The sequence below is a fragment of the Nocardia vaccinii NBRC 15922 genome (assembly GCF_001613305.1).
In the GTDB taxonomy this organism is placed as follows: Bacteria; Actinomycetota; Actinomycetes; order Mycobacteriales; family Mycobacteriaceae; genus Nocardia; species Nocardia vaccinii.
The window spans coordinates 1-192082 of sequence record NZ_BDCC01000037.1; the positions used below are offsets into that span (position 1 = coordinate 1).

General features: G+C 68.0%; 156 protein-coding genes and 3 pseudogenes. 75 read left to right on the forward strand and 84 right to left on the reverse strand.

Annotated features, from left to right (window positions below):
- Positions 1-254 (forward strand): CGNR zinc finger domain-containing protein (locus NV1_RS24240; protein WP_169813391.1); only part of this gene is annotated, 254 nt, incomplete at its 5' end.
- 24 nt (positions 255-278) lie between these two features.
- Here the strand turns inward: NV1_RS24240 and NV1_RS24245 are convergent.
- The 5 genes from NV1_RS24245 to NV1_RS24265 form a co-directional block, all read right to left on the reverse strand.
- Positions 279-1523 (reverse strand): cytochrome P450, encoded by a 1245-nt coding sequence (locus tag NV1_RS24245; RefSeq protein WP_067896005.1) that lies wholly within the window; start codon positions 1521-1523, stop codon positions 279-281.
- Positions 1524-1773: 250 nt separating this feature from the next.
- The gene (locus NV1_RS24250; protein WP_067895605.1) at positions 1774-2349 is read right to left on the reverse strand and encodes a TetR/AcrR family transcriptional regulator; all 576 of its coding nucleotides are present in this window, start codon (positions 2347-2349) and stop codon (positions 1774-1776) included.
- A gap of 19 nt (positions 2350-2368) precedes the next feature.
- Positions 2369-2917: a Cif family virulence factor gene (locus NV1_RS24255; RefSeq protein WP_157117321.1), complete on the reverse strand. Its 549-nt coding sequence runs from the start codon at positions 2915-2917 to the stop codon at positions 2369-2371.
- A 38-nt stretch (positions 2918-2955) separates the two neighbouring features.
- Entirely contained in the window at positions 2956-3732 is a 777-nt protein-coding gene (locus NV1_RS24260) for an SDR family oxidoreductase (RefSeq protein WP_067895611.1), read from the reverse strand.
- A gap of 1 nt (position 3733) precedes the next feature.
- Complete coding sequence (locus NV1_RS24265) at positions 3734-4939, reverse strand: cytochrome P450 (protein ID WP_067895614.1); 1206 nt, start codon at positions 4937-4939, stop codon at positions 3734-3736.
- 265 nt (positions 4940-5204) lie between these two features.
- On the opposite strand from NV1_RS24265, the gene NV1_RS24270 reads away from it, so the two are divergent.
- From NV1_RS24270 to NV1_RS24285, 4 genes are all read left to right on the forward strand, one after another.
- Complete coding sequence (locus NV1_RS24270; RefSeq protein ID WP_067895617.1) at positions 5205-6674, forward strand: aldehyde dehydrogenase; 1470 nt, start codon at positions 5205-5207, stop codon at positions 6672-6674.
- A 135-nt stretch (positions 6675-6809) separates the two neighbouring features.
- Positions 6810-7679 (forward strand): SDR family NAD(P)-dependent oxidoreductase, encoded by an 870-nt coding sequence (locus tag NV1_RS24275; RefSeq protein WP_067895620.1) that lies wholly within the window; start codon positions 6810-6812, stop codon positions 7677-7679.
- Between the two features lie 165 nt (positions 7680-7844).
- Positions 7845-8099 (forward strand): hypothetical protein, encoded by a 255-nt coding sequence (locus tag NV1_RS24280; RefSeq protein WP_067895623.1) that lies wholly within the window; start codon positions 7845-7847, stop codon positions 8097-8099.
- A 55-nt stretch (positions 8100-8154) separates the two neighbouring features.
- A complete protein-coding gene (locus NV1_RS24285; protein ID WP_067895626.1) occupies positions 8155-8301 on the forward strand; it encodes a DUF1059 domain-containing protein in 147 nt (48 codons plus the stop codon).
- Between the two features lie 404 nt (positions 8302-8705).
- Here the strand turns inward: NV1_RS24285 and NV1_RS24290 are convergent, their stop codons facing one another.
- Complete coding sequence (locus tag NV1_RS24290; protein WP_245713892.1) at positions 8706-10085, reverse strand: NAD(P)/FAD-dependent oxidoreductase; 1380 nt, start codon at positions 10083-10085, stop codon at positions 8706-8708.
- A gap of 159 nt (positions 10086-10244) precedes the next feature.
- Here NV1_RS24290 and NV1_RS24295 point away from each other — a divergent pair, with 159 nt between their 5' ends.
- The 8 genes from NV1_RS24295 to NV1_RS24330 all read left to right on the forward strand — a co-directional run bounded on the left by NV1_RS24295 (position 10245) and on the right by NV1_RS24330 (position 16864).
- Entirely contained in the window at positions 10245-10892 is a 648-nt protein-coding gene (locus tag NV1_RS24295) for a TetR/AcrR family transcriptional regulator (protein ID WP_067895634.1), read from the forward strand.
- A 454-nt stretch (positions 10893-11346) separates the two neighbouring features.
- Positions 11347-11589, forward strand: a complete 243-nt coding sequence (locus NV1_RS24300; RefSeq protein WP_067896008.1) for a hypothetical protein — start codon at positions 11347-11349, stop codon at positions 11587-11589.
- An 85-nt stretch (positions 11590-11674) separates the two neighbouring features.
- Positions 11675-13015, forward strand: coding sequence for a cytochrome P450 (locus NV1_RS24305; protein WP_067895636.1), 1341 nt, complete (start codon positions 11675-11677; stop codon positions 13013-13015).
- A 47-nt stretch (positions 13016-13062) separates the two neighbouring features.
- Positions 13063-13671 (forward strand): TetR/AcrR family transcriptional regulator, encoded by a 609-nt coding sequence (locus NV1_RS24310; protein WP_245713893.1) that lies wholly within the window; start codon positions 13063-13065, stop codon positions 13669-13671.
- Between the two features lie 372 nt (positions 13672-14043).
- Positions 14044-14478 (forward strand): hypothetical protein, encoded by a 435-nt coding sequence (locus NV1_RS24315; RefSeq protein ID WP_067895639.1) that lies wholly within the window; start codon positions 14044-14046, stop codon positions 14476-14478.
- Between the two features lie 92 nt (positions 14479-14570).
- Complete coding sequence (locus NV1_RS24320; protein WP_067895642.1) at positions 14571-15227, forward strand: maleylpyruvate isomerase N-terminal domain-containing protein; 657 nt, start codon at positions 14571-14573, stop codon at positions 15225-15227.
- A gap of 127 nt (positions 15228-15354) precedes the next feature.
- The gene (locus NV1_RS24325; protein WP_067895644.1) at positions 15355-16173 is read left to right on the forward strand and encodes an SGNH/GDSL hydrolase family protein; all 819 of its coding nucleotides are present in this window, start codon (positions 15355-15357) and stop codon (positions 16171-16173) included.
- A 10-nt stretch (positions 16174-16183) separates the two neighbouring features.
- Positions 16184-16864 (forward strand): CPBP family intramembrane glutamic endopeptidase, encoded by a 681-nt coding sequence (locus tag NV1_RS24330; protein WP_067895647.1) that lies wholly within the window; start codon positions 16184-16186, stop codon positions 16862-16864.
- A 31-nt stretch (positions 16865-16895) separates the two neighbouring features.
- On the opposite strand, the gene NV1_RS24335 is transcribed toward NV1_RS24330, so the two are convergent.
- The 7 genes from NV1_RS24335 to NV1_RS24365 all read right to left on the reverse strand — a co-directional run bounded on the left by NV1_RS24335 (position 16896) and on the right by NV1_RS24365 (position 26083).
- On the reverse strand, positions 16896-17357 hold the full coding sequence (locus NV1_RS24335) for a hypothetical protein (protein ID WP_157117323.1): 462 nt from the start codon (positions 17355-17357) through the stop codon (positions 16896-16898).
- Positions 17358-17501: 144 nt separating this feature from the next.
- Positions 17502-18830 (reverse strand): SAM-dependent methyltransferase, encoded by a 1329-nt coding sequence (locus NV1_RS24340; protein ID WP_245713894.1) that lies wholly within the window; start codon positions 18828-18830, stop codon positions 17502-17504.
- An 82-nt stretch (positions 18831-18912) separates the two neighbouring features.
- Positions 18913-20178, reverse strand: a complete 1266-nt coding sequence (locus tag NV1_RS24345) for a PucR family transcriptional regulator (protein WP_084525727.1) — start codon at positions 20176-20178, stop codon at positions 18913-18915.
- A gap of 268 nt (positions 20179-20446) precedes the next feature.
- On the reverse strand, positions 20447-21409 hold the full coding sequence (locus NV1_RS24350) for a glucosyl-3-phosphoglycerate synthase (protein WP_067895654.1): 963 nt from the start codon (positions 21407-21409) through the stop codon (positions 20447-20449).
- Positions 21410-21444: 35 nt separating this feature from the next.
- Entirely contained in the window at positions 21445-23016 is a 1572-nt protein-coding gene (locus NV1_RS24355) for a glycosyltransferase family 39 protein (RefSeq protein ID WP_169813392.1), read from the reverse strand.
- Complete coding sequence (locus tag NV1_RS24360; RefSeq protein WP_067895657.1) at positions 23013-24662, reverse strand: MFS transporter; 1650 nt, start codon at positions 24660-24662, stop codon at positions 23013-23015. The genes NV1_RS24355 and NV1_RS24360 overlap by 4 nt, the downstream gene beginning before the upstream one ends.
- A 2-nt stretch (positions 24663-24664) precedes the next feature.
- The gene (locus tag NV1_RS24365) at positions 24665-26083 is read right to left on the reverse strand and encodes a condensation domain-containing protein (RefSeq protein WP_067895659.1); all 1419 of its coding nucleotides are present in this window, start codon (positions 26081-26083) and stop codon (positions 24665-24667) included.
- A 295-nt stretch (positions 26084-26378) separates the two neighbouring features.
- Here NV1_RS24365 and NV1_RS24370 point away from each other — a divergent pair, with 295 nt between their 5' ends.
- Complete coding sequence (locus NV1_RS24370; protein ID WP_067896023.1) at positions 26379-27398, forward strand: alpha/beta hydrolase; 1020 nt, start codon at positions 26379-26381, stop codon at positions 27396-27398.
- A 33-nt stretch (positions 27399-27431) separates the two neighbouring features.
- On the opposite strand, the gene NV1_RS24375 is transcribed toward NV1_RS24370, so the two are convergent.
- Both NV1_RS24375 and NV1_RS24380 read right to left on the reverse strand, forming a co-directional pair.
- Positions 27432-27959 (reverse strand): P-loop nucleotide/nucleoside kinase family protein, encoded by a 528-nt coding sequence (locus NV1_RS24375; RefSeq protein WP_084525729.1) that lies wholly within the window; start codon positions 27957-27959, stop codon positions 27432-27434.
- Between the two features lie 62 nt (positions 27960-28021).
- Entirely contained in the window at positions 28022-28984 is a 963-nt protein-coding gene (locus NV1_RS24380) for an NADP-dependent oxidoreductase (RefSeq protein ID WP_067896028.1), read from the reverse strand.
- A gap of 70 nt (positions 28985-29054) precedes the next feature.
- Here NV1_RS24380 and NV1_RS24385 point away from each other — a divergent pair, with 70 nt between their 5' ends.
- Positions 29055-30065 (forward strand): GlxA family transcriptional regulator, encoded by a 1011-nt coding sequence (locus NV1_RS24385; RefSeq protein ID WP_067895662.1) that lies wholly within the window; start codon positions 29055-29057, stop codon positions 30063-30065.
- 115 nt (positions 30066-30180) lie between these two features.
- On the opposite strand, the gene NV1_RS24390 is transcribed toward NV1_RS24385, so the two are convergent.
- A complete protein-coding gene (locus NV1_RS24390) occupies positions 30181-30798 on the reverse strand; it encodes a TetR/AcrR family transcriptional regulator (protein ID WP_067895665.1) in 618 nt (205 codons plus the stop codon).
- 166 nt (positions 30799-30964) lie between these two features.
- On the opposite strand from NV1_RS24390, the gene NV1_RS24395 reads away from it, so the two are divergent.
- The 5 genes from NV1_RS24395 to NV1_RS24415 all read left to right on the forward strand — a co-directional run bounded on the left by NV1_RS24395 (position 30965) and on the right by NV1_RS24415 (position 37802).
- A complete protein-coding gene (locus NV1_RS24395; protein ID WP_067895668.1) occupies positions 30965-31969 on the forward strand; it encodes an aromatic ring-hydroxylating dioxygenase subunit alpha in 1005 nt (334 codons plus the stop codon).
- 49 nt (positions 31970-32018) lie between these two features.
- Positions 32019-33068 carry an NAD(P)H-dependent amine dehydrogenase family protein gene (locus NV1_RS24400; RefSeq protein ID WP_067896031.1) on the forward strand — a complete coding sequence of 350 codons (1050 nt, stop codon included), beginning with the start codon at positions 32019-32021 and terminating at the stop codon, positions 33066-33068.
- A 189-nt stretch (positions 33069-33257) separates the two neighbouring features.
- Positions 33258-34769 (forward strand): aldehyde dehydrogenase family protein, encoded by a 1512-nt coding sequence (locus NV1_RS24405; RefSeq protein ID WP_067895670.1) that lies wholly within the window; start codon positions 33258-33260, stop codon positions 34767-34769.
- Between the two features lie 26 nt (positions 34770-34795).
- A complete protein-coding gene (locus tag NV1_RS24410) occupies positions 34796-35905 on the forward strand; it encodes an NDMA-dependent alcohol dehydrogenase (protein ID WP_067895680.1) in 1110 nt (369 codons plus the stop codon).
- 244 nt (positions 35906-36149) lie between these two features.
- Entirely contained in the window at positions 36150-37802 is a 1653-nt protein-coding gene (locus tag NV1_RS24415; protein ID WP_067895687.1) for a sigma-54-dependent Fis family transcriptional regulator, read from the forward strand.
- Between the two features lie 183 nt (positions 37803-37985).
- On the opposite strand, the gene NV1_RS24420 is transcribed toward NV1_RS24415, so the two are convergent.
- Positions 37986-40112, reverse strand: coding sequence for an AMP-binding protein (locus NV1_RS24420; RefSeq protein WP_067895690.1), 2127 nt, complete (start codon positions 40110-40112; stop codon positions 37986-37988).
- Positions 40113-40400: 288 nt separating this feature from the next.
- Between NV1_RS24420 and NV1_RS24425 the strand changes: the two genes are divergently transcribed.
- Positions 40401-41477 carry an alpha/beta hydrolase gene (locus tag NV1_RS24425; RefSeq protein ID WP_245713895.1) on the forward strand — a complete coding sequence of 359 codons (1077 nt, stop codon included), beginning with the start codon at positions 40401-40403 and terminating at the stop codon, positions 41475-41477.
- Here NV1_RS24425 and NV1_RS24430 read toward each other — a convergent pair.
- Complete coding sequence (locus NV1_RS24430; RefSeq protein WP_245713896.1) at positions 41455-42909, reverse strand: MFS transporter; 1455 nt, start codon at positions 42907-42909, stop codon at positions 41455-41457. The genes NV1_RS24425 and NV1_RS24430 overlap by 23 nt on opposite strands.
- A 225-nt stretch (positions 42910-43134) precedes the next feature.
- Here NV1_RS24430 and NV1_RS24435 point away from each other — a divergent pair, with 225 nt between their 5' ends.
- Positions 43135-44592, forward strand: coding sequence for a lipase family protein (locus tag NV1_RS24435; RefSeq protein WP_067895695.1), 1458 nt, complete (start codon positions 43135-43137; stop codon positions 44590-44592).
- Here the strand turns inward: NV1_RS24435 and NV1_RS24440 are convergent.
- The 3 genes from NV1_RS24440 to NV1_RS24450 form a co-directional block, all read right to left on the reverse strand.
- A complete protein-coding gene (locus NV1_RS24440) occupies positions 44531-45214 on the reverse strand; it encodes a hypothetical protein (protein WP_067895698.1) in 684 nt (227 codons plus the stop codon). The two genes, NV1_RS24435 and NV1_RS24440, sit on opposite strands and share 62 nt — an antisense overlap.
- A 24-nt stretch (positions 45215-45238) precedes the next feature.
- Positions 45239-46636 carry a condensation domain-containing protein gene (locus NV1_RS24445; protein ID WP_067895702.1) on the reverse strand — a complete coding sequence of 466 codons (1398 nt, stop codon included), beginning with the start codon at positions 46634-46636 and terminating at the stop codon, positions 45239-45241.
- A 113-nt stretch (positions 46637-46749) separates the two neighbouring features.
- On the reverse strand, positions 46750-53190 hold the full coding sequence (locus NV1_RS24450; protein ID WP_067895705.1) for a type I polyketide synthase: 6441 nt from the start codon (positions 53188-53190) through the stop codon (positions 46750-46752).
- A gap of 419 nt (positions 53191-53609) precedes the next feature.
- Between NV1_RS24450 and NV1_RS24455 the strand changes: the two genes are divergently transcribed.
- The 10 genes and pseudogenes from NV1_RS24455 to NV1_RS45890 form a co-directional block, all read left to right on the forward strand.
- On the forward strand, positions 53610-55820 hold the full coding sequence (locus NV1_RS24455; protein ID WP_067895708.1) for an MMPL family transporter: 2211 nt from the start codon (positions 53610-53612) through the stop codon (positions 55818-55820).
- A 247-nt stretch (positions 55821-56067) separates the two neighbouring features.
- Complete coding sequence (locus tag NV1_RS24460; RefSeq protein WP_067895710.1) at positions 56068-56664, forward strand: TetR/AcrR family transcriptional regulator; 597 nt, start codon at positions 56068-56070, stop codon at positions 56662-56664.
- Positions 56665-56770: 106 nt separating this feature from the next.
- Positions 56771-57979 carry a cytochrome P450 gene (locus tag NV1_RS24465; protein ID WP_067895715.1) on the forward strand — a complete coding sequence of 403 codons (1209 nt, stop codon included), beginning with the start codon at positions 56771-56773 and terminating at the stop codon, positions 57977-57979.
- A 10-nt stretch (positions 57980-57989) separates the two neighbouring features.
- On the forward strand, positions 57990-58217 hold the full coding sequence (locus tag NV1_RS24470) for a ferredoxin (RefSeq protein ID WP_067895718.1): 228 nt from the start codon (positions 57990-57992) through the stop codon (positions 58215-58217).
- A 907-nt stretch (positions 58218-59124) separates the two neighbouring features.
- The gene (locus tag NV1_RS24475) at positions 59125-60183 is read left to right on the forward strand and encodes a L,D-transpeptidase (protein ID WP_373864651.1); all 1059 of its coding nucleotides are present in this window, start codon (positions 59125-59127) and stop codon (positions 60181-60183) included.
- A 197-nt stretch (positions 60184-60380) separates the two neighbouring features.
- Entirely contained in the window at positions 60381-62519 is a 2139-nt protein-coding gene (locus NV1_RS24480) for an acyltransferase family protein (RefSeq protein WP_067895721.1), read from the forward strand.
- A gap of 593 nt (positions 62520-63112) precedes the next feature.
- Entirely contained in the window at positions 63113-64078 is a 966-nt protein-coding gene (locus tag NV1_RS24485) for a DUF5996 family protein (protein WP_067895724.1), read from the forward strand.
- Between the two features lie 228 nt (positions 64079-64306).
- The gene (locus NV1_RS46615) at positions 64307-64459 is read left to right on the forward strand and encodes a hypothetical protein (RefSeq protein ID WP_157117328.1); all 153 of its coding nucleotides are present in this window, start codon (positions 64307-64309) and stop codon (positions 64457-64459) included.
- A 111-nt stretch (positions 64460-64570) separates the two neighbouring features.
- Positions 64571-65077, forward strand: a complete 507-nt coding sequence (locus tag NV1_RS24490; protein WP_067895726.1) for a dihydrofolate reductase — start codon at positions 64571-64573, stop codon at positions 65075-65077.
- A 664-nt stretch (positions 65078-65741) separates the two neighbouring features.
- Positions 65742-65943: pseudogene (locus NV1_RS45890) on the forward strand (transposase); the annotation flags it as partial.
- Between the two features lie 363 nt (positions 65944-66306).
- Here the strand turns inward: NV1_RS45890 and NV1_RS24495 are convergent.
- Together NV1_RS24495 and NV1_RS24500 are read right to left on the reverse strand one after the other, a co-directional pair.
- On the reverse strand, positions 66307-67803 hold the full coding sequence (locus NV1_RS24495) for a beta strand repeat-containing protein (RefSeq protein WP_169813393.1): 1497 nt from the start codon (positions 67801-67803) through the stop codon (positions 66307-66309).
- Between the two features lie 171 nt (positions 67804-67974).
- Positions 67975-68718 carry an IPT/TIG domain-containing protein gene (locus NV1_RS24500; protein WP_067895731.1) on the reverse strand — a complete coding sequence of 248 codons (744 nt, stop codon included), beginning with the start codon at positions 68716-68718 and terminating at the stop codon, positions 67975-67977.
- Positions 68719-69404: 686 nt separating this feature from the next.
- Between NV1_RS24500 and NV1_RS45895 the strand changes: the two are divergent.
- Positions 69405-69720, forward strand: a pseudogene (locus tag NV1_RS45895) (IS1380 family transposase); the annotation flags it as partial.
- Positions 69721-69801: 81 nt separating this feature from the next.
- Here NV1_RS45895 and NV1_RS42405 read toward each other — a convergent pair.
- From NV1_RS42405 to NV1_RS24520, 3 genes are all read right to left on the reverse strand, one after another.
- Entirely contained in the window at positions 69802-72045 is a 2244-nt protein-coding gene (locus NV1_RS42405) for a DUF8320 family protein (RefSeq protein WP_157117332.1), read from the reverse strand.
- 1073 nt (positions 72046-73118) lie between these two features.
- A complete protein-coding gene (locus NV1_RS24515; protein WP_067895737.1) occupies positions 73119-73580 on the reverse strand; it encodes a cupin domain-containing protein in 462 nt (153 codons plus the stop codon).
- Positions 73581-73589: 9 nt separating this feature from the next.
- The gene (locus NV1_RS24520; RefSeq protein ID WP_067895740.1) at positions 73590-74369 is read right to left on the reverse strand and encodes an alpha/beta fold hydrolase; all 780 of its coding nucleotides are present in this window, start codon (positions 74367-74369) and stop codon (positions 73590-73592) included.
- A gap of 121 nt (positions 74370-74490) precedes the next feature.
- Between NV1_RS24520 and NV1_RS24525 the strand changes: the two genes are divergently transcribed.
- From NV1_RS24525 to NV1_RS24540, 4 genes are all read left to right on the forward strand, one after another.
- Complete coding sequence (locus NV1_RS24525) at positions 74491-75093, forward strand: TetR/AcrR family transcriptional regulator (protein ID WP_067896048.1); 603 nt, start codon at positions 74491-74493, stop codon at positions 75091-75093.
- Between the two features lie 455 nt (positions 75094-75548).
- On the forward strand, positions 75549-77234 hold the full coding sequence (locus NV1_RS24530; RefSeq protein WP_067895743.1) for a hydrogenase maturation protein: 1686 nt from the start codon (positions 75549-75551) through the stop codon (positions 77232-77234).
- Positions 77235-77310: 76 nt separating this feature from the next.
- On the forward strand, positions 77311-78168 hold the full coding sequence (locus NV1_RS24535) for an MHYT domain-containing protein (protein WP_245713897.1): 858 nt from the start codon (positions 77311-77313) through the stop codon (positions 78166-78168).
- Between the two features lie 124 nt (positions 78169-78292).
- Complete coding sequence (locus NV1_RS24540; protein ID WP_067895746.1) at positions 78293-79267, forward strand: LLM class F420-dependent oxidoreductase; 975 nt, start codon at positions 78293-78295, stop codon at positions 79265-79267.
- A gap of 73 nt (positions 79268-79340) precedes the next feature.
- Here NV1_RS24540 and NV1_RS24545 read toward each other — a convergent pair whose 3' ends face one another.
- Positions 79341-80081 carry an SCO6745 family protein gene (locus tag NV1_RS24545; protein ID WP_067895749.1) on the reverse strand — a complete coding sequence of 247 codons (741 nt, stop codon included), beginning with the start codon at positions 80079-80081 and terminating at the stop codon, positions 79341-79343.
- A 407-nt stretch (positions 80082-80488) separates the two neighbouring features.
- Between NV1_RS24545 and NV1_RS24550 the strand changes: the two genes are divergently transcribed.
- Complete coding sequence (locus NV1_RS24550; protein ID WP_067895752.1) at positions 80489-81199, forward strand: metal-dependent hydrolase; 711 nt, start codon at positions 80489-80491, stop codon at positions 81197-81199.
- On the opposite strand, the gene NV1_RS24555 is transcribed toward NV1_RS24550, so the two are convergent.
- Positions 81137-82009, reverse strand: a complete 873-nt coding sequence (locus NV1_RS24555; protein WP_067895755.1) for a helix-turn-helix transcriptional regulator — start codon at positions 82007-82009, stop codon at positions 81137-81139. The genes NV1_RS24550 and NV1_RS24555 overlap by 63 nt on opposite strands.
- A gap of 207 nt (positions 82010-82216) precedes the next feature.
- Here NV1_RS24555 and NV1_RS24560 point away from each other — a divergent pair, with 207 nt between their 5' ends.
- Together NV1_RS24560 and NV1_RS24565 are read left to right on the forward strand one after the other, a co-directional pair.
- Positions 82217-82948: an SDR family oxidoreductase gene (locus tag NV1_RS24560; protein WP_067895758.1), complete on the forward strand. Its 732-nt coding sequence runs from the start codon at positions 82217-82219 to the stop codon at positions 82946-82948.
- Between the two features lie 244 nt (positions 82949-83192).
- A complete protein-coding gene (locus NV1_RS24565; RefSeq protein ID WP_067895761.1) occupies positions 83193-83687 on the forward strand; it encodes a phosphoribosyltransferase in 495 nt (164 codons plus the stop codon).
- A 47-nt stretch (positions 83688-83734) separates the two neighbouring features.
- On the opposite strand, the gene NV1_RS24570 is transcribed toward NV1_RS24565, so the two are convergent.
- A complete protein-coding gene (locus NV1_RS24570) occupies positions 83735-84226 on the reverse strand; it encodes a peptidylprolyl isomerase (protein ID WP_067895764.1) in 492 nt (163 codons plus the stop codon).
- 45 nt (positions 84227-84271) lie between these two features.
- A complete protein-coding gene (gene gloA2, locus NV1_RS24575) occupies positions 84272-84658 on the reverse strand; it encodes an SMU1112c/YaeR family gloxylase I-like metalloprotein (RefSeq protein WP_067895767.1) in 387 nt (128 codons plus the stop codon).
- Positions 84659-84736: 78 nt separating this feature from the next.
- Between gloA2 and NV1_RS24580 the strand changes: the two genes are divergently transcribed.
- The 8 genes from NV1_RS24580 to NV1_RS24615 all read left to right on the forward strand — a co-directional run bounded on the left by NV1_RS24580 (position 84737) and on the right by NV1_RS24615 (position 92387).
- Positions 84737-85186 (forward strand): helix-turn-helix transcriptional regulator, encoded by a 450-nt coding sequence (locus NV1_RS24580; RefSeq protein WP_067895772.1) that lies wholly within the window; start codon positions 84737-84739, stop codon positions 85184-85186.
- A gap of 5 nt (positions 85187-85191) precedes the next feature.
- On the forward strand, positions 85192-85602 hold the full coding sequence (locus tag NV1_RS24585) for a VOC family protein (RefSeq protein ID WP_067895775.1): 411 nt from the start codon (positions 85192-85194) through the stop codon (positions 85600-85602).
- A gap of 195 nt (positions 85603-85797) precedes the next feature.
- On the forward strand, positions 85798-88197 hold the full coding sequence (locus NV1_RS24590; protein WP_067896055.1) for an ATP-binding cassette domain-containing protein: 2400 nt from the start codon (positions 85798-85800) through the stop codon (positions 88195-88197).
- A 99-nt stretch (positions 88198-88296) separates the two neighbouring features.
- Complete coding sequence (locus NV1_RS24595) at positions 88297-88797, forward strand: GtrA family protein (protein WP_084525746.1); 501 nt, start codon at positions 88297-88299, stop codon at positions 88795-88797.
- A 160-nt stretch (positions 88798-88957) separates the two neighbouring features.
- Positions 88958-89731 carry an SGNH/GDSL hydrolase family protein gene (locus NV1_RS24600; RefSeq protein WP_067895783.1) on the forward strand — a complete coding sequence of 258 codons (774 nt, stop codon included), beginning with the start codon at positions 88958-88960 and terminating at the stop codon, positions 89729-89731.
- A gap of 23 nt (positions 89732-89754) precedes the next feature.
- A complete protein-coding gene (locus NV1_RS24605; RefSeq protein ID WP_067895786.1) occupies positions 89755-90321 on the forward strand; it encodes a hypothetical protein in 567 nt (188 codons plus the stop codon).
- A 364-nt stretch (positions 90322-90685) separates the two neighbouring features.
- Positions 90686-91204 (forward strand): copper chaperone PCu(A)C, encoded by a 519-nt coding sequence (locus tag NV1_RS24610; protein ID WP_067895789.1) that lies wholly within the window; start codon positions 90686-90688, stop codon positions 91202-91204.
- Positions 91197-92387 carry a Dyp-type peroxidase gene (locus tag NV1_RS24615; RefSeq protein ID WP_067895794.1) on the forward strand — a complete coding sequence of 397 codons (1191 nt, stop codon included), beginning with the start codon at positions 91197-91199 and terminating at the stop codon, positions 92385-92387. The genes NV1_RS24610 and NV1_RS24615 overlap by 8 nt, the downstream gene beginning before the upstream one ends.
- A gap of 71 nt (positions 92388-92458) precedes the next feature.
- Here the strand turns inward: NV1_RS24615 and NV1_RS24620 are convergent, their stop codons facing one another.
- Positions 92459-92809, reverse strand: coding sequence for a hypothetical protein (locus NV1_RS24620; protein ID WP_067895801.1), 351 nt, complete (start codon positions 92807-92809; stop codon positions 92459-92461).
- A gap of 202 nt (positions 92810-93011) precedes the next feature.
- Here NV1_RS24620 and NV1_RS24625 point away from each other — a divergent pair, with 202 nt between their 5' ends.
- From NV1_RS24625 to NV1_RS24635, 3 genes are all read left to right on the forward strand, one after another.
- Entirely contained in the window at positions 93012-93488 is a 477-nt protein-coding gene (locus NV1_RS24625) for a hypothetical protein (protein WP_067895812.1), read from the forward strand.
- Positions 93489-93719: 231 nt separating this feature from the next.
- A complete protein-coding gene (locus tag NV1_RS24630) occupies positions 93720-94706 on the forward strand; it encodes a glycosyltransferase family 9 protein (RefSeq protein WP_067895816.1) in 987 nt (328 codons plus the stop codon).
- 89 nt (positions 94707-94795) lie between these two features.
- Positions 94796-95821, forward strand: a complete 1026-nt coding sequence (locus NV1_RS24635) for a hypothetical protein (protein ID WP_067895819.1) — start codon at positions 94796-94798, stop codon at positions 95819-95821.
- Between the two features lie 5 nt (positions 95822-95826).
- On the opposite strand, the gene NV1_RS24640 is transcribed toward NV1_RS24635, so the two are convergent.
- Positions 95827-96153: a hypothetical protein gene (locus NV1_RS24640; RefSeq protein WP_067895822.1), complete on the reverse strand. Its 327-nt coding sequence runs from the start codon at positions 96151-96153 to the stop codon at positions 95827-95829.
- A 196-nt stretch (positions 96154-96349) separates the two neighbouring features.
- Between NV1_RS24640 and NV1_RS24645 the strand changes: the two genes are divergently transcribed.
- Positions 96350-96685, forward strand: coding sequence for an RNA polymerase-binding protein RbpA (locus NV1_RS24645; RefSeq protein WP_030517018.1), 336 nt, complete (start codon positions 96350-96352; stop codon positions 96683-96685).
- Between the two features lie 210 nt (positions 96686-96895).
- Here the strand turns inward: NV1_RS24645 and NV1_RS24650 are convergent, their stop codons facing one another.
- The 9 genes from NV1_RS24650 to NV1_RS24695 all read right to left on the reverse strand — a co-directional run bounded on the left by NV1_RS24650 (position 96896) and on the right by NV1_RS24695 (position 119609).
- Positions 96896-97675 (reverse strand): ABC transporter permease, encoded by a 780-nt coding sequence (locus tag NV1_RS24650; RefSeq protein WP_067896058.1) that lies wholly within the window; start codon positions 97673-97675, stop codon positions 96896-96898.
- Positions 97676-97767: 92 nt separating this feature from the next.
- Entirely contained in the window at positions 97768-98760 is a 993-nt protein-coding gene (locus NV1_RS24655) for an ATP-binding cassette domain-containing protein (protein ID WP_067895825.1), read from the reverse strand.
- A complete protein-coding gene (locus NV1_RS24660; RefSeq protein ID WP_084525736.1) occupies positions 98757-112454 on the reverse strand; it encodes a non-ribosomal peptide synthetase in 13698 nt (4565 codons plus the stop codon). Before NV1_RS24660 ends, NV1_RS24655 begins: the two co-directional genes overlap by 4 nt.
- 277 nt (positions 112455-112731) lie before the next feature.
- Complete coding sequence (gene lnt / locus NV1_RS24665) at positions 112732-114336, reverse strand: apolipoprotein N-acyltransferase (protein ID WP_067896065.1); 1605 nt, start codon at positions 114334-114336, stop codon at positions 112732-112734.
- A gap of 70 nt (positions 114337-114406) precedes the next feature.
- Positions 114407-116005 (reverse strand): amidohydrolase, encoded by a 1599-nt coding sequence (locus tag NV1_RS24670; protein ID WP_067895829.1) that lies wholly within the window; start codon positions 116003-116005, stop codon positions 114407-114409.
- A 273-nt stretch (positions 116006-116278) separates the two neighbouring features.
- On the reverse strand, positions 116279-116761 hold the full coding sequence (locus NV1_RS24680) for an FxsA family protein (RefSeq protein ID WP_067895835.1): 483 nt from the start codon (positions 116759-116761) through the stop codon (positions 116279-116281).
- Positions 116762-116847: 86 nt separating this feature from the next.
- Entirely contained in the window at positions 116848-117507 is a 660-nt protein-coding gene (locus tag NV1_RS24685; protein ID WP_067895837.1) for a response regulator, read from the reverse strand.
- Positions 117508-117588: 81 nt separating this feature from the next.
- Positions 117589-118800 carry a sensor histidine kinase gene (locus tag NV1_RS24690; RefSeq protein ID WP_067895840.1) on the reverse strand — a complete coding sequence of 404 codons (1212 nt, stop codon included), beginning with the start codon at positions 118798-118800 and terminating at the stop codon, positions 117589-117591.
- Positions 118801-118826: 26 nt separating this feature from the next.
- Positions 118827-119609: a TetR/AcrR family transcriptional regulator gene (locus tag NV1_RS24695; protein ID WP_245713898.1), complete on the reverse strand. Its 783-nt coding sequence runs from the start codon at positions 119607-119609 to the stop codon at positions 118827-118829.
- Positions 119610-119697: 88 nt separating this feature from the next.
- Here NV1_RS24695 and NV1_RS24700 point away from each other — a divergent pair, with 88 nt between their 5' ends.
- The 5 genes from NV1_RS24700 to NV1_RS24720 all read left to right on the forward strand — a co-directional run bounded on the left by NV1_RS24700 (position 119698) and on the right by NV1_RS24720 (position 125806).
- Positions 119698-121224 carry a TldD/PmbA family protein gene (locus tag NV1_RS24700; protein ID WP_373864649.1) on the forward strand — a complete coding sequence of 509 codons (1527 nt, stop codon included), beginning with the start codon at positions 119698-119700 and terminating at the stop codon, positions 121222-121224.
- Between the two features lie 2 nt (positions 121225-121226).
- On the forward strand, positions 121227-122615 hold the full coding sequence (locus NV1_RS24705; RefSeq protein WP_067895844.1) for a metallopeptidase TldD-related protein: 1389 nt from the start codon (positions 121227-121229) through the stop codon (positions 122613-122615).
- A gap of 110 nt (positions 122616-122725) precedes the next feature.
- Entirely contained in the window at positions 122726-123142 is a 417-nt protein-coding gene (locus NV1_RS24710; protein WP_067895846.1) for a hypothetical protein, read from the forward strand.
- Positions 123143-123254: 112 nt separating this feature from the next.
- Positions 123255-125024 (forward strand): hypothetical protein, encoded by a 1770-nt coding sequence (locus NV1_RS46445; RefSeq protein ID WP_067895849.1) that lies wholly within the window; start codon positions 123255-123257, stop codon positions 125022-125024.
- A complete protein-coding gene (locus tag NV1_RS24720; protein WP_067895852.1) occupies positions 125024-125806 on the forward strand; it encodes an ESX secretion-associated protein EspG in 783 nt (260 codons plus the stop codon). The genes NV1_RS46445 and NV1_RS24720 overlap by 1 nt, the downstream gene beginning before the upstream one ends.
- A gap of 231 nt (positions 125807-126037) precedes the next feature.
- Here NV1_RS24720 and NV1_RS24725 read toward each other — a convergent pair whose 3' ends face one another.
- On the reverse strand, positions 126038-126517 hold the full coding sequence (locus NV1_RS24725) for a nitroreductase/quinone reductase family protein (protein ID WP_084525740.1): 480 nt from the start codon (positions 126515-126517) through the stop codon (positions 126038-126040).
- A gap of 98 nt (positions 126518-126615) precedes the next feature.
- Between NV1_RS24725 and NV1_RS24730 the strand changes: the two genes are divergently transcribed.
- The gene (locus NV1_RS24730; protein ID WP_169813394.1) at positions 126616-127227 is read left to right on the forward strand and encodes a TetR/AcrR family transcriptional regulator; all 612 of its coding nucleotides are present in this window, start codon (positions 126616-126618) and stop codon (positions 127225-127227) included.
- Here NV1_RS24730 and NV1_RS24735 read toward each other — a convergent pair.
- From NV1_RS24735 to NV1_RS24745, 3 genes are all read right to left on the reverse strand, one after another.
- Positions 127207-128295 (reverse strand): amidohydrolase family protein, encoded by a 1089-nt coding sequence (locus tag NV1_RS24735; RefSeq protein ID WP_218027206.1) that lies wholly within the window; start codon positions 128293-128295, stop codon positions 127207-127209. The two genes, NV1_RS24730 and NV1_RS24735, sit on opposite strands and share 21 nt — an antisense overlap.
- 34 nt (positions 128296-128329) lie before the next feature.
- On the reverse strand, positions 128330-129076 hold the full coding sequence (locus NV1_RS24740) for an SDR family NAD(P)-dependent oxidoreductase (RefSeq protein ID WP_067895865.1): 747 nt from the start codon (positions 129074-129076) through the stop codon (positions 128330-128332).
- A gap of 248 nt (positions 129077-129324) precedes the next feature.
- Positions 129325-129642: a hypothetical protein gene (locus NV1_RS24745; RefSeq protein ID WP_067895869.1), complete on the reverse strand. Its 318-nt coding sequence runs from the start codon at positions 129640-129642 to the stop codon at positions 129325-129327.
- Between the two features lie 70 nt (positions 129643-129712).
- Between NV1_RS24745 and NV1_RS24750 the strand changes: the two genes are divergently transcribed.
- Positions 129713-130615 carry a LysR family transcriptional regulator gene (locus tag NV1_RS24750; protein ID WP_067895872.1) on the forward strand — a complete coding sequence of 301 codons (903 nt, stop codon included), beginning with the start codon at positions 129713-129715 and terminating at the stop codon, positions 130613-130615.
- Between the two features lie 168 nt (positions 130616-130783).
- Here the strand turns inward: NV1_RS24750 and NV1_RS24755 are convergent, their stop codons facing one another.
- Positions 130784-131047 carry a helix-turn-helix transcriptional regulator gene (locus NV1_RS24755; RefSeq protein ID WP_067895875.1) on the reverse strand — a complete coding sequence of 88 codons (264 nt, stop codon included), beginning with the start codon at positions 131045-131047 and terminating at the stop codon, positions 130784-130786.
- Positions 131048-131148: 101 nt separating this feature from the next.
- Between NV1_RS24755 and map the strand changes: the two genes are divergently transcribed.
- Together map and NV1_RS24765 are read left to right on the forward strand one after the other, a co-directional pair.
- Entirely contained in the window at positions 131149-131916 is a 768-nt protein-coding gene (gene map, locus NV1_RS24760) for a type I methionyl aminopeptidase (protein ID WP_067895878.1), read from the forward strand.
- 170 nt (positions 131917-132086) lie between these two features.
- Positions 132087-132470, forward strand: a complete 384-nt coding sequence (locus NV1_RS24765; RefSeq protein WP_067895881.1) for a PPOX class F420-dependent oxidoreductase — start codon at positions 132087-132089, stop codon at positions 132468-132470.
- 26 nt (positions 132471-132496) lie between these two features.
- Here NV1_RS24765 and NV1_RS24770 read toward each other — a convergent pair whose 3' ends face one another.
- The gene (locus NV1_RS24770) at positions 132497-132886 is read right to left on the reverse strand and encodes a PPOX class F420-dependent oxidoreductase (protein ID WP_067895884.1); all 390 of its coding nucleotides are present in this window, start codon (positions 132884-132886) and stop codon (positions 132497-132499) included.
- A gap of 77 nt (positions 132887-132963) precedes the next feature.
- Positions 132964-136575 (reverse strand): cobaltochelatase subunit CobN, encoded by a 3612-nt coding sequence (cobN, locus tag NV1_RS24775; protein ID WP_067895887.1) that lies wholly within the window; start codon positions 136573-136575, stop codon positions 132964-132966.
- Positions 136576-136857: 282 nt separating this feature from the next.
- Between cobN and NV1_RS24780 the strand changes: the two genes are divergently transcribed.
- The 5 genes from NV1_RS24780 to NV1_RS24800 all read left to right on the forward strand — a co-directional run bounded on the left by NV1_RS24780 (position 136858) and on the right by NV1_RS24800 (position 141314).
- Positions 136858-137112: a hypothetical protein gene (locus tag NV1_RS24780; protein ID WP_067895890.1), complete on the forward strand. Its 255-nt coding sequence runs from the start codon at positions 136858-136860 to the stop codon at positions 137110-137112.
- Positions 137113-137199: 87 nt separating this feature from the next.
- The gene (cobG, locus tag NV1_RS24785; RefSeq protein WP_067895892.1) at positions 137200-138393 is read left to right on the forward strand and encodes a precorrin-3B synthase; all 1194 of its coding nucleotides are present in this window, start codon (positions 137200-137202) and stop codon (positions 138391-138393) included.
- Between the two features lie 84 nt (positions 138394-138477).
- The gene (locus NV1_RS24790; protein ID WP_067895895.1) at positions 138478-139113 is read left to right on the forward strand and encodes a precorrin-8X methylmutase; all 636 of its coding nucleotides are present in this window, start codon (positions 138478-138480) and stop codon (positions 139111-139113) included.
- Positions 139110-140690 (forward strand): precorrin-2 C(20)-methyltransferase, encoded by a 1581-nt coding sequence (locus tag NV1_RS24795; protein ID WP_067895898.1) that lies wholly within the window; start codon positions 139110-139112, stop codon positions 140688-140690. The genes NV1_RS24790 and NV1_RS24795 overlap by 4 nt, the downstream gene beginning before the upstream one ends.
- A gap of 69 nt (positions 140691-140759) precedes the next feature.
- Complete coding sequence (locus NV1_RS24800) at positions 140760-141314, forward strand: PadR family transcriptional regulator (RefSeq protein ID WP_067895901.1); 555 nt, start codon at positions 140760-140762, stop codon at positions 141312-141314.
- Here the strand turns inward: NV1_RS24800 and NV1_RS24805 are convergent.
- The 3 genes from NV1_RS24805 to dprE2 are packed head-to-tail and all read right to left on the reverse strand — an operon-like array spanning position 141311 to position 144085.
- Entirely contained in the window at positions 141311-142081 is a 771-nt protein-coding gene (locus tag NV1_RS24805; protein WP_067895905.1) for a cobalt-precorrin-6A reductase, read from the reverse strand. The genes NV1_RS24800 and NV1_RS24805 overlap by 4 nt on opposite strands.
- Positions 142074-143327 (reverse strand): precorrin-6y C5,15-methyltransferase (decarboxylating) subunit CbiE, encoded by a 1254-nt coding sequence (gene cbiE, locus NV1_RS24810; RefSeq protein WP_245713899.1) that lies wholly within the window; start codon positions 143325-143327, stop codon positions 142074-142076. The genes NV1_RS24805 and cbiE overlap by 8 nt, the downstream gene beginning before the upstream one ends.
- Positions 143324-144085, reverse strand: coding sequence for a decaprenylphospho-beta-D-erythro-pentofuranosid-2-ulose 2-reductase (gene dprE2, locus NV1_RS24815; RefSeq protein WP_157117336.1), 762 nt, complete (start codon positions 144083-144085; stop codon positions 143324-143326). Before dprE2 ends, cbiE begins: the two co-directional genes overlap by 4 nt.
- A 101-nt stretch (positions 144086-144186) precedes the next feature.
- On the opposite strand from dprE2, the gene NV1_RS24820 reads away from it, so the two are divergent.
- Positions 144187-144594 carry a PPOX class F420-dependent oxidoreductase gene (locus NV1_RS24820; RefSeq protein WP_067895908.1) on the forward strand — a complete coding sequence of 136 codons (408 nt, stop codon included), beginning with the start codon at positions 144187-144189 and terminating at the stop codon, positions 144592-144594.
- Positions 144595-144598: 4 nt separating this feature from the next.
- On the opposite strand, the gene NV1_RS24825 is transcribed toward NV1_RS24820, so the two are convergent.
- Positions 144599-145726: a M24 family metallopeptidase gene (locus NV1_RS24825; RefSeq protein ID WP_067895911.1), complete on the reverse strand. Its 1128-nt coding sequence runs from the start codon at positions 145724-145726 to the stop codon at positions 144599-144601.
- A gap of 98 nt (positions 145727-145824) precedes the next feature.
- On the opposite strand from NV1_RS24825, the gene NV1_RS24830 reads away from it, so the two are divergent.
- Positions 145825-146793 (forward strand): 5'-3' exonuclease, encoded by a 969-nt coding sequence (locus NV1_RS24830; RefSeq protein ID WP_067895915.1) that lies wholly within the window; start codon positions 145825-145827, stop codon positions 146791-146793.
- A 610-nt stretch (positions 146794-147403) separates the two neighbouring features.
- Here NV1_RS24830 and NV1_RS24835 read toward each other — a convergent pair.
- The 16 genes and pseudogenes from NV1_RS24835 to NV1_RS47230 form a co-directional block, all read right to left on the reverse strand.
- Positions 147404-148195 carry an IS5 family transposase gene (locus NV1_RS24835; RefSeq protein WP_067896077.1) on the reverse strand — a complete coding sequence of 264 codons (792 nt, stop codon included), beginning with the start codon at positions 148193-148195 and terminating at the stop codon, positions 147404-147406.
- 285 nt (positions 148196-148480) lie between these two features.
- Complete coding sequence (locus NV1_RS24840; protein ID WP_067895917.1) at positions 148481-149200, reverse strand: DUF4333 domain-containing protein; 720 nt, start codon at positions 149198-149200, stop codon at positions 148481-148483.
- A 185-nt stretch (positions 149201-149385) separates the two neighbouring features.
- The gene (locus tag NV1_RS24845; protein ID WP_067895921.1) at positions 149386-152079 is read right to left on the reverse strand and encodes a DEAD/DEAH box helicase; all 2694 of its coding nucleotides are present in this window, start codon (positions 152077-152079) and stop codon (positions 149386-149388) included.
- A 3-nt stretch (positions 152080-152082) separates the two neighbouring features.
- Positions 152083-153072 carry a twin-arginine translocase subunit TatC gene (tatC, locus tag NV1_RS24850; RefSeq protein ID WP_067895924.1) on the reverse strand — a complete coding sequence of 330 codons (990 nt, stop codon included), beginning with the start codon at positions 153070-153072 and terminating at the stop codon, positions 152083-152085.
- Between the two features lie 105 nt (positions 153073-153177).
- Positions 153178-153444: a Sec-independent protein translocase subunit TatA gene (gene tatA, locus NV1_RS24855; RefSeq protein WP_067895928.1), complete on the reverse strand. Its 267-nt coding sequence runs from the start codon at positions 153442-153444 to the stop codon at positions 153178-153180.
- Positions 153445-153506: 62 nt separating this feature from the next.
- On the reverse strand, positions 153507-154562 hold the full coding sequence (locus tag NV1_RS24860; protein WP_067895930.1) for a 2-dehydropantoate 2-reductase: 1056 nt from the start codon (positions 154560-154562) through the stop codon (positions 153507-153509).
- A complete protein-coding gene (locus NV1_RS24865; protein ID WP_245713900.1) occupies positions 154559-155587 on the reverse strand; it encodes a helix-turn-helix transcriptional regulator in 1029 nt (342 codons plus the stop codon). The genes NV1_RS24860 and NV1_RS24865 overlap by 4 nt, the downstream gene beginning before the upstream one ends.
- Positions 155584-156579: a helix-turn-helix transcriptional regulator gene (locus NV1_RS24870; protein ID WP_084525741.1), complete on the reverse strand. Its 996-nt coding sequence runs from the start codon at positions 156577-156579 to the stop codon at positions 155584-155586. The genes NV1_RS24865 and NV1_RS24870 overlap by 4 nt, the downstream gene beginning before the upstream one ends.
- A gap of 313 nt (positions 156580-156892) precedes the next feature.
- On the reverse strand, positions 156893-158251 hold the full coding sequence (gene pafA, locus NV1_RS24875) for a Pup--protein ligase (RefSeq protein WP_218008796.1): 1359 nt from the start codon (positions 158249-158251) through the stop codon (positions 156893-156895).
- Between the two features lie 184 nt (positions 158252-158435).
- Positions 158436-159227 (reverse strand): proteasome subunit alpha, encoded by a 792-nt coding sequence (gene prcA, locus NV1_RS24880; RefSeq protein ID WP_067895932.1) that lies wholly within the window; start codon positions 159225-159227, stop codon positions 158436-158438.
- A gap of 73 nt (positions 159228-159300) precedes the next feature.
- Positions 159301-160140 (reverse strand): proteasome subunit beta, encoded by an 840-nt coding sequence (prcB, locus tag NV1_RS24885; RefSeq protein WP_067895940.1) that lies wholly within the window; start codon positions 160138-160140, stop codon positions 159301-159303.
- Between the two features lie 14 nt (positions 160141-160154).
- Positions 160155-160349 (reverse strand): ubiquitin-like protein Pup, encoded by a 195-nt coding sequence (locus tag NV1_RS24890; protein WP_040823079.1) that lies wholly within the window; start codon positions 160347-160349, stop codon positions 160155-160157.
- A 176-nt stretch (positions 160350-160525) separates the two neighbouring features.
- On the reverse strand, positions 160526-162025 hold the full coding sequence (dop, locus tag NV1_RS24895) for a depupylase/deamidase Dop (RefSeq protein ID WP_067895943.1): 1500 nt from the start codon (positions 162023-162025) through the stop codon (positions 160526-160528).
- Between the two features lie 229 nt (positions 162026-162254).
- The gene (locus NV1_RS24900) at positions 162255-162992 is read right to left on the reverse strand and encodes a TetR/AcrR family transcriptional regulator (RefSeq protein WP_084525742.1); all 738 of its coding nucleotides are present in this window, start codon (positions 162990-162992) and stop codon (positions 162255-162257) included.
- A gap of 61 nt (positions 162993-163053) precedes the next feature.
- Positions 163054-163419, reverse strand: coding sequence for an arsenate reductase family protein (locus NV1_RS24905; RefSeq protein ID WP_157117339.1), 366 nt, complete (start codon positions 163417-163419; stop codon positions 163054-163056).
- 889 nt (positions 163420-164308) lie between these two features.
- Positions 164309-165709 (reverse strand): annotated as a pseudogene (locus NV1_RS47230) (DEAD/DEAH box helicase); the annotation flags it as partial.
- A gap of 306 nt (positions 165710-166015) precedes the next feature.
- Here NV1_RS47230 and NV1_RS24915 point away from each other — a divergent pair.
- A complete protein-coding gene (locus NV1_RS24915) occupies positions 166016-166627 on the forward strand; it encodes a TetR/AcrR family transcriptional regulator (protein ID WP_067895945.1) in 612 nt (203 codons plus the stop codon).
- Between the two features lie 109 nt (positions 166628-166736).
- Complete coding sequence (locus tag NV1_RS24920) at positions 166737-168308, forward strand: FAD-dependent monooxygenase (RefSeq protein ID WP_067895949.1); 1572 nt, start codon at positions 166737-166739, stop codon at positions 168306-168308.
- 231 nt (positions 168309-168539) lie between these two features.
- On the opposite strand, the gene NV1_RS24925 is transcribed toward NV1_RS24920, so the two are convergent.
- From NV1_RS24925 to NV1_RS24940, 4 genes are all read right to left on the reverse strand, one after another.
- Positions 168540-168920 (reverse strand): nitroreductase family deazaflavin-dependent oxidoreductase, encoded by a 381-nt coding sequence (locus NV1_RS24925; protein ID WP_067895952.1) that lies wholly within the window; start codon positions 168918-168920, stop codon positions 168540-168542.
- Positions 168921-169023: 103 nt separating this feature from the next.
- Positions 169024-169938, reverse strand: a complete 915-nt coding sequence (locus tag NV1_RS24930; RefSeq protein WP_084525743.1) for a 5-oxoprolinase subunit C family protein — start codon at positions 169936-169938, stop codon at positions 169024-169026.
- Positions 169935-170600, reverse strand: coding sequence for a 5-oxoprolinase subunit B family protein (locus NV1_RS24935; protein WP_067895955.1), 666 nt, complete (start codon positions 170598-170600; stop codon positions 169935-169937). The genes NV1_RS24930 and NV1_RS24935 overlap by 4 nt, the downstream gene beginning before the upstream one ends.
- Positions 170597-171346: a LamB/YcsF family protein gene (locus NV1_RS24940; protein WP_067896093.1), complete on the reverse strand. Its 750-nt coding sequence runs from the start codon at positions 171344-171346 to the stop codon at positions 170597-170599. Before NV1_RS24940 ends, NV1_RS24935 begins: the two co-directional genes overlap by 4 nt.
- 169 nt (positions 171347-171515) lie before the next feature.
- Here NV1_RS24940 and NV1_RS24945 point away from each other — a divergent pair, with 169 nt between their 5' ends.
- Positions 171516-172037 (forward strand): NUDIX hydrolase, encoded by a 522-nt coding sequence (locus tag NV1_RS24945; RefSeq protein WP_067896095.1) that lies wholly within the window; start codon positions 171516-171518, stop codon positions 172035-172037.
- 1 nt (position 172038) lies between these two features.
- Here the strand turns inward: NV1_RS24945 and NV1_RS24950 are convergent, their stop codons facing one another.
- Positions 172039-173343: an aspartate aminotransferase family protein gene (locus tag NV1_RS24950; protein WP_067895958.1), complete on the reverse strand. Its 1305-nt coding sequence runs from the start codon at positions 173341-173343 to the stop codon at positions 172039-172041.
- A 271-nt stretch (positions 173344-173614) separates the two neighbouring features.
- On the opposite strand from NV1_RS24950, the gene NV1_RS24955 reads away from it, so the two are divergent.
- A complete protein-coding gene (locus NV1_RS24955) occupies positions 173615-174340 on the forward strand; it encodes a peptidylprolyl isomerase (RefSeq protein ID WP_067895961.1) in 726 nt (241 codons plus the stop codon).
- Positions 174341-174620: 280 nt separating this feature from the next.
- Here NV1_RS24955 and arc read toward each other — a convergent pair whose 3' ends face one another.
- A complete protein-coding gene (arc, locus tag NV1_RS24960; protein WP_067895965.1) occupies positions 174621-176381 on the reverse strand; it encodes a proteasome ATPase in 1761 nt (586 codons plus the stop codon).
- Positions 176382-176853: 472 nt separating this feature from the next.
- Between arc and NV1_RS24965 the strand changes: the two genes are divergently transcribed.
- Positions 176854-177252, forward strand: a complete 399-nt coding sequence (locus NV1_RS24965) for an MTB12 C-terminal domain-containing protein (protein ID WP_157117341.1) — start codon at positions 176854-176856, stop codon at positions 177250-177252.
- A 28-nt stretch (positions 177253-177280) separates the two neighbouring features.
- On the opposite strand, the gene NV1_RS24970 is transcribed toward NV1_RS24965, so the two are convergent.
- Positions 177281-178114 (reverse strand): tRNA (adenine-N1)-methyltransferase, encoded by an 834-nt coding sequence (locus tag NV1_RS24970; RefSeq protein ID WP_067895971.1) that lies wholly within the window; start codon positions 178112-178114, stop codon positions 177281-177283.
- A 71-nt stretch (positions 178115-178185) separates the two neighbouring features.
- On the opposite strand from NV1_RS24970, the gene NV1_RS24975 reads away from it, so the two are divergent.
- Positions 178186-179040, forward strand: coding sequence for a RecB family exonuclease (locus NV1_RS24975; RefSeq protein WP_067895974.1), 855 nt, complete (start codon positions 178186-178188; stop codon positions 179038-179040).
- Positions 179041-179046: 6 nt separating this feature from the next.
- Here NV1_RS24975 and hisG read toward each other — a convergent pair whose 3' ends face one another.
- The 9 genes from hisG to metH all read right to left on the reverse strand — a co-directional run bounded on the left by hisG (position 179047) and on the right by metH (position 190969).
- Positions 179047-179895, reverse strand: a complete 849-nt coding sequence (hisG, locus tag NV1_RS24980) for an ATP phosphoribosyltransferase (RefSeq protein WP_067895977.1) — start codon at positions 179893-179895, stop codon at positions 179047-179049.
- A 71-nt stretch (positions 179896-179966) separates the two neighbouring features.
- A complete protein-coding gene (locus NV1_RS24985) occupies positions 179967-180248 on the reverse strand; it encodes a phosphoribosyl-ATP diphosphatase (RefSeq protein WP_174557476.1) in 282 nt (93 codons plus the stop codon).
- A complete protein-coding gene (locus NV1_RS24990) occupies positions 180245-180847 on the reverse strand; it encodes a GNAT family N-acetyltransferase (RefSeq protein ID WP_067895983.1) in 603 nt (200 codons plus the stop codon). The genes NV1_RS24985 and NV1_RS24990 overlap by 4 nt, the downstream gene beginning before the upstream one ends.
- A 105-nt stretch (positions 180848-180952) precedes the next feature.
- Positions 180953-182800, reverse strand: coding sequence for a choline/carnitine O-acyltransferase (locus NV1_RS24995; protein ID WP_067895986.1), 1848 nt, complete (start codon positions 182798-182800; stop codon positions 180953-180955).
- 96 nt (positions 182801-182896) lie between these two features.
- Complete coding sequence (locus NV1_RS25000; RefSeq protein WP_067895990.1) at positions 182897-183736, reverse strand: class I SAM-dependent methyltransferase; 840 nt, start codon at positions 183734-183736, stop codon at positions 182897-182899.
- Positions 183737-183748: 12 nt separating this feature from the next.
- Positions 183749-184639 (reverse strand): HalD/BesD family halogenase, encoded by an 891-nt coding sequence (locus NV1_RS25005; protein ID WP_067895993.1) that lies wholly within the window; start codon positions 184637-184639, stop codon positions 183749-183751.
- Positions 184640-184896: 257 nt separating this feature from the next.
- Positions 184897-185559 carry an HAD family hydrolase gene (locus tag NV1_RS25010; RefSeq protein ID WP_281181893.1) on the reverse strand — a complete coding sequence of 221 codons (663 nt, stop codon included), beginning with the start codon at positions 185557-185559 and terminating at the stop codon, positions 184897-184899.
- A gap of 173 nt (positions 185560-185732) precedes the next feature.
- Entirely contained in the window at positions 185733-187316 is a 1584-nt protein-coding gene (locus tag NV1_RS25015) for a serine/threonine-protein kinase (protein ID WP_067895996.1), read from the reverse strand.
- A 74-nt stretch (positions 187317-187390) separates the two neighbouring features.
- Positions 187391-190969 (reverse strand): methionine synthase, encoded by a 3579-nt coding sequence (gene metH, locus NV1_RS25020; RefSeq protein WP_067895999.1) that lies wholly within the window; start codon positions 190967-190969, stop codon positions 187391-187393.
- A 205-nt stretch (positions 190970-191174) separates the two neighbouring features.
- Between metH and NV1_RS25025 the strand changes: the two genes are divergently transcribed.
- Positions 191175-192062, forward strand: coding sequence for a PAC2 family protein (locus NV1_RS25025; protein WP_067896002.1), 888 nt, complete (start codon positions 191175-191177; stop codon positions 192060-192062).
- Positions 192063-192082 lie beyond the last annotated feature (20 nt).

The following is a 192082-nucleotide window of genomic DNA, read 5'->3' on the forward strand; positions in this document are numbered from 1 at the left end:
GCCAGTGGCGGCTCGGCTCGCCTACCTGCGTGGAAGATGCCCTGGGCGTGATCGCCGCCGACGCCATCAGCATCATCGCGGGCGAGCGAGACGGAAAACTGGCCCTGTGCGCGTCGCCGACCTGCCGAGCCGCCTTCTTCGACACCAGCCAGAGCCGGACCCGCAAATGGTGTGACATGAACACCTGCGGAAATCGTCAGAAGAAGGCGCGCTTCAACGCCAACCAGCGCAGGAAAACCGTTGCGGCAGAGTAATATTCACCGAGGCCGTTTCGCCGTTCAGGCGTACTTGACTTCCCAGTGCTTGATGCCGTTGATCCAGCCCGAGCGCAGCCGCTCGGGCTCGGCGAGCTGACTCAGGTCCGGCATGGCATCGGCCAGGGCGTTGAACATGAGGTCGATCTCGAGCCGGGCGAGGTTCGCCCCGACGCAGTAGTGCGCCCCGGTACCACCGAAGGCCAGATGCGGATTGGGGTCGCGCAGGATGTCGAAGCGGAACGGCTCGTCGAACGCGTCCTCGTCGAAATTCGCTGAGCTGTAGAACAATCCGACCCGCTGACCCTTGCGGATCTGCCGGCCGCCGAGTTCGGTGTCCGCGGTGGCGGTGCGCTGGAACACCGTCACCGGCGTGGCCCACCGGACGATCTCGTCCGGCGCGGTGCGCGGGCGCTCCCGGCGGTACAGCTCCCACTGGTCGGGGTTGTCCACGAACGCCTTCATACCGTGGGTGATGGCGTTGCGGGTGGTCTCGTTGCCGGCCACCGCGAGCAGGATGACGAAGAACCCGAATTCGTCCGATCCCAGCCCCTCACCGTCCATGTCGGCGTGCACGAGCTGACTGACGATATCGTCCAGGGCGTTCGCGCGGCGCTGCTCGGCCATGTTCCAGGCGTATCCGAGGATTTCCATCGAGGCGTTCGACGCGGAATCGGTATTGCTGGTGTCGCCGTATTCCGGATCGTCGTAGTTGAGCATCTGATTGGACCATTCGAACACCTTGCGGCGGTCTTCCTGCGGCACGCCCAGCAGTTCGGCGATGGCCTGCAACGGCAGCTCACAGGCGACCTGCTCGACGAAGTCGCCGCGGCCCTCCTGCTTGGCGGCGTGCACGATCGCCGCGGCGCGCTCGGTCAGCGCGGCACGCAGGCTCTCCACCGCGCGCGGGGTGAATCCCTTGGAGATGATCCGGCGGATCTTGGTGTGCTTGGGCGGATCCATATTCACCAGCAGCGCGCCGGTCAGCTCGATCTGGTCGACGGTGATTTCACCGGGCAACCGGATGATCGCGCCCTTCTGCTGCGATGAGAACAGATCGGACCTGCGCGAGATCTCCTTGATGTCCTCGTGCCTGCTCACCACCCAGTAGCCGCCGTCGCGGAAGCCGCCGGACTGCTCGTCGGCCTGGGCGTTCCACCAGACGGGTGCGGTGCGGCGGAGCTCGGCGAACTCCCTGACCGGATTTCTGGTCTCCCACAGCGCGGGATCGGTGAAATCGAATCCTGCGGGTAGCGAGGGCGCGGACACTGCTGCCTCCTGGAAGGTCGACGTCGTCGTGGACCGGATATCGGCCGCGTCGGGGCTGGCCACCGCGGCACTGATCTATACCGCCCGAAGCGGTGGGAATGCATGTCCAGACACATGGTGGACATGTGTCTGGACGCTACTACGGAAACCGCTCCACGACAAGGTCGGATCCGGACGGATTTCGGTGCGCACAGCCGAACGCGGCGCTCGCCGGCCGGGCGGGCGCCGCGTCGACGACTTCGCCGCCGGATCAGCCGAGCAGTCGGCGCGCACAGGCCTCCAGCAGGTCGGCCACCTGCTCATAGGACAGGTGCCCCATACCACCGTGCAGCAACGCGCCCGAATAGAGCACCTCGAGGATCGCGATGGTTTCGCGTTCGCCCGGCCCCAGCGCCTCGCCCAGACGCCTGCGGATCTCGGCCCCGATGCACACCCGCAGATGCTTCACATCCGGATCCGCACCCAGCAGCGCGCTGCTCACCGCACCGGCCAGCGCGGGCTCGTCGGCCACCAGCATCGAGACCTGCCGCAACACCGCTACCACGTGCGCCACCCGATCCCCGCCGCCCACCCGCATCGGCGGCGCGGCGGCCAGACGCCGCCAGAACACCTCCGAGATCAGGTGTTCCTTGGAGGAGAAATAGGTGTAGGCGGTGGCCGTGCCGACCCCGGCCGTCGCGGCGACCAGCCGGATGGTCGTGCCCGGATATCCCTCCCGGGACAACACCTCGACCGCCGACGCGGTCAGGCGATCGACGGTGTCGGCTTGTTTCTCGGTCAGCCGCCGGCGGGTCGCTTCCCGATTGGTGGACACTTGTTCGGACATGCGTCTTGACTATACGCGTTCACCACAGCGGAACGGGTGCTTCGCCGATCTTGTACCAGCCCGGCAGCGGTCCCGAGCCGGTGCGCTCGATGCGCCTGCGCATGCCGTCCGACAGCGCGTCGGCGGTGATCATCTCCATGAACAGCGCGCTGACATTGCCGAAGTCGAAGAAGTCCCGCTGCCAGGACCACTGGAAGTTGCCGCCGTAGCGGAACCAGCTGCCGCCGATGCCCTCCGGCGAGTAGTTCCGGCCGTCGGGGCGGGTCGCATCGCTGATCTGCTTCCACAGCCCGATGACGGTGCCGCTGCGATCGTCGACGACGAATTCCTGATACGGATAGGTCCATCCCTCCAAGCCGTCCATCTCGAGGCCGATGGCGATATCGCGGATCTCCTCCCGGCCGACCGCCATGAATTCCTGTTTGGGGCCGTAGTTCCAGCCGTAGGTGGCGTCCTCGGTGTAGTACTCGGCCAGCGGACGCCAATCGCCCGCGGCTTCGCAGTCCTTGTTGGCCTGTTCCCAGCGGGTGACCATCTCGTCGAGTTCGGCGCGATCGAATTGCGGCACGGCAGTGGACCTTTCGTGGAGGGAGATCATGAATGTGTTTACGAACGTTTCGGCGCTTCGGGTTGCACCTCGACCAGGATCAGCTGACTGCCCCGGGGCGTGCCGACGACCGAGCCGATCGCCGCGGCCATATCCGAGGGGCGCAGCAGGTACGGGTGCCGGGCGAAGCCCCAGGCCACCCAGTCCTCGATCAGCGGCCCGACGACCTCGGCCTCGGCATTCATCCCCATCCCGGTGCGAGTGGGTCCGGGGCGCACCAGGCTCACCCGGACGCCGGTGCCCTCGAGTTCCATCCGCATCTGCTCGGCCATGCCCTCGAGACCGGCCTTGGCCGCGTTGTAGGCGCCCATGCGCGGGCGGGGCGAATGCGCGCAGTCGGAGCTGATCAGCACAAAATCCCCACGGCCCCTTGCGATCATATCGGGAACCACCCGGCGGGCGAGGCGATGCGGGCCGACCAGATGGATGTCGACCTGCCGGGCGAAGTCCGCGGTACTCATCTCGTGCACCAGCGCGAATTCCACATCACCCGCACCGGAGACGACCACCTCCGCCGGACCCAATGCCGCCTCGGCGGCCGAGACGAACGCATCGACGGACCCGTCATCGGTGACGTCCAACCGGTGCGCGACGGCCGCACCGCCCGCGGCGCGGATCTTCTCGGCCAATTGCTCGCACGCGTCCACCCGGCGCGCGCCCAGTGCGACCGGATACCCTTGCCCGGCAAGTAATTCCGCGGTGGCGGCGCCGATGCCCGAGGACGCTCCGGCGATCAGTACGGGCCGCCGATCCGGATTGGGTTCGAAACGCGGCATCTCAGGCAACCTCCACCTGGATGGGCAGGTGGGCGAAGCCGCGCACGTTGGTGGAGTGCACCCGCTCGATTCCGGTCTCGGCCAGGCCGTACCCGCGCACCCGCGCGCCGAACTCGCGCAGCGCGATGGTCGCCTCCAGCCGGGCCAGATGCGCGCCGAGGCAAAAGTGCACGCCCGCACCGAAACTGGCGAGATTGCCCTTGTCGGCGCGATCGATGCGGTAGGTGTCGCCGTCGTCGAACACCTCGGAGTCCCGGTTGGCCGAGCCGATGAGCAGCAACACCTTCGCACCCTCGGGGATGGTCCGTCCGTACATCTCGATATCGGTTGCGGCACTGCGGGCCACGAGCTGACTCGAGGTGTCGTAGCGCAGCGTCTCCTCGACCCAGTCCGGGACCAGTTCGGGCTCCGCCCGAACCTTGGCGTATTCGGCCGGATCGCGCCCGGCCCAGTACAGCGCGTTACCGAGCAGTTTGGTGGTGGTCTCGTTCCCGGCGACGACCATCAGGAACATGAACCCGATGATCTCCTCGGCCGACAGGCGGTCACCGTCGATCTCGGCGTCGAGCAGCGCGGAGGTCAGATCGTCGGACGGATTCGACCGCCGCGCCTCGACCATTTCGCTGTAATAGGTGATCAGCGACAGCGCCGCCTCGATCGCGGGTACAGGGACGTCGAGCACGCCCTCGTCCCGGTGCACCACCAGATCCGCGAGCCGGCGAACCTCGGCGCGATCGGATTCGGGGACGCCCATGAGTTCGGAGATCACGTCCATGGGCAGTTTTCCGGCGAAATCCTCGATCCAGTCGAAACTTCCGCGATCGAGCGCCGGTTCCAGATGCTCCAGGGTCAGCTCGCGGATGCGGGCATCCATCTCGGTGACGCGCCGGGGCGTGAACCCCTTGTAGACCAGGCGGCGCATGCGCACGTGCCGAGGATCGTCCATGGCCAGGAACGACATGGTCTTGTGCGCGTGCGGCCCCCACGCGGCCGGATCCAGCGACACTCCCATAGCGCTCGACAGCCGCACATTGTCCCGGAATCCGGTGATGACGTCCGCATGCCGGGACAGCGCCCAGAATCCCAGATCCGGGTTGTGGTACAACGGCGCATCGGCGCGCAGGCGCTCGTAGGTCGGGTACGGGTCGTCGTGGAACCGGTAGTCGTACGGATCGAACGTGAACGGCTCCAGGGAGGCCGAAGTCATCACGTGTACCTCGAATTCGTGAACGCGCGCCTTCGGGACCGGAACTCGGTCCGGATTCCGAAAGACACATAGCTGGACATGTGTCTGGACGGTATCATCGACACCAGCTCGCCACAACGGGCAGCCCTGCGTTCGACTACCGCTCGATCCTGGAGACTCCTGTGAATTACCCGAGCACATGGGGTTTTCCGCGCGCTCCTTGCATCCGGTCGGTGAACCGAATTATATTCCGAACACCTGTCCAGACATGCATCGGAGATGACAGATGAACGGTCTCGTCCCAGCGGACGGCACTCCCCTGCTGATCGGCGGCAAACTGGTCCCCGGCGGGTCGGGCGTCTTCGCGACGATCAATCCCGCCACCGAAGAGGTACTCGGCCACGCCGCCGACGCCTCGCCCGAGGACATGGATGCGGCCATCGCCGCGGCCCGGGCAGCGTTCGACGACACCGACTGGTCCCGCGATCACGCGTTCCGCGCCCACTGCGTCCGCCAGCTGCGCGACGCCATGCGGGCCCATATCGAAGAGCTGCGCGAGATCACCATCGCCGAGGTCGGCGCGCCGGTCATGCTCACCAGCGGCCCACAGCTCGAGGGGCCGGTGGGCGATCTGTCCTTCGCCGCCGACCTGGCCGAAAGTTTCAGCTGGACAACAGATCTCGGCATCGGCGAGACGATGGGCATTTCCAGCCGCCGCACCATCCGCCGCGAGGCGGTGGGCGTCGTCGGGGCGATCACGCCGTGGAACTTCCCGCACCAGATCAACCTCGCCAAGATCGGCCCAGCCCTCGCGGCAGGCAACACCGTCGTACTCAAGCCCGCACCCGATACCCCGTGGTGCGCCGCGGTGCTCGGCAAGCTGGTCGTCGAGCACACCGACATTCCGGCCGGCGTGCTCAATATCGTGACCTCACAGGATCATTCGCTCGGCGCGCGCCTGGTGGAGGATCCCCGGGTGGACATGATCACGTTCACCGGATCCACCGATACCGGGCGGGCGGTGATGTCCGGGGCAGCGGCGACGCTCAAGCGCACCTTCCTCGAACTCGGCGGCAAATCCGCCTCGATCGTCCTCGACGATGCCGATATCGCGGGCGCGGCGAGCTTCACCGCCTTCTCGGTCGCGGTGCACGCGGGCCAGGGCTGCGCCCTGACCACACGGCTGGTGGTACCGCGGGCGTCCTACGACGACGCGGTCGCCGCCGCGGCCAAGGCCATGGCCGGGCTCGGCGCGGGTGATCCGACCAACCCCGGAACCATTTGTGGCCCATTGATTTCCGCCCGTCAGCGCGAGCGGGTACAAGGCTATCTGGACAGTGCGCTGCGCGAGGGCGGGCGCTTCGCGACCGGTGGCGGACGGCCGGCGGATCGCGACCGCGGTTTCTTCATCGAGCCGACTGTCATCGCCGGGCTGGACAATACCGCGACCGTCGCGCAGGAGGAGATCTTCGGGCCGGTGCTGGTCGTGATCGCGCACGACGGCGACCAGGACGCCGTGCGCATCGCGAACGAATCCCCGTACGGCCTGTCCGGGGCGATCTGGGGCACCGACCAGGAGCGCATCGAGCGAGCGGTCGCGGGTGTGCGGACCGGTACGCTCGGCGTCAACGGCGGCCAGTGGTACAACGCCGATGCCCCGTTCGGCGGTTACAAGCAGTCCGGTATCGGCCGGGAAATGGGCGTGGCCGGTTTCGAGGAATATCTCGAGACCAAACTCGTCGCCACGCCCGCCTGAGAGGTTTCGGTCCGAGGCCGGAACCGGTTCGCCGGTTCCGGTGTTCGGCGCTCGCGGGTCGCGCGGGAGGCCCGTACATCCTTGTCCCGCACCGAGGTTCGGCCGGATAGCGGCCGAGACGGCGAGGAGCCGGATATGACCGATACAGCTCTGCTCGCGGGTCGCGGCGCGGTCGTCGTAGGCGGCGGCAGCGGCGTGGGGCGGGCGGTCGCCGAACTGCTCGCCGCGCACGGCGCTGGCCTCGTGGTGAACTCGCGCACCGAGGAGTCGGTGCGCGAGGTCACCGAGACCATCGTCGGCGCGGGCGGGCGAGCGGTGGGAATCGCCGGTTCGGCGGCCGACGAGCAGATCGCCGGAAGTCTCATCACCACGTGCGCCGAGACGTACGGCGGCATCGACATCCTGATCAACTGCGCCGGGATCGCCGAACCGCGCCGATCCTCGATTCTCGATGTGAGCGGCGAGGATTGGCGCACGCTGCTCGATTCGCACCTGTCCACGGTGTTCCACACCTGCCGCGCCGCCGCACCGCTCATGGCCGCGCGCGGCGGCGGTTCGATCGTCAACACCGGATCGTTCGCCTACCTCGGCGATTACGGCGGCACCGGCTATCCGGCCGGTAAGGGTGCGGTGACCAGTCTGAGCCTGGCCATGGCCGCCGAGTTGAAGCAGTCCGGCGTCCGGGTCAACGTCGTCTGCCCCGGGGCGAAGACGCGGCTGTCGACGGGCCCGGACTACGAGGAGCACATTCGCGACCTGCACCGGCGCGGTCTGCTCGACGAGGTCACCATGCAGGGCTCGCTCGACGCGCCGCCGCCGGAATACGCCGCAGCGCTGTATCTGTTCCTCGCCGCCGGCGCGGTCAGCGGCGAGATCTTCATCGCCGCAGGCGGTTTCGTCGGCACCTTCGCTCGCCCGGCGATGGCCGCGATCGGCTATCGCGACCATGTGCGGGAGCCGCCCTGGTCCGTCACGGAACTGAGCTCGCTGTTCGAGGGCAGGTGACGGGCCGCCCAAGCTCATGCCCGTCCCGAGCACAGAGGTGCACCGTCGCAGGTCCGCCCGCATTCCGGAGTCCAGACCGAGGCGTTGCGAGTGACGGGTCGGACACTCCCGGCAGGTTGTCCGCAACATGTGTCCGGACAAGTATTCAGACACTTGTACGGTCCCGTGTACGAAGCAGATACCCGCACTTGCTCCGAGGACGGGCTTGCCGATGCCCCGGGGCTCACCGCCCAGGCCGAAGCACAGATTCGCCTGCGGGCCCGGGCGGCGCTGGCGTCCGACGCGGATCCGGCGGCCGTCGAGCGCCTAGCGGCCCTATACACGGGCGCGATACTCAGCGCCGCTGCGGGATACGCGAACCTGACCGATGGGGCCCGGTCGATCGACGATGTGGCGCGTCGCATACTGAATCGGCACTGAGATCGACGGCGCCGTCCCTCGCGGGCGGTACCGCATCGCGAAAGGAAGCGATTCCATGAAGACACGACTCAACTGCCCGTGCGGGGAGTACATCCGCGGCACGGACGAAGACGATCTGGTCGAGAAGACGCAATCGCATCTCGCCGAGAAGCACCCCGACCACAACTACAGCCGCGACGAGATCCTCTTCATCGCCTACTGATTCAGCACCGTACGGTGTCCGGCCTCTGCCGGGCCGCCCCCAGGGACGACCCGGCAGGCAGTGCCACCATTACTTGCCGACACGTCCCTTCCGTCGTTCGCGACGATGGTGGCGGTCCGCGCCGCACTCGGCGACTCGTCATGCTACGCCAGAACCGTTCCAGCACAGCCGCATTCGACATAGGGCTGACGCGATACGATACGTCACGAGCGGCCGCACGATCATCATGGGCCGACGCACCCGGGACGCGCTGCCCGCCCCTGGAATCGATCAGGCGTCTGCCGGATCACACACATCCGGGCAGCCTCCCGGCAAAGTCGTGGTCTCGGCCGCACCGCCTGCCCGCGGCCGCGAAGCTCCGCGGCGCAGCCGACGACGGCATGCCCGAGACGGTTCCGCCCGGACTACGAATGCATCTCGGCCGGAACGGGTTTCGTGGGCGTGCCAGGCAGCGGTGGCAGGCCCGCACGGTATGCGCGGCTACGCTCGCACCGCTCGGTGAGCGAATCTCGGGCCTCCAGGGCGATCGCGCCGAGCGCGGCCGACCGATCGCCGGTATGGCGCAGAGCCGCGGCGGCGAGCAGGAGCCTGCGGGCCGGATCGATCATGTGACGTGGGGCGCGCACCCGTGAGATCGTCTCCATCACCGCGACGGCCAGCGCGGGGTCGGACGCGGCCTCCCGATACAGCTCGGTCTCCAGCGGGTTCATCTCGGTGCCGCGCGCGAGGCGGTTGGTGTACTGGTAGATCTCCAGGCAGTCCGTCTCGCGGCGCAGCTCCCACTCGGTCAGGCGCCGGTCCAGAGCGACCGGATCGTCCAGTACGGCGGCGGTGGATTCGCCGAGCAGTCTGCCGTATCGCAGGGCGTCGCGAATTCCCTGCGCGGTCACCGGATCCTTGAAATGACCGGCGTCGCCGGGCAGCGCCCATCCGGGCCCGGAGGATCGCCGGAAATAGGAGGTGATGTCCACCGCCGAGCGAACTCGGCCGCGCAGCGTACATCCGGCCAATCGTGTTGCCAGACCGGGGATTCCGGCAATCATCTCGCGGTAGGACTGTTCGGCGCGGCCGACGCCGCGCGGTGCGGTCCGCACCGGCGGCTGGACCAGGCACAGCACCAGGCCGTCGTCGCACGGGAACGCGGTGCCCAGCAACTGCCCGGCTCGCCACTGCGCGGCGATCGAACGGTCCTGTTCCCGCGTGTCCTCCCAGTAGCCGTAGCAGCAGGCCCGCCCGCTGGCCGAGCACCGATACGGCGACCTCGCGCCGACCTGTTCGGCGACGGTGCTGCGCCGACCGTCCGCACCCACGACGAGACGAGCGCGGATCTCGTGCGCGGTTCCGTCGCGATCGTGATACCGCACACCGCGGGCGCGCCCGTTCTCCCACAGGAGTTCATCGACCCGGGCCCGTTCCCGCAATTCGGCGCCCGCCGCACGGGCCGTATCCACCAGTGCCGCATCCAATCCCACGCGACGCACGCACATCGAGTAATCGATGCCGCCGTACGCGGTGAACGGCGCGGCCACGGTATGTCCGGCGCCCACCGCCATCCCGGTGGTCAGCCGCGGCGCGCCCAGGGCGCGGACCCGCTCGAGCGCGCCGAGCTGCCGCAGCTCGAACACCCCGGAGGACCACAGCAGGTGGGTGGACAGCGTATCGGAGGGAAAAGAGGAACTGTCCAGGCCGATCACCCGACGGCCGGCGCGGGCGAACGCGATGGCGGCGGCCGTTCCGGCACAACGGGTTCCGACGATCACGACGTCGGTCTGTTCTGCGCCCACGACGCCTCCCAGCATTACGGGACACTATGTTCGGACACTATGTCCTATAAAGGAGGATGAGAGGTCGGCGCAATGATGTCAAGCAGCCCGGAATCGACACCACCGCCGATCTCTGCGGCACAATGGCCGCATGTTCGCACCACTCGGAATCGACCGCCGATGCCCTCGCTGACCCGGACCTCCCGGGCGCGCGGGCAGCGTGACGGGCATCGGGAGGCCATCGAACACCGCGTGCTGGCCGCGGTCGACCGGCTGCTGTCCGACGGGACCGCATTCACCGAGATCGCCGTCCAGCGCATCGCCGGCGAGGCGGATATGGCGCGGTCCACCTTCTACCGGTATTTTCCGGACAAGAGCCGGCTGCTGATCCGCATGGCCGAACTCGCCACCGACGATCTGTTCGGCACCGCCGAGCGCTGGTGGTCCCAGGACCACTCCGAGGGCCAGCCGGGCGTGTGCGCGGCGATGCGCGCGATGATCGCCGGCGCTCGCGCCCACGGCCATCTGCTCCAGGCGCTCATCGAGGTCGCCGCCTACGACCGGGAGGTCGGAGCGTACTGGCAGGGACGGGTCGCCCGCTTCATCGCCGTGGTGTGCGATCGGCTGGTCCAGGAAAAGGAGCGCGGCCGCATCGACGCCTCGATCGACCCCGCCTCGACCGCGATCGTCCTGACCGCCATGGTCGAACGCTCCATCCAGTACGCGTTCTTCGCCACTCCCGCGCCCGATGACGACGTCCTGGCCCGCACCCTCGGCCGCACGATCTGGCTGACCGTCTACGGCGAGCGCGCCACGCCATCGGGCTGAGTCACCCGTCCACGGCGCTCGCTCACGCCCCGCGGATCGCCCATCGGGCAGCACGTGCCGTGCCGGCCTGGCCTTCGGCCGACAGCGCGCCCCCGGCCGGCCGTTCGAATTCGGTCGCCCTATCGCTCGGCAACGCGCAATTGCCCTGCCCCACAGAGCCATAGCCGGACCCGGCGCGTTCGCGCCCCGGCGGCGGATGTGCACATGCGGTTGAACAACCGTCGCATCCGGCGACGCTCGCGATTCCCTGTTGGGGCAGGGCATTTCGAGGCCGCACACCCCACTCGTGATGTCAGCGTGCACCAAGTTGCAGCACTGAATGCTGTGACCTGCCAGAACAGAGTACTGAAACCTGTTCACCACGGGCCGGCGAACTTACCGTGGAATGCGTCGCCGTCGCTTCGAGGATCCGTCGTCCGGGTCGTTCGGGAGCGCGATGCAAAGGAGCATGCAGATGACGGGCACGACATATCCCGCCGACGGCAACTGCACGTGCAGTGACCGACCGACCCGCCGGGTCATCGTATATTTCGAGAATCCGGGCGCCACAGGTGATCTCGTTCTCGAATACGCGGCAACATATGCCGAGGCGTGCGAATTCGCCTCCGCGGCGGTGCGCAGCGGCCTGGCCATCACGGTGGATCGCAAGATCCGGCCCGACCTGCGCCCGCTTCCCTGCCGCCGGCTCTGGCGCTGATCGGGGCCGCACCCCTTGCCACGCCACGGTACGTTGGCGTACCGTGCACCTGGTACACAGACGTACCACGGTGGGAGGATCGCGGATGACCACAGTGAGACTGCCCGGCGGACCGAACTCCCCGGGCACCGTGCAGATCCTGGAGATCCTGGCCGGGCGCACGCGCGCATGGCGGCGCCTGCACGATCGCTACGGCTCGGCATTCACCGTCACCACCCCGCGCCTGGGGCGCACGGTCGTGCTGTCCGATCCGGCCGAGGTGAAGGCGCTGTTCACCGCCGGTCCGGAGGTCGCGGACAATGTCGATGTGAACCTCGGCGAGGTCCTCGGACCGGGCTCGCTGTTCTCGCTCAGCGGCGACGCACACCGCAGACAACGCAAACTGCTCACCCCGCCGTTCCACGGCCGCCGGTTGGCGGTGTACGAGCAGCTGATCGAGCGGGAGGCGGTCGCGGAGATGGCCTCGTGGCCGTCGGGCCGCGAATTCCCGACAATGGATTCGATGATGCGGATCACGCTCAACGTGATCCTGCGCGCAGCCTTCGGCGCGGACGGCGCGGAATTCGACGAACTGCGCGAGGTACTGCCCCGCATCGTACTGCTCGGTTCGGCGCTGGTCGCCTTGCCGATACCGCGAAACTTCCTGGGACGCTTGGGCCCCTGGGCGCGGTTCGCGGCGCATCGCCGTCGCTACGACCGGATCGTGGACCGTCTGATCGATCGCGCCGAAGCCACCGGACTCGACGGTCGCGACGATGTGTTGGCGATGATGCTGCAGTCCCGCTACGACGACGGCACGGCGATGACCCGCGGCGAGATCGCCGACGAGTTGCTCACCCTGCTCACCGCCGGGCACGAGACCACCGCGACGACCCTTGCCTGGACCGTCGAGCGGCTGCGTCGCCATCCGGATGTGTTGCGCCGCTTGGTATCCGAGGTGGATGCGGGCGGTTCGGAACTGCGCGAGGCGACCCTGCTCGAGGTGCAGCGAGTGCGGCCGGTGATCGATGTGACCCCACGTCAGATCCGCGTCGACTCACTGCGGTTGGGGCGATGGACTCTGCCCGCGGGGCAGAACGTGCTGATCAACATTCGGCTGATGCACGACAACGAGGAGCTGTTTCCCCGGGCGCGAACCTTCGATCCGGATCGGTTCCTCGACGCGCGGCCCGGCACGTTCAGCTGGATTCCGTTCGGCGGCGGCGCGCGCCGCTGCATCGGGGCGGCCTTCGCCACGTTGGAGATGAACGTCGTATTGCGCACGCTGCTGCGGGATTTCACGCTCGAAACCACCGATGCGGCCGATGAACGCCCGCACTTCCGCGGGGTGGCGCTGGCTCCCGGTCGCAAGGGTCGCGCGGTGGTCCACCGCCGCGCCATCGGTACGCCGGTCACCACAGTCGCACAGGCCGAGGCCACCGCCTGAGCACCGAGTCGCGGACGAAGGCGCGGGCGGACACTACGCTCGGTACGGTGACCGACGCCGAGCCCGCATCCAGCCCCGCCTTCGCGGCCGAGCCGGGATTTCGGCGACGCCTGCTCGACGGCATGGCCGAGACGGTGCGCAAGCACGGCTACCGGGAGGCCACCGTCGCCGACGTGGTCCGCGAAGCCCGCACCTCACGCCGGACCTTCTACGAACATTTCAGCAGTAAACAGGACTGTTTCATCGAACTGCTGGCCGAACGCAACAGCGATACGATCCGGCAGATCTATGCGGCGGTCGACCCGTCGGCGCCCTGGCGCACGCAGGTCCGGCAGGCGATCGAGGCGTGGATCGCCGCCTCCCAGCACGATCCGTCCATCACCCTGGCCTGGATTCGCGATATCCCCGCCCTGGGCGACGATGCCCGCGAACTACATCGCGCGACCGGTGAGGCGTTCGTCGCGCTGATCCGAAACCTCACCGCCACACCGCGATTCCAATCTGCCGAACTGCACCCGCCCTCGCGGGCGATGGCGACGATTCTGTACGGCGGCTACCGCGAACTCATCGCCTCCACCGTCGAAGCGGGCGGCGACATCTCCGAAATCGTCGACGTCGCAGTGGAAACCGCGATCGCACTCATCGGACCGCGCTGAGACCGTGTCGGATCGACTTACACACAACGCTCTACCGCATCTCCCCGGTGTCGCAGCATGACGACCGGGAGCTCGCGTCGATCCAGGTCTCTGCCAGCGGTATAAGTGCACTCGGGTGCACGGTCGGTAAGTCGATCGACTTCCCGTCCCGCCGGGCGTGGTGGCGAAATACGCTGCACCGCAAACGCTGTCGCCATCAGTTGGCAGCCCGTGCAGCAGTGGGAAATAGCGTTGGCGGCCCGGTCGATGTCCAGGTAGCATTCGCGCCCAGCTTGTTTCGGATCGAATTCTCGGATCGCGCACGGCCGGTTCGCCGCGTGCGAGGGTAGGGGTAATAAAATGACGAATCCTGGTGCGCTGCAAGGTGTTCCCATGCCAGCCCAGGCCTGGGCGGCACAGCAGCAGCCGACGTTGTACTGCGCGCACTGCGGCGCGACTCCGGCCGCGGCGGTGGATATCCGCGGGCATCGCGGCTTCATCGTCTTCATGCAGTTCCTTCGGATGTCCGGGCCGTTCTGCCGCGACTGCGGACTGGCCACCTACCGGCGGATGACCCTGGAGAGCGTCTGGCTGGGCTGGTGGGGTCCGATGTCGATGTTCATCAACCCGCTGACGATGCTGTTCAATCTGTTCGCTTACAACAGCATCGCCAAGCTCGCGCCGCCGGTTCCGGGTATGCCGGGCCGCCCGCTCGATCCGGGCAAACCGCTGTTCCAGCGGCCTGCGGCGCTGGGATTCCTGCTCCCGATCGCCGCGGTGACCCTGATCCTGACCGCCATTGTGATCAGCTCGGTCAGTCCGACGTAGCGCCGGCGCCCGACACCCCCGGCCCGGAATCTCCCGTTCGCCGGGTTCGCAAACGCCTCGCACCGCAGGCCCCGCACTGCTAGCTTGCGGCCGTGGATCTCTTCTCACGATCGTGGGCGGCCCTGCGCGCCACCGTCGCCGAACTGCACGACGAGGATTTCGCACTGCCGTCCGGATGCACCGGATGGCTGGTGCGAGATCTGGTGTGCCACTTGCTCATCGGCGCTCAGGACATTCTGATCACACTGGTGACACCCGCCGAGGGCGAACCGACGCGCACGGCACTGTCCTACTGGGACATCGACACGGAGACACCCACCGGCGACCATCCGCTCGATGCGCTGATCGTCCGGCTGGCCGCGGCCTACCAGGAACCGCAACTGCTCAAACTCCATTTCGACGACGTCGGATCGGCCGCCGGCCGCGCGGCCGAACTCGCCGATCCGGACCGGTGCGTCGCAACCCGCGGCGAAGTGCTCACCACCGCCGACTATCTCGACGCCTATGTGCTGGAGTGGACCCTGCATCACCTCGACCTGGTCGCGCAGCTGCCGGGCGAGCCCGAGCCACCGGCCGACCTGCTGGCCCACGCACGCCGGATGCTCGAGCGGATCGCCGGAGCGACATTCCCGTCCGCACTGCCGGATCGGGAAGCCCTGCTGATCGGCACCGGACGCCGCGCGCCCAGTGACGGCGAACGCGCCGAACTGGGCGAGATGGCCGGGAGGCTACCCTTCGTCCTGGGCTGAGTGAACAGCCGACCAACCAGCGGGACAGGTACTGCCCGTTGGTGTATCTATTGAATGTTCCCGTCCCTGAACACCCGGATCGCTCGGCGCCGAGCCCCGCGCGTCGCACCGATCCCGGAGGCCGAGCATGACCAGGTCGAGTCCCTCTCGAACACCGCAGTTCACCCGCTACGTAGCGCTCGGCGATTCGCAGACCGAGGGGGTCGGCGATCCCGACGGCAGCGGCGGGCTACTCGGCTGGGCGGACCGCCTCGCCCAGGTGCTCGCCCGGCTGTACCCGAGCCTCGACTACGCCAACCTGGCTGTTCGTGGCCGGTGCGCGGGTCAGATCCGGGCGGAACAGCTCACTCCGGCCCTGGCGATGAAGCCCGATCTGGTGTCCGTCGTCGCCGGGATGAACGATCTACTGCGGCCGCGATTCGACCGCGACGCCGTACTCGCCGAAATCGAGAGCATGTTCGCGGCGTTCGCCGTCATCGGCGCGCGGGTGGTCACCTTCACCTTCCCCGATATCGGCGCGGTCGCCCCGCTGGTGCGGCCGCTGTCCGGGCGCGTCCGGGAGATGAATGCCGCGCTGCGCACCGTCGCGGCGCGGCATCGGGTGACGGTGATCGACTTCGAACCGGTGCCCGCCACCACCGACCGGCGGGTGTGGACCGATGATCGGTTGCACCTGAATCCGCTGGGCCACGAACTCGTCAGCCGCGCGGTCGCCGACGGTCTCGGGCTCCCGGGCGCGGACGGCACCTGGCGCACCGCGCTGCCGCTGGATCCGAATCCGCGGCGCCCGGCCGTACTCGGCGACGAACTACGGTGGGCCACACGCCATCTCATCCCCTGGGTGGGCCGCCGCATCCGCGGCGTCTCCTCGGGCAACCGGGTCGCTGCCAAACGGCCCGAGTTGCTTCCGGTGACCTGGCCCCGAGCGACGAATTTCGCGAAATGACGGTGCGCGCATGAGAATTCGACGATGGCGGCGGGTGTATCTGGCGACCGAGTACGCGGCGTTGTTCTTCGGCGGCACCACCGCCTACAACGCGCTGCTGCGCGGTAGGCCGCCGATTCCGGCACTGCTCGCGCTGGCCACCGGGGCGGCGATCTATCTGCGACGCTCCCCCGGATTCGATCGGACATCGCTGTGGCGCAGCGACGCGTTCGGCGAACAGGCGCGTTCGATGGCGGTATCGGCGGGCGCGAACGCCCTCGCGCTCACCGCGGCGACCACCGTGCTGCGGCGGGAGCATCTGTTCGATCTGCCGCGGCGCAATCCCTGGTTGTGGCTCGCGGTGCTGATGCTGTATCCGGCGCTGAGCGTCTACCCGCAGGAACTGGTGTTCCGGTCGTTCCTGTTCCACCGGTACGCCCCGGTCTTCGGGGAGGGTCCGGGCCTGGTCGCCGCGAGTGCGGCGGCATTCGGGTACGTGCACATCATCTTCGGCAACTGGTTCTCCGTCGCCGCAAGCGGTGTGGGCGGCTGGTTGTTCGCGACGCGCTACCTGCGGAGCCGGTCGCTGTTCACCGCGTCGGTGGAGCATTCGCTGTACGGAATTCTGATCTTCACCATCGGCCTGGGCAGGTACTTCTATCACGGCGCGGTGCCGCAGGCCGCCACCCGCCGCGTTCCCGGAACCGCCTGAAGAAGCGGAAGCCTTTGCGTCCCCAGCGAATTCAGGAGACGAACCGGGCGTCGGCAACCACCACATCCGCGGAGCTGAGGTACCACCCGTTCCAGGTATCGGCGACGTCGAGTTGAATGGCGTGTCCGCTCGCGGGGCCCGCGGTGATGAGCCACACGCCGTTGCCGTAGCCGGTCGCCGTGCTGACGCTGCCGTCGGACCAGCTCAACCGGGCCGAGGTGGGGGCGGTGGTGACGTTCCACGGGATACTCACCGCGAACACGCCGCCGCGAATCCCCGGCAGCAGCGGGCCGGCGCAGTCGCTCAGGGTGACCTCGCGCTGAATACTCTGTCCGGCGCTGCCGGTGCCGGGAATCATCCGGCCCGTCATCACGCCGCCCCGCGCACAACCTCCGTTCGCCCCGGACACGGGGGCGCTGTGGCCCGGTGCCGCACCGAGTATCGGTACGGCGCATGTCAGCGCCGCGACCAGCACGGTTCCTCGAACGGACACGACATCACCTCGCTGTGACGAAAACAGTATTGCGATCGGGCCGCCCACCTGATCCCGAAGCGAACGCCGCCGACTTGCCCAGCAGTGTAGCCATCCGGATCCGATCTCGACCGCGTTCGGCGCATCCGATGCCCCGGCCGCCGCTCAGCCCCAGGCGCGTCGGGTGGCGGGCATTCCCGAATCGCCCCGGCTGCCGGGCACCACACCCAGCACCTGGTGCAGACCCAGAGTGCCGTCCTCGAAGCCCAGCGCCGATGCCGCCATGTACAATCGCCAGATCCGGGCGCGGCCCGCACCGGCGAGTTCGACCGCACGATCCCATTCCTGTTCCAGACCGGCGACCCAGCGCCGCAGGGTCAGCGCGTAGTGCTCGCGCATTCCCTCCACGTCGCGGACCTCGAATCCGGCGCGTTCCATGGCCAGCACGACCCGGCCGACATCGATCAGCTCACCGTCCGGGAACACGTACCGCCCGACGAAGGACCGGCCGGTCATCACCGAACCGCCGATCGCGGAGATGGCATGGTTGAGCAGGCGGCCCCGCGGCCGCAACAGCGCGTGCATCGTGGTGAAATACTCCGCGGCGCGCTTGGATCCGACGTGCTCGAACATGCCGATCGAGGAGATCGCGTCGAAGCGTTCGCCGCGCAGGTCCCGGTAGTCCGCCGTCCGGATCTCGACCAGATCGGAAAGACCTTCGGCGGCAACGCGTTTGCGCGCGAGTTCGGCCTGCTCGTGGCTCAGCGTCACCCCGACCACGTGCGCGCCGTAGGTCGCGGCCGCGTGCATGGCCATCGAGCCCCAGCCGCATCCCACGTCCAACAGGCGCATCCCGGGCGCCGCGTCCAGCCCCAGCTTGCGGCAGACGAGATCGTGTTTGGCGCGCTGGGCGTCGGCCAGGGACATGGTGTCATCGGGCTGCTCCCCCGCACCGGCGAACCGCGCACAGGAGTACGTCATACTCGGCCCGAGCACCAGGCGGTAGAACTCGTTGCCCACGTCGTAGTGATGGCTGATCGCGGCGGCGTCACGGCGGCGGGTGTGCCGCCCGCCGAACCGGGTACGCATTTCCTCCGCCGGCGGTTCGGGCGGACGGCCCAGCGCGCCGAGCCGGCGTGCCGCGCCGATCGCCTGATAGACCGCCCCGGCCCCGAGACCGATTCCCGCGCCCGGAGTGCGCGGGGACGAGGACCGCAGCGCGCGCATCATCGCGAAGATGTCACCGTCGAGATCCGCTGCGCCGGAGACGAACGCGCGGCCCAGGCCCAATTGCCCGGGCGCCCAGACCAGATGGCTGATCGCCTCCTTCGAACGCACCCGCAGAGTGCCGTGGGACGTGCCGGCCGGCCGGATCGAACTGCCGTCCCAGAATTCGAACGCGACGCCGGGTTCCGGCCCGAAGGCGGCACGAAGCAGCGGGCGAAGTGTGTCGGCGACGGATTGCTGATCGGCCATCTGATCACTGTTGCCCATGAGATCACTATGGCGCGCGATGCGGGAGGTGAATGACAACGACTCGGTGTCAATCCGCCGAGCTCTGTTCAGCCGGCCCTGTTCAGCCGGCCCTGTTCAGCGATGTTCCGGTCTGCTCACCGTTCACGATGCGCGCGACCAGGCTGGAGCGCAGATACCACGAATCCCTCGCCGTCTCCGGATCCAGTCCGGTCAGCTCCGTAATATGCACGAGCCGACGACGCAGCGTCCCGACCGAGACGCCGAGTCGGCGGGCGACCGCGTCCTGGGTTCCGGGTGAGCCCAGGAAAGCGCGCAGAGTGTCCAGCAGAGCCGGATCACCGCGCAGCGGATCCAGCACCGACCGGATCCGCCGGTTGGCCCGGCCCGGACGCGACACCTGGTATTCGCAGGCCAGATCCCGGAATCGGTGCAGGCCCGGTCCGCGGCCCAGATGTACCGCCAGATCCAGTAATTCGTGGGCCAGATCCGCGGCCTGCGGGATCGCGGCCTGTTCGGCCTCGACGAACGTCGCCGTCACCGGCGCACCGGCGACCTGCGCGAGCCGATCGATCCGCTCGCCCACCCACTCTTCGACCGCGGCGGGGTCGGTTTCGGTGGCCGGGGCCTCGGCGGGGATCAGGATCGTGCCGCCGTCGACGCTCAGCAGCGACAGCGGACGGGGGCGGCAGCCGGCGAGTTCGGCCTGGATGCGACGCAGTTTGCGGCGAGCGACCACGCGAGCGTCGAGCAGCGGGTCGCTCTCCTGCGGGTGCGCGCCGATCGCGACGGCGACGACCAGATACGAATTCGACAGTCCCGCAGCGGATCCGGCGGTGCGTGTGCCGACGGCGCGGCCGGCCAGCAGGCCCGAGGCCAGGGTCGCGGCGGCGACGCGGCCCTCGGTGGTCATCGCGCGAACCTCGGCGGCGTATGCACGGGCGACCGCGGCCGAGAGGGTGCGCAGCACATCGATCAGACCGGCGCCCGCCGCGCGCACGATCCGCCCGTCCGACCAGGCGCCGCCGCGGGCCCAATACTGCAGGACCGAGGAAACCGCCGCGTGGACGGCTCGATGCAGGATCGCGATCGGCAGATCCCGCTGGGCCCAGCGGCGGGCGATCGATTCGATTCGATCGGCCACCGGCTCCGCATCGGCGCCGTCGGGCGTCCCGGTCAGTTCGTGCACACTGCACCGCACGAGTTCGAGCAGGTCCGCCCGGAGCCGCCCATCGATCCTGTCCGCGACGGCGGTCAGGTCCAGTCCGTCCACCACGGACCGCGCCAGGTCGGCCGGACGCGCCGGCTGCAGCGCGGTCCGCACGGGCGCTCGATCCGAATACATCGCGCTCGTCCTCATGCGGGTCATGACAATTCCTCATCGGCTCGGGAGCGGAAAGGAGCGCAGGATCGGTTTCCATCGCCGATTGCCGACTCTACCGAGACCAGCGGACATCGCGAATGTTCGAAGTACACAATGCCGGTCGCGCTGATTGTGTACTTCCACTGAAGTCGGTCCGATCGCTTTCAACCCAGAAAAACCGCTGGTAGATGACGATAACGACATTCTCGCGATATTTCCCGAGGGAATGTTTTCCGAATTCGTCGCGTCGGGTGATTTCAGCGTGCGGAACGATTCACGCGATACCCCGCCGCGATTCCAGTGCGGACCATTCGGTGTCCGCGGTGGCCGGTGGATCGAGAGCCGGGCGCATCGGCGGCCGGTCGGCGAAACTGGGCTCGGTGACCGTACGACGCCAGCCGGTGCCGTGCGGAATGAACTGTGGCAGACCGCTACCCGAGTCCTCGAGGCCCAGGCGGTCCAGCAATGTCGCGATGACCTGGCGGCTCATCGCGGCCAATTCGTCGTTCGGGCGATTGCGGTGCAGCCGGGTACCCAGGTCGACCTGGCCGATGGCCTCGATGCCGTACCGCGCGAAACAGTCCAGCAGAATACCGATTTCGACGCCGTAACCGGGGGCGAACGGGATTCCGGTGAGCAATTCGCGGGTGGCGGCGTACTCGCCGCCGAGCGGCTGCACGATCTCGGCGAGTTCGGGTGCGAGCGCGGCCAGCAGCGGCCGGGCGACCAGCTGGGTGACCCGGCCGCCACCATCGGCATCGGCGCGTCCCTCGGTGCGCAGCGGCCGCCGGTAGAAACCCTTCACCAGGTGCAGGCCGCGATCGAACAGCAGCGGCGCGAGCAGGGACGGCACGAACATCGGGCTGGGCGAGATGAGATCGGAGTCGACGAACACGATCAGGTCGCCCCGCGCCACCGCCAGCGAACGCCACAGTACCTCCCCCTTGCCGGGTCGCGGCGACAGCTGAGGGAACGCCTGCTCGCGGGTGTACACGGTGGCGCCGGCACCGCGCGCGGCCGCGATGGTGCCGTCGGTGGAACCCGAGTCGATCACGAGCAATTCGTCGACCAACCCTTCCACGTGCGGGCGGATCGAGGCGATCACCCCGGCGACGGTGGCCTCCTCGTCGAGTGCGGGCAGGACCACCGACACCCGGCGGCCCTGTTTGCGCTCGACGAGTTCCGGAATGGACCAGCGGCGATCGAACCAGGTGGAGCCGGTGTGAGAGACAGGCATGAGGCAGCTTCTTTCTGGTGGCGCGCGGGCGACGGTCAGAGTCCCGGATCCAGGACTAGGGTGGTCAGGCTCGGCCACAGCACGGACCAGGGCTGCCGCGGATGCCGGCAACGCCATACCGTGACCCCGTGATCGATCCCCGGAAAGCCGAGCGGGTCGTCGATCCACGCGACCGGAACGGCGAATTCGAAGACGTTGTGTGGCAGCGTTTCCGACACACCGGCACTGACGTAGAGCACGATGCGCGCGGCCTCCCCCGGGCTGCCGAAGTACGCGTATCCGCGATCCGCGCTGTATACCGGTGGATGATCGGGCGGACCGAGTTCATCGAGAGCCGCTGCCTGCCAATAGGTCTGGGTGAGAATCACGACGCCGGCGCGGTCGCCGGGCGGCAGGGCGCGGTACGCCGCGTCCACGCCACCGATCAGCCGGGACCAGCCGCTGGTTCCGAACGTTCGCATGCGCGTGGATAATTCGGCCTGCGAGCGGACCGGCCGATCGACCCGGGTGAGCGGCAGCGGCAGCACCGACACCACCGTCAGGGAGATCGCGACCGATACCGCGACCACCGCGGCCCCGGCCATCCGAGCCGCGCGATGCCGCACGTCCGGGATCGCCGCGGCCCCCGCGGCGAACAACGCCGGGAACAATCCCGCAACGTAGTAGGGCCGCCCGCCGCTGACGGTCACGAATACGACCTCCACGATCGCGGCGATGCCGATCCAGCGATGGGCGCGCAAAGCGCTGTGCCGCAGCAGAACCCACCAGCCGAGCAGCGCCAGCAGCCCGCCCAGCAGTCCGGTCAGCACCGCCCACTGCACCGGCAGTCCCGGTACACCGCCGGTCGCGGCGCGCTGTTCGGCGCGGATCACCGCGCCCATCGTCAGTTGCGGCCAGCCGTGCCGCTGTTGCCAGAACAGGCCCGGCAGCGCCGTCATCGCCACCACCGGTACCGACCACCACAGCGCCGGACGCGACAGCAGTTCGCGCGGTCCGGCCACCGCCACCCCCACGATGATCCCGGTGCACAGCACCACGGCCAGTAGTTTCACCTCGAGATCCACGGCGATCACGGCGGCGACGGCCACCAGCAGCCGGTCCCGGCGCAGCCGGGTCCAGCGAGCCAGCAGCCACAGCGCGGCCGCACTCAGCGCGCTGTCCAGCGCGAAGGTGGACAGGGTCGCGGCCTGCGTGATCAGGTAGGGACACGTCGCACCGGCCAGCGCGGCAAGCACCTGCGCGCGGCGGCGACCGCCCATTTCCCGGGCGAACGCCCCGGCCACGAGCACCCCCGCGACGGCGGCCAGGATCGACGGAATACGCAGTGTCACAACAGATCCTGGCACCAGGGTCCAGGCGGCTCGGGCCAGCAGCGGGATCAGCGGCCCCTGATCGGCATAGCTCGGAGCAAGATGATCGCCGGCGGCCAGGAAGTACAGTTCGTCGCCGAAGTACTCGTAACGTCCCGACCGCACCAGCAGGATCAACCCGGTGACGACCGCTATGGCGATGACCGGCGGTGCCGCGAACCGAACCGCACCGGCGGACGAATCCTGTTCCGCGGCAAGGCTGTCGCCCCGATCGGCGCGGTCGAAGATCGCGGTCACGGCTGGGCTCCCGGCCGCCGCGGAAGCGCCAGCGTGAGTATCGTGAGCACGCCCGCGACCGCCGCGACGATCCACAGCACCGTCACGCACGCCCGCAGGAACGTCGGCGCGGTAGCCGCCGTCGCCACGGCCGCGTCGAGAGCCTGGCCCGCACAGCCGTGCGCAGGCAGCACATGCGACGGCGAGGCGAAGGCGGCATGTGCGCAGTCGCCGAAGCGCCGGACCGTCTCGGTTCGATCACCCGGCTCCGCCGAGCGCTCGGACAGGTGTTGCGCCAGAATCGCTTTCGCACCGTCCACTCCGGAGCCGACGGCGATGCGGGCGAAGAACACGCTGCCCAGCACAGCCGCGCCGATCGCGCTGCCGAGCTGCTGAACGGTCGGAGCGAGCCCGGAGGCGCTTCCCGTCGGGCCCTGCCCCAGCCCGGCCACCATCACCGCGGGCAGCGGCGCCGCGAACCAGCCCATCCCGGCCCCGGCCAGCAGCACCGGTTCGCTCAGCGCGTGCGTGTCCACGCCGCCGGATGCGGGATGTACGGTCAACGCCATCTGCGCGACGCCCAGCGCGAACAGGCCGATGCCTGCGGTCAATGCCCGAGAACCCAAGCGCGCCATGAGGATCGGCGAGGTCAGCGCCGCGACGAGGGCGCCGAGCGCGAACGGCAGCAGCAGCCGTGCGGTCTGCCACGCCGACCAACCCAGACCGGTCTGCGCGGTCATCGATACCGTGAACAGCAATGCCGCGAACAACCCGTAGAACACCAGCAGCAGAACCGATCCCACGCCGAAGCCGCGATCGCGGAACACCTCCGCGGAGATCAGCGGCGTCCCGCCGCGCACGGTCACCCACCGCTGCCGCCAGCCGAATCCGGCCAGCACCAACACACCCGCCGCCAGCAGGACCGACGCACCGGGCGGCCAGCCCGAATCACGGCCCGTGGACAGCGGATACAGCACCGCGGCGACGCCCACCGTCGACAGGACCGCGCCCAGCGCGTCCACCCGCACCGGCCGTTCGGCTCGCCCGATGTCCAGATAGCGCGCGGCCAGGGCCAGGGCGATCAGACCCAGCGGCAGATTCAGCAGGAAGATCGACCGCCAGCCCAGTCCGCCCGGATTCAGCGCGACGATCAGTCCGCCCAGCACCGGCCCGGACAGGCCGGCCAGGCCCGCGACCGCACCGTAGACACCGAAAACCAGCGGCCGCCGCCGCACCGGGAACACCGCGGCCACGATCGCGATCGTCTGCGCGGAGACCGCCGCGGCGCCCAGCCCCTGCGCCAGCCGGCCCGCCACCAGTTCGATCGGGAGCCGGGCCAGACCACAGCCCAGCGAGGCCGTGGTGAAGATCGCCATGCCGATCAGGAACAGCCGCCGCCGCCCGAACCGATCGCCCAGCTGGGACGCGGTCAGCAGTGTGCACGCGAACGCCAGCCCGTAGACGGTGACCACCAACAGCTGCATCGAGCCGGTGGCCGCCAGATCGCGGGCCAGCACCGGAAGTGCGGTGTTGACGATGGTCAGGTCCAACATCTGCATGAACACCGCGAGCAGGCAGGCCGCCAGGGCCGCCCACGCGCGCCGACCCGAGACGGGCGGATCCGCGGTGTCGCGGCCCGCCCGAACCGGTATGCCCCGAATCGCCATGGTCAGGCGTCGACCCGCAGGGCGTAGTCACCGGCGCCGGCCACCGCGGCGGTGATCTCGGTGAGCGTCTTGACGTACCGTCCGACCGATTCGCCGGCGTCCTCGGTGTCGGGAAAGACCAGGCTCAACGTGGTGACGTCCGGGAACCGGTTGATCCAGACGTACACCTCGCTCGCCGCGGCGCGGTTGCCGAACAGACCGCCGTTGATCCGGTCGAACATCTCCACCCCGGCGATCTTGCGCACGTCGACGTAGGACAGCATCATCGCCGCCCAGCCCGGCCGCACGCGGAGGCCCAGCTCCGGCGGGGCCAGTTCCAGCACCCGGTGCGGGGAGACATCGGTGAGCTCCTTGGCCCGATCGGCGGCCTCCTGTGCGACGGCGGCCAGGTCGGTGAACCGCGACTCGGGCGGCACGTCGAAGGCGATCGGCAGCAGATTCGTGTAGTAACCCACCGCGCCGGCCTCGCCCGGGGTGCTGCGGGTGTTGGCCGGGCTGAGGATGAAATGCCAGTCATTACCGGTCAATTCGACCTCGGTGAGCGCGAGCGCCGCGAACAGCCCACCGAGGAACCGGCCGCCGCTGTGCTCACAGGCTTGTTCGAAACGCAGCGCGTCGGCCTCGGTGAACAGCGGCAGTGTCAGCACCGCGCCGCGGACATATCCCTGCGTGTTCGCGGCGCCCAGATACAACGGAAAGGTCGGCATCTGTCCGCCGTTGCGCTGCAACAACTCCAGCCAGGTTGTGACCAGCGGGGATTGCCCGGTGAGTTCGGCGTTGTAGGCGCGTTCGCGGGCACAGTAGGCCAGATGTCCGGCCACCGGCGCGAGCGCGGGCTCGGTGCCGGACAGTTCCGCGCCGTAGAGCATCAGCAGGTCCACACACGTCAGCGCCTGCGCGACGCCGTCGGTGTGCAGATGGTCGACCGCGGCGTAGACGGTGAACGCCTGCTCCTGCTCGATGATCCCGAAGCTGAAGCAATTCCAGTGCAGCGCATCGGGTGTGGTGTCCTGTACGTGTCGGCGGATCGCATCGCTGTCGGCGAAATCGCCGTACTCGGTCGGCACGAGTTCGAGTATGGCCGCGTCGACGACGTGCCGCACCACCCGTTCGTCCGCTTCCACGGTGAACCAGCTGGCGAACGATTCGTGCCGGCGCACGAAGGCGGTGACCGCGCGAGTCATCGCATCGATGTCCGGACTGCCCGGAATGTCGTAGGCGATCATGCACAGCCGCGACGCGCGGTGGCCCGCGGCTGCGGTGCGGCGGGTCGTACGCAGATATTCCTGTTGCTGGTACGAGGGCGGGATCGGGTGCTCCGGCGCGTCCCGCATCACGGCCAGCGCCGTCGCCGGAACGCTCCAGCTGGTGACCCGGCCCGGCTGTGGGTGCCAGTCGTCGAAGAAACCGAAATTGACCACGAGTGCCCTCGATTCACAGCGTCAGGAGGTGTCGCCGCCCGATTTCCGGGCGGCACCAGGCCAGTCAACGACAGCCGTATGAACCCGGACCACACGTCGGAGGCAATGTTGTGACGATTGACAGCACCCGGCGCCGGAGGCGGCATCTGTTTCCAATCATCGCCGATAGGGATTGCCGCCCTTCATGATTCATCCCTACCGTTGCCACGAACAGGCCAACGGAACCTCCGGGGAGGAGCAGGTGGGCAAACATTCCGCACCACGCAGGTCACGGTTGCGCGGCCGACAGGCGACGATGCTCGCGCCCGTGGTGGCGCTGGCCGCGGGTTGGGCCGGCACGGCCGGCGCGGATCCGGTTGCGCCGGCCTCGATTCCGGCGCTCACCACCGCCGCACGGCCCGCCGTGGACGGCTCCCATCTGGTGAACCTCACCCCGGATGCGGGCCGGATGGTGAACATGCGGGTGTACTCGGCGGCGATGAATTCGGTGATCACGGTGAAAGTGCTTCGCGCCCCGGATCATTCGAAGCCCGCGCCGGTACTTTATCTGCTCAACGGGGCGAACGGAGGCGTCGACGATTCGAGCTGGACCGAGCAGACCGATATCGCCGATTTCTTCGCCGACAAACAGGTCACCGTCGCGATCCCGCTGGGCGGGCGCGGGAGTTACTTCACCGATTGGCGCTCCGACGATCCCGTTCTGGGAAAGCAGCGGTGGAGCACCTTCCTCACCCGGGAGTTGCCGCCGATCGTGAACTCCACGTTCGACGGCACCGGCAAGAATGCGCTGGCCGGGATCTCGATGGCCGGGACGTCGGTATTCCAGCTCGCCCTGGATCAACCCGGTCTGTATCAGGCGATCGGCGCGTACAGCGGTTGCGCGCAGACCAGCAATCCGCTCGGCGAGGCGTATGTCACCGCCGTGGTCGGCCGCTGGGCCGGTAACGTGACGAATATGTGGGGCCCGCCGGGCGACCCGGCCTGGGCTGCCAACGACCCGTACATTCACGCGGATCGCCTGCGCGGCACGGCAATCTACGTCTCCTCGGGCACCGGTCTCCCCGGTCCGCTGGACACCTTGAACGGCCCCGGAATCCACGACAATCCCGGCAAACTCGCCTCCCAGCTCACCAGCGGCGCCATCCTCGAGGCCGCCACCAACCAGTGCACGCACCGCATGCACGACCGCCTCGCCCGACTCCACATCCCGGCAACCTTCGACTTCCGCCGGGTAGGCACCCACTCCTGGGGCTATTGGCAAGAGGACCTGCACAACTCCTGGCCCCTGTTCGGCCGAGCCCTGCAAACAGCATAGCCCGTATCGAAACCCGCACCCCCACAGAAGAATTCAGTAGCAGACAGACGATCGGACCCGTTCGGCGAGCAGTGCGCAGTCGACCGGGCCCGAGGTGTCGACCGAAATCGTGGCGGCAGCCAGACCGAGCGGTTCGGCCTGCGCCGCCCAGGCATCCCAGTCGCGGACCAGGTGCTCCCGGTCCCGATACAGGCCGGGACGGTCGCGACTCTCGTAGCGCACCCGGGCAATCTCGGCAGGCACATCGCACCAGATTTCGACGGCGCGGGCGGCACCTGCCGCGGCGAGACCGGAGCGAGCCGAGGCTCGATCACGCGGCGCGAACCACCACGAATCGATCACGACGTCATTCGACATCGCTGGTGCCAGTGCCCATACCGTGTCCATGGCGATGCCGCCCAGCGCCGAGAGGGCACCGGCTCCGTCGACGCTCGCCGCGAGAGCCTCCTTCACGGCGTCTTTCGACAGGAACCGGGCACCGAGCTCACGAGCCAGCGCTCGCCCCAGGGTCGACTTGCCCGATCCGGGCAGGCCGTTCACCATCACCAGCAGTTCGGGCATTCGCCCATCCTGCCCGCTCGTCAGGGGTACGTGTCGCGGAGTCGTCGAGCCCACCGCGTCCGTCAGGGCACGGTGAGCACGAGTTTGCCGACGGTGCGGCCGGTGTCGCCGAGGGCGTGCGCAGCCGCGGCCTCGGCGAGCGGGAAGGTTCCCGCGATCGTCGGCCGCAGCGTTCCCTCGTCCACCATCCGGGCCAGTTCGGACATCCCGGCGTGGTCGGCCTCGACCAGCATGTTCACCGCTCGCACGCCGGCCTCGGCCGCCGCTTCCCGGATGCGTTCGGGATCCGCGCCCACCAGCGAGATCACGATACCGCCCGGCCGTAGGGTGCGGATCGAGGCGAGTGCGTTCTCGGTGCCGAGCGGGTCGATCGCCACATCGACCTCCCGCACCGCCGCGGCGACATCGGTTGTGCGGTAATCGATCACCTCGTCCACACCGATCCCGCGCAGGAATTCGTGATTGGCCGCACTAGCGGTCCCGATGACGTACGCCCCGCGGGCCTTGGCGATCTGCACCGCGAAGTGGCCTACCCCGCCGGCTGCGGCATGTACCAGAACACGCTGTCCCGCTTGCACATTCGCGGTATCCACCAGGGCCTGCCAGGCAGTCAGCGCGGCGAGCGGCACCGCGGCGGCCCGCACGTGGTCCAGAGCGCGCGGCTTGTGGGCGAAGGCGCGGGCCGGGCCGGTGACGTATTCGGCCGCGGCACCATGGCCGTGCGGATAGGGCAGCATGCCGAACACCTCGTCACCGGGCGCGAACAGCGTGACGCCTCGCGCGACCGCCACCACAACACCCGAGACGTCCCAGCCCAGGACGAACGGCGGGCCGGGCAGAAACATCCCGGGCAGGGCGCGATGTTTCCAATCGGTCGGATTCAGGGCGGTCGCATGGACCCGCACCAGGATCTCGCTCGGCCCCGGCCGCGGTACGGGACGTTCGATCTCGTGCAGCACCTCGGGGCCACCCAGGGTGTCCTGGCCGATCGCGCGCATCGTGGCGGGGATATCCGTTGTCGTCATGACGTTCAGCCTGCCGCCGCTCGCCCCGGGAGAAAATGGCACAATTGCCAATATTCGATATGATCGCGCCATGACGAGTTCGGCGCCACATCGCGTGGCCGTCCTGACACTGGACGGCGTGTACCCGTTCGAACTGGGCATCGCGAACCGGGTATTCGGCTCCGCCGACGGCCGCTACGAGGTGCTGACCTGTTCGGTGGACGGACATCCGGTCCGCACCGAGGGCGATTTCTCGATCGCCGTCACACATCACGCCGGCGTCCTGCGCACCGCCGACACCGTGGTGATCCCGCCCTGTCACATCGGCCTGGCCGGCTGCCCGGACGAGCCCGACGAGGTCTCGATACTCGCACTGCCGCAACAGGTCTCGGATGCGCTCGAGCTGATCCGCCCGAACGCCCGGACCGTGTCCATCTGCACGGCGGCCTTCGTCCTGGCCGCCGCGGGACGTCTCGACGACCGCCCCGCCACGACGCACTGGAATCTGGCCGACATCTTCCGCCGCGCGTTCCCACGGGTCCGCCTCGACCCGGACGTGCTCTACGTCGACGACGGCGACATCCTCACCTCGGCGGGCGCCAGCGCGGGAATCGACCTGTGCCTGCACTTGATTCGCAAGGACCACGGCAGCGAGGTGGCGAACACTGTCGCGCGCCGGTGCGTGGTGCCGCCGTGGCGGGAGGGCGGTCAGGCGCAGTACATCGAACAGCCGGTGCCCGCACAGACCTCCGCGGGCACGGCCGCGGCCCGGCACTGGGCCCTGGAGAATCTGCATCTGCCCCTGACCATGTCGGATCTGGCCGAGCGGGCGCGCATGAGCGGGCGCACCTTCGCCCGCAGGTTCCGCGACGAGGTCGGCACGAGCCCCGGCCGCTGGCTCATCCAGCAGCGCGTCTTCCGCGCTCGGGAACTGTTGGAGAGCACCGATCTGCCCGTCGACCGGATCGCCGCGGAGGTCGGCTTCGCCACGGGAACCTCACTGCGCCAACACCTGCACGACGCGATCGGCGTCGCACCACTGACCTACCGCCGCACCTTCCGCACCCGCGCCGAGGCCCCGCCGGTCACGGCAGCACACTGAGTTCGGCCGTTCCACCCGGCTGCCGATACCGTCGCACGATCTTCCGCACTGCTCGGAAACATTTCCAGCCCAGCGCATTTCAGGCGATCGATCCCGGTCGTGACGATCGAGGCGATCAGCTCTCCAGGTAGGCGACGATGGCGTTCACCAGGCCGCGGCGCGCCTCGTCCAGATCGGAATAGCTGCCCAGCTGCTGCTCCGAGACGATTCCGCGCATCGCGCCGGGAATGAGCGTCGCGATCTCGCGGATGCGCGCGGGGTCGATGTTCAGATCGGCGAAGGCGTTCTGACAAGCGTTCTGCCACAACGGTTGCCAGGATGCGAGCTCGGTCGCCGTGCGCGGGTACAGACGTTCCAGTTCGGCGTGATCCCTCGGCAGCGCCGCACGCAACGTCTCGATCGCGCGAGCATCGGTCGAACTCAGACCCGCGTACATCCCCTCCACGATCTCGGTGACCCGCTCACGCAGGCCGGCCCCGGTCCCGATCCGCACCGGCAGATCTCCCCTGCGCTCGGCCGTGCGGTGCAGCACCGCGGCCCACAGTCCATCGATATCACCGAACTGGTACTTGACCGCGCCCCAGGTCGCGCCGATCTCCTTGGCGATCCGATTCCCCGAGGCCGCGCCCGGATCACCGGAGGCCAGTGCCCGCAGCGCGGCCTCGAGCATGCTCTCGCGAGTCGCCAGCCCCCGTTTGTTGCTGCGCCTGCCCGTCGCGCCCGCCTCGGTCATTGCACGAACTCTAGCCATCGCCCTTCCTCACCGGCCGCGAGATCCCGCACGGCCTGCCGAAACCGTTGAGCCGAACTATCGTTCACGTTTGACAGACCCCTCTTGTATAGTTTCACAGAGGGTTCTACTATAAACCTCCGTACAGCCCCGGCCGAGAGGATTCGTCATGGCCAGACCACCCCTATCGATGAAGCCGACGGGATGGTTCCAGGTTGCGTGGTCCGCGGAGGTGGGCGTCGGCGACGTGCACCGGATGAAGTACTTCGACACCGAGATGATCTCGTGGCGATCCACGGACGGCCGGGTCGCGGTGATGGACGCCTACTGCGAACATCTCGGCGCGCACCTGGGATTCGGCGGCCACGTCGAAGGCGATCGAATCGTGTGCCCGTTCCACGGCTGGGAGTGGAATCACGAGGGCCGCAACGTCTGCGTCCCCTACGAGAATCATCCGAACAAGGGCCGCCGGATCCGCAGCTACCCGGTCGTCGAGCGCAACGAATCGATCTGGATCTGGCACGATATCCACGGTCGCGCACCGCATTTCGAGGTTCCGGACGTATTCACCGGCTTCGACGACGGCAGCGGCGCCGCGGACTACTATCCGGCGTATCCGCAGTCCACGCTGTTCCGGCAGAGCCTGGAACTGCACCCGCAGTACATCATGGAGAACGGCGTCGACTTCGCCCACTTCAAATACGTGCACAAGGTGCCGATCACCCCGACCTTCACCCGCCAGGACTTCGACCTGCCGGTCTCCTATGTGGACTTCACCATCGCCTTCGACGACACCGCCGCCGCGGACATCCGCAGTGGCGTCCAGGCGATCAACGCCGGACTCGGTGCCGCGGTGACCAAGAGCTGGGGCATGATCGACAACCGCACCCTCTCGGCGGTCACCCCGGTCGACGAGAACACCTGCGACGTGCGGTTCTCGGTGTGGATCGGCCGGCCCGAAGGGCAGGAGCACCCCAAGGCCGCCGAGCGGGCCCAGCGCCTCGCCCAGGGCGTCATCGACCAGTTCGAGGCCGATATCCACATCTGGTCGCATCAGCGTTATTCCGATCCACCCGCGCTGTCGCAGAAGGAATTCGACGGATTCCGCGCGCTGCGGCAGTGGGCCGAACAGTTCTACCCGACGACGGAAGGTCGTGTCCCCCTTGAGCACTGACGAAAAGATCCGCGTATTCCAGGTTGCCACAGGCAATGTCGGCACCGAGATGATCAAGCGCATCACCGACCGGCCCGACCTGGAATTGATCGGGTTGCACTGTTACACACCGGAGAAGGTCGGCCGCGACGCCGGTGAGATCGCCGGGTTGGCGCCCCTCGGTGTGCGGGCTACCGGCACCGTCGAGGAGATCATCGCCGCCCGGCCCGATGTGATGACCTTCCACGGCGTGTTTCCGGACGAGACCCTCTACGAGCAGGTACTCGAGGCGGGCATCGATATCGTCACCACGGCCGACTGGATCACGGGGCACCACCGCGACCAGAACCACCCGCATCCCTCGGGGCGCAAGGTCAGCGAGGTCCTGCAATCCGCTTGTGAGCGTGGCGGTTCCACGTTCTACGGGACGGGTATGAATCCGGGCCTGTGCCAGATCCTCGGGGTGACGCACTCCTGCGACGTCGCGGATATCGAGAACGTCACCGTCATCGAGTCGGTGGACGTGTCCTGCCATCATTCGGCGGCGACCTGGATCGAGGTGGGCTACGGCAACCCCGTCGACGACCCCTCGCTCCCGGCCTCGCTGGAGAAGTTCACCCGGGTGTTCGCCGATTCGGTCTACCTGATGGCCGACTGCTTCGGACTGGAGCTGGACGAGGTCACCTTCGACTACGAGCTCGGCGCGTGCACCCGGGACGTGGATCTGGGCTGGTACCAGCTGCCGAAAGGCTCACTCGGCGGGAACTACATCAAGTATCGGGGCATCGTGGACGGGCAGCCCCGGATCGAATCGCACCTCGAATGGCAGATGACCCCGCACACCGACCCGAAATGGGATGTGAAGGGCTGTTACATCACCCACATCACCGGCGATCCCAGCATCTACAGCAAGCACATGATCTTCCCCAAGGCCGGCGTCGACCTGTCCGATCCGGCCGCGTTCGCCTCGATCGGCATGACCGTCACCGGACTGCCCGCACTCAACGCCATCCGCTCGGTGGTCGCCGCCCCGCCGGGCATCCTCACCAGCGCCGATCTGCCGCTGCGCGGATTCGCGGGGCGCTTCAAGCAGGACGGACCGCTCGCCGCCGCCGACTGAGCGCTCGGCGACGTACCGGTCACCGACGCCACCCCCGGCCCACACGCGCAGACCGGGCTCCAGCTGGCACCGCTGCCGAATTCCGGTCCACGACCACCGCGAAACCCTGTTCAGTTTCTGTACATCTCGGCCGTCGCCGTCCGACGCAGTATGGCCTGTGTCACATCACGATGTACTCAGGAGGTTTCGATGACGGTGGTCTCCGATTACCCGATCCGCGCCGACATCCGCTCGTTCCTGTCCGGTCGCAAACAGTTGCTGATCGACGGCGAGTGGGTCGACGCGGTGTCGGGCAGAACGTTCCCGACCCACAACCCCGCCGACGGCGAGGTGCTGGCCGAGGTGGCGCACGGGGAGGCCGCCGACGTGGATCGCGCGGTGCGCGCGGCCCGTACTGCCTTCGACGAGGGCCCGTGGCAGTGGATGAGACCCAACGAGCGCGAGCGGTTGCTGTGGCGCGTCGGGGATATCCTGACCGAGCGCGCACAGGAATTCGGCGAACTGGAATCGCTTGACAACGGCAAATCCGCCGGGGTCGCCACGGCGGTCGACGTCGCATGGGCGGCGGATGTGTTCCGGTACTTCGCGGGCTGGGCCACCAAGGTCGAGGGCTCCACGGTGAACGTGTCGATGCCGTTCACCCCGCCGGGCAGCCAGTTCCACGCGTACACCCTGCGTGAGCCGGTCGGGGTCTGCGGGTTGATCGTCCCGTGGAACTTCCCGCTGCTGATGGCCTCCTGGAAACTCGCTTCGGCACTGGCGGCCGGGAACACCGTGGTGCTCAAACCCGCCGAACAGACCCCGCTCACCGCGCTACTGCTGGGAGAGGTGTTCCAGGAGGCGGGATTCCCCGCCGGTGTGGTCAACATCGTCACCGGATTCGGCGACGCCGGGGCGGCGCTGTCCGCGCACGACGCGGTGGACAAGGTCGCGTTCACCGGATCCACCGAGGTCGGCAAGCTGGTCGTCGACGCGGCCCGGGGCAACCTCAAGAAGGTGTCGCTCGAGCTGGGCGGCAAGAGCCCCAATATCGTCTTCGCGGACGCGGATTTCGAGTCCGCGGTCGCCGGATCGCTCGACGCGTGGCTGTTCAACCACGGCCAGTGCTGCGTCGCCGGGACGCGACTGTTCGTGGAGGACAAGATCTTCGGCGAGTTCACCGAGGCGGTCGCCGAGGCCGCGGCGGCGGTGAAGATCGGGCCGGGCCTGGATCCGGCCACCCAACTCGGACCGCTGGTATCCCAGGAACAGTTCGACCGGGTCACCGGCTACCTCGAGGCCGGGACCGCCGCCGGAGCACGCGCGCTGACCGGCGGAAAGCGTTTCGGCGACAGGGGATATTTCGTCGAACCGACCGTATTCGTCGATGTGCGACCGGATTTCAGCATCGTACGGGAGGAGATCTTCGGACCGGTGGTCGCGGCCCTGCCGTTCGACGCCGAGGAGGGCATCGCACCCGCGGTGCGCGCGGCCAACGACTCCGATTACGGCCTGGCCGCGGGGATCTGGACTCGGGACATCTCCCGGGCGCATCGGGTGGCCCGGCAACTGAAGGCCGGATCGGTCTGGATCAACCAGTACAACGGCTTCGACACCGCACTGCCGTTCGGCGGCTACAAGCAATCCGGCTGGGGGCGCGAGATGGGTTCGGCCGCAATGGATCTGTATCTGCAGACCAAGGCCGTCAACATCGCACTCTGACCGAAACTCATTGCTGGAGAAGAACCATGAAAACCACAGCAGCAGTCCTCCTGGAAGCCGGAAAGCCGTTCGAGCTGATGGAACTGGACCTGGATGGTCCCGGTCCCGGCGAGGTGCTCATCCGGTACACCGCCGCGGGTCTGTGCCATTCGGATCTCCATCTGACCGACGGCGATCTGCCGCCGCGCTATCCGATCGTCGGCGGCCACGAGGGCTCGGGCGTCATCGAGGAGGTCGGCCCGGGCGTCACGAAGGTCGTCCCGGGCGATCACGTGGTGTGCAGCTTCATCCCGAACTGCGGCACCTGTCGCTACTGCTCTACCGGCAGACAGAACCTCTGCGATATGGGCGCCACCATCCTGGACGGTTGCATGCCCGACGGCACCTTCCGGTTCCATTCCGGCGGAACGGATTTCGGCGCGATGTGCATGCTCGGCACATTCGCCGAGCGGGCGACGGTCTCGCAGCATTCGGTGGTGAAGATCGACCCGTGGCTACCACTGGACACCGCGGTCGTGGTCGGCTGCGGTGTGCCGTCCGGCTGGGGAAGCGCCACCAACGCCGGTCACGTCCGCGTCGGCGACGTCACCGTCGTGTACGGGATCGGCGGCCTGGGCATCAACGCGGTGCAGGGCGCGGTGCACGCCGGGGCCAAGTACGTGGTCGTGGTCGACCCGATCGCGTTCAAGCGGGATACCGCGCTGAAAATGGGTGCGACACATGCCTTCGCGAGTGCGGAGGAGGCGGCGGCAAAGGTCACCGAGCTGTCCTGGGGACAGGGCGCGGATCAGGCGATCATCACCGTCGGCACGGTCACCGAGGAGGTCGTCTCCGCGGCGTTCGACATCGTCGGCAAGGGCGGCACCGTGGTGATCACCGGACTGGCCGATCCGGCCAAGGCCACCGTGCACGTCTCCGGCGCCATGCTGACGCTGAACGGGAAGACCATCACCGGCAGCCTGTTCGGCTCCTGCAACCCGCAGTACGACATCGTCAAGCTGCTGCGCCTCTACGACGCGGGCCAGCTGAAGCTCGACGAGCTCATCACCACCCGGTACCGGCTCGAGGATGTCAACCAGGGTTATCAGGATCTGCGCGACGGCAAGAACATCCGCGGGATCATCGTGCACGCCTGAGCGGCGGCACGGCACAACGGATCTCACCCGGACGCCCGATCCTCGTCGTCCGCGCTGAGCTCCGAGGCGCTCCCGGCCGGTGCGGTGTTCAGATCCTGAACACCGCACCGGGTGTCCGGTCACGGATAATTCCCGGAACCACGGAAAGTGACGTAGCACATATCAGCGTTGATATCCTTGCCTGATCTGCGAAAACGATCGGGCAGCCGACGCGATGTGTCTCGCGGAACGCAAGGGAGCAGGCATGAGGGCGCGGCAATCCGGACAGCTATGCACGCCCGTGCCACGGTCGGAGATCGAGCTGTCCTGGAAGCGATCCCGACTCTGCGGAGTCGCACCGGAATTCGACGGATTCACCGATCTGCCCGCACAGGAGTTCGATCCGCGCAGTCAACTGTTCGACGCGGCCTCGGCGGTGCTGGACCAGATGTCGGCCGCGCTGACCGGCACCGCGTACAGTCTGCTGCTGGCCGACCGCGACTGTCGGCTCGTCTATCGCTGGTTCGACAATCCGCGCGTCGAGTCGACCCTGGACACCCTCGGCATCCGTGGCGGGGTGAGTATGGCCGAGGAGGCGGTCGGCACCAATGCCCTGGGCACGGCGCTGGAGACCCGGCAGGGCATCGTGGTGGACGGCGCCGAGCACTATGTCGAACGGTTCAAGACATTCACCTGTTACGGCCACCCGATCTGGCATCCGGTCACCCGGCGGCTCGAGGGCGTCCTGGACATCACCAGCGCCGGTTCCCGCGCCGACCCGCTGCTGGCCCCGTTCCTCACGCGCGCGGCGAACGATATCGAACAGCGTCTGCTCGACAAGGCCAAGGCGTCCGAACGAGTGCTGCTCACCGCATTCCAGGCGGTCTCGCGACAGCGGCGCGCGATCGCGGCCATCGGCGACGACATGGTGCTCACCAACCGTGCCGCGCTGGATCTGCTCGGCCCGCCCGATTACGCGGTGCTGCGGATGCTGGCCGAGGAAGCCTCCTCCCGGCCGCGCACTGTGGACATCGCCGTATCCTCCGGCGCGCGGATGCGGGTCGGGCTCGCCCGGGTTCCCGGTGCGGGCACCGGCACCCTGTTCCACCTCGACCCGGTCGACGAGCGGCCCGCGGTGTCCAGGGCCACGCCGAGGGCGCCGGTCGCGCACGCCGCCGTGCGCCCCGATCCGGTTCTGGTCACCGGGGACCGCGGCACCGGGCGCAGCACCGAGGCCAGGCGACTGGCCCGCGCGGATGAGGTCGAATTCCACAATTGCGCCGAAATCGCCTGCAGCGGTACCCAACCGTGGGTGCGGCGGCTGTTGTCTCGGCTCGACTCTCCCATCGGGACCGTCTGTGTGGAGAACGTCAACCTCCTGCCGGATCCGATCGCCGACATCCTCGCCGAGGCGCTGGACTCCCGGGATCGGCCGCGCCTGATCCTGACCTCGCTGCCGGCGGACACCCTCACCGGCGGCCCCGCCACCCTGGCCGCGATGTGTCCCGACCGCGTGGAATTGAGACCACTGCGCAATCAGGCTGCCGACCTGGCCGCCATCACCACTCGCATGCTGCGCGAACTGGATCCGGCCGCGGACATCCGCCTGCTGCCCAGTGTGCTCGAACTCCTGGGCGCACAGCCGTGGCCGGGAAATCTGCACGAGCTCCGGGCCGTGCTCGCTCACGTGTTGCAGCACCGCCGCCGCGGCGACGTCACCGTCAACGATCTGCCCGAGCGGTATCGGGTGGCCTCCCGCGCCCGCCGCCTGTCCGCCCGCGAACGCGCCGAACGGGACGTCATCGTGGAGGCATTACGCCGCCACGACGGCAACAAGCTCAGGGCCGCAAACGAACTCGGCATCAGCCGCACCACCCTGTACGCGCGATTACGAGCGCTGCGCATCATCGAACGCTGAGCGCTGCGGGTGCGGGCTGCGGGTCACGATTGCGCACGACGCATCGGACGGTCTCGGGATGCGTTGTCGCACGAGCGAACCGAGATCCGGCCGCGTCGGCGCGGTCAGGGCCGTCACACCTGCTGCACCGCCCGCGACCAGCACGGACAACCGAGGAGGCCCATATGAGAACCGTTGCGGCGGTCAGGGGCCTCCGTCCGGGAGACCGTCGGCGAAAACAGGTGAGCCGGGGAGGTATTCACCCGAGAGCAGGCGCTTGATGACCTTGCCGGTTTCTCCGCGCGGTAGTGATTCGAGGAAGGTGACGTCGCGGGGCACCGAGAATCTGCTGAGGCGGTTGCGGATGTAGCTGCGGATCATGTCCGAATCCAGGCCGGAATCCTCGCGTTTGACCACGTACGCGGCCAGGCGCTGGCCGAATTCGCGATCGGGCACCCCGACCACCGCCACGTCGGTGATCTGCGGCAGGTACGACAGCGCCTCCTCCACCGGGCGCGGGAAGACGTTCTCGCCGCCGGAGATGATCATCTCGTCACCGCGCCCGGCGATGAACAAGCGGCCCGCGGCGTCCAGGTAACCCAGATCGCCGGTGTCCAGGAGCCCGTCGGCCTCCTCGGGCGGCGCGTAGTTGACGTACCCGTCGAACAACATGCGGTTGCCGACGAAGATCCGGCCGGTCGCGCCGATCGGCACCGGGCGCCGATCGGCGTCCAGCACAGCGATTCTCGTGCCCAGCGGCGGGCGGCCCGCACTGGTCGGCGAGATGCGCAGATCCTCTGGAGTGGCGATCGTCGCCCAGGACACCTCGGTCGATCCGTAGACGTTGTACAGGCTCGCGCCGAACACCTCGGCGAACCGCAGCACGGTCGCCGCGGCCAGCGGCGCACCACAACTGGCGACCACCCGCAGGCTCGAGGTGTCGTACCGGGCCCGCTCGGCGACCGGCAGATCCAGGATGCGCTGCACCATGGTCGGCACGAGTATCAGTGTGCTGGCGCGGTTCTCGGCGACCAGCCGCAGGCATTCACGGGCGTCGAACTCCTCCTGCAGCACCACGGTCGCACGCAGCGCGGTACTCAGTTGCAGTGCGGCCAGGCCCCAGGTGTGGAACAGCGGCGCGGGAATCACCATGGTCTCGTTCATCTGCCACGGAATCCGGGACAGCAGTGCGGCCACGGTGCCGAAGCCCTTCGGATGCGGCCGCCGCGCCCCCTTGGGCGCACCGCTGGTTCCGGAGGTCAGCACGATCAACCGGCCGGGGCTCTGCGGACGACGAAATTCGGTGTGCCCGAGCGCGATCAGCTCCTCGATCGTGGTGCGTGACGGATCGGCCGGTGGGCGATCCGGTTCGGCCGCAGCGTAATCGGTGCGGTAGCGGTGTACATCGGAGTTGAGGTAGCGGATCAGCGGGTCCAGGTAGTCGTCCACGAACAGCGTGGTCAACCGATGCCGCTGCACGGTCTCCTCCAGCTGCCGGGGCGACAGGCCGGCGTTGAGCAGCACCACGTCGACGCCGAGTTTGCCTGCGGCGACCATGGTTTCGACCGCACCGGCGTGATTGCGGGCCAGCAGTCCCACCGCGTCGCGTGCGGTGAGCCCGAGCTTCGCGGACATCGCGCCCGCCAGCGCCTGGGTTCGCTCGTGGATCTCGGTGAAACTGCGCGCACCGTTGCGGTCGAGGATCGCCGCACCGCCGGGTTCTCGGGCCGCGGCCGCGGCGTACCCGCCACCCAGGGTGAACCCCCAGGTCGCCAGCGAACCGATCTGCCGTGCACCGTGATCGGGCCGGTACGTGCGCACCACACCGGAGGCGACCATCTGCCGGATCACCGCGGCCCGGAACGACAGCGCCGAATCCTGGCCGTTGACCACGATCGAGGTCGCCGACCCGCGCACCAGCTGCACCAGCCGCCCGAGCCCGTCGTGGGTCCAGGCTTCGAGCTGTGCGTTGTCCAGGGCGGCGACCGCGGGATGTACGCGGCCGGCTGCGAAATAGGTCACGGTCACCCGCACGTCGTCGTCGCGCTGGCGCAGCCGAACCGCGGCGAAGCTGCCCACGGCCGCGCAGCGCAATTCGAACCGCCGCCCGTGCCCGCCGTCGAGCAGGCCGACCGTCAGGGTGCGCACCTCGGTGTGCGGACCGCCGATCCGCACCAGCCACTGCGGCAGACCGGCGATCGCCTCCACGGGATCGCAGGCGCCGATTCCGGCGAACAGTCGGGCATAGGTGGCGGGTTCGGTGAGCAGCTGCCACACTGTTTCCCGGGCGACCGGGATATCCGCGGTCACCTCCACGATATCGGTGACCAAGGTCGTACTCCTCGTTCAGGCGTGCAGACCCATGTTGCCGAATATTCACCTCCGCATCGAGCGATCACCATCGCCTCCGGAGAATTCACAGCACCCGCCGGGCGCGGTCCGGTTCCTTCACAGTGGCGTTGCGGCGAACCTGTTCCGCACGAACGGCCGATTGTGCTCCGCCCCAACGCGTTCGGTCCCGGATTGGCGGAAAACCCAGGGAGCGGGCGAAAACCTTGTTCCGCGGCCGGCGGGCTCCTAGCGTCGCTGCCATCGTGTCCGGCAGTGGGGAGGCGTCAGGTGCATCATCCGACCGGGCTTCGCCACGCACACCGATTCCGCCTCGTCACGGTGTGCGCGGCGGCGGCGCTGGTATGTGGCCACACAGCGGCCCCCACCGGCGCCGCCCCCGCCGACGCGATCACCGCCGCATCGGCGCACGCCCGGCCCGGCCCGGACGGATCACATCTGGTGACCGCCGCCGGCCGGGGACGGGTGGTGGAGCTGACCGTCTACTCCGCCGCCATGCGCCGCTCGATCTCGGTGGAAGTGCTTCCCGCACCGGATATCTCGCGCCGCGCACCGGTGCTGTACCTGCTCAACGGCATCGACGGCGGCGGCAGTCCGAGCGGCTGGAGCGGCGGCGGCAACTGGCTCACCCGCACCGATGCGGCGCGATTCTTCGCGGACAAGCAGGTGACCGTCGTGATGCCGGTCGGCGGGGCGGGTAGTTTCTTCGCCGACTGGCGCGCGGACGATCCGGTGCACGGCCGCCAGCGCTGGACCACCTTCCTGACCCGCGAACTGCCGCCGATCATCGATTCGGCGTTCGGCGGATCGGGCGCGAGCGCCATCGCCGGCCTGTCCATGGCGGGTGTATCGGTGTTCCAGCTGGCTCTGGCCGCGCCGGAACTGTATCGCGGCGTGGGGTCGTTCAGCGGATGTGTGCGTACCAGCGATCCGCTCGGGCAGCTCATGGTCGACACCATCGTCACCGCGACCGGTGGCGACAGCCTGAACATGTGGGGCCCGCCCACCGATCCGGCCTGGCGGGCGAACGACCCGTACCTGCACGCGGACCGGCTGCGCGGGCTTGCGCTGTACATCGCGTCCGGGAACGGCCTGCCCGGACCGCTGGACACCCTCGACGGGCCGGGTATCGGGCACGATCCGATGAAGCTGGCCGATCAGATCCTGGTCGGCGGCATCCTGGACACGCTGGCCGGACGGTGCACCCAAGAGTTACGAGATCGGTTACGGCAGTTGCGGATTCCCGCGACGGTCGTGCTCCGGCCGGACGGCACCCACTCGTGGGGCTATTGGCAGCAGGATCTGCACGACGCCTGGCCGGCGCTCAGCGCGGCGCTGGACCGGTGAGATCGGCCGGGGCCGCATCGTGCCGCGGCGGTTCGGGCAGCAGCAGCGTCACCCCGGCCAGTCCCGCGGCCACCACCGCGATCGCGGCGAACATCGCGACACTTCCGCCCAGGGTGTGCGCGCGGAAGAACACCGTGCTCAACACCGCCAGGCCGACCGCGTTGCCGATCTGTTCGAGGGTGGGCAGCAGCCCCGAGGTCTCCCCCATCTGCCCCTGATCCAGTCCCGCGAGCATCACCGGCTGCAACTGCAGCCCGAACACCCCCACGCCCAGACCCGAGACGAAGACCGGAACCACCGTCAACGCCACGCTGATCACACCGCCGGTCAGGACCAGGTACACCGCGGCCACCGCCATACATCCCGCGTACAGAGCGATCCCACCGGCCAATGACCGAATGCCCCAGCGTCGCACCAACAGTGGTGCGGCCAGCGCACCCGCACCGGCGCCCAGCGCGAATACCGTCATCGCGATGCCGGTGCGCAGCGCCGAGAAATGCAATTCGTCCTGCAGGGTGATGGAGGCGGCGAAGACGAACGCGGTGAACATGCCGAAGAATCCGGTCACCAGGATCGAGCCGACGGCGAATCCGCGGTTGGCGAACAGATCCGGGCGCATCAGCGGCCCACGGCCTCGGCGAATCAGAACGCGTTGGTACACGAGGAATCCCGCGCCCAGCGCGATCGCCGCGAGGAGGATGCCCACCGACCACGCCCGCCACCCGCGCTGCTGGACGTCGGCCAGTGCGTACAGCAGCGCCAGCAGGCTCGCCGCCGACAGCGCCACACCGCCCAGATCCAAACGCTCACCGTCGGATTCGGAGCCAACCCGCAAGAAGCGCGCCGCGAGTGCGAAGGCCACGATGCCCAGCGGCAGATTGATCAGGAACACCCAATGCCAGCCCAGGTCCCAGAGATTCAGCGTCAGCAGGATACCGCCCAGAATGGGACCGACCATCCCCGCCCCGCCCGCGGCCAGCCCGTACAGCGCGAACACCTGTGGGTGGCGGCTACGCGGGAAGGCGGCCGCCAGGATCGCCAGGGTCTGCGCGGCCATCGCACCTCCGGCGATACCCTGCACGACCCGTGCTTCCACCAATTCGGTTGCCCCGGTCGACATTCCGCACCAGATCGAGGCCACCGTGAACGCCGCCACGGCCACCAGGAACACCCTGCGGCGCCCCCACAGCGCACCGAGTCGGGCCGCGGTGAGCAAGGTGCAGGCGAACGCCAGGGAGTATCCCGAGATCACCAGCAATTGCGCCGACGGCGAGGCGGCCAGATCGCGGGTGATGTCCGGCAGTGCGGTGTTCACGATGGTCACATCGATCATCTGCATGAACACCGAGATCAGGCAGGCGGCGAAGGTCAGCCAGGCGGTCAGTTCACCCCGCGTCGCGACTGTGGGATTGCGAATACCGATACCGGCCACTGTGCACACCTCGATCACCGATTGCCCCCGACGAATCCGGTGGAGCGTATCGGCGTGCTCACCGCATTCGAGCGAACAACGGACCGGACCTTGGCACCCCACAAAACCGCGGACCCGATACTGTGAACCCGCATCGAATTCACGCGCCCACCGGCCGCTCCGCGCGGCCGTTCCTACCGTGTTCGTGGTCGGGTGGTTCCCTGTTTCGGACGAATGACGAGAATTGTGAAACCTCTGCGCACGATTGTGATCACCGCGTTGGCCGGATGTCTGCTGACCACGCCGATTCCCGGCGTCGTCTCGGCCGACCCCGGCGGCGCGGCACCCAGCGGTCCACAGCAGTGGATCGACAACACGGTTCCCGCACCGAATCTCCCGGCGTCGGCGCCGCCGAACGCCCGGCTGTCACCGCAGCTGGCGGCGCTGTGGCGGGCCGTGCAGTCCCCGCCGGCCGGTGATCCGATCTTCGATGCCTGGCCCTCGGACCTGCACGGGCTGCATCCGGGCGACATCATCTCCGCGCGGGATGTGACCGCGACCTCGGCTCCACTCGCGGCGGTGCCCATCCAGCGAGCGCTGCTGCTGAAGTTCCGGACCACCGACGGTAACGGCCAACCCTCCTTCGGCACTGCCACATTGGTGATTCCGGCCGCGGCCTGGACCGGTCCCGGGGGCCGCCCGGTGGTGGTGAACGCGCTGCCGATCAACTCCCTCGGGCTGCGCTGCACGCCGAGTTATGCGATGGCGCACGGCCCGCACGCGAAATTCAGTATCGGAGACCTGATTCCGCCGACGACATGGTGGGGCCTGTCTCGCGGGTACGCGGTGCTGATCCCCGACCACGAGGGCCCCCGAATGGCCTACGCGGACCCGAATGTGGCCGGGCATATCGTGCTGGACGCGATTCGCGCCGTGCGCGCGCGGGACCCGAAGCAGTTCTCCCACAGTCGAGTCGCGATCGCCGGCTACTCCGGCGGGGCGATCGCCTCGTATTCCGCGGCGATGCTGCAGCACGAGTACGCACCGGAGCTGAACGGTGTGCTGGCGGGTGTCACCACCGGTGGTCTGGTCACCGACTACCGGAACATCGCGCACAAGTTCAACGGCAATATGGCCTCGGGGATCCTGCTGGTGGTGGCGTTGGCCGCCGCGCGGGAACACCCCGAACTGCTGCGGTATCTCAATCATCCGGGCCAGTGGGCCGCGACCTCGCCGGTGAAGGACACCTGCGGGGACAGCAACGGGCCGCTCGGGGTGACCGGCGTCCCGATCCAGATCGCCACCACCATCGCCGATCCGCTGAACAGCCCAGTGGCGCAACAGATCTTCGCCGAATGGGATCTGCGCGGACGAACATCCGGCGCACCGATGTACATCTACCACGCGGTGTGGGACATCTGGATTCCGGCGAAGGATTCGCAGGATCTGTTCGCGGCCCAGTGTTCTCGCGGTGTGCGGGCGGTGCTTCGCACGGTGCCCGGTGAGCACGCGATCGGCATGTTCGCCGGATTCATCGGTGCGATCCAGTGGCTGGACGACCGGCTGCGGGGACGTGCGGCGCCGAGCGAATGCCCGGCCGGGGCCGCCACGTCGATGGCCCACCCCACGTCGGCGACAACCGCTAGGCAGACAACTCCAGCACTGCCCGCGGATCCCAGGGCATCGGCCCGACCGGAAAGCTGAGCCGCACCAGCCGATGCGGTTCGGCGGCCTCGAAATGCGCCACCGCAGGCGGCAGGAATCCGCCGATCACCTTGTCCACCATCATGTTCAGCTGTGGCAGCCGCGGACGTAACCGCACCTGCCGGCAGCGCATGCGCCCGGCCGGGACCTCGATGGTCACGCACTGTTCGATCCGCGCGGACAGCGGCAAGTGGACCGAGTAGGCCAGCCACAGATCCACCGATTCCTCCACCCCTTCGGTGAAGTCCAAGCCGCGCAACAGGATCAGCCCGCCCAGCAGCGGCATCACATTCGCCGGGAACGGCACGATCATCCCGCCGAACTGCAGGTGCTCCACGCCGAGGAACCGGCCCTCCTCACGGGAGACGACGACTCCGCCGGATCGCGATTCGGCACAGTAACTTTCGGCGTGCAGGCCCTCGTCGACCCGGCGGAATCGCTGACGTACCGTCATCTCGAAATCCCCGGTGCCCGTGCGGGCCTCGATAAGCGAGGAGTAGCCGTCCGGCTCGCGGGTGGTCACCCCGATCAGGTCGAGCTGTCCGGGCCGGTCCTCGACGATGACGGTGTAGGCGGTCCGCTCGCCGTCCGGGATGCCCGGGTCACGAAAGACCGTCCGCACCTTGCACTCCTGTCGGGTCGATGCTCAAGCCGCGTCCCCGGCGACCTCGGCGAATACCCCGGCCATCGCGGTGATGTAGCGGTCCACCGATTCGTGCGCCACGGGCGTGTCCGGATAGATGACGCTCAGCGTGGTGTGCTCGGTAAAACGGTTGATCCACATCAGAACCTCCTCCGAGGCCGCCCGGTTCGCGTACACACCGCAGTCGGCCATGTCGAAATACTCGCTGCCGGACAGCTCGCGGGTGTCCACATAGGAGATCATCGGATGTCCCGAACCGGGTCCGGCCTTGATCTCCGGATCGGAACGCAACAGGGCCAGCACCCGGTGCAGGGCGGTGGGCGCGAGCAGCAGCCCGTCGTCGTAGGCGCGCTGCGCCAGCGGCACCATGCGGGTGAACGGCGTTTTCGCGCCGACCGGGAAGGCCACCGGCACCAGGTTCACGTACCAGCCCACCGATGCGCGCTCGGCCGCCGAGACGCGAGTACTGATCGGGGTCATGCCGAAGTAGTAGTCGCCGCCGGTCAATTCGCGTTCGGCCATCGCCGCCGCGGCGAAGATGCCACCGGCGAACTCGGCCCCCTGATCGCCGCACACCCGGTCGAACCGTGCGGCCGCGGCCTCGTCCATCAGGGTGACGGTGCGGTGCGCGCTGCGGTTGTAGCCGTCCAGGCGTTTGCCCAGATCCAATGGGAAGGAGGGCAATCGGCCGCCGTTGCCGCGCAACAGCTGTCCCCAGCGACGCACGCCCGGCGAATTCAGCGTGAGCTGTTCGGTGTACGCGCGCTCGCGGGCGCAGTAGTCCAGGTAGCTGGCGGGTTCGGTGAGCATGCCGGTGTTCTGCCACACCTGCGCGACATACAGCATGGCCAGTTCGAATCCCGCGATGTACTGGCCGAATCCGTCGGTGTGCAGATGGTCCGCGGCCAGGTACACGGTGGTGGATTCGGCGCGCTCTATGGCGCCGAAGGTGAAGCAGTCCCAACTGAACGGGCCCGGGGTCGTCTTCTCCACGTGATCGCGGATGCTCTCCGCATCGTAGATCTCGCCGTGATCGACCGGGACGAATTCGACCGCACCGGCGGGCACCAGATGCCGCCGGACCGTCCCGCCGGGCCCGAGGGCGAACCAGGTGCGAAACGTGTCGTGCCGCAACAGGAATGCGTTCACCACCCGGGTCATCGCCTCGCGATCGAGGTCCCCGGCAGGGATCTCGGCGGTCACCACGCACAGTCCCGAATACCGGAAACCCGCCTCGCGGTGCCGATCCGCGAGACGCAGGTATTCCTCCTGCTGATGTGCGGGCGGGACCGGATGTTCCGGCGCCCGCGCGGCCCGCTCGAGCGCCTGCGGCGAGGCCACCCAACTGGTGAGGCGGCCGGGAGCCGGTTCCCACTCATCGATCAGACCGAAGCCGACCACGACATCTCCTCACTTCCCGGTGTGCGCCGGCGCACGGCCCTCCTCGCGGATGCTCGGTCGGGCCGTGCACCGGCGCACAGTCTCGATGGGCTGGTTCACAAGTGCCCGAGTGGCTACGCCCCGACCTCGGAACTCGCCAGGACCAGCGGCGAAGCCACGGGTGCGCCGCCGTTCGCCGCAGACGCTCGATCGGATCCCGCGCCGGCCGGAACAGGTTGCGGTGCTTCGGTTTCCGATGCCGATGTGGCCGAGGCCAGAATCAGCTCGGCCACCTTCGGACCGGCCTGCTCCAGGCTGAACGAGCGACCCATCTGCAGGGACATCAGATCGATGCCCAGCGTCTTGGTCACCCGCGCGCCCAGTTCGACCGCCATCAGTGAATCCAGACCCAGTTCCGGCACCGGGACGGTCATATCGATCGACTCCACCGGAACGCCCATCACCACGGCGAGTTCCCCGGCCATCTTGCGGGCGATGAACGGTCCGCGCTTGACCTCCTCCATCTCGGCCAGCTCGTCCCGCAACCGGGCCAGCTCCGAGGTGTCCTTGGCCGAGGCCTGAGCCAGCGCGATGGTGCGACCGGTCCGGGCCAGCTGCGGGAAGGTGCCGGTGAGTTTGGCCCAGTCGGTCGGAATGATGGCCGCCCGGGTCGCGCCCAGGCGCAGGGTCTGCTCCAGATAGGCGGTGGCATCCGCCATATCGATGACGCCGAATCCGACCAGATCGAGATATTTCACCGCGGTCTCGTCCGCGGCCATACCGCCGGTCGCACCGGACAGGTGACCCCAGCCGACGCACAGCGCCCGCTCGCCCGCACGGGACCACTTCTCGGCCAGCGACTCGACCGCGACATTGGCCGCGCAGTAGTTGTACTGACCGTAGATCCCGTACATCGAACCGCCGGAGGAACACAGTACGAACATGTCCAGCGTGATACCGGCGTCCGCGACCGCCTGATGCACCACCTGCGCGCCGTGCACCTTCGGCCGGTACACCCGGTCGAGCTGATCGCGTTCCATCAGCGCGATGCGGTTGTCGGCCACCGCACCCGCCGCGTGGAACACCCCGCGCAGCGGATGTCCGGCGGTGTGCGCACGAGCCACCATCGCCGCGACGGCCTCGGCGTCGGTGATATCGAGCTTGCACTCGAGCACGTCGACCCCGATGGTGCGCCACGCCTCGAGCTGCCGCCGCACTTCCTCGGTGGCCGCACCGCTACGTCCGGCCAGCAGCAGTCGCCGCGCACCACGCATGACCAGCCAGCGGCCGATGGCCATACCGAAACCGCCGAAACCGCCGGTGACCAGATAGGTTGCCGCACCATCGATTTCGAGCTCCGGTAGATGCGGCCGGACCGGCGGTTCCGGATCGTCGATGCGCAGGGCGATCCGGGTGGTGCGGGTCGAGCGGATGGTCTCCTCGAACGCCTTGGCCACATCGCGGGTATCGAACATGGTGTACTCGAGCGGCTGGTACACCCCCTCCAACACCCGCTGGTAGACCCGCTGCAGCAGGGCGGTGAGCCGTTCGGGACGCACCGCGACCAGCCGGTCCAGATCCATCGAGTAATAGGCGACGTTCTTGTCGAAGTTGCTCATCTCGAGCAGCCCGCCGGTGTAGATATCGGCCTTGCCGACCTCCACGATCCGCCCGAATTCGGCCACGGCGTTGAAGTTCTGCCGCAGGATCTCCCCGGGGGCGCTGCTGAGCACCACGTCCGCGCCGACGCCGCCGGTGATCCCGAGCACGTCGTCGACGAAGTTCAGCGACCGCGAGTTCACCGCGTAATCCGCTCCGAGGGTCAGGATGTGCGCGCGGCGCTCGTCGGTGCTCGCGGTACCGATGATGCGGGCCCCCCGCGCCTTGGCCACCTGGATCGCGGCGGTGCCGACACCACCGGCCGCGCCGTGGATCAGCACCGTCTCCCCCGGCTCGAGCCGGGCCAGATCGTGCAACGCGTATTCGGCGGTGCCGAAAGCGATTGTGCTGGTGCAATATCCGGGATCAGTGTCCGGCGGCAGCGGGATGGTCAGCGATCGGTCGGCGATGGCGAACCGCCGCATCATGCCCTTCGCCGCGATCGCCACCAGATCGCCGACGGCCAGATCGGTGACGCCCGCACCCAGCCGGGTGATCGTCCCGACGCCCTCCATACCCGGCACGGTGCCGAAATAGGTCGGCGCGAGTTCGCGTTCGCCGAGCAGACCGATGACCTTCAGCGGATCCTTGTAGTTCAGGCCGATGACCTGCACCCGGACCTCCACCTGACCGGGACCCGGTGCGGGGCGGGGACATTCGCGCCACGCCAGCGCGGACAGCACCCGCGAGCGCGGCAGTTCCAGGGCGAAGTTGGCCTCCGGATCGGTGAGCGGCCGATCGGTGTCCAGGTCCTCGATCCGTTCGGGCAGTGGTTTGACCACCACCGGAACCCAGCGCGCACCCCCGCGCAACAGCACCTCGTCGGAGTTGTCGAGCGAGAATGCCCCGGGCACAGCCAGTTCCGCGACCAGATCGGCGACCGGTGTGCCGGGTTCGGTGTCGATCAACCGCCAGCGCAGCGCGGTCTGCTCGTTGAGCAGCACTCGGCGCGCACCGGCGAGTGCGGCCTGCGCCGGCTCCGGCGGGGTCGGGGTGTCCGGCAGTGCGAAGGCCCGCTCGGTCACCAGGGTGGCATGACAGGCCCCGTCGCCGAAGACCGACTGCGGTGTCCCGTCCGTGGATTCCGGATTCGCGAAATCGTATACGGCGACGGCGATTCGCTTGAGGGTCCACAGCTCCGTGACATCATCCGGCTGTTCGGGCCCGGCGACCAGGACGACGTGCAGCCGCTGGGTGCCCTCGTCCCGTCCGGCCTGCAGCAGCTCGAGCAGTTCCGGCTCCAGTTCTGGTCCGGGCGAATCCACTTGGTACAGACGTGATCCCGGGATCACGCTCGCTAGTTCGGTTGCGCGCGAGCTTTTTCCGAGCGCGACGATCAGCGTGGTGGCCGATCCGGCGTCGGCCAGGGCGGCCGGGTCGATCGGATCGCGCTGCTCCATGGTGTCGGCGTAGTAGAAGTCGACCATCCGGTGCAGCGGATCGTCCCCGGGACGCAGGGCGCCGATCTGCAGGCCGGTCAGACGCATCACCAGATTCTGGTCGGCGTCGAGCAGATCCACGTCCGCGCGCAGCCGCGCCTTCGGATCGCGCCGGGCCACCACGGTGATGCGTTCGGGCAGCGGGGCGAGCAACCGCACCGCGTTCACCCCGACCGGGACCATGGTGCCCTCGTTGATCCGCTCGTCGGCGAACAGCAGAGCCGCGCTCTGCATGGCCGCGTCCACCACCGCCGGGTGCGCCAGATGTCCCGAGCCCTCGGCGATACTGCCGTCCACGGTCGCCACCGCGACATCCTCGCCGACTCGCACGTCCACCACGCGCCGGAAGGCCGGGCCGTACTGCAGACCCGCGGCATCCAGACCGGAGTAGAACATCTCCGGATCGATGTCGACCCCGACCTCGATGCCGGGCACCCGGGCGAAGGTCTGCTCGTGGCTGCCGGTCAGCAGGCGGCCGTGCGCGTGCACGGTCCACGCCTGTCCGGTCGCGCCGCGCGATCGGATCAGGAAGCGCCCGCTGGCCTCCTCCACGCTCAACGCCACCAGCGGCACGTCCGGTGCGCCCATGATCAACGGAGCGACGAACCGGACCTGTTCCAGGCCAACACGTTTGACGCCCAGTCTGGTGGCCGCGGCACTGAGCGCGGCGTCCAGGTAGGCCGCGCCGGGCATGATCTTCACCCCGTTGACGACGTGGTCGGCCAGCCACGGCAGCAACTCGCCGCCGACCTGCAACAGCCAGTCCGGGCGGCCCTCCAGATCCGGATCGCCCAGCATGGCGTATCCGTCGGGAGTGCCGAGGCGCGCCTGCTCGAAAAGCGGGAGCGCCGAATGCAATCGGGTGCGCTGCCAGGGATAGCGCGGTAGCGGCAGATGCGGTGTGGCCGGGCGGTCCGCCGGGAACAGCGTGTCCACCGCGAGCACCCCCGCGGCGTACAGGCCGATCAGGGAGCGCCGGATACTCTCCGAATCCGCTTGGGTGCGATCGAGTGTCGGCACGGTGGTGCCGTTGACGTCCGCGCCCAGCAGCGTCTCGCGAATGTTGCCCGAGAGCACCGGATGCGGGCCGACCTCGAGGAACACCCGACTGTCCGCGGCGATCAGGGCGGCGATCGCGTCGCGGAACAGCACCGGCCGGCGCACGTTGGCGCACCAGTACTCCGCATCCCAGTCGCCGTCGGTGACCCGTACCCCAGTGACCGTGGAGTACAGCGGCACGATCGGCGGCTGCGGTTTCAGCTCGGCCAGTTCGGTGCGCAGCTCGGCCAGGATCGGATCCATCAGCACGCTGTGATACGGCACCTCCACCCGCAGCCGCCGCGCGAAAACACCTTCCCCGGTGAGTTTTTCGGCGATCTCGTCCAGCCGTTCCACATCACCGGACAGGGTCAGCGAGCTTGCGCTGTTGATCGCCGCGATATCCACCCGCGCGTCGTCGCCGACCAGTTCGCGGGCCTGATCGGGGCTCAGGCCGACCGCGAGCATGCCGCCGGTTCCGGCGGTGGTCGCCTGCAACCGGGCCCGGTGGTACGCGACCCGCACGGCCTCGGGCAGGGTCAGCATCCCGGTGACGTACGCCGCGGACACCTCGCCGACGCTGTGGCCGACCACCGCGGCGGGCGTGATGCCGTACTCGGCGAGCTCACGTACCAGCGCGACCTGGACCAGGAAGTTCGCGGGCTGAGCCACCTCGGTGCGGGTGACGCGCGACTCGTCCTCGGGCCGCTGCAACTCCTCGATGATCGACCAGCCCGACAGCGCCCGGAACTCCGCATCGATGCGCTGCGCGGTCTCGGCGAAAACCCCGCCGGCGGCGAGCAGTTCGCGTCCCATCCGCCAGTGCTGCGGGCCCATGCCGGAGAAGACGAAGACCGGTTCGGCCACCCGCGAGAGGATCGTGCGCGCCGCGTCGCGGCCCTCGCCCCCGGCGAACTGGCGCAGCTGGGAGATCAGCTCGGTGGTGTCGCCGTCGACCAGGACGCCGGTGCGGTGGGGATGGTGCGCCAGCCGGGTCCAGGCCGCCTCGGCCAGATGGTCCGGATCAGCGCCCGCGGCAAGCAGATCGGCGAATCGGCCCGCCTGTGCGCGGGCCGCGGCGGTGCCGCGCGCGGAGATGGGGAGGATGCCGAAGTGCTTGTGCTCGCGGCTCGCGCTCGCCATCGGTTCGCGGTACTCCTGCAGGATCGCGTGCGCGTTGGTCCCTCCGTAGCCGAATCCGTTGACCGCGATGGTCATCGGCACACCACCGGGTGCGAGCTGCTCGGCCTCGAGCTGGACGCTCAGGCCCAGTTCCTCGAATGGGATATCCGGATTCGGTTTTTCCAGCCAGCCCTGCGGCGGAATCGTGCGGTGCGCGATCGCCAGCGCCGCCTTGATCACACTCGCCACACCGGCCGCGGCCTCGGTATGTCCGATGGTGGATTTCACCGATCCGACACCCAGGGTGCCGGTGCGTCCGGCCGGTGCGCCGAAAACCCTTCCCAGCGCCCGCAATTCGACCGGATCACCGACCAGGGTCCCGGTGCCGTGCGCTTCGACGTAGGTGATCTCGTCCGGCTTCAGGCCCGCGCGCGTGCACACCCGACGCGCCAGGGACTCCTGGGATTCCGCGCTGGGCACGGTGATCGCGGTGGTGCGCCCGTCCTGGTTCGCACCTGTGGCCTTGACCAGCGAATAGATCCGGTCGCCGTCGCGGACCGCGTCCTCGAGCCGCTTGAGCACCACCATGCCCGCGCCCTCGCCGCGGCCGTACCCGTCTGCGGAGGCGTCGAAGGATTTGCAGCGGCCGTCGGTGGCCAGGAATCCGCCCTTGCACATCAGCACGAACGTCTCGGGCTGCAGCATCACGTTGACGCCACCGGCCAACGCCACCTCGCAGTCGCCGTTCTCCAGCGCCTGACAGGCCAGATGGAAGGCCACCAGCGAGGAGGAGCACGCGGTGTCGACCGTCAGCGCGGGCCCGGTGAGGTTGAGCGCGTAGGCGATTCGGTTGGACAGCATGGTGTATGAGGCGCTGGCCGGGGTGTGCATGTCGGTGTGGAACAGCGCCGGGCCGACCACGCCGATCACCGACTGGTCGACCACGAATCCGCCGACGTACACCCCGACCGGCGCGCCGGTCGCCCGCCCGGCCACACCCGCGTCGTCCAGAGCCTCCCAGGTCACCTCGAGCAGCAGCCGCTGCTGTGGATCCAGGACCGTCGCCTCGCGCGGGGAAATACCGAAGAAGTCCGGGTCGAATTCCCAGGGGTCGATCGTCATGAACGCCCCCCGCTTGGTGTAGGCGCGACCCGGCGTGCGCGGTTCGGGATCGTAGTATCGTCGGTAATCCCAGCGGTCGGCCGGAATCTCCACCACTCCGTCCCGTTTGTCGACCACGAAATCCCAGAACGTGTCGGGCGAGTCGATCCCGCCCGCGAATCGACAACCGATACCGACAATTGCAATATCAGACACGCAGTTTCCTCCCGAGCTCGGGATATGTCATCGCCGCCCAATTCGGCGATCCGTGTAATTCAGCACCCCGTACAGTTGACAGGCCCGGCTCAGTGTATCGACGCATAACGAGACGAACAGTCCCGCGAGCACATTTTGTGCCGTCCTCGGACACGCCCTGCCCGCGACTGTGACATTGCCCAGGACGCGCTGGTGAGCGGCATGGCCGCCCAGCCAAAGGCGTATCGCACGACTGGATCGAGCCACAATGCGGCACTCGGTATCGCTCACAATACGGACAGCGTGTCATTGTGTCGTTTCGGAATACCCGACCTATCATCGATGAATTCGCACATGCGCGGATAGGATCCCATCGGCGTTCGGCGTGCATACCGGTCGCCACGCATATACCGATATTCGACGCGGCAGGGAGGCGGCCTTTGTTCGCCGATTTCACACGCTGGGCGGACGTGGTCGTTCGACGGCGGTTCACGGTGATCGTGGTACTGCTGGCCGGGCTGTTGGCACTGGGCGTCTACGGAATGGATCTGCACGATCGGCTCAGCGCCGACGGCTGGGACGATCCCGGTTCGCAGTCCATCCGCGAGGCTCGTATCAAGGATGAGACGTTCGGGCGCAACCACATTGCCGATGTGCTGGTGCTCTACCACGCGCCGTCCGGACGCACCGTCGACGATCCGGTGTTCTCCCGGACCGTGGTGAACAGCCTGAACAGTCTGCCGCAACGCTTTCCGGAGCAGATCGCCAAGGTCAACGGAACCTACTGGCACACCTCGACGGGGCTGTCGCTGCCGGATGTCTTCGGCTCAGCGGATCGTCGATATGCCTTCGCCTCCATCGCGATCCGCGGCAGCGACAACACCGAGGTGATGCGCAACTACCGGCGCGTCGCGGGGGCGTTCACCATTCCGGGCATCGATATGCAGGTCGCGGGCGGGCAGCCGGTCGCCGGGGCGCTCAACGACACCATGGCGCACGATCAGATGCGGATGGAACTGTTCGCCATCCCCGCGGTCGCGGTGCTGCTGTTCTTCGTCTTCGGCGGGGTGGTCGCCGCGGCGCTGCCACTGATCGCGGGCGGGCTCACGGTGATCGGCGCATGGGGCATCATCCGGGCGATCACCACCGTCACGGACGTGAATTCCTTCGTCTCCCCGGTGGTTTCGATGATCGGCCTGGGGCTGGCGATCGACTACGGACTGTTCATCGTGAGCCGATTCCGCGAGGAACTCGCCGACGGGCACGACGTACCGGCGGCGGTGCGGCGCACGGTGGCCAGCGCCGGACGTACCGTGATGTCCTCGGCGACCATCGTGGTGGCCGCGTCGGCGGCCATTCTGCTGTTCCCGCAAGGCTTTCTGCGCTCGTTCGCCTATGGCGCGATGATCACCGTCGCACTGGCCGCACTCACCGCGGTCACCCTGTTGCCCGCCATGCTCGCGGTGCTGGGCCGGCGTATCGACCTGTTCGGGTTCCGCCGGTTCCAACGCACCCGCGGCACCGCCGAGGATCCGGACAACCGCTGGGGGCGGCTGGCCGGGTGGGTGATGAAAAGACCGCTGGCCGTCGGGATTCCGATCGTCGCCATCCTGGTGCTGTTGATCGCCCCGGTGCGCGACATCACGTTCGGCGGGATCAGCGAGCGGTTCCTGCCGCCGGACAACCAGACCCGCCTCGCGCAGGAACACTTCGACCGGATCTTCCCGCTGCGTCAGACCGGCCCGGTCTCCCTGGTCCTGATCACCAACGACACCGGGGAGGTGCCCGGCGTAATCGAAACCGCCGATCGCGCGCCGGGTCTGGCCGCGCCGTTCCCGAAACCGGTGCAGGGCAACTCGAATCCGAACGTCTTCACCACCGACACCGTGCTGCTGGATCCGCATCACCCCGACCCGGCCATCGACTACCTGCGTTCGATGCCGTTGCCCAGGGGCACAACGGTTCTGGTGGGTGGTACGCCCGCCGAACAGCGCGACAGCGTCGACGCGCTGCTGCATCGGCTGCCCTGGATGATCGCCCTGGTCTTCGTCCTGACCACCGCGCTGATGTTCGCCACCTTCGGTTCGATCGTGCTGCCGCTGCAGGCCGCTGCCCTCAACCTGCTCGGTCTCGGGTCCACCCTGGGCATCTTGACCTGGATATTCGTCGACGGACACGGCTCGCGCGCAATGAATTTCACCCCACAGCCGATCATGGCGCTGGTTCTGGTGCTGATCGTCTCGGTGATCTACGGGCTGTCCACCGATTACGAGATATTCCTGCTGGCCCGCGTCGTCGAGGCGCGCCGGGCGGGCGCGTCCACCGTCGAGGCGGTCCGCTCCGGGATCGCGCACACCGGCCGGATCATCACCGCCGCGGCGCTGATCCTGCTCGTGGTCACCGGCGCGTTCGCACTCTCGGATCTGGTCATGATGCAGTACATCGCGTACGGCATGGTCGCGGCTCTGTTCATCGACGCGACTATTCTGCGCATGCTGCTCGTCCCCGCGACGATGCGCCTGTTCGGCGATATCTCCTGGTGGTCCCCGCGGCTGCGCACCCGCACACGCCGCCGGCCGCCCGGCGGCCCGGAACCCGCCGAGCCGGATGCCGAGGCAACCCCGGAGGTTGTCCATTCCGCCGCCCCGTGATCCGGGCCGAATCTCTGCCCACGGACGGCCGCTTCCGTCACATCAGGCTGTCACGTGAATCCCGCTGCCGCCCAATGAAGCACACCGCTCGCCGGGAAACAGGTATTCCGGACCGCCGCATCCGATGAGCAACCCGGGCGAATCCGGCGACACGGTTCGACCGGTCGGCCGCGATGGCTCCCCACCGTGTGCGCCCTCCCACCGAGGCGTTGCCCGTACTCTGCTGGGACGATCACCGGGAGGGTGGATGTCCGAGGAGAACGCACCGGCCGGACGCCGACGCGATTCGGCCGCGACCCGCGCGGCACTGCTGAGCGCCGCTCAGGAATTGTTCGCCGAGCGCGGATTCGAGCGCGCCACGGTGCGCGATATCGCCGCACGCGCCGGAGTGAACCAAGCGCTGCTGTTCCGCTACTTCGGCACCAAGGACGAACTGTTCCGCGCCTCGATCACCGATCGCGGCCGCCGCGTGCTCGCCGAGGGGCCCGACGACGCGCTGCTGGGCCGCATGCTCGAGCGCATGCTGCAACCGGGCGAGACTGCCGCCCAGGGATATTGGTTGCAGGCCGCGCTGCGTTCGAGCGGGCACGACGAGGGCACCGCGGCGATCCGCGCGCAGCTGGGCCAGGAATACGTGCGCGCGCTGTCCACCCTGACCGACGAATCCGATGCGGAGCTGCGCGCGGATCTGCTGCTGGCGTGGTTGCTGGGCATCGGGCTGATGCGTTCGGTGCATCAGCGCGATCCGCTGGCCGGGGCCGATCCCGACGCGGTTGCCGGTCATGTGCTGCGGGCCGCGCGAGTGCTGCTCGAGCGCATGGATGTGAATTTCCCACCGCGATAACGATATTCATCCGTTGACGGGCCCCGGGGACCACCTTACGATGCTTCTGTAAGCAACTGCTTACATCGCTTGCACGCCGTGAGCGACGTGGGGGAAGGGAGTTCACATGAGCGTCGACTCGCCGGTACGCGACTACCCCTTCGGTGATCCGGTCCGGCTCGAGATCCATCCGCTCTTCGAGCAGTTGCGCCGGGACGAACCGATCAGCCGGGTGCACCTGCCCTACGGTGGCGACGGCTGGCTTGTCACCCGGTACGAGGACGTCAAATTCGTACTGGCCGACCCGCGGTTCAGCCGCGCGGTCACCGTGGACCGGGAGGACATCCCGCGCGCGGTTCCCCAACCCTCCCGGGCCAATTCGCTGCTGAGCATGGATCCGCCCGAGCACAGCCGCCTGCGCAAACTCGTCGCCAAGGCGTTCACCAGCCGCCGGGTGGATCTGCTGCGCCCGCGCGCCCAGCAGATCGTCGATCAGCGCCTCGACGAGCTCGAACGCACCGGCGCACCCGCGGATCTGGTGGCGAATCTGGCTCTGCCGCTTCCGGTTACGGTGATCTGCGAAATGCTGGGCGTGCCACCGGAAGATCAGCACCGGTTCCGCGACTTCTCCGACGCGATTCTGTCCACCACCGCCTACACCGCCGAGGAGATCACCTCGGCCCGCACCGGACTCGAGACCTACCTGGCCGAGGTCGTCGCCGAGCGCCGCGCCGCGCCGGACACCGGCGACGATCTGATGGGTGCGCTGGTCGCCGCCCGCGACAACGACGACCGGCTCACCGAGGAGGAGCTGGTCCAACTCGGCATCACGCTGCTCATCGCCGGGCACGAGACCACCGCCAACCAGATCGCCAACTTCACCTATCTGTTGTTGTCCACGCCCGGCCAGTGGGAGGCGCTGCGCGCGGATCCGGATCTGGTGCCTGATGCGGTCGAGGAACTGCTGCGCTACGTGCAGCTCGGTTCCGGTGGCGCCTTCGCCCGGGTGGCCACGGAGGATGTCGAGGTGGGTGACACCATCGTCCGCGCCGGTGACGCGGTATTCGTCAACACCCAGTCCGCCAATCGCGACGAAACGATCTTCCACGACCCGGCCGAACTCGATCTGACCCGGCGACACAATCCGCACATCGCCTTCGGGCACGGCGTACACCACTGCCTCGGCGCGCAACTGGCGCGGGTCGAGTTGCAGGTCGCGCTCGGCTCCCTGCTGCACCGGTTCCCGCGGCTGCGCCTGGCCGTCCCGGCCGAGGAGGTCCCGTGGAAGACCGGCCTACTGGTGCGCGGGCCCGTCGCGCTGCCGGTGACGTGGTAGGAGTGCGCGAATGAGCGATCAGTGGCGTATCTCGGTGGACCGCGAGACCTGTATCGGCTCGGGGATGTGCACGGGCACGGCCGCGGCGCATTTCACCCTCGTGAACGGCTATTCGAGTCCGGTCGCCGAATCGGCCGATCCGGACGAGAGCATTCTCGATGCCGCGGAATCCTGTCCGGTCGAGGCGATTCTGGTGCGTGCGGCCGATTCCGGAAAGGTGCTGGCACCCGAACAGTGAGTCGAAACGGGTCGCGGCGAGCGATCGCCGCGGCCCGGCCCGCACCGCGGCGAAGGTCTCGCTCCGCTGTGCGAATCCTGTGAGGGAGAGCCCTTTTCGCGATCGTGCGGCAGGATCGAAGCATGCGAAAATGTTGTAACGATCGCACCCTGTCCTCGCCGACCGGGGGCGGACGGGCGCAGAGGCGCGGAGGTGGACGTGGAATACTGACCCGGGTGCGGGCACGATGAGCCAGACCCACGATCCCGAACACACCAGCGGATCGCAGCCCGCCCAGGAACCGACCACTAGCGACATACCGGCCACCGCTAACACGGGGATCGGTGAGGACGAACAGAACACCGTGACCGAATCGACCCCCGGCGAACCGACCGAAGCCAACCCACCATCCGGCAAGGACAGCCGACCCGGAACACCACCGGCCGCATCCGACGCACCCCGGGACGCCTCCGCCACCTCAGGCAGCGCCGCGTCCGAAGACGCTGGCACGCAAGACGATACGAACAAGGCGTCCGATTCCGGCAAGACCGCCGCCGGCGCGGAGGCCACGACCACCCCGCGTGACGCCGACGCGGCCACAGTCGCGATTCCGAGCGCCGACGCGGCCGCGACCACCGCGATCCCGGCCGCGGCATCGCCGAGCGCACCCGCCACTCCCGGACCCGCCGACGCGCCGACGACGATTCTGTCGTCGTCGACGCCCGTCGCACCGCCCACCAAGGTCGGACCGGCCGCGCCCGGTACCTCGACGCCCGGCCCCGGACGCGCGACGTGGCTCCTGGTCGCCGCGGCCGTGGTGATCGTCGTGATCGCCGTCGGCGCGGTCTTCCTGGGCCGGTCCGGGAGCGATCACGGCAGTGGCGGGAGCGCCGCCGAGAGCACCACGCCCACGGTCCCGGCCGCGACGATCAACGTTCCGGCCGCCGCGAACCCGATCAATCCGAGCGTCCCGATCACCGTTTCGGCGACGGGCGGCCACCTCACGTCGGTCACGGCGACCACTCCGGACGGCAAACCGCTCGCCGGCACCATGGCCCCCGACGGCCTGAGTTGGACCAGCACAGATTCGCTGGCCTTCTCCAGCGCTTACACGATCACCGCCGACGCGGTGAACTCCGCTGGTGCGCACACCAAGCAGAACTTCACCGTCAACACGATGTCCACGGACAACATCAGCACCGCCTACGCGAACGTCGTGCCCGCACCGGATGTGGTCGCCAATACGGGTATCGGTGTCGGACAGCCGATGGTGTTCCAGTTCACCAAGCCGGTGACCAACAAGGCCGAGGTGCAGAAGCATCTGCACGTCACCGTCACCCCGGCGCAACCCGGCGCGTGGTACTGGGTCGACGACAAGGATGTGCACTACCGCGGCCCGAACTACTGGCTGCCGGGCACCAAGATCCACATCGAGGCCGATGTGGTCGGCCTCGACCTCGGCAACGGTGTATTGGGGGCGGAGAACAACAGCGCCGACTACACCGTGCACGACGCCTGGGTCGCCAAGGCCGACGGCAACACCGACCAGCTCACCATCTTCCAGAACGGCAAACAGGTCAACCAGATGCCGATGAGCCTGGGCTCGCCCGGCTTCCCCTCGCACGAAGGCCCGCACGTCATCTCCGACAAGCAGCCCTCGATCGTGATGGACTCGTGCACCTACGGCACCTGCGCCGGACAGCCCGGTTACTACCGCGAGACCGTGGCGCTCGACGAACGCATATCCAACGACGGCGAATTCGTGCATTCCGCGCCGTGGTCGGTCGGGCAGCAGGGCAGCAGCAACGTCTCGCACGGATGTGTGAACCTCTCGCCCGACAACGCCCAGTGGTTCTACGACCGCTTCGGCATCGGCGACGTCGTCGAGATCACCAACTCCGGCGGTCCCGCCCTGCCGGTGTGGGACACCTACGGCGACTGGGAGGTCCCGTGGCAGACCTGGCAGGCCGGTAACGCCGGCAGTTAGCAGGTCCGACCCGCCGTCGCGGCCGCGTCCGCCGGCCGCGACGGCGGGACACGTTCGGAATGTCCGGATTGGACCCCCGTTACCGGACGTGATAAGAGAATTCATGTGCCGGATTCCTCGTTGACACGTTCCGTTTCACTGGCCCGACCGATACCGGATGCGAATTACGCACTGGCACAACGGCTTTGCATTCAGTGATGGGGAGGACGAAACAGTCGGTCGAATCCGGCCGACAGCAGAGCTCATCCGCCGCCCGTCCCGCGGCCGCATACCGCCTGGATCTCGACGGTCTGCGCGGTGTGGCCATCGCGCTGGTGGTGCTCTTCCACATCTGGTTCGGGCGGGTGTCCGGCGGTGTGGATATCTTCCTGGTCCTGTCGGGTTTCTTCTTCACCGATCTGCTGGTGCGGCAGATCGAATCCGGCGGCGCGGTGCGCGTGCTGTTCACCGTGCGGCGCACGCTGCGCCGACTGCTTCCGGCACTGGTCGTGGTGCTCGCGGCCGTGGTGCTCGCGGTGGTGACGCTGCGCCCGATCACCCAGTGGGCCGATCTGGCCGATCAGACGCTGGCCTCGGCGTTCTATTACCAGAATTGGCATCTGGCGCTCGCGTCCTCGGATTATCTGGCCGCCGACCCATCGGTGAGCCCGCTGCAGCATCTGTGGTCGATGTCGGTGCAGGGGCAGTTCTATCTGGCCATCACGCTGGCGCTGGCCGTGGTGGCCTGGTCGCTGCGCAAGCTGGGACGTCCCGGGCAGGTGCGCCCGGCACTGCTCGTGCTGCTGGGCGTGCTCACGGTGGCGTCGTTCGTCTACGCGATGGTCGGGGAGAACGCCCAGCAGAGCTGGAACTACTACGATTCGTTCGCCCGAGCCTGGGAGCTGCTGGCCGGTGGGCTGCTGGCGATCGCCGCACCGTGGCTGACCATGCCCCGGATCATGCGCGCACCACTGGCGGTCGCCGGGCTGGTCATCGTTGCGATCTGCGGGGAGCTGGTGTTCGGCGCGGCCGTCTTCCCCGGCCCCGCGGCGCTGATCCCGGTCGGCGCGGCGGTGGCGCTCATCCTCGCGGGTAACAATCTCGAACCCGCCGCCCGGCCGCTACCGCTGCGCTGGCTGGCCACGCGCCCGGCCGTGGAGCTGGGCGCGATGGCCTATTCGCTGTACCTGTGGCACTGGCCGTTCCTGATCTTCTACCTCTCCGAGCGTGGCAGGCCGATGGCCGGCCCCATCGGGGGCCTGGGCGTCATCGGGGTGTCGCTGGTGCTCGCGTACGCGACCCGGCACCTGGTCGAGGAACCGCTGCGGATGCGTTCGGCGCGGGCGATCGCGGCCGAACAGGCCCAGCGGGTCGAGCAGGCGGTTCCCGTCCCCGCGATCCCGATGCGTTTCCGGCGACCCGTCGGCGCACTGGTCGCGGTGATCGGCGTTCTGGGAATCGGCGCGAGCGCATCCTGGCACCTGGCGATGGGCGCGAACGGGCCCAAACCACCGGCATGGCTGGATCCGGCGCAGTATCCGGGCGCGGAGGCGCTGGCCGCGGGCGCGCCGGTCCCGCAGACGCGGATGCGACCCACGGTTCTGGAAGCGCCCGCGGATCTGCCCTATCCGACCACCGACGGCTGCATCGCGGACTGGTCGACGACCGACCTGATCACCTGCGACTACGGCGACCGCAACGCCCAGCGCACCCTCGCGGTGGTCGGCAGCTCCCACGCCGAGCACTGGATTCCGGCTTTGCAGATCCTCGGCCGCGAGCACGGCTTCCGGGTGCGGGTGATGCTGAAGATGGGCTGCCCGCTGACCGTCTCGGACGATATCTCCTACAAGGGCGAGACGATTCCGGACTGCCGCGACTGGTCCCGTCAGGTGATCGACCGGCTGGGACAAGAACGTCCGGACTGGGTGTTCACCACCGGCACCCGCCCCCTGGACGGCCCCGGTGACGAAACCCCGCAGGACTATCTGGACGTCTGGTCCCAACTGGCCGATCGCAATCTGAACGTCGTCGCCATCCGCGACACGCCCTGGCTGCGCCACGACGGCATCCGCTACCGCGCATCGGACTGCCTGGCCGAAGGCGGCGACAGCACCAGCTGCGGGCTGCCCCGCGACTACGCCCTGAACCCGGTGAACCCCGAAGCCGAGCCCGCCGCGAGATTCCCGAACGTCTTCCCCCTGGATATGACCGATGCCGTCTGCGCGGCGGACACCTGCCCGGTCTCCGCAGGCAATATCCTCATCTATCACGACGAACATCACCTGACCGCGAACTACTCGCGATCCCTGGCGCCCGCGCTGGGCCGGGCGATGCGACCGATCCTGAAATGGTGGTGAGCGCACCGGGTTTCGCCAGTTGCACACCGCGAGTGACTGATTCATGCGGATGCGTGCGTGCTGCTTTCGAAGCGCAGTTGGCGAAATCGGTTATGCCGCAGCACATCATGAGGGACAGCTGAGCGGACGCCGACGAAAACGCTTGGCTGCTAACCTCGTTCGCGTCACGCTCCCCAATGTCGTACCACAAGAATCCGCGACGCCGCGTCAGGTGACGGGGGCGAGGCTGGGGCGCGCGGCCCCGGGCGGGGCGATCGCGGTCGCGGCCAGGCGGGCGGCCGCGCCGGCCAGCAGGGTCGCACGAGGGCCTGCGGATCGGTGATCCAGCCGCTGATCACGCTGTCGCCGGGAGTGCCGACGCGGCAAATGGACGGAGCGGGCTGTTGCCGATGCATTGCTGTCGGCTGGGCGGCGGTGCGAGCTATGGTATGTGATACCCGAAGCCCACGATCGGCAATAAAAACATGCAGGCCAGGTGGACATTCTTCAACGGCGGTGGTTATCGCGTCGCGATGAAAGTTCACTCGCTGAGGTCATAGCGTTCCACCGATTCCGGACCTGAATCGAAACCGAGGACGAGGGGAATCACTGATATGTCGGAGACGACGACTTCCACCACGGCGTGGCCGCGGCTGCGAGTGGCGGACTGGACCGATACCCGCGAAACCCTGCACATGTGGATACAGGTGGTAGGCAAGATCCGGCTCGCACACGCACCCTTGCTGAATCACTGGTGGCAGGTAACCCTCTATGTGAGCCCGCGCGGGCTGACGACTTCTTCGATCCCCTACGCCGATCGGCTCTTCGATATCGAATTCGACTTCGTCGCGCACCGACTGGTGATCCGGTCCGACAACGGCGACACTCGCAGCGTGCCGCTCGCGCCGAAATCGGTGGCACAGTTCTACACCGAAACCATGCAAGCCCTCGAGGAGCTGGGGCTAGAGACTCGAATTCAGGGCCGCCCCAATGAAGTCGATCCGTCGATTCCGTTCGCCGAGGACACCCGGCACACCTCCTACGATCCACAATCCGTGCAGACGTTCTGGCGGCAGCTCGTGCACGCCAACCGGCTACTCAACGAGTTCCGTTCCGCCTTCACCGGAAAATCCAGTCCGGTGCATTTCTATTGGGGTGCAATGGATCTGGCCTGCACCCGCTTTTCGGGACGAACCGCGCCCGAACACGGCGGCGGTGCACCACACTGTGCCGATTGGGTAATGGTGGAGGGCTATTCCCACGAGCTGAGCAGCTGCGGATTCTGGCCCGGCGGCGGCGCGGAAGGCGCGTTCTACGCTTACTCCTATCCCGAACCCGAGGGCTACCGTGAACGTCGGCTGCATGTGCCCGGCGCAGCCTACGACTCCGACCTGGGCGAATTCGTCCTACCCTATGAAACGGTGCGTACCGCGGAGGATCCGAACGCGCTGGTGGCCGAATTCCTGCGCGAAACATATGAGGCCGCAGCCGAACTCGGCCATTGGGACCGAAACATGCTCGAATGCGATCCGCAGCGGTGGTCCCGGAAGCGAGCTGCGGCGCCCTGGTCACTGCGCTGAGCCAATGGCAACAGCTCCTGTGGCGGACCGATCAGTCGGACACGAAGTCGGGTCCATAGGCCACCCTCGATGCCACTCCCGACCGCGACGAAACTCTGCAGGACTATCTGGACGTGTGGTCCCGGCTGACCGATCGCGGCCTGACCGTGGTGGCCACCCGCGGCACACCGTGGCGGTAAACCCGAGACCGAGCCCGCCGCGAGATTCCCGAACGTCTTCCCCCTGGATATGACCGACGCGGTCTGCGCGGCGAACACCTGCCCGGTCTCCGCAGGCAATATCCTCATCTATCACGACGAACATCACCTGACCGCGAACTACTCGCGATCCCTGGCGCCCGCGCTGGGCCGGGCGATGCGACCGATCCGGAAGTGGTGGTGAGCGCGCAACCACCAGGACCGGCGCGATTCGCGCATCACCGGGGTGACCGGCCGGACGATCGACGAGGCAGTCAGCAGAGGTAATCCAGTCGAGCGAAGGTGGTGACCGCGTATGACCGAGCACAGCAAGCGCACGATCGGGCTCATCTGGTCTCAGACCCCCGACCGCGTCATCGGCGCGGACGGCAGCATCCCGTGGCAGATCCCCGAGGATGTACAGCACTTCCAGGACGTCACGAGCGGCCGCACCATCATCATGGGTCGCCGCACCTGGGACGCGCTCCCCGAAGAAGCACATGCCGAATCCGACCGCCGCACGATAGTCATCACTCGCAATCCCGATTGGTTCGCCCCGGACGCCGAACGCGCGGGCTCGGTCGACGAAGCCCTCGCGATCACCGACCCCGAAGAAGTCTGGATCCTCGGCGGCGCTGAAATCTTCGCCGCCACAATTGAATTCGCAACAGTTATTGTAGTCACCGAAGTAGACGCCAAAGTCACCGGCGACGCCTACGCCCCCGAAATCCCCCCGCAGTTCGTACTCGCCTTCACCACCGGACGCACCCGCTCGATCAACGACGAGAACAGCTTCCAGTTCCGCAGTTACGCAAGGAAATAGATCCCCGCGAGCTGGCCGCTCAGCCCGCGGCGACCGGCATCTGCCATCGTGTCACGTTCGTGGCAGACATCTGTTCCGTGAGCTCCTTACAGGTGACGAACTCGCTGGACGGTGGCGCGAGGCAAAGGCCATCGTCCTGAGATCGGAACCCGATACAGTCCGGCACGGATCTCGAAATACAGTGTCTCGCCCCATCATCGGGGAATCAATTCGCTGTGCACGCTACGGTCACCCGAGAGCTTCGGTGCCCGTGTCGGCTACCGCCTCGTGATCGCGGCAGGATCAGGCACCTCGGCCGTCATCGCCTTCGATCCAGCCCACGTCGAGAACCAGCCCGAACGCATCAGCGCCAAGTTTGACTTGGCATCGATTACTCCACCGCGATTGTGGCGGGCCGGAACGACGAATCGCATGCCTTCGTGCTGCCCTCCTTGAACGACGGCTCTTCAATCCTGTCAACTCGGTGCCCACACCCCGCGGTGAACCTCGAACACCAGAGCGGTCACAGCGCCGTTCAATTAGCGTCCGTGATAGTGGGCCATCCACTACCGGTCAGCCTGCGGGCTGACACGGAATTCGTGGCCTGCGATGAACTGACCTGCCCCACCGGTTGGGTTCCGTCTCGGGTTGCTGAGTGACAGTCTTACCGAAAAGGCTGCCTCGCGTGCCACGCGCTTGTCCCACCGAATTCCGGACCCGAGCCATCGCTCTGGTCCGGGCAGGCAAACCGGCCGAACAAACCGCAGTCGAGCTCGGTCCATCCGGTCACGTTGTCGAAATGGTTGCGCCAGGATGCCATCGACCACGGACTGCGACCAGGCAAACCATCGGCGGAGTCGGCGGAATTGCGTGCGGCTCGCTGTCGGTCATGATCACCCCGATCGGCCGGGCGAGGTCGATGAATTGCCCTAGCCGGTCCGGCGCCGGCAACGTAGTCGCGGTGCGGCCAGGGACGACGGGTGATTTCTGCGGTTGGTGAACAGGTCGGTCACGATGATCAGGTCATCGACGTGGCAGCGGTCAAAGCGATGAATGCGGCCGCGAGGGCGGCACTCCCAACCTATCCGGGTAACCGTGCCCCAGCCGGAGGTCGTCCATATGGTGGTGACCCGAAAACACCATGCCCACAGGCGCATTCACAACTTGCACGGACCGGCGACCCTGCCCGTTGTCACCGAAATTGGGGACAGCCGGATTTCGGACAGTCTCCATGGCCGCGGGCCGAAGGATCAGATGGTGGGTGGGGCGACTCGGGTGTAGGTCGCTGCTGTGCTGATGCCGCCTGGGGTGGTGACGGTGACATTGGCAGGTCCGCCAGCTCCCGCAGGGGCGATAGCGACGATCTGGCTGTTGGAGACGACGGTGAACGCCGCGGGTGTGGTGCCGAATAGCACTGTGGTGGTCTGGGCGAGGTTGGTGCCGGTGATGGTGACGGTGTTGCCGCCGGTGGTAGGTCCTTGGTTCGGGCTCAGTCCCGTGATGGTAGGTGCCATCAAGTAGGTATAGGGGACTGCGTTGCTGACTCCACCCGGTGTGGTGGCGGTAATCTGCACGGTGCCTGTCCCGGCGGGTGCTGTGGCGGTGATCTGGGTGGCCGAGACCACGGTGAACGACGTTGCGGCGGTGGTACCGAACATCACCGTTGTGGCAGCGGTGAGATTCATGCCGGTCAGGGTGACGGTGTTCGCGCCCGCGAGCGGACCCGAGGTCGGGGCGGCCTCGGCGAGGGCAGGGATGTTGAGGTAGAAGTAGCTGCTGAGCAGGGTGCTGGCGCCGCCCGGGGTGACGACCGTGACACCGACGGCCCCGGCACCCCCTACCGGGACCACTGCCGTGATCCGAGTGGCCGACACCACGGTGAACGACACCGCCGCGGTGGTGCCGAAGGTGACTCTGGTGGCATTGGTGAGATTCGTGCCGGTCAGGGTGACTGCATTTCCGCCCGAGGTGGGTCCCTGGTTCGGACTGACACTGATCAAGGAGGGCACTGGGACGTAGGTGTAGCCGACATCGTTGCTGACCCCACCCGCGGTCGTGACGGTGATCTGCACCGTCCCCGTCCCGGCAGGGGCTGTAGCGGTGATCTGGGTAGCCGAGACCGCGGTGAACGACCCGGCGGCGGTGGTGCCGAAGGTCACTGCCGTGGCACCGGCCAGGTTCGTGCCGGTCAAGGTGACCGTGGTGCCACCGGCCGGCGGGCCTGAATTCGGGCTCACACCGGTCAAAGACGGAACCGGGACGTAGGTGTAGCCGACACCGTTGCTGACCCCACCCGCCGTCGTGACGGTGATCTGCACCGTCCCCGTCCCGGCAGGGGCTGCAGCGGTGATCTGAGTAGCCGAGACCACGGTGAACGACCCGGCGGCGGTGGTGCCGAAGGTGACCGCGGTGGCGCCGGTGAGGTTGGTGCCGGTCAGGGTGACCGTGTTTGCGCCCGAGGTGGGTCCTTGGCCTGGACTCACGCTGGTCAGGGACGGTGTTCCGGAGTAGGTGTAGGCGGCCCCGTTGCTGGTTCCGGCCGAAGTGGTGACGGTGACCTGCACCGTGCCGGTGCCGGCAGGGGCGATGGCGGTGATCTGGGTGGTGGAGGCGATGGTGAATGTGGTTGCGGTGCCGCCGAATCGTACCGTTGCAGGTCCGGTGAACCCGGTACCGGTGATGGTGACGCTGTTACCCCCTGCGGCGGGGCCTGCAGTCGGGGACAAGGAAGTAATGGTCGGGGACATGAACATCTCCTTGGACAGCGTGCCACAACCCGATCTGGTCGGGGGACCGAGCATTCGGCGCAGGGGATGGCGGTGGGACGGGTGCCGGCCCCGGGCAGAAAGACGGGAGCTTGTCTACCCGAGGACGGCGTGGGGTCATCGGATGGCCGCTGATTTACGACCCGGACGACGTCAGATCCCAGGTGCGGCGACGTAGGTGAAGGCGCCGGTATCGGTCACGCTGCCCCCGCTGGTCGTAACCACGACATCGGCGGCGCCAGCGGTTCCCGCTGGGGTGACCGCGGAGATCTCGGTATCGGAGATGACCGAGAATGGCGCCGTGGCACCACCAACTGTGACCGATTGTGTGGTTGTGAGATTGGTGCCGGTGATGGTCACTGCGGTACCGCCGGAAGTCGGACCAGAAGTCGGGGACACCGAGGTGACGGTAGGTGCATCGACATAGGTGTACGACAGGCCGTTGTTGGTTCCGCCCGCAGTGATGACACTGACGCCCACCGACCCGGCCGCCGTGCCTGCGGGTACGACCACGGTCAATGTGGTGTCGTTGACCACTGTCGGGGCAGCAGAGTTGGCGCCGAAGCTCACCGAAGTGGCGGTCGACAGACCGGTTCCGGCGATAGTCACCGTGTTACCGCCCGCGGTCACACCGGAGACCGGAGACAGGGTGGCCTTGAACGGTGCTCCGACGTAGAAGAATGACAAGGGACTGCTGGTCCCTCCCGGAGTGGCCACGGTCACACCGACCGCGCCGGCCCCCGACGGAGATGTCACCGTGACTGATGTGGCCGTGTTGGCGGTGATCGTGGCCAACTTGGAACCAAAATGCACCGCGGTGGCGCCGCTGAGATTCGTGCCGGTGATGGTGACGGTGGTCCCGCCTCCGGTCGACCCCTGATTCGGTGAAATAGGCATGGCAAAGCCTCCTGCTCGAATGCTCTATCCGGGTGATGATGCCGGATTGCGTTGGCGGCCCGCCCTTTCCATTAGTGACCTCGAACCGGTTGCCTGACAACGTCTTTGCTGGTTCGGTTCTGTTCGTTTTCCGGATCGCTTTCTGCCGCAGGGAAGAGGTTGGCTCGACAGTCGGTGTCGCGGCGCCGCGGTTGGGGCAACCGCCCGAACGCAAGATCATGATGCTCGAACCTGGGTGCTGTGGTTGGTTTTCAGCGGTGCTGGCTAACCGGCCCTAACGATGTGCAGCACCGGTGCCGCGGTAGAGGTGGGTCTGTTCGGCCAGCGGGCTGGTGCCGAGGCCGTAGCCGCCGGTAATGTCAGCAAGTTTCCAGATGTCGGCGATCGCATCGGAAACCTATGCGGCCCAGCACTATCCAAATACGGTTCTGGTGGTGTCGACAACTGACCAGTTGCGTAAGTGGTTGTGGGCCATGGCCCGGAGTCTCCACCTACCTCGACACGCGCGGGAATCTGAGACGGACGATAACGGACGACAGATGCATTGCCGGGCAGCCCATCTCGGAGCACTACTGGAAGTAGCGAGCCACAACCCAACCTTGGCAACCACGCGTTAGCAGAAGAAACGATCAGCGCAAGAGTAAAGGGAGACCACCATGCCTCTTATCACGCCCTGTCCCCCACTGGGATTGTCGAAAGCCCTGTCCCCGTGGCACAAACCCCTCGCGGTCCATAATCCCGGCAAGATCGCGATGGATCTGGCGATCTCGGTCGCGGTCGGTGGTGACTGTGCCGGGGATATCTCGGTGATGCGGGCAGAACCAGGTGTGTTCGCTGACCTCGGATCCGACAGTGTCGCGGCCGATCACCACGCTGGCCGCTGATGCGCCGAAAGCATTGGCCGCCATCGCTTCTGCTCGTGTCCAGGCGCGGGTGCGTGCGTGGAAGCCAGCCGCCGGTGACGCCCCCGATCACGACATCGACGCCAACAATCGGCTGGTGTGAACCGCCCCGGTGAGTCCGGAGACCTGACAACCGACGAGCTCGACAGACATCTGGGTTGAGCCCGCGCCAGCCGGTCGCTCAGCCCGCGGCGACCGGTTCGGTGGTAGCCGAAGGCACACCCGCCGCGTCGATCTCCACCCGGCGGTAGGTGTCCGGCTCGACGATGACGATCGTGGCGGCGCAGCCGCGGCCCGGCGGCAGGACCCGGACCGTTACACGGCCCTGAGTCACCGAATCCAGGTACGACACAGCGGTTTCCACGATCGCGGCACGCAACTCGCGGTCCTCGGGGCCCGGTCCGGCGTCATCGAGCAGGGTCAGCCGCACGCCCCGGGTGCGGGCCGCGCGCGCGGCGCGAACCAGTGCCGGATCGGCCAGGCCGGGCGCGCGCAGCCGATCGCGCAATTCGGCCTCGAGCAAACGACATTCGCGCACCTGCTGCGGACTCAGCGTGTTACCCGCGGCCAGGTATTCGAGCATCGGGCGGGCGGTGCGCGACAGATAGGCCATCTGACTGCGGCGTTCGCGGCTCTGTGCCGCCGCGCGGGCCTCCGCTCCGGCATGCCGGGCGATATCCGCGCGGGCCCCGTGATAGGAGCGCAGCATGGGCCGCATGTAGAGGGTGAACGCGGCCGCGGCCAGGACGGTCGCCCCGGCGACGGCCGTGCCGTTCAGCGCGGCCCCCTGCGAACCGCCCCCGAGTTCGTAGGCGACGCCGGCCGCGAGCAGCGCGACGCAGGTCGCCGCGACCCGGCCCCGAATCGCAAGCAGCGCAAGCACATACGAGTAGGCGACGATGACCCAGACGGCGTGGTGCGCCGCGCGCGGGCCCAGGTTGACGATGAACGCGGCCAGCGGACCCACCGCGACCACCGACCAGGTCGCCGCCGCGGGCAGCGGGTCGTCCCGGGGTATCAGCACCACCGCACCGGCCGCGGCGACCAGGCCGAAGCCGCTGTAGGCCACGACGGGATCACCGCCGCGCACATACCCGAGCAGCAGCATGCCCACCGCCCAGCACAACAGCGCCATCATCACGACTCCGGACAGGCCCCGCACGCCGATCAGCGCGGGCGGGCGGGGCTCTCGCGGATCGGTGTGGGTCCATCGCAGCGTCACCGTCGTCCCGCCGCCAGGCGACGACTCGATCTCCGCTTTTCCGCCTCGCAGGCACCGCATTCGCCACAGAATGCTCTGGCGAACGCCCAGCCGTTCCACGCTCACCCGCTCGACATCGAATCCGGCTCCGTTGTCGATGATTCGCACGACAATCCCGCCTTCGTCCACCGCGATCCGCACCACCCGGGCGACCGCGCGTCCGTCGGGCGCGGCATGCCGCAGGCTGTTGCGCGCCGCCTCACCCAGCGCACCGGCCAGCGCGGTGGTCACCTCGCGCGGTATACGCAGCGCGCGGGCCCGGTTCGCGAGGTCGATCGTCACGGATATGCCGTGCTCCGCCGCCTCCGCGCGCAGCACCTCGATCGCCTCCCGCACTCCGTCGGTGTCCTCGACGCGGTGTTCATGGGGGCTGGTGTCGAGCTGGCGCAGGGTACGCCGGGCCGAGCGCCGCAACCGCTCGGCACTGCCGTCGCGGGCGGCATCGAGCAGGGTGGCCAGGACGTTGTCGTGGATCAGCCCGGCGAACCGGGTGCGTTCCCGGTCGGTGGCCTCGGCGCCCGCGGCCACGGTCGCCTGCCGCACCACTATCGCGGTCACAGCGTCCAACTCGATCGCCGCGGCCAGCAGACGCGCCGCGGTCCAGGTCAAGAACCCCTGCACACCCCAGGTACGCACGAGATCCTCGGCGACGGCGTGGATTCCGGTGCCGCCGGACACGTATGCGTCGATGACGGCGGCGATCACCCCCGACACCAGCAGATAGACCGGCCACCACCGCCGCCAGGCCAGTACGCCCGCCACCGCGGTCGCCGCCACCAGCGGTGGAATCCAGGTGCCGGACGGACCGAAACAGCTGTAGCGCCCGGCGATCGGCAACGTCAACAGCGCGGCGAGCATCACGATCGCGAGCCAGCCCGCGAGCAGGCCGACTGCCCGGCCCCCGACCGTCAGCGACGCCGCGACCAGCCCGGTTCCGGTGATCAGCAGCCCAGCCACCACTGCCGGGGTCCACCACGCCTGCACCATCCGGTCCTGGGCGATTATCACCTGCGTATGGGTCACCACCCACAGCACCACACCCACCCCTGCGGCGAATCCGAGCGCCCGCCGCGCCCGCGCCTCGGCCTGTCCCCCGCGAACCATCTCGCCCCGAACCAGGAGATCCCGAACAGCAGCACCCCACTGCCTCGGATTCCATCCCACGCCCCCATCATCGCCCATGCGCCTGCGTTCGCGCATCGGTCAACCCGTCCGGACCCATGCCCCCTGCTCGGCGAGAACTCCATCCGAGGGATCCCCGGCCCCTGTATTTCGGCATCGCACCTCGGTGGAGTCCGGACGCCGACACAACATATCATCCGCGTGAGACAAATCGTCGGCGACGGCGATTCCGGCCGTCCCACGAACACGAATTAATGTGTCGCACAGAGATATTGTGCCGGAGGTGCCGACTCTCACCGCCCCGGCAACAATCGTGGCGGGGACACCGGGAATCCGCTGTGCCGGGCGCAGCGCACTGCCACCGACGGCGACCAGGCCGAGTTCGACCTCCGGGATGCCGAAAGTCGAATCCTGCGCGGTATTTCCGCCGTGGTCGGAGAACGGCTACTCGGCCCGGAAAACTCGGCCACGCGGGTTTGCGTGAATTCCTCTGCAGGAGCCGACAACCCGGGGCGGAATAAAGATCCATCGACGTATCACGTATCGGCTGGATTACAACGCTCCCACCACATGCAGGTGAATGCCGGCAACGTGTGCAGGTGAACATCGACGTCGCCTGTTTTCCGAAGATGTTGGAACCAGCGAATTTCGACACCACGTCGGGGGTTGTGTTGCAAGGATCTGTGCTGCCGACAAGGGCGCAGAGGAGTTGGACGTGTCGTCGCGTCGGTCGAAGGTGAAGCTGTATGCCGCTATCCGGCGTTGCGGCCGGGCGGGGATGTCGAGCCGTGTTGCGCCGGGCCGGTTCGCGCCGGACGCCCGGAACCGGCTCCGCGACGACACATCTTGCGCCGCACAGGACCTCTGCTCGCGGTGACGTCCAGCCCGAGGCGGCGAGACCCCGACCGTCCCGCCGCTCGCGAACCTCGCCCAGACCGGTATGCGGGCGGCGATTCCGATGACCGGATCGCAATCAGGGAGTATCCGACGGCCCACGCTCCGGGCGGGACGATTCCGAGTTCCGTACGAACAGAGTTGAAATATGCGGCGCCGCACAGCTTTACAACATCAGCCGAATCCACTCCGGAAGCCTCTCGGCGACACCAGGTTCGGGCTCAGTGCCGATGATCCTCGACCGGTGTGGTCGCGTAACGCGCCATCACCTCGACGACGTTCTCCGGGGTCATCGGCTCGCCCGCTTCGATCATGGCGCGCAGGTCGCGGAAGTACTGCACGTACAGGTCGGGGGTGAAGGTGTTCAGCATGACCGCGGGTTCGTCGAAGGGGTTGGCGAAGGTGTGCGGTGCGCCGGGCGGGACCATGACCAGGGTGCGCGCGGGCACATCGTGGTCGGTGGCGCCGACGGTGAAGCGCACGGTTCCCGAGACGACGTAGAACCCTTCGTCGTGGCGGGCATGGCGATGCTGCGGTGGCCCCTGGGTGTGCGGGGCGACCTCGATCTCGGCGACCCCGAGCCGGTGGCCGGTGGCGCTGCCGTCTTCCAGAATTCGCAGCACGACCGGGCCGGTCAGTGCGACCTCGGCGTTCTCCTGTCCGGTGATCAGTACCTCTGTCATGACCTCTGCCTACTTTCCGTCGGCGAAAGCCGCGAGGGCCGTCACCAGCTGATCGGGGGTTTCCAGCTGCGGCAGATGCCCGGTCTCGGGCAGCAGTTCGTATCGGGCGCCGGGAATGGCAGCGGCGAAGGCCCGGCCGACCTCCGGCGGCGCGATCCGATCGCTCACGCCGCTGAGCACCAGAACCGGGACCTCGACCCCGGACAGCCGCCCGGTCAGGGACGGATCGGCCATCCGCTCGCCGCCGTAGACCTGCAGCGCAACGCGATTCGCGGCCATCGCCTCGAGTTGCCGCGGGCTGAAGGTGGACGGATCCATCCGGAAGGCGTCGGGCCGGTAGTAGCTGTAGTCGGCGATCTCGTCCAGCCCCAGACCGAAGAAGTCCACGGGGGTCACCCCGGGCACCTCGAGCCCGACCGCGCAGACCAGAACCGCGGCGGCGATCCGGTCGCTGCCCTGGGCGGCCATCTCCGCGGTGATCCAGCCGCCGATCGAATTGCCGATCACGGTCACCTCGTTCAGCCCGAGTTCGTCGAGCAGAGCGCGGTAGACCTTGGCCAGGTCGGCGATCGTGGCCAGCGCCTCGGGCCGGGGCGTACCGCCGAAGCCGGGGTGCACCGGGGTCAGCACCCGCACCGATCGAGCCAGTGCGTAGCGCTCGGCGAACTCCTGCACCGACTGCGGGCCCGCCCCGCCGTGCAGCAGCAGATGAACCGGGCCCGAACCGGTTTCGGTCACAGTGACAGGTACCGGTCCGATGCCGGGAACCCGAATGCCGTACTCGGCCATGGCGACTCCTTCTTCGTGAGAGTGGACTCTCATCAACGTAGACCCGCCACCACCGTTATGCAAGTCAACTCTCATGAAGAGAGTATGCTCTCGGCATAGACCGATTACGGAGGTGAGCGAGGTGGCCCGACAGGCCGAGTCCACATCGACCGCGACACGCGGCGGCCGCACGAACCAGAAGGAGCGCACCCGGCGCGCGATCCTCGACTCGGCGCGCACCCTCATCGACGCCGGCGGCGAGGTGACCATGCCCGAGGTCGCCCGGACCGCACGGGTCTCCGAGGCCACCGCCTACCGCTACTTCCCCGACCTGGCCACCCTGCTACGCGAGGCGATGCACGAATCCTGGCCGGGCGCGGAGCAGATCATGGCGCCGGTCGCCCAGGTCACCGATCCGGCCGAACGGGTGGCCCACGCGACGGAATACCTGTTGCGGCACGTATACACCCACGCCCCGGCGGTGCGCGCGACGATGGCCGCGGCCATCGTCCGGCCGGCCGAAATCCTGCGCCCCGCCTACCGTCTCGGGCTCATCGAAGCCGTCCTCGCCCCCCTGACGAACCTCACTCCTGAGACGCTGACGCAAATGCGTCAGGACCTCGCCGTGGTGATGAGTGCCGAGGCATTCTTCACACTCACCGATCTGTGCGGAATGTCTTCCGAAGAAGCGATCGCAAGCGTAGTATCTACGGCCCGCAGCATCACAATGGCCCGATTGCGTTGACGCACAGCCGATTCGAGGACCAAAGTCCCTGTTCACGAACCTTTACCCGCGCGTAGCGTCCGGGCGCGGCCGACCCGCTCGCGCACGGATGTCCACACCTCTGAACACCGGATCCGAACTCCGCCTCGACACCTGGCGAAATTCGCTTGCTGACAGGATGCCAATCCCTCGACCGGTCCTGAAGACCGTTCACCGCATCGGCCCTCGACTATGCGATTCGAACCACCCCACGTCGACCCTGCCGATAGCCTGCCGATAGCCAATGTCCGGAATGCGGCCTTGGCCGTGCTCGGATAGCTTGTCGGCCAACACAACTCAACGCGACGGCCTACAGTCGGATCGGATGCCCAACGGCATTCGCAAAGATGCGTCCGGGCCCTCACTTGGCTAGTTTCGGACTGAACCACCACCCGCTCGTGGTGCGGTTCCCGAAACATCCCTGATGGAGGAGCACCGTGCGCATCCTGCTGGTCGCCAGCGCATTCAACAGTCTTACCCAGCGCGTTCACACCGAACTGCGGGGAAGACATGACATCGGGGTCGAACTGGCCCTCAGCGACGATCTGCTGCGAGCGCGCGTGGAATCCTTCCGGCCCGATCTGATCCTGGCCCCGATGCTCACCACCGCGATCCCGGAGGACGTCTGGACCCGGTACCCGGTGCTGATCGTGCATCCCGGACCGATGGGCGACCGCGGCCCGTCCTCCCTGGACTGGGCCATCTCCGAGGGCGTCACCGAATGGGGCGTGACCGTCCTGCAGGCCGTCGCCGAAATGGACGCGGGCCCGATCTGGGCGAGCGTCCCGTTCCCCGTCGCCGACTGCGGAAAGAGCGAGCTGTACCGCAACGAGGCCGCCGACGCCGCCGTTTGCGCGGTACTGCTGGCCGTGGAACGTTTCGCCGGCGACTACGAGCCCGAACCACTGGACTATTCGCGATCCGACGTGCGCGGACAGCTGCGCCCGTACCACTCGCAGCAGTTCCGCCGAATCGACTGGTCGACCGAGAGCACCGCGGCGATCCTGCGCAAGCTGCGCGCCGCCGACTCCCAGCCCGGCGTCGTGGACGAGCTGTTCGGACGCGAGTACTTCGTGCACGGCGGCCACCACGAGGACCGGCTGCGTGGCGAGCCCGGCTCGGTCATCGCCACCCGCGACGGCGCGATCTGCCGCGCGACCGTCGATGGGGCGGTGTGGATTCCGCAGCTGCGTCCACGCCGCGTCCCCGGCGGCCCGGCCACCTTCAAACGCCCCGCCGCCGACGTGCTGGCCGCCGAACTGACCGACGTCCCCGAGGCGCCGATCACCCCGGCCGAGGCCGCCGAGCGCGACACCTGGTCCGAACTGCGTTATCGCGAGGAGGCCGGTGTCGGCTACCTCGAATTCGCTTTCGCCGGAGGCGCGATGGACACCCGGCAGTGCCGCCGGCTGCTCGACGCCTACCGCCACGCCTCCCGCCGCCCGGTGGACGTCCTGGTCCTCGGCCCGGCCCGGGACTTCTTCTCCAACGGCATCCACCTCAACGTCATCGAGGCCGCGGCCGATCCGGCGCAGGAGTCCTGGCGCAACATCACGGCCATGGACGACCTGGTCGAGGCCATCCTGACCACGACCGACAAACTGGTCATCTCCGCACTGACCGGCAACGCCGCGGCCGGCGGAGTGATGCTGGCCCTGGCCGCCGACGAGGTCTGGTGCCGCGAGTCGGTGGTGCTCAATCCGCACTACCGGCTGATGGGGCTGTACGGCTCGGAGTACTGGACCTATTCACTACCGCGTCGCGTCGGTGCCGCCGAGGCCGCCCGCCTCACCAGCACTCCGCTGCCGGTCGGTGCGCGCGAGGCGGTGACCCTGGGCCTGGCCGACCGCGCGATCCCGGGCACCGCCGACGACTTCTGGACCTGGGCGCGGCAGGAGGCCACCACCCTGGCTGCCGCACCGGAGCTGGCCGAGCGTTTGCTGGCCAAGAAACAACGCCGCGCGGCCGACGAGGCCGCCAAACCCCTTGCCGCATATCGGGAAGAGGAGTTGACACAGATGCACCGCAATTTCTTCGCCCCGAACGAGTCCTACCACGAGCTGCGGCAGAACTTCGTCTACAACGTCCGCCCGATGGTCACACCGGCGTACCTACTCGGGTAAACGATCAGCTTCACATCCCCGTCGAGTTGAACTATGGTCCCCGAGATCGCTTGTTCAGGAAGTTTGGAAGTGTCACGTGCTAGAACTCGACTACTTCAGCTACGGCTGGGTGACCCCGGCTTTGGCGTACGTCATGTCCGTCATCGGCTCGGTGCTCGGACTGCGATGCGCCTTCCACGCCCGTGAATCGAAACGTCCCGGCGGCTGGCTGGTGGCCGCGGCGATCTCGCTCGGCGGCGCCGGCATCTGGGTCATGCATTTCACCGCCATGCTGGGCTTTTCCATTCACGGGGCGAGCATCCGATACAACTTGCCGCTGACACTTCTCAGCGCGGTCGTCGCGATCGTGGTGGTGTGGGTCGGACTGTCGCTGGTCGTACGCTGGCGGCGCGAGGCCCTCGCACTGCCGATCGGCGGCGCGGTCACCGGACTCGGTGTCGCGGGCATGCACTACATGGGCATGTTCGCGATGCGGGCGGACGTCGCGATGCACTACAACTTCTCGGTGGTGCTGTTGTCGGTGGTCATCGCGGTCGTCGCCGCGACCGCGGCGCTGTGGTTCATGCTGCATGTGCAGGGTCTGTCGGCCACGTTCGGCGCGGCCATGATCATGGGGCTGGCCGTATGCGGTATGCACTACACCGGAATGGCCTCGATGTCCGCGGACCGGCTCACCGGTCACGATATGGCGATGGGCGGCAGCGGCGTGGATCCGGTGCAGCTGCTCACGCCCCTGATCATGACCGTCACGCTGGTGACCATGATGCTGGTCGTGCTGGTCGGCGTCGCCGAACTGGACGAGCGCGGCAGCGCGGAGGCGGAGGCCGCCCTCGCGACCCCGGCCGCCGCGAAATCCCGTGTGCTGACCACCGATCCGGCCGCCCTGCCCAGCAGCGGCCGCTCCTGGCCGCGGGCCGCACCGAGCGACGACTGAGCGGGTCCGGGGCCCGCGAAGTTGCCGACCGGGCACAGACCCACGACAGTGGACCCGGTACCGCGGCGCGATCCGCCGCGGCCGGGGCCCATCCCGGACCCCACGGACGCGAAGGAGTTGGACCGTGCGCTTCGGTATCTTCATCCCCCAGGGCTGGCGGCTCGATCTGGTCGGCATCGAACCCGCGGCACAGTGGACGGTGATGCGAGATCTGGCCCGCCGGGCCGACGCCAACGACGACTGGGAGTCGCTGTGGGTGTTCGACCACTTTCACACCGTGCCGGTGCCGACCACCGAGGCGACCCACGAGGCGTGGACGCTGATGTCGGCGTTCGCGGCGAGCACCGAACGCATCCGGCTCGGCCAGATGTGTACCGCGATGAGCTACCGCAACCCGGCCTATTTGGCCAAGGTCGCGGCCACGGTGGACATCATCTCCGGCGGCCGGGTCGAAATGGGCATCGGCGCGGGATGGTACGAACACGAGTGGCGCGCATACGGATACGGCTTCCCCACCGCCGGTGAGCGCCTGGCCCGGCTGGACGAGGGCGTGCAGATCTTCCGGCAGGCGTGGAGCACCGGCGAGGCCACGCTCGACGGTAAGCACTATCAGGTCGACGGCGCGATCGTGCGGCCACTTCCGTTGCAGGAGGGCGGAATTCCGCTCTGGATCGCCGGCGGCGGGGAGAAGGTGACGCTGCGGATCGCCGCGAAGTACGCGCAGTACACCAATTTCAGCGGCGAGGATTTCGCGCGCAAATCCGAACTGCTGCGCGGCCACTGCGCCGAGGTCGGCACCGATTTCGACGCGATCGTGCGTAGCGCCAACACCACCGTGGTCACCGGCGCGACCGAGGCCGAGATCCAAGACCGCCTCACCACACTGCACACGCGCCTGGCGCCGGTCCTGGGCAAGGAAGCGGCCGACAGCTGGATCGACAGGGCCATCACCCACGGCACGCCCGACCAGATCACCGAAAAGCTCAGCGCGCTGCGGGATCTGGGCCTGGGATACGCGATCGTCAACTTCCCCGAAGCCGCGTACGACACCTCCGGTGTCGAACTGTTCGAACGCGAGGTCATCCCGGCCCTGCGTTGATCGGCGCGAAATCGCCTGTGCGGCAAGGTGGTTACCCGTGGCATTCGCCACGAGCGGCCACCTTCCGACCGCTTCAGCGGTTGTAGATCAAACCCTCGGCGGTCGTGAGCAATTCGGCCAGTTCCGCACCCTGCCCTTCGTCCAGGACCGCGAACGCGGGGGCGATCAACTCGTCGGTCAGCGCCTCCGCCGCCTCCCACCGCTGCCGCAACTCGGGGGTGATCTCCTGGTACGGCTCCGGCCAGCCGAACTCGCGTGCCTGATCGACGCCGCTGTTGCGCGGCGAGCCGCCGATGAGTACCGCCTGCTGCGGGGTCAGCCCACTGGCCCGCACGGCCAGAAGGTGCAGCCCGCCCCGCAACTCGCGCAGTACCTGGATCAGTTGCATCGCGCGGGCCGGATCATCGGTCGCGAGCGGCAGCGCTCGCCAGCCCGCGAACAGTGCCGCACCCGCCGGATCGGCTGCCGCGGCCACGGGAGCCAGCAGTTCGGCCAGCCGTCCGGCACGGTCGAATCCGCCCAGTTTGCGCCGCCCGAAATCCTGACAGACCCCCAGATAGCCGGCCGCCGCCTTCTCCGCGGGGATATCCAGCGACTCCCATGCCGCGCGAATGGTCTCGGCCGGGAAGAAGCCGAACGCGGAGGTCACCACGTCGGCGTCGACATCGCCGAGGACCCCGCCGCGCCCGCGCGTATACGGACCGAGGAACGCCGTGGCTCCGGCCGCGGCACCGAACGCCTTGGCCTCGCGGGAGAACATGAATCCCGCTCCGATCGTCTGAATCTGTACCTTGACCGCCGAGGCTGTGGACACAGCGCGTCCCCTTCCGTTGTCGAACGTCTTGTCCCGGAGCGTATCTCACTATTGTCAGCTAATGCCAGACCGGCGGCCGGAAATGCGGTGCGGACTTTCCCCCCGACCTGTCCGCCCACCTGCCCGCGGACCCCGGACCGCGGCGCTCGGCACCCATCGAACCGATCGAGGTCGACCTGCACGAGCGCGGGTACTACCCGGGACTCGTGCCCGCCGGGCGCCCTCTCCCGCCGAGGCCACCCGCCCGCACCGCCTGTCGACGCAGCCGCATCTACCTCGGCGGCGCGGCCTCGGTGCGCGCCTGACCTGCCCTGTGCCGCTGCCGATTCGGTGGCGCGGGACCGCTGAACCTCGCTCGCCCACGGTCGTTCGCCACCCGATGATCAAGATCGGCTAACCTCGAGGCGGTGCTAGGACATTCACATGCGACCAGCGGCGCTCTCGCGTGGGCCGGAGCCGCTGCCGCGCTGCCGCTTTCGATTCTGACCTTCCCGGCGATCCAGGCCGGGCACATCGGCACCGTCGATCTGGTGATGGGCACCTTCCTCACCGCGGGGGCGGCACTGCTGCCCGACGCCGATCATCCCAGCGGCACCATTTCCCATGTGCTCGGCCCGATTTCGCATATGGCCTGCAAGGTGATCTCCGAGGTCTCCGGCGGGCACCGGCACGCCACCCACTCGTTCGCCTTCGTCATCGCCGTCACCGCCGGCACCTGGGCCGGTGAGCACTGGCTGCGCCGCTGGTTCACCCTCGGCCTGGTGTTCTTCCTGCTGGCACTCGCGGTCCGGGCGCTGAATCTCTGCCCGTCCGGCCACGGGTTCCGGTCCTACAGCACGATCATCATCCTGGCCGCGGCCGGCACCTTCGCGATGGACCAGTGGATCGCCGACAAACCGTCCTGGCTCCCGTTCGCCGTCGGCCTGGGCTCGCTGGCCCACCTCGCCGGCGATTGCCTCACCGACCGAGGCTGCCGCCTGTTCTGGCCATTCACCCTCCGCACCTGCGTACCGATCGTCGACCGCACCGGCAACAAGGTCGAAACGTGGATCCTGTCACCACTTTTCGTCGCCGGCACCTGCGCGCTGCTGTGGTACACCATCGTCCACCATCCCTAGCAGCGTCATCGCATCGTGGTCCGGGCTGCCCGGCGCGGCCTGGAACACCACGAAGCGCTGCCCGTCGGGTGCGGTCAGGATTTCGGAGGTCAGGGCCAACCGGCCCACCCCGCGATGCCGGAAGACCCGCGTCGCACCGCGTTTGGTGCGCACGTCGTAGTGCGCCCACAGATGCGCGAATTCGGCGCTCTCGAAACATAATCCGCTCACCACAGCATGCAGCGACGGTGAATCCGGTTCGCGCCCTTGCACCGTGCGCAGATGCGCCACACAATCGCCGGTCATCGCGTCCCGGTCCTCGAAGACCCACCGCGCGGCGGGGTGCGTGAACACGTATCGCACCAGATTCCGTTCCGCCGCGGCGAAATCCGCCAAACCCTCGAGCAACCGCAACGCCTCCGGATTCGTCGCGAGCACGTTACTCGCCTGATCCAGAATCAGCCCCGGCGTCGGCCGCACCGATTCCAGCAGCAGCAGCATCCCCGGCCGCGGCGCCTGCCGGGGCACATCCCGAATCGCCCGCCGCACCGCCACCGCCCGAGCCAGGTCGTACAGGTGCATCCGCTCGTCTTCGTCGAGCCGCAATCCCCTCGCGAGCGCATCCAGTACCGCCGGACTCGGATTCGTATCCCTTCCCTGCTCCAACCTGGTGTAATAGTCCACGCTCAATCCGGCAAGCGTCGCAACTTCTTCCCGTCGCAACCCCGGCGTCTGCCGCCGCCCCACGCCCGCCGACAGCCCGGCCTGCTCAGGCCGCAACCGCCCCCGCCGCGCTCGCAGAAAGTCCCCCAGCACCCGGCGTCCGCTCATCCGACCAGTCTGCCTCGTCGTCCGGGTCCCAGGGTGGCCCCACCAGGGCCAGGCCGCGATCACCCCATCCTCGACGCGCCGGACGAGTCCTGGCGGCGACGGACCGCACCAGCGACCGGACCGAACGGACCACGTCCAGGTGGCCCTGCCGGGACCAGGCCCCGCACGGTCTCCCGCGACGACGGCGCGAATCGCAGAGTCGTTGTCATGACCGATATTTCGCACACACTCGTCATCGGCGGCAGCTCCGGTATGGGGTTGGCGTTGACCCGCAGGCTGCTCGCCGAGGGGCAGGCGGTGACCATCGCCGGACGGTCCCGGGATCGGCTGGCCGCGGTCTCCGCCGAACTCGCCGCCGACCGGCTGCGCACCGTCCAGGCGGACATAACCCGTGAAAATTCGGTCCGAGATCTGTTCGGCCCGTGGCTGGTCGAGCACACCGGACGGCTGGATCACGTCGTCGTCACCGCCGCCGACATGTCCACCGGATACGGACCGCTGGCCCAACTGCCGCTCGCCGACGCCCGAACCGTCGTCGAGGCCAAAGTGCTCGGCCCGTGGCTCGTCGCCAAGTACGCCGCGCCACTGCTCACCGAAACCCTCACCGTCACTTCGGGAATCGCCGCCTACCGCCCGGCCGTCGGCGGTACCGTCGTGGCCACCGTGAACGCCGCACTGGAGGGACTCGTCCGCGCCCTGGCCCTCGAACTGGCGCCGATCCGCGTCAACGCCGTCTCCCCCGGCTGGGTCGACACCCCCATCTGGAACAGCTTCGCCGCCGACACCAAGCACGAACGCCTCTCCGCCATGGCCGCACGACTGCCCGCGGGCCGGATCGGCCACCCCGACGATATCGCCGACGCATTCCGCGCCATCATGAACAACCGCTTCATGACCGGAACCGTCCTGCACGTCGAGGGCGGCCACCGCTTGATCTGACAAGTCCATACTCGGCGGCCGTCGCCCGCACGTTCCGATCGCCACCATCGATGACCGGCCTGTCTCCGAAGTGGCCTGCCACGGCCAGGCCCGCTCCGTCTCCCCGCCGAGCAGTGCCCGAATGCCGCCGCGTTCCCGCGACGCCCTTCCGGATCTGCGGCGCACGACCCGCGAGCTCACCCGACGTGCGATCGGCCGCGACATATCCGCCGGGCGTCGTCGCCGGCTGGGCTAGTCTCGGCTCGTGAGCGATCGTGAGGAACTCGATTGGCAACTGTTCGGCACCGCGAGCCGGGAGCTCGCCGAGATGGTTGCCCGGGACGGTTTCGAACCCGATCTGATTCTGTCCATCGCGCGCGGCGGGCTGTTCGTGGCCGGGGCGCTGGGGTATGCGCTGGATGTGAAGAATCTGCACGTCATGAACGTGGAATTCTATACCGGAGTGGATCAGCGGCTGGATATGCCGGTGATGTTGCCGCCGGTGCCGTCGGCGGTGGATCTGGCGGGTGCGCGGGTGCTGGTGGCCGATGACGTCGCCGACACCGGAGCAACCCTTCGGCTGGTGCGCGATTTCTGCGCCGACAAGGTGGCCGAGGTGCGCTGCGCGGTCATCTATCAGAAGCCGCGCTCGGAGGTCTCGTGTGAGTACGTGTGGCGGCACACCGACCGCTGGATCAACTTTCCGTGGTCGGTGCTGCCACCGGTAGTGGCCCGCGCACCGCGCGTCGTCGAGGCGTGAGAAATCCTGGGGCCGCCCGAAGCGGCCCCAGGACGCGTTCCGCGAACCTAGACCACCCGGGCAGAGGTGATGGTGATCGGCTCGACCGGGACGTCGCGATGCCCGGCCTTGGACGTGGTCGTCACGCTCTCGATCGCGTCGACCACCTCCGCCCCCTTGCTCACCTTGCCGAATACGGCGTAGCCGAAGCCATCCTGGCCCGGGTAGTTCAGGAAGTCGTTGCCCGCGGTGTTGATGAAGAACTGTGCGCTGGCCGAATGCGGGTCGGAGGTACGCGCCATGGCGACGGTGTACTTGTCGTTGCGCAGTCCGTTGTTCGCTTCGTTCTCCACCTTGTTCGGTGCGGGCTTCTGACTCATATCGGCGGTCAGTCCACCGCCTTGAACCATGAACCCGGGGATCACCCGGTGGAAGATCGTGCCGTCGTAGTGGCCCGACTCGACGTAGTCCACAAAGTTCGTGACCGTCTTGGGAGCCTTGGTCTCATCGAGTTCCAGGGCGATGTCCCCTGCTGAGGTTTTCAACAACACTGTGGTCATCGGAACATCGTGCAACGCCTCTCGTCGAAACGCGCTCCGCCACGCTCACTCCTGGTACAGCTCGAGCGGCAGACCACCGGGATCGGCGAAGAATACGAAGGGCTTCCCGGTGTATTCGTCCACCCGGATCTCCTCGGTGCGCACTCCCCTGCCCCGCAGCTCCCGCACCGCGGCCGCCACATCGGGAACGGCGAAGGCCAGGTGCCGCAGCCCGCACGCCTCCGGATGCGAAAGCCGGGCGGGCGGGTCGGGAAAGGAGAACAGCTCGATCTGCGATCCGTCCGGCAGCGCCAGGTCCAGCTTGTGCGAATCCCGCTCGGCCCGATAGTTCTCCGCCACCACCCGCAAACCCAGCACCTGCGTATAGAACGTCTTCGACACACCGTAGTCCGAGACGATGATCGCGGCGTGGTGGATTCGTTGCAGTTCCATGCCGCCGACGCTAACCGAGTCCTCCCACCGATGGCATCGGCCGCCCCCAGTACAGGCCCGCCACGTACTATCTGGCTTATGACCAGCGCCCCGACCGAGGAACAGCGGCTGCGGGACCTCGCCCGACTTCGCCGGGTGCGCGACCGGATCGACCGGGAGTACGCACAACCGCTCGACGTCGAGGCACTCGCCCGCGACGCGCACATGTCGGCCGGGCATCTGAGCCGCCAATTCCGGCTCGCCTACGGGGAGTCGCCGTACTCCTACCTGATGACCAGGCGAATCGAGCGCGCGATGGCGCTGCTGCGCCGGGGCGATCTCAGCGTCACGGAGGTCTGCTTCGCGGTCGGCTGCTCGTCACTGGGCACGTTCAGCACCAGATTCAGCGAACTGGTCGGGGTCTCCCCCAGCGTCTACCGACGCGAACAGGCCGACGCCACCGCGGGCATGCCCTCGTGTGTGGCGAAACAGGTGACCAGACCGATCAGGAATCGAGAAGCTTCGGTAACCGACTCGCAATTAGCCTGATCGTCATGGATATCACCATTCACTCGAGTTTCCTGCCGCAGAACGATCCGGATGCCGCCTTGGCCTTCTACCGTGACGCGCTCGGCTTCGAACTTCGCAACGACGTCGGTTACAACGGGATGCGCTGGCTGACCGTCGGTCCCGCCGACCAGCCGGGTGTCAACGTCGTGCTGTACCCGCCGCAGGCCAGTCCGGGGATCACCGATGAGGAGCGGCGCACCATCACCGAGATGATGTCCAAGGGCACCTACGGCAGCATCCTGATGGCAACCAAGGATCTGGACGGCAGCTTCGAACGCGTCAGCGCCACCGGCGCGGAGGTCGTCCAGGAACCGACCGAACAGCCGTACGGCGTGCGCGACTGCGCCTTCCGCGACCCCGCGGGCAATATGGTCCGAATCCAGGAACTGCGCTGATTCCTTCCGCGCCAGCCCATATCGATTCCGGGCCGTTATGGTCCGAATCCAGGAACTGCGCTGATTCCTTCCGCGCCAGCCCATATCGATTCCGGGCCGTTATGGTCCGAATCCAAGAACAGCGCTGATTCCTTCCGCGCCAGCCCATATCGATTCCGGGCCGTGAGGACGGCCGTGCAGACAGATGGAGACATGATGACCGAGGCCGCGAGAACGACTGCGCGACCGGAGCAACCGCCCGCACCGCACGCCGCCGACAGCCACGAGGTGATCCGCGTGCTCGGCGCTCGCGTGAACAATCTGCGAGACATCAGCGTCGAACTGCCCAAGCGCAGGCTGACGGTCTTCACCGGCGTCTCCGGTTCGGGAAAGAGTTCGCTGGTCTTCGGCACGATCGCGGCGGAGTCGCAGCGCCTGATCAACGAGACCTACAGCGCCTTCGTCCAGGGATTCATGCCGACGCTGGCCCGGCCCGACGTCGACGTTCTCGAGGGACTGACGACCGCGATCAGTGTCGATCAGCAGCGCATGGGTTCGGATCCGCGCTCGACCGTCGGAACGGCCACCGACGCCAACGCCATGTTGCGGATCCTGTTCAGCCGCCTGGGCACCCCGCATATCGGTTCACCCCAGGCCTTTTCGTTCAACGTCGCCTCGATCAGCGGCGCGGGCGCGGTCACCGTGGAACGCTCCGGCCGGACGACCAGGGAGCGGCGCAGTTTCAGCATCACCGGCGGCATGTGCCCGCGCTGCGAAGGCCGCGGCTCGGTCAACGACATCGACCTCACCCAGCTGTACGACGCGACCAAATCGCTGCGCGAGGGTCCGTTCACCATCCCGGGCTACAGCATGGACGGCTGGTTCGGGCGAATCTTCATCGGCTCCGGCTTCTTCGATCCGGACAAGCCGATCCAGAAATACACCAAACGCGAGTTGAACGATCTGCTCTACAAGGAGCCGACCAAGATCAAGGTCGAAGGCATCAACCTCACCTACGAAGGTCTGATCCCGAAGATACAGAAGTCGATGTTGTCCAAGGATGTCGATGCGCTGCAACCGCATGTGCGCACCTTCGTCGAGCGAGCGGTCACCTTCACCATCTGTCCCGAATGCGACGGCACCCGGCTCAGCGAGGCGGCCCGTTCGTCGAAGATCGACGGAATCAGCATCGCGGACGCGTGCGCGATGCAGATCAGCGACCTCGCCGAATGGGTGCGCGGCCTGGACGAGCCCTCGGTCGCCCCGCTGCTGGAATCGCTGCGCGAGACCCTGGACTCCTTCGTGGAGATCGGTCTGGGATATCTGAGCCTGAATCGCCCCTCGAGTACCTTGTCCGGTGGAGAAGCACAGCGCACCAAGATGATTCGTCACCTGGGCTCCTCGCTCACCGATATCACCTACGTCTTCGACGAGCCCACCATCGGCCTGCACCCGCACGATATCGAGCGAATGAATTCGCTGCTGCTGCGCTTGCGGGACAAGGGCAACACCGTGCTCGTGGTCGAGCACAAACCCGAAGCCATCGCGATCGCCGATCACATCGTCGACCTCGGACCGGGAGCGGGCTCCGACGGCGGAACGATCTGCTTCCAGGGCACCCTCGATGAACTGCGGGCCAGCGACACCATCACCGGTCGCCATCTGGACGACCGCGCGGCGGTCAAACGGTCCGTGCGCAAACCCGCTGGGACCCTGGAGATTCGCGGTGCGACCGCCAACAACCTGCGCAAAGTGGATGTCGACATTCCGCTCGGCGTACTGGTCGTGGTCACCGGCGTCGCCGGATCGGGTAAGAGTTCGCTGGTGCACGGGTCGATTCCGGCGGGCGCGGGCGTGGTCTCGGTCGATCAGGGCGCGATCCGCGGTTCGCGGCGCAGCAATCCCGCGACCTACACCGGATTGCTCGAACCGATCCGCAAGGCGTTCGCGAGGGCCAACGGCGTGAAACCCGCACTGTTCAGCGCGAATTCGGAGGGTGCGTGCCCCGCCTGCAACGGCGCGGGCGTCATCTACACCGACCTGGCGATGATGGCCGGAGTCGCGACCACCTGCGAGGAATGCGAGGGCAAGCGGTATCAGGCCGCGGTGCTGGACTATCACCTCGGCGGTCGCGATATCAGCGAGGTGCTCGCGATGTCGGTCGCGCAGGCCGGGGAATTCTTCGGCGAGGGTGAGGCGCGCCTTCCCGCGGCCCAGAAGATTCTGCGGCACCTGGCCGATGTCGGGCTCGGCTATCTGCGCCTTGGTCAGCCGTTGACCACGCTGTCCGGCGGTGAGCGTCAGCGGCTCAAGCTGGCCACCCACATGGGCGACAAGGGCGGAATCTACGTCCTGGACGAGCCGACCACCGGGCTGCACCTGGCCGATGTGGAACAGTTGCTCGCGCTGCTGGATCGGCTGGTCGATGCCGGGAAATCGGTCATCGTGGTCGAACATCACCAGGCGGTCATGGCGCATGCCGACTGGATCGTCGACCTGGGACCGGGCGCGGGACACGACGGCGGCACCATCGTCTTCGAGGGCACGCCCGCCGATCTCGTGGCCGCCCGATCCACCCTCACCGGCGAGCATCTGGCCGCCTACGTCGGGAGCTGACCCCGCGGCGGCCGCCGCATCCGGCGGCCGCCGCGACACCAGGATGTGACAGCGCGTGCCGGACGGCTGCGCTCGGGCTATTGTGGCGACGTGTCGTTGATGCAGACCGCACTGGATCGAGTGCCGGATCGCTACCTCGCCCATCTTCACCAGCACCAGGAGCTGATGAAGTTCGCCGTGGTGGGAGCGATCACGTGGTTCATCGATACCGGAATGGTCTACTCGCTGAAACTGACCGTCCTGCAGGACAAGCCACTCACCGCGCGGGCGATCGGCGTCCTCATCGCGACCATCGCCTCCTACATTCTCAATCGCGAGTGGTCGTTCAGCACCCGCGGCGGGCGGCAGCGCGCGCACGAGGCGGCACTGTTCTTCGGCGTCAGCGCGCTGGCGGTGGTAGTGACCCTGATCCCGCAGGCGATCGCGCTGTACATCTTCGACATCCACGTGCCGCACGTGGGCCCGACGACACAGGCGCTGTCGAATTTCATCACCGGGCAGATCCTCGGCGTGCTGTTGGCCATGGCGTTCCGGTATTGGGCCCTGCGCCGGTTCGTATTTCCCGATGATTTGACTCGGGCCGCGCTGGAAACACTGTGACGTAGCGGCCGCGCCGACGGTGTCCCGTGTGCTTGAAACGCGCCGCGAACTGCGTCAAGATGCCTCCCGAGGGGGCACGTCCAGGGAGGTGAGCGGCATTCTCCACCACGGCCGACCCGGCACGAATTCGGAGTCGACTCGATGGCACGGTAAAAAGTATGTGGCATTGGGCAGTTCGTTCGCCTCGGGCCCCGCGATCGCACCGCGCGAGTCCGGGGCCCCGCGTCTGGCGGGCCGCTCGCGCAACAACTACGCGCACCTCGTGGCCGATGCCGCCCGGTTGCAGCTCACCGACGTCACCAGCAGCGGCGCCACCTGCGAGCACATCCTGCACGAGCAACAGTACGGTCAGCCGCCGCAGATCCGCGCGGTCGATGCCGGTACCGACCTGGTCACGCTGACCATCGGCGGGAACGATATCGGGCTCACCCAGTACCGCGTCGCGCACCGATTACCCCTGCCGTTGCGGCTGATACCCCCGATCGCGCGCCTGGGCGACGAGACCGCCGTCAATCACCGGCTGCACACCATCGAACAGAGTCTGACCGAGGTGCTGAACACGATCTCCCAGCGCGCACCGCGGGCGCGGGTTCTGGTCGTGAACTATCTGTCCCTACTCGGTCCGGTCTCCGACGAGGATCGCCCGGTCGATCGCAATTATCACCAATTCGCCGAATCCCTTGCCGCGCATACCGCCTCGGCCGCCGCCCGCGCCGGGGCGGAATTGATCGATGCCCGCACTCCCAGCCTGGACCACCCGCCCGGCAGCGCCGGTGCGTGGACGTCCGACGGTTACATTCCCCTTCCGGGGCGGCAGTATCCGGGTGCGCCCTTCCATCCCACAGCCGCGGGCATGGCGGGGGTGGCGGACCTCATCCTCGATCGGCTGGCGACGCTGCCGCCGATCGAACCGCAGACCTCCGCGGAGGCCTGAGCGCCGGTCGTTACGATGTCCCGGTGCGATCACCCACCGACCCCAGCGCGCAGTTGCGCGGTGCGTGCGTCGGTGCGGCATCGGGCGCGGTGAGTATCGGCGCACATGCGCTCGGCGGCGGACCGGTAGCCCTCACCTCGGCATCGGTGGTCCTGCTCGTCGCGGTCTGCACGCTCATCGGTGCCGTGGCAGCCGCGATGCGCCCGGGGCCGGCACGACTGCTGCCGATGCTCGCCGTCGGGCAGGCGGTCGGGCACGTGGCGTTGGCGATTTCGCCGGAGCACTGCCACGGCCGGCTACTCACCCTGCCGATGCTGGCCGCCCACGGGCTCGCGGTTCCCGTGGGCACACTGCTGATCCGCGGCGCGGAAGCGGCGCTGCGCCGGTTGTACGCGTGCGTGCTGCGTGTACTCGTCGCGCTGATCGCGACCGTCCTCGCACCGCAGTCACCTTCGCCCCGCACACCGGCCGCGGCGCCGATCGCGCCGCGGCGGTTGTTGATCAGCTCGGGCATCGGACGGCGAGGGCCGCCGAGGTGTGCGTTCATCGATACTTTCCACCGTCCGGCGGATTTCGCCGTCGTCTCCTGACCGGTGTCGGTCCGCACGACGATCGCGGTCCCGCGAACGTCCGCGCCTGCCCTGACGGCATCGTCGACTCGGCACCGATGATGCACGGCGGCAAGCGGGTTCGTCATCCGCCCGTCCGTGCGCATCGCCGGGTCCGGTCCTGGGCGCGCTTCCAACCCCGCCGCGGCGCGCGCTGGTATGCGTCTCGGGCAACCCACGACGGGCAGTTCGGCGCGTCCGGATACGCGCGAGGTCGGCGACCCGCGCTCGGGCACGCCTCGACGCGCGTCGAGCCGCGTCCCGGGTGCACACCGGTCGATACCTCGCGCGGCCCGGACGCCGGACGGTGGCTCTGAAACCATCACCCATGAAACGGAGCCTTCACATGTTCACCTTCACCCGTACCCACACGGCCGCGGCCGCCGCGGCATTGGCGGCGCCGATCCTGCTGTCCGGATGTTCCTCCGGGACAACCGGATCCACCAGCGATGCGGCATCGGTCGTGATCAGCAATCAGTGGATCAAGGCCGCGGATTCCGGCATGTCCTCGGCCTTCGCCGATTTCAGCAACTCCTCGGGCAGGGAGATTCGCGTGGTCGACGCGACCAGTCCCGCGTCGGCGCGGATGGAGATCCACGAGACCGTGGACAACGGCGGAACCGCGATGATGCGGCCGATGGCCGGTGGTCTGGTCGTACCCGCGCACGGCACCGCATCGCTCACCCCGGGCGGCAGCCATCTGATGTTCATGGATCTGAAGGCGCCGCTGCGCACGGGATCGCGGACGCCGATCACGGTGAAATTCGCCGATGGTTCGAGTACGACGTTCACCGCGCAGGCCCGCGATTTCTCCGGCAATCGGGAGAACTACGCGCCCACCACCACCCCCGCGCACGGTGGCTGAGCCGGGCCCGACCCGGCGGCGGCTGCTCGGTGGTGCCGCGGTCGCGGCTGGGGCCGCCGGAATAGCCTGGGGGACGGAGCATTTCGCGCGCTCCCCGGCGGAGCCCGATCCCGCGTCGGCGACCGAACCGTTCTACGGGCGTCATCAGGGCGGCGTCGCGACGACGCCGCAGCGGCATGTGACCTTCCTCGGATTCGACCTGAAACCCGGTATCGCCCGCGCGGACATCATCGGCTTGCTGCAGATCTGGAGCGGCGACGCGGCCCGGCTCACCCAGGGCGAACCGGGTCTGGCCGATTCCGAACCCGAGCTCACCGCGCGGCCCGCGCGGCTGACGGTGACGATCGGTTTCGGGCCGCGGTTGTTCACCGTCGCCGGCGTGGAGGCGGCGCGGCCCTCGTGGCTGCATCCGCTGCCCGCCTTCGCGATCGATCGTCTCGACCCCGCGTACTGCGACGGCGACCTGCTGTTGCAGGTCTGCGCGGACGAGGCGACGACGGTCGCGCATGCGGTGCGGGCATTGAGCCGCACCGTCACCTCACTGGTGTCGGTGCGGTGGGTGCAGCGCGGGTTTCGGGATGCGGCGCCGGGACAGACCATGCGCAATCTGTTCGGTCAAGTGGACGGGACCGTGAATCCGACCGCGGGAACGGGCGACTTCGATCGCCTGATCTGGCACGACGGCCGCGGACTGCCGTGGCTCGCGGGCGGAACGTCGCTGGTACTGCGCCGCATCGCGATGAACCTCGACACCTGGGACGATCTGGATACCGGCGGACGCGAGTTGTCCGTGGGCAGAAGGGTCGCCACCGGCGCTCCGCTCACCGGAACCCGGGAGTCGGATGACCCGGATTTCCGGGCCGTCGACAACTTCGGCATACCGGTGATCCCGCCGTCGTCACATATCGCTCGGGCGCACCACACGAGTGATATCGATCGGTTCCTGCGCCGCGGCTACAACTACGACGAATCCCCCGCACCCGGTGCGGTATCGAATTCGGGGTTGTTGTTCGCCGCGTACCAGGCCGATATCGAGGCGCAGTATCTCCCGGTGCAGCGGCGCCTGGCCGAATTCGACGCCCTCAACACCTGGACCACGCCCGTCGGGTCCGCGGTGTTCGTCCTCCCGCCCGGAATCGTCGACCCGGGCGGATATATCGGGCAGTCGCTGCTGGAGAGCTGAGCAACGCCCTTCTACCGGCACGTCGTGCACAACTGCAGACCGGGCGGCATCGCACGGCGTGCCGGAACGGCTCAGTTCCAGAGCACCGCGACGCAGACGTTCACGATCGCCAGCCAGCCCGCGGCGTGCGGCATCCAGCCGATCATCTTGTCGCGCTTGGCATCGGCCCGCGCGATCTCGGCGAATGCCGCCACCGCGACCGCGACCACGAGTTTGACGATCATCTTCGCCATGATCACGTGCTTGTCCAGCGAATGGATCGAGTCCGCCATGCCGAACAGCACCAGTCCGGTGATGATCTGCGCCCGCGCGCCCCACACCAGAACCTCGGATACCCGCCTCGGCGAGGCCGCGTAGCCGCCGATGATGGCTGCCAGACCCAGCAGATGGGTCACGAGCACCAGATTGAAGACGAATGTCATGGAACGAGAGCGTAGTTCATCGAGGACGTCGTCAACGACGCACGGTAGTAGAAATCCGCGGGCTCGTTCCCGAATCCACAGCAGATCCACATCCGATACGCGGATCGATCCCCTGCCCGGCACGTAGCCTGCTAGGCAGTCGGCAGCTGTCCAGACGACCGAACGTCCTGATCACCGCGGCACAGACCACCGAGGCACCTAGATGACATACGAGCAGAGCGACGGGGAGCACACCCCTTCCCGTGCGGCGAGCTCCGAACCGACCGGCCCTACCCCGGACGACCGACCGGCGGGTCCGAGCGCAACCACTCCGATCGAGCACGCAGCGCCGACACCGCCGCATACGCACCCCGACCCCGTATCGGCCGGGCCGCCACCGCAACCGACCCGGCTGGGCCGGTTCGGCGCCCGCTGGCGCACCTCGCTTCCGCTGCGCATCGCGACGGCCGTGGTGGTGGCTGCGTTGATCAGCGGCGTCGGTTTCGCCGCCGGAGCCGCGTTCGGCGGCGACGACGATCCCCACCACCCGCACCGGGTCACCGCCGATCACCCGTTCTGGCAGGACCACATGGGCTGGTTCCACCGCTACAGCGACACCGACACCGCGCCGCACCACAGGCACATGGCTCCGACGGCCCTGTCGACCGCCCCGGCACCCGGCGCCGTGCATACCCGCTGACCGCAGGCCGATTGAGTCGCGACGTCCCGGGGAATACTCACCGAGGCCGATCCCGGTCGCACGAACAAGCAGATCCGGCCGGACTCGCCAGGGCGGATATCGCCGCGAATACGCGTTTCGCGGTCTTGCACCCCGGGTAACCATCGCCCAGTGGCTCTCTTCGCCCATGCGCTGCCGAGTTCGCGCGCGAGGGCGGTGAGGCGGACGACGGTGAATGGCTAGGAGAAGAGGGTGGCGGTTGTACTCGTGCTGCGCGCACGTGGACTAGGTGATCTACTCACCGCGGTCCCAGCTCTCCGCGCGCTGCGGCGAGCACGGCCGCACGACCACATCGTGCTGGCAGCACCGCACCGGCTCAAGCCGATCGTGGATCTGATCACCTCGGTCGACGAGATGGTGCCCACGGCGGATGCCGAGAGTATGCGCTGGGACGGCGAGCCGCCGGTGTTGGCGGTCAATCTGCACAGCGCGGGCGCCGAGGGCATCGTGGAGCTGGCCAAGACCAATCCGACCCGGATTCTCACCTACCGCAATGCGGCATTCCCGGATCTGGACGGCCCCGAGTGGCAGTCCGACATGCACGATGTCGATCGCTGGTGCTACCTACTGGAATCTGCCGGCATCAGCGCCGACCGCCGCAATCTCGGCCTGGTCCCGCCGGTCGCCACCACGAACCATCGCGACCGCGTGGTCATCCACGTCGGCGCGAGTGCCGAGGCCCGGCGCTGGCCGGCCGAGCGTTTCGCAGCGGTGATCCGGCATCTGCTCGTCCAGGACCGCGATGTGGTGCTCACCGGCGACGAGTTCGAACGCGGGATCGCGCTCGGCATCGCAGCACGGGCCGGACTGCCGCAGCACAACGTCCTGGCCGGACAGCAGAACCTGATCGAACTGTCCGCCACCGTGGCCGAGGCCGAACTCGTGGTGTGCGGCGATACCGGCGTCGCCCACCTGGCGACCGCGTTCGGTACCCGCACCGTCCTGCTGTTCGGTCCCACCTCGCCCGATCAGAGCGGTCCACCGCCGCATCTGCTCGGTCGGCATGTGGTGCTGTGGGCCGGGCACACCGGCGACCCGGACGGCGCCGCGCCCGATCCCGGACTGCTGGAAATCACGGTGCCCGAGGTGATCGACGCGATCGATAAGCAGTTGCGCAGTCGCTCCTGGTCGGGTTCGGGGATCAACGGGCGGCCCGCCCCCTATCGCCGCGTCGGCTGACCCCGAAACACCCCTAGCACCAAGGTATTACGTTCGGACAGCACCGTCGAGGGATGTGCTGTGCGACGACGCGGCCATAGCGTCGCCATATGACCACTACCGCTGTTGCCGGCTTTCCCGCCCGGCGCCCGCACCGGCCGCTGCTCGTGACCTCGTCCGCGATGGCCGGGCTCGTCGTTTTCGCCCTGTGCGCCATGGCCTTCGACCACCGCACGATCCTGGGCGAATCGGTCTGGCTCAAACCGATGAAGTTCGGGTTGGCCTTCGCTCTCTACACGCTCACGCTCGGATGGCTGCTGTCGTTCCCGCACAAGGGATCTCGTATCACACGATGGTTCGGAACCCTGTTCGCCGTGACGGCGTTCGTGGACGTCGGCTTCATCGTTCTGCAGGCCGCGCGCGGCACGTTCAGCCACTTCGACACCGAATCCGATCCGGTCAACTCGCTCGGGCAGATCGTGTTCGCCTCGGGTGTGCCCGGCCTGTTCGCCGCGAATCTCGTTATCGCGCTGATTCTTTCGTGGCAACGAATCGCGGACCGGCCGATCGCTCGCGCGGTGCACGCCGGTCTGGCGATCGCGGTGTTCGGTATGGCGCTGGGCTATCTGATGGGATTCACCGGCGAGCAGATCGTGTCCGACGCCGCGGGACATCCGGTGCGGCTCGGGGGCGGGCACACCGTGCTGCACTCCCCTGCGCAGACTCGGGACGGAGTGGGCGATATGCCGCTCGTCCACTGGAGCGCGATCGGCGGCGATCTGCGCATACCCCACTTCGCCGGGCTGCACGGCATCCAAGTGCTGATCCTCACCGCACTGGTACTCGCCCGTCTCGGCCACCGCCGGCCGTGGCTGACCGATCGGGTGCGAGCCCGGCTGGTCGGCATATTGGCGCTCGGATACACCGGCCTGGTCGCCCTGCTGCTGTGGCAGGCACAGCGGGCACAGCCGCTGATCCACGCCGACGAGACGACCCTGCTGACATTCGCCGCTCTGGTCCTGACCACCGGCGCCGCCGTGACGGTTGTCACGCTGGCCGCGCGGCGAACCGGAATACCTCCCGGGCCGGCACAGGAGCCCGTGCCGGCGCTGCCGGTCGCCGGTCGAGCCGGGTGAGACGCCTATCGCAGCCGCTCCGCCTCCTTCGCCAGGGTGACCAGAGTACTGGTCAACTCCAGCAACTCGCCGTGATCCGCACCCTCGGCGACCGCGGTCGCGACATCCTCGGCCGCACAGCGCGCGGCGAACCAGCGATCGGCGAGATCGCCTGCCTCCTGCGCGCTGAGCACCACCGAATCCTCGGGAATTCCGCTGCCCTCCAGGCCTTTCCGATGTTCGTAGGCCCGTTGGCGACACGATTGCCGACAGTACCGGCGGCGACGCCCGACTTCGGATTCAGCGATCTGCCGTCCACACCAGGAACAGGACGACAGGACACGGCGCGACATGACCCGACACCCTAACGGGCGAGTGCGCTCTCCCCACGCGTGGCACACGGTTTTCCCCCGCTTGGGGTGGTTGTTTTCAGCTACCGGAGGCAACCCGTAAAATGCAGGGGTTGACCGTCGCCGGGAACTGAACCTGGGTATGGCGCGTTATATCCCCTGTAGAACGTTGCCGACAGGCTGAGAGAGGACCGCACACATGGCAGATCGCGTACTCCGAGGTAGCCGGCTCGGAGCGGTGAGCTACGAGACCGACCGGGACCACGACCTGGCACCGCGTCGAGTGGCGCGGTACCGGACCGACAACGGCGAGGAGTTCGATGTGCCCTTCGCCGACGACGCCGAGATCCCGCCCACCTGGCTGTGCCGCAACGGTCAGGAAGGCATCCTGATCGAGGGGACCACCCAGGAGCCCAAGAAGGTCAAGCCCCCGCGCACCCACTGGGACATGCTGCTCGAGCGGCGCTCCAAGGAGGAGCTCGAGGAGCTTCTGCAGGAGCGTCTGGAACTGCTGAAGACCCGCCGGGGCCGGTAGCAGCACAGCCGCCGAATCAAAATACGAACCCGCACTCAGCAATGGTGAGTGCGGCTTCGTATGTAACCCGACGACTGATCTCGCAAGAACATCGGGACTCATCGGTAACTCATCAGGAACACCCAGAAGGCCCACGTCCCGAACCGTCGGCCCGAAACGGAGCCTCCCCGCTCCCGACGACACGCTGAAGTCGCGGGGAGGCGGGCCGGCCTAGCGCGAAACCTTGCGGTACTGGATCAGGGCCAGGGGCATCGCTATCGCCAGGATCACCAGCGAGCAGATGATCGAGTACTCGACGCAGTGGTCGGCGGGCCAGCCGTGGGGGGTCTTGAAGGACGGGGGCGAGCCGTTGACGAACAGTTTGCGGCCCGCGGCCGATACCGCGGTGATCGGATTCCATTCGGCGACCGTGCGCAGTGGGCCGGGCAGGGTCTCCGCGGAGATGAAGGCCGAGGAGATGAACGTCAGCGGGAACATCCAGATCAAGCCCGCGCTCTGGGCCACCTCGACGTTCGGTGACACCAGTCCGGTCAGCGCGCCCACCCACGACATCGCGAAGGCGAACAGCAGGATGACCGCGAAAGCCACTACCGCACTGAGGAATCCGCCGTTGATACGCCAGCCCACCAGATATCCGCAGCCGACCATCACCGCCAGCGCCAGGACGTTCACCACCAAGTCGGACAGCGTGCGGCCCATCAACACCGCCAGCCGCGACATCGGCAGCGTCCGCATCCGGTCGATGATGCCCTTCTGCAGATCGTTGGCCAGGCCGACCGTGGTGAACGCGGCATTGAAGGCGACCGTCTGGGTGAAAATTCCGGCCAGCAGGAATTCCCGGTACTGACTGCCGCCCAATGACGCGCCGAAGATGTAGGCGAACAGGAAGACGAACATCAGCGGCTGCACCGTCGCGCTCACCAGCAGAGTCGGCACCCGCAGGATCGTGAGCAGATTCCGGTACGCGAGGATGGCACTGTCCCGGAACACCCGCACCGGAGCCGGGATCGGTTGCCCGCCCGTCGCCGGGTCCTCGTGCGCGGCAGCCGTTTCCGATGCCGCCGGCGCGAATTCGACGGTACTCACGACATGATCTCCTCTGCTACGTCCTCATCGGTTTCGGATATCTCCTCGGGCGCGCTGGGCGCACTGGTCAGCGACAGGAACACATCGTCCAGACTGGGGCGATGCACGACGGCGTCGACCACGCAGACGCCCGCGTCGTCCAGGCGGCGCAGCGCCTCGACCATGGTGCGCGACCCGTCACCCACCACGATCGCCACCTCGTCCGTACCGGCCGCGTGCGTCGGCTCGCCGATCCCCACCTCGGCCAGTACGGATTTCGCCTGCTGCGGGTCCTGCCCGGAGGCCAGGGTCACGGTGAGCCGGTCGCCGCCGATGGAGGTCTTCAGTTCGTCGGCCGAGCCGCGGGCGATCACCCGGCCGCGGTCGATCACCGTGATGCGATCGGCCAGCAGATCGGCCTCCTCCAGGTACTGCGTGGTCAGCAGGACGGTGGTGCCGTCGTCGACCAGTTCGCCGATGACGCGCCACATGTCCATGCGACCGCGCGGATCCAGACCCGTGGTCGGCTCGTCCAGAACGACGACCGCGGGCCGGGCCAGCAGCGCACCCGCCAGATCCAGGCGTCGCGCCATACCGCCGGAATACGTGCCCGCCCGCCGGTCCGCGGCATGATCCAGGCCCAACGCCGAGAGCAGTTCGGTGGCGCGGGCGGCGGCTCGCTTGTGCGACATCCCGTACAGCCGCGCCACCATGCGCAGATTCTCGAATCCGGACAGATTCGCGTCGACGGCCGCGTACTGCCCGGACAGTCCGATGCGGGAGCGGGCTTGCGCGGGATCACCCAGCACATCGACGCCCGCCACCCGCACCGACCCCTCGGTGGGCTTGAGCAGCGTGGTGACGATACGCACCGTCGTGGTCTTCCCGGCCCCGTTCGGTCCCAGCAGCCCCATCACGGTGCCGCTGGGGATCTCCAGGTCGATTCCGTCGAGAACGCGCACCCGGCCGTATCTCTTCACCAATCCGGCGACCTCCACCGCCAGGGTCACAGCATCTCCTCCACGTTTTCGGCTGGTACGTCGTTCGCACGCAAAGCCTTGTCGGCCAACTGTTCTCGCAATACCGGACCGATCACGGCCAGGGCCTCCGGATTGGTCATCCCCGAATGCCGGCAGCGCACCTTCTGGTCATGGATCGCACCGGTCACATACGGCTCCCACGCCTGTGCGCAGCGGGCCGGGTCGGCCCGGTTGATCTCGTCCTCGGCGGCGGTGAAGAAGACCAGATCGCCGTCGAAGACCCGCGGCCGGAAGCCGTGCGCCAGATCGGCGCCCGCGGCGTAGCCGGTGTAGAGCCGACGCAGGTGCTCCACCGTGAGCGCGGCGAACGGACCGGGTCGATTGCGCAGCAGTTCCGCGGCGTCCTCGAGCGTCAGGCGCGGATCGATCGCATGGTCGCCACCGAGCAGGTCGCTGCCGAATTCGCCGATGATGTCGGCGATCCCGGGCACGGCCTGATCGAGCCATTCGTCGGTGAGCCGGTAGCTGTCCATCATCGCCAGCAGCTCGACCCGCTGCCCCGCCTCCTGCAACTGCACCGCCATCTCGTGCGCGATGAGCCCGCCCAGCGACCAGCCCAGCAGCTGGTACGGGCCCTCCGGCTGCACCGATCTGATCTGTGCCACATAGTCTTTCGCGGTCTGCGCCAGGCTGGTGCGGGATTCGGCGCCGGTGACGTGCGGCGCCTGCAGGCCGTACACCGGCCGATCGGCGGGCAGATGCGCGAGCAGCCCGGAGTAGCACCACGCGAGCCCGATCGCCGGATGCACGCAGAACAGCGGCGCCGCACCGGATCCGGCCGGGACCGCGACATCCGCGAGCGTCTGCTCCCGTGCGCCACTGCGCGCGGCCGCCTCCGCGGATCGGATCGGCAGCAGCGGTTGCAGGGCGTCGGCCAGCACCTCACCGGCGTCGGCCTCCAGCCGCTGCGCGATGGCCGCCGGCGTGGAATCACCGAACATCAGCTGCACCGGCATCTCGATCCCCGCGGACCGCAGCTGCGCGACGACCTTCGTGGCCAGCAGCGAGTTGCCGCCCAGATCGAAGAAACCGTCGTCCACACCGACCGCCTCCACGCCGAGCACCTCGGCGAAGGCCGTGCACAACGCGCGCTCGGCCGGAGTGGTCGGCGGCCGGTAGCCGGTCCCCGACCCAAAGACCGGCTCGGGCAGCAATCGCCGGTCCAGCTTGCCGACCGGGGTCAGCGGCACCCTGTCCAGCAGCATGATCGACTGCGGCACCATGTAATTCGGCACCAGATCACGCAGGTGTGCGGTCAGCTCGGCCACCGTCGGCGCGGTTGCGTTGAGCGGCTTCACATAGGACACCAGCGCGGTGGCCCCGGCCGGGGTCCGATGGCCGACGGTCAGCGAGAACTCCACTGCGGCGTGCCGGGACATCGCCGCGTCGATCTCGCCGAGTTCGATGCGGAAGCCACGGATCTTGACCTGATGGTCGGTGCGGCCGACGTATTCCAGCTCCCGGCGGCGTCCGTGGACGCACCAACGCGCCAGATCGCCCGTGCGGTACATCCGCTCACCCGGCTTGCCGTACGGATTCGCCACGAAGCGCTGTGCGGTCAGCCCCGGTCGGTCCAGATAGCCGCGGGCCAGCGCCGGACCGCTCAGGTACAGCTCGCCGGTGATGCCGCACGGCGCGGGGTGCAGGCGGCGATCCAGGACGACCGCGTTCACGCCGCGGATCGGGCCGCCGATGGTGATCGGCATATCCGGGGCCGTGGGCGGGGAGATGAGCGTGACGATGGTGGTCTCGGTCGGGCCGTACACGTTGTACAGGTTCCGGCCGCGGCTCCAGCGCGTCACCAGCTCGGGCGGCAGCGCCTCACCGCCGACCAGGACGTGACGCATCTCAGTGATCTCGGACGGATCCACCGTGCCCAGGGCCGCAGTGGTGATGAAGGCGTGCGTGATGCGTTCCTCGATCAGCACCCGCCCGAGCTCGGCCCCGCCGTACACGCCCGCGGGCGTGATCACCAGCGTGGCCGCACCGCCCAGCGCCAGCAGCAGATCCAACATGGCCGCGTCGAAACTCGGTGTCGCAAAGTGCAATACGCGGTCTCCGGGCCGGACCTCGAAACGTTCCGCGGTCTCGGCCGCGAAATTGGACAGTCCGCCGTGCGTGACGACGACACCCTTCGGGGTACCGGTGGAGCCCGAGGTGTAGATCACGTACGCCGGATGGTCCGTCCGCAACTCGCCCCGGCGTTCGGCCGCGCTGATGGGCGCGTCCGAGGTGTTCAGCACCCGACGCCGGAACGAGGGCGCGTCCAGAACCGTCCAACTCACCCCGTCGGGCAGGTTCTCCCGATGCGCCGCAAGCGTAATACCCAGTGCCGCACCGGAATCGGTAAGCATATGGGCGATGCGGTATTCCGGGTAGCCCGGATCGATCGGCACGAACGCCGCACCGGCCTTGGCCACCGCGAGCGTGACCGCCACCGATTCGGCCGATCGCGCGACGCCCAGCGCCACCAGCGTCTCCGGGCCCACTCCCTGCTCGACGAGCACTCGCGCGAGCCGGTTGGTCCAGCAATCCAGTGCGTCGTAGGTGATCTGCGTACCGCCATCGCGCAGCGCGACACCCTGCGGATCGGCGCGCACCGCGGCGGCGAACACCTCCGGCAGCGTCAGCGGGCGTCCCGCAATGGCGCCGCACACCGGCACCAGACTCGACCATTCGCCGGGTTCGAGCCAGTCCAGGTCGCCCACGGGCGTGGACGGATTCGCCGCCGCCGCGCTCAACAGCCGGGCCAGGCGGTTGCCGAGCCGGGCCGCGGTCGCCTCGTCGAACAGGTCGCGGGCATAATTCACCGCGACGGTGATGCCCTCGGGCTCCCGGTCCGCGGTCCGCGATTCGGTGAGGGTGAATTGCAGATCGAACTTCGCGATGCCCGGATCAGCGTCACACGCCTCGATCTGCAGACCGGGCAGTTCCAGCACCCGCACGGGTTCGTTCCGCACCGACAGCATGACCTGGAACAGCGGGTGATGCGATTGCGAGCGGGCCGGATTGAGCACCTCGACCAGGCGCTCGAACGGCACGTCGGCCTGGGCGAACGCCTCCAGGTCGGTTTCGCGCACCGCGCGCAGCAGCTCGGCGAACGAGGCGTCGCCATCGATCGCGGTGCGCAACACCAGAGTTCCCACGAACATGCCGATCAGCGTGTCCAGGGCCGGATCGCCACGACCGGCGATCGGCGTGCCGATCGCGATGTCGTCGCCATCGGTGATCCGGTGCAGCAGCGTCGCCAGCGCGGCGTGCAGCACCATGAAGATGGTGACGCCGTGCTCGCTCGCCATCGCCCGCAGTTCACGGTGGGTACGCGCGTCGATCGCGCATTCGACCGTTCCGCCACGATAACTCGGCACCGGCGGGCGCGGGCGATCGGTGGGCAGGGGCAACAGTTCGGGCAGCCCGTCCAGTGCGGTGCGCCAGTAGTCCAGCTGACGACTCACCGCGGAATCCGGATCGTCCTCGCTGCCGAGCGTTTCCTGTTGCCACAGTGTGTAATCCGCGTACTGAACGTCCAGTTCGGCCCAGTCCGGGGACTGGCCGGCATGATGCGCACGGTAGGCGGTCGCCACGTCCATGGCCAGCGGCCCGAGCGACCAGCCGTCCATCGCGATGTGGTGCACCACCAGTACCAGCACGTGGTCGTCGGCGGCGACGCGCAGCAGATGCGCGCGCAGCGGAACCGCGTGCGCCAGATCGAATCCCGGCCCGGCCAGCCGCCGCACCGCCTCGTCGATCTCACCCTCGGCGACCTCGCTCATACCGATCGCGACCTGCGCCGCGGCCGGATCGAGCACGCGCTGGAACGGCTCGCCCTCGAGTTCACCGAAGACCGTCCGCAGTGTCTCGTGCCGGGCCTGCACCGCGTTCAGCGCGGACTGCATGGCGACGACGTCCAGGGCGCCACGCAGTCGCAGCGCGGCCGGGACGTTGTACACCCCGGAACGATCACCCGATCCCCCGGACTCGTTGAACCGGTTGAGGAACCACAACCGCCGCTGCGCCGCCGACAGCGGCACCCGCTGCGGACGCTTGCGCCGGCTCAGCACGGGCGCGTTGTCGCTCACCCGGCCGCGACCGTCGAGGCGGGCGGCCAATTCGGCCACCGTCGGGGTCGCGAATACCGATCGCACCTCGAGCCGGGTGCCGGTCGCCGCGGCCAGGCGCGCCACCAATTGCGTTGCCAGCAGTGAATTTCCGCCGACATCGAAGAAGTTGTCGCCCGCGCCGATCGTCTCCGCGCCGACCAGTTCCGAAAACACCTGTGCGACCAGTCGTTCGGCATCGGTGCTCGGCTCACGCTGCTGGGTCGCCACCGGTTCGGGCTCGGGCAGCGCGGCCCGGTCCAGTTTGCCCACCGGCGTGAGCGGAATGCGGTCCAACACCGTCAGACCGGCCGGAACCATGTGCGCTGGAAGACGTTCGGCCATGTGCGCGCGCACCGCCGGAACGTCCACGGTCACCGCGTCGTCCGCGGGCAGCACATACGACACGATGCGCTTGGCTCCCGCGATCTCCCGAACTTCGGTGTGCGCGAAGCGAATCGCGGGATGACTGGTCAGCGCCGCGGTGATCTCGCCCAGCTCGATCCGGAATCCGCGCACCTTGACCTGGTCGTCGCCACGGCCCAGGTAGACGATTTCGCCCTCGGCATTCCAGCGCACCACGTCACCGGTGCGATACAGCCGCGCACCCGCGGGACCGAACGGGTCGGCCACGAACCGTGCCGCGCTGAGCGCGGACCGGCCGAAGTACCCACGCGATACGCCGTGACCGCCGAGGTACAGCTCACCGGGCACTCCGACCGGCACCGGACGCAGCCGCTCGTCCAGGACGACGGCACGAGCCCCGCGCACCAGAGTGCCGATCGGCACCGGCATGCCGGGCCGCAGCGGTCCGGCGATCGTGGCGACGATAGTCGTCTCGGTCGGGCCATAACCGTTGAACACCATGCGATCCGCACCCCAGCGGTCCACCAGCTCCGGTCCCAGCGCCTCGCCGCCCAGCATGATCGCCGCCAGATGCGGCAGTGCCCAGCGCTCGGGATCGATGGTGGCCAGCGCCGCCGGGGTCATGAAGGTGTGGGTTATGCGCTCGCGGTCCATCAGCGCGGCCAGCTCGTCGCCGCCGTACACATCGGGCGGGGTGATCACCATGGTCGCGCCCGATCCGACGGCCAGCAGCAGATCAAGGACGGCCGCGTCGAAGCTCGGCGACGCGAAATGCAGTGTGCGCGAATCGCGGTCGACCTTCATCCGATCACGTAGCTCGTCCGCGAAATTGGACAGGCCGCTGTGGGTGACGGCAACGCCCTTCGGCATGCCGGTGGATCCCGAGGTGTAGATCAGATAGGCCAGATCGGAGGTCCACGCGGTGCGCAGCCGGTCGGCGTCCTTGATCGCTGCCGAATCTCGATCCTCGATCTCGGCCCGCTGGTCCGGGTCGTCCAGCAGCAGCCATTCGGTATCGCAGCCGCCGCCACCGGCCTCACGCAGCCGCCCGATGTGCGCACCGATCGTCACACCCGACCGGCAGCCGGAATCGGTGAGCATATGGCGCACCCGGTCGGTCGGGTAGTTCGGATCCACCGGAACGAAGGCCGCACCGGCCTTGGTGACCGCGAGCACCGCCGCCACCGACTCCAGGGACCGGGTCAGGCCGAGGGCCACCCGGTCGCCCGGGCCGATGCCGCGCCGGATGAGTTCGCGCGCAAAGCGGTTCGAGTAGACGTCCAGTTCCGCATAGGTCAGCTCGGTCTCCCCCGAGCGGACCGCGACGCGTTCGGGATGCAGATGTGCGGTGACCGCGAAATAGTTCGCCAGACTGCACTGCGGAGTGGCGACCGGACCGTATGCCGGGGCCAGCCGGGTGCGTTCGTAGTCGGTCCGAGCGTCGATATCGCGCACACGGATTCGGTGATCGGCGGAGATCGCGGCCAGTACCAACCCCAGCCGCTCGGCCAGCAGCCGCACCGTCTCTTCATCGAAAAGCTCAGCGGCGTAGACGAATTCGAAGCGCCGCTCGGGCATTTCGGCGGACCTGCCGGGCATGACCCGCAACTCCAGATCGAACTTCGCCAGCGCGATGTCGAGTTCCTCCGCGCGCAGCGCCAGCCCCGGTAGCCGCAGCGCGGGAATCGGGCCGTCCTGCACGGTCAGGGCCACTTGGAGCAGCGGGCGCAGGTGCGCGTCGCGACCGCCGAGCGACTGCAGTTCGGCCACGATCCGCTCGAACGGCAGATCCGCATGCGCCATGGCCGCGAGTTCACCGTCGCGATCCACGGCCAGCTGCTCGACGAACCGGCGGTCCGGGTCGATCTGCGAACGCAGCACCAGGGTGTTGACGAACATGCCGACCAGATCGTCGAGCCGGGTGTCCGCCCGCCCGGCCACCGGTGTACCGATGACGATGTCGCGACCACCGGTGACCGAGCGCAGCAGCACCGCCAGCGCCGTGCGCAGCACCATGAACAGGCTGACGCCGCGTTCGCGGGCGAGTTCGTCGATGCCCTCGTGGACGTGCTCGGGCAGGCGGAAGCGCACCGTGCCCGCGCGCTGGGTGGGATGTCCGGGCCGCGGCCGGTCGTAGGGCAGCGGCATGGTCTCGGGCAGCCCCGCCAGCGTCTCGCGCCAGAATCGCAGCTGGGTGGCCGCCAGGCTGACCGGGTTGTCCTCGTCGCCGAGGCAATCGCGTTGCCACAGACTGAAATCCGCGTACTGCACCGGCAGCGGCTGCCACGCCGGGGCCGATCCGCCACAGCGCGCGGCATAGGCCAGGGCCAGATCGCGAGTCAGCGGGATCAGCGACCAGCCGTCCGCGGCGATGTGATGCAGCACGATACCGAGCCGGAACTGCTGGGAACCAGTGCGCAGCAATGTCATTCGCACCGGGATCTCGCGACTGAGGTCGAAGCCGCGCTGCGCGAGAGTCCGCAGCGCCAGGGCCGCGTCCGCCTCATCGGTCTCGATCGGCTCCAGCACCGGCATGCAGCGGTGCGTGTCGAGGATCAGCTGATATGCGCCGGAACGATCCTCCGGGAACACCGTGCGCAGCACCTCGTGCCGGTCCACCAGATCCGTGAGCGCCGCCCGCAATGCGGCGATGTCCGGATCGCCGTCGATTCGTATCACGAATGCGATGTTGTAGGCGCTGGATTCGGGAGAATAGCGGTTGAGGAACCAGACCCGCTGCTGCGGCAGCGACAAGGGGAGACGTCCCGGACGCGGGTCACGCGCAGCCAGCGCAGTCCGCTGCGTCCGGGGCGTTTCGATCAGGCGCACGGCCATATCGGCGACCGTCGGCGCCTCGAAGACCGCCCGCACGGGCAGATCGACGCCGAATTCGTCGTACAGCGCCGAGGACAGCCGCGTCGCCAGCAGCGAGTTGCCGCCGACCTCGAAGAAGCTGTCCTCCGCACCCGGCATGGGATGCCCGAGAACCGTTCCGAAGACCTCCGCGACCCGCTCCTCGAGTCCGGGCTCGGGCGCGCGGGAGCCGCTCGCCGAGGCGAAAACCGGTTCCGGCAACGCCTTTCGGTCCAGCTTGCCGGACGGCGTCACCGGTACCTCGTCGATGACGACGATCGCGGCCGGAACCATGTAGCCGGGCAGGTGCCGGCGCGCCGAGTCCAGCACGGCCGCGGCGTCGATCGGTCCGTCGGCGGTGATGTAGGCGGCCAGCCGCATCGTGCCGTGCTCACCGGTGTGCACGATGGTGTGCGCGAACCGCACCCCGGCGTGGGTGCGCAGGGCGTGGTCGATCTCGCGCAATTCGATGCGGAAACCACGGATCTTCACCTGATCGTCCGCCCGGCCCAGGAACCGCAGCTGCCCGTTCGCATCGGCTACCACGAGATCGCCTGTGCGGTACATGCGTTCGCCGCGCCGGCCGTGCGGATTGGCCGGGAACCGCTGCGCGGTCATCGCGTGCCGCCCCAGATAGCCGCGGGCCAGACCCGCCCCGGACAGATACAGCTCGCCCGGAACGCCCGGCGGCACCGGATGCAGCCGGTTGTCCAGGACGAACAACCGCATTCCGCGCACGGGCATGCCGATCGGCACGGGCCGGCCCGCGACCATCGGACCGGTGGCGGTCGCGGCGACGGTCGCCTCCGACGGGCCGTACATGTTGTGCATGCGATGCCGGTCGGTCCAGGCGCCCACCAGTTCCTCGGGGCAGGCGTCGCCGCCGACGATCACCGCCTCGAGGTCGTCCAACCCCTCGCTGGGCACGGTCGCGAGCGCGGCCGGGGTGATGAAGGCGTGGGTCACCCGCTCCGCGCGCAGCAGCGCGGCGAGTTCGGATCCGCCGTAGAGCCCGGCGGGGGCCACCACGATGGTCGCGCCCGCGGCGAATCCGAGCAGCAGTTCCAGCACCGACGCATCGAAGGACGGCGACGAGAAGTGCAGTGTGCGTGCCGAATCCGTGACGCCGAACAGATGCCGCTGCTCGTGGGCGAGGCTGGCCAGACCCGCGTGGGTGACCACGACGGCCTTGGGCGTTCCGGTGGATCCGGAGGTGTAGATCAGATACGCCGGATGCGCCACGCGCAGTGGCTGATGCCGATCCGTATCGGTGACCGGAGCAGCGGACTGGCGCATCGTCTCCGCGGCGAACTCCGGGGAACCGGTCAGCAGCCAGTCCACATCCCGTTTGCGGTGCCGCCCCCGGCGCATCGGCCACTCCGGCAGGGCGGCATGCGATTCGGCGTCGCTCAGGCCCAGCATCGCGCCGGAATCGGTGAGCATGTGCGCGATCCGCTCGGCCGGATATCCCGGGTCGATCGGCACGTAGGCCGCGCCCGTCTTGGCGACCGCCCAGATCGCGGTGATCGCGTCGAGTCCGCGCGGCAGTGCGACCGCCACGACCACTTCCGGTCCGGCGCCGGAGCCGATCAGCACGCGCGCCAGCCGGTTCGAGGCCTCGTCCAGTTCCCGATAGGTGGTGTCGCGGCCCAGGTAGCGCACCGCGACGGCATCGGGCACGCGTTCGGCGGTCTCGGTGAGCAGGCGGGCCAGGGTGATCGGCGATTCGGCCGGTGCACCCGTGATGGGCACCAGCTTGGCCGCCTCGCGCACGTCGAGGATGTTCAGATCACCCACGGGCACACGGGGCGTGGTCACCGTCGCGGTGACCAGGCGGACGAACCGCCGCGCGATGGTGCGCACCGTCGATTCGTCGAATACATCTGTGGCATAACCAAATTCGGCGTGCAGCGGGCCGTCGGACGGATCACCGCCCTCCTGCACGGTCAGCTGCAGATCGAATTTGGCGACACCGGATTCCATCGGCAGGACGCGAGCGTCCATATCCGGCAGGCTGATCCGCAGGTCCGGATCGTTCTCGTAGGAGAGCATCACCTGGAACAGCGGGTGCCGTCCGGCATCGCGCGCCGGATTGACGACCTCCACCAGCCGTTCGAAGGGCACATCCGCATTGGCGAAGGCGTCCAGATCGGTTTCCCGGACGCGATCGAGCATGTGATCGAAGCCCGCGGCCGGATCGACCTCGGTGCGCAGCACAAGCGTGTTGACGAACATGCCGACCAGATCGTCCAGCGCCGGATCCGAACGTCCGGCGATCGGTGTGCCGATCGCGATATCGGTGGTGTTGCACAGTCGCGAGAGCAGCACGGCCAGGCAGGCGTGCAACACCATGAACATGCTCACGCCGCGGTCCGTGGCCAGGGCGGCCACCGCATTCCGGACCTCGGCCGGGATCGTCACCGCGACCCGGGCGCCCTCGGTGGTGCGCTGCTGCGGGCGCGGACGGTCCAGCGGCAGATCCAGCTGATCGGGCAGATCGGCCAGGGCGGTGCGCCAGTAGCTCAGCTGTCGGCCCAGCGCACTGGCCGGATCGTCCTCGTCACCGAGCAGTTCGCGCTGCCACAGCGCGAAATCGGGGTACTGTACCGGCAGCGGAGTCCAGCGCGGCGCGTGTCCGGCGGTGCGAGCGGCGATAGCCGTCATCAGATCCCGGGCCAGCGGCGCGACCGACCAGCCGTCACCGCAGATGTGGTGCAGGATCACCAGGAATACGTACCGATCCGGCCCGGTGCGGTACAGCGCGATGCGGAACGGCGCCTGGGTGCGCAGATCGAAGCCGTACCCCGCGTATTCGGCGGCCAGGGCCAGCACGTCCGCGCCGACGGCGTCGATCGCGTCCAGGGCGAGCGGGATCTGCGCGGCCGGATGGACGAGCTGGCGCGGCCCCTGCGGCGAATCGGGGAAGGTGGTGCGCAGGCTCTCGTGCCGTTCCAGGACGTCCAGTACGCCCGCGCGCAACGCGTCGAGGTCCACCGTCCCGGTCAATTCGACGGCCAGCGGCATGTTGTATGCCGAGGCGTGCTCGGCGAATCGGTTCAGAATCCACAGCCGCTGCTGAGCCAGCGAGAGCGGGATGCGTTCCGGCCGTTCGGCGGCGACGAGTTTGGGTTGCGCGGACAGCGGGTAACGATCATCCAGGCCAGTGGCCAGTGCGGCCACCGTAGCGGATTCGAAAAGATCGCGGATGGACAGTTCCGCGCCCAGCGCGGCGTTGATCCGGGCGATCGCGCGGGCCGCCGAGAGCGAATTACCGCCCAGCTCGAAGAAGCTGTCCTCGACGCCCACGTCCTCGACGCCCAGAATCTCCTCGAAGATCGCGGCGATCCGTCGCTCGGCTTCGGTGCGCGGTACGGTGACCGTCCCGTCCCCGCGCTGCGTACCGGATGCGGGGACGGGCAGGGCTGCGCGATCCACCTTGCCGTTGGCGCTCAACGGCATTTCGTCCAGCACGATCAGATGGGCGGGCACCATGTATCCGGGCAGGGTCCGGTGCAGCACGCGGGTCAGCTCGGCGACGTCCGGGTCGGAATCCGGTGCGGCAACCACATATCCGACGAGTTCGTCCCCGCCGTGGGTGCGGTGCGCCACGCAGACCGCTCGCGCCACACCCGGTGCGGCCAGCAGCGCCGCCTCGATCTCGCCGAGTTCGATGCGCAGTCCGCGGATCTTCACCTGGAAGTCGGTGCGGCCCAGGTATTCCAGCACGCCGTCGGCAGGCCGCCAGCGCACCAGATCACCCGTGCGATACATCCGCGCGCCCGGGTTGAACGGGTTGGCGACGAACCGGACCGCACTCAGCCCGGCACGCCCCAGATAGCCGCGCGCCAGCTGGACGCCGGCCAGGTACAGCTCACCCACCACGCCCGGTGGGACCGGCCGCAACCGCTCGTCCAGCACGTACACCCGGGTGTTCCAGATCGGCGCGCCGATCGGCACGGAATCCTGTTCCGCCGCGCACGGCCAGGACGTCACGTCGACCGCCGCCTCGGTGGGGCCGTACAGATTGTGCAGCCACGGGGAATCGTCCCCGGACGGGGCACCGGGAGCCGAATGCCCCAGTGCCGCATGGAAATCGCGCACGGTCGCCGCGGGCAGCGCCTCGCCGCTGCAGAACACCCGCCGCAGCGCGGTGCACCCGCCGACCTCGGTGTCGGTGACGAAGACCGACAGCATCGACGGCACGAAATGCGCTGTGGTCACGGACTTCTCGGCAATGACCCGGGCCAGGTACACCGGATCGCGATGCCCGTCCGGGGCCGCGATCACCAGCCGCGCGCCGATCTGCAAGGGCCAGAAGAACTCCCACACCGAAACATCGAAGGTGGCGGGTGTCTTCTGCAGCACCACATCACTGTCTTCGAGCCGGTATTCGTGCTGCATCCAGCGCAGCCGGTTCACGATCGCGGCATGCGAGACACCCACGCCCTTCGGGCGGCCGGTGGACCCGGAGGTGAAGATCACATAGGCCAGGTGATCCGGACGCAGCCGAGTGTGGCGGTCAGCATCGGTGATCGGCGCGCCGGAGAACCCGGACAGGTCCGTCGCGCGAATGTCGAGCCGGTCCGAACTCTCGGGCAGCTCGACGCTGTCGGCACCGGCAGTCAGCACGCACACTGGGCGCGCCTGTTCGAGGATGTCAGCGGTGCGCTCGGCCGGATGATCGGGATCGATCGGCAGATAGGCCGCACCGGCGCGCACGATCGCGTACATGCCGATCACCAGATCCAGACTGCGCCGCACAGCCAGGCCGATGACCGTATCCGGGCCCGCACCACGCGAAATCAGCATCCGGGCCAACCGGTCGGCCCGCTCGCGCAGCTGCGCGTAGGTCATCGTCTCGTTGCCGAATTCCAGCGCCACCGCGTCCGGGCGGGCCGCGGCCCGCTCGCCGAACAACTCGGACAGCGTGCCCGGCCACTGCGGCACCTCGGTGGAATTCCATTGGCGCAGAACCAGATCGCGCTCCACATCGGTGATGACCGGCACCTCGGCGACGACATCGTCCGGATCGGCCATCAGCAGCCGGGCCAGGAAATCCACGAAACGGCCGTGGTGGACCGCCAGCTCATCGACGTCGTACAGATGCGGATTCGCCTCGAAGTCCACGCGGATGCGGTCGCCGGTGCCGTTGTAGACGTTGATCGACAGATCCTCCACCGGACCGGTGGACAGCACGTTCAGCGAGCCGGTCAGACTGCCGAGGCGCAGCTCGCTGTGGAACAGCATGATGTTGACCATCGGCCCGAAGAATCCGCGCGCATCCCGCGAATATCCGCAGTCGCGGCGGATGTCGTCACAGCGGTACCGCTGATGCCGCAGCGCGCCGGTGATCTGCAATTCGGCCGCCTTCACCACATCGCGCAGGGTGGTGGTGGCATCGAAACGCAGACGAATCGGCACCACATTGGACACCACACCCGCCGAGCGGCGCAGCGCCACGGTGGTGCGCGCGGACACCGGCAGACTCAGCACCACATCCTGATTACCGGTCATCGCGCGCACGTAGCAGGCCAGCGCGGCGACGAACATCGTGGAGGTCTGAGTGTCGAAAACCCTTGTGGCAGCCGCCAATTCCGACTGGACTTCGGGACCGAGCCGATGTGTCGCGCGATGCCGGCCCGAATCCGAGCGCGGTGCGGTGGCCGTGGACGCGGACAGGGTCATGGGCGCGCCGGCACCGGCGAGCTGTTCGAGCCAGTACTCGCGATCCGAGCGGAACCGGCCGGTGTCGCGGTAACTCGACTCACCCACGTAGATCTCGGCCAGCGATGTGGCGCGGGAGGCCACCGGCTCGGTGCGATTCTCCAGGGCCGTGTAGATCTCGGCGGTCCGGGTGACCGCGTTCATCGCGCCGTAGCCGTCGATAACGATGTGGTGCCCCCGGGAATACCAGATGTAGTCGCGTTCGCCGGTGCGCAGCACGACATTGGTCATCAGCGGATCGCGTTCCGGGTCGATCCGGCTGCTGGCATGGTCGTTCATCCAGCGCAGGGCCGCCGCGTGCGGATCGGTCTCGTGCCGTAGGTCCATCCGGGCCCAGCCGGGCCGTTGCGCGGGATCGATCAGCTGCTGCGGGACACCGTCGATCTCGACCAGTCGCACCTGCCCGACCTGGGTCTCGGCGCCGCAACGCTCGATCGCGTACAGCAGTCGGCCCACATCCAGACCACCGTGGATCTCGACGTACTGGGCGATGGTGAGCGGGATGTCGGGGCGGATCCGCTGGGCGTACCAGAGTGCGGTCTGTGCGGGCGAGAGAGCGAAGGGTTGTGCTGATAATTCGCCAGAAGAGCATTGGTCTACACGATCGGTGGCCAATGACCTCATCAATCACTCCGTTCTGCCGCTGTTGACGCAACTCCCCGAGCATCGCCACGGCAGGCATGCACGCGCCGACCGTGGGATCTGATCCACGCCCTACTATTCGGAGCGTCGGGACGCGCGGATCGGTAGCGATCTCGTAATGTTCCATTTCGAACAGCGTTGGCGGACAGGACCTTTAGGTAGCTATCTTCTCGCGAACTTCGCGATTGCCGCGATTGCACCGAATCGCGCAGAGAAAGGTGACGCCTGGAACCCGATCCGGAAACGCTTACATCCGCGGCTAGCGGCTCACCCGGTCGTCGACGGTCTCATCCGCCGGTTCCGGCGACGACATGGTTCGCCGCCGAACAGCCGAAGCCAGAACAGCAATCCCGGCCACGATACACAACAACCACTCCGGCCACGGACCCACCGCGGTCGCGGGTGTCGTGGTGTGCCGCAACGGCAGAGCCGCCTCGAGCCAGGCGGGCACGAATTTCGAGGTCTCCTGCCGCACGGCGCCGTCCGCGGTGATGATCGCGCTGACCCCGGAAGTGGCGGCCACGACCAGGGCTCGACCGTGTTCCACCGCGCGCACGCGGGACATGGCCAGCTGCTGATAGGTCATTTCGCTGTCGCCGAAGGTGGCGTTGTTGGTCGGCACGGTCAGCAGCTGCGCGCCCGCGTGCAGCGAGTCCTGGAACGCCCGATCGAAGGCGACCTCGTAGCAGGTGGCCACACCGATCGCGACCGCAGCGCTGTGTCCGTCGCGCACGGGCTGGGCGTGCACCACCCCGTCACCATGGCCGGGCACGAAATACCCCGCCTTGTCCGCATATTTCGAGAAGTGCCGGAAGAAGTCGCGGTAGGGCAGGTATTCGCCGAACGGCTGGATGATCTTCTTGTCGTGACGCTCTCCCGGACCGTCGGCCCCGTTCCAGACGATGACCGAATTCGTGGTCGTATCATCGTCGTTCACCAGCACCGCGCCGACCAGGATCGGCGCGTGGATCCGCTCCGATACGGCGGTGATCTCCGCGTACGCGTCACCGTTCCGTAGCGGATCGATATCGGATGAATTCTCCGGCCAGATCACCACATCCGGCTGTGGCGCACGGCCCGCGGCGACGGCGTCGGCCAGTGCCCCGGTCTCGCGGACGTGATTGTCCAGGACGGCGCGTCGCTGGGCGTTGAAGTCCAGACCCAGTCGCGGCACGCTGCCCTGGATGGCGGCGACGATGATCGTCCGGTCACCGTCGGTCGGCGCGGGCAGAGCGGTCCGGAAGGTCAACCCGGCGACGGGAACGAGGACCACAACCGCTGCGGCGCCGGCGATTCCGATTCGCCACCGCGCACCGCGCCGCTCACGCAGCCCGATGACGAAGGCCGCCAACGCCGTTCCGGTCAGCGCCACCGCGAAACTCACCCCGGGTGCGCCGGCGAGCTGGGCCAATGGCAGGTACCAGCCGTCGCCCTGGCCGAATGCCAGTCGGCCCCAGGGGAATCCGCCGAACGGGAAACTCGAGCGTCCCCACTCGGTGAGGGTCCACGTCGTCGCGACCCACAGCGGCCAGCCCGGCAACACGCTCACCAGCCGCGCCAGCAGGCCGAACAGTCCGACGTAGATCGCGCACGCCAGCGACAGGCCCAACCAGGGCAGCGGACCGACGTAGATGCCCGTCCAGGGCAGCAGTGGCACGAAGAAGGCCAGGCCCGCGAGCAGCCCGTAACCGAATCCGCCGCGCAGTGTGCGGCTCGACCGCACCACCACGGTCAGCAGCGCGATGCCGAGCGGAGCCAGGTACCAGCAGGTGCGGGGCGGGAAACTCGCGTAGATCAGCAGGCCCGCGACGATCGCGCCGAGCAGCCGCGGCAATGCCGGGTACCGGCTCGCCGCGGCGGTCAATCGCGATACCAAACCTGTTGCGGCGCCGGGGTTCTCGTGGTCCTGTCGCACGTCCACGAGCTCGTCCCTCTCATGCCGCATAAATGGTTTTCCCCCGGTGCACGGTACGCAGGCAGCGCGGCAGCGGCGCGCCCGGGTCGAGCGGGGGCAGCCCCGGAACCCGGGACCGTGGATCGGTGGACCAGCGCTGCACCGTATCCGAGGCTGCGGCCACCACCAGATCGGCCGCATCCCAGATCGCGTACGAGGCGGGGGCGCCGGGCACCAGGGTTCCGGCAACGCCGTCCCGCACGCCACCGGCCCGCCAGGCACCGCGAGTGGCCGCGGCGAAGGCGGCGCGCGGGGAGACCTGATGTCCGGGAGTGCGATGGTGAGCGGCCGCGCGCACGGCGGCCCACGGATTCAACTCGGTGACCGGGGCGTCCGAGCCGATGGCCAGACCGATACCCGCGGCCGCCATGGCCGCGAAGGGATTCAGCGCCGCGGCGCGCGCGGCGCCCAGCCGCGTGGCGTACATGCCGTCCGGCCCGCCCCAGGCCGCGTCGAAACCCGGTTGCACACTGGCGAGTACGCCGAATTCGGCGAACGTCGCGATCTGCTCGGGACCGATCGCCTCGGCATGTTCGACGCGATGTCCCCGGGCGGCGATCGCGGGACCGCCGACCCGGGCGGCGACCCGGGCCACCGCGTCGGCCACGGCCGCGACGGCCGCATCGCCGATGGCGTGGAATCCGGCCTGGATTCCGGCCTCGGTACAGGCGCTCAGATGGGCGGCGATGGCATCGACGTCGAGATATCTCCGGCCGAGCGTGTCCCGATCGGCGTAGGGCGCGTGCAGCCAGGCGGTATGCGAACCGAGCGAGCCGTCGACGAACAGGTCTCCGGCCAGTCCGTGCACGCCGAGTTCCTTCACCAGGGTGCGAGCCTCGTCGGCGGTGCGCACGGCCGCACCCCAGTAGGCCCGCACCTCGACGCCGTGCGCGAACTCCAGCAACTCGGTCACATCGGCCGTACCCGAGATCTGCGGTCCGGCGCATTCGTGCACGGCCACGATGCCGCTGGCGGCGGCGTGATCGAGCGCGGCGCGGCGGGCGCGATCCCGCTGGGCGCGATCGAGCCGATCGAGTGCGGCGCCGCGAGCGAGATGATGCGCTTGTGCGCACAGCGGCTCGCCACGGGTGTACCCCTCGGCCGTGGCGATCTGTGGCACCGCTTCCAGCAGCGCGGTCGATACGACCGCCGAATGTGCGTCCACGCGAACGAGATATACGAGTCGGCCGGGTCCGGCCGCGGCATCGATCTCGGCTACCGCGGGCGGGCGGGCCTCCGGCCATCCGGTCTCGTCCCAGCCCTCGCCGATGATCACCGCGTCCGGATGCGTCCGCGCATAATCCCCCACCAGGGTCAAGCACTGTTCCAATGACGCCGCCCCGGACAGATCCAGCCCGGTCAACTGCAATCCCAGCGCGGTCACGTGCACATGCGGATCGACGAATCCGGGCGCGACGAACGCACCGTCCAGATCGATGACCTCGGCATCGGGATACAACGCCCGCCCCGGCCGCTCGGCGCCCAACCACACCACGGTGCCGTCCTCGACCGCCATCGACGTGGCATCGGGAGAACTGGGGCTGTGGATACGACCACCGACCAGCAACTGGGTACTCACGACACATCAGTCTGCCGCACCGGGTTTTCGCCGCACTCTCCGGCATCGCGGCACGTTGCGTCGGCCGGATCCCTGAATCCGTGCGGGTCGCGATACCGCGCGAATTCACGGCCGACGTAATCGCACAACCACCCCGTGCCGATGCGCTCGCAATCGCGAGCGATCCGGCCGGCCGGACAGCGAACGCCCGGCCGTCCCGAGCACCGCGTTGATGCGGAATGAATTCCTCTGCGCGGCAACATGGTTCGATCCGGGCGCCCCCGGGCGATCGATTTACCGGCCGTCGAGCATCGGGCGGGCGGGACCTTGGCCGTCGTCGTAGTACTCCTGCACGACCACACCGTCGACAACGTCGCCGGACGGGTCCACGACCACGCCGCGGTAACCGGCGGCCATGCTCAGGCGGTCGATGCGGCGGGTGGCGAAGGCCGACACGATCGGGCGCAGCAGGCGGCGGGTGGGCAGCAGCAGGATCAGGCCGAGCACCGAGGTGATCAGGCCGGGTACGAACATGGCGACCGCGCCGAGCGTGACCAGCGCGCCGTCGGCGACCGCGGTGCCGGGGGCGATCTCCCCGCGACTCGCGCGCCGGAACTGGTCGAACACCCGGCGCCCCTGCGAGCGCACCAGCATCAGGCCCAGGCCCGAACACGCGATGAGCAGCAGGATGGTGGCGACGACACCGATGAAGTGGCCGACCACGACGAGGGCGGCGATCTCGACGACGAGGTAGAGAGCGAACAGCAGCGCGGGCATGGCGATCCTTTCGAAAACCATCTACCCGTACAACGACCGGATCGCCCGATTTTCTCCCGATCCGCCTGAGCAGTCGCTGAGAATCGCTACGCGCCCGGCCGGACCAAACCGGTCTCGTAGGCCAGAACCACCGCCTGCACCCGGTCGCGCAGGCCGAGTTTGGTCAGCACCCGGCCGACATGGGTCTTCACCGTTGCCTCGGACAGGTACAACTCCGCGGCGATCTCCGCATTGGAGCGTCCGGCGGCGATCTGTTCGAGCACCTCACGCTCGCGCGTGGTGAGCACATCGAGTACGGCGGCATCGCGAGTGCCGGCCGGATCGTCCGCGATGAGCCGGTCCAGCAGGCGTTTGGTCACCTTCGGCGACACCACCGCGTCACCGGCGGCGACGCTGCGGATCGCCGAGATGAGATCCTCGGGCGGGGTGTCCTTGAGCAGGAAGCCGCTCGCGCCCGCGCGCAACGCACCGAGGGCGTGTTCGTCCAGGTCGAATGTGGTCATGACCAGAACTTTGCTGCCACAACCGGATTCGAGGATCTGACCGGTCGCGGTGACACCGTCCACGACCGGCATCCGCACATCCATCAGCACCACGTCGGGGGTGAGTTCGCGGGCCCGCCGCACCGCCGCGGAACCGTTGTCGGCCTCCCCGACGACCGTCAGCTCGGGATGCGCTCCCAGCACCATTCGCAGCCCGGCTCGCATCAGTTCCTGGTCGTCGACGACTAGCACGGTGATCGGCACGTCACCAATCTACTGGGGCGGTCCGCCCGCCCGGGTCGCCATCGATTCGGCCGGCGGCCGGGCCGGGCGTCCGACCGCCGCTCACTCGGCGGTCTCGGGCACGAGCGGAATCGTCGCGCGGACCCGCCAGCCGCCCTCGGGACGCCGCCCGGCCTCGAGCGCACCACCGAGCACCGCGACACGCTCGCGCATACCGACCAGACCGAGACCACTGCCCGCGATTCCGTTGCGGGCAGCGAGGTCCGGGCCGTCTGCCACATTCGCCGCACCCGCCAACGGGCCCGCACCGTGACCGAAGTCGGTGACCTCGACCAGAATGTCCGCTTCCCGCCGCAGCACCCGGACCCACGCCTTCGGGGCCGGTCCGGCGTGCCGGAAGGTATTGGTCAGCGATTCCTGCACGATGCGGTGAACGCCCAGACTGACCTCGGGCGCGACATCGTCGAGCTCCCCGGCCATCTCCAATTCGACCGCGAGCCCGGCTTTGCGCATCATCCGCACCACCTTCGCCAGTCCGGCGGTACCGTGCTGGGGCAGTTGCTCGGGGGCGTGCTCGGTACGCAACAGCGCGACCGTGCGACGCAGCTCCCTCAGGGCGTCGCGCCCGGTGGCCGCGATCGTTCCCAGGGCCTGTTCGGCGAGGTCGGGATCGCTGCGCAGGGCGAACTTCGCGCCGTCGGCCTGCACGACGATGACGCTCACCGCATGCGCGACGATATCGTGCAACTCCCGCGCGATGCGGGTGCGTTCGGCCGAAACCGCCTCGTGCGCACCGCGTTCGCGGTCGTAGTCGGCCACCGCCAGGCGAGCGGCCACCTCCGCGTCGTAGGCATGCCTGGCGCCGAGGAATTCGGCGAGCGTCCAGCACAGCGCGTAGAACAGGGTCAGGAACGCGATCGTCATCAGCACCGACTGGTGCAGCAGCAGATCCGCGAGCGCGGCGTCCACGACCAGACCGCCCAGGTAGATCAGCCCTTCCCGGCGACCCACGTACGCGACCAGGGTGTACAGCGCGATACCGACCGCCACCAGCGCGGCGACCTGCAGATCCTCCCCGGTCAACCGGCTCACCAGGGACGTCAGTATCGCCAGCGCGAGCAGTATGGCCGCACTCGTGCGCGGATATCTGCGCCGGAAGATCACCGGGATCGGCACGACCACCGCGAAAACGAGGTGGACGGCCAGATATCGCTTGTGCCCGAGGGGCACCAGATCGACCAGCAGCAGCGCGAGCGCCAGCATGGCGTCGGCGACGAGCGGTTTCCCCCGAAGCCACAGGCTGAATCGACGCACCGGCCCAGCCTAGGCCGACCGGCAGGTCAGCAGCGCGCTTCGGCCGGGATCGGACGCGGCGAGTGGGTCGTGTGACCTGCCAGCCAGGGAGCCAGGACTCGCGAGGTGGTCTCGCGGATCTTGCGTTGCAGGCGTTCACCGTCCTCGATGGCGTGCCGTCCGGAGAACAGCACCGTCAACGCGCCCGAGACCGCGCCGACCACGGCGCCGACCAGTGCGGCCGCGCCGACCTCGTCGAGCTCCTCGGGAAATGCGGCACGGAGATGGCGGGCCATCTCCTGCTGGGCGACCAATTGCGCGTGCGCGGCGCGGCCGCTCACCGCCGGTACCGTGCGCGAGACCTGGGCGCGCAGCACCGCGATGCGGGCGGCGAGGGTGTCACCCAGATGGTCGCCGGGATTGTCACCGGCGGCCCGCAGCGCGCGCAGCAGCACCTCGACCGGACGTTCGCCGGTGCGGCGGGTGGCGATCGCGTGCACGGCGGCCTGCACCCGGTCGTCCGGTTGCGGGAACAGCAACTCCTCTTTGCTCTCGAAATAGTTGAAGAAGGTACGGGTGCCCACCTCGGCTGCCGCGGCGATATCGGCGACTGTCGTCGCCTCGTAGCCACGGGCCTCGAACATCTCGACGGCAGCCTCGAGGAGGGCGCGGCGGGTGCGTTCCCGCTTGCGGTCACGCAGGGCTGATGGCGGCACGCGGGCAGACAGTACGGCATGCGACAGCGAATTCCGGGCAGGCAGCGTGTCCGCGCGTTGCACCTCGCGCCATGTCGCATCGCGCGCAATCTTGCGGCCGATGCTGGTACGCACGGCGTGTCGCATTGTGCCGCACCGGATTCCGGAACGCTTCCGAGCATACGGTTGAACGACCGGTTCACGAGCAATTAGCGTGTGCGAGGTGAGTATCACACCCCGCACCGTGGACGAACAGTTCCGTGCGCTACCGCTGGCCATCCTGGCCGATGCGGCGCTCGCGGCCGCGCGTGCCTCCGGCGCCGACTACGCCGACCTGCGCGTGCACCGGCTCGTGCAGCAGACCATCCGGTTGCGCGACGGCCGGGTCGAGGCGGTCACCGACTCGACCGATCTGGGCTTCGCGGTGCGCGTGATCGTCGACGGCACCTGGGGTTTCGCTTCGCACGCGGACCTGTCCGCCGATACCGCCGCCGAGGTCGCCCGGCGCGCGGTGACCGTCGCGACGACGTTGCGGGCGCTCAACCGCGAACAGGTCCTTCTCGCGGACGAGCCCGTACACCGCGACGCGCAGTGGGTCTCGGACTACGCCATCGACCCGTTCGAGGTGCCTACGCCGGAGAAAACGGCTCTGCTGCTGGACTATTCGGAGCGGCTGTCCGCCGCCGATGGCGTCGACCACGTCACCGCACATGTGTTGCAGGTCAAGGAACAGACGTACTACGCGGACACCGCGGGGTCCTCGATCACTCAGCAGCGGGTGCGGGTGTATCCGGTCCTGGAAGCCATCGCGGTCGACCCGACGGCCGGGGCGTTCGAGACGATGCGCACCCTGGCCGCACCCGCCGGACGCGGCTGGGAATATCTGACCGGCGCGGACGGCGTGTGGGACTGGGCCGGTGAACTGGCGCGGATTCCGGAGTGGCTGGCCGAGAAGGTGAAGGCACCCAGCGTGGCCCCGGGGCCTGCCGATCTGGTCATCGACCCGACGAATCTGTGGCTCACCATCCACGAATCCATCGGCCACGCCACCGAATACGATCGGGCCATCGGCTACGAATCCGCCTATGCGGGAACCTCGTTCGCCACTCCGGACAAACTGGGCACGCTGCGCTACGGCACACCGATCATGCACGTCACCGGCGACCGCACCGAACGGTACGGCCTGGCCACGGTCGGGTACGACGACGAGGGCGTGGCCGGGCAGCGCTGGGATCTGATCCGCGACGGTGTTCTGGTCGGCTACCAATTGGACCGGGCGTTCGCGCCGCGGCTGGGCCTGGATCGCTCCAACGGTTGCTCGTACGCAGATTCCGCGCAGCACGTCCCGATCCAGCGAATGGCCAACGTCTCACTGCAACCGGATCCCGTGCACGACACCAGCACCGACGAACTCATCTCCCGGGTGGAGAACGGCATCTACGTCGTCGGCGACAAGTCGTGGTCGATCGATATGCAGCGCTACAACTTCCAGTTCACCGGACAGCGCTTCTTCCGAATTCGCAACGGGCGCTTGGCCGGTCAGCTGCGCGACGTCGCCTACCAGGCCACCACCACCGATTTCTGGGGTTCGATGGAGGCGGTGGGCGGCCCGTCGACCTGGGTGCTCGGCGGCGCGTTCAACTGCGGTAAGGCCCAGCCCGGCCAGGTCGCGGCGGTCAGCCACGGCTGCCCGGCGGCGCTGGTGCGCGGTGTCAATATTCTCAACACGCGATCGGAGGCGGGGCGGTGAGCGTGCTACACGGCGGAGAGGTCGTCGAGCGGGCGCTGGCCGCCTCGAAGGCGGACGAGGCGATCGTGATCGTCACCGACGCCTCCGAGGCCGCGCTGCGCTGGGCCGGAAACTCCATGACCACCAACGGATCCACGACCTCGCGGGAGTGGTCGGTGGTATCGGTACTGCGCGAGGGGCCCAACTCGGCACGAGTCGGCAGCGTGAGCGCCACGAGCGTCGACGCGGCCGATATCGAGGCGGTGGTGCGCGCGAGCGAACAGGCCGCACGCTCGGCCGCACCGGCCCGCGACGCGGTGCCGCTGCTCGGGCCCGACGCGGTCGGCCGGCACCTGGATCCGGAGTGGGCGGCGGACCCGGCGGTCACCGGTATCGAAGTGTTCACCGGCCTGGCCCGCGATCTGGCGACCGGATTCGACGGCGCGGACCGGCTCTACGGATTCGCCCATCATCAGCTGCACACCACCTGGCTGGGCACCTCCACCGGAATCCGCCGCCGCTGGACCCAGCCGACCGGATCGGTGGAGATCAACGGAAAGCGCGGCGAGGCATCGGACACCGCGAGCGCCTGGGTGGGAGCGGGCACCCTGGATTTCACCGATGTCGATACCCCGGGCCTGCTCGCCGAACTCGCGCGGCGACTGGACTGGAACGCCCGCCGCGTCGAATTGCCCGCCGGACGCTACGAGACGCTGCTACCGCCGTCCGCGGTCGCGGATCTGCTGATCTACATGGCCTGGGAGATGCAGGGCCGCGGCGCGCACGAGGGGCATACGGCCTTTTCTCGCGCCGGTGGTACCCGAGTCGGTGAGCGTCTGACCGATATTCCGCTCACCCTCTACTCCGATCCCAGCGCGAGGGGGCTCGAATATCGGCCCTTCGTGGCGACCGCCTCATCCTCTGACGCGGTGTCGGTATTCGACAACGGTCTCCCGGCACACCGCGTGGACTGGGTGCGCGAGGGCGTGATCGACAATCTGGTCTATCCCCGGGCGATCGCGGCGGAATTCGATGCGCCGGTGACGGTTCCGGGCGACAATCTGCTGATGACCGGCGGCTCCGCGGCGACCCTGCCGGAAATGATCGCCGACACCGGCCGCGGCCTGCTACTGACCTGTCTGTGGTACATCCGCGAGGTCGACCCGTCCACCCTGCTGCTGACCGGTCTGACCCGCGACGGGGTGTATCTGATCGAGGACGGCGAGATCACGGCCGCGGTGAACAACTTCCGATTCAACGAGAGCCCGCTGGACCTGTTGCGCCGCACCACCGAGGCCGGGGCGACGGAGATCACCCTGCCGCGTGAGTGGAAGGACTGGTTCAGCCGAACGGCCATGCCCGCCTTGCGAATTCCCGATTTCCACATGTCCTCGGTGAGCCGGGCGACCTGACGCCCGGCGCATCCGGACCGGACGCGGCCGGTGCGCGCACAATCGCGATGGCCACACAACCGACGACCGATATGGCAGAATCGCCGCCACACAGTCGAAGCGGGGGCAGCATGACAGACGACAGCGGGGGCCGAGTCTTCGGTCCACTGATCGAACAGGCCAAGACCGGCTCGGTGTCGCTCGATGTGGAGCCGCAGACGTTCCTGGCGCTGGATCGGGCTCTGCGACAACGCAAGACCGAAATCCAGGCGATCCAGAAGATCGTCCAGCGGGTGCAGACGCACGAGGCATGGGGGCTGGGCGAACAGGCCGACATCCTCACCTCGGCCCGCACGATCGCACAGCGTTTCCGGGACAAGGGCGGCGGCGGGGCCAACAACGCCTATGACACCCTACAGGACCACTGGCGGACCGCCGACGAGATGCAAACCCTGTTCCGTACGGTCTGTGATCGGCTACAGCAGACCGACAGTGAATTCGCCGCGAAACTCCGTGCCGCACAGGCGGCTACGGAGGAGGCGCTATGAGCGGCCGGGCCCGGAGGCGGCAGCGGAGGGTGACCGCACAGGGTCCCGTTCATGCCGCGGATGAACGCGGCACGAGCGCGCGCAGGGCGGCGGCACCGGTCGAGGGGATGTTGTGACGACCTACGATCCGCCGGGGATCACCGATCCGGAAAACGTCGACGCGCTCACTCATCAGCAGATCTACGACGCGTTCCAGACCGTCACACAGAGCGCCGGTGACGTCGTCACGGCCTGGCAGCAGGCCGGAAGTCAGTGGCGCACTTCCACTACCGGCCTGGTCGAGGCGGTGCGCTCGGCGGTGGACGGGCATTGGACCGGAGCATCCGCCGAGGCGGCGGTGAACGCCCTGGTCGATTACGGCAATCAGGCCGGGGAATTGGCGGATCTGTTCGAAGCGGCGGGGCAGGCGGTCTCGAATACCGCGCAGGCCGCGCTCACGACCAAGGCGTATATTCCCAAACCCGTTCCGGTGAGCGCCGATCAGACCAAGGACCCGTCCGGTTTCGACCGCCAGACCCGCGATGCCACCAAGGCCCAGGACGACGCCCGCCAGGTGATGCAGCAGCGGTACGTGACCCCGTTCACCGATCAGGACAAGCGCATTCCCACCTTCCCCGCCGCGGTGCCCGTCACGAACGGCGACGCTACCGCCCCGGCGAGCGACTCCGAGGCCCCGGCGACATCGACGAAACCGACCGCCTGGAGCGGCGGCACGCAGCCGAGTTCCACCGCACCGGCGAGTGTCACCGCGCTGTTGCACGATCTGCCGTTCCCGGCGTCGGTCGACGCGACCATCGGGCGCTTCCTGCACGATCCGTCGTCGGCCACGGCCGGCGCGAGCGATGTGTTGTTCCAGCAGCCGACGACGAGTCGTCCGGCCCGAGCGGATCGGAACGAGGGCACACCGTCGCCCGCGGCCACGCGGCCGGCGAACATTCCCTCCGAGCCCGCCCCGACCACGCCCTCCTCGGTGCGTCCCGACACCGCGCCCCCCGCTCCGGGCGACCAGCGCGACTCGACGCCGCAGCGCCCGAATTCGACTCCACGGCAACCCGACCCGGAACAGCCGCACACCACCTCGGAGCAGCCGACAGCGCCGGCCCAGACCCAGACCCAGGCCACCGGCACGTCGACCGATGCGGTCCGGCCCGGACACGACAGTGCGGCGACCCCGCCCGCCGGCGGGTCCTCGACCAACTCCGCTCCCGCGCCGAATTCGACTCCAGCGCCGAGTGCACAACCCGCCGGTCCGCCCGGCCCGGTCCCGGGCGGTTCGACGCCGAACCTCGCCGGTCCGGCGCTCGGCTCGGCAGGTTCGGCGGGGTCGATCCCGGCCATACCGTCGCCGGTCCCCAGTACGCCCGCACCGGCACCCAGCGCACCGCTACCGAATACCCCGGTGCCCAGCGCACCGACGCCGACTCCCCCGCCCGCACCGAATTTCGCCGCCCCGGCTCCGGCACCGAACCTGCCCGCACCGGGAGCGAACGCGCCGACGCCGGTGCCGAACGTCCAGGCGCCCGCGCCGGGCACCTCGGCTCCCGCGCCGCCGGCACCCAAGCCGGTGCCGAACACGCCCGTGCCCGGCGCACACGCACCGGCGGCGGCCCAGGCGACGCCCGCTCGCCCGACGGTGGATCCGCTGCCGCCCGATGTGCTTGCCGAGCCCGCGGCGGCCGCGGTCACCGGGGCGGCCACCGCGGAGGTGATGTCCGAATCCGGCCATCACGACGCCGGCTCGGACCATCGGCCGCCACGATTACGAGTCAGATATGAGGGCGATCGGGATCGGACGGGTAAGAAGGTCGACCTACGGCACGAATCGCACACCGCGGAGATGGCCGGAAGAGATGAGCACGTCCAGCCGACGATAGGTGAATAATGGCCACTTGGTCGTTCGAGGACGAGGAATTCGCGGCACTGTGGTTCGGGCCCGCGAACGACCGGATGCTCTATCCGCTGCATTACCTGTCCCGATTCGGCCATGTCAACGAGCGCGACACCTACTGGGAGCAGGTCCGGCACAAGTATTCCGAACAGGGCCGGCTGACCTGGAATCAGGCCGACCTGCTGCGACGAGCGTTCACCGTGCTGACCGATCCGGAGGTGTGGGCCGAGATCCACGGCGTCTCGGATCAGGCCGGGCCGATCCGGGTCGCCGCGGCCCGGCACGACCGGCATGCCGCTCTCGCAATACAATTCACGCGTCGCCCGCGCATCGAGCTCAGTATCGTGCATTCGGATCGGCTCTCGGCGGTACTCGCCGGTGTTCTGCCGAACTGTTCGCCCGGGAGGCAGCCCGCCCAGGCGTTCGCCGCCGCCGATCTGTATCCCGAACGCGAGCCGGTGCTGCACTACTCCGGGGAATCGACTCCGCTGCAACGGTATCGCCGCTTGGTCCGGCGTCCGGCGGGCGGGGCGGGGGTGGTCACCGTGTTCCGCGGGCCGCGCAACCAGGGCGGTGAGCAGCCCCGCAAGCTGGGCGCGGTGCGCTGGTACGACATTCACGACGACGGCCGCTATATGGAGACCGGCAGTCGGACGGTCACCGTCCAGCCCGCGGACACCCCGGCGATCCAGGCCGCGGTCGGCCGCCTGCTCGATCTCGCCCTGTCCGAGTATCGCGATTACGTCGACGACATCGGGGAGTTCGCGCATCGGTAGATCGGACGGTTCCCGTTCTGCCGCAGGGTGTTTCAGCCCAGACGCCGACGTGTCCTTCCTCGGCCGATCTGCACTCGGGAAGTTTGTCGCGTCGCCGGGCCCCGATATTCGAGGCAGATCCGCTCGGCCACAGAGCATTCCGCCCCGGCGAATCGGCCGCCTCCAGCCGCGCGGCCGGATCGACGCGGAGCGTTCGTGGTCGCTCCGCCGGTACCGGATCGTTCGTTTCGGTCATGATGCGTCGTGTGGGTGCAGGCGCACGACTGCCGTACCCCGCGCCAGCGCCGCCCGCAGCTCGGCGCGGTTCACGTTACCGTCGGCATCGAGGCTGATCCCGGCGAATCGGCCGTGGACCGGGTTCTGTTCCAAGATGATCCGGTACAGCTCGGCGATCGGCTCCTCGTCGGTGATCACCGCCCAGTCGGCGCGAATCTCTTTCCCACGCAGGGTGATCCGCACGGGCTCGCCATCGCGGAGATTATGCCGCCAGCGGGCCGCGGTGCCGACCAGCAGATCCCCTTCGTACGAGGCATATCCGACCGGGTTGGCGTACTCGCGCCCGGTCTTGCGGCCGACGACGGTGATGATCAGGAGTTTGCCGCTGAAGAGACGATGCAATCGGGATCGCAGCAGGTAGCGGACGGTGGCGTCCCAGGTACGTTGCAGCCGGGACCGGGCCGGTGCACTGGTCGTCGGAACGGGACCGGACATGGCGAGTACCTCCGAATGACGTATTTACTGAGTGTATACTCAGAAAATACGACGGGATACGGCATACTGCAAGGGCGAATCGAGTTTCAGGAGGCGATGTGGCATCCGACCGGGCAACTCGCGGCCGCCCACGTACCGGCGTGCGGGAGGCTGTGATCGCCAGCGCCCAGCAGACGCTCGCGGAATCCGGCCTGACCCGCACGTCCACCAAGGAGATCGCCCGCCGGGCGGGCGTCGCCGAATCGAGCATCTTCTATCACTTCGGCGACCGCATGGGACTGCTGCACGCCGTGATCCAGCACCAGTTGCGGCCGTTGCAGGATCTCCTCGCGGACCGCCCCGGGACCGATCACAGCCTGAGCGAGGACCTGGTCGATCTGCTGACGGCGCTGGAAGAGTTCTTCTTCGCCGCCATCCCCGCCATCGCGGCCGTCCAATCCGATGCCGAACTGCGCGAATCCTACGAAAAGCGCAGCCGCGACATGGATCTGGGCCCGCACCGCGCCGTCGACGCGATTCTCGCCCACCTGTCGCCCCATGCCGCCACCGCCGATCTGCGCCCCGCGGCCGTCCTGCTGGCCGGGGCGGCATATCAACGAGCGCTGCAACGTCATCTGAGCCCGCCCGGCGCGCTCGCCGCCCTGCCCTCCCGCGATGCGATCGCCGATGCCCTTGTGCCGGTATTCGATTCAGCGTTGCGCGGTTCGTAGTCGATCGGCCCCGGCGATTCCGAATACGCGCTCGGCAGTGCGGTGGCCGATCGCGGTTCGCTGATCGTCGGTCAGCGGGGCATCGCACAGGAAGGCCATTGCCGCTATCGGATCCTCGTACGGAAAGTCGATCGCGAACATGATCGCATCCGCGCCGACCGCGCGCACAGCGAGCTCGAGCACCTCCGGATCATCGATTCCACTGGTGGTGATCACCATATTGCGGCGAAAATACTCGCTGGGAGTCAGCGACAGTTTCGGCATCGGTGTGGCCGCCCCGACCGTTCGCGCCGCGAAGGCGTGTCGATTATCGATTCGCCTGAGCCAGTACGGAATTCCTTCGCCGAGATGCCCGAGGACGATGGTCAGCCCCGGATACCGGTCGAGCGTGCCGCTGAGGATGAGTCGCATGGCGTGCAGTCCCGCCTCGGCCTGATACCCCCAGATCGCCCCGGACATCCCGTAATCGCCGTAGCGGGACATACTCGGTGCGCGGGGATGCAGGTAGATCGGCGCGCGGTTGGCCTCGGCGGCCGCCAGCAGCGGGGCGAATTCCGGTTCGTCCAGGTATCGGCCGCCGGTGTGCGAGTTGATCATGATGCCGTTGAGCCCGAGCGGGCCCATCACCCGTTCGATCTCCGCGGCCGCGGCCATCGGATCCTGCGGCGTCACCGTGGCCAGTCCACCGAACCGGTCCGGGCGACGTCGCACGATCTCGGCCAGCGCATCGTTGAATCGCCTCGCCAGCGGCACCGCATCGGCCGCCGGAAACGGCTGTACGCCAGGCGTATTCAGACTCAGGACCGCCATATCCTGTCCGAGCGCGTCCATCTCGCGCAGCCGGGCGTCGAGATCGGTGAGCCGAGCCCGCAGGCCCGGATCACGTTCCACCGCCCGAAGCAGGCCCACCTCCACCGCATCGGCCGGGCCGACATTCAAACCGTGTGCGACACCGAGGAATTCCTCGGTGGACATATGCTCCTCCACCGCGATGACACGCAGGTCGTGCCCGACGGGTGCGGCTGCCCGACTACCCTGTGCCGCAAACTCTTCACTCGGCCTACTCACCCGCTCCTCCCATCCTGAGACCAGCCGCGCCCGCTCATGCCCGCCGACCGCCGTCGACCGACAGTGCGATTCCGGTGACGTAGGACGCGGCGTCCGAGCACAGCCAGACCGCCGCGGCGGCGGCTTCCGCCGGTGTGGCCAACCGGCCGAGCGGAGTATTCGCGGACTGCCGCGCGATCATGTCGGTACCCGCGGCCACCTGCTCGAATCCAGGAGTCAGGGTCGGGCCCGGACAGATGGCGTTGACCCGGATGTTCCGGTCCGCGTAGTCGACCGCGGCGACCTTGGTGAGCCCGACGATGCCATGTTTGGCGGCCACGTAGGCCGGGGCGGTCGGGATCGCGTACAAACCGCCGTTGGACGCGACATTCACGATCGCGCCGCCGCCCGCGAGCAACGGCAGCTCGTATTTCATACACAGAAATGTCCCGGCCAGATTGACGCCGATCACCCGGTCGAACTCGTCCAGGGTCATCTCGTCGAGCCGCCGATGATGCGAGGCCAGCCCCGCATTGTTGACCGCGAAATCCAGACCGCCGTAGACCTCGACCACGCGGCCGACCGCGGCCCGCACCGAGGACTCCGCGGCGACATCGATGGTGACGGCCAGCGCCTCACCGCCCTCCGCCCGGATCGCGTCGACCGTCTCGGCGGCCGTACTCGGGTCGATATCGAGCACGGCAACCGCGGAGCCCTCGCGGGCGAAGGCCACCGCCGCCGCCCGGCCGATCCCGCTGCCCGCCCCGGTGACCAGGCCGATTTTCCGACCTTCGGCGCTCATCGGGCATCCGCCTTGGATCCTGCGTCGCCTACTGCGGCGAGGAAAAGGCGCAAGTGTCGCTGACGTTGTCGCATGACGACCTCTTTCGATAGTGTGTTCGAATGGCTGAGGTGGTGTGATACATACCGGCTGCGGCCCGGCCCGCAAGGCTTCTCCGCCTTCGCTTGGAGCACACGAGGCGTGGATTCTCGATCCGTGAGGGTCGCTGGATTCCGCCGAAGGGCGTCAGCCCTCGGACGGGAGAACCGTTAAGCCGGCGACTCGTGGTTGGCCCAAGCCACCTTGTAGGGATGCCGCGACTGCCAGCGGTCGATGACCTCGTGCAGACCGGGCGCCGCGAACGCCTTGCCCAGCGTCTCGACATCGGGCAGGGCGATCTGCACGATCGCCGTCGCGATCAGCGCCGGTATGGCTTCCTCGCCGGGAATGGGAATGTGCCGCCGCGCCACGACCGACCGGATCAGCCCGGTGTCGAACATGGCCTGTTCGATATTCTCGAGATATCGGTCGAGCTCACCATCGGGCAGTGCGTGATCGAAGGAAACAATCATCGTGTGGTTGATCATGAGGTAATTCTCGGTCGATTACCTGTGGTGCGTCCAAGACCGGTTCGTTATTCGGCGATAACCTGTAGGCATGGCCGAACTGGAAACCCGGGAGCTGGAGTACTTCATCGCGGTCGCCGACGAACTACATTTCGGCCGGGCCGCGGTGCGACTCTCGATCGCGCAACCGGCGTTGTCGAAGGCGATCCGGCGAATCGAGAGCAGACTCGGCGTTCCGCTGTTCGTGCGCTCGAGCCGGCATGTCGAACTCACCCCGGCCGGTGCGGCGCTGCGCGAGCACGGGCGGCACGCGCTCAATGCGGTCAGCGCCGCGGTCCGCAACGCCCGTCATGCGGGTGATATCCAGGCCCACCTGCGGTTGGTACTCAAACCGGGCGGCGATGCCGGGCTACTGTCCGGGATCCTGGCCGAATACTCCCGCCAGCCCGACGCACGCCGGGTGGACATCCTGTTCAGCGGTCCCGTCGACCGCACCGACTTCCTGCGCGAGGACCGCGCGGACGTCGGCCTGCTCTATGCGCCTTTCGACGACACGGGCGGCCTGGCCCACGAGATATTGCACACCGAGGACCGCGTGGTCATCGTCCCGCGCCATCATCGCCTCGCCGACCGGACATCGGTGCACATGTCCGATCTGGAAGGCGAGACGCTGCCGTACTGGAAAGGACTCCCCGGCGACGAGGGCACCGGCCCCGAGGTGTCCGACGTGGTTCAGATGATGCACATGATCTCGGTGGACCGCATGATCGCGATACTCCCCCGCTCACTCGTCGAGAACACTCCGGCGGATCTGGTCTGCATCCCGGTCGCCGACGCGCCACCCAGCCACCTCGTCCTGGCCTGGAACGAACACGACCACCGCCCATCGGTCACGTCGTTCGTGGCCGCCACACTCCGAGCCTGCGGACACAGCAGCCAAATGCACACCGAACCCCTTGTGCGCCAACAGGTTCGAGAAGAGATCCACACATGACCCGCCCGCCGCCATTGCGATAACCGGTCCGAGCCGGACCCTGCCCGCCTTCGACTCAGGCCAGTCTGCCCGATAAACGGAAAGCCTTACGCCACAGTCGAGCCGAAGTCGCGGAGACCCGCTCGTCGGGCAAGCTCAGCGTGCGCGGCCCGCCGAGCCGCCCGATGTTCAGGCCGATTCGGCGAGAGCGGCGGCCTGCCAGACGTCGGCGAGATCCTGCAACGGGATGTCCAGAGCTCGGCTCAGACCGACGACGGTGCCGAAGGCGGGGCTGGGGAGCCGGCCGGATTCGATCTTGCGGAGGGTTTCCGGTGAGATTCCGGCGGACCGTGCGATATCGCCGAGCTCCCGGCCCGCACGGGCCGAGCGTAGACAGGCGCCCAGGCGGCGGCCTGCTTCGATCTGCGCCGGGGTGAGCGGGAGACGGACCATGCGGACAGACTACGAGCGGTATTCAAATACCGCAAGCAGTTTGGTATACAAATACCGGATGCCGTACGGTGGTATTTAAATACCGTCGAGGGAGGTACCCCGTGGTCGAGCTGAAGACGCCCGACGAGATCGAGAAAATGCGCGTGACCGGGCAGTTCGTCGCTCAGATCCTGACCGAACTGCGTGCGCGCGCCCAGGTCGGCGTGAATCTGCTCGACCTCGAACTCCATGTGCGGCAACGTATTCAGGAGCGCGGCGCGAAGTCGTGCTACTGGGACTATTCGCCGTCCTTCGGCCGCGGCCCGTTTCGCAACACCGTCTGCCTGTCGGTGAACGACGCTGTGCTGCACGGACTTCCGTTCGACTACGTACTGCGCGACGGCGATGTCCTGACCATGGACCTGGCCGTCGAGCTCGACGGCTGGGCGGCCGACTCGGCCGTCACGGTGATCGTCGGCACCCCCGCGGAGGCCGACCGAAGGCTCGTCGCCGCCAACGAGCAGGCGCTCGCAGCCGCCATCGAGGTGGCCGTTCCGGGCAATCGAGTCGGTGACATCTCCGCCGCGATCGCCGCCGTCGCCCGTGCGCACGGATATCCGATCAACACCGAATTCGGCGGCCACGGCATCGGCCGGACCATGCACGAGGATCTGCACATCCCCAACGACGGCCGCGCCGGACGCGGATTCACACTGCGTCGCGGGCTCACCATCGCCATCGAACCGTGGTTCGCGGCCACCACCGATCGCATCATCGTCGACCCCGACGGCTGGACGTTGCGCTCGGCCGACGGCTCACGCACCGCCCACAGCGAGCACACCATCGCCGTCACCGACCAGGGGCCGCGAATCCTGACCCTCGCCGCCTGAGCCGCGAATGCGGCCGCCGAACCGGTTGTCCCGGAAGATTTCCCAGACTTCCTCCGGGCCGGGTGAGCGGGCGGCAGGGATCGACGCTTCCGCCCGCACCGTCACTCCGCGAGTTCCGGACACGAACACCAGACGTATCGGCCACGCGGCGACGGCGATAGGCTGCGTGCGTGGAGAACCCCTTCGGCGCGGTCGGCACCGCGAATTACGTGCTGCTGACCAGCTTTCGCAAGAACGGCACCCCGGTCGGAACGCCGCTGTGGGCAGCTCTGGACGACGGCAAGCTGTACATCTGGACCGTCACCGACAGCTGGAAGGTCAAGCGGATCCGCCGCAATCCCGCGGTCACCCTGCAGCCCTGTACCGTCTCGGGCACTCCGCGCGGAGCGGTCGTCAATGGCACCGCGCGAATCCTCGACGACGCCGGCAGCGATCGGGTGCGGCGGCTGATCAAGCGTAAGTACTCGATTCAGGGCTGGCTGGTCGTGGTCGGTAGCCAGTTGCGTCGCGGGCGGCAGGGCACCGTCGGCATAGAGATCACCGCCGAAGACTGAATCACCCGCTCGCGACGGGGCCGCCGTTATCGGGCCCCGGCCTGCGGGGTGATCGACAGCCCGACCGAACCGTCGCTTCCCTTGATCAGTTTGTGCCCGCGGATGAGGATCGTGCCGATCACGCCGTACTTGTGGCCGACGATACCCCGAACCCGCTCGGTCCCCGACGCGTCGAGTACCTCGGCCGTACCGGTCAGCACCTGCGCTGAGGTGGCGCGACCACGGCTGTCGCACGATTGCAGCCGGACCTGCGGATTGCGACGGATCCGCTTCACCTTCCACGACGAGCCATAGGTCCACACCACGATCCGGTCCCCGTCCGGCGCCACCCACACGGGAGCGCCCACCCCGGTGCCGTCCTTCTTGTAGCTCGTGAGCCGCACGTACTTACTGTTCGCCAGTTCGTCCCAGGTCATGGCACAACGCTAGGCCGGGCCCGCCGCACACACATCCGCCCGTGGTCGGACCCGGCGGTACGCCTTCGGGCGTACCGCTACTCGAGTTCGCCCTCGGTCTCCAGGTACACCTGCCGCAGCCTGTCCAGAGTTTCCTGTTCGGGCTGCTCCCACAGCTTGCGGTCGGCCGCCTCGAGCAGCCGCTCGGCGATGCTGTGCAACGCCCACGGATTCGACTGCTCCATGAACTTGCGGTTGGTCTCGTCGAATACGTAACTCTCCGAGAGTTTTTCGTACATCCAGTCGGCCACCACATTGGTCGTGGCGTCGTAGCCGAACAGATAGTCCACGGTGGCGGCCATCTCGAACGCGCCCTTGTACCCGTGCCGCCGCATGGCATCGAGCCAGCGCGGATTCACCACGCGCGCCCGGAATACCCGCGCGGTCTCCTCGGACAGGGTGCGGGTACGCACCGCGTCGGGGCGGGTGCTGTCGCCGATGTACGCCTCGGGATTGGTGCCGGTGAGCGCGCGTACGGCGGCCACCATGCCGCCGTGGTACTGGAAGTAATCGTCCGAGTCGGCGATATCGTGCTCGCGGGTGTCGGTGTTCTTGGCCGCGACGGCGATTCTCCGGTAGGCGGTGCGCATATCGTCCGCGGCGGGGGCGCCGTCCAGGTCGCGCCCGTACGCGAAACCACCCCACGCGGTGTACACCTGCGCCAGATCGTCGTCGGTACGCCAGCTGCCCGAATCGATCAGCTGTAGCAGGCCCGCGCCGTAGGTCCCCGGTTTGGAGCCGAAAATGCGTGTGGTGGAACGGCGTTCGTCGCCGTGCTCGGCCAGGTCGGCCCGGCTGTGCGCGCGCACGTAGTTCAGCCGATCCGGCTCGTCCAGGTTCGCGACCAGCCGGACCGCGTCGTCCAGCATGGCCAGGACGTGCGGGAAGGCATCACGGAAGAAGCCGCTGATCCGGACGGTCACGTCGATGCGTGGGCGACCCAGCTCGTCCTGCGGAATCACCTCCAGAGTGGTGACTCGCCGACTGGCCTCGTCCCAGACCGGCCGCACCCCCAGCAGCGCCAGGACCTCGGCGATATCGTCGCCCGAGGTACGCATGGCGGAGGTGCCCCACACCGACAGCCCGACCGAACGCGGGTAGTCGCCGTGGTCGGCCCGATACCGTTCGAGCAGCGAATCGGCCATGGCCTGACCGGTCTCCCAGGCCAGCCTGGAGGGCACCGCCTTGGGGTCCACCGAGTAGAAATTGCGGCCCGTCGGCAGCACATTGATCAGCCCGCGCAGCGGCGATCCGCTGGGCCCGGCCGGGATGAACCCACCGTTCAGCGCGTGCAGAATGCGCGCGATCTCCACCCCGGTCTGCCGCAGGCGCGGCACCACCTCGGTCGCGGCGAAGCCGAGCACCCGGCGCACCGCGTCCAGACGTTCGCGATCGCCGCCGGAATCGGTGAGCAGGCGTTCGGTGAGCGCATCGATCTCCGTGACCGCCCAGTCCGTCTCCTGCATGGCCGAGACGAGCTCGCGCGCCCGCTTCTCGAAGGCGTCGACGCGTTCGCGCGATTCGTCACCGGATTCGCTGAGCCCCAACGCTTCTCGCAGGCCCGGGACATGATCCTCACCGCTCCACAGCTGCCGGGCGCGCAACATGGCCAGCACCAGATCGACCTCGGCCTCACCGCTGGGCGCCCGGCCCAGCACGTGTAGACCGTCACGGATCTGCACATCCTTGATCTCGCACAACCAGCCGTCGACGTGCAGCAGCATATCGTCGAAGGATTCCTCGTCCGGGCGCTCGGTCAGGCCCAGGTCGTGGTCCATCTCGGCCGCGCGCATGAGGGTCCAGATCTGCTGGCGGATGGCGGGCAGTTTGGCCGGGTCCAGCGCCGAGATGTTGGCGTGTTCGTCCAGCAACTGCTCGAGCCGGGAGATGTCGCCGTAGGTCTCCGCCCGCGCCATCGGCGGAATCAGATGATCGACCAGGGTGGCGTGGGCGCGGCGCTTGGCCTGGGTGCCCTCGCCGGGATCGTTCACCAGGAACGGATAGATCAGCGGCAGATCGCCCAGTGCCGCATCGGTTCCGCAGGCCGCGGACATGCCGAGCGTCTTGCCGGGCAACCATTCCAGGTTGCCGTGTTTGCCCAGATGAATCATCGCGTCGGCGGCGAAACCGTCCGGCGCGGCAAGCCAGCGATAGGCGGCCAGATAGTGGTGGCTCGGCGGCAGATCCGGATCGTGGTAGATCGCGACCGGATTCTCGCCGAAACCGCGCGGCGGCTGCACGATGAGCACCACATTGCCGAATCGCAGTGCGGCGATGACGATTTCGCCGCGCTGATCCGCCGAACGGTCGACATACATCTCCCCCGGCGGCGGGCCCCACGCCTGCACGACCGCCTCGCGCAACTCCGCGGGCAGGGTCTCGAACCAGGCGGTGTAGGCGGCCGCGCCGATGCGAATCGGATTGCCCTCCAACTGTTCCGCGGTCAGCCAGTCCGGGTCCTGCCCGCCCGCCGCGATGAGGGCGTGGATCAGCGCGTCGCCGTCGGCCTGCTCGAGGCCCGGGATCTCGCCCGGCTCACCCAGATCGTAACCGGCCGAACGCATCTCGCTCAGCAGCTCGATGGCACTGGCCGGAGTGTCCAGGCCGACGGCGTTGCCGATGCGGGCATGTTTGGTCGGATAGGCCGACAGCACGATCGCGATCCGCTTGTCCGAGGCCGGAATGTGCCGCAGCCGCGCGTACCGCACCGCGATCCCGGCCACCCGCGCGGCCCGCTCGGGATCGGGGACGTACGCCGACAACCCCTCCTCGTCGAACTCCTTGAACGAGAACGGAACCGTGATGATCCGACCGTCGAATTCGGGCACGGCCACCTGGGTGGCCACGTCCAGCGGCGAGAGGCCTTCATCGCTGCCGGCCCACTGCTCGCGACCGGTGGTCAGGCACAGGCCCTGCAGGATCGGCACGTCCAGATCGGCGAGTGCGCCGATGTCCCAGGCCTCGTCGTCACCCCCGGCGGACGCGATGGCGGGTTTGCTGCCGCCCGCGGCCAGCACCGTCACGACCAGTGCGTCGGCGCCGCGCAACGTGGCGATCAGTTCCGGTTCCGCGGTGCGCAGCGACGCGCAGTACAGCGGCAGCGGTCGCGCACCGGCCGCCTCGATCGCGGCGCACAGCGCCTCGACGTAGGCGGTGTTCCCGGCCAGATGCTGGGCGCGGTAATACAGCACCGCGACCGTGGGACCGTCGACGTCCGCAGGCGCGGTCCGTTCGAGTTCACCCCAGTTCGGCAGGTGTACCGGCGGCTCGAAGCCGTATCCGGTGAGCAGCACGGTGTCGGACAGGAAATTGTGCAGCTGACGCAGATTCCCCGGGCCACCCGCGGCCAGATAGTTGTGCGCGTCCGCGGCGACACCGCCGGGAACGGTCGAGCACTCCATCAACTCCGCGTCCGGCGCCATCTCCCCGCCGAGCGCGACCACCGGGACACCGCTCGACCGCACTGCGTCGAGCCCCTGCTCCCATGCCCGGCGTCCGCCGAGGATGCGCACCACCACCAGATCCACGCCCGCCAGCAGGGCGGGCAGATCGTCCGGCAGCAGTCGCGCCGGATTGCCGAGCCGGTAATCGGCGCCGCTGGCCCGGGCGGACAGCAGGTCGGTGTCGGAGGTGGACAGCAGCAGGATCACGATCGGCCTTTCCTCGGGTGACGCGCCCATCAGGGATTCATGCCCGCCGGGAGGGTCTGACTGTCACAGTGGCGCGACCGCACCGGAATTGCACCGGTTTCCTCGGGGACAGGCGAGCACCGGGGATGCTACCGCGCCGCGCCGACACCCTCGCTCAGCGCCCGTAACGACCTGATTTACACCCTCCCGGAACGGACAACCCGGGCGTACGCTCGATGTATGCCGAACTCACCAGGTTGGGCCAGGCGGAATCGCTTCGCCGCCTGGTCAGGAATTACGTGCATGATGATTGCTGTCGCATTGCTGGCGATGGCACTCGCGGCTACTGCCGAGCAGCGCAGCTCGCTGGCGATCATCGCGGCCTGCGCGTGCGCGGCAATCGCGATAGCCGGTCTGCTGGTCTTCGAATCGACAGCCCGTGCCGATCGAAACCGCCACCACCACACTCCGTGTCTGTTGTCCGACAGTTACGTTCCGGCTCCACCGTGGGCGCGTGGCGCCCGTGTGGTGCGTGGTACCGGCAGAAGAGGATTCTGAGCGCACATCCGGCCGCGCCGGCCCGCGGCGCGAGCAGAGTTCACCCGCGGCGGATCGTACTCACGCGAGTCGTACGCTGAAAGGATCATGACTCGCTCCGCCCCCGATTCCTGCCCCGGTGTGCTGCGTCTGCACGAGGCCGCCGACGGACCGCTGGCGCGTATTCGCGTACCCGGCGGCCGGTTGCGCCCGGATCAGCTACTGACTCTGGCCGAGGCCGCCCGCGATCTCGGTGACGGCGGTATCGAGCTGACCTCGCGCGGTAACGTCCAGCTCCGCCGGATCGGTGATGCCGACGCGCTGGCCGCCCGGCTCGGGGCGGCGGATCTGCTGCCCAGCCGCACTCACGAGCGGGTGCGCAATATCGTGGCCTCGCCGCTGTCCGGACGGGTCGGTGGCCTGGCCGATGTCCGGGAGCTGATTCCACGGCTGGACCACGCCTTGCGTATGGCGCCGGCTCTGGCCGACCTGCCCGGCCGGGTGCTGTTCACCCTCGACGACGGACGCGGCGATGTCAGCGGCCTCGACGGCGATTTCGGCATCCACGCCGTAGGCGCGGACGATTACGCACTGCTGCTGGGTGGCCGCGACAGCGGGGTCCGGGTGCCGGATACCCGGGCCGTCGAGGTACTGCTCGCCGCCGCGCACGAGTTCCAGGGTGTTCGCGGCGAACAGTGGCGGCTGCGCGAAGTCCCCGGCGGACCCGCTCGCATCCTCGCCGCGCTCGGTGCCGAACCGACCGCGGAACTGCTGGAACCGACTCCACCACAAGATATTCCGATCGGCTGGTGCACCCAGGACGACGGCCTGGTGAGCCTCGGCGCGGGTGTGCGGCTCGGTGTACTGCCCGCCCGGACGGCCGAATTCCTCGCCGCCGCGGACCGTCCGGTCGTCGTCACACCCTGGCGCAGTCTGATCCTGTCCGACCTGGACGAATGGACCGCCGAACAGGTAGTGCGGGTGCTGGCCCCCATGGGCCTGATCTTCGACGCCGCCTCCCCCTGGCTGCTGGTGACGGCCTGTGCCGGACAACCCGGCTGCGCCAGATCTCGCACCGATGTGCGCGCGGATGCCGCGAACGCGATCTCCGGAGGGCGGGTTTCACCGAGCGGCACACGGTCTTCCGGGCACGGCCGGGCCGCCGCGGAGATCGCGGTTCCGGGGCATCAGCACTGGTCCGGATGCGAACGCCGGTGCGGTCGCCCGCGCGGCGCCGTCACCGACGTGGTGGCCGCGTCGGACGGCTACCGCATCACCCCGCCCGAACCTCCGCGCACCTGATCGGCGCGGGGACGAACACCCGCCGGGCGCTCACCGGCACAGTCGGTCCGGGCGCCCGCGTGACCGGCAACTAGGGTGTACGCCATGTCCGACGTGCGTACCAGCTACCTCACCGACGGGGCCGAGATCTATCGGCGCTCGTTCGCGACCATCCGTGCCGAGGCCGATCTGACTCGGTTCCCGGCCGATGTCGCGCAGGTGGTGGTGCGCATGATCCACGCCTGCGGACAGGTCGATCTGGCCGCCGACGTGGACCACACCGAGCATGTCGTCTCCCGTGCGCGCACCGCGCTGCGAGCCGGTGCTCCGATCCTGTGTGATGCCAACATGGTCGCCGCCGGGGTGACCCGCAAACGCCTGCCCGCGGACAACGAGGTGATCTGTCTGCTCGGCGATCCCCGGGTCCCGGACTTGGCGCGAACCATGGGCAATACCAGATCGGTTGCGGCGCTGGAACTCCTGCGCGACCGCCTGGACGGTGCGGTGGTCGCGGTGGGCAATGCGCCGACCGCGCTGTTCCATCTGCTGGACATGCTCGACGCGGGCGCGCCGCAACCCGCCGCGGTGCTGGGCATCCCGGTCGGCTTCGTCGGCGCCGCGGAATCCAAACAGGCTCTGACCGAATTCGGCGGTGTGGACTATCTGACCGTCCGGGGCCGGCGCGGCGGCAGCGCCATTACCGCGGCGGCGCTCAATGCGATTGCGAGCGAACAGGAATGAGCGATCAGGACCGCGGACAGCGGAGCGGTAAGCTGTGGGGCGTCGGACTGGGTCCGGGTGATCCGGAGCTGGTCACGGTCAAGGCCGCGCGGATCATCGGCGAGGCCGACGTCATCGCCTTCCACAGCGCTCGGCACGGCCGCAGCATCTCTCGCGGTATCGCCGCACCCTATATGCGCCCCGGGCAGCTCGAGGAGCACCTCGTCTACCCGGTGACCACCGAGACCACCGACCATCCGGGCGGCTACCAGGGCGCCATCGACGAGTTCTACGAACAGGCCGCGGCCACCCTCGCCGCCCATCTCGCGGCCGGGCGCTCGGTAGCGCTGCTGGCCGCCGGAGATCCGCTGTTCTACAGCTCGTACATGCATATGCACCGCCGCCTGGCCGACCGGTTCGAGGCGGAAATCGTCCCGGGCATCACCTCGGTCAGCGCCGCCTCGGCCGCCCTGGGCACTCCCCTGGTGGAGGGCGACCAGGTGCTGACCGTGCTGCCCGGAACCCTGCCCGCCGAGGAGTTGACCCGCCGACTGACCGAGGCGGACGCGGCCGTGGTGATGAAGTTGGGGCGCACATATCCGGGTGTGCGGCAGGCACTTTCGGATGCGGGCCGGTTGGACGACGCATACTACGTCGAGCGGGCCAGTACCGGGCGGCAGCGGGTGCTGCGCGCGGGCGCGGTGGACGCCACCGAGGTGCCCTACTTCGCCATCACCGTCGTGCCGGGCCCGACGCCCACGACCGAGATTGCGCTCACCGCAGCGGATTCCGCACCCACGCGCACCGTCCGCGCTTCGGAAACCGAAGCGCCGCAGGATGATCGCGCGGCGATCGGCGAGGTCGTGGTCGTCGGTCTCGGCCCGGGATCACCGGACTGGACCAGCCCGGAGGCCGCCCGCGCACTGTCCGAGGCGACCGATCTGGTCGGCTACACCACCTATATCGACCGGGTGCCCACCCGCCCGGGGCAGCGCCGCCACGCCAGCGACAACCGGGTCGAATCCGAACGCGCCGCGATGGCACTGGATCTGGCCAAGCACGGTGCGCGGGTCGCGGTGGTCTCCTCCGGCGATCCGGGCGTATTCGCCATGGCCGCGGCGGTGATCGAGGAATCGGCCGATCCGCAGTGGCGCGACGTTCCGGTGCGCGTGCTGCCCGGGATGACCGCCGCGAGTGCGGTCGCGAGCCGGGTGGGAGCGCCGCTGGGACATGATTTCGCGATGATCTCGCTGTCGGACCGGCTCAAGCCGTGGGAGACGGTGGCACAGCGCGTTTCCGCGGTGGCCGCCGCAGATATGGCCATCGCGGTGTACAACCCGGCCTCGTCGCAGCGCACCTGGCAGGTCGCGGCGCTGCGCGATCTGGTGTTGGAACACCGCAAACCGGATACACCGGTGGTACTGGGCCGCGACGTCGGCGGGCCGGCCGAGTCGGTTCGCGTGCTCAGCCTGTCCGAACTCGACCCCGCCGAGGTGGATATGCGCACATTGCTCATCATCGGAGCCTCCACCACCACCGCATTCGACACTCCCGCCGGGCAGCGGGTGTTCACCTCCCGGCGGTACGCCACCCCCTGAACGCACCTCGCGATTCGAGCGTTAATATTCCAATGTGGAACGTTGATGTGTGGAAGGGGTGCGCATTAGATGGCCGAGAGTGAACCGAAACGAGGCCTGAACTCCACTGCGGCCTCGCTGCTGGGTTTCCTGCACGAGGGGGCGATGGCCGGATGGGATCTGGTCAATCTCGCCCAGGAGCGGATCGGGGATTTCTGGACGATCACGCAGAGCCAGGTGTACCGCGAACTGGCCGCGATGGACCGGATCGGCCTGGTGGAGAAGGGCGAGACAGGCGTGCGCGAGCGCACGCCGTACCGGATCACCGAGGCCGGTCGAGAGGCCTTCGCGCAGTGGATCGCTCGCGATCCGGGCGCGGAGACCATCCGGGTACCGCTGCTGCTGACCCTGGCGTTCGGTGAATTCGTCGAGCCGCAGCGGCTGAACCGGATCATCGCCGCCAATCGCACGATCCACGAGGAACGACTCGCGCGATACCTCGCGAGCATCGATGAGACGCAATCCCGATGTGACAGGGCCACACTGGATTTCGGGATCGGCTACGAACGCGCGGTGCTGGAGTGGTTCGATCGGCTGCCCGGGTTGCTGGAGCGGTCCGACAACGACCGTCCGCCTGCCGGTTAGCCACTGCCGCACGACAGTGCGCGCAGCCATTCCCACGCGGCGGCAACCGATTCCGCGACTCGCGCACCCGCGGGCAAGGGCGGGCGATCGATCATGACGACGGGTATCCCGCACGTTCGTGCCGCGAGTAGTTTGGCCACGGTGAGCTCGCCGCCGCTGTCCTTCGTGACAAGGACGTCGATTCGGTGTTCGGTCAGCAGGCGAATCTCGTCCTCGACCGCGAAAGGCCCACGCGCCAGCAGTAATTCGTGATTCGGCGGCAGCGGCGCGGTGGGCGGATCGATCGAGCGGATCAGAAACCAGCGGGTGGTCGGACCCGCGAACGCGCCGGCCTCTTGACGGCCGATCGTCAGGAATATCCGGGACCCCAGCTCGGCGACGGTGTCGACTGCCGACGCGACGTCGGGAACCCGGATCCACCGGTCTCCGGGACGTTCCCGCCATCCCGGCCGCCGTACGTGCAGCACGGGCAGGTCCAGCGCCGCGGCCGCAGCGGCCGCATGGGCCGAGATGACGCCCGCGAACGGATGGGTGGCATCGATCAGCGCATGGATTTCGTTGTCGCTTATCCAGTCCCGGAGCCCGTCCACACCACCGAAACCACCGACCCGGACCTCTCCGACCGGCAGCACGGGCCTGCGAACCCGACCCGCGAGGGAGGACACGACTTGGAAACCGCTTTCCCCGCTGACCATTTCGGCCAGTTTCCGAGCCTCCCGGGTTCCGCCGAGTATCAGGACGCGGAGACCACCGGAGTGCTCACCCATCCTTCACCACCGCCCACTGGGTGATGGGCAGGTGGGGGCGCCAGGCGGTGAATCCGCCGAGCGGTTCGGCACGGTAGACCTGGAATCGGCTCAGTGCGCCGCCGAATTCGGCGGCCCATGTGCTCAACAGCGTCTCCGATTCGGCGGTGACCGCGTTGACGACCATGCGTCCGCCGGAACGCAGTCGTACCCAGCAACTTTCGAACAGGCCCGGCTGGGTCAGCCCGCCGCCCAGGAATACCGCGTCGGGCGTGGGGAATTCGTCGTCCGACAGCTCCTCGAGCACCTCGCCCAGGACCGTGATCCCCGGCACACCCAAGGCCAGCGCGTTGGCTGCGATCTGTCCGCGGCGCGCACCGGATCGCTCGAAGGTGATCGCGCGGCAGGCCGGATGGGTCCGGCACCATTCGATGGCGATGGTGCCCGAGCCGCCCCCGACATCCCACAGCAGCTCGCCCGGAGACGGCGCGAGCGCGGCGAGCGACAGGGCGCGCACCTCGCGTTTGGTGAGCTGGCCGTCGCCGCCATAGCTCTCGTCCGGCAGCCCGGGCAGCCTGGTCAGTCGTGGTGCGCCCGGATCGGCGAGGCAGTCCACGGCGACGATGTTGAGCCGATCGCCCGACGGTTCGGACCAGTCGCCCGCGACGCCCTCGACCATGTGCTCGGCCGGACCGCCGAGCTGTTCGAGCACCGTCATCCGTGACGCCCCGAAACCGTTGTCCGACAGCAGTTTCGCAAGTTCTGCAGGGGTGCGCTCATTTTCGCTCAGCACCAGGATCCGGCGGCGGTGGGCCAGCTCCGGCAATACCGTCTCGATCGGGCGTCCCACGGCCGTGACCACCGCGATCTCCGCCAGTCCCCACCCGAGCCGGGCACAGGCCAGCGCGGCCGAGGACGGCTGCGGAAACACCCGAAGCGCCTGTGGCCCGAGGAGTTTCGCCAATGACACCCCGATGCCGTAGAACATCGGATCGCCGCTCGCGAGCACACAGACATGTCTGTCGCGGTGTGCGGCAAGTAGATTCGCGAGCGCGGGCAGCAGCGGCGACGGCCAGGGCAGGCGATCGGGCCCGCCCGACGGGATCATCGCCAGCTGCCGGTTGGAACCGAACACCACATCGGCGTGCTCGACGGCCGCACGCGCCGACGCGCCGAGCCCGTCCCAGCCGTCCGCGCCGATACCCACCACCGCGATCGGGGTTCGGACGGGCCACGGCTCCATGCCCGGACCCGGTGCGTCGTTCATCGCGGCAACCGTCGCCAGACCGATCGCGGCAGGAAGCGCACGGCGAAGTAGAGCGGGCGCATCATGGCCGGGGCCCAGGCGATCGCGCGGCGGGTCCGCAGACCGGCGACGACCGTGTCGGCGACCTGGCCCGGCCGCACCGAGAAGGGCGCCGGATCCATTCCCTCGGTCATCCGTCCGATGACGAAGCCGGAACGCACCAGCAACAGGTGAACTCCGCTGCCGTGCAACGCATCCGACAATCCGGTGGCGAATCCGTCCAGACCCGCCTTACCCGACCCGTACACGTAGTTGGCGCGCCGGACACGGAAGCCGGCGACGGAGCTGAAGACCACCAGCTGTCCGCTCCCCTGTGCGCGCAGCATGGCCGCCAGGGTCGTCAGAATGCTGACCTGCGCGATGAAATCGGTCTGCAGGACCGCGACCGCCGCGGCGGGGTCCCGTTCGGCGAGTTCCTGATCGCCCAGCACTCCGAAGGCCAGCACAGCGACGCCGATCCGGCCGTGCTCGGCGGCGATCTTGTCCAGCAGCGGCTGATGCGAGGGCAGATCGTCGGCGTCGAATTCCACGGTGTGCACCGCCGTCGCGCCGGCCCGGTCGAGCGTCGCGCGTTCACCGGCCAGATCGGCGCTGCGCCGCGCGGCCAGGATCACCACTCGGCCGCGCGCCATCCGCTCCACGATCTCGAGGCCGATCTCGCTGCGACCGCCCAGCAGGACGATCGCGCCCTCGTCGACCTCGTGTGCCCGCATACCCATGACGAATAGTCTGCCACCGCGACCGCGCCGAATCGGACACGTGGGTGCGGTCGGGTCACTCGGGTGCGGGGGCCGCGGTGCAGATTGTTAGCGTCACACCCATGACCAGCACCGGCGCACGTATCGCACTGTCCGCGGCCGCCCTCGGATTCGTCGCCGAGCGGCATGTGGCCACCCTGACCACACTCCGCGCGGACGGCACCCCGCACATGGTCCCGATCGGGTTCACCTGGGATCAGGACAGCGGCATCGCCCGCATCATCACCTCCGGCGACACGGTGAAGGCCCGCAACGTCCGCCGTACCGGTTATGCGGCGGTCAGCCAGGTCGACGGCGCCCGCTGGCTCACCCTCGAGGGGCCCGCCGAAATCCTCACCGATCCGGACGCGGTCACCGAGGGCGAACGCCGCTACGCCGAGCGTTACCGCGTACCGCGGATCAATCCCGCCCGCGTCGTCATCGCCATCCGCCCCACTCGCCTGCTCACCGGAACGGCTCTGCGCGACTGACCTCTCAGAGGGCGGTCAGCCCGTGCGGGCGGTGGTTGACCGATTCGCGGCCGTCCTCGGTGACGATGACGATGTCCTCGATGCGAGCGCCCCATTCGCCCGGGAAGTAGATGCCGGGTTCGATGCTGAAGGCCATGCCGGGCTCGAGGACGATGTCGTTACCGGAGACGATGTAAGGCTCCTCGTGGACCGAAAGACCGATGCCGTGTCCGGTGCGGTGGATGAAGGCATCACCCAATCCCGCCTGCGCCAACACATTTCGCGCGGCGGCGTCGATCGATTCGGCGCTCACGCCGGGGCGTACGGCCGCGACGGCCGCCGCCTGGGCCTGTTCGAGCACCGCGACGCGTTCGGCGATCTCCGGGGCCGGCTCGCCGACGACGTAGGTGCGGGTGGAATCGGAGTAGTACCCGGGCTCGACCGGGCCGCCGATGTCCACGACCACCACATCGCCGGATTCGATCGTGCGCTCGGACTCCTCGTGATGCGGACTCGCACCGTTCGGCCCGCTGCCGACGATGACGAAGGCGGCCTCGGTATGCCCCTCCTGCACGATCGCGGCCCGGATGTCGGCGGCCACCTCGGCCTCGGTACGTCCCGCGCGCAACCACTCCCCGACCCGTGCGTGCACCCGATCGATCGCCGCGCCCGCACGGCGCAGCGCGTCGATCTCACTGGCGTCCTTGCGCATTCGCAACTGCCGCAGCACGGGCGTGGCCGAAACCGGCAGAGCGTTGAGCGCATCCGCGATCGGCAGCAGGTGCAGTGCCGGCATGGCATCGGCGACCGCGACCCGCGCCCCGGCGTTCAGCGTCGACTTGACGGTCCGGTACGGATTCACCCCGTCGACCCAATCGATGATCCGCAGCCCGAGAGCGCCCGCCGCCGAACCGGCCAGACCGGCCAGTTCCAGCTTCGGCACGACCACCGACGGCGTCTCACCGCTGGCGGGCACCAACAGACAGGTCAGCCGCTCGAACGACTGCGCGCGGGACCCGATCAGATACTCCAGATCCGGGCCCGGCGTGATCAGCAACGCGTCCAGATGTGCGGCGCGTACCAGTTCCGCCGCCCGCTCCAACCGGCTTCCGTACACCTCGGCCTCGAACCGTGATTCCGTATGCGCGCTCATGGTGATCAACGGTACGCGTTCGGGCGAGTCGCGACGCGGGATACCAGGGGCGCTCACCCGGCCCGCATTGTCGGACCGACCGGGTAGCGTCTGCAGCCATGAGCTCACCCGCCCCCGGTCCGCTGCTGCTGCTCGACGGCGCCAGCCTGTGGTTCCGCGCCTTCTACGCGATCCCGGAGAAGATCACCGCGCCCGGCGGCCGGCCGGTCAACGCGCTGCGCGGATTCACCGACATGGTGGCGGCACTGATCACCAGGCATTCCCCCACGCGGCTGGTGGTTTGCCTGGACCTGAACTGGCGCCCGCAGTTCCGGGTCGAGTTGATCCCGTCGTACAAGGCCCACCGCCTCGACCAGTCGGTGGATGCGGATCCCGGCGCCGAGGAGGTGCCGGACAATCTCACCCCGCAGGTCGACATGATCCTCGAGGTACTCGAGGCCGCGGGTATCGCAACCGCGGGTGCGCAGGGCCTCGAGGCCGACGACGTGATCGGAACCCTGGCCACCCGCGAGTCCACCGACGAGGTCGTCGTCGTCAGCGGCGACCGCGATCTGCTCCAGCTGGTCCGCGACGATCCGCAGCCCCCCGTGCGGGTCTTCTACGTAGGTCGCGGCCTGGCCAAGGCCGAACTGTTCGGCCCCGCCGAGGTCGCCGCGAAATACGGTGTCCCACAAGATAATGCGGGCCCCGCCTATGCGGATATGGCCACTCTCCGCGGCGATGCCTCCGACGGTCTCCCCGGCGTAGCGGGCATCGGCGACAAATCCGCCGCCACCCTGATCTCCCGCTTCGGCACCCTGGAGGCTCTCGTGGCCGCCGCCTCCGACCCCGATTCCGACCTGGCCCGGGGCATTCGCAACAAATTGACCGCCGCCGGGGACTATCTGAAGGCCGCCGCCCCCGTGGTCCGTGTGGTCCGCGACGCCGAGGTAACCCTCTCCCGCCCCGACACCCTCCCTGCCACCCCCGCAGATCCCGGCCGCCTCCGCACCCTCGCCACCACCTACAACACCGAAAGCCCCATCAAGCGCCTGATCACCGCCCTCGAAACCAACGCCGCCCGCTAGGCGTCGAGCCCTGACGCGCCAGTCACCTGCCCCTGGCCCCGAATCCACGGCGAGCCAACCGATTCCACGCCACTTTCCGTAAGCCCGAAAACGCCTCTACGTCGAAATGATGCACTGGAAGACTCGAAAAGTCATGCTGCACAATTCTTTTCGCAGCGCCATGTCGTTAACACCGATACAAACTCGACGGACCACGACGCTCTCGTAAAGCGATAGCCCTGCACAGCGGGCCATCGGGGTAGCAACTCCGCAATCCCAACCCGTCACGCAGATGCCGGCACCCCAACGCTTTTCAACACAATCCGGCAGTCCGCAACTTCCCCGGTAGAGATGAAAACCGCACCCCCAAGCAGTCAGACCAGGAAACACGCCCACCCCCAGGGGTTTTTGCCCAAGCCTGCGCCGAAAACTCGCCGAAGCGAAGCGAGGCGAAAGGAAACGCACCCAGCGGCGAAGCGTCTCGGTCCCGCCGGAAATCGCCCGCGAAGCGAAGGCTCAACAACGCCAACCCCAAGGTTTTCGGCGCGGCTCGTCGTTCAGCCCTCGAAGCGCATGGCCGAAGGCCGAGTCTCGAGGGCTGAACGACGAGCCTTAGAGAGCATCTGAGAACTCAATCTGCTGGCCCGCTGTCGCGGGCCAGTCGCCGGGTGAGGGCGTGAATGGCGGCGATGTAGACGATGGCTTCGTGGTGATCGGGGCGGGTCTCGTAGTCTCGGACGGTTCGCCGGTGTTTGGCCAGCCATCCGAAGCTGCGTTCGACGACCCACCGGCGGGGCAGGACCTCAAACCCGGTTGCTGTGTCGACGCGTTTGACGATCTGAACGGTCAGTGCCAGAACGGATTTCGCCCATACAAGCAGTCGCCCGGCGTAGCCGCCGTCGGCGAACACCAGCGAGACGGTGGCGAAGCGAGCTCGCAGCGCGGTCAGCAGCCGGTGCGCGGCGTCGCGGTCCTGGATCGAGGCGGCGGTCACTACGACCGCCAGCAGTAGCCCGCTGGTGTCGGTGGCGATGTGGCGTTTGCGGCCCTTGATCTTCTTGCCCGCGTCGTAGCCGGTCGTGGCCCTGGCCGCGGTGTCGGCGCCGCGGACGGTCTGCGAGTCGATCACTGCGGCCCTGGGCTGCGCCGCCCGTCCGGCTCGCACCCGTGCCCGGTCCCGCAGCATGTCGTGGATGCGTTGCCATGCACCGGATTTCGTCCACCGCCGGTAGATGTCGTAGACGGTTTTCGCGGGTGGAAAGTCGTGGGGTAACTGTGCCCAGGCGATCCCGCCGCGTATCAGGTAGAAGATCGCGTCCAGCACCAGCCGGCGGGGCCATTTCTCCGGGCGCCCGCCCTGGCCTGCGGTGTTGCCCGGCGGCGGTAGCAGCGGCCGCAGTAGCGCCCACTGCCGATCGGTCAGCGATGAGGACGGGTAGAACCGGCACTTCGGCGACGTGCCGTGGGCCGGGCACGACGAACACGAGCAGGTAAGCGACACTGACACAGGGACTCTCGGGTTACGACAGGATGGTGTGGTAACCCCCAGTCGTACCGGGAGTCCCTCTACATATCAGGCATCACACGCCGACCACATACCGAGTTCTCAGATGCTCTCTTACAGCGCCGAAAACCCCGCCGCAGCGAAGCGGAGGCCAAAAATGCAGCCGAAAACCCCACCGCAGCGAAGCGGAGGCCAAGAACCCAGCTAATTCGGGCGGCCGACCTCGTAGGTGCCGTCGGACTTCGTGACCTTGATCGTCACGCTCTTCTGTTCACCGCCCACCTTGAGTGAACAGGTGAACGTCTTGCCGACCTCCACCTTCTGCCCGGACGGGCAGCTGACGTTCTGTACGTCGTCGATACCGTAGGAATCCTTGAGCACCTTCTGCACACCGGACTGCACGGCACTGTTGTCCAGCTTGTCGCTGCCGAGGAAGACTACGGCCAGCACCACGACGACCACGATGACGACGACCGCGCCGATCCCGCCGCCGATGATCAGGCCGCGACGAGACTTCTTACCGGTGGGCTGCAGCGAGGACTGCTGCTCCTGATTCCACTGGCCGGACTGGTTCCACTGCTGCGGCTGCTGCGGCGGCTGACCCCACTGCTGCTGGGTCGCCTCCCACGGCTGCGGCTGCGCGGGCTGCTGCTGCGGCCACGACGTCGCGCTGCCCTGTCCCCACTGCTGCTGACCGGGCTGTTGACCACCCCACTGCTGCTGCGTCGGGTCGGCGTTGCCGGTGGCCTGCGCCGGCCAGGATGCCTGCCCGGACTGACTCCACTGCTGCTGACCGGCCGGTTGCTGACCACCCCATTGCTGCGTCGGGTCGGCGGGCTGCTGACCGGTCCACTGCTGAGTCGGATCGCTACTGTGTCCCTCCCCTGGACCAGGGGTATCGTTCGGTCCGTACGGGCCGCTCATCTGCCTGCCTCCACTCGTCGTCCTACACACGCTTGCCCCCCGCGTGAGGTCGTCAGTCGCTCACCACGGTCGGTACTCGCAAGCATCAAATCACAGTCGAGCGCAGTCTGTTCGCATTGGCTGTGTCTGATCGCGTGCGCACCGCAGCGGCAGGTCCTGTCGATCATTCCCACACTTCCCGCCGCTCACGCCGAGTCGACCGCAACCACACCGCGACGGATGGCACGGACCGCTTTGGCCGCCGTTCCCGCCACTTCCACATCGTCGGCGGTGTTGTGGATCTGGTCGAGCAGATCGATCACCTGACGGCACCAGCGCACGAAATCACCGGCCGAGAGCGCATTGCCCTGATCGCCGCTGGCCAGCAGGGATTCGGCCAGTCCGTCGCCACGGGCCCACTTGTGCAGCCCCGTGACGAATCCCAGGTCCGGTTCCCGGGTCGGGGTCAGCTTGTGCTGGGCCTCGTCGGTGCGCAGATCACTCCAGACGGCCATGGTCGCCGCGACCGCGCGCCGGATCGGGGCCGTCGGCCCTGCCGGGCCCAAATAGCCTGTGTCCTGGCGTGATTCGTATACCAGCATCGACACCACCGCGGCCAGTTCGGCCGGTCCGAGACCGCGCCAGACACCCTGCCGCAAGCATTCGGCGACGACCAGGTCGGCCTCGGTGTAGATGCGCGCGAGCCGACGGCCGTCGGCGGTGACCTCTCCCGCCTCGTCCACGTAGCCGCGATCGGTGAGCAGTTCCACGATGCGATCGAAGGTGCGGGCCAACGAATTCGTCGCCGCGGAGACTTTCTGGCGCATCGCCTCGGTCTCGCGTTGCACGCGGTTGTAGCGCTCGCCGACGCGCGCCAACTGCTCCCGGTCCGGCCGCGAATGCGCCGGATGCGAGCGCAGCGCGCGTCGCAAGGTGGCCAGCTCCCGATCCTCGCCACCCTTGGCCTTGGTACCGCGACGCTGCCGTCCGGGCGGGGTGATACCGGTGCTGCGCAGGGCCGAGGCGAGGTCGCGACGGGTGCGGGCGGTGCGGTGGTCGACGTGCCGCGGCAGCCGCATCCGGCCCAGCGGCTGCGCGGGCGTCGGGAAGTCGGCCGCGGAGATGCGCCCGGCCCACTTGTCCTCGGTGAGCACGAGCGGACGCGGATCACCCGGGGACTGATCGGGTTCCAGGATCACCGCCAGCCCCTGCCGTCGCCCGCTCGGGATGGCCACCACGTCACCGCGTCGCAGCGAGGTCAGCGCCGCCACCGCTGCGCCGCGACGATCGGCGCGACCCTGCCGCTCGATATCGCGCTCGCGCTGGGAGATGCGTTCCCGCAGCGACATGTATTCCAGGAATCCGTCGTGATCGATCTGCGACCGCAGTTTGCGCATCTGGCCTTCGTTGCGCTCGATCCCGCGCACCAGACCGACCACCGAGCGGTCCGCCTGGAACTGCGCGAACGAGCGTTCCAGCAGCGCCCGGGATTCCTTGGCGCCCATCCGGTCGATGAGGTTGATCGACATGTTGTATCCGGGGCGGAACGAGCTGCGCAGCGGATAGGTGCGGGTCGACGCCAGACCCGCGACGGCACTGGTGTCCACGTCGGGGTGCCACACCACCACCGCGTGTCCCTCGACGTCGATGCCGCGCCGCCCGGCCCGCCCCGTGAGCTGCGTGTACTCCCCCGGCGTCAGCTCGGCGTGCGATTCGCCGTTGAATTTGACCAGCCGCTCCAAGACCACCGTGCGTGCGGGCATGTTGATACCCAAAGCCAATGTCTCCGTGGCGAATACGGCCCGAACCAGGCCGTTGACGAACAACTCCTCCACGGTGTGCCGGAAGGCGGGCAGCATACCGGCGTGGTGCGCGGCCAGGCCGCGGAACAGCCCCTCGCGCCACTCCCAGTACCCGAGCACCTCGAGGTCCGCGCGCGGCAGATCGCCGGTATGCGCGTCGATGATCTCCGCGATGCGCTCGTGGTCGTCCTCGCGGCTCAGATCCAGCCGGGAACGCAGGCACTGCGCGAGCGCGCCGTCGCAGCCCGCGCGGGAGAAGATGAACGTGATCGCCGGGAGCAACCCCTCCTCGTCCAGCCGCGCCAGCATCTCCGGGCGGTGCACCGGGCGGAAGTCGCGACGCGGGCCGCCGCGGTGCCGCGGGCCGCTCCAGCCGTTCATCCGGTCGGCTTCCTCGCGGTGCTTGATGTACCGCACCAGATCCTCGTCGACGACGATCTTCTGATCACTGGACTTCTGGTCGAACAGATCGAACATCCGCCGCCCGACCAGCACGTGCTGCCACAGCGGCACCGGCCGGGTCTCGTCCACGATGACCGCGGTATCCCCGCGCACGGTCTCCATCCAGGCGCCGAACTCCTCGGCATTGCTCACCGTCGCGGACAGGCTCACCAGCCGGACGTCCGGCGGCAGATGCAGGATGACCTCCTCCCACACCGCCCCGCGGAAGCGGTCGGCCAGGTAGTGCACCTCGTCCATGACGACGTACGACAAACCCTGCAACGCGTCCGAGCTCGCGTACAGCATGTTCCGCAGCACCTCGGTGGTCATCACCACCACCGGCGCGTCCGGATGCAGCGACTGATCGCCGGTGAGCAGACCCACCTGACCTCGGCCGTAACGCTCCACCAGATCGGCGTACTTCTGATTCGACAACGCTTTGATCGGAGTCGTATAGAAACACTTGCCACCCGCGGCCCGGGCCAGATGGACCGCGAACTCACCGACGACGGTCTTACCGGCCCCGGTGGGCGCACATACGAGCACGCTGTGTCCGTCCTGCAGCGCCTCGCACGCCTGCTGCTGGAACGGGTCGAGCGTGAATGTCAGTTCAGCGGCGAATGCCGCGAGTTCGCCGATCGGCGACCGTTGTGCCACTCCTCAGAGCGTATCGGAGTAGTCCGACACTGGGCGCGGTGTTTTCTCCGAGGCGCCGGGCAGGATCGTCGCCGCCGGATCGATCGGCTGCGCCGGGCCCACCGGCTCCACCTGCCCGACCGCGTCGGTTCCGGTGAGCGGAGATGCCTGGTCGTCGGACAGCCCGCTCCAGTCCTCCCGCAGCCGCGCACGCCGCTTGTCGTTGATCCGGGACACCTGCACCGCGACCTCGAACAGGACGGTCAGCGCGCAGGCCAGTGCCAGCATGGAAAACGGGTCCTGGGGTGTGACGATGGCGGCGAAGACGAACAGTCCGAAGACCATTCCGCGCCGCCACTTCTTGAGCCGCTCGTAGGTGAGCACACCGATGGCGTTGAGCCCGACGATCAGCAGCGGCGTCTCGAAACTGACGCCGAAGATGATCAGCAGTTTGATGATGAACCCGAAATACTGGGTACCGCTCAACGCGGTGATCTGGACGTTGTTGCCGATCGACATCAGGAACCGCAGCGCGTGGGCGACCACCCAGTACGCCAGCAGCGCGCCGACCACGAACAGCAGCGCTCCGGAGGTCACGAAACCGATGGCGTACTTGCGTTCCTTGGCGTACAGGCCGGGGGTGACGAACCCCCAGATCTGATACAGCCACACCGGGCTGGCCAGCACGATTCCCGCGGTCAAGCCGACCTTGAACCGGAGCATGAACTGCTCGAACGGCGCGGTCGCCAGCAGCCGGCAGGCGCCGTCGACGCTCAGATTCGCCCGGGACGAGGCGGGCAGCGAACAGTAGGGTCCGCGCAGAATATCGCCCAGACTGTGCACGCCGAGGAATCCGTACTGGTACCACAGGAAGCCCAGCACGGTGGTGAGGCCGACGGCCAGCAGCGCCTTGAGCAGCCGCGAGCGCAACTCCTCGAGATGTTCGACCAACGACATCGTGCCGTCGGGATTCGTTCTACGTCGGCTGTGCCGGGGGTCGAACGGAATGCGCATGGATTCTGAAAGCCTCGCTGCTCGCCGGACGCCGGACCTGAGCGACTCGCCCAACGCCGTGATCCGGTATATCCCGGTTCGGCGCGGGCAGAGCCGACCTCTCGGCTAAGCCTTGTGCACTTCCGGATTCGGCTGGGCCTGCGGAGCGGGCTGGACCGGCTGCGAAGTGGGCAACTCCTGCGGGGCCGGCGCGGGAGCGGGCTGCTGCTGCGCAGGCTGCGAACTCTCGGACTGCATCTCGCTCATCTCGCTCTTGAAGATGCGCAACGAACGTCCGAGGCCACGAGCCGCGTCGGGCAGCCGCCTGGCACCGAACAGCACCAGCACCAGGACCGCGATGATGATCCAGTGTGTCGGGCCGAATGTACCCATCGATTACCTCCAAAACTGTGGTAGATCCGATGTTACCGGACCAGGAAGAACGATAACGCCCGTCAGGCGGGGGGCGATGGACGGGCGGGGTCTTCGGCCGCATCGCGTTTCGCCGAACGCAAACGCGCCAGCAGATCCCGGGCAGTCCACCGGCGCGGATCACCCCGCTCGGCCGCACCGATCAGTTCGACCAGACAGGCGTTGACCGGGGTCGGCATGCCGACCATCCGCCCCAGGCTCACGATCTCCCCGGACAACCAGGCGATCTCGGTCTTGCGTCCCAGTTCCAGATCGTCCGCCATCGAGGAACGGGCATGCGGATCCACCGCGACCACCCGTCCGGCGAATCGGCTGAACAGCAGGTCGGGCACCGTCAGCAACCGCACCATCGCCCGCGGCGACAGCAACGTCAGCCGCGCCGGGCGGATCTGCGCGCGGTGCATCACCGCCAGCGCCTCGGCCTGCGCGAGCGCCAGACAGCGCCGATAGTCGCGCTGACCGAGTTCGGCGCGCAGCGGCCGGCCGGACAGGGCGTTGATCGGGTTGTTCAGGTTCAACAGCAGTTTGGCCCACTGCACCGGCAACAGATCCGCATGACGCTCCAGCGGCAGGCCCGCACGAGCGAACAGCGGCGCGAACCGATCCAGCGCGGGGTCGTCGGCGACCGCCAGGCCACCGGCTGTGCCGCGATGGAAGCATCCGCCGTCGCGGTGCACGACGTTGAACATCACCATTCCGGCCAACACCACGCACGAGGGCAGGATGTCCTCGATCACCGTGTCGTTGCCGATGCCGTTCTGCAGGCTCAGCAGCACCGTGTCCGGGCGTACCCGGCCCACGAGTTGTTCGGCGGAGACCGCCGTCTGCGGCGACTTGACCGTGACCAGGATCAGGTCCGCGGTCGCGGCCGAGGTGGGTTCGGTGGCCACGGCGAAGGCGCCCGGCGCCACCCGGTCGGCGCCGCCGTCCAGATCGGTGAGGCACAGTCCCTTCTCGGCGATCTCGTCGAGCAGGCGCGGACGACCCACGAAGGTGACATCGGCGCCGGCCGCCGCAAGCTTCCCGCCCACGAATATTCCGATACTGCCGGCGCCGAGCACCGTCACTCGAAATGTCACGCGGGGCCTACCTCCTCGATCAGGGTGTCGCCGTAGCCCGGGTCCTCGGCCAGTGCGGTATAGGCCTCCAGGGCGGCACTCGATCGCTCCCGCACGGCCGTGACCAGTTCGGCCGGCCCCAGTACCGTCACCCCGGAGCCGAAGCCCAGCAGCAGTCGCGCCATCCAGTCCAGGGTCGCGAAACGCATCGTGGCCTCGACGTGGCCGTCCGGCAGCAGCGCGGTGCGCTGCATCGGGTACTGATCCAGTACCCAGCCGTGGTCGGCGCGAATCCGTAAGTGCGCCAACGGAACCGCCGCGTCCTCGGAGAACAGGTCCAGTGCGGCGGCCTCGTCGGTGGCATGGCTGGGCGGACGGGCCGGTTCGTCGAGTTCGGCGGCCTCCTCGATCCGGTCGAATCGGAACAGCCGCACCCCCTCGGCCCGGCGGGACCAGGCCTGCAGATAGGAGTTGTTGTCCACCAGCACGATTCGAATAGGATCGACCACACGCTCGGAGACCTCGTCCCGGCTCGCGGAGTAGTAGACCAGCCGCAGCGCGCGCTTCGCCGCCAGCGCCGAACGCACCGTCGTCACCGCCGGAGCCTCGAGGGGCGCAACCGATTCCGTCCCCGCCGAGGTGCCGGACCCCGCGATGGCCGCCTCGATCTTCGCCAGCGCCGCGTGCGCGGCCGTCGGATCCACCATGCCCGGCAGATCGGCGATCGACCGCAATGCCACCAGCAGCGCGGTCGCCTCGGTGGAGGTCAACCGCAACGGGCGGTCGATTCCCGCGGAAAAGGTGACCTCGACACTCTCCTCGGAGAAGGACAGGTCGATCAGATCACCCGGCCCGTACCCGGGCAGGCCGCACATCCAGAGCTGATTGAGGTCGTTCATCAGCTGTTTGGTCGTCACGCCCAGGTCCTCGGCGGCCTCCGCGGCGCTGATCCCCGGGTTGGCCAGGAAATACGGGACCATGTTCAGCAGCCGGGACAACCGCGTGGACAGTCGGCTACTGCTCATGCGGGTGCTCTTGAGTGTCATGCCGGAACCTCTGTGTGGTCGAGCACCGAACGCAACCGCTCCACGACGTCCTCACGCAACTGCGGCGGCGCCAGAACCAACGCGTCCGGACCGAGTCCGGTGATCAGCCGGGCCAGCCAATCGCGCGACCGCACCGGAACCTCCACCACCGCGCCCGCGCGGCCGGCGACCTCGCGATCCTCCACGACCGCGCCGAGACGGCGAACCTCCTGGCCGCGGCCGTCGGCCACCCACACCGTCGCGGTTCCGGTCACGGGGGCCGCGCCGGTCACCCGGGCGACCATCGCGCGCAGATCCACACCCTCGGGTTTGCGCACCGCGTTCTCCGGGCCGTATGCGGTGATGTCCTCGCCGATCCGGGAGAGGCGGAAGGTACGCACCGCGTCGCGGATGCGATCGTGCCCGACCAGATACCACCGTCCGTGGTGGGTGACCACGCCCCACGGCTCCACATCACGCATCAGATAGGGCGAATTGTGCGAGTTGCGATGCTCGAACCGGACCGCGCGGCCGGCGTCGATCGCGGCCAACAGCTTGCCCAGCGCCGCCTCCGACCCGCGCGTGCGGGCGGGTACGGGCGGCACCGAGGCCAGTGCCGCCTCGGGCTCGACGTGGATCCCGGCCGCTCGTAGTTTCAGCACGGCCCCCTCTGCCGCGGCGGCCAGCTCGGGAGAATCCCACAACTGCACCGCCACGGCTACGGCTGCGGCCTCCTGGCTGGTCAGATCGATATCGGGAAGTTCGTAGGCGTCACGATTGATCCGGTACCCCTCCTGGCTGGTGTACCGGCCGATCGGCCCGACCTCCAGGGGAATGCCGAGATCGCGCAACTCGTTCTTGTCGCGCTCGAACATCCGGCTGAACGCCTCGTCACTGGCCGAGTCCTCATAGCCCGCCACGCTGTCGCGGATCCGTTCGGCGCTCAAGAACTGCCTGGTCGAGAGCAGCGCGATAACCAGATTCATCAACCGCTCGACCTTGGATATCGCCACTCGGACAAGAATAATGCGACTCGCCGCATCGATGCGCGCTGGTACGGCAATTTTCGCGACACGCACCCTTTCGCCAGCAGCGAACTTCTGGTGAACTCACCCGGCGCGCTACCGCACGCCGGGATCGGGCACGCCAACGGTATCCGGCGATCCCTCTCGCCGCTCACGACCGCCGACAGCGCGATACCGGCCGATCCGCAGCACAACCGACCGTCACGACGCGATCAGGCGATCCACTCGTTCGTCCACTGAACGGCATCGACGCAGCCTTGCACAACACCAAACGCAAAGCCCGCCCTCACCGACCAGCCGATCACATCGACGCGATCAGGCGATCCACTCGTTCGTCCACTGAACGGAATGGATCCTTGCACAACACGGTGCGCTGGGCCTGGTCGTTCAGCTTCAGGTGCACCCAGTCGACGGTGAAGTCGCGACCCGCCTCCTGAGCGGCGGTGATGAAATCGCCGCGCAGCTTGGCGCGGGTGGTCTGCGGCGGGGTCGTGACGGCCGCGTCGACCGCGTCGTCCTCGGTGACCCGCTTGGCCAGACCCTTGCGCTGCAGGAGATCGAAGACGCCGCGACCACGCTTGATGTCGTGATACGCCAGATCCAACTGGGCGATCTTGGGATCGGACAGGTCCATGTTGTACCGGTCCTGATAGCGCTGGAACAGCTTGCGCTTGATCACCCAGTCGATCTCGGTATCGACCTTCGCGAAGTCCTGCGCCTCGACCGCGTCGAGGGTGCGACCCCACAGGTCCACGACCGCGTCCACCTGCGGATCCCGCTCGCGGTTGCGCAGGTGTTCCACGGCGCGGGCGTAGTACTCGCGTTGAATGTCCAGGGCGCTGGCCTGCCGCCCGCCCGCCAGGCGCACCTGACGCCGCCCGGTCAGGTCGTGCGATACCTCACGGATCGCCCTGATCGGATTGTCCAGGGCGAAGTCCCGGAACGAAACGCCCGCCTCGATCATCTCGAGCACCAGCGAGGCGGTGCCCACCTTGAGCATCGTGGTGGTCTCGGACATGTTCGAATCGCCGACGATCACGTGCAGACGTCGGTACTTCTCGGCGTCGGCGTGCGGCTCGTCGCGGGTGTTGATGATCGGCCGCGAACGCGTGGTCGCCGAGGAAACACCCTCCCAGATGTGCTCGGCGCGCTGGGACAGGCAGAACGTCGCCGCCTTTGGCGTCTGCAGGATCTTGCCCGCGCCGCAGATGAGCTGGCGCGTCACCAGGAACGGCAGCAGCACATCGGAGATCCGGGAGAATTCACCGGCGCGCACGACCAGGAAGTTCTCGTGGCAGCCGTAGGAGTTGCCCGCGGAGTCGGTGTTGTTCTTGAACAGGTAGATATCGCCGCCGATACCCTCCTCCGCCAAGCGCTGCTCAGCATCGATCAGCAACTCCTCGAGCACTCGCTCACCCGCACGGTCGTGGGTGACCAACTGCACCAGGCTGTCGCATTCGGCCGTCGCATACTCCGGATGGGATCCGACATCGAGGTAGAGCCGGGCACCGTTGCGGAGAAATACGTTCGAGCTACGGCCCCAGGAAACCACCCGGCGGAACAGATACCGGGCCACCTCGTCAGGGCTCAACCGACGGTGGCCGTGGAACGTACACGTCACCCCGAACTCGGTCTCGATCCCCATGATTCGTCGCTGCACACCATCGACAGTACAACCAACGCAACCCCGAAAGTGGCTGTGCGAGCAAGTGGTTGCATACGTCTTCACAACGATTTCACGGGTGCGGGGCCGAAATCGCGATCCCGGCCCGCACTTAGGCAAGGCCCCTTACACTCGTGCTCCACGAGTGTAAGGGGCCCGGGCACACCGGATTACGCGGCTGCTACGAGTTCGACGGATCTCCTGCCGACGGTGTCTGCGGCTCATCCGAATCCTCGGATTTCTCAGCCGAATCGCTACCGGTCGTACCCGCCAGCAAGGTCTGCAGAGCGGTAGGCGTGATGCGCCGGAACGCACGGCGCGGCCGCGACTGCTCGAGCGTAGCCACCTCGAGTGAGCCTACGCCCAACGTCCGCTTCTCCTTGTCAGCCCCCTCGGGAACGGCCTTCTGCAGCGCCTGCACAGCGGTCTCGAGCGCGCTGCTCAGATCCAGCCCCGACCGGTAGGTCTCCTTCAGCGCGGTCGCGATGGGATCGGTGTTGCCGCCCATCACCACATATTCACGCTCGTCGACGATGGAACCGTCGAAGTTGATCCGGTATAGCACCGAATTCTGGGCCTGCTCGGGATGGCCGACCTCGCCGATGCAGATCTCCACCTCGTACGGTTTGAGCTGATCGGTGAAGATCGTGCCCAGCGTCGAGGCGTACACATTGGCCAGGGCCCGACCGGTGACGTCGCGCCGGTCGTACTGGTAGCCGCGCAGATCGGCCTGCAGGATACCGCCACGACGCAGGCTCTCGAACTCGTTGTACTTGCCGACCGCGGCGAACCCGATCCGGTCGTACAGCTCACTGATCTTGTTCAACGTCGCCGACGGATTCTCCGCGACGAACAACACACCTTTGTCGTACACCAACGCCACGACACTGCGTCCCCGTGCGATTCCCTTGCGCGCAAGTTCGGTCTTGTCGCGCATGATCTGTTCGGCCGACGCGTAGTACGGCAGTGTCATGCTGCAATTCCTTTCCGCATGCCCGGGCGGCCTACGCGGTTACGCTCCGCTGCCGCCTCCGGCCGCTGACCGTTCATGCGGGGGCACCCCCTTCTTCCGCCTCGCGCTCATCGGCCAGCGACCGCGCGATCTCCGCCAACCGCTCCTCCGGAACCTCCACCGCGCCCTCGGCGTCGATCAGGACCGCCGTGGGGTAGATGCCGCGCAGCAGGTCCGGGCCGCCGGTAGCGGTGTCGTCGTCGGACGCGTCGATCAACGACTGCACCCCGATCCGCAGGGCCTGCTCGGCATCGAGACCGCGACTGTAGGTCTTCTTCAGCGAGGATTTGGCGAACATGGAGCCGGATCCGGTCGCCGCATAGCCGAATCGTTCCTCGGTACGGCCGCCGACCACGTCGTAGGACACGATGCGACCGGCATTGTCCAGATCGCTGGCCTCTTGGTCGTATCCCGCCAGGATCGGTACCGCGGCCATCCCCTGCAGTGCGGCGGGCAGATTGTCGCGCACCATTCTGGAGAGTTTGTTGGCCTTACCGTCGAAGGTCAGCGAGACGCCCTCGATCTTCTCGTAATGCTCCAACTCCACCGCGAACAGCCGGATCATCTCGACTGCCACGCCCACCGTGCCCGCGATGCCGGCCGCGGAATAGGTGTCGGTGATGTACACCTTCTCCATATCGCGACTGGCCAGCAGATTGCCCTGGGTCGCGCGACGATCGCCCGCGATCAGCGCACCGCCGCGATATGTGATCGCGACCACGGTTGTGCCGTGCGGGGCCAGATCCTGCGACGCCGCCCCGTTGGGGGCGGCGTCACCGGTGTTGCCGAATCTGTTGGCGGGCAACAGTTCCGGAGCTGACTGGCGCAGATGTTCGGTGAACGACGACAGCGCGTACCCCGTGTGGAGCCGCATGGGGTCACCTGATGTCACTGGCCGCCCTTCTGAACATATGCGCGCACGAAGTCTTCCGCGTTCTCCTCGAGTACGTCGTCGATCTCGTCGAGCAGGTCGTCGGTGTCCTCCGCCAGTTTTTCGCGGCGCTCCTGCCCCGCGGCATCGACGCCGGCAGCGTCGTCGTCCTCGTCGCCGCCACCGGCGCGCCTGGTCTGCTCTTGTGCCATAGCAGCCGACCTCCTCTGATCATCGGCGAGCACCGGATACTCCGATGCTCGTCCCTCAACACTACCCAGCGGCGCCGACAACATGCCGGATTACACCGCAATGTGCCCCCGCCGCAACGTCGCAGCAGTCCGGTATCGCACCCGGTGGGATGGCGATTCGGCCGCTTCGGCGACGGCTATGTGGTCAGCTGTTCCACCAGTTCGGCCGCGGTGTGCACACCGTCCAGCAGCTTGCCGACATGCGACTTGGTGCCGCGCCGGGGCTCGAGGGTGGGGATGCGCACCAGCGAATCGCCGCCCAGGTCGAAGATCACCGAATCCCAGCTGGCCGCCGCGATGTCGCCGCCGAACCGGCGCAGACATTCACCGCGGAAATAGGCGCGGGTATCGGTGGGCGGCTTGGTCATCGCGTCGAGCACCTGCTGCTCGGTGACCAGTCGCTGCATCGAACCGCGGGCCACCAGGCGGTTGTACAGCCCCTTGTCCAGGCGCACGTCGGAGTACTGCAGATCGACCAGATGCAGTTTCGGCGCGGCCCAGCCCAAACCCTCGCGATTGCGGATGCCCTCGAGCAGGCGCAGCTTGGCCGGCCAGTCGAGCAGGTCGGCACATTCCATCGGATCGCGCTCGAGCAGATCCAGTACGTGCGCCCACTTCTCCAGCAGATCGGTGACGCGGGCGTCGTCGGTGCCCTCACGACTGTGGTACTTGCCCACCCGATCGAGGTAGATCCGTTGCAGCGCAAGGCCGGTCAGCTCACGACCGTCGGACAGCGCGACCGTCGCGCGCAGGGTCGGATCGTGGCTGATCGTGTGCACGGCGGTCACCGGACGCGCGAGTTGCAGATCGGTCAGATCCTCCCCCGCCTCGATCAGGTCCAGCACCAGGGCCGTAGTGCCGACCTTCAGGTAGGTGGACCATTCGGCGAGATTGGCGTCACCGATGATGACGTGCAGGCGGCGGTACTTGTCCGCGTCGGCGTGCGGTTCGTCGCGAGTGTTGATGATGCCGCGCTTGAGCGTTGTCTCCAGACCGACCTCGACCTCGATGTAATCCGCGCGCTGGGACAGCTGGAATCCGGCCGTATCGCCCGATTGGCCGATGCCGACCCGGCCCGATCCACAGATCACCTGGCGCGAGGCGAAGAACGGGGTGAGGCCGACGATGATCTGGTTGAACGGGGTGTCGCGGCTCATCAGATAGTTCTCGTGGGTGCCGTAGGAGGCGCCCTTGCCGTCGACGTTGTTCTTGTACAACTGCATCGGGGCCGCGCCCGGCACGCTCGAGGCGTAGCGCGCTGCGGCCTCCATCACCCGCTCACCGGCCTTGTCCCAGATCACCGCGTCCAGCGGGTCGGTGACCTCGGGTGCGGAGTATTCGGGGTGTGCGTGGTCGACGTAGAGCCGGGCCCCGTTGGTGAGAATCATGTTCGCCGCGCCGACCTCGTCGGCGTCGATCACGGGGGCGGGTCCGTTGAGGCGGCCCAGATCGAAACCACGAGCGTCGCGCAGCGGCGATTCCACCTCGTAATCCCATCGGGTGCGCTTGGCCCGTGGCACGCCTTCGGCGGCGGCGTACGCCAGCACCGCCTGTGTGGAGGTGAGAATCGGGTTGGCCGAGGGTTCGGTGGGCGTGGAGATCCCGTACTCGACCTCGATTCCGATAATGCGCTGCATGAGTTGAATCGTAACCGCGTCGCGCGCCGTCACCCGGACGGGCGGTGCGCGAGACGGGGCGCGACCGGCGGGCGGACGGTGCGCTCCGGGCGTGTTCCCGAAGCGCCGAACGACACGTCTGTGCAGGCCGCGGAGGATTCCGTCGTGCCGGCCTGCTGCCGCACTCACGGCCGCCCGGTCGCGGACGATTCCCGCCTTCCGGCGGCTACGCACGAGAGTGCGGTATCGCTCAGGACGCCGAACTCTCGGGGCTGGCCAGCAGTACCGCGACGGGAGTGTCGCGGGCCAGCGGAACGCCGAGACCGCGCGCATTGCCCTCGAACAGCGCCAGGACCGATTCGGTGAGCATGCCTTCGATCTGCTCGCAGGTCAGTGCCGTCGCCGAATCCGCACGCCAGCTGTTGACCACGCCGTCCACGAATCCGACCACACCGAAGGCCATCGGCCGCGCACTCGCCGGATCGATACCGAATCGCGCCAGCGCGGAAGTGAACAGGTCGGCCAGGCGCCCGCCGATCCGGTCCCGGGCGCCCGCGATCGCCTGTGACGAATCTCCCTGCGGCGCAATGCCGTCCAAAAATCTGTGCAGGCCGGGGTGCCGATCGACCCATTCGACGTAGGTGCCGACCGCGCCGCGCACCGCGTCCCGCACCGTGCCGTCGACTCGCAGCGCGGGCATCAACTCCTCCAGCAGCGCTTCCAGGATCCGGCGGCGAATCTGCTCGTCCAGATCGGCGCGGCCGTCGAAGTGGCGATATACGACCGGGCGCGGCAGCCGCAGTCGATCCGCGATCTGCTGTACGGAAATATCGGCGCCGCACTCCTGGATCACCTCGACCGCCGCGTCCAGCACCGCGGCGCGGCGACGTTCCTTGTGCCCGTTCCAGCGCGTACTACGGCCGTCGACACTCCTGCGCGCCTCCGGTGCGGTCCGCCGGGACGCGGACCTTCCACCGGTCTCGCTCACACCGCAACGATACCGGCCGCCGATATGGCCGATACGTGATGTCTCACGAATCTCCGGCGGCTCAGAGCAGCGACCGCAGCGATTCGTCGTCCCGGGCGACCACCGCGCCGCGGCTGTTCGCCACGATCGGGCGCTGAATCAGCTTCGGGTGGTGGGCAAGGGTCTCGATCCAGTGCTCGCGATCCTCGGACGTGCGCGACCACCCGGCTATGCCGAGTTCCTTCGCCGCATCCTCGCCGGTGCGCGTGATATCCCACGGTTCGAGACCGAGACGATCCAGCATCGTCCGGATCTCGGCCGCGCTGGGCACATCCTCGAGGTAATGCCGCTCGATGTAGGAGACCCCGGCCTCGTCCAGCGCCCGCTTGGCCGCACGGCTCTTGGAACAACGCGGGTTGTGCCAGATCTCCATCTGATCGGATGTCATGTTCGCACCCTAGCCCGGTAGGGCACAGATCCGGCAGTCCCGCTGACCGCTCCCGGCTCGCCGCGGATCAGCCCCGACGACCGCCACCGCTGGGCAGGAATCCGCCCGACGCGTCTCGGCCGCCGTCTCGCGCACCCTGGCGATGCCGCCGCCCCGGCGCACCCGACCGATCCGCCCCACCCGAGTGCGCGTGCCGCGAACCCGACCACTCGTGACCGGTCCGCCCGGCGCCTCCCGCATGCCCATCGTCGGACGAATATGCGTGCCGCACACCGGCTTCACCACGTCCCTCCCGCGAAACCTCGCCGGACGCCTTCGCGCGCCGCCCCGCAGCACCGTTCGAATACGACTGGCGCGCATCGGAGTTCACGGCCCGCGCAGGACGATCGCCCGATCCTCTCCCGGTCTCCTTCCGCGATCCTCGACCCGCCTCGGCCCGAGCGCGGCCGGCACCCGAAACATCCTGCCGGGCACCGAATTCCACGGTGTCAGGGCTCGAGGGTCGCGCCCTCCCCGAATCCGCACGCCCACCCCGCGGCGCATCTCCGCGCGCACCCGGATTCCCGACACGGTCGCGGCCACGCCGGGAACTCCTGTCGAACCGATCCTTCTCGGCAGCCGCGCTGGCCACGGCCTGCGGCACACCATCGCTCGCCATTTCACGACGCCCGCGCCGGACCGCCGGATCGGACTTCGTGCCGCGCGAACCGCTCGCGGAGTCACGGGATATGTTGTCGGTCGAATACCTCTGCGACACAACGTAGTTCGACGCCCCACGACGATCCTGCGGCGAACCGGTGTCCCCCTTCGTGGCACGCCTGCGCCGGCCACGCGCGTCGGCCGAGTATTCCTGCTGCCCGGCGGATGTCGGCGCCGACTCGACACGTCGACGTTGTCCGGTCCGATCGATATCCGAATTCGCCGTTCCGACCCGACCCGCGCCCGACCGGCCGGCGGCCTGCATGCCGCGACCGTTCCGGGAAGACGTATCCGAATCCGCCCGGACGCCGGAACGTCGTGTCCGAGCCGAGGTTCCAGCCTTACTCGGCGCCTTCTCGGCAACCGACGGCGGCGTCACGATCGGGGCGATGACACCGATCAGGTCACCGACCGCTCGCGAGTCCGCGGTGACCGACTGCGGGCGCACGGTGATGGCGGCCTTGCGCAGCAGAGTCGCGGTGTCCTTGCGCTGATCGGGCAGGACCAGGGTGACCACATCGCCCGCACTTCCCGCGCGCGCGGTGCGGCCGGACCGGTGCAGATAGGCCTTGTGTTCGGCGGGCGGATCCACGTGCACGACGAGTTCGACCCCGTCCACGTGCACACCGCGGGCGGCGACGTCGGTGGCCACCAGCACCCGCGCGCTCCCCTGGGCGAAGGCGGCCAGATTGCGGTCGCGAGCGTTCTGGGCCAGGTTGCCGTGCAGGTCGACCGCCGGAATCCCTTCCGCCGTCAACGTTTTCGCGAGCTTGCGGGCTTGGTGCTTGGTCCGCATGAACAGGATCCGGCGACCGCTGCCCGAGGCCAGCGCGCGGACCACATCCTTCTTCACCGCCGGACTCGCGACCTCGAAGACGTGGTGGGTCATCGCGGTCACCGGCGAATGCGCCTCGTCCACCGAGTGCAGTACCGCATCGGGCAGGAAGCGTTTGACCAGTTTGTCCACGCCATTGTCCAGGGTCGCCGAGAACAGCAACCGTTGCCCACCCGCCGGTGTCGCGGCGAGAATCCGGGTGACACCGGGCAGGAAGCCCAGATCGGCCATGTGATCGGCCTCATCGATCACGGTGATCCCGACGCCGCCGAGGTCCACCAGCCCCTGCCGCATCAGATCCTCGAGCCGACCCGGGCAGGCCACGACAATGTCCGCACTCGCCGCCAGGGCCTTGACCTGGCGATTCTGCGAAACTCCGCCGAATACCGTGGTCACTCTCATCGAATACGCCGCGACCAGCGGCTCGAGCGCGGTCGCGATCTGGGTGGCGAGCTCCCTGGTCGGGGCCAGGATCAGTCCGGCGGGACGATGCGGTGCGGCGGTTCCGGCCAGATCGCCGGCGAGCCGCGCCACGACGGGGATGGCGAATGCCAGCGTTTTGCCGCTGCCGGTTCGGCCCCGGCCCAGCACATCGCGTCCAGCGAGCGTGTCGGGCAGGGTGTCGGCCTGAATGGGGAAGGGGGCGGCGATGCCGGCGCTCTGTAGGGCTCGCACCAGCGGAGCCGGTACGCCCAGAGCGGCGAAGGATTCGGTCACGGCAGCGCCGGACACGGATTCGGTGGAATTCACAGGGATACTGATGTCTTTCAGGGCAGGGTGCCCGCGACGCGCAGCACAGTCGAATCACGCGGGGGCACGGTGGCGAGATGGCCGATGGGCCACATCGATCGCCGCAAGGAGAGCCGGTGCCACAGCGCGGATACGCGGTGAAAGCAATCTACGACGTCGGACACGGGCGAACCGCATCCGACGATCATGATAGCCCACCCATAGCCCCGGAACGATTCGGTGTAGCGACCGTCACCAACTTTTCTGCCCAGTGGGCAATTTTGCCCGCCGAGAACTCTTGCCCGGTGAGCAATTTTCCGTCAGACTGGATGCATGGCCGACGAACAACCCCTCGGGCTTCGGGAACGCAAGAAGCTCGACACCCGTAAGGCGTTGAGCGATGCGGCGCTCGAGCTGATGTTCGAACGCGGCCTGGAAAACGTTGTCCGAGAGGACATCGCAGCACGGGCCGGGGTTTCGGTCCGCACCTTCAACAACTATTTCTCCAGTAAATTCGAGGCCCTGGCCTACCGGCAGATCGAGCGGCTGCGCCGCGGCGCGGAGCTGCTGCGCGAGCGCCCCGCCGAGGAGCCGCTCTGGACGGCGATCATCGAGTCGGTGCTCGCCCCGTACGAGTCCGACGGCGTCGGGTGGGGCCCGCCCACCCCCGCGATACTGGCCGAGAACCGCAAACTGCTCACATCTCCCGAGATGTTCGCCGCCTTCGTGCACGGCACGGGCGACGAACTGGTCACCGCGGTGGCCGCACGCACCGGCACCACACCGGCCGACCTGTATCCGAAGCTCGTCGCGGCGGCGGTCAACGCCGCCTGCACCGCCGCGATCGATGTCTACGTCCACGCCGACCCGCCCGAAATCGTCACCACGATCCTGCGCCGGGCCCTGACCGAACTGTCCCTGGGGCTGCCGGACCCGAGCGTCTGAGCCACCGGTCACCGAAATCCACACTGCGGTAGCACATTCGGCGCTTCCGTGATTCGCCGCACCCTTCTCCACCGAGAAGGCACACATATCGACAGGGGTTGATCTCGTCATGTCCGAAACAACAACCGACGTCATCGTTTCCGGCGCTGGGCCGAACGGCCTCATGCTCGCCTGTGAACTCGCCCTGGCGGGGGTCGAGCCGATCGTGCTGGACCCGCTTCCGGGCCCGAGTCCCGAACCCAAGGCGAACGGCCTGATCGGCCAGGTGGTCCGGTTGATGGATATCCGGGGCCTGTTCGCCCCCAACGAATTCGAGATCTTCGATTCCTCCCGGACCGCACATCCCGAACCCATTCCCCACTACATCTTCAGCGGCCTGCCCTTGGACTTGACTGCGGTGCAGCACAATCCGATGTACGGCTGGTCGATCCCCCAGCCTCGGCTGATCGAACTGCTCGCCGCCCGCGCCCAGGAACTCGGCGTGCGGATCCGGTGGGGGCATCAGCTCACCGGCTTCGATAGCGACGGGGAGCAGACCGTAGCGGCGGTGGCCGGGCCAGAGGGCGAGTACCGGATCACCACCCGATACCTGGTAGGCGCGGACGGCGGAAAGAGCCTGGTGCGCAAGCAACTCGGGATCGCCTTCCAGGGCACCAGCTCCGATGATCGAATCACTCGCTTCGCCCATGCCCACGTCCCGGCCGAACTGCGGACCGAGGACGGCGGGATCGAGATTCCGGGCGCGGGCCGATTCGGCTTCGGCCACAACCGCGTCGAGCGCGGCATGTTCGTGTACGCCGAGATCATTCCCGGACGTCCGATGATCGGCGCGAGCGAGTACGGTTGCGATCCCGTATCGAACGACGAGCCGGTGACATTCGATGAGGTCCACCGGGCGGTCGAACGCGTCCTGGGCGTTGCGGTGCCGATCACGCCGCCCGAGGGGCCGGGCCCACATGCGTTGCGCCGCACGGTCGGTCAGAACACCCTGCTCGCCGAGCACTACCGGCAGGGCGGCGTCCTGCTGGTGGGTGATTCCGCCCATGTCCATTCGGCGATGGGCGGGCCCGGCCTGAATCTGGGCTTGCAGGATGCGATCAATCTGGGCTGGAAACTCGCCGCCGTGGTACGCGGTGACGCGCCGGATGATCTGCTGGATAGCTATGAGAGCGAACGTCGTCCGGTCGCCGAGCGGGTCATGATGCACAGCCTCTCGCAAACCGCCCTGATCGCGCCCGGCCCCGAGGTGACCGCACTGCGTGAACTCTTCGGCGAACTCCTGCAGCTGCCCGAGGTCGCGAACCATCTCGCGAATCTGCTTGCCGGATCCGATGTTCGGTACGCGATCGGCGACGATCATCCGCTGTCCGGCCGCCTGGTTCCCGATCTCACCGTGACGACCGAGTCCGGGCCGGTGCGAGTCGCCGAGTTGCTGCGCACGGCACGTCCGATCCTGCTCGATCCGACCGGCGCCGCGGCCGGGCACGCACGCGAATGGGCAGATCGGGTCGATATCCTCACCGCCACCGCGGACAACGCGCCCGCCGCGGCGCTGTTGATTCGTCCGGACGGGTATGTCGCCTGGGCCACAAGCGATTCCGAGATCGACACCGATGGTCTGTACCGGGCGCTGACCCGCTGGTTCGGGCCCGCTCGCACGCCTGCCGAGGTCACCGAATGATTCGTGCCGGGAGGCGTCGACGGCGCCTCCCGGCACAGGCTCACCGATCCATCAGCGTGCGGCCACACCTGCGACCAGGGGTTGCGCCGGCTGGTGCACTTGCGGACCGTGACGTTCCGCGTGTTGCCCGCGAATCCGAGCCGGGTGTCCAGCTTTCCGATCGGAACCACCGACCGCCACGACCACGTGGTCGTCCGGCGGTGTTGCGAAGTAGCCGAAACCCGCGCGCCCCTACTCCGCGGGGCGCGCCTCGACGTAGCAGTCCGCGGACAGGGTGTGCAGCATCTGCCGCACGCCGATCGGAGCCCAGCCGACCTCCGGATCGTGCCGCACGACCGGATCGGTGAGCGTGATGGTGTGTCCGTCGAGTTCGAGTTCGAATTCACCGGCGGCCAGAATATTCTTGAGCCAGTCGACATCCCGGCCATAGCTGAGCGCGATGCGATACGCGCCGTCACGACTGAACACCGTCACCGGCGTGTGGTACTCGCGCCCCGAGTTGCGACCCCGATGCACGAGCACCCCGAGTCCGGGCATCCGCCCGGCGACCAGGCCCGCGACCGGATTGGTAACCCGCCGGTTGAACCTGGCCAAGGCCCGTGGCAACGGCATTGTCATCCCCTTCCCGAAATTCCTGCGCCCACAGGCTACGCGAACCCCTGCAACCGCGCGCCATGATCGAAAACGACCAGGGATTGCCGGAGCGCGCGCCGCCCTACCCGCGCACGAATCGGATCCGGCGGCCGGGCCGAGCCTGGGCGAGGGCGTCGATATCGGCATCGAGGACGGTGGCGATCACCGGGTAGCCGCCGGTAATGGGGTGGTCGGCCAGGAATACCACCGGCTGGCCGGACGGTGGTACCTGGATCGCACCCAAGGGCATTCCCTCGGCGGGGAGTTCGGTGTCATCGACTCGGGTCAACGGCGGACGGTCCGCATCGCCCTCGAGCCGAATGCCCACGCGGTCGGTATCGGGGCTCACCCGCCAATATCCGGCGAAGAGGTTCTCGGGACGGTCGTACCAGTCCTCGCGCGGACCCAGCAACACCCGAACGGTCAGCGCCTCGGCGGTCAGGGGCGCGACCGGGGCGACGTCGACCTCCGGCCAACGCTGCGGCGGCGCTCCCACCGGCAGGATGTCCGAGGCCCGCAGCGGCTCGGGTCCGATCCCGGCGAGGGTGTCATAGCTGCGGGAGCCGAGTACCGATGGCACCGCGATACCGCCACGAACCGCGACATAGCTGCGCATACCGGTCGCGGACGTGCCGAGCGTCAGACGCTGGCCAGGACCCGGACGCAGGACCGAGGAGTGCGCGGCCGGACGCCCGCCGAGCGTGATCGGTGCGGGTGCGCCGGTGACCGCGACGACAGCGGGTGCTCCGAACTCAAGGACCAGCCCACCCAGCAGGCATTCGATCGCCGCGGCGGATTCGTCGTTGCCGACCAGGCGGTTGGCCAACGTGCACGAGCGCCGGTCGGCCGCTCCGGAAACGCCGACACCAGCATGAAACCATCCCGGGCGGCCCGAATCCTGAATGGTGCTGAACATGCCGGGCGCGACCACGCGCAGCGCGGGCCCCGCCGAGCCGTCCGAGCCGGTGGGATGCGACGGCGAGACGGACCGGGTCATGCGGCGATCTCCACCGCTGTGAAGCGCACCCGGGTCCCGGGCCGCAACAGCGCGGGCTCGAGCCGGTCGACATCCCAGAGCGGCGCCGTCGTCCTGCCGATGATCCGCCAGCCACCCGGCGAACTGCGCGGATAGATGGCGCTGTACCCGGCGGCCAGGGCGACGGATCCGGCCGGTACCGCCGTGCGCGACTGCCGGCGACGCGGCACCATCAATTCCGCGCCGGACGACGCTTCGAGATATCCGAACCCCGGTGCGAAACCGACGAAGGCGCACCGCCACAACGCGGCGGTGTGCCGGGCGATCAACTCGGGCTCGGAGATACCGAGCAGATTCGCGGTCTCGGCCAGGTCGGCGCCGTCGTAGTGCACCGGGATCTCTACTGCGGCACCATCGTTCACATCGATGACCGTTTGTTCCGACACCGTGGCGAACGCCGCGCGCAGCCGGCTGACCATGACCGCCACATCGACACCGGGCCGCAGCGTGATCAGTATCGTGCGCGCTGCCGGAAGAACGTCCCACACGCCCGCGACGGGGTCGTCCCGTAGACGATCGATGAAGCCCAGCAACTCGGCCCGATTCGACGGCTCGACCAATAACGCCCGATCCCCGGCCTGCCGTATCGTCAGCTCGGCCTCGTTCACGACATCGGCGCTCATGTGAATGCCCGCAGCTCGACACCCCGCTCGGTCAGCGTGCTGCGGATCGCCCGCGCCATCGCCACCGCACCGGGCGAATCACCGTGTACGCACAAGCTCCGCGCCGGTACCGCGACCGGCACACCGTGCACATCCTGGGCTTTGCCGTCGGCGGCGATCGAAAGAGCTTGCGCCAGAGAAGATTCCGGATCCAGGACGCTCCCGGGGCGACTTCGCGGCAGCAACGTGCCCGCCGGGGTGTAGGCCCGGTCTGCGAATCCCTCGGCATGGAAGTCGATTCCGGCCGCCGTCGCTGCCGCCTCGTGCTGTGATCCCGGCAGACCCAACAGACTCAGACCGCCGTAGATACCCACCGCCGCCGTGATCGCCTGCGCGATATCCGCATCCTCGGCAGCCGAATTATACAGAGCGCCATGCGGTTTCACGTATCGAACCCGATCACCGGCGGCACGGGCGAAGCCGTCGAGGGCGCCGATCTGATACAGGCATTCATCGATCAGCTGCCGCGCCGGCATCGAGATCGGCCGCCGCCCGAATCCGGCCAGATCCTGGTAGGAGATGTGCGCACCGATGCGCACCCCGCGTTCGACGGCCATCGCGCAACTCCGGCGCATGACCGACGGATCCCCGGCGTGGAATCCACAGGCGATATTGGCGCTGGTCACGATCTCCAGCAGAGCATCGTCCTCCCCCATCGACCAGGCGCCGAACCCCTCCCCCAGATCACTGTTGAGATCGATCGTCACGGCCGCCTCCTTCATCAGATCACACCGCCTCACACCGGTGTGGGGCGACCGACAGCCCGGTCATGTTGCCGCTCGAATCCCTCCGAGACGAACTGCGGTGCGAGTTTCAGTGTGTTTCAGTGTATATATGCCGGCCCAGCGAAAACCGACTTCCGACAAGGACGAACCGATGGGTGAGGTGATCGCGGTCTACGACCGCGCCGGGCAGGAGATCGACACCGCCGAACGTTCGTCGGTCTATGCGCGCGGGCTCTGGCACGCCAGCGCCGGTGTCCTGGTTCGCTCCGGCGACGGCGAGCGCGTCTATGTACACCGCCGCACCGACACCAAGGCCGTCTTCGCCGGGATGCACGACTGCCTGGCCGGTGGCGTCCTGGGCCCGGGTGAGAATCCGGCCGACGCCGCGGTGCGCGAACTCGGCGAAGAACTGGGAATCATTCTCGGCGACAACGATTCTCGTCCGATCCCGCGAGCCCGCGTCAGCTGGGACGGCGAATGGCTCGGCACACCCATGCGCTGCCACCTGTACGCCTACGAGATTCGGTACGACGGGCCGATCCGGCACCAGCCCGAGGAGATCGCCGACGGCTGGTGGTGGACCGACGCACAACTGCGCGCCCACCTGGACGATCCGGCATGGCCGTTCGTCCCAGACACGCGCGTGCTGATCGAGGACCTGCTGCGTCCTTGACTCATCTCACGAAGGAGTCGGCCACCGTCAGCACTTCGTCGAGAATCTCGATCCCCGTACGCAATTCGTCCGCCGAGGTGGTCAGGGGCGGCGCGATCTGCAGGCGATTCGCGGCGACGAACGGCCACAGTCCGCGCTCCTTGGCCGCGGCGGTGACGCGGTTCATCGGTTCCGCGGCGGCGCCACTGGCGGCAAAGGGAATCAGCGGCTCCCGCGTCTGCGGATCCCGGACCAGCTCGAGGGCCCAGAAGAATCCCATACCGCGCGCCTCGCCGACCGAGGGATGCCGAGAAGCCAACTCGTGCAATCCCTTTCCGAGCACATCGGAGCCGACCGAACGGACGTGGTGCAGAATGCCCTCCCGTTCGAAGACTTCGATGGAGGCCACCCCCGCCGCGCACGCCAGCGGATGCCCCGCGTAGGTCAGCCCGCCGGGGTAGACCGTATCGTCGTACCGGGCCGCGATCGGCTCGGCGATGAGAACCCCGCCGAGCGGCACATAACCGGAGTTCACCCCCTTGGCGAAGGTGATCAGATCCGGCGCGACATCGAAGGCCCGCACCGCGAACCATTCACCTACGCGGCCGAATCCGACCATCACCTCGTCGGCGATGTAGACGATCCCGAACTCGTCGCACAGTTCGCGCACACCGGCCAGATATCCGGGCGGCGGCACCAGCACGCCGTTCGTACCGACCACCGACTCCAGGATCAGCCCCGCGATATGTTGCGGCCCTTCGAGTTCGATCACCTGACGCAGATGCCGCAGCGCCGCGGCAGTCTCCTCCTCGGGGGTGGAGGTCTGCCAGGCAGAGCGGTACGGATACGGACCGAAGAACCGGACCACGTCCACATTGGTCGGCTCCGCACCCCAGCGCCGCGGCTCACCGGTCAGGCCGATCGCCACACCCGTACCGCCGTGATAGGACCGGTAGGCCGAGAGCATCTTCGTCCGCCCGGTGTAGCTGCGCGCCAATCGCACCGCATGTTCGACCGCCTCGGCGCCGCCGGTGGTGAACAACACCCGGTTCAGCCGGCCGGGCGCGCGTTCGACGATCAACCGCGCCAGCTCGCTGCGCACCTCGTTGCCCACGGTCGGCGAGATGGTCGTCAATATCCCTGCCTGCGCCACGATCGCGGCCACCACGTCCGGATGTTGATGACCGATATTAACGTTCACCAATTGCGAGGAGAAGTCCAGATAACGCTTGCCGTCGGCGTCCCAGAACCAGGACCCCGAAGCTCCCGTGATCGGAACCGGATGCACCCCCGCCTGCGCACTCCACGGATAGAAGACGTGGTCCACCGGCAACCTCCCTCGTCGGGCCACCGCACGCGAGCCGCATCCATCGCATGCACGGCACACTCCTGTCCGTGATCAAACCAGATCAGCGGGCACCTCGTCCCGGGTTCGTCGCGATCGCCCGCATTCCCGGTGTTTTCGTTTCGACCGGCGAGACAACGGGTACCAGTCAGCGCAACGGACGGTCCGGCCGCTCACGCGGACATTCCTCGACCACCGTGGCAAGATGCGCGGCAACCTGCCGCATCCGATGTTATGAAGGAGTCACCCCCCGGTGAACAGTGTTCCACAGCACCCGCAGCTCGACGACGATCGGCCGTCGCGCCGAATTCACCTCCGGCGCACAATGGTACGGCGAATCGGCCTCGTCGCCGCCGGTCTGTCGCTGGCACTGTTCGGCACCGGGCAGGCGCTCGCCGCACCCACTCCCCTGCACACGGGTGCACCCGGTTGCATGAACGCCGCGCCGGGCAAGCCCAACGGCAAGCAGTGGCCCGCCGAACCGGGCATGACGATCAACCAGAAGGCCACGTACACCGCGAGCCTGGAAACCAATTGCGGCACCATCACCGCCCGGCTCGACGCCGCCAAGGCGCCCCGTACTGTCAACTCCTTCGTCTTCCTCGCCGGACAGCAGTTCTTCGACCACACCCGCTGCCACCGCCTGACCACCGAGGGCATCTTCGTGCTCCAGTGCGGCGATCCGACCGGCACCGGCCGCGGCGGTCCCGGTTACAAGTTCCCCGATGAGAATCTCGCCGGCGCGACCTACCCCGCGGGCACCCTCGCGATGGCCAACGCCGGACCGAACACCAACGGCAGCCAGTTCTTCCTGGTCTACAAGAACTCCCAGCTCCCCCCCAACTACACTCCGTTCGGCCACATCACCGGCGGTACGGACGTCCTGCAGAACATCGCCGCGGGCGGCACCAAGGACCACTCCGGCGACGGCGCACCGGCCACCGACATAATCCTGCAGTCCGTCACCACCCACTCCTGACCCGGCTGCTGCCGGATCCGGCGCGATCGGGTCCGGCAGCACATCCGGATCTCACCCGCGAGCCCGAGCAGAGCCCACCGCGGCGCACCAACAATCGACAGTCACAGAAGGCCCCGACTACGCATCCGTCCCGAGTGCGGTCGCTGCGCGAGGTTGTGACGTGCTTACCGACCCACTACGACGTTCTTGTCACGTGGAGAGCGAATACGGGTATCAGGAGCCTGAACACACGCAAGGGCTGCAACCTCCACAGAGGTTGCAGCCCTTGCGTTTTGCCTGATTACAGGTACTGACCCGTATTCGACTCGGTGTCGATGGCGCGGCTGGCGGAGGCGTTCTTGCCGGTGACCAGCGTGCGGATGTAGACGATCCGCTCGCCCTTCTTGCCCGAGATGCGTGCCCAGTCATCGGGATTCGTGGTGTTGGGCAGGTCCTCGTTCTCGGAGAACTCGTCCACGATCGAATCGAACAGATGCTGGATGCGCAGGCCCGGGTTGCCGGTGTCGAGCACGGACTTGATCGCGTACTTCTTCGAGCGGTCCACGATGTTCTGGATCATGGCGCCGGAGTTGAAGTCCTTGAAGTACAGGACTTCCTTGTCACCGTTCGCGTAAGTGACCTCCAGGAAGCGGTTGTCCTCGCTCTCGGCGTACATGCGGTCGACGACCCGTTCGATCATCGTCTGCACGCACTTGACCCGATCGCCACCGAATTCGGCGAGGTCGTCAGCGTGCACCGGCAGCGTCTCGGTGAGGTACTTGGAGAAGATGTCCTGTGCCGCCTCGGCGTCCGGGCGCTCGATCTTGATTTTCACATCGAGGCGTCCGGGGCGCAGGATGGCCGGGTCGATCATGTCCTCACGGTTGGACGCACCGATCACGATGACGTTCTCCAGGCCCTCCACACCGTCGATCTCCGACAGCAGCTGCGGCACGACGGTGGTCTCCACGTCCGAGGAGACACCCGAACCGCGGGTGCGGAAGATCGAGTCCATCTCGTCGAAGAACACGATCACCGGAGTGCCCTCGGAGGCCTTCTCCCGTGCCCGCTGGAAGATGATCCGGATGTGCCGCTCGGTCTCGCCGACGAACTTGTTCAGCAGTTCCGGGCCCTTGATGTTGAGGAAGAACGACTTGGCTTCCTTGGCGTCCTCACCGCGAGCCTCGGCGATCTTCTTCGCCAGCGAGTTGGCGACCGCCTTGGCGATCAGCGTCTTACCGCATCCGGGCGGACCGTAGAGCAGCACCCCCTTGGGCGGGCGCAGCGCGTATTCACGGAACAGGTCCTTGTGCAGGAAGGGCAGCTCCACCGCATCGCGGATCTGCTCGATCTGGCGCGAGAGGCCGCCGATGTCCTCGTAGCCGACGTCCGGCACCTCCTCGAGCACCAGATCCTCGACCTCGGCCTTGGGAATCCGCTCGAAGGCGAAACCGGCTTTGGTGTCCACCAGCAGCGAATCGCCCGCACGCAGGCGACGCACCGGACGATCCGGATCATCCACGTCGTCGACGTCCACCAGGGCGGTGAGCGGGCCGGAAAGCCACACCACGCGCTCCTCGTCGGCATGCCCGACCACCAGGGCCCGGCGGCCGTCGTCGAGGACCTCGCGCAGCGTGCCGAGCTCACCGATCTGGTCGAAGTTACCCGCCTCCACGACGGTGAGCGCCTCGTTCAGCCGCACGCTCTGGCCGTAGTGCAGTTCCGAGGTGTCGATATTGGGCGAACAGGTCAGCCGCATCTTGCGCCCGGAGGTGTAGACATCGACCGTCTGATCCTCGAACACGCTGATCAGGATTCCGTAGCCACTCGGTGGCTGACCCAGCCGATCGACTTCCTCACGCAAGGCCACCAACTGCTGGCGCGCCTCTTTGAGCGTGTCCATCAGCTTGGTGTTGCGAATCGTCAGCGAATCGACGCGCGCTTCCAGTTCTCTTGTACGATCCGGCGAGTCGGCGAGTTGCCTCCGGAGTGCAGCCGCCTCGGCGCGTATCGCCTCGAGCTCTCTCCAGGCCGCCGAATCCGAATTCTCGATGGGGCTCATGATGCTGCTCCTCCCAGTCCCGGTCTATCAACGCTACCGGGCCCGAACCGTTCTCGCTTTCCGACATGGTTTCGTCGTGATCACATCTGTGCTGCGTTCTGCGGCTGGTCGAGCGCTTCCGCCGCTCTTGACCCACCGCCTCCGGCGCGTTGATCGCCGGACCCGAGCCGAGTGATGCGGACCGATGCTCCTTTCACCGGTCGTACTGTTGTAGCAGTAACGCCGCGCGGACCGTATCTGTTTCCGTGGCTGACGCATCAGCGGCCCGGAGCGTTACCGACCATCACAGCATCGACCACCGACACATTCGGCCCGAATCGCACCGGCACCCAGGATTCAACACCCGGCGATCACCTGCGCCAATAATTAGGTTACCCTTAGCCTCCTTGTTCGGACACAGATTGAAAGGCATTCACTTCATATGCTTGCCCAGACTCGCGGCCGTATCGCCACCAGAACTATCCGCACCACTGTGACCAGCGTATTCGCCGCAGCGGCAGTGGCCGGCGGTACCGCGATCGCCGCCGCCGACGCCCCCGCTCCCGCGCCCCAGGAGCTGCAGAGCAGCCTGGATCAGTTCGTCGATCCGGGCATTCCGGCGACCGCCAAGACCAAGCTGATCGTCGGCGGCGACCGGCGCGAGCGCAATATCGAGACCATGAACAAGGGCCTGGCCAACTACGGCAAGGTCGGATTCGCCGTCTCCGACGTGCGGACCAAGGGCGACACCGCCGACGCCCGAGTCGCGATCGTGTCGCCGCACGGGACCATGCCCGGCGTGCCGATGAGCTGGCAGCACACCGCCGCGGGCTGGCAGATCTCCGACGGCACCGCGTGTGTGATCCTGGCCATGGGCAAGGCGCCCTGCTGACCTCGCCCGATCCGCTCAGCCGATCCGCTCAGCCCTTCGAAGGACGACGCTGCGGCTTGGGCGCGACCACGCCGTCGGCCAGCCGCCGCGCGCTGATCAGGAATGCGGTGTGGCCCTGCATGCGGTGTTCCGGGCGGACGGCCAAGCCCACCACATGCCAGGGCCGCACCAGCGACTCCCAGGCGCGTGGCTCGGTCCAGCACTGTTGCTGCCGAAGCGCCTCCACGGTCTCCGAGAGCTGCGTCACGGTCGCCACGTAGACGATGAGCACGCCACCGGGAATCAGCGCCTTGGCCACCGAGGGCAGCGCGTCCCAGGGTTTGAGCATGTCCAGGACGGCACGATCGACCGGTTCGCCGTCGTGGTCAGCGACGTCACCGAGAGTCAGCGTCCAGTTTGCTGGCCGTTCGCCGAAGAACCGTTCGACATTGCGGATCGCGTGTTCGGCGTGATCGTCGCGGATCTCGTACGACAGCACCTGCCCCTCCGGCCCCACCGCGCGCAGCAGTGAGCACGTCAGCGCGCCGGATCCCGCACCCGCTTCCAGCACGCGAGCGCCGGGGAACACATCCCCCTCGTGCACGATCTGCGCGGCGTCCTTCGGATAGATCACCGCCGCGCCGCGCGGCATCGACAGCACATAGTCGACCAGCAGTGGTCGCAACGCGAGATACGGTGTGCCGTTGGCGGATTGGACCACGGTGCCCTCGTCGGCGCCGATCAGGTCGTCGTGGCGGATCTGGCCCTTGTGAGTGTGGAATTCCTTGCCCGGCTCCAACACGACCGTGTGTTGGCGGCCCTTGGCGTCGGTCAGCTGCACCCGGTCACCCTCGATGAATGGACCGGTCCGTCTGGCCGTCATGGATCTCCGTTCTCTGCTGCGACTACTTCGGCGGGCGCGAATTGTCGGTGCCCCCGGATAGCCTGCCAGGTATGTCAGCGCCGCCGACGATCACCCCGCCACCGGAGCCAACGCCCGCGTACACTCCGGCGCTTTCTCCCTCGCGGGCAATGGATTTCAAACAATGTCCATTGAAATACCGCCTGCGCGCGGTGGATCGGATCCCGGAACCGCCGGCGCGGCCCGCAGTGCGCGGCACGGTGGTGCACGCGGTCCTGGAGTCACTCTACGGGTTACCCAGTGGCGAACGGGTTCCCGACCGCGCCGCCACCCTCGTCACCCCCGCCTGGCATCGTTTGCTGGCCGAACGCCCGGAACTCGCCGAGGTGGTCGAAGAGGGCGGTCTCGACGGTTTTCTGGACGAGGTGCACCGCCTGGTCCAGACCTACTACCTCCTGGAGGATCCCACCGCCTTCGACCCCGAATCCTGTGAGTCGCTGATCGAGGTGAGCCTGCCGGACGGCTCCCCGCTACGCGGTTTCGTCGACCGCATCGACGTGGCACCCGGCGGCCGCCTGACCGTGGTGGACTACAAGACCGGCCGCTCCCCCGCACCCGGCAGCGAGAACCACGCCCTGTTCCAGCTGAAGTTCTACGCCCTGATCATGCTGCGCACCCGCGGCGTCGCGCCCACCCGCCTGCGCCTGATCTACCTGACCGATGGCCAGATCCTCACCTACCACCCCGACGAGGAGGAACTTCTACGCTTCGAACGCATCCTCTCGGCCCTCTGGACAGCCATCAGTACGGCCCTGCGCACCGGAGAGTTCCCACCCAATCGCTCCCGGCACTGCCAATTCTGCGACTACCAGTCGCTGTGCCCCGCATTCGGCGGCACCCCACCGCCCTACCCGGGCCCACCTCGAAGCGTGGCGGACCCGCGCTAGGGCTTCCTAGAACCTACAGGAGCGGATGTCCGTGGCCAGGACCGCCTTCGCGCCCAGGTCGGCAAGTTGGTCCATGACCTCGTTGCTCTGTCTGCGGGGAACCATGGCGCGCACGGCGACCCAGCCCGGGTCGGCGAGCGGGGAGACGGTAGGCGATTCCAGGCCCGGGGTGATCTTCACGACGGTGTCGAGCAGATCCTTCGGGCAGTCGTAGTCGAGCATGAGGTACTGCTGTGCGAAAACCACACCCTGGACACGGGCGACGAGTTGATTGCGCCCTTTGTCCCTGCGGTCGGACCCAGCGGCCTCGATCAACACCGCTTCCGAATCGCAGAGCGATTCACCGAACGCCACCAGATTGTGCTGACGCAGCGTACGACCCGAGCCGACCACATCGGCGATGGCATCGGCGACCCCGAGTTGAATGGAGATCTCCACCGCACCGTCGAGGCGGATCACCTCGGCCTGGATACCGCGGCGCCGCAGATCCGCCAGCACCAGATTCGGGTACGAGGTGGCGATGCGCTTGTCGTAGAGGTCCTCGACCTTCCACTCGCGACCGGCGGGCGCGGCGTAGCGGAATCGCGAGCCGCCGAAGCCGAGGCTCAGCCGTTCCTGAACCGGCGCACCGGAATCCAGCGCGAGATCGCGGCCGGTGATGCCCAGGTCCAGCTCGCCCGAGCCGACGTAGATCGCGATGTCCTTGGGCCGCAGGAAGAAGAATTCGACCTGATTGCTGTTGTCGAGCACGGACAGGTCGCGCGAATCCGTGCGCTTGCGGTAACCGGCTTCGGTGAGGATGGCGACGGCGGCCTCGGAGAGGGCGCCCTTGTTGGGGACTGCGACGCGGAGCATGTGAATGTCCTTTCCGGACTTGTGTCGGAGGGTTCTGTGTAGGCCTCGCGAGCATCGCGCGAGTTATCCCGTCACAGATGTCGGTACACGTCCTCCAGACGCAGTCCGCGCCCGACCATCAACACTTGCACCCAATACAGCAGCTGCGAGATCTCCTCGGACAGCGCGTCATCGCTCTCGTGTTCGGCCGCCAGCCAGACTTCACCGGCCTCCTCCAGCACCTTCTTACCCTGCGAATGCACACCGGCGTCCAATGCCGCCACGGTTCCGGACCCCTCGGGACGGTTGGCCGCACGATCCTGGAGCTCGGCGAACAGGGTTTCGAAAGTCTTCACGGCTCGTGATTCTTTCAGATCAGGTCACGCTGAGAGTTTTCGGCCTCCGCTTCGTTCCGGCGACCAGGACGGTCGATCGCGTAGACGTAGTGATGGCCGTCATCGGCGGGATTGTCCGGTGTCATCGGGCCCTCGGCGATCCGGTGCATCCCGGCCTTCTCCAACGCGCGCCACGACGGACGGTTCGCAGCGGCGACCGGGACGATGATGCAGTCCGCCAGCGGGTATTCGAACCAGGTCGCGCCGATCATCGCGCGAATCATCGCCGGCCCGAGACCTCGCCCGACCCGTTTCGGGTCGCCGATGAGGTAGTCGAGCGTGGCCGCCTCGGTCGGCACCGTGATCAACTTCACCAGATCCTCGAGGTACTCCGGAAAGTCGGTCAGCCGGCATCGCTGAATCAGGCCGATCGGTTCTGCGTCGGCGAAGATCAGCAGATCCTCTCCCGGTTCCTCGCCGCGCATGCACGGGCCGAAATCGCGTTCGACCGCCGCCAAGGTGAATTCGTGATTCCACCAGCGATGTACATGGGGCTGTGCGAGCCACCCGCACAGCAGCGGGAAGTCCGCGGCGGCCAGCCGCCGCCAGGTGAACTCGGGCAGGGATGCGCCGACCATGGAGCCGACGCTAGCAGTCCCGGTATTCCGTTTTCACCCGATTTTCCGCGACGGCACAGTGCCCGCGGATTCCGGCGACAGGTCACCGGAATCCGCGACGAGCGACTATCCAGCGAGCAGTACCTGCAGTTCGGCCACGGCTATCCGCAACTGCGCGGCGAACGCGTGCATCTCGTCGGCCACCGAGGTCGGGGTGGCCAGGTACAGGTTCCAGCGATCCGGCAGCAGAACGTACGCAACGCCGATGCACTTGGCGCTGGTGCAGCCGAAACCGAAGTACTCGATATTCGCCGACGGCGCGGAACTGGTGCTCAGATAGTCGTCCCGGGTGATCAGCCAGCCGGGGCTGTCGTAGAACGGCATCGGCTCGGTGATGCCGAGTTCGGCGCCGCGACGCCGTTGGATCAGCTGCAACTCCCACAGATGCTGTTCGGGCGCCTTGCCGCTCTGGCATTCCTTCGCCCGAGCCACGTGCGCCTGCGCGGCGGTGCGCGCGATTTCCTGCCGCTGCTGTGCCGACAATGCCGGATCATCCATGGCCGCAACGAATTCCAGAATCTCCGGAGTCACCACACGCATCGCCTCGGTCCGCCCGTTGCGGTACTGGCGAGTGGCGATCGATTCGTAGGTGGCACCGGTGAGGCCCTTGCTGCGCCGGTGCGCGAGCTGATAACTCAACTGCGCGAAGGCATCGGGTGAGATGCCCAGTGACTTCGCCCGCTCGGTGCCGAAATCCGGGAAGGAAACCGTGAGGGTGGCATTGTCGGCGGCGAAGGCGGCGAACGACGCTGCGGCCCGGCGGATTTCACCGCACAACGCCTCGTCCAACTGGAATTCGATCGCCTCGATCGGCGGGACGCCCTGCGCCCGGGCTCCGGATCGCTCGGCGTGTTCGGCGACGGTCTTCTCCAGCAGCGCGTCCACGAAGGACAGGATCGTGGTGCCGTCCAGTCCGCAGTGCTCGACGTTGATACCGGCGGTGCCGTCGGCGAAGACGAGGAAGGACACCGCCTTGTCGAACCACCGGTTCCCGCTGTCGCCGTGCAACAACTGGTCACAGGCGTGCTGGGTGTCGTGCGGGGCGAAATCCTCCAGACAGACACAGAACAGCGCGGTCTCGATGACGTCCAGTGCCGCGGCGTTCACAGGCTCGGAGCGCAGCGTCGGGTACACGCCCGCCCACTCCACGCGGGAGAGCGTGGTGAGATGCCCGACCGCCGTACCGTCCGCCGCCCGGCCGGCGCCGGACTTCATCACAGCGCGCAAACCCCCGGCGAGATCCTCTGGCGCGTAAGGGGTTCCGGACGAATCGAGCACGTCCATCCGGAACAGGTTGCCGCGGAACAACACCACGATGTGCCGGGCGTCCGACGGGCCGGGCCACTGCGCGCTGTACGGCTGGCGCACGGTGTCCTGCGGATCGCCGGGAATCCGGGTCTCGGAGAACAGCGATTTGTTCTGCGCCATCGAAAGATGCTGTCCGCGTTGCAGGATCGGCGGAATCAGCTCCTGGTCGAGCAGTAGCTTGTAATCCACCGCCGCGGTGATGATCGCCGCGGCCCGGTCGACCTGTCGTGCGTCCGCGGCGTCGTCCGAGGTCGTCGCGGACACCGACGCGGCCGAGCGAGCCAGCGGCGTGTCGTCGCGGAAGAGGAAGAAGAAGTTGGCGTTCAACGCGATTCGATCGCGCCGGCCCAGATATCGCGACGGCCAGAACTCGTCCAGCCAGCTGCCCACCCCCGGCTCCGCGTCGAACCGCACCAGATCCGCGTGCAGGGCGCGGGCCGGGCCGTCTTCGCGCAGCAGATCCTCCACCGCACGGCGGGTTTGCTCGGATTCCTCATCGGTGAGCAGCGGTGCACTCCACTGCAGGAAGCGGGCGCAACTGTCTTCGAGTGTCGGCAGCGGCACACGCGGCAGCTGGTCGTCGAAGGCGAAGGTGCGGTCGGTCACTGGCGGTCCTCGGGGTCGATGGGTACGGGGCCGGGTGGTGAGACATGTGCGTATCGATCATCGCGTCCGGTCGCCAGGCGACCGGACGCGGGCCGATCAGACGGAGCCGGATCGTCCGGGGGCGGGCGAATCCGGCTCGTACGGTTCGGGTGTCGAATAGTACAACTCGGCGTGCATCCAGCCGTCCTCCTCCACCCCCGAAGGATCTATTCCCCTGGCGGACAAGGTATTCAACACCTGGATCCGTTCGGCCTCGGAGGCGAACCGGCGCTGGTGGAAGGTGCCCGGCATCTTCCGGGTGTGGTAGCCGAGCCGGGACAACCGCCGGGCGATCGGCTCGTAGTCGTACATCCGCAACACGAAATGTGCCATCCAGGGCAGACGCTCGCCGTGCGCATGCACCACCTGCAGCAGCGTGCGGTCGGTGACGTAGCCGATACAACCGGTGGAGATCACCACATCCGTGGACGCGAGCACCGCACGCTGCGCCGCGGTCGGCGGACCCGATTCCAGGTCGGCGTGTACCGCGTCGTGCAGCAATCCGGCCGCGGTGGCGTACGCCAGCGCAGGCTCGGAGGCGTCCATACCCACGAAGCGTACCTGCGGATGCCGGTCGCGGGCCGCGAGACGGGCGCGGTCGCGCTCGATCCGGGCCGCGGTATCGCCGCCGCGGTAGTGCTCGGCGAGCTGGGCGACGCTGGTGTCGAAACGCATCAGCGCGGCGTTCACCCCGTAAGAGCAGCCGATGTCCAGGACGGTCGGCGCGGCGCCGGATGCCGCGCGGTAGTCGGCGATGAAACTCTCGAAGTGCGGTTTCGCCAATTCCGGTATCCGATAGTCCAATTCGGACATTCGGAGGTAGTAGTCCCGAGGATCGGTACGGTCGTAGATGTCGTCGAACGAGGCTTTTCCAGTGCTGTGCAAGGAAACCGGCACTCCGCACTCCTCTCAATCGAGTAATCGGTCACCGCGCACGGATCGGCCCGCCGCGGCCAGATGGTCCGGCAGGACCCGCCCGAACAATTGCCTGGTGCGCTCGGCTGTGCCGATCACCCCGGGACGCTCGTTGTAGGCGAAAATCGCGGTGTGCCGCTGTCGATCTCCCGCGACCGGCGACACCCGGTGCAGCGAGAACCGGCCCTGGAACAGCTGCAGATCCCCTGGCCGCAGCTCGAGCCGTCGTACGAGTCGATCCCCGGCGCCGGTCAGCACCGCGCGCACATCGTCGAGATTCTCCGCCCGCGGAGACCGGATCCCCGGGCAGTACTCGAAGATTCCGCCCTCGTCCGGCGATTGGGTCAGCATCGATACGGTGAATTCGTTGGTATCGAAATGCCACGGGTGCGACATGCCCGGTGACACCACGTTCAGGCACAGCCCGGCCAGCGGGTCGGCGAACTCGTGGAGTTCGGGCAGTTCGAAGCAGTCGGCGAGGAATCGCCGGAACAACGGACTGCCGTACAGGATCTGGATGAGCGCCTCGGGCGGAATGAGATCGCGTGCCACGAAAGCGTTTCCGCGCTCGAGCACGATCCGGCCCGGATGGTCCGGCGGCAGGTCCGCGTCCAGCGGGATGTTGTACGCGTTCACCTGTTCGACGCGATAGTAGGCCTGCGGGGCGAGCGCGACGCCCTCGGTGCGCAGCGCCTCGAGCAACTCCGGGCGGATGAAGCCCCGGAGCACACAGCAGCCGTCCCGGCCGAGTTCGGCCCGCGCCGCGCCGACTACCTCATCCCACGCCACGGATCGCGGCTCCCGCAACGGATACCGGGTGGTATCGATGACCGCTTCCAGGGTTCCCGAGTCGGCCTGTCCCGAATCGCTTTCCGATTCATGCACTTGCGCCCCCTGTCGCCGTCATGGCGACCATTGTGACCCGGGGACGCCCCGCCCACGGCAATTCGGACAGATCGTTGGCATAAATCACAAACCGGTGAGTAGCCATGCGCAACAGCGCCATTCATGATCACAAACGATCGGACCGACCGACCCGTATGTATCGGCACGGCTGCCCGCGCGCAGAAATGCTTCGCACACTGGATGATTCACCATTCGATCGGGTGCGAACCCGGGCCACGGGGACGTTCGGCAGCAGCTCAGACGAGCGTGTCGAGATCGGCGACGGTCAATCCGATCAGGGAATCGCGGAAGGTGTAGCCGGGCGCCGGCGGGACCGGAATCTCACACGGGATCACCAGCACCGCACAGCCCGCAGCAACCGCGGATGCCGAGCCGGTCGGTGAATCCTCCACCGCCACACAGTGTTCGGGGGCGATATCGAGCAGCTCGGCGGCGCGGCGATAGGGGTCGGGCGCGGGTTTGCCGTGCACGACCTCGTCGCCGCAGACCGAGACGTCGAAGTACTCGCGGCCGAGCGTGTTCAGGCACACCTCGGCGACCGCGCGCTGTGTATTGGTGACCAGCGCCGTCCGCAATCCCGCCGCACGAACCATGCGCAATGCCTCCTGCGCCCCGGGACGCCACGGAATCGGACCGGCCATCAACTCGGTCACCCGCCGATGGAGCCACTCCCCCGCCTCGGCCACCCGCACCGGATCGGGCTCGAGTCCCAGACCGGCGAAGATGATCCGCAGTGCATTCGACGCGGCGGAACCGATCAGCGCGTGCCTGGTCGCATCGGTCATCTCGCCGCCGAGTTCCACCGACAGCTCGCGCACCGCGATGTCCCAGAGCTTCTCCGAATCCAGCAGAGTGCCGTCCATATCCCACAGCACGGCCTTCGCGGCGGGTACGGACACCCGGCGGCTCCCTTCCTCGGATCTGGATTCCGGAGCCGGTGATCGCGTTCCGGTCCGTGCACGAGCCGCCCCGGAAATGCCACTCTCCGGGCCGATCATGCCGCGCACAGCGTATCGGCCGGATGCCGGCGGCGCGATCCGGCCCGGCACGGGTGACTCGGCCGGATCTGCGCTCATCCCACCTGGGAGTCGGTGATCAACGTCTGACCGTTGACCGTCGCGACGCGGCACCACCGCCGCTCCGAGGTGACCTGGCCGTTCTTGTAGTGGTAGGTGATCGTCCCGGTGGCGGTATCGCCGTTCTGGGCGATATCGGTGACGGTCACCGAACTGAATTCGTTCCAGAACTGCAGATAGGAGTCGTATCCGCCGGACTGAGCCTGGTACGACGACGACAGCATGGGCCACGCGGCGCTCGCATTGCCCGGCAGCATGCCGTAGTAGCTGGTCATGAACCCGGCGGGGTCGGCAGGCGCGGCCGGGGTGGTGGTCGCGGGAGTCGTCGTGGTGGCCTTACTCGCTGACGTCGCGGTCGTCGTGGTGGTCGACTCGGCGCTGCCGGTGCTCTGCTCGCGTGCGGGCGGGACGGCCGCGGCCGAGGTGGGCTGGGCCGACGACGCCGCAGCGGCCGCGTGGTTGTCACCCCCGCTGCCACCTCGAACCATCACGACCAGTCCGACGATCACGAGCACGACTACGACACCGGCCGCCGCGAGCACCAGCACTCGGCGGTCGGACCTCAACCCGGAGGGCTTCGATTCGGCCATCGGCGTCGCACCGGGAGTCGTCCCGCCCGGCGCGGCCGCGCCGATGTGCAGCGTCGGATCGGCCGCGTTGCCCGCCGCCGCGCCTCCGGCCAGGACCGTTGTCGCGGGCGTGGCGTCAACCGGACCGGATGTCGGCAGAACCTTCGTGGCCGACGGCGGCAGCACCGGCGCTCGCCCCTCGGCGACGGCCTCGAGTTCCTGCTGCGCCTCGGTCATGGTCGGCCGGTCGCCCGGTTCCGCGGCCAGCAATCGCATCAGCACCGGACCGAGCGCGCCCGCATGCTGCGGGGCGGGCACCTCCGCGCGCACGACCGCGTGCAGTACGGCCAGCGGGTTGTCGCCCTCACCGAACGGCGGCTGTCCCTCCACCGCCGCGTACAGCGTGGAGCCCAGGGCGAACACATCCGACGGTGATTCCGGATTCTCCCCGCGCGCCACTTCGGGAGCCAGGTAGGCGGGCGTGCCCGCGAGAAACCCGGTGGAGGTCACCGTGACATCGCCGACCGCGCGGGAAATGCCGAAATCGGTGATCTTCACCGCGCCGTTGTCCGCGACCAGGATATTGGCCGGTTTCACATCGCGGTGCACGATTCCGGCGTCGTGCGCGGCGGCCAGCGCGGCGGCGACCCGGGCACCGATCCGGGCCACCTCCGCGGGGTCCAGATGACCCTTGTCCCGCATCAGCGTCGCCAGACTCGGCGCGTCGACGAATTCCATGACCAGCCATGGCTGGCCGTCCTCCTCCGCGACATCGAAGACCGTGACCGCATTCTGATGATGCAGCCGCGCGGCGATGCGCCCCTCGCGCATCGCCCGCATCTTCGCCTCCAGCGCCTGCGACCGCGTCAAGCCGGGGGCGAGCAGGAGCTGCTTCACCGCCACCGTTCGCCGCAGCCGGACGTCACTGGCCCGCCAGACGACCCCCATTGCCCCCGAGCCGATGGGATCGCCCAGCCGGTAACGTCCCGCAATCAGCCGGTCTGATGTCATGTTCTCGTGCCCCTCCTACGCTTGCACGCCGAGCCACCCTGCCACTCTGCGTGAAGCCCGGAAACTCAAACAGCTTACGCGTTAAAATATTTCGCTTCCGGATGCAGTAGGACGAACGCATCGGTCGACTGCTCCGGGTGTAGCTGCAACTCGTCGGACAGTGTGACACCGATCCGTTCGGACTCCAGAATCGATACCAGTTTCGCGCGGTCCTCGAGATCGGGGCAGGCGCCGTAGCCGAATGAGTAACGCGCGCCGCGATATCCGAGCTTGAAGTACTCCTGCACGTCGACGGGGTCGTCGTCGGCCACCGCATGGCCGTCGAGCACCAGTTCCTCGCGAATCCGGCGGTGCCAGTATTCGGCCAGCGCCTCGGTCAACTGCACGCCGATGCCGTGCACCTCGAGGTAATCGCGGTAATTGTTCTGTGCGAACAACTCGTTGGCGAAAGCCGCGATCGGCGATCCCATCGTGACGAGCTGGAACGGCAGCACGTCCACCTGTCCGTTTTGTGCCGCGAGTTCGCGCGAACGGATGAAATCGGCGATACACAGGAAGCGGTCTCGTTGCTGGCGCGGAAATGCGAACCGATAGCGTTCCGGTGCGGCGGGGTCCGGCTCGGCGAGCACGATCACCTCGTCGCCTTCGGAGACCGCGGGGAAATACCCGTAGACGACCGCGGCGTGGGCGAGCACGCCGTCGGCGGTGAGCCGATCGAGCCAGTACCGCAGCCGCGGACGGCCCTCCGATTCGACCAGTTCCTCGTAGCTGGGGCCGTCACCACCGCGCTGGCCGCGCAGGCCCCACTGGCCCAGGAACAACGCGCGCTCGTCCAGCAGGCCCGAATATTCATGCAGCGAAAGGCCCTTCACAACCCGGCTGCCCCAGAACGGCGGTACCGGGACGGGCAGATCGGCGGCCACATCGGAGCGGGCGGGCACCTCCACGGGCACCTCGGCCGCCTTGCGTTCGGCCGCAATGCGTTGGGAGCGTTCGTGCCGGGCCTTGCGTTCGGCAGCCTTCTCCCGGGCGGCGATCACCTCCGGGCTGTCGGCATCGATACCGCCGCCACGCTTGATCGTCATGATCTCGTCCATCAGGCGCAGACCCTCGAACGCGTCGCGCGCATAGTGCACATCGCCCTGGTAGACGTCGGTCAGATCGTTCTCGACATACGAGCGGGTCAGCGCGGCCCCGCCCAGCAGCACCGGGAACTGATCGGCGACCCCGCGGGTGTTGAGCTCCTCGAGATTCTCCTTCATCACCACGGTCGACTTGACCAGCAGACCGGACATGCCGATCACATCGGCCTTCTTGTCCATCGCGGCGTCCAGAATCGTCCCGATCGGCTGTTTGATGCCCAGGTTGACCACCTCGTAGCCGTTGTTGGACAAGATGATGTCGACCAGGTTCTTGCCGATGTCGTGCACGTCGCCCTTGACCGTGGCCAGCACGATCCGACCCTTGCCCGAGTCGTCGGTGGCTTCCATATGCGGTTCCAGATAGGCGACCGCGGCCTTCATCACCTCCGCGGACTGCAGCACGAACGGCAGCTGCATCTGGCCCGAGCCGAACAGTTCGCCGACGGTCTTCATCCCGGACAGCAGCGTCTCGTTGATGATCCGCAGCGGCGGCACCTCGGCCATGGCCGCGTCCAGATCGGCCTCGATATCGTTGCGCTCGCCGTCGACGATGCGCCGCTCGAGCCGGTCGAACAGCGGCAGGGCGGCGAGTTCCTCCGCGCGCGAGGCCTTCGAGGACGCCGTCGAGACCCCCTCGAACAGCGCCATCAGCTTCTGCAGCGGGTCGTAGCCGTCGCTGCGCCGGTCGTACACCAGATCCAGCGCCGTCTCGCGCTGCTCCTCGGGGATCCGGCTGATCGGCAGAATCTTCGAGGCGTGCACGATGGCCGAATCCAGTCCGGCTTCGACGCATTCGTGCATGAAGACCGAGTTGAGCACCTGTCGCGCGGCCGGATTCAGGCCGAAGGAGATGTTCGACAGGCCCAGGGTGGTCTGCACGTCCGGATGGCGGCGCTTGAGTTCGCGGATGGCCTCGATGGTCTCCAGACCGTCGCGCCGGGACTCCTCCTGGCCGGTGCCCAGGGTGAAGGTCAGCGTGTCGATGATGATGTCACTCTCGGCCAGACCCCAGTTGCCGGTGATATCGGCGATCAGGCGTTCGGCGATCTCGACCTTGTGCCGTGCGGTACGGGCCTGGCCCTGCTCGTCGATGGTCAGCGCGACCACCGCCGCACCGTGCTCGGCGACCAGCGCCATGGTCTTGCGGAAGCGCGAATCCGGGCCCGCGCCGTCCTCGTAGTTCACCGAGTTGACCGCACACCGGCCGCCCAGATGTTCCAAACCCGCTCGCAGCACCGGGGTTTCGGTGGAGTCGAGCATGATCGGCAGGGTCGAGGCGGTGGCCAGCCGACTCGCCAGGGCCTCCATATCCTTGGTGCCGTCGCGTCCGACGTAGTCGACACACAGATCCAGCATGTGCGCGCCGTCGCGGGTCTGGTCCTTGGCGATGTCCAGGCACCTCTGCCAGTCCTCGGCCAGCATCGCTTCACGGAATGCCTTGGAGCCGTTGGCATTCGTGCGCTCGCCGATCATCAGCACCGAGGCGTCCTGCTCGAACGGGACCGCGGTGTACATACTCGATACGCTCGGCTCGTGCACCGGCTCGCGCCTGCCCGGAGCGACGCCGCGAACAGCCTCGGCGACCTGACGGATGTGCTCGGGGGTGGTACCACAGCAGCCGCCGACCAGGGCCAGGCCGAATTCGGTGACGAAACCGCTCAGCGCGGCCGCCAATTCCTCCGGCGTCAACGGATATTCGGCGCCATTGGGACCGAGCACCGGCAGGCCCGCGTTCGGCATCACCGACACCGGCAACCGCGCGTGCTTGGACAGGTGCCGCAGATGTTCGCTCATCTCGGTCGGGCCGGTGGCGCAGTTCAAACCGATCATGTCGACGCCGAGCGGTTCGATCGCGGTCAGCGCCGCGCCGATCTCGCTGCCGACCAACATCGTTCCGGTGGTCTCCACGGTGACGTGGGTGATGATCGGGATCCGGCGGCCCGCCTGGCGCATCGCCCGCCGCGAACCGGTCACCGCGGCCTTGACCTGCAACAGGTCCTGGCAGGTCTCGATCAGGATCGCATCGGCGCCGCCGTCGAGCATGCCCAGCGCGGCCTCGGTGTACGCATCGCGCAAGGCGGCGAACGGCGCATGGCCCAGTGTGGGCAGTTTTGTGCCCGGTCCCATGGAACCCAGCACGTATCGCGGGGAACCGTCGGCGCCCGGCCCCATCTCGTCGGCGACCTCGCGGGCGAGACGGGTCCCGCGCTCGGACAGGTCCCGGATGCGATCGGCGATGTCGTAATCGGCGAGATTGGGCAGGTTGCAGCCGAAGGTGTTGGTCTCCACCGCATCCGCACCGGCCTCGAAATAGGCGCGGTGGATGTGCCGCAGTACGTCCGGACGGGTCTCGTTCAGGATCTCGTTGCAACCCTCGAGGCCGCGGAAGTCGTCCAGCGACAGATCCGCGGCCTGCAGCATGGTGCCCATCGCACCGTCTCCGATAACAACACGCCGGGCGAGCGTGTCGAGCAACGTGGTATCGAACTCGGCGCGAGGGGACACAGACATGTACTAGAGGGTAATGGGAAGCACGGACAAGCCCGACGACAGCGCCGGTCACGAGCACAGGAAGTGGTCCGCGCCACACTCGGGCCGACCGGCCGGTCGGCCCGCCACACCGTATGCCCGGAATTCGCGCCCCGCCCCGGCCGGCAGGACACGCTGTCGGCAATATGCCATGAACAGCAGGGCCTGTACACCGTAGGCTGACCGGGTGAACGCCAGTGCATCACCCGATCCGGACCTGCCGACGTTGCGCGATCCGGTGCTCGTGGCCGCCTTCGAGGGCTGGAACGACGCCGCCGACGCCGCCAGCGGCGCCATCGAGCATCTGGAACTGATCTGGGACGCCGAACCTCTCGCCGAACTCGATTCCGAGGACTACTACGACTACCAGGTGAACCGGCCGACGGTCCGCCAGGTCGACGGCGTGACCCGCGAGATCCAGTGGCCCGCCACGACGCTGTCGGTGTGCTCGCCCCCGGGCAGCGAACGCGATGTGGTGCTGTTACACGGCATCGAACCGAATATGCGATGGCGCAGTTTCTGTGACGACATCCTCGAACTCGTCGAGCAACTGCGGGTGACCACCGTGGTCATCCTCGGCGCGCTGCTCGCCGACACCCCGCACACCCGGCCCGTCCCCGTCACCGGAACCGCCTATAACAAGGAGGCGGCCGAGCAGTTCAGCCTGGAGCAGACCCGCTACGAGGGACCGACCGGGATCACCGGCGTGCTGCAGGACGCGTGCGTCCGCGCGGGCGTGCCGGCCGTGTCGTTCTGGGCGGCGGTGCCGCACTACGTCTCGCAGCCGCCCAACCCCAAGGCCACGATCGCGCTGCTGCATCGCGTGGAAGAAGTCCTCGACATCGAGGTCCCGCTGGGTGAGCTGCCCTCCCAGGCCGAGGACTGGGAGTCCGCCGTCGACGAGATGACCGAGGGCGACGACGAGGTCAGCGAGTACGTTCGTTCGCTCGAGGAGCGCGGTGACGCGGCGGTCGACCTCAACGAGGCCATGGCCAAGATCGACGGCGACGCCATCGCCGCGGAGTTCGAGAAGTACCTGCGCCGCCGCGGCGGACCAGGCGGTTTCGGGCTGTAATTTTGGCCTCCGCTTCGCTG

What these genes read in the sequence shown, in the direction of transcription:
- NV1_RS24515 (WP_067895737.1), bottom strand. Translation starts at nt 73,580, where the DNA reads ATGACAGAGGTACTGATCACCGGACAGGAGAACGCCGAGGTCGCACTG.
- NV1_RS24555 (WP_067895755.1), bottom strand. Translation starts at nt 82,009, where the DNA reads ATGAGCGGACGCCGGGTGCTGGGGGACTTTCTGCGAGCGCGGCGGGGG.
- NV1_RS24595 (WP_084525746.1), top strand. Translation starts at nt 88,297, where the DNA reads ATGCAGACCGCACTGGATCGAGTGCCGGATCGCTACCTCGCCCATCTT.
- NV1_RS24780 (WP_067895890.1), top strand. Translation starts at nt 136,858, where the DNA reads ATGATGATTGCTGTCGCATTGCTGGCGATGGCACTCGCGGCTACTGCC.
- NV1_RS24610 (WP_067895789.1), top strand. Translation starts at nt 90,686, where the DNA reads ATGTTCACCTTCACCCGTACCCACACGGCCGCGGCCGCCGCGGCATTG.
- NV1_RS24585 (WP_067895775.1), top strand. Translation starts at nt 85,192, where the DNA reads ATGGATATCACCATTCACTCGAGTTTCCTGCCGCAGAACGATCCGGAT.
- NV1_RS24975 (WP_067895974.1), top strand. Translation starts at nt 178,186, where the DNA reads ATGTCAGCGCCGCCGACGATCACCCCGCCACCGGAGCCAACGCCCGCG.
- cobG (WP_067895892.1), top strand. Translation starts at nt 137,200, where the DNA reads ATGACTCGCTCCGCCCCCGATTCCTGCCCCGGTGTGCTGCGTCTGCAC.
- NV1_RS24770 (WP_067895884.1), bottom strand. Translation starts at nt 132,886, where the DNA reads ATGACCTGGGACGAACTGGCGAACAGTAAGTACGTGCGGCTCACGAGC.
- NV1_RS24740 (WP_067895865.1), bottom strand. Translation starts at nt 129,076, where the DNA reads ATGAGCGCCGAAGGTCGGAAAATCGGCCTGGTCACCGGGGCGGGCAGC.
- NV1_RS24970 (WP_067895971.1), bottom strand. Translation starts at nt 178,114, where the DNA reads ATGACGGCCAGACGGACCGGTCCATTCATCGAGGGTGACCGGGTGCAG.
- NV1_RS24300 (WP_067896008.1), top strand. Translation starts at nt 11,347, where the DNA reads ATGACGGGCACGACATATCCCGCCGACGGCAACTGCACGTGCAGTGAC.
- NV1_RS46615 (WP_157117328.1), top strand. Translation starts at nt 64,307, where the DNA reads ATGACCGACGCGGTCTGCGCGGCGAACACCTGCCCGGTCTCCGCAGGC.
- NV1_RS24820 (WP_067895908.1), top strand. Translation starts at nt 144,187, where the DNA reads ATGACCAGCACCGGCGCACGTATCGCACTGTCCGCGGCCGCCCTCGGA.
- NV1_RS24750 (WP_067895872.1), top strand. Translation starts at nt 129,713, where the DNA reads ATGGCCGAACTGGAAACCCGGGAGCTGGAGTACTTCATCGCGGTCGCC.
- NV1_RS24720 (WP_067895852.1), top strand. Translation starts at nt 125,024, where the DNA reads ATGGCCACTTGGTCGTTCGAGGACGAGGAATTCGCGGCACTGTGGTTC.
- NV1_RS24805 (WP_067895905.1), bottom strand. Translation starts at nt 142,081, where the DNA reads ATGGGTGAGCACTCCGGTGGTCTCCGCGTCCTGATACTCGGCGGAACC.
- NV1_RS24360 (WP_067895657.1), bottom strand. Translation starts at nt 24,662, where the DNA reads ATGGCGATTCGGGGCATACCGGTTCGGGCGGGCCGCGACACCGCGGAT.
- NV1_RS24905 (WP_157117339.1), bottom strand. Translation starts at nt 163,419, where the DNA reads ATGACATCCGATCAGATGGAGATCTGGCACAACCCGCGTTGTTCCAAG.
- NV1_RS24830 (WP_067895915.1), top strand. Translation starts at nt 145,825, where the DNA reads ATGAGCTCACCCGCCCCCGGTCCGCTGCTGCTGCTCGACGGCGCCAGC.
- NV1_RS24725 (WP_084525740.1), bottom strand. Translation starts at nt 126,517, where the DNA reads ATGTCCGGTCCCGTTCCGACGACCAGTGCACCGGCCCGGTCCCGGCTG.
- NV1_RS24990 (WP_067895983.1), bottom strand. Translation starts at nt 180,847, where the DNA reads ATGGTCGGCGCATCCCTGCCCGAGTTCACCTGGCGGCGGCTGGCCGCC.
- NV1_RS24915 (WP_067895945.1), top strand. Translation starts at nt 166,016, where the DNA reads ATGGCCGACGAACAACCCCTCGGGCTTCGGGAACGCAAGAAGCTCGAC.
- dprE2 (WP_157117336.1), bottom strand. Translation starts at nt 144,085, where the DNA reads ATGGGTATGCGGGCACACGAGGTCGACGAGGGCGCGATCGTCCTGCTG.
- NV1_RS24330 (WP_067895647.1), top strand. Translation starts at nt 16,184, where the DNA reads ATGAGAATTCGACGATGGCGGCGGGTGTATCTGGCGACCGAGTACGCG.
- NV1_RS24865 (WP_245713900.1), bottom strand. Translation starts at nt 155,587, where the DNA reads ATGACACTCAAGAGCACCCGCATGAGCAGTAGCCGACTGTCCACGCGG.
- NV1_RS24345 (WP_084525727.1), bottom strand. Translation starts at nt 20,178, where the DNA reads ATGACCCGCATGAGGACGAGCGCGATGTATTCGGATCGAGCGCCCGTG.
- prcB (WP_067895940.1), bottom strand. Translation starts at nt 160,140, where the DNA reads ATGCGGCTCCACACGGGGTACGCGCTGTCGTCGTTCACCGAACATCTG.
- NV1_RS24640 (WP_067895822.1), bottom strand. Translation starts at nt 96,153, where the DNA reads ATGTCGCGCCGTGTCCTGTCGTCCTGTTCCTGGTGTGGACGGCAGATC.
- NV1_RS24920 (WP_067895949.1), top strand. Translation starts at nt 166,737, where the DNA reads ATGTCCGAAACAACAACCGACGTCATCGTTTCCGGCGCTGGGCCGAAC.
- NV1_RS24305 (WP_067895636.1), top strand. Translation starts at nt 11,675, where the DNA reads ATGACCACAGTGAGACTGCCCGGCGGACCGAACTCCCCGGGCACCGTG.
- NV1_RS24620 (WP_067895801.1), bottom strand. Translation starts at nt 92,809, where the DNA reads ATGACATTCGTCTTCAATCTGGTGCTCGTGACCCATCTGCTGGGTCTG.
- NV1_RS24410 (WP_067895680.1), top strand. Translation starts at nt 34,796, where the DNA reads ATGAAAACCACAGCAGCAGTCCTCCTGGAAGCCGGAAAGCCGTTCGAG.
- NV1_RS24840 (WP_067895917.1), bottom strand. Translation starts at nt 149,200, where the DNA reads ATGAGCGGCCCGTACGGACCGAACGATACCCCTGGTCCAGGGGAGGGA.
- dop (WP_067895943.1), bottom strand. Translation starts at nt 162,025, where the DNA reads ATGCAGCGCATTATCGGAATCGAGGTCGAGTACGGGATCTCCACGCCC.
- metH (WP_067895999.1), bottom strand. Translation starts at nt 190,969, where the DNA reads ATGTCTGTGTCCCCTCGCGCCGAGTTCGATACCACGTTGCTCGACACG.
- arc (WP_067895965.1), bottom strand. Translation starts at nt 176,381, where the DNA reads ATGAGCCCCATCGAGAATTCGGATTCGGCGGCCTGGAGAGAGCTCGAG.
- NV1_RS24390 (WP_067895665.1), bottom strand. Translation starts at nt 30,798, where the DNA reads ATGACCGAGGCGGGCGCGACGGGCAGGCGCAGCAACAAACGGGGGCTG.
- NV1_RS24800 (WP_067895901.1), top strand. Translation starts at nt 140,760, where the DNA reads ATGGCCGAGAGTGAACCGAAACGAGGCCTGAACTCCACTGCGGCCTCG.
- NV1_RS24935 (WP_067895955.1), bottom strand. Translation starts at nt 170,600, where the DNA reads ATGAGCGCCGATGTCGTGAACGAGGCCGAGCTGACGATACGGCAGGCC.
- cbiE (WP_245713899.1), bottom strand. Translation starts at nt 143,327, where the DNA reads ATGAACGACGCACCGGGTCCGGGCATGGAGCCGTGGCCCGTCCGAACC.
- NV1_RS24495 (WP_169813393.1), bottom strand. Translation starts at nt 67,803, where the DNA reads ATGTCCCCGACCATTACTTCCTTGTCCCCGACTGCAGGCCCCGCCGCA.
- NV1_RS24930 (WP_084525743.1), bottom strand. Translation starts at nt 169,938, where the DNA reads ATGACCCGGTCCGTCTCGCCGTCGCATCCCACCGGCTCGGACGGCTCG.
- NV1_RS24470 (WP_067895718.1), top strand. Translation starts at nt 57,990, where the DNA reads ATGAGCGATCAGTGGCGTATCTCGGTGGACCGCGAGACCTGTATCGGC.
- NV1_RS24500 (WP_067895731.1), bottom strand. Translation starts at nt 68,718, where the DNA reads ATGCCTATTTCACCGAATCAGGGGTCGACCGGAGGCGGGACCACCGTC.
- NV1_RS24415 (WP_067895687.1), top strand. Translation starts at nt 36,150, where the DNA reads ATGAGGGCGCGGCAATCCGGACAGCTATGCACGCCCGTGCCACGGTCG.
- NV1_RS24460 (WP_067895710.1), top strand. Translation starts at nt 56,068, where the DNA reads ATGTCCGAGGAGAACGCACCGGCCGGACGCCGACGCGATTCGGCCGCG.
- NV1_RS24635 (WP_067895819.1), top strand. Translation starts at nt 94,796, where the DNA reads ATGACCACTACCGCTGTTGCCGGCTTTCCCGCCCGGCGCCCGCACCGG.
- NV1_RS24370 (WP_067896023.1), top strand. Translation starts at nt 26,379, where the DNA reads ATGCTCGCGCCCGTGGTGGCGCTGGCCGCGGGTTGGGCCGGCACGGCC.
- tatA (WP_067895928.1), bottom strand. Translation starts at nt 153,444, where the DNA reads ATGGGTACATTCGGCCCGACACACTGGATCATCATCGCGGTCCTGGTG.
- NV1_RS24560 (WP_067895758.1), top strand. Translation starts at nt 82,217, where the DNA reads ATGACCGATATTTCGCACACACTCGTCATCGGCGGCAGCTCCGGTATG.
- NV1_RS24295 (WP_067895634.1), top strand. Translation starts at nt 10,245, where the DNA reads ATGCCCTCGCTGACCCGGACCTCCCGGGCGCGCGGGCAGCGTGACGGG.
- NV1_RS24405 (WP_067895670.1), top strand. Translation starts at nt 33,258, where the DNA reads ATGACGGTGGTCTCCGATTACCCGATCCGCGCCGACATCCGCTCGTTC.
- NV1_RS24520 (WP_067895740.1), bottom strand. Translation starts at nt 74,369, where the DNA reads ATGGCCGAGTACGGCATTCGGGTTCCCGGCATCGGACCGGTACCTGTC.
- NV1_RS24325 (WP_067895644.1), top strand. Translation starts at nt 15,355, where the DNA reads ATGACCAGGTCGAGTCCCTCTCGAACACCGCAGTTCACCCGCTACGTA.
- NV1_RS24380 (WP_067896028.1), bottom strand. Translation starts at nt 28,984, where the DNA reads ATGACGACAACGGATATCCCCGCCACGATGCGCGCGATCGGCCAGGAC.
- NV1_RS24945 (WP_067896095.1), top strand. Translation starts at nt 171,516, where the DNA reads ATGGGTGAGGTGATCGCGGTCTACGACCGCGCCGGGCAGGAGATCGAC.
- NV1_RS24375 (WP_084525729.1), bottom strand. Translation starts at nt 27,959, where the DNA reads ATGCCCGAACTGCTGGTGATGGTGAACGGCCTGCCCGGATCGGGCAAG.
- NV1_RS25015 (WP_067895996.1), bottom strand. Translation starts at nt 187,316, where the DNA reads ATGACATCAGACCGGCTGATTGCGGGACGTTACCGGCTGGGCGATCCC.
- NV1_RS24890 (WP_040823079.1), bottom strand. Translation starts at nt 160,349, where the DNA reads ATGGCACAAGAGCAGACCAGGCGCGCCGGTGGCGGCGACGAGGACGAC.
- gloA2 (WP_067895767.1), bottom strand. Translation starts at nt 84,658, where the DNA reads ATGGAACTGCAACGAATCCACCACGCCGCGATCATCGTCTCGGACTAC.
- NV1_RS24340 (WP_245713894.1), bottom strand. Translation starts at nt 18,830, where the DNA reads ATGGGCAACAGTGATCAGATGGCCGATCAGCAATCCGTCGCCGACACA.
- tatC (WP_067895924.1), bottom strand. Translation starts at nt 153,072, where the DNA reads ATGCGCATTCCGTTCGACCCCCGGCACAGCCGACGTAGAACGAATCCC.
- NV1_RS24625 (WP_067895812.1), top strand. Translation starts at nt 93,012, where the DNA reads ATGACATACGAGCAGAGCGACGGGGAGCACACCCCTTCCCGTGCGGCG.
- NV1_RS24395 (WP_067895668.1), top strand. Translation starts at nt 30,965, where the DNA reads ATGGCCAGACCACCCCTATCGATGAAGCCGACGGGATGGTTCCAGGTT.
- NV1_RS24755 (WP_067895875.1), bottom strand. Translation starts at nt 131,047, where the DNA reads ATGGTCCGTCTCCCGCTCACCCCGGCGCAGATCGAAGCAGGCCGCCGC.
- NV1_RS24350 (WP_067895654.1), bottom strand. Translation starts at nt 21,409, where the DNA reads ATGCCTGTCTCTCACACCGGCTCCACCTGGTTCGATCGCCGCTGGTCC.
- NV1_RS24680 (WP_067895835.1), bottom strand. Translation starts at nt 116,761, where the DNA reads ATGCCCGCGCTGCTGTTCGCTCTCTACCTCGTCGTCGAGATCGCCGCC.
- NV1_RS24745 (WP_067895869.1), bottom strand. Translation starts at nt 129,642, where the DNA reads ATGATCAACCACACGATGATTGTTTCCTTCGATCACGCACTGCCCGAT.
- NV1_RS24275 (WP_067895620.1), top strand. Translation starts at nt 6,810, where the DNA reads ATGACCGATACAGCTCTGCTCGCGGGTCGCGGCGCGGTCGTCGTAGGC.
- NV1_RS24400 (WP_067896031.1), top strand. Translation starts at nt 32,019, where the DNA reads ATGATCAAGCGCATCACCGACCGGCCCGACCTGGAATTGATCGGGTTG.
- NV1_RS24645 (WP_030517018.1), top strand. Translation starts at nt 96,350, where the DNA reads ATGGCAGATCGCGTACTCCGAGGTAGCCGGCTCGGAGCGGTGAGCTAC.
- hisG (WP_067895977.1), bottom strand. Translation starts at nt 179,895, where the DNA reads ATGCTCCGCGTCGCAGTCCCCAACAAGGGCGCCCTCTCCGAGGCCGCC.
- NV1_RS24925 (WP_067895952.1), bottom strand. Translation starts at nt 168,920, where the DNA reads ATGCCGTTGCCACGGGCCTTGGCCAGGTTCAACCGGCGGGTTACCAAT.
- prcA (WP_067895932.1), bottom strand. Translation starts at nt 159,227, where the DNA reads ATGACACTGCCGTACTACGCGTCGGCCGAACAGATCATGCGCGACAAG.
- NV1_RS24795 (WP_067895898.1), top strand. Translation starts at nt 139,110, where the DNA reads ATGAGCGATCAGGACCGCGGACAGCGGAGCGGTAAGCTGTGGGGCGTC.
- NV1_RS24265 (WP_067895614.1), bottom strand. Translation starts at nt 4,939, where the DNA reads ATGACTTCGGCCTCCCTGGAGCCGTTCACGTTCGATCCGTACGACTAC.
- NV1_RS24385 (WP_067895662.1), top strand. Translation starts at nt 29,055, where the DNA reads ATGACGAGTTCGGCGCCACATCGCGTGGCCGTCCTGACACTGGACGGC.
- NV1_RS24590 (WP_067896055.1), top strand. Translation starts at nt 85,798, where the DNA reads ATGACCGAGGCCGCGAGAACGACTGCGCGACCGGAGCAACCGCCCGCA.
- NV1_RS24485 (WP_067895724.1), top strand. Translation starts at nt 63,113, where the DNA reads ATGTCGGAGACGACGACTTCCACCACGGCGTGGCCGCGGCTGCGAGTG.
- NV1_RS24480 (WP_067895721.1), top strand. Translation starts at nt 60,381, where the DNA reads ATGGGGAGGACGAAACAGTCGGTCGAATCCGGCCGACAGCAGAGCTCA.
- NV1_RS24285 (WP_067895626.1), top strand. Translation starts at nt 8,155, where the DNA reads ATGAAGACACGACTCAACTGCCCGTGCGGGGAGTACATCCGCGGCACG.
- NV1_RS24710 (WP_067895846.1), top strand. Translation starts at nt 122,726, where the DNA reads ATGACAGACGACAGCGGGGGCCGAGTCTTCGGTCCACTGATCGAACAG.
- NV1_RS24270 (WP_067895617.1), top strand. Translation starts at nt 5,205, where the DNA reads ATGAACGGTCTCGTCCCAGCGGACGGCACTCCCCTGCTGATCGGCGGC.
- NV1_RS24660 (WP_084525736.1), bottom strand. Translation starts at nt 112,454, where the DNA reads ATGAGGTCATTGGCCACCGATCGTGTAGACCAATGCTCTTCTGGCGAA.
- NV1_RS24260 (WP_067895611.1), bottom strand. Translation starts at nt 3,732, where the DNA reads ATGCCGCGTTTCGAACCCAATCCGGATCGGCGGCCCGTACTGATCGCC.
- NV1_RS24490 (WP_067895726.1), top strand. Translation starts at nt 64,571, where the DNA reads ATGACCGAGCACAGCAAGCGCACGATCGGGCTCATCTGGTCTCAGACC.
- NV1_RS24825 (WP_067895911.1), bottom strand. Translation starts at nt 145,726, where the DNA reads ATGAGCGCGCATACGGAATCACGGTTCGAGGCCGAGGTGTACGGAAGC.
- NV1_RS24570 (WP_067895764.1), bottom strand. Translation starts at nt 84,226, where the DNA reads ATGACCACAGTGTTGTTGAAAACCTCAGCAGGGGACATCGCCCTGGAA.
- NV1_RS24465 (WP_067895715.1), top strand. Translation starts at nt 56,771, where the DNA reads ATGAGCGTCGACTCGCCGGTACGCGACTACCCCTTCGGTGATCCGGTC.
- NV1_RS24250 (WP_067895605.1), bottom strand. Translation starts at nt 2,349, where the DNA reads ATGTCCGAACAAGTGTCCACCAATCGGGAAGCGACCCGCCGGCGGCTG.
- NV1_RS24315 (WP_067895639.1), top strand. Translation starts at nt 14,044, where the DNA reads ATGCCAGCCCAGGCCTGGGCGGCACAGCAGCAGCCGACGTTGTACTGC.
- NV1_RS24790 (WP_067895895.1), top strand. Translation starts at nt 138,478, where the DNA reads ATGTCCGACGTGCGTACCAGCTACCTCACCGACGGGGCCGAGATCTAT.
- NV1_RS24580 (WP_067895772.1), top strand. Translation starts at nt 84,737, where the DNA reads ATGACCAGCGCCCCGACCGAGGAACAGCGGCTGCGGGACCTCGCCCGA.